Origin of the sequence: Candidatus Lernaella stagnicola (assembly GCA_030765525.1) — a bacterium.
Lineage (GTDB): Bacteria > Lernaellota > Lernaellaia > Lernaellales > Lernaellaceae > Lernaella > Lernaella stagnicola.
Window position 1 is genome coordinate 57,672 of sequence record JAVCCK010000020.1, and the last position, 230,686, is coordinate 288,357.

Annotated in this window: 186 protein-coding genes, 2 tRNA genes and 1 pseudogene (2 of these 189 only partly in view); 101 read left to right on the top strand and 88 right to left on the bottom strand. The window is 59.8% G+C overall.

The window, feature by feature from the left end; all coding sequences use genetic code 11:
• Window positions 1-101: the 5' portion of a hypothetical protein gene (locus tag P9L99_09005; GenBank protein ID MDP8223485.1), read on the bottom strand. 724 nt of this gene lie to the left of the window's left edge; the window shows 101 of its 825 coding nt (coding positions 1-101); its start codon is at window positions 99-101; its stop codon lies beyond the left edge, outside the window.
• Window positions 102-294: 193 nt separating this feature from the next.
• Here P9L99_09005 and P9L99_09010 point away from each other — a divergent pair, with 193 nt between their 5' ends.
• From P9L99_09010 to P9L99_09070, 13 genes are all read left to right on the top strand, one after another.
• Window positions 295-1,224, top strand: a complete 930-nt coding sequence (locus P9L99_09010) for an alpha/beta hydrolase (GenBank protein ID MDP8223486.1) — start codon at window positions 295-297, stop codon at window positions 1,222-1,224.
• Window positions 1,225-1,298: 74 nt separating this feature from the next.
• The gene (locus tag P9L99_09015; GenBank protein MDP8223487.1) at window positions 1,299-2,984 is read left to right on the top strand and encodes a DUF4388 domain-containing protein; all 1,686 of its coding nucleotides are present in this window, start codon (window positions 1,299-1,301) and stop codon (window positions 2,982-2,984) included.
• Between the two features lie 9 nt (window positions 2,985-2,993).
• On the top strand, window positions 2,994-3,353 hold the full coding sequence (locus P9L99_09020) for a hypothetical protein (protein ID MDP8223488.1): 360 nt from the start codon (window positions 2,994-2,996) through the stop codon (window positions 3,351-3,353).
• A 120-nt stretch (window positions 3,354-3,473) separates the two neighbouring features.
• Window positions 3,474-4,676 (top strand): ornithine--oxo-acid transaminase, encoded by a 1,203-nt coding sequence (gene rocD, locus P9L99_09025; GenBank protein ID MDP8223489.1) that lies wholly within the window; start codon window positions 3,474-3,476, stop codon window positions 4,674-4,676.
• Between the two features lie 109 nt (window positions 4,677-4,785).
• Complete coding sequence (gene eno, locus P9L99_09030) at window positions 4,786-6,069, top strand: phosphopyruvate hydratase (protein MDP8223490.1); 1,284 nt, start codon at window positions 4,786-4,788, stop codon at window positions 6,067-6,069.
• A gap of 153 nt (window positions 6,070-6,222) precedes the next feature.
• Window positions 6,223-6,987 carry a hypothetical protein gene (locus P9L99_09035; GenBank protein MDP8223491.1) on the top strand — a complete coding sequence of 255 codons (765 nt, stop codon included), beginning with the start codon at window positions 6,223-6,225 and terminating at the stop codon, window positions 6,985-6,987.
• Window positions 6,988-7,168: 181 nt separating this feature from the next.
• Entirely contained in the window at window positions 7,169-7,324 is a 156-nt protein-coding gene (locus P9L99_09040; protein MDP8223492.1) for a hypothetical protein, read from the top strand.
• Window positions 7,325-7,439: 115 nt separating this feature from the next.
• Window positions 7,440-8,549, top strand: coding sequence for a hypothetical protein (locus P9L99_09045; GenBank protein ID MDP8223493.1), 1,110 nt, complete (start codon window positions 7,440-7,442; stop codon window positions 8,547-8,549).
• Between the two features lie 20 nt (window positions 8,550-8,569).
• Entirely contained in the window at window positions 8,570-9,364 is a 795-nt protein-coding gene (locus tag P9L99_09050) for a hypothetical protein (GenBank protein ID MDP8223494.1), read from the top strand.
• 29 nt (window positions 9,365-9,393) lie between these two features.
• Window positions 9,394-10,137 (top strand): hypothetical protein, encoded by a 744-nt coding sequence (locus P9L99_09055; GenBank protein ID MDP8223495.1) that lies wholly within the window; start codon window positions 9,394-9,396, stop codon window positions 10,135-10,137.
• Window positions 10,138-10,221: 84 nt separating this feature from the next.
• Window positions 10,222-11,373: a TIM barrel protein gene (locus P9L99_09060; GenBank protein ID MDP8223496.1), complete on the top strand. Its 1,152-nt coding sequence runs from the start codon at window positions 10,222-10,224 to the stop codon at window positions 11,371-11,373.
• A gap of 9 nt (window positions 11,374-11,382) precedes the next feature.
• On the top strand, window positions 11,383-12,900 hold the full coding sequence (gene xylB, locus P9L99_09065) for a xylulokinase (protein ID MDP8223497.1): 1,518 nt from the start codon (window positions 11,383-11,385) through the stop codon (window positions 12,898-12,900).
• A 155-nt stretch (window positions 12,901-13,055) separates the two neighbouring features.
• Window positions 13,056-13,916 (top strand): flagellar brake protein, encoded by an 861-nt coding sequence (locus tag P9L99_09070; GenBank protein ID MDP8223498.1) that lies wholly within the window; start codon window positions 13,056-13,058, stop codon window positions 13,914-13,916.
• A gap of 275 nt (window positions 13,917-14,191) precedes the next feature.
• Here the strand turns inward: P9L99_09070 and P9L99_09075 are convergent, their stop codons facing one another.
• The 9 genes from P9L99_09075 to P9L99_09115 all read right to left on the bottom strand — a co-directional run bounded on the left by P9L99_09075 (window position 14,192) and on the right by P9L99_09115 (window position 23,810).
• The gene (locus P9L99_09075) at window positions 14,192-15,568 is read right to left on the bottom strand and encodes a C1 family peptidase (protein ID MDP8223499.1); all 1,377 of its coding nucleotides are present in this window, start codon (window positions 15,566-15,568) and stop codon (window positions 14,192-14,194) included.
• A 100-nt stretch (window positions 15,569-15,668) separates the two neighbouring features.
• A complete protein-coding gene (locus tag P9L99_09080; protein ID MDP8223500.1) occupies window positions 15,669-16,169 on the bottom strand; it encodes a nitroreductase family protein in 501 nt (166 codons plus the stop codon).
• A 218-nt stretch (window positions 16,170-16,387) separates the two neighbouring features.
• The gene (locus P9L99_09085; protein MDP8223501.1) at window positions 16,388-17,419 is read right to left on the bottom strand and encodes a hypothetical protein; all 1,032 of its coding nucleotides are present in this window, start codon (window positions 17,417-17,419) and stop codon (window positions 16,388-16,390) included.
• 271 nt (window positions 17,420-17,690) lie between these two features.
• Window positions 17,691-18,830: an FAD-binding oxidoreductase gene (locus P9L99_09090; protein ID MDP8223502.1), complete on the bottom strand. Its 1,140-nt coding sequence runs from the start codon at window positions 18,828-18,830 to the stop codon at window positions 17,691-17,693.
• Complete coding sequence (locus tag P9L99_09095; GenBank protein ID MDP8223503.1) at window positions 18,827-19,105, bottom strand: (2Fe-2S)-binding protein; 279 nt, start codon at window positions 19,103-19,105, stop codon at window positions 18,827-18,829. The genes P9L99_09090 and P9L99_09095 overlap by 4 nt, the downstream gene beginning before the upstream one ends.
• 4 nt (window positions 19,106-19,109) lie before the next feature.
• The gene (locus tag P9L99_09100) at window positions 19,110-20,561 is read right to left on the bottom strand and encodes a 2Fe-2S iron-sulfur cluster-binding protein (GenBank protein MDP8223504.1); all 1,452 of its coding nucleotides are present in this window, start codon (window positions 20,559-20,561) and stop codon (window positions 19,110-19,112) included.
• A gap of 3 nt (window positions 20,562-20,564) precedes the next feature.
• A complete protein-coding gene (gene pruA, locus P9L99_09105; GenBank protein ID MDP8223505.1) occupies window positions 20,565-22,121 on the bottom strand; it encodes an L-glutamate gamma-semialdehyde dehydrogenase in 1,557 nt (518 codons plus the stop codon).
• A gap of 247 nt (window positions 22,122-22,368) precedes the next feature.
• Complete coding sequence (locus P9L99_09110) at window positions 22,369-23,274, bottom strand: cation diffusion facilitator family transporter (protein ID MDP8223506.1); 906 nt, start codon at window positions 23,272-23,274, stop codon at window positions 22,369-22,371.
• A complete protein-coding gene (locus P9L99_09115; GenBank protein MDP8223507.1) occupies window positions 23,274-23,810 on the bottom strand; it encodes a nucleoside-triphosphatase in 537 nt (178 codons plus the stop codon). Before P9L99_09115 ends, P9L99_09110 begins: the two co-directional genes overlap by 1 nt.
• Before the next feature lie 96 nt (window positions 23,811-23,906).
• Between P9L99_09115 and P9L99_09120 the strand changes: the two genes are divergently transcribed.
• Window positions 23,907-24,884 carry a radical SAM protein gene (locus P9L99_09120; GenBank protein ID MDP8223508.1) on the top strand — a complete coding sequence of 326 codons (978 nt, stop codon included), beginning with the start codon at window positions 23,907-23,909 and terminating at the stop codon, window positions 24,882-24,884.
• A gap of 6 nt (window positions 24,885-24,890) precedes the next feature.
• Here the strand turns inward: P9L99_09120 and P9L99_09125 are convergent, their stop codons facing one another.
• A complete protein-coding gene (locus tag P9L99_09125) occupies window positions 24,891-26,417 on the bottom strand; it encodes a cobalamin-dependent protein (protein ID MDP8223509.1) in 1,527 nt (508 codons plus the stop codon).
• A gap of 57 nt (window positions 26,418-26,474) precedes the next feature.
• On the opposite strand from P9L99_09125, the gene hemW reads away from it, so the two are divergent.
• Entirely contained in the window at window positions 26,475-27,629 is a 1,155-nt protein-coding gene (gene hemW, locus P9L99_09130) for a radical SAM family heme chaperone HemW (GenBank protein ID MDP8223510.1), read from the top strand.
• On the opposite strand, the gene lepA is transcribed toward hemW, so the two are convergent.
• From lepA to pcnB, 9 genes are all read right to left on the bottom strand, one after another.
• Window positions 27,626-29,422 (bottom strand): translation elongation factor 4, encoded by a 1,797-nt coding sequence (lepA, locus tag P9L99_09135; GenBank protein ID MDP8223511.1) that lies wholly within the window; start codon window positions 29,420-29,422, stop codon window positions 27,626-27,628. The genes hemW and lepA overlap by 4 nt on opposite strands.
• A gap of 20 nt (window positions 29,423-29,442) precedes the next feature.
• Window positions 29,443-30,093, bottom strand: a complete 651-nt coding sequence (locus P9L99_09140) for an SRPBCC family protein (GenBank protein ID MDP8223512.1) — start codon at window positions 30,091-30,093, stop codon at window positions 29,443-29,445.
• Between the two features lie 192 nt (window positions 30,094-30,285).
• Window positions 30,286-32,880 carry a hypothetical protein gene (locus tag P9L99_09145; GenBank protein ID MDP8223513.1) on the bottom strand — a complete coding sequence of 865 codons (2,595 nt, stop codon included), beginning with the start codon at window positions 32,878-32,880 and terminating at the stop codon, window positions 30,286-30,288.
• A gap of 196 nt (window positions 32,881-33,076) precedes the next feature.
• Window positions 33,077-33,997 carry a 2-dehydropantoate 2-reductase gene (locus tag P9L99_09150; GenBank protein MDP8223514.1) on the bottom strand — a complete coding sequence of 307 codons (921 nt, stop codon included), beginning with the start codon at window positions 33,995-33,997 and terminating at the stop codon, window positions 33,077-33,079.
• Window positions 33,997-35,577: a GDSL-type esterase/lipase family protein gene (locus P9L99_09155; protein ID MDP8223515.1), complete on the bottom strand. Its 1,581-nt coding sequence runs from the start codon at window positions 35,575-35,577 to the stop codon at window positions 33,997-33,999. Before P9L99_09155 ends, P9L99_09150 begins: the two co-directional genes overlap by 1 nt.
• A gap of 14 nt (window positions 35,578-35,591) precedes the next feature.
• On the bottom strand, window positions 35,592-37,007 hold the full coding sequence (locus tag P9L99_09160) for an MBOAT family protein (protein MDP8223516.1): 1,416 nt from the start codon (window positions 37,005-37,007) through the stop codon (window positions 35,592-35,594).
• A 686-nt stretch (window positions 37,008-37,693) separates the two neighbouring features.
• Window positions 37,694-44,560: a radical SAM protein gene (locus P9L99_09165; GenBank protein MDP8223517.1), complete on the bottom strand. Its 6,867-nt coding sequence runs from the start codon at window positions 44,558-44,560 to the stop codon at window positions 37,694-37,696.
• Window positions 44,557-46,245: a carbamoyltransferase C-terminal domain-containing protein gene (locus P9L99_09170; GenBank protein ID MDP8223518.1), complete on the bottom strand. Its 1,689-nt coding sequence runs from the start codon at window positions 46,243-46,245 to the stop codon at window positions 44,557-44,559. Before P9L99_09170 ends, P9L99_09165 begins: the two co-directional genes overlap by 4 nt.
• 66 nt (window positions 46,246-46,311) lie before the next feature.
• Window positions 46,312-47,826: a polynucleotide adenylyltransferase PcnB gene (gene pcnB, locus P9L99_09175; GenBank protein ID MDP8223519.1), complete on the bottom strand. Its 1,515-nt coding sequence runs from the start codon at window positions 47,824-47,826 to the stop codon at window positions 46,312-46,314.
• Between the two features lie 229 nt (window positions 47,827-48,055).
• Between pcnB and P9L99_09180 the strand changes: the two genes are divergently transcribed.
• Window positions 48,056-49,483 (top strand): radical SAM protein, encoded by a 1,428-nt coding sequence (locus tag P9L99_09180; protein MDP8223520.1) that lies wholly within the window; start codon window positions 48,056-48,058, stop codon window positions 49,481-49,483.
• Window positions 49,484-49,584: 101 nt separating this feature from the next.
• On the opposite strand, the gene P9L99_09185 is transcribed toward P9L99_09180, so the two are convergent.
• From P9L99_09185 to P9L99_09215, 7 genes are all read right to left on the bottom strand, one after another.
• Window positions 49,585-49,968 carry a nuclear transport factor 2 family protein gene (locus P9L99_09185; protein ID MDP8223521.1) on the bottom strand — a complete coding sequence of 128 codons (384 nt, stop codon included), beginning with the start codon at window positions 49,966-49,968 and terminating at the stop codon, window positions 49,585-49,587.
• A 199-nt stretch (window positions 49,969-50,167) separates the two neighbouring features.
• A complete protein-coding gene (locus tag P9L99_09190) occupies window positions 50,168-50,521 on the bottom strand; it encodes a hypothetical protein (protein MDP8223522.1) in 354 nt (117 codons plus the stop codon).
• Between the two features lie 86 nt (window positions 50,522-50,607).
• Window positions 50,608-51,384 carry an alpha/beta hydrolase gene (locus tag P9L99_09195; GenBank protein MDP8223523.1) on the bottom strand — a complete coding sequence of 259 codons (777 nt, stop codon included), beginning with the start codon at window positions 51,382-51,384 and terminating at the stop codon, window positions 50,608-50,610.
• Between the two features lie 47 nt (window positions 51,385-51,431).
• Window positions 51,432-53,099 (bottom strand): VWA domain-containing protein, encoded by a 1,668-nt coding sequence (locus P9L99_09200; GenBank protein ID MDP8223524.1) that lies wholly within the window; start codon window positions 53,097-53,099, stop codon window positions 51,432-51,434.
• On the bottom strand, window positions 53,087-54,430 hold the full coding sequence (locus tag P9L99_09205) for an AAA family ATPase (GenBank protein MDP8223525.1): 1,344 nt from the start codon (window positions 54,428-54,430) through the stop codon (window positions 53,087-53,089). The genes P9L99_09200 and P9L99_09205 overlap by 13 nt, the downstream gene beginning before the upstream one ends.
• A gap of 223 nt (window positions 54,431-54,653) precedes the next feature.
• Complete coding sequence (gene ubiE, locus P9L99_09210) at window positions 54,654-55,379, bottom strand: bifunctional demethylmenaquinone methyltransferase/2-methoxy-6-polyprenyl-1,4-benzoquinol methylase UbiE (GenBank protein MDP8223526.1); 726 nt, start codon at window positions 55,377-55,379, stop codon at window positions 54,654-54,656.
• 31 nt (window positions 55,380-55,410) lie between these two features.
• Window positions 55,411-56,988 (bottom strand): hypothetical protein, encoded by a 1,578-nt coding sequence (locus P9L99_09215; protein MDP8223527.1) that lies wholly within the window; start codon window positions 56,986-56,988, stop codon window positions 55,411-55,413.
• Here P9L99_09215 and P9L99_09220 point away from each other — a divergent pair.
• From P9L99_09220 to P9L99_09230, 3 genes are all read left to right on the top strand, one after another.
• A complete protein-coding gene (locus tag P9L99_09220) occupies window positions 56,987-58,150 on the top strand; it encodes a glycosyltransferase family 87 protein (GenBank protein MDP8223528.1) in 1,164 nt (387 codons plus the stop codon). The genes P9L99_09215 and P9L99_09220 overlap by 2 nt on opposite strands.
• Before the next feature lie 115 nt (window positions 58,151-58,265).
• Window positions 58,266-58,457, top strand: coding sequence for a hypothetical protein (locus P9L99_09225; GenBank protein ID MDP8223529.1), 192 nt, complete (start codon window positions 58,266-58,268; stop codon window positions 58,455-58,457).
• Between the two features lie 12 nt (window positions 58,458-58,469).
• Window positions 58,470-58,775, top strand: a complete 306-nt coding sequence (locus P9L99_09230; protein ID MDP8223530.1) for a hypothetical protein — start codon at window positions 58,470-58,472, stop codon at window positions 58,773-58,775.
• A gap of 19 nt (window positions 58,776-58,794) precedes the next feature.
• Here the strand turns inward: P9L99_09230 and P9L99_09235 are convergent, their stop codons facing one another.
• Complete coding sequence (locus P9L99_09235; protein MDP8223531.1) at window positions 58,795-59,442, bottom strand: hypothetical protein; 648 nt, start codon at window positions 59,440-59,442, stop codon at window positions 58,795-58,797.
• A gap of 220 nt (window positions 59,443-59,662) precedes the next feature.
• On the opposite strand from P9L99_09235, the gene fdnG reads away from it, so the two are divergent.
• The 5 genes from fdnG (at window position 59,663) to P9L99_09260 (ending at window position 66,586) form a co-directional block, all read left to right on the top strand.
• Complete coding sequence (fdnG, locus tag P9L99_09240; GenBank protein ID MDP8223532.1) at window positions 59,663-62,680, top strand: formate dehydrogenase-N subunit alpha; 3,018 nt, start codon at window positions 59,663-59,665, stop codon at window positions 62,678-62,680.
• 12 nt (window positions 62,681-62,692) lie between these two features.
• Window positions 62,693-63,355 carry a hypothetical protein gene (locus P9L99_09245; GenBank protein MDP8223533.1) on the top strand — a complete coding sequence of 221 codons (663 nt, stop codon included), beginning with the start codon at window positions 62,693-62,695 and terminating at the stop codon, window positions 63,353-63,355.
• 126 nt (window positions 63,356-63,481) lie between these two features.
• Complete coding sequence (locus P9L99_09250) at window positions 63,482-64,417, top strand: formate dehydrogenase accessory protein FdhE (GenBank protein ID MDP8223534.1); 936 nt, start codon at window positions 63,482-63,484, stop codon at window positions 64,415-64,417.
• A gap of 102 nt (window positions 64,418-64,519) precedes the next feature.
• A complete protein-coding gene (locus tag P9L99_09255) occupies window positions 64,520-65,011 on the top strand; it encodes a TlpA disulfide reductase family protein (protein ID MDP8223535.1) in 492 nt (163 codons plus the stop codon).
• The gene (locus P9L99_09260; protein MDP8223536.1) at window positions 65,012-66,586 is read left to right on the top strand and encodes a DUF6029 family protein; all 1,575 of its coding nucleotides are present in this window, start codon (window positions 65,012-65,014) and stop codon (window positions 66,584-66,586) included.
• 591 nt (window positions 66,587-67,177) lie between these two features.
• Here the strand turns inward: P9L99_09260 and P9L99_09265 are convergent.
• The 4 genes from P9L99_09265 to P9L99_09280 all read right to left on the bottom strand — a co-directional run bounded on the left by P9L99_09265 (window position 67,178) and on the right by P9L99_09280 (window position 73,084).
• Complete coding sequence (locus tag P9L99_09265; GenBank protein ID MDP8223537.1) at window positions 67,178-69,556, bottom strand: DNA translocase FtsK 4TM domain-containing protein; 2,379 nt, start codon at window positions 69,554-69,556, stop codon at window positions 67,178-67,180.
• Between the two features lie 7 nt (window positions 69,557-69,563).
• On the bottom strand, window positions 69,564-71,240 hold the full coding sequence (locus P9L99_09270) for a ribonuclease J (protein ID MDP8223538.1): 1,677 nt from the start codon (window positions 71,238-71,240) through the stop codon (window positions 69,564-69,566).
• Window positions 71,224-71,946: a lysophospholipid acyltransferase family protein gene (locus tag P9L99_09275; protein MDP8223539.1), complete on the bottom strand. Its 723-nt coding sequence runs from the start codon at window positions 71,944-71,946 to the stop codon at window positions 71,224-71,226. Before P9L99_09275 ends, P9L99_09270 begins: the two co-directional genes overlap by 17 nt.
• Before the next feature lie 85 nt (window positions 71,947-72,031).
• On the bottom strand, window positions 72,032-73,084 hold the full coding sequence (locus P9L99_09280; GenBank protein ID MDP8223540.1) for an SGNH/GDSL hydrolase family protein: 1,053 nt from the start codon (window positions 73,082-73,084) through the stop codon (window positions 72,032-72,034).
• Between the two features lie 29 nt (window positions 73,085-73,113).
• On the opposite strand from P9L99_09280, the gene P9L99_09285 reads away from it, so the two are divergent.
• The 7 genes from P9L99_09285 (at window position 73,114) to P9L99_09315 (ending at window position 84,645) form a co-directional block, all read left to right on the top strand.
• Complete coding sequence (locus P9L99_09285) at window positions 73,114-74,883, top strand: tetratricopeptide repeat protein (protein MDP8223541.1); 1,770 nt, start codon at window positions 73,114-73,116, stop codon at window positions 74,881-74,883.
• Window positions 74,884-74,977: 94 nt separating this feature from the next.
• On the top strand, window positions 74,978-76,864 hold the full coding sequence (locus P9L99_09290; protein MDP8223542.1) for a hypothetical protein: 1,887 nt from the start codon (window positions 74,978-74,980) through the stop codon (window positions 76,862-76,864).
• A 108-nt stretch (window positions 76,865-76,972) separates the two neighbouring features.
• Window positions 76,973-77,944, top strand: coding sequence for a sigma-54 dependent transcriptional regulator (locus P9L99_09295; protein ID MDP8223543.1), 972 nt, complete (start codon window positions 76,973-76,975; stop codon window positions 77,942-77,944).
• Window positions 77,945-77,951: 7 nt separating this feature from the next.
• Complete coding sequence (locus P9L99_09300) at window positions 77,952-81,209, top strand: glycosyltransferase (protein ID MDP8223544.1); 3,258 nt, start codon at window positions 77,952-77,954, stop codon at window positions 81,207-81,209.
• Complete coding sequence (locus tag P9L99_09305) at window positions 81,206-82,354, top strand: glycosyltransferase (GenBank protein MDP8223545.1); 1,149 nt, start codon at window positions 81,206-81,208, stop codon at window positions 82,352-82,354. Before P9L99_09300 ends, P9L99_09305 begins: the two co-directional genes overlap by 4 nt.
• Complete coding sequence (locus P9L99_09310) at window positions 82,355-83,479, top strand: glycosyltransferase (protein ID MDP8223546.1); 1,125 nt, start codon at window positions 82,355-82,357, stop codon at window positions 83,477-83,479.
• Window positions 83,476-84,645 (top strand): glycosyltransferase family 2 protein, encoded by a 1,170-nt coding sequence (locus tag P9L99_09315; GenBank protein MDP8223547.1) that lies wholly within the window; start codon window positions 83,476-83,478, stop codon window positions 84,643-84,645. Before P9L99_09310 ends, P9L99_09315 begins: the two co-directional genes overlap by 4 nt.
• A 6-nt stretch (window positions 84,646-84,651) precedes the next feature.
• Here the strand turns inward: P9L99_09315 and P9L99_09320 are convergent, their stop codons facing one another.
• Genes P9L99_09320 through pdxA form a run of 5 tightly spaced genes read right to left on the bottom strand, consistent with a single transcriptional unit; the run spans window position 84,652 to window position 92,992 of the window.
• Entirely contained in the window at window positions 84,652-85,188 is a 537-nt protein-coding gene (locus tag P9L99_09320; protein MDP8223548.1) for a DUF2505 family protein, read from the bottom strand.
• A gap of 19 nt (window positions 85,189-85,207) precedes the next feature.
• Window positions 85,208-87,493, bottom strand: a complete 2,286-nt coding sequence (locus tag P9L99_09325) for a hypothetical protein (GenBank protein ID MDP8223549.1) — start codon at window positions 87,491-87,493, stop codon at window positions 85,208-85,210.
• 1 nt (window position 87,494) lies between these two features.
• On the bottom strand, window positions 87,495-89,138 hold the full coding sequence (locus P9L99_09330; GenBank protein ID MDP8223550.1) for a hypothetical protein: 1,644 nt from the start codon (window positions 89,136-89,138) through the stop codon (window positions 87,495-87,497).
• Window positions 89,139-89,140: 2 nt separating this feature from the next.
• Window positions 89,141-91,987, bottom strand: coding sequence for an excinuclease ABC subunit UvrA (gene uvrA / locus P9L99_09335; protein ID MDP8223551.1), 2,847 nt, complete (start codon window positions 91,985-91,987; stop codon window positions 89,141-89,143).
• Window positions 91,988-92,992 carry a 4-hydroxythreonine-4-phosphate dehydrogenase PdxA gene (pdxA, locus tag P9L99_09340; protein MDP8223552.1) on the bottom strand — a complete coding sequence of 335 codons (1,005 nt, stop codon included), beginning with the start codon at window positions 92,990-92,992 and terminating at the stop codon, window positions 91,988-91,990. It lies immediately after the preceding gene.
• A gap of 256 nt (window positions 92,993-93,248) precedes the next feature.
• Here pdxA and P9L99_09345 point away from each other — a divergent pair, with 256 nt between their 5' ends.
• The 4 genes from P9L99_09345 (at window position 93,249) to P9L99_09360 (ending at window position 97,472) form a co-directional block, all read left to right on the top strand.
• Window positions 93,249-95,282 carry a biosynthetic peptidoglycan transglycosylase gene (locus tag P9L99_09345; protein MDP8223553.1) on the top strand — a complete coding sequence of 678 codons (2,034 nt, stop codon included), beginning with the start codon at window positions 93,249-93,251 and terminating at the stop codon, window positions 95,280-95,282.
• A gap of 156 nt (window positions 95,283-95,438) precedes the next feature.
• On the top strand, window positions 95,439-95,840 hold the full coding sequence (locus P9L99_09350) for a hypothetical protein (GenBank protein MDP8223554.1): 402 nt from the start codon (window positions 95,439-95,441) through the stop codon (window positions 95,838-95,840).
• Window positions 95,841-95,849: 9 nt separating this feature from the next.
• The gene (locus P9L99_09355) at window positions 95,850-97,031 is read left to right on the top strand and encodes a class I SAM-dependent rRNA methyltransferase (GenBank protein MDP8223555.1); all 1,182 of its coding nucleotides are present in this window, start codon (window positions 95,850-95,852) and stop codon (window positions 97,029-97,031) included.
• A 24-nt stretch (window positions 97,032-97,055) separates the two neighbouring features.
• Entirely contained in the window at window positions 97,056-97,472 is a 417-nt protein-coding gene (locus P9L99_09360) for a hypothetical protein (protein ID MDP8223556.1), read from the top strand.
• Between the two features lie 228 nt (window positions 97,473-97,700).
• Here P9L99_09360 and P9L99_09365 read toward each other — a convergent pair whose 3' ends face one another.
• From P9L99_09365 to P9L99_09380, 4 genes are all read right to left on the bottom strand, one after another.
• Complete coding sequence (locus P9L99_09365) at window positions 97,701-98,213, bottom strand: hypothetical protein (GenBank protein ID MDP8223557.1); 513 nt, start codon at window positions 98,211-98,213, stop codon at window positions 97,701-97,703.
• A 279-nt stretch (window positions 98,214-98,492) separates the two neighbouring features.
• The gene (locus P9L99_09370) at window positions 98,493-99,236 is read right to left on the bottom strand and encodes an NAD(P)H-binding protein (GenBank protein MDP8223558.1); all 744 of its coding nucleotides are present in this window, start codon (window positions 99,234-99,236) and stop codon (window positions 98,493-98,495) included.
• Window positions 99,229-99,945, bottom strand: a complete 717-nt coding sequence (locus P9L99_09375) for an SOS response-associated peptidase (protein MDP8223559.1) — start codon at window positions 99,943-99,945, stop codon at window positions 99,229-99,231. Before P9L99_09375 ends, P9L99_09370 begins: the two co-directional genes overlap by 8 nt.
• Window positions 99,946-99,949: 4 nt before the next feature.
• On the bottom strand, window positions 99,950-101,359 hold the full coding sequence (locus P9L99_09380; protein MDP8223560.1) for an alpha/beta fold hydrolase: 1,410 nt from the start codon (window positions 101,357-101,359) through the stop codon (window positions 99,950-99,952).
• Between the two features lie 115 nt (window positions 101,360-101,474).
• Between P9L99_09380 and P9L99_09385 the strand changes: the two genes are divergently transcribed.
• The 14 genes from P9L99_09385 to P9L99_09450 all read left to right on the top strand — a co-directional run bounded on the left by P9L99_09385 (window position 101,475) and on the right by P9L99_09450 (window position 114,581).
• Window positions 101,475-102,305, top strand: a complete 831-nt coding sequence (locus P9L99_09385; GenBank protein MDP8223561.1) for a hypothetical protein — start codon at window positions 101,475-101,477, stop codon at window positions 102,303-102,305.
• A gap of 109 nt (window positions 102,306-102,414) precedes the next feature.
• Window positions 102,415-103,479 (top strand): NAD-dependent epimerase/dehydratase family protein, encoded by a 1,065-nt coding sequence (locus tag P9L99_09390; protein ID MDP8223562.1) that lies wholly within the window; start codon window positions 102,415-102,417, stop codon window positions 103,477-103,479.
• 10 nt (window positions 103,480-103,489) lie between these two features.
• Complete coding sequence (gene larA / locus P9L99_09395; protein MDP8223563.1) at window positions 103,490-104,806, top strand: nickel-dependent lactate racemase; 1,317 nt, start codon at window positions 103,490-103,492, stop codon at window positions 104,804-104,806.
• Window positions 104,807-105,190 (top strand): hypothetical protein, encoded by a 384-nt coding sequence (locus P9L99_09400; protein MDP8223564.1) that lies wholly within the window; start codon window positions 104,807-104,809, stop codon window positions 105,188-105,190.
• A gap of 60 nt (window positions 105,191-105,250) precedes the next feature.
• On the top strand, window positions 105,251-105,718 hold the full coding sequence (tadA, locus tag P9L99_09405; GenBank protein ID MDP8223565.1) for a tRNA adenosine(34) deaminase TadA: 468 nt from the start codon (window positions 105,251-105,253) through the stop codon (window positions 105,716-105,718).
• A gap of 5 nt (window positions 105,719-105,723) precedes the next feature.
• Window positions 105,724-105,811: transfer RNA gene (locus tag P9L99_09410), tRNA-Ser, on the top strand.
• A 216-nt stretch (window positions 105,812-106,027) separates the two neighbouring features.
• Window positions 106,028-106,114: transfer RNA gene (locus P9L99_09415), tRNA-Ser, on the top strand.
• 138 nt (window positions 106,115-106,252) lie between these two features.
• Complete coding sequence (locus P9L99_09420) at window positions 106,253-107,416, top strand: hypothetical protein (protein ID MDP8223566.1); 1,164 nt, start codon at window positions 106,253-106,255, stop codon at window positions 107,414-107,416.
• Complete coding sequence (locus P9L99_09425; protein MDP8223567.1) at window positions 107,413-108,552, top strand: hypothetical protein; 1,140 nt, start codon at window positions 107,413-107,415, stop codon at window positions 108,550-108,552. Before P9L99_09420 ends, P9L99_09425 begins: the two co-directional genes overlap by 4 nt.
• 91 nt (window positions 108,553-108,643) lie before the next feature.
• Window positions 108,644-109,792: a hypothetical protein gene (locus tag P9L99_09430; GenBank protein MDP8223568.1), complete on the top strand. Its 1,149-nt coding sequence runs from the start codon at window positions 108,644-108,646 to the stop codon at window positions 109,790-109,792.
• Window positions 109,793-109,795: 3 nt separating this feature from the next.
• Window positions 109,796-110,926 carry a hypothetical protein gene (locus P9L99_09435; protein ID MDP8223569.1) on the top strand — a complete coding sequence of 377 codons (1,131 nt, stop codon included), beginning with the start codon at window positions 109,796-109,798 and terminating at the stop codon, window positions 110,924-110,926.
• Window positions 110,927-111,065: 139 nt separating this feature from the next.
• Entirely contained in the window at window positions 111,066-111,347 is a 282-nt protein-coding gene (locus P9L99_09440) for a hypothetical protein (GenBank protein MDP8223570.1), read from the top strand.
• 182 nt (window positions 111,348-111,529) lie between these two features.
• On the top strand, window positions 111,530-112,870 hold the full coding sequence (locus P9L99_09445; GenBank protein MDP8223571.1) for a 6-phosphofructokinase: 1,341 nt from the start codon (window positions 111,530-111,532) through the stop codon (window positions 112,868-112,870).
• 133 nt (window positions 112,871-113,003) lie between these two features.
• Window positions 113,004-114,581 (top strand): VCBS repeat-containing protein, encoded by a 1,578-nt coding sequence (locus P9L99_09450; GenBank protein ID MDP8223572.1) that lies wholly within the window; start codon window positions 113,004-113,006, stop codon window positions 114,579-114,581.
• 16 nt (window positions 114,582-114,597) lie between these two features.
• Here the strand turns inward: P9L99_09450 and P9L99_09455 are convergent, their stop codons facing one another.
• Window positions 114,598-117,357 (bottom strand): transglutaminase domain-containing protein, encoded by a 2,760-nt coding sequence (locus P9L99_09455; protein ID MDP8223573.1) that lies wholly within the window; start codon window positions 117,355-117,357, stop codon window positions 114,598-114,600.
• 114 nt (window positions 117,358-117,471) lie between these two features.
• Here P9L99_09455 and P9L99_09460 point away from each other — a divergent pair, with 114 nt between their 5' ends.
• From P9L99_09460 to P9L99_09490, 7 genes are read left to right on the top strand one after another with little or no spacing between them, the layout of a single operon-like run.
• Window positions 117,472-118,467: a glycosyltransferase family A protein gene (locus P9L99_09460; protein MDP8223574.1), complete on the top strand. Its 996-nt coding sequence runs from the start codon at window positions 117,472-117,474 to the stop codon at window positions 118,465-118,467.
• A gap of 29 nt (window positions 118,468-118,496) precedes the next feature.
• On the top strand, window positions 118,497-119,600 hold the full coding sequence (locus P9L99_09465) for a glycosyltransferase (GenBank protein MDP8223575.1): 1,104 nt from the start codon (window positions 118,497-118,499) through the stop codon (window positions 119,598-119,600).
• Window positions 119,597-121,027 carry a flippase gene (locus P9L99_09470; protein ID MDP8223576.1) on the top strand — a complete coding sequence of 477 codons (1,431 nt, stop codon included), beginning with the start codon at window positions 119,597-119,599 and terminating at the stop codon, window positions 121,025-121,027. The genes P9L99_09465 and P9L99_09470 overlap by 4 nt, the downstream gene beginning before the upstream one ends.
• The gene (locus P9L99_09475; GenBank protein MDP8223577.1) at window positions 121,024-122,481 is read left to right on the top strand and encodes an O-antigen ligase family protein; all 1,458 of its coding nucleotides are present in this window, start codon (window positions 121,024-121,026) and stop codon (window positions 122,479-122,481) included. The genes P9L99_09470 and P9L99_09475 overlap by 4 nt, the downstream gene beginning before the upstream one ends.
• Window positions 122,468-123,502, top strand: coding sequence for a FemAB family PEP-CTERM system-associated protein (locus P9L99_09480; protein ID MDP8223578.1), 1,035 nt, complete (start codon window positions 122,468-122,470; stop codon window positions 123,500-123,502). Before P9L99_09475 ends, P9L99_09480 begins: the two co-directional genes overlap by 14 nt.
• A 6-nt stretch (window positions 123,503-123,508) precedes the next feature.
• Window positions 123,509-124,723, top strand: coding sequence for an aminotransferase class V-fold PLP-dependent enzyme (locus tag P9L99_09485; GenBank protein MDP8223579.1), 1,215 nt, complete (start codon window positions 123,509-123,511; stop codon window positions 124,721-124,723).
• Window positions 124,714-125,742, top strand: a complete 1,029-nt coding sequence (locus P9L99_09490) for a polysaccharide deacetylase family protein (protein ID MDP8223580.1) — start codon at window positions 124,714-124,716, stop codon at window positions 125,740-125,742. The genes P9L99_09485 and P9L99_09490 overlap by 10 nt, the downstream gene beginning before the upstream one ends.
• Window positions 125,743-125,745: 3 nt before the next feature.
• Here the strand turns inward: P9L99_09490 and P9L99_09495 are convergent, their stop codons facing one another.
• Both P9L99_09495 and P9L99_09500 read right to left on the bottom strand, forming a co-directional pair.
• Window positions 125,746-127,110: a dipeptidase gene (locus P9L99_09495; GenBank protein MDP8223581.1), complete on the bottom strand. Its 1,365-nt coding sequence runs from the start codon at window positions 127,108-127,110 to the stop codon at window positions 125,746-125,748.
• 13 nt (window positions 127,111-127,123) lie between these two features.
• Window positions 127,124-128,353 carry a hypothetical protein gene (locus tag P9L99_09500; GenBank protein MDP8223582.1) on the bottom strand — a complete coding sequence of 410 codons (1,230 nt, stop codon included), beginning with the start codon at window positions 128,351-128,353 and terminating at the stop codon, window positions 127,124-127,126.
• 132 nt (window positions 128,354-128,485) lie between these two features.
• Here P9L99_09500 and P9L99_09505 point away from each other — a divergent pair, with 132 nt between their 5' ends.
• Complete coding sequence (locus P9L99_09505) at window positions 128,486-129,826, top strand: B12-binding domain-containing radical SAM protein (protein ID MDP8223583.1); 1,341 nt, start codon at window positions 128,486-128,488, stop codon at window positions 129,824-129,826.
• Here P9L99_09505 and P9L99_09510 read toward each other — a convergent pair.
• On the bottom strand, window positions 129,819-130,187 hold the full coding sequence (locus tag P9L99_09510) for a response regulator (protein ID MDP8223584.1): 369 nt from the start codon (window positions 130,185-130,187) through the stop codon (window positions 129,819-129,821). The genes P9L99_09505 and P9L99_09510 overlap by 8 nt on opposite strands.
• Window positions 130,188-130,214: 27 nt before the next feature.
• Window positions 130,215-130,598: a response regulator gene (locus tag P9L99_09515; protein ID MDP8223585.1), complete on the bottom strand. Its 384-nt coding sequence runs from the start codon at window positions 130,596-130,598 to the stop codon at window positions 130,215-130,217.
• 199 nt (window positions 130,599-130,797) lie between these two features.
• On the opposite strand from P9L99_09515, the gene P9L99_09520 reads away from it, so the two are divergent.
• The 8 genes from P9L99_09520 (at window position 130,798) to P9L99_09555 (ending at window position 141,110) form a co-directional block, all read left to right on the top strand.
• Entirely contained in the window at window positions 130,798-131,541 is a 744-nt protein-coding gene (locus P9L99_09520) for a DtxR family transcriptional regulator (GenBank protein MDP8223586.1), read from the top strand.
• Window positions 131,542-131,583: 42 nt separating this feature from the next.
• Window positions 131,584-133,665 (top strand): ferrous iron transport protein B, encoded by a 2,082-nt coding sequence (feoB, locus tag P9L99_09525; protein MDP8223587.1) that lies wholly within the window; start codon window positions 131,584-131,586, stop codon window positions 133,663-133,665.
• Between the two features lies 1 nt (window position 133,666).
• Window positions 133,667-133,879 carry a FeoB-associated Cys-rich membrane protein gene (locus tag P9L99_09530; protein ID MDP8223588.1) on the top strand — a complete coding sequence of 71 codons (213 nt, stop codon included), beginning with the start codon at window positions 133,667-133,669 and terminating at the stop codon, window positions 133,877-133,879.
• Between the two features lie 13 nt (window positions 133,880-133,892).
• Window positions 133,893-134,561, top strand: coding sequence for a hypothetical protein (locus P9L99_09535; protein ID MDP8223589.1), 669 nt, complete (start codon window positions 133,893-133,895; stop codon window positions 134,559-134,561).
• A 3-nt stretch (window positions 134,562-134,564) separates the two neighbouring features.
• Complete coding sequence (gene dtd, locus P9L99_09540; GenBank protein ID MDP8223590.1) at window positions 134,565-135,008, top strand: D-aminoacyl-tRNA deacylase; 444 nt, start codon at window positions 134,565-134,567, stop codon at window positions 135,006-135,008.
• A gap of 87 nt (window positions 135,009-135,095) precedes the next feature.
• A complete protein-coding gene (metG, locus tag P9L99_09545; protein ID MDP8223591.1) occupies window positions 135,096-137,129 on the top strand; it encodes a methionine--tRNA ligase in 2,034 nt (677 codons plus the stop codon).
• Between the two features lie 244 nt (window positions 137,130-137,373).
• Complete coding sequence (locus tag P9L99_09550; GenBank protein ID MDP8223592.1) at window positions 137,374-140,682, top strand: CotH kinase family protein; 3,309 nt, start codon at window positions 137,374-137,376, stop codon at window positions 140,680-140,682.
• Window positions 140,683-140,831: 149 nt separating this feature from the next.
• Window positions 140,832-141,110 carry a hypothetical protein gene (locus P9L99_09555; protein MDP8223593.1) on the top strand — a complete coding sequence of 93 codons (279 nt, stop codon included), beginning with the start codon at window positions 140,832-140,834 and terminating at the stop codon, window positions 141,108-141,110.
• 2 nt (window positions 141,111-141,112) lie between these two features.
• Here P9L99_09555 and gltX read toward each other — a convergent pair whose 3' ends face one another.
• The 4 genes from gltX to P9L99_09575 all read right to left on the bottom strand — a co-directional run bounded on the left by gltX (window position 141,113) and on the right by P9L99_09575 (window position 145,618).
• A complete protein-coding gene (gltX, locus tag P9L99_09560) occupies window positions 141,113-142,504 on the bottom strand; it encodes a glutamate--tRNA ligase (GenBank protein MDP8223594.1) in 1,392 nt (463 codons plus the stop codon).
• Entirely contained in the window at window positions 142,501-143,313 is an 813-nt protein-coding gene (locus tag P9L99_09565) for a sulfite exporter TauE/SafE family protein (protein ID MDP8223595.1), read from the bottom strand. Before P9L99_09565 ends, gltX begins: the two co-directional genes overlap by 4 nt.
• A gap of 6 nt (window positions 143,314-143,319) precedes the next feature.
• Complete coding sequence (locus P9L99_09570; GenBank protein ID MDP8223596.1) at window positions 143,320-144,333, bottom strand: diacylglycerol kinase family protein; 1,014 nt, start codon at window positions 144,331-144,333, stop codon at window positions 143,320-143,322.
• A gap of 100 nt (window positions 144,334-144,433) precedes the next feature.
• A complete protein-coding gene (locus P9L99_09575; GenBank protein MDP8223597.1) occupies window positions 144,434-145,618 on the bottom strand; it encodes an SGNH/GDSL hydrolase family protein in 1,185 nt (394 codons plus the stop codon).
• Window positions 145,619-145,727: 109 nt separating this feature from the next.
• On the opposite strand from P9L99_09575, the gene P9L99_09580 reads away from it, so the two are divergent.
• Window positions 145,728-146,402, top strand: coding sequence for an acetate--CoA ligase family protein (locus tag P9L99_09580; GenBank protein ID MDP8223598.1), 675 nt, complete (start codon window positions 145,728-145,730; stop codon window positions 146,400-146,402).
• Window positions 146,403-146,487: 85 nt separating this feature from the next.
• Here the strand turns inward: P9L99_09580 and gcvPB are convergent, their stop codons facing one another.
• From gcvPB to P9L99_09600, 4 genes are all read right to left on the bottom strand, one after another.
• Window positions 146,488-147,984 (bottom strand): aminomethyl-transferring glycine dehydrogenase subunit GcvPB, encoded by a 1,497-nt coding sequence (gcvPB, locus tag P9L99_09585; GenBank protein ID MDP8223599.1) that lies wholly within the window; start codon window positions 147,982-147,984, stop codon window positions 146,488-146,490.
• The gene (gcvPA, locus tag P9L99_09590; GenBank protein ID MDP8223600.1) at window positions 147,959-149,290 is read right to left on the bottom strand and encodes an aminomethyl-transferring glycine dehydrogenase subunit GcvPA; all 1,332 of its coding nucleotides are present in this window, start codon (window positions 149,288-149,290) and stop codon (window positions 147,959-147,961) included. The genes gcvPB and gcvPA overlap by 26 nt, the downstream gene beginning before the upstream one ends.
• Window positions 149,291-149,320: 30 nt before the next feature.
• The gene (gene gcvH / locus P9L99_09595; GenBank protein ID MDP8223601.1) at window positions 149,321-149,713 is read right to left on the bottom strand and encodes a glycine cleavage system protein GcvH; all 393 of its coding nucleotides are present in this window, start codon (window positions 149,711-149,713) and stop codon (window positions 149,321-149,323) included.
• Window positions 149,714-149,930: 217 nt separating this feature from the next.
• A complete protein-coding gene (locus P9L99_09600) occupies window positions 149,931-150,260 on the bottom strand; it encodes a zinc ribbon domain-containing protein (GenBank protein ID MDP8223602.1) in 330 nt (109 codons plus the stop codon).
• A 149-nt stretch (window positions 150,261-150,409) separates the two neighbouring features.
• Between P9L99_09600 and P9L99_09605 the strand changes: the two genes are divergently transcribed.
• Complete coding sequence (locus P9L99_09605) at window positions 150,410-150,601, top strand: hypothetical protein (protein MDP8223603.1); 192 nt, start codon at window positions 150,410-150,412, stop codon at window positions 150,599-150,601.
• Complete coding sequence (locus P9L99_09610; GenBank protein ID MDP8223604.1) at window positions 150,598-151,320, top strand: hypothetical protein; 723 nt, start codon at window positions 150,598-150,600, stop codon at window positions 151,318-151,320. The genes P9L99_09605 and P9L99_09610 overlap by 4 nt, the downstream gene beginning before the upstream one ends.
• Window positions 151,321-151,346: 26 nt before the next feature.
• On the opposite strand, the gene P9L99_09615 is transcribed toward P9L99_09610, so the two are convergent.
• The 3 genes from P9L99_09615 to P9L99_09625 all read right to left on the bottom strand — a co-directional run bounded on the left by P9L99_09615 (window position 151,347) and on the right by P9L99_09625 (window position 153,514).
• On the bottom strand, window positions 151,347-151,679 hold the full coding sequence (locus P9L99_09615; GenBank protein MDP8223605.1) for a hypothetical protein: 333 nt from the start codon (window positions 151,677-151,679) through the stop codon (window positions 151,347-151,349).
• Window positions 151,680-151,749: 70 nt separating this feature from the next.
• Complete coding sequence (locus P9L99_09620) at window positions 151,750-152,352, bottom strand: hypothetical protein (protein MDP8223606.1); 603 nt, start codon at window positions 152,350-152,352, stop codon at window positions 151,750-151,752.
• Between the two features lie 19 nt (window positions 152,353-152,371).
• Window positions 152,372-153,514: an acyl-CoA dehydrogenase family protein gene (locus P9L99_09625; GenBank protein ID MDP8223607.1), complete on the bottom strand. Its 1,143-nt coding sequence runs from the start codon at window positions 153,512-153,514 to the stop codon at window positions 152,372-152,374.
• Window positions 153,515-153,680: 166 nt separating this feature from the next.
• Between P9L99_09625 and P9L99_09630 the strand changes: the two genes are divergently transcribed.
• Together P9L99_09630 and P9L99_09635 are read left to right on the top strand one after the other, a co-directional pair.
• Entirely contained in the window at window positions 153,681-154,136 is a 456-nt protein-coding gene (locus P9L99_09630; protein MDP8223608.1) for a hypothetical protein, read from the top strand.
• A 155-nt stretch (window positions 154,137-154,291) separates the two neighbouring features.
• Window positions 154,292-155,434 (top strand): acyl-CoA dehydrogenase family protein, encoded by a 1,143-nt coding sequence (locus tag P9L99_09635; protein ID MDP8223609.1) that lies wholly within the window; start codon window positions 154,292-154,294, stop codon window positions 155,432-155,434.
• Here P9L99_09635 and P9L99_09640 read toward each other — a convergent pair.
• The 3 genes from P9L99_09640 to P9L99_09650 form a co-directional block, all read right to left on the bottom strand.
• A complete protein-coding gene (locus P9L99_09640; GenBank protein MDP8223610.1) occupies window positions 155,431-155,757 on the bottom strand; it encodes a hypothetical protein in 327 nt (108 codons plus the stop codon). The two genes, P9L99_09635 and P9L99_09640, sit on opposite strands and share 4 nt — an antisense overlap.
• A gap of 119 nt (window positions 155,758-155,876) precedes the next feature.
• Window positions 155,877-156,197, bottom strand: a complete 321-nt coding sequence (locus tag P9L99_09645; protein ID MDP8223611.1) for a hypothetical protein — start codon at window positions 156,195-156,197, stop codon at window positions 155,877-155,879.
• 49 nt (window positions 156,198-156,246) lie between these two features.
• Window positions 156,247-157,032: an outer membrane lipoprotein-sorting protein gene (locus P9L99_09650; GenBank protein ID MDP8223612.1), complete on the bottom strand. Its 786-nt coding sequence runs from the start codon at window positions 157,030-157,032 to the stop codon at window positions 156,247-156,249.
• 34 nt (window positions 157,033-157,066) lie between these two features.
• Here P9L99_09650 and P9L99_09655 point away from each other — a divergent pair, with 34 nt between their 5' ends.
• Genes P9L99_09655 through P9L99_09665 form a run of 3 tightly spaced genes read left to right on the top strand, consistent with a single transcriptional unit; the run spans window position 157,067 to window position 161,314 of the window.
• Complete coding sequence (locus tag P9L99_09655) at window positions 157,067-158,575, top strand: sulfatase (protein ID MDP8223613.1); 1,509 nt, start codon at window positions 157,067-157,069, stop codon at window positions 158,573-158,575.
• Complete coding sequence (locus P9L99_09660) at window positions 158,572-160,005, top strand: sulfatase (GenBank protein MDP8223614.1); 1,434 nt, start codon at window positions 158,572-158,574, stop codon at window positions 160,003-160,005. Before P9L99_09655 ends, P9L99_09660 begins: the two co-directional genes overlap by 4 nt.
• 16 nt (window positions 160,006-160,021) lie before the next feature.
• Window positions 160,022-161,314 (top strand): hypothetical protein, encoded by a 1,293-nt coding sequence (locus tag P9L99_09665; protein MDP8223615.1) that lies wholly within the window; start codon window positions 160,022-160,024, stop codon window positions 161,312-161,314.
• Window positions 161,315-161,360: 46 nt separating this feature from the next.
• On the opposite strand, the gene gcvT is transcribed toward P9L99_09665, so the two are convergent.
• The 3 genes from gcvT to P9L99_09680 all read right to left on the bottom strand — a co-directional run bounded on the left by gcvT (window position 161,361) and on the right by P9L99_09680 (window position 166,348).
• On the bottom strand, window positions 161,361-164,576 hold the full coding sequence (gene gcvT, locus P9L99_09670; GenBank protein MDP8223616.1) for a glycine cleavage system aminomethyltransferase GcvT: 3,216 nt from the start codon (window positions 164,574-164,576) through the stop codon (window positions 161,361-161,363).
• A 340-nt stretch (window positions 164,577-164,916) separates the two neighbouring features.
• Window positions 164,917-166,026, bottom strand: a complete 1,110-nt coding sequence (locus P9L99_09675) for a HigA family addiction module antitoxin (GenBank protein ID MDP8223617.1) — start codon at window positions 166,024-166,026, stop codon at window positions 164,917-164,919.
• Complete coding sequence (locus P9L99_09680) at window positions 166,019-166,348, bottom strand: hypothetical protein (protein MDP8223618.1); 330 nt, start codon at window positions 166,346-166,348, stop codon at window positions 166,019-166,021. The genes P9L99_09675 and P9L99_09680 overlap by 8 nt, the downstream gene beginning before the upstream one ends.
• Window positions 166,349-166,874: 526 nt before the next feature.
• Between P9L99_09680 and P9L99_09685 the strand changes: the two genes are divergently transcribed.
• The 8 genes and pseudogenes from P9L99_09685 (at window position 166,875) to P9L99_09720 (ending at window position 176,890) form a co-directional block, all read left to right on the top strand.
• Window positions 166,875-167,192: a hypothetical protein gene (locus P9L99_09685; protein ID MDP8223619.1), complete on the top strand. Its 318-nt coding sequence runs from the start codon at window positions 166,875-166,877 to the stop codon at window positions 167,190-167,192.
• Window positions 167,193-167,433: 241 nt separating this feature from the next.
• Complete coding sequence (panB, locus tag P9L99_09690; protein MDP8223620.1) at window positions 167,434-168,276, top strand: 3-methyl-2-oxobutanoate hydroxymethyltransferase; 843 nt, start codon at window positions 167,434-167,436, stop codon at window positions 168,274-168,276.
• Between the two features lie 123 nt (window positions 168,277-168,399).
• A pseudogene (locus tag P9L99_09695) lies at window positions 168,400-170,250 on the top strand (hypothetical protein).
• A gap of 109 nt (window positions 170,251-170,359) precedes the next feature.
• Window positions 170,360-172,336, top strand: coding sequence for a LamG-like jellyroll fold domain-containing protein (locus P9L99_09700; protein ID MDP8223621.1), 1,977 nt, complete (start codon window positions 170,360-170,362; stop codon window positions 172,334-172,336).
• Between the two features lie 106 nt (window positions 172,337-172,442).
• The gene (locus P9L99_09705) at window positions 172,443-173,990 is read left to right on the top strand and encodes a right-handed parallel beta-helix repeat-containing protein (GenBank protein ID MDP8223622.1); all 1,548 of its coding nucleotides are present in this window, start codon (window positions 172,443-172,445) and stop codon (window positions 173,988-173,990) included.
• Window positions 173,991-174,144: 154 nt separating this feature from the next.
• Window positions 174,145-174,951, top strand: a complete 807-nt coding sequence (locus tag P9L99_09710; GenBank protein MDP8223623.1) for a histidinol-phosphatase HisJ family protein — start codon at window positions 174,145-174,147, stop codon at window positions 174,949-174,951.
• A gap of 81 nt (window positions 174,952-175,032) precedes the next feature.
• Window positions 175,033-175,716: a PilZ domain-containing protein gene (locus P9L99_09715; protein ID MDP8223624.1), complete on the top strand. Its 684-nt coding sequence runs from the start codon at window positions 175,033-175,035 to the stop codon at window positions 175,714-175,716.
• A gap of 142 nt (window positions 175,717-175,858) precedes the next feature.
• Window positions 175,859-176,890 (top strand): endonuclease/exonuclease/phosphatase family protein, encoded by a 1,032-nt coding sequence (locus P9L99_09720; GenBank protein MDP8223625.1) that lies wholly within the window; start codon window positions 175,859-175,861, stop codon window positions 176,888-176,890.
• Here the strand turns inward: P9L99_09720 and P9L99_09725 are convergent.
• A complete protein-coding gene (locus tag P9L99_09725) occupies window positions 176,887-177,759 on the bottom strand; it encodes a tetratricopeptide repeat protein (protein ID MDP8223626.1) in 873 nt (290 codons plus the stop codon). The genes P9L99_09720 and P9L99_09725 overlap by 4 nt on opposite strands.
• A 116-nt stretch (window positions 177,760-177,875) precedes the next feature.
• Here P9L99_09725 and P9L99_09730 point away from each other — a divergent pair, with 116 nt between their 5' ends.
• On the top strand, window positions 177,876-178,673 hold the full coding sequence (locus P9L99_09730; GenBank protein MDP8223627.1) for a CPBP family intramembrane metalloprotease: 798 nt from the start codon (window positions 177,876-177,878) through the stop codon (window positions 178,671-178,673).
• A 14-nt stretch (window positions 178,674-178,687) separates the two neighbouring features.
• The gene (locus P9L99_09735) at window positions 178,688-179,404 is read left to right on the top strand and encodes a CPBP family intramembrane metalloprotease (GenBank protein MDP8223628.1); all 717 of its coding nucleotides are present in this window, start codon (window positions 178,688-178,690) and stop codon (window positions 179,402-179,404) included.
• A 5-nt stretch (window positions 179,405-179,409) separates the two neighbouring features.
• On the opposite strand, the gene P9L99_09740 is transcribed toward P9L99_09735, so the two are convergent.
• The 4 genes from P9L99_09740 to P9L99_09755 all read right to left on the bottom strand — a co-directional run bounded on the left by P9L99_09740 (window position 179,410) and on the right by P9L99_09755 (window position 185,813).
• A complete protein-coding gene (locus P9L99_09740) occupies window positions 179,410-180,102 on the bottom strand; it encodes a hypothetical protein (protein MDP8223629.1) in 693 nt (230 codons plus the stop codon).
• Window positions 180,103-180,232: 130 nt separating this feature from the next.
• Window positions 180,233-181,129: a type II secretion system protein GspN gene (gene gspN / locus P9L99_09745; GenBank protein ID MDP8223630.1), complete on the bottom strand. Its 897-nt coding sequence runs from the start codon at window positions 181,127-181,129 to the stop codon at window positions 180,233-180,235.
• Between the two features lie 114 nt (window positions 181,130-181,243).
• Window positions 181,244-183,589: a hypothetical protein gene (locus tag P9L99_09750; GenBank protein ID MDP8223631.1), complete on the bottom strand. Its 2,346-nt coding sequence runs from the start codon at window positions 183,587-183,589 to the stop codon at window positions 181,244-181,246.
• 1 nt (window position 183,590) lies between these two features.
• Entirely contained in the window at window positions 183,591-185,813 is a 2,223-nt protein-coding gene (locus tag P9L99_09755; protein ID MDP8223632.1) for a hypothetical protein, read from the bottom strand.
• A 429-nt stretch (window positions 185,814-186,242) separates the two neighbouring features.
• Here P9L99_09755 and P9L99_09760 point away from each other — a divergent pair, with 429 nt between their 5' ends.
• Genes P9L99_09760 through P9L99_09770 form a run of 3 tightly spaced genes read left to right on the top strand, consistent with a single transcriptional unit; the run spans window position 186,243 to window position 189,043 of the window.
• A complete protein-coding gene (locus P9L99_09760) occupies window positions 186,243-186,782 on the top strand; it encodes an HRDC domain-containing protein (protein ID MDP8223633.1) in 540 nt (179 codons plus the stop codon).
• Window positions 186,783-186,798: 16 nt separating this feature from the next.
• Entirely contained in the window at window positions 186,799-188,319 is a 1,521-nt protein-coding gene (locus P9L99_09765) for a YifB family Mg chelatase-like AAA ATPase (protein ID MDP8223634.1), read from the top strand.
• A 58-nt stretch (window positions 188,320-188,377) separates the two neighbouring features.
• Window positions 188,378-189,043, top strand: a complete 666-nt coding sequence (locus P9L99_09770; GenBank protein MDP8223635.1) for a LexA family transcriptional regulator — start codon at window positions 188,378-188,380, stop codon at window positions 189,041-189,043.
• Window positions 189,044-189,072: 29 nt separating this feature from the next.
• On the opposite strand, the gene P9L99_09775 is transcribed toward P9L99_09770, so the two are convergent.
• The 3 genes from P9L99_09775 to P9L99_09785 form a co-directional block, all read right to left on the bottom strand.
• Entirely contained in the window at window positions 189,073-192,336 is a 3,264-nt protein-coding gene (locus P9L99_09775) for a hypothetical protein (GenBank protein ID MDP8223636.1), read from the bottom strand.
• 240 nt (window positions 192,337-192,576) lie between these two features.
• A complete protein-coding gene (locus P9L99_09780) occupies window positions 192,577-193,089 on the bottom strand; it encodes a hypothetical protein (protein MDP8223637.1) in 513 nt (170 codons plus the stop codon).
• Window positions 193,086-193,787, bottom strand: coding sequence for a VTT domain-containing protein (locus P9L99_09785; protein MDP8223638.1), 702 nt, complete (start codon window positions 193,785-193,787; stop codon window positions 193,086-193,088). The genes P9L99_09780 and P9L99_09785 overlap by 4 nt, the downstream gene beginning before the upstream one ends.
• A 72-nt stretch (window positions 193,788-193,859) precedes the next feature.
• Here P9L99_09785 and P9L99_09790 point away from each other — a divergent pair, with 72 nt between their 5' ends.
• Window positions 193,860-195,083: a glycosyltransferase gene (locus P9L99_09790; protein ID MDP8223639.1), complete on the top strand. Its 1,224-nt coding sequence runs from the start codon at window positions 193,860-193,862 to the stop codon at window positions 195,081-195,083.
• Window positions 195,080-196,684, top strand: coding sequence for a glycosyltransferase family 39 protein (locus tag P9L99_09795; protein ID MDP8223640.1), 1,605 nt, complete (start codon window positions 195,080-195,082; stop codon window positions 196,682-196,684). The genes P9L99_09790 and P9L99_09795 overlap by 4 nt, the downstream gene beginning before the upstream one ends.
• Here P9L99_09795 and icd read toward each other — a convergent pair whose 3' ends face one another.
• The 3 genes from icd to P9L99_09810 all read right to left on the bottom strand — a co-directional run bounded on the left by icd (window position 196,685) and on the right by P9L99_09810 (window position 201,255).
• Window positions 196,685-197,899, bottom strand: a complete 1,215-nt coding sequence (gene icd, locus P9L99_09800; GenBank protein MDP8223641.1) for an NADP-dependent isocitrate dehydrogenase — start codon at window positions 197,897-197,899, stop codon at window positions 196,685-196,687.
• Between the two features lie 105 nt (window positions 197,900-198,004).
• Window positions 198,005-199,393 carry a sigma-54 dependent transcriptional regulator gene (locus tag P9L99_09805; GenBank protein MDP8223642.1) on the bottom strand — a complete coding sequence of 463 codons (1,389 nt, stop codon included), beginning with the start codon at window positions 199,391-199,393 and terminating at the stop codon, window positions 198,005-198,007.
• Between the two features lie 2 nt (window positions 199,394-199,395).
• On the bottom strand, window positions 199,396-201,255 hold the full coding sequence (locus P9L99_09810) for an ATP-binding protein (protein MDP8223643.1): 1,860 nt from the start codon (window positions 201,253-201,255) through the stop codon (window positions 199,396-199,398).
• A gap of 81 nt (window positions 201,256-201,336) precedes the next feature.
• Between P9L99_09810 and bioD the strand changes: the two genes are divergently transcribed.
• The 3 genes from bioD (at window position 201,337) to P9L99_09825 (ending at window position 204,435) form a co-directional block, all read left to right on the top strand.
• Window positions 201,337-202,059, top strand: a complete 723-nt coding sequence (gene bioD, locus P9L99_09815) for a dethiobiotin synthase (protein MDP8223644.1) — start codon at window positions 201,337-201,339, stop codon at window positions 202,057-202,059.
• Complete coding sequence (locus P9L99_09820) at window positions 202,049-203,281, top strand: glycosyltransferase family 39 protein (protein MDP8223645.1); 1,233 nt, start codon at window positions 202,049-202,051, stop codon at window positions 203,279-203,281. Before bioD ends, P9L99_09820 begins: the two co-directional genes overlap by 11 nt.
• 224 nt (window positions 203,282-203,505) lie before the next feature.
• On the top strand, window positions 203,506-204,435 hold the full coding sequence (locus P9L99_09825) for an AgmX/PglI C-terminal domain-containing protein (GenBank protein MDP8223646.1): 930 nt from the start codon (window positions 203,506-203,508) through the stop codon (window positions 204,433-204,435).
• Window positions 204,436-204,437: 2 nt separating this feature from the next.
• Here P9L99_09825 and P9L99_09830 read toward each other — a convergent pair whose 3' ends face one another.
• Window positions 204,438-204,776 carry a hypothetical protein gene (locus P9L99_09830; protein ID MDP8223647.1) on the bottom strand — a complete coding sequence of 113 codons (339 nt, stop codon included), beginning with the start codon at window positions 204,774-204,776 and terminating at the stop codon, window positions 204,438-204,440.
• Window positions 204,777-204,897: 121 nt separating this feature from the next.
• On the bottom strand, window positions 204,898-205,821 hold the full coding sequence (locus P9L99_09835) for a PIG-L family deacetylase (GenBank protein ID MDP8223648.1): 924 nt from the start codon (window positions 205,819-205,821) through the stop codon (window positions 204,898-204,900).
• Between the two features lie 204 nt (window positions 205,822-206,025).
• On the opposite strand from P9L99_09835, the gene P9L99_09840 reads away from it, so the two are divergent.
• The 3 genes from P9L99_09840 (at window position 206,026) to P9L99_09850 (ending at window position 208,819) form a co-directional block, all read left to right on the top strand.
• Complete coding sequence (locus tag P9L99_09840; GenBank protein MDP8223649.1) at window positions 206,026-206,979, top strand: DUF561 domain-containing protein; 954 nt, start codon at window positions 206,026-206,028, stop codon at window positions 206,977-206,979.
• A gap of 84 nt (window positions 206,980-207,063) precedes the next feature.
• The gene (locus P9L99_09845; protein MDP8223650.1) at window positions 207,064-208,227 is read left to right on the top strand and encodes an acyl-CoA dehydrogenase family protein; all 1,164 of its coding nucleotides are present in this window, start codon (window positions 207,064-207,066) and stop codon (window positions 208,225-208,227) included.
• 121 nt (window positions 208,228-208,348) lie between these two features.
• Window positions 208,349-208,819, top strand: coding sequence for a hypothetical protein (locus tag P9L99_09850; GenBank protein ID MDP8223651.1), 471 nt, complete (start codon window positions 208,349-208,351; stop codon window positions 208,817-208,819).
• Window positions 208,820-208,869: 50 nt separating this feature from the next.
• On the opposite strand, the gene P9L99_09855 is transcribed toward P9L99_09850, so the two are convergent.
• From P9L99_09855 to P9L99_09870, 4 genes are read right to left on the bottom strand one after another with little or no spacing between them, the layout of a single operon-like run.
• A complete protein-coding gene (locus tag P9L99_09855; GenBank protein ID MDP8223652.1) occupies window positions 208,870-210,252 on the bottom strand; it encodes a hypothetical protein in 1,383 nt (460 codons plus the stop codon).
• 58 nt (window positions 210,253-210,310) lie between these two features.
• The gene (locus P9L99_09860) at window positions 210,311-211,090 is read right to left on the bottom strand and encodes an outer membrane lipoprotein-sorting protein (protein ID MDP8223653.1); all 780 of its coding nucleotides are present in this window, start codon (window positions 211,088-211,090) and stop codon (window positions 210,311-210,313) included.
• Window positions 211,091-211,110: 20 nt separating this feature from the next.
• Window positions 211,111-213,771, bottom strand: a complete 2,661-nt coding sequence (locus P9L99_09865; protein MDP8223654.1) for an MMPL family transporter — start codon at window positions 213,769-213,771, stop codon at window positions 211,111-211,113.
• On the bottom strand, window positions 213,771-214,232 hold the full coding sequence (locus P9L99_09870) for a MarR family winged helix-turn-helix transcriptional regulator (protein MDP8223655.1): 462 nt from the start codon (window positions 214,230-214,232) through the stop codon (window positions 213,771-213,773). Before P9L99_09870 ends, P9L99_09865 begins: the two co-directional genes overlap by 1 nt.
• Window positions 214,233-214,426: 194 nt before the next feature.
• Between P9L99_09870 and P9L99_09875 the strand changes: the two genes are divergently transcribed.
• Window positions 214,427-216,154 carry a hypothetical protein gene (locus tag P9L99_09875; protein MDP8223656.1) on the top strand — a complete coding sequence of 576 codons (1,728 nt, stop codon included), beginning with the start codon at window positions 214,427-214,429 and terminating at the stop codon, window positions 216,152-216,154.
• A 264-nt stretch (window positions 216,155-216,418) separates the two neighbouring features.
• Entirely contained in the window at window positions 216,419-218,077 is a 1,659-nt protein-coding gene (locus tag P9L99_09880; GenBank protein MDP8223657.1) for a Na/Pi cotransporter family protein, read from the top strand.
• A gap of 27 nt (window positions 218,078-218,104) precedes the next feature.
• Here P9L99_09880 and P9L99_09885 read toward each other — a convergent pair whose 3' ends face one another.
• Together P9L99_09885 and P9L99_09890 are read right to left on the bottom strand one after the other, a co-directional pair.
• The gene (locus P9L99_09885) at window positions 218,105-218,728 is read right to left on the bottom strand and encodes a hypothetical protein (GenBank protein ID MDP8223658.1); all 624 of its coding nucleotides are present in this window, start codon (window positions 218,726-218,728) and stop codon (window positions 218,105-218,107) included.
• The gene (locus P9L99_09890; GenBank protein ID MDP8223659.1) at window positions 218,725-219,477 is read right to left on the bottom strand and encodes a CDP-alcohol phosphatidyltransferase family protein; all 753 of its coding nucleotides are present in this window, start codon (window positions 219,475-219,477) and stop codon (window positions 218,725-218,727) included. Before P9L99_09890 ends, P9L99_09885 begins: the two co-directional genes overlap by 4 nt.
• A 117-nt stretch (window positions 219,478-219,594) precedes the next feature.
• Here P9L99_09890 and tsaD point away from each other — a divergent pair, with 117 nt between their 5' ends.
• The 4 genes from tsaD to P9L99_09910 are packed head-to-tail and all read left to right on the top strand — an operon-like array spanning window position 219,595 to window position 223,164.
• Window positions 219,595-220,602, top strand: coding sequence for a tRNA (adenosine(37)-N6)-threonylcarbamoyltransferase complex transferase subunit TsaD (tsaD, locus tag P9L99_09895; protein ID MDP8223660.1), 1,008 nt, complete (start codon window positions 219,595-219,597; stop codon window positions 220,600-220,602).
• Complete coding sequence (locus P9L99_09900; protein MDP8223661.1) at window positions 220,599-221,075, top strand: DUF2062 domain-containing protein; 477 nt, start codon at window positions 220,599-220,601, stop codon at window positions 221,073-221,075. Before tsaD ends, P9L99_09900 begins: the two co-directional genes overlap by 4 nt.
• Window positions 221,072-221,884, top strand: a complete 813-nt coding sequence (gene rsmA, locus P9L99_09905) for a 16S rRNA (adenine(1518)-N(6)/adenine(1519)-N(6))-dimethyltransferase RsmA (protein MDP8223662.1) — start codon at window positions 221,072-221,074, stop codon at window positions 221,882-221,884. Before P9L99_09900 ends, rsmA begins: the two co-directional genes overlap by 4 nt.
• Complete coding sequence (locus tag P9L99_09910; protein MDP8223663.1) at window positions 221,884-223,164, top strand: SGNH/GDSL hydrolase family protein; 1,281 nt, start codon at window positions 221,884-221,886, stop codon at window positions 223,162-223,164. Before rsmA ends, P9L99_09910 begins: the two co-directional genes overlap by 1 nt.
• 42 nt (window positions 223,165-223,206) lie before the next feature.
• Here the strand turns inward: P9L99_09910 and P9L99_09915 are convergent, their stop codons facing one another.
• The 3 genes from P9L99_09915 to P9L99_09925 are packed head-to-tail and all read right to left on the bottom strand — an operon-like array spanning window position 223,207 to window position 227,178.
• Window positions 223,207-224,466 (bottom strand): hypothetical protein, encoded by a 1,260-nt coding sequence (locus tag P9L99_09915; protein MDP8223664.1) that lies wholly within the window; start codon window positions 224,464-224,466, stop codon window positions 223,207-223,209.
• Window positions 224,467-224,468: 2 nt separating this feature from the next.
• Entirely contained in the window at window positions 224,469-225,272 is an 804-nt protein-coding gene (locus P9L99_09920; protein MDP8223665.1) for a polysaccharide biosynthesis/export family protein, read from the bottom strand.
• Between the two features lie 16 nt (window positions 225,273-225,288).
• Window positions 225,289-227,178 carry a polysaccharide biosynthesis tyrosine autokinase gene (locus P9L99_09925; GenBank protein MDP8223666.1) on the bottom strand — a complete coding sequence of 630 codons (1,890 nt, stop codon included), beginning with the start codon at window positions 227,176-227,178 and terminating at the stop codon, window positions 225,289-225,291.
• 308 nt (window positions 227,179-227,486) lie between these two features.
• Here P9L99_09925 and P9L99_09930 point away from each other — a divergent pair, with 308 nt between their 5' ends.
• Window positions 227,487-227,852, top strand: coding sequence for a VOC family protein (locus tag P9L99_09930; protein ID MDP8223667.1), 366 nt, complete (start codon window positions 227,487-227,489; stop codon window positions 227,850-227,852).
• 202 nt (window positions 227,853-228,054) lie between these two features.
• Here the strand turns inward: P9L99_09930 and P9L99_09935 are convergent, their stop codons facing one another.
• The 3 genes from P9L99_09935 to P9L99_09945 all read right to left on the bottom strand — a co-directional run.
• Window positions 228,055-228,975 carry a TIGR01777 family oxidoreductase gene (locus tag P9L99_09935; protein MDP8223668.1) on the bottom strand — a complete coding sequence of 307 codons (921 nt, stop codon included), beginning with the start codon at window positions 228,973-228,975 and terminating at the stop codon, window positions 228,055-228,057.
• A 113-nt stretch (window positions 228,976-229,088) separates the two neighbouring features.
• Complete coding sequence (locus P9L99_09940) at window positions 229,089-230,339, bottom strand: endonuclease/exonuclease/phosphatase family protein (protein ID MDP8223669.1); 1,251 nt, start codon at window positions 230,337-230,339, stop codon at window positions 229,089-229,091.
• A gap of 148 nt (window positions 230,340-230,487) precedes the next feature.
• Window positions 230,488-230,686: the end of a PKD domain-containing protein gene (locus P9L99_09945; GenBank protein ID MDP8223670.1), read on the bottom strand. Its footprint extends 1,352 nt past the window's final position; 199 of the gene's 1,551 nt are visible here — the last part of the coding sequence; its start codon lies beyond the right edge, outside the window — the gene reads right to left on this strand; its stop codon occupies window positions 230,488-230,490.

A 230,686-nucleotide genomic window follows, 5' to 3' on the forward strand; every position in this document is an offset into this window, starting at 1 on the left:
GCCTTCTTGTCGTTGTCGTCGCCGACGGTTTGGCAAGCGATGAACGCCAGCATCAGCGCCAACGAGAGCAAGACGACCAAAATTTTACGTTGCGTGTTCATGGCTGCTCCTGCGTAGTGTCAGGTCTTAATTTAACCCATTGAGATTGCTCAGCAACCCCTTGCGTGTGTTATGCCTTTCGAGTAGGTTTTTGTCTAATACAGTTTTCATGCAGCACAAGGCATATTAGGCAATCCATTGCGGCCGGATTTCTCGCGCCATAGGGGGCGAGCCAACTAATTGCGGAGCGGCGGCGTGCGCAAAACGAAACCCAAACGGGTACGAGCCATTCGGGAAAATCGCGTTTGCGGTGCCGACGGCGTGCCCATTTGGTATCGCGCCACCGGTGACGGACCGGCGCTGGTTTGCTGTAACGGCCTGGGTGTTTCCACTTTCTTCTGGCATTACATCGAAGAATATTTCGGCGCCACGCATCGCATCGTCGTCTGGGATTACCGAGGCCACGGCAAAAGCGGCATGCCCACGGATTTCAGCGATTGGTCCATGGACATCAACATTCACGACCTGCAGGCCGTGCTGGACGACGCCGAAATCGACCGCGCCGTGCTGTTGGGGCATTCGATGGGCTGCCAGGTCGTGTTGGAAGCCTGGCGCCATATGCCGGAACGCATTGCCGGTTTGGTGCCGATGCTGGGGGCGGCGGGCTCGCCGATAAAAACCTTCCTCAACGCCGAATTGTCCGAGCATGCCTACCGGGTCGGTTGGTTCTTGGCCATGCGCGCCGATCGTTTCGCCAATGCCGTGACGCACTTTATCGCGCGGCGCAAGTTCTCGTTTCACGTGGCCAGGCAGTTTGTGATCGATCGCCAATTGGCGGGCTGGGAAGATTTCGAAGCGTATTTTCAACACATGGGCGACTTGGACGTACGCGTGTTTTTCGCCATGGCCGAAGCCATGAACGCCCATTCGGCCGATGACCTGTTGCCGAGTATCGACGTACCGGTTTTGGCGGTCGGCGGTGAGCGTGACCTGTTTACACCCTTCTATTTGACCGAAAAAATGGTGGCGACGATTCCCGACGCCGAGTTGTTGCGCATCAAAAAGGGGTCGCACGCGGCCGTGGTGGAGCAACCGGAACTGATCAATTTGCGTCTGGAGAAACTTTTCCGGGAGCGAATTCCGAAATGGTTCGAACCGTTGACAGTTAAAGCCCAAGGTCGGTAGGATGGGATCATCGGGAGAAAGACACTTTCACGCTAGGGAAAGAATCGTGTATCCGAATTTCGCGGGAGGACAGTATGTCTGATGCGTCGGTCAAGGAGGGGTTCGTCAAGGGCTCTTTGACCCAAGTTCCATTCCCTAAGGTTTTGAATTTCGTCAACTTGGCCGGTAAGAGCGGCATCCTTGCCTTAAGTCAAGGAAAACGGAAGGTACACATACATTTCGATCGCGGTGAAATCGTGTATGTGACCAGCTCCTATTTCCCCGAAATGTTGCTCGGTGAATACCTCGTCAACGAGGGACTGATCGGCAAAGAAGTACACGAGGAATCCATCGAAGTCGTACGGGCCGAGAAGGTAAAACTCGGCGCGTACCTCGTCGAAAAAGGGCATTTGTCGCCGCACGACTTGTATGACGCCCTAAACATGCAGGTCTCGAAAAAACTTTTCAAAATGTTCGCCTGGACCGAAGGGGACTTCTTCTTCCGTGAGGGCGAGATCATCGGCGAAGAACATCGCATACTCAACATTTCTTTCCCCAACCTGCTTTATCGCGGTATCCGCTTCTATATGCCGTTGACCAAGCCGCCGCAGGGATTTCGCGGTCGCAAGGAAGACGTGTTGGTCAAGCGCTTGGCCGGCCGATACCGTATCGAAGACCTACAACTCGGCCCGGCCGATGTGCGCGTGTTCAATCTTCTTAACGGCGAACGAACGCTGAGGCAGATCATCGCCGCTTCGAACATGAGCAAACGCTCGGCATACAAAGTTCTTTACGCGCTGTTCCTGCTCGAACTTGTCGGCTTCCCGGAGGCCTACCGAAGCGACCGGATAACCACCGAAAAGAAGAAGAAAAAGCAGGCGCGCGAGAAGAAAAAAGGCGCCGGCTTTGAAATCCAGGTATCCAACGATCTCATCGCCGAAGCCATGGCAAGCGTCGATCGCATCCGGCAAGAATCGGAAACCGACGTGCAGTTCGGTGACTTTCAACCGTCGGATTCCATGCAATCCGCGCAGCAAATGGCCGGCCTGTCGCATAGTGGACGGGGCGCGGCCGACCCGGCAGCGGAGTTTCTTTCCAAAGTCGACGCCTCGCTGGCTGACGCGCCGGAAACAAGCTCGGAGGATTTCCTGACCGGGGAGCAGCGGAGAACCGCCCCCGCCCCCCCCGAGGAGAGCGCTGATGATTACGGCCTGGCTGCCGCTGCGCCGGATACCGACCCCTTTGCGACGCTCGGGGGCGGTAGCGATTTCGGCGATGTCGATTTGGGCGAAGCGGCGGATTTGGGAGACGGAGGAGTTTCGGTCGACGACTACGGGCTCGACAATGACGGGGATTTCGACACCGAGCAAGAAGCGAGCGGCGGTGGCTTGTTGATGGATGTGGACGACTTTTCCAATCCGGAGGACCTAGTCAAGCAAGCCGGCTATCTGCTGGACGACAGCAATTGGGAAGAAGCGCGCCGTTTCCTGCAGAAAGCGATCGAGATCGACGAGAATAATTGCGACGCCTATGCGCTACTGGGTTGGGCAATGTTCAATGCGAACCCGCACGATTCCGACAACGTGCGCGAGGCGGAAGGCGCGATTAAAAACGGCATGAAAATCAACCCGAATCGCTATCTTCACTTCCTGTATTTGGGAAAGATCTACGCGGCGACCGAACAGTTCGAGTTCGCCGAATTGCATTTCGTCAAAGCATTGGAACTGAATGTCGAATGCAGCGAAGCGAAAGAAGAGATCAAGCGTATTCACAACCGCTGATAAGTGCTTATGAATGATCTGCCCGGTGATTTTGAGCAAATGCGCGCCAAGCGCGTGCGCTATGGTCGGTATTTGTTGGCGTGTATCGCAACAATATTCGCCGGCCTTCTCTCGTTGCTCGCCGTGACCGCCTGGAAAATCGTACTGATTCTGTTGATCGCACCGACGTTATTCGGCGGCTACGCCTCGGGAGTGTACGCCCGCAACTGGGCCAAGGAATACCTGCTAAACACGGGCCGCCCGCCGGAAGACGCGGAATTGGGGTCCATTCTGTCGGGAGTTAGTACCGGGTTGGCGGGCACAATCGCCTTGGCCATCGTGCAGTATCTGGCCGTCGTCCTGTTTTTCCACATTGGCGCGCTCGTTTAGTCGACAGACAAAAAGAATCCGGATCCTTACCCTCTGTGTGTTGACAGCCGCCCGGCTCCCGGATAATTTCCATACGGCTTATTGCTTCGACTCTTCCACTGGCCGATGAGGTGTTCAGCCATGACGAAAACACAAACGATTATCGAACAAACCGAACGTTACAGCGCTCACAACTACAAGCCCCTGCCGGTGGTCATCACCGCCGCGGAGGGCGTCTGGATGACCGACATCGAAGGTCGACGCTATCTGGATTGCCTGTCGGCTTACTCGGCTGTGTCCCACGGGCATGGTCATCCGCGCTTGCTTCGCGTGATGCACGAGCAAATCGACCGCTTGGTCGTCACCAGCCGCGCGTTCCACAACGACCAACTCGGGCCCTGGGCGCAGGAACTATGCGAACTGTGTGAAATGGAAATGGCGCTGCCGATGAATACCGGCGCCGAAGCGGTCGAAACCGCCATCAAAATCGCCCGTAAATGGGGCTATCTAGTCAAGGGTGTGCCCAAGTACGACGCGAAAATCATCGCATGCCGCGAGAATTTCCACGGCCGCACGACAACCATCATCACGATCTCCACCGACGAACTCTACCGCGAAGATTTCGGCCCCTTCACGCCCGGTTTTGAAGTCATCGAGTACGGCGACGCCGACGCGCTCGAGGCCGCCATCGATGAAAACACTGTGGCCTTCCTTGTCGAGCCGATTCAGGGAGAGGCGGGCGTGCGCCTGCCGCCGGAAGGATACTTGCGGCAGGTTCGGGAGCTTTGCGACAAGCACAACGTATTGCTCATCTTTGACGAAATTCAAGTCGGCCTGGGCCGTACGGGAAAGATGTTCTGCTGGCAGCACGAAGACGCCAAGCCGGACTTGATCACCCTGGGCAAAGCGTTGGGCGGCGGCTGCGTGCCGATCAGCGCGTGTGTGGGCCGGCGCGACATACTAGGCTTGTTCCGCCCCGGCGAACACGGATCGACCTTCGGCGGTATGCCGCTGTCCTGCGCCGTGTCGCGCGAAGCCTTGCGGGTGCTGATCGAGGAAGACCTCACCGAAAAGGCGCGCCTCCAGGGCGAGAAACTGCGGCGCGGGTTGGAATCGATTCGCTGCCCGCAGATCAAGGAAGTTCGCGGCAAGGGCCTATTGCTCGCCCTCGAACTGGAGCCCGGCAAGTGGACCGCGCGGCAAGTTTGCGAAGCGTTGCAGGAAGAGGGCATCCTGTGCAAGGAAACTCACGAAACGACCATCCGCTTTGCTCCGCCTTTGATCATTGAAGACGCCGAAATCGACATGATCATCAAGGCGACGAAAAAAGTGCTGGAAACCTAGCACACACGGCTAGGTGAGAACCTGCTTGCGTCGATAAATAACCGTCTTAGAATAGCCTCGGGCCGGGGGAGCCCGTTTCCCCGTCATCCCCGCAAAAAGGAGTACGAACATGGCGAAGATCAGCCGTATCCACGCTCGGGAAATTCTCGACAGCCGTGGCAATCCAACGGTGGAAGTGGACCTGCAAACTGATACCGGAATCCTGGCGCGCGCGGCGGTGCCTTCGGGCGCCAGCACCGGTGTGCACGAAGCCATCGAACTGCGCGATGACGATAAGGGGCGGTATCTCGGCAAGGGCGTGCTCAAAGCCGTGAACAACGTCAACGAAATCATTGCCAAAGCCCTGATCGGCAAGCCCGTCGACGAACAAGCGGCTCTCGACAAGGCGATGATTGAACTCGACGGCACGCCGAACAAGGCGCGGCTGGGCGCCAACGCGATTTTGGGCGTTTCATTGGCGGCGGCGCGCGCGGCAGCTCAAGTGGCCGGCGTTCCGCTGTATCAGTTGATCGCGAGATCCGACAGCGCCACGCTGTTGCCGGTTCCCATGATGAACATTCTCAACGGCGGCTCGCACGCGACGAACAACGTGGACATCCAAGAGTTCATGATCGTCCCTGTCGGCGCGCCCTCTTTTCGGGAAGCGTTGCGCTATGGCGCGGAAGTCTTCCACAACCTGAAAAAAATTCTGGTGGCCAAAGGCTACGCAGCGGGCGTGGGTGACGAAGGCGGCTATGCCCCCAACTGCGCTTCCAACGAAGAAGCTTTGCAACTGGTGATTCAAGCCATTGAACGCGCCGGATACGAGCCGGGCAAGGATATTTTCATCGCTTTGGACGTGGCGGCCAGCGAGTTGTACCGAGACGGCGCGTATTACTTCCCGGCCGAAGGGCTGGATGGCGTACAACCGGAGGAATTGACCGCTCTGTACAAAGGCTGGCTGGCGAAATACCCGATTATTTCGATCGAAGACGGCCTGGATGAGGACGATTGGGACGGCTGGCAGAAACAGACCGCCGAGTTGGGCAACCGCGTACAGTTGGTCGGTGACGACATTTTCGTGACCAATCCCGAACGACTGCAGCGGGGCGTCGACGAGAAGATCGCCAATTCCATTCTTATCAAACTCAACCAAATCGGCACCTTGACCGAAACCTTGGATGTCATCCAAATGGCGAAGGACGCCGGCTACACGCAAGTGGTCAGCCACCGCAGCGGCGAAACATGCGACCCCTTCCTGGCCACCTTGGCCGTGGCCTGCAACACGGGTCAGGTCAAAACCGGCAGCGCCAGCCGCAGCGAACGCCTCGCCAAGTACAATGAACTCTTGCGCATCGAGACCGAATTGGGAGAACAGGCCCGCTGGATCGGCAAAAATGCCTTCCCGCGATAGATTCTAGGAACGGCTACCAAGCCGGCCGGCGAGTCGTCAGTCGGCTTGGTTTTTTTGCGTTTGGCCCTTTGACAAAAAGGCGTTTTTCATAGTACCTGAAAATGATTGATTTTTGGTCTCATGTAAATCACCCTGACCGAGTGGAGGGAAAAAATGAAGAAACTATGGTTCGTACTGATTGTGATTTTGGCTTTTGGTTTGTGTACTTTTGCAGCTTGCGATGAAGGCGGCGGCGGTGGCGGCGGCGACGACGATACCACGCTGCCCACGGACGATGATACGGCCGGCGACGACGACTCCGGCGACGATGACGCGGTCGACGATGACGACGATACCGGCGGCGACGATGACGACAACGACACCGGCGGCGACGACGATACCGGCGGCGACGACGATACCGGCGGCGACGATGACACCGGCGGCGACGACGACACCGGCGGCGACGACGACACCACGGCCTGGGATGGCACCTGCGTCGAAGTGGCCGATGCCATGATCAACATTTGCGAAACGACCTTGCTGGACGGCGACGGCGTGCAGCAGAATCAAAGTGGTCTCACCACGTGGTGTGGCCTCAGCGAAGGCTTGTACGGCAAGACCGATTCAGTTTTCTGGAATTGCATGGGCGAGTGCGCCATCAACCAGGGGTGTAACGCCGGTTGCTTCGACGCCTGCCTCGCTCCGGGAGATCCCGGCGGCACGGGTTGCGCCCATACCTCGCACGACATCTACAACTGCGAAATCATTTTCCTGTTCAACGGTACTCGCTATTGGATTCCGGAACTCGACATGCACAACGTATGCGACACCTTCAGAGATCCGTGGAGTTGCTACCAGACATGCGTGGACAGCGAGTGCGACGGCAGCGCGAGTCAGGGCGAAGATTGGATTACCTGCATCACGGCCAACTGCTCCTAGAATATCGACGAATTTTTACGGGGCCGGGCGTTACAGCCCGGCCTTTTTTGTATCCAACCGCCGGGATCGTTGCGTTGGTAAAAGCCTTTGACACAACGGGACGCTTTGTAATATGGATATAGACGAGGCTTTTTAGTGGCCGTGTGAAGTTTTTGTATTTATGGTTTTTGGAGGTGTGAAAATGAGCGCGCTTGTTTTACAGCCGAAGTTCGTTTTCACGCTCGTTCCCGCCTCGCCCCTTATCAAACAGCTTGCATACGACAACATGGTCCGCGATCTCGAGTACCACACCGCGTCTCGCGGGGCGATGATCGTGGCGGCGGTCGGCGACCACTAAACGTGCAGAGACAACGCGACCGGCGCGTCAACGCGGGCCGCTTGACGATTGGACGTGTTACCAACGCAGCGTGGCGATTTCACCATGGATTGCTTTCAAACGTTTGGAGGATGCCATGAATCGGCGAATTTTCTGGTGTTGGCTATTGGTGGTTTTTCTATCTCTCACTTTATCAGCGGTTACTTGTGGCGACGACGATGACGACGACGTAGTCGACGACATCGTCGCGGCCTACGGAGAGCCCGACGATTGCGACATTGTCGGCGCTGGGCTTACGGAGGTGACGGGGGCCGTCGTCAGCGAAAATTGCCAAGCGCTTGGCCTGACGCTAGGGCTTGACGAACTACTGGTGAACCCGACCTTCAAGATCTACGAGGCGCGCGGGCAGTACGCGATTACCAACGACAACGAGTACTTCATTCGCGGGCTCGGCCTCGGCGAAGACGACTGCTACGACAGCCTGCTACACAGCGGCGTATTTACGATTCGCGTTCAGCTCATGGAACCCGGCGACACGGTGCAATTCGACGTGGTCACTGTTACCGCCGGGCATGCGGGCGCGTTCTGCTCCGTCGTGATCGAAGCCGATATCGATGCGCTGGGCGACGACGACGACACGTGGACTGACGACGACACGTGGACCGATGATGATACGTGGACCGACGACGACACATGGACCGATGATGATACGTGGACCGACGACGACACGTGGACCGACGACGACACGTGGACCGACGACGATACTTGGGTCGACGACGACGACGACACGGTATTTTCGGATAGCTGCGAGTCCATCGCCGACGGCATGGTCAATATATGCGCCATCTCGATACTGGACGCCAATGGAGTCGTGGCTGACGAATCGGGGCTCGTCGAATGGTGCGAACTCAGCGAAGGTCTTTACGGCAAAAGCGAGTCGGTCTTTTGGAATTGCATGGGCGAATGCGTGTACGATGAGTTCTGTAACGACAACTGCTTCGACGATTGTCTCGCGCCAACCGATCCCGGCACCGGCTGCGGGCACACCGTGCACGGCATCTACGACTGCGATGTCGTGTTTCTCTTTGACTACACCAGCTACTGGATTCCGGAACTCGATATGCAAAATTCATGCGAGTTCTTTTCCGACCCGTGGGCATGTTACCAAAGCTGCGTCGACAGTGAATGCGATGGCAGCGGCCAGCAGGGCGTGGACTTGATTGACTGCTTGAACGCGAACTGCTGAGTCGGCGAAAGGAAGAAACGATGAAACGACACTTGATCATATGGGCCATCGTTTTGGCGACGGGCATCGCGGCGTGCCTACCCTTCGGGAGTTGGGACGATGACGACGACGATTCCACCCCGGTCGATGAAAATAGTTGCCGCATCGACGCCGGGCCGATGGCCGAGGTGGAAGCCGAAATCGTCGCGAACAACTGCGAAGCGCTGGGCTTGGCGATCGTGCTGGATCAACTGCGGGTCGATCCCACCTTCACCGTGTTCCAGGTTAGCGGCCAATACGCAATCAACAACAACAACTCGTTCTATCTTCGCGGAGCGGGCGTCAACAATGCGGAATGCCTCGCGCCCATCGCCCACGCGGGAGTCTTCGAGGTGTGGACACGTTCTCTGATTTGCCAGACCAGCGTGCGGCTGCAGGTCGTGGCAAGTGCCGCGCCCGACGCGAATCCGTTTTGCGAACTCGAAATTAATACGTCTTTGCAGTGCAATCGTGACGAAAACGACACCGATGACGACACAGCCGGCACCGATGACGACACCGGTGACGACGACTTGGTGACCGATGACGACACAAATAGTGACGACGACACTGACGAATGGCCGGCCTGCGACGACATTTACTCGTTTATGTATGACATCTGCGGGTTCGCTTTTTTCGACAATGACGACCAAGAAATTCAGTTGTCCGACGTAATCGCCATGTGCGAGTCCGACGATGAGGACTTCGGCATCGAAAGCGATATCGCTGCATGCATTATCGACAACTACGGCGATTGTGACGTGATGGCCGATTGTCTCGTGGCTTTATTCAAATGATTTTCAATATACGCCGAAAGGAAAGGACCATGAAAATCACGTGGTTGCCTTTTTTGCTTTTGATTGTGATCGCCACAGCGGGCGCTATGGCGCTCGGCTTCTCTTGTGACGATGACGACGATGACGACAACAACCCCGAACCGGTGGAAGCAACCTGCGACATCTCGGCCACGGACATGACGAAGGTCGAGGCGGCTTTCGACGCCGAGGATTGCCTGAACGTGGGCGTGCAGTTCGTGTTCGACCGCCTCATGGTTGATACGAGCGGCACGATCTTCCGCTTGCAGGGCCAGTACGCCATCACCAACGAAAATGTGCTTTATTTACGCGGGCGTGGGGTCGAGCGCTTGTGCTTCGACCGCATCGAAGGCGCCGGCGTGTTCAACGTGTGGGTCGAAACGATGGCCCCGGATGACGATTTCTTTGTCGAAGTCGTCTCGGCAATGGGTACCGACGCGCTGCCCTTCTGCCGCATCAATGTGCAAGCGCAGTTCGCGCCGATCGACGACGACACTTCTTTGGACGACGACACGGCTGGCGACGACGACACCTGGTCCACCGATCTGTGCGCCGACCTGTACAACTGGTTGTATCTGGTGTGCGGCCTCTCCTTCTACGACGAGGATGAAAATCTGATTGACCTCGACGACATCATCGACGAGTGTGAAGCCGAAGACGACGTGTGGGGACCGCAATCGGATATTTTCGCCTGTTTGGCGCAAAACGACGAATGCGAGGCGGCCGCCGAATGTATTTCGGATATTCTCACGTAGCGCGGGCCGGCGTCGTTTGCCCCTCCGCGCGGTAGATGTTAAGAATGCGGTAAGGTTTCAATCATCAAGAAGGGGTGGTACGCCATGGCACTGGTCGATTTACGTCGGCAGGCGACACGGCGGTCGCCGGACCAGCTTGTCGCGCAACTCAATAGTTTCGAGTTGGATCTGAAATTTTCGGCTGGTATTTGGTGCTTTTCACCACCGGGCAATCGCTTCCACGACAAATACAAACCCGAGATCGACATCGAGCAGCGCCTGGAGATCGCCGCCGGATTGGCCGACAGCGGTTTGGTCGGGTTGGAAGCCCATTACCCGAACGAAATCAACGAAAACAACCTCGATCTCTGGAAAAAGTTCTGTGCCGATACGGGCATTCGCCTCGTAACCGTCGTACCATTACTGTTCCACGAGGCGCAGTTCGAATTCGGCTCGCTTTCCTCGCCCCTGCCCAACGCGCGACGCGCCGCCATCCAGCGCGCGGTCGAAGCCTTTCAACTCAACCGGGAACTCGATACGGATTTCGCCGTCGTGTGGGCCGGTATCGACGGTTTTGAGAATCCCTTCGGCATCGATTTCCCCGCAGCGCGGGACCGTTTCGCCGAGGCGCTCGCCGTGGCGCTCGACGCCGTGCCGGGGTGCCGGGTGGCTTTTGAACCCAAGCCCTACGAGCCGCGCGGGCGACAGTTTTACGGCACGACGCCGGAAGGTCTGCTGCTCGGTTTCAAAATCGAGCGCATGCTCGCCCACCAGGCGAATCACAAGTTGATGCGCGAAGGCCACTCGCTGGTGTGTCTCAACCCGGAAATCGGCCACATGCTGATGGCCTACGAGGACCTGGCGTATTCTTTCAGCCAAGTGCTGGAATACGGCCGCTTGGCCCATATTCACGTCAACAGCCAGCCGCTGGGCAACTTCGATCAGGACCTGAACGTCGGTGTCGTCAGCCCCGAGCAATTGGAGGCGGCGCTGTACGTGTTGAAAATGCACGGCTACCAAGGCTACTTCGGCATCGATATCAATCCCGAGCGGCAACCGATCGAGCAGGCGATCCGCAACTCGATCGACGCGATCCGCGCGGCTAACGACCGTATTAATGAATACGACCACGAAGCGGTGATCTGGGCCACGATGAACCCCCACCGCGATCGAGGTTGGTTGGAGGCGTATTTGATTCGGCAGCGCGCTCCGTATCCGGACCGCCTGCCACCGTTGCCGAATCCCCGGCGTGAATAGGGGGCAACCATGGCCTTCCTGCTCGGTATCGACGTAGGCACGAGCGGCGCCAAAGCCTTGATCATGGACGAAAACGGCGCGGTGCAATCCGTTCATACCGAGCACTATCCGCTTTCCACGCCGGAGCCGTTGTGGTCGGAGCAGGATCCGGAGCATTGGTGGGAAGCAACATGCGCGTGTTGTCGCGCTGTGCTTGCCCAAAGTGAAGTCGCGCCCGCAGACATCAGGGCCGTGGGTCTGACCGGCCAGATGCACGGCTTGGTCTTGCTCGACAAGAACGACGAGGTCTTAAGACCCGCCATTCTATGGAACGACCAGCGCACCGAATCCCAGTGTCGCGACATGATTGCGCGGTTCGGGGTCGACGATCTGCTCGACTTGACCGCCAATCCCGTTTTGCCGGGGTTCACCGCGCCGAAAATCCTTTGGGTGCGCGAACAGGAACCCGAGATCTATGAGCGGATCAAACACTTTTTATTGCCTAAGGATTACCTTCGCTTCCGCTTGACCGGCGAATTCGCCACCGAGGTTTCGGACGCTTCAGGAACATCGTTGTTCGATGTGCAAGCGCGCGAATGGTCCGAAACTTTGTTCCACGCGTTGGATATCCCGCTTGCCTGGGCGCCGGTGTGCGCTGAATCCACGTTGCTGACCGGGCAAGTGAGTCGGGAGGCGGCCGCGGCGACCGGCCTGGCGCCGGGAACCGTTGTGGTGGGAGGGGCGGGAGACCAAGCGGCACAGGCCCTCGGTTCGGGTTTGTCTCAAGAAGGCTTGGTGTCGGCCACGCTTGGCACGTCCGGTGTGGTGTTCGCGCCCACGAGCGACCCGTTGATCGACAACGAAGGCCGCCTACACGCCTTCTGTCACGCCAACCCCGGCATGTGGCACGTGATGGGAGTCATGCTCTCGGCAGGAGGCAGCTTGCGCTGGTTCCGCGACGCGCTCGGCGATGAAGAGATGCGGGCGGAAGTAATCGGCGGCAAATCAGGGTACGACCGACTTGCGGAAGAAGCCGCCGGGATCGAAATAGGATCCGAGGGGCTGTATTTTTTGCCCTATTTGATCGGCGAACGCACGCCGCATCCCGACCCCCACGCTCGCGCGTGTTTTATCGGTTTGACCCTACGGCACGGCCGGGCGCACATGGCCCGCGCGGTGTTCGAAGGCGTTACTTTTGGAATGCGGGATTCCTTGGAATTGATTCGGGATTTGGGAATCGAACCGGCCCAGATTCGCGTCTCGGGCGGCGGTGCGAAATCGGCGTTTTGGCGGCAAATGTTGGCCGACGTCTTTTCGACCGAGATCGCCCAAGTCAATGTGACCGAAGGAGCCGCTTTTGGCGCCGCTCTTTTGGCCGGTGTCGGCGCGGGCATTTACAGCGACGTTGACTCCGCTTGCGACCTGATCGTGCGCGTAGTCGATACCCTATCGCCCGACTTAGAGCGTGCCGCCCGCTATGAGGACCACTACGAACGCTTTGGGAAACTTTATCCGGCGCTGCAATCACACTTCCGAAAACGCTACTAACGGGAAAATAACAGAAATAGAATCATTTGCGTCGTGAAAGAACAGGGAAAACATCGAGAGGTCAATTCCCAGTTCACACGGCAAGTTAGGGCTTCTCCGCTGTAGTTATTTTGATGATCAATCGGCGCGCGAAGAGATAAGTATTACGAAATGTATTGATTTTTTCCCTAATAAAAACTAAAAAAGGACCGAGTTCCTTATATGAGGCCGTGTGCAAACTATCGGCGGTGAGATCGGAATATACCGCGAACGATGACGCATCGGATGTTTATTCGCTCCGAATTTCTTCGATAACCACAGGTAGACACGGTTTGTTATCTATTGTAATCGCTCAAGGAGTGTCGCAATGGTTGCCAACACCGAAAAAACTCAATAAAAATGCAAAGAAAGATGCACTGACTCATATCAAACCCCAGTTCCAGGTTGATTTGCCGATTTTCGTTGAATTCGAGCGATCCGGCGAAAGGCAGAAAGCGAAGTCGCAAATCATCGGTTGGCGGGATAATACATTCCTGATCATCAATACACCTGAAGTGGACGGCCGTAAAGTGATGCACCAGACGAAAAACAATATGGTCATCCGCTATTTGCACGAAGGATCGGTGTACGGTTTCGTCTCGGAATTACTGGGGGTTCACCGCAGTCAGCCGGCGGATCTCTGGTTCCTGGAATTCCCGGAAATGGCCGAGGCGAAAAACCTCCGCCGCAGCCGGCGGGTTAGAACCTATCTCGACGCCGAGGTTTCCGATGGCGGCAAATGCAAAATTCTCAATCTATCCAGCCTCGGCGCGTTGGTGATGGCGGATCGCGGCGCCCCGGTCGGCAGCGAAATCGCCCTTACTTTCCGTTTGCCCAACAACACGGAAATACAACAGTTGCGAGCGATTGTCCGCCGTTTGGAAACGGTGAACGGCGGCATCGCCATGGGGCTGGAATTTCACGCGGAAGAAACAAAAAAACACGAAGTGATTGAAGAATACGTCAGTGCGTACTTATCGATCCATCAGGACATTTAGACCGCGCGACGCCCTTTTCAAACGGTGAGTTCAGTCTACTTTCGGGGTAGTTGGTTCCGCAGCCGCGGCGCAGTTGATCTGCCGATGGCAGCCTAAGCCACAGCGCCACATCTTCTCGCGGGCGTGGGAAAACGCCGCACTCAGCAAAAATCTCTGCCAAGTCGCTCGTACCGACGTTACCTACTGGTCGCTACAGTGGTAAGCAACACCCGGCTTCGCCGTCGTCACGGGGCTTCGCGATGTCGATCGCGTCGTCTGCTGTCGAGCCGGTCGGACTATTTTCCGCAGCCGCTGTCGTCATTATCGTCGTCATCATCATCGTCGGCCGGTGCGTCCGTGTCGTCGTCGTCGTCGCCAATATCCGTATCGTCATCCATCGTCGAGTCGTCGTCATCCGTCGGGGTACCAGCCACCTGGAAACCGATGGTGACCTCGTTGCTGACCAGACCGCACAAGTCGCTCACGTAGATCGCCAGGGTGTGCTCGCCTGAGGCGAACGGGCCGGGGAGCATGAGCGTGAAGGGTTCGTCACGGGCGGCCTCGCTGGTGCCGACCAACTCGCGCATCGGCTCAGCGAAGCGCAGAGCATCTTCGTCGTCGATCGCGTAGAACAGCTCGCCACCGCGCAGATTGGCTTCCCCGTCGGCGTAGGTGAAGCTGATTTCGAGGTCGGCGTCTTCAGGCAATTCGCCCACGGCGTTTAGGATCGCCAAGCCGTCGATGGCGGGGGCGGTATCGGCGCCGCAGAGGGTTTCGTAATCGACCTGGACGTCGACGGACTGGTAACTGAAGCGCAACATGCCGGTTTGCCAACGCAGGCGGGCGTAGCCCTCTTCGCCCCACTCTGTGCCCCAACTGTTTTTGATGATCCAATACTGTTCATCTTTGTCGTAACCGATCAGCGCCACGCCGTGCCCGCCGAGGATCTTGCCGGTGACGTGCTCGTAGATGCCGCCGGTGTAGTCCTGGAAGTCTTCATACACTTGCATGCCGGCGATAATGGGGCCGTCCTGCAGTGCGGCGATGATCTGCTCCTCGTTCGGCCACATGAAGAAACGATAGTCGGTGGTCTGAAAGCTGCGGGCGTCCCAATCGGCGCAGGTATCCTGGCAGGAGGGCCGTTCGCCGGCGAAATCGCAGTTATAGGGCATGCAGGTTTCATCGGGCGCGCCGGAGTTTTTCAAATAAATCATCGGGTGAAAGAGGGTGTAGGGGAGGGGCCCCTCGCATGAATAGACGTGCTGTTCGGAGAGGTCGGGTTCGACGAAGGCATTCCCCACGGCGATTTTGATCAGCGACTCGAAGGCGGCGATCGAGGAAAAAGTCGCGCAGGTGCCGCAGGGGTGCTGATCCTTGATCGGCGTCATGAAATTTTCGCCGTCTATATTGCGCCAGTCCAAATGCGCGGGCATGTCTTTAGGAATTTCGATTTCGTTGATGTAGGACATCGGAGCGGGCGGATCACCGAATTCCCAACTGCAATACTCGGCGAATTCATCGGCCGATAAGTGCGAAAGCGAAGTGTAACCGGCGGTCCATTCGGCGCCGGCTTCGGTGATGGCTTTCTGTACGTCTTGGACATCCGCGGCCGCGGATACCGACGCAAAACCGAGTAACAAAACGAACATGAGAGAGAGCGTGACTTGTTTCATGATAAATCTCCAGCGTGGGTCCTTAGGCCTGCGGACAGCGCATAATAGCGGAATGTGGTTTGTTTCTCAATCATCCGGCGCAAGCGGCACTACCTGTCGATCACCATTGGTCTTGGTGAATCCGATCCTCGCGGTAGTAGTCGGCGGGGCCTTTGCTTTCGGCGGGATGCCCCACCGGCACCAACGCGAAAGGAATCACGGTGTCGGGCAGGCGCAAGAGTTTTTTCAGCCCCGCGACCCGGTCCTCGCGAGGGTGTACGCCCAGCCAAACGGCGCCAAGACCGAGGTCGGTGACCGCCAGCAAGAGGTTTTGCGTCGCGGCGGCGCAGTCTTGTTCCCACATGCCTGCATGGCTCACGAGCGACATGTCGGCGCATACGGCGATAGCCACCGGTGCTTCCACGACCATTCTCGAGTAGGGGTGAACATCCGGCACGCCGTTCTTGATGTCCGGATCGCGCAGCACGACAAAATGCCACGGCTGCTGATTGCCGGCCGACGGCGCCGCCATCGCGGCTTTAAGAATGGCGGTGACTTGTTCGTCGCTCACGGGCTCGGAAGTATACCGGCGGATGCTGCGGCGCTTGAAGATCGTTTCCATATCGTCCGCTCCAATGGGAAGGTTGCGGCTTCAGTGTACAAACAGGCGGGTGAGAAAGTCCATCCTTGGCGGACTGGTGCACATGTCGTCGCAGGCTGGAAGGGAAAGAAGGGCGAGAAGTAGAAGAAAAACGGCGAAACACAAAATCATTCGTTCCATGCCGAACTTCGCGATACCCCCGAATCAACATAGCAGTTTTGCCGCGCGACTTCCAGGTTTCAATACGCGTCGGCGGCGACGAGGAAGCCGGTGGGGTATTCGCCTTCAGGAAATTCCATCAGTCGGGTGATTTCCATGCCGGTGATGAGGTAGAGCACCCAGTCGCCTTCCTCCCGGACGATCCCCAAACCGCTGCCGCCGGGCGCGAAAGTTAACCAGCGAAAACACGGCCAATCCGTTTCGATGAGTTTAGCGTAGCCTTCGAGGACGACAACGCCGTATCCGAAACCGCCCATTCGATAACCGCTGTAGGCCGTGTGTTCATCATCGATACGGACGAGAAACGTCGGGTACCGAGTGTCGATCGTTCCCTCGATTCTGTCGTCAATCCTACAAGTGCCGTTTTGGCAATGCGTCAACTGCCACCAATCCATATCCGCGGTTTGCAGCGTCAACGCATAAGCGACTTCCTCCGATTGCAGCACGAAGCTCGCGTGCCCGGGAAACAAGCTGACGTCGGTAAGCAGGGGCTGGTACGCCGACTCAGTTTGGATGCCGAGGTTTTTTCGGAAACCATTTAGCAGGCCTACACCACAGGCGCCGGATTCAAGGCAATTGTAAAGGGCGCAATCGGTACAAGTCGGTTTCCAATCTACGTTATCCCAAAAAAGCACCGTTCTGGTCGGTGAGCAACTTATCGCAGCGCCACTAAAACCGAACAATTCGACTTTGAGGAAGTTGAATCCGGTATCGTCGCCGGCGCACGGGGGTTCAGGCGCTACAATTCCCCATTTATTTCCAGAGTAGGAAAACAGGTAGTACATATCAGTCGCCCACGCATGATTCACCGTCGCGTCACCGAAGAAAAAGGGTGAGGAATCCGGCGCCGACACCGGCACGGCTTGGCCGTCGGCGATTTGCCACAAACTACCCCACTCATTTTCCGCCGATCGAGAAGTCGCAACCCAGCCCACAATCGGCTTCGGATCATCCGGCCAGGTGCCCGCCGGGGACGCGTCGTCGCTGTCGTCATCATCCGCCGGCGTGTCGTTGTCGTCGTTATCGTCGTCGCAGGCCAAACCCGCGATCATGAGAAGTGCAAGAACTAAAACGATGAGACTTCGAAACACAAAACGGTTTTTTTAATTGCAGACATCACAAGCCTCCGGTTGCGCGTAGGCAGACCACGTAAAAACCGCTCGAGGTAAAAACATGTCGAGCATCACGATTATCAAAGGCGAAAACTCGGAACGCAGACAAATATAGTGTAAAACGCCTACACGGATACCATTCGTAAAGAACTAATCCATATATACTCCGGTGTTTGGCTGGTCGCAAGGAGACAGGGGAACGGGCGATTCCTCAGCCGATGATCATCTGCTCGACTTCCAGGCCGCCGTGCGCGAAGCGGTCCAGATTGTAGGCGGTCAAATCCTCGCGCAATTCACTGCCGTCCAGGTGCGCGGCGATCATTTCCGACATCGCCGGGGCGAACATGAAGCCGTGTCCCATCAGGCCGTGGTACTGGTAGAAATTCTCGGGCTCGGTTACATAGCCGATGATCGGGCTGGTATCGGGCGTGATGTCGTAAAAACCGGCCCACTGGCGCAGCACTTTCACGCCGCTGAGGCGCGGCATGAGGTCAATCATCAGCCGGCTGACTTTGCGCATGAACGCGAACGAGGTGTCGTAATTTTCGGCGGGCGCTTTATCGAGGCCCAAGCAAGCATAGAGTTCGCCGCGCATGGTCTGCGTCACGTATATGCCACTGTTCATCGGCACCAGGTTCGGCCCCATGAACGAGTGCAGCGCTTCGGTGACAATCGCCTCGTGCTTCTCCGGATAATTGGGCATCTCCACGCCACACATGCGGCCGATTTGCGGTGCCCACGCGGCGGCGCAATTGACGACCAGGTCGGCGGGAAACTCGCCCCGGTTGGTCTCGACGACGGTAATTTTCCGGTTTGCGACACGCAGCCCGAGCGCTTCGTGGAAAGGCAGGACGCGGACGCCCAATTGCCGACAAACTTTCGTGTAACCCCAGACCATGGCGAAGGGGAAACAGACGCCGTCCTTTTTGTGGAAGCAGCCCAGGACGATCCCGTCGGTGTTGATGCCCGGCACGCGGCGTTTGACCTCGCTGGGCGACCACAGTTTGGTCATCACGCCGTTTTCGTGTTGCAGGCCCACGCTCTTTTCGAACTGCTCGGCCTGCTGGTCGCTGTAGGCGAGGAAAAGGTAACCGCGTTGCTGGAACCAGTTGTTGAAGCCCGTGTCCTGCGGAAAGCTGACGAACAAATCCAGGTTACGCTTCATGATGCGGATGTTGTCGGCCGTCGACCATTGCGCCCGCACGCCGCCGCCGCAGCGCGCCGAGGCCCCCGCGTTGAGGTGGTCGCGCTCGAGCACCGTGATGTTATCCCAACCGAGCTTGGCTAGATTCCAGGCGAGCGACAAGCCGACGATGCCGCCCCCGATAATGACCGTGCGCGGGCCGCTCACGAGGGGTCTCCTTCCATCTCACCCGCGAACGCGCCCAACGGCACCCAGGCTAGTGGCGTGCGGCTGACCATGGGTTTGATTTCCTCGCGCGGCACGTCCGCCTCGGCAAGAATGCGGGCGACGTGGGCCAGGCAGGTTTTCCCCTGACACGGGCCGGTGCCGATGGCCAGATAGCGTTTGAGTGATTCGATGTCGCGCAGACCGTGTTCGATGGCCTCTTGCACGTCGGCGAGCGTGACGTCTTCGCAACGGCAGATGATGGTTTTTCGCGGCATGGCATTAGCTCCCGAGTAGCGCGTCGAGTCGAGCTTGCAGGGCGTCGGTGCGCTGGAGGTCGAGGACCGCGGTGATCCCGGCGATACGGCCGCGGCGAATCACTTCATCGGGCGACGCGGCGCCGAGCATTTCGCCGGTGATCAATACGTGTTCTTGCGACGTGCGCCCGCAGGAATCGGCCCGCGCGACGAAACCGCCGCGTTCGGGGTCGTATTCCGCTTCGGCTCCGGCTTGGGCGGCGAGTTCCCAACTAGGGGCCGGGGTCGTGGCGACGCAAACGGCATCGCAGCGCGCCCGCACCGCTGCGCCGTCGCTGTTTTCGGTTTTCAGACCGCGCAAGCGTTTCAAGCCTATGGCGGCGGTCGGCTTCGTGTTTAGAAAAACCGGCACGCCGCGGCTTTGCACCAACTCGGCCCGGTCGCCGTCGCCACGGATCGCGTCGCCCGCTTCGATCAGGCCGACGACTTGAATGCCCGCCTCGGGTAACGTTTCAGCGAGCGCCAAGGCGGTGTCGTTGGTGCCGATGATGGCGACCGATTCGGCCGCGCGTACGCCCCAGCGGTGCACCAGCTTGAGCATGCCGCGCGCCGAGAAGATGCCCGGTAAATCGTTACCGGCGAACAGCGCGGGTTGGTCGTAGGCACCCGTGGCGACGATGGTTCGCTGCGCTTCGGCGAGTATCGACGCGCCCTGGCGGTGGATGCCCCAGAAGCCTTCATGAAAGAAGCCGATGCACTCGGCGTCGGTCGTGACTTCCACTCCGGCCTCGGCCAATCGCGTGCGATTTTCGGCGATCCACGCGGCGCCGGTTTCCCGGTCGTCGACGGCATTGGGCCAACCCACCAAGTGGCCGCCGAGTTCAGGCGCATCTTCCACGAGCCAGACCTTGGCGCCACCCGCGGCCGCTTCTAAAGCCGCGGCGATACCGGCCGGCCCGCCGCCGATAACCAGGACGTCCACTTCATGTCGGCTGATGGGCGGTGTTTCGGCTATGTCGGTGGGCAGGTCGCCGGTGCCGGCGAATTGCTGCACGGCGGTTTGGAGGGCTTGGTTGACCCAGCGCGGCTTCGTGAACATCTCGTGATAGTTCATGTGACTCGGAAAGGCGAAATCGAAGGTGCGCAGCAGGTCGGTCGAGGCTCCCGGCAGGCTGTTTTCCCGCACGACGGTCATGCCGTCTCGGCAACGCACGTGGCAGGTGCGCACATTGGGTACGCCGTCGACCCGCGCCAGGCAACTCATGCACCGACCGCTGAGGCAGAAGGCACCGCGCGGCCGATGGTACTTGAGCGAGCGCGAGGCGACGCGCACGTTGTTGGCGAGCAGCGCGACGGCGACCGATTCCTTGCTGAAAGCGCGTAAATCATGTCCTTCAAAGCGCAAGGTCACGGGCTGCCCGCGGTCGAACTCGCCCTCACGGAAATCGTATCGCCGCCGATCCCGGATTGTTTCCATTGACTAGAAACGCTCCGTGAAGCTCTTGGCTTGCAGGAACAGCAGCAAGTAATCCGAGCCGCCGGCTTTGGAATCGGTGCCGCTCATGTTGAAGCCGCCGAAGGGCTGCAAGTTGACCAGGGCGCCGGTGATTTTGCGATTCACGTACAAGTTACCGACGTGAAGTTCGCGCCGGACGCGTTCGATGCGCTCGCGCGAGGTGGAGCACAAGCCGCCGGTAAGCCCGTATTCGGTGGCATTGGCCACGCGCAGCGCCTCTTCGAAATCCTTGACTTTGATCATCGCCAGCAGCGGCGCGAAGATCTCTTCCTGATCGATGCGCGAGCCGGGTTTGACGTTATCAACCAGCGTCGGTTCGCAGAAATAGCCGCCGTCGATGTTGATTTTGTTGCCGCCGATGACAATCCGCGCCTGGCGCTTGGCGATCCGCACGTACTGCTGCCATTTCTTCAGCGATGCCGGGTTGATGACCGGACCCATGAAGTTGCGTTCGTCGGTGACGGGCCCGACGGTGATGCCGCCGATCAGCTTGACGACTTTTTTCTTGAATTTTTCGTAGACCTGCTGCACGACGATCACGCGGCTGCAGGCGGAGCATTTTTGGCCTTGGAAGCCAAAGGCGCTGGCCACCGCGCTGACCGCGGCGTGATCCAAGTCGGCGGTTTCGTCGACGATCAAGGTATTTTTGCCGCCCATTTCGGCGATTAGGCGCTTGATCCATTTCTGGCCGGGCGCCATTTTGGCTGCTTTTTCGCTGATCCCCAGGCCGACTGCCCGCGAGCCGGTGAAACAGATCATCCGCACTTTCGGGTTCGTAACCAGCTCCTCGCCGCAGGTCGGTCCGGGGCCGGGGACAAAATTGAGCACGCCGCGGGGAATGCCGGCGGCAAAGAGGAGTTGCGCGACCTTGTAGCCGATCAACGGCGCGTCGGAGGCGGGTTTCAGGCACACCGTGTTGCCGGCCACGAGGGCGGCGGTGGTCATGCCCGCCAGGATCGCGTTCGGGAAATTCCAGGGCGGAATGACGCTGATGACGCCCAGTGGGATGTAGAAGGTTTCGTTGCGTTCGTTGGGGTAATGTCCGACCGGTTGTCCCTTGTCGTAGCGAACAGCCTCGCGGGCGTAAAACTCGAAGAAGTCGATCGCCTCGGCGGTGTCGGCGTCGGCCTCGACCCAATTTTTCCCGACTTCCAGCACCATCGTGGCGTTGATCTCATACCGGTGTAGGCGCATCAGCTCGGCGGCGCGAATGAGGATTTCCGCTCGACGCTGCGCCGGTTCGGCGGCCCAATCGGCGAAGGCCTTCTCGGCGGCGTTGATCGCCTGCTGAGCTTCTTTTTTGCCCGCCTTGTAGAACGTACCCAACACTTGTTTGGGTTTGGCGGGATTGACCGTGGTGAACGTTTCCTTCGTTTTAACTTTTCGCCCGCCGATGATGAGCGGTATGATTTTTTGCTGCTCGGCCTCCGCAGCCACGCGAAGCAGTGCCGCTTCCATCTCGTTTTTGTTGGCGGAATCGGAGAAGTCGATCAGGGATTCGTTCTTGAACGGTCCAAACATGTTGTGATCTCCTTTCGGTTCTTAAATCAAAAACGGCAAGCTATTTGCTTGCCGTTAGTTGTTTCTCCTTGGCACCGCGGCGGGCGTGGGAGGGAGTCAAAATGGCACGGTCGAATAGGCATGGTGAACCTTCGAAAACGCCAATTAATCGGGTTAGGACCACGCGCATCCTAACGCTGAGTCGGGGCCGGCGCAACCCATTTCCCGGCGTCCGTTGCGGCGCGTATCGACGTCGAAAAGTCGCGTTTTACTCGCCTTCAACTTCCAGGTAGCAGTGGGCGACGATCGGTAAGCGAGCCCGCACGGCGGCCTCGGCGTCGTCGAGGAGTTGCTCAATTTGGTCCGTCTCGAGACCATCGGCAAGATGCAGTTGCGCTGCCACCAGCACGCGCCGCGGTCCAAGGTGCATCGTCTTCAGATCCATTACTTCGACGACGTTTTCCGTCTGGCGCAACGCGGCCAGAATTGCCTCGCGATCTTCAACCAGCACCGATTCGCCCACGAGCAGGCTTTTCGTTTCGATGGATAGCACCGCGGCCACACAGGCCAAGAGTAGGCCGATGGCAATACTGGCCGCGCCGTCGAGTTGGGGAATGCCGAGGAAATGCGAGCCGAGCAAGCCCAACAGGGCAAGAACCAAGCCCAGCAGCGCCGCAGAATCTTCCAGGAATACGGTGATGGTCACCGGTTCCTTCGAGGCCCGCACGTACTGCCAAAAGCTACGGCCCCGCAAGTCACGGCTAATGGCGTTGGCGGCAAGAAGGAACGACGCGCCTTCAAAAACGATGCCCGCGAGGCACACTCCCACGCCCCAGCCGATCGACTCCAACTCGTGAGGGTGAATAACTTTCTCGACACCTTGCCAGACGCTGACCACCGAGCCGACGACAAACATCGTGATCGCCACGACAAATGCCCAGAAGTAGTTTTCTTTGCCGTAACCGAAAGGGTGGGCGGCATCGGCGGGTTTCTGGGCACGTTTGAGCCCGACGAGCAGCAAGACCTGGTTGCCTGTATCGGCCAGGCTGTGCAGGGCCTCGGCGAACATGGCGGTCGAACGCGTCACCGCGGCGGCGAAAAATTTGCTGATCATGATCGCAAAATTGGCGGCCAACGCGGCGTATATTATTTTCTTATTACCGCCCGGCTTCACTATTTGTTCTCGTTTTGAAGCGCGTCGAGGAAGCGCGGCGCGAGTCGTTCAAGCAGTTCGTCGCGGTATTCGGGCACGACGGGAATGACTTCAAAATCGTGGCCGAGGCGCAATTGCACGAGAGCGGCGTCGATCAGTTCCTCGCGAATCACCAGCAGCGAATGCCGGGCGCGGCTGATCGTATGCAGAACAGGGAAGAAGCCCTGCCGGCGCATTTCCAACGGCCCGATTTCGTCCACGGCCAGCAGATCGTGTTTCATCGCGTTGCCGATGGCGCGGATCCCGGCGAAAATTCCCTCGTAGCTGAAAACGAAATTACCTTGCTTGGGTCCCGGCCCCTGGCGTGCGGTACTGGCTAGCAACGTGGACTCGCCGCCATCGAGATTGTGGACCATCAACGTGCGCTCCTCGGCGTGCATGATCGTTTCGGTCCAGACACCGCCGACCGAATGTCCTTCTTTCTTGACCGCCTCGGTGATGCGGCGGCACATCGTGCTTTTGCCGACCTGGCGTTTTCCGGTCAGAATGACGTGCATGCTTGGCTCCTGCGGTATCGCTGAACGATAACCGATTTGCCCCCCGCTTCAAAGACCGGCCTTTGCATCAACGCCGCTTTGTGGCACAAGAACGGGGTGGAAACTCACAAAAAATACGGTGTCGAAAAACGCGGGCAGGTCGTAGCGCCCGGTCGACTCTCGCGCCGCCTTCGTCCGCTCGTGGTCGCGCTGCGCCGCCGCATTCCGGACCGGTGGATGCGCGACTACGTATATGGCCCGCTTTCGTCGCAGGCCCGCCGCCGCTACGAACAGAATTGGCGCTTCCTGTTGCCGGCGACCGTGAGCATCGAAACCCGCACGATTTGCAACGGGCGATGCAGCTTCTGCGCCGCGAGCGTGGATAACCGCACCCGCGCCGACGCCGCGATGTCCGTCGAGGTGTTTGAAAAAATCATCGACGATCTCACGCGCGTCAACTATGCCGGGCGCGTGGCGTTTTTCGTCAACAACGAACCGCTACTCGATAAGGGGCTTGAACAGAAGGTCGCCCACGCCCGCCGCTTGCTGCCGCGCGCGTTTTTGCAGGTTTCCACCAACGGCCTGGTGCTGACTCCCGACCGCGCCCACGCGTTGTTTGAAGCCGGCCTGGATGACTTAACCGTCAACGATTACACCGAACAGCAATCGGTGCGGGACAACATTGAAGCCACGTTCGCGGCGCTGACGCCCGAGGAGCGTCGCAAGTTCATCGTGTACGTGCGCGAGCAGGAAGCGGAGCTTTTCAACCGCGCCGGCTCGGCGCCCAACAAGGAAGCCGCGCCCCAACCGATGCGGGCTTTTTGCCAGATGCCCTTCACGCAGATCAACATCGTGCACGACGGCACGGTGTCGTTGTGCTGCCAAGATCTGAATGTGCAGGAGCCGGTCGGTAATGCCTTTGAAGACGGCGTGTGGAGCGTTTGGTTCTCTGAGCGCTACCACGAGATTCGCCGGAAGCTGCTGGCCAAAGACCGGCACGCCACCGATCTTTGCACGGTGTGCGATTACCGCGGCTTCAAAACCCTCACCGGTCCGCTGCGTCCGCTCAATCGCCTTTTCAATGTATTGAAGTAGAGCCCGTCAAAGCGACGCGGGCGAGCGCACGTTCAGCCAACGCCGCACCATGTTCCAGGTCAGTTCCCGGCTCTTGATCATCAGCACGGCGCGCCAGCCGAGTTTGGCGAAACCCAACAGATCCGACAGCCAAATGAGCGGCCGCGGATTCCGGCGCAGCCGTTCGCTATTCGACCAGCGGCGGATCCACGCCTTGGGTACGATACGCTTGCTGGTTAGGTGGTACAGCGCAATCCAAAATTGCTCTTCGACGGGTCGGTCGGCGCCCAGATCGACGCGGAATTGCCGCAGCACTTTATTGTCGGCGCCTTCCACGTCGTTTTCGGTGATGATGCCCTCGGCGACCAGTTCCTCGGTTAGCCGCGCCCCGGGCCAGTAGGACATGGAGAACGTGTACAAATCGAAAGGGCGGGGAATCGCCAGCAGCAGATCGAGCAGCGCGCGGCGATCGTCGCGGACCGTCTTGGGCGTATCGAGGATAATCTGGTAGCCGCCGGTTACGCCGTGACGATGAAGAATCTGCGCCACCTCGCGCACCGTTTCGTCTTTTTGATGGCGGTTGAAAAGCTTGCGATTCAATCCTTCGGCGGCTTGAATTCCCAGCAGTACGTTATCCAAACCGGCGTCGACCAGGACGCGGATGTCGTCGTCCTTGATCACGCGCGGGTCGGAGAGGATGTCGAAAGGAAAGTCGAATTCAGCCTTGTAACGCCGGGCGAACTCGCGAATCCACTCTGGGTCGACGGGAAACAGTTCGTCGTCGAAACGAATACGGCGCATGTTGTGAAACACGCGCACGGCATAGCGCAACTCGGCGAGGATGTTGTCGACCGAGCGAACGCGAAAGAACTTCCCCTTGCCCCGGTATACGCGCCGCAACACGTTGACGTCGCAATACGAGCAATTGAAGATGCAACCACGCGTGCTGAGTGTCAGGTAGATCGACTCGCCCACCAGCGGGTCGCCGCGCGACACACGCCGACCTTCGATCCAATACTTGAAGTCGTGGCTGTGGTAGTCGCGGAAGGGGAAACGGTCGAGGTTTTGTTCCAGCGGGCGCACGTCGTTACGGATGATACGGTCGCCGCGCCGCGTCCAGATGTTGGCAATGTTCTCCGGCGAACGGCCGTCGGCCAACGCCTGCGCCAACTCCACGATCGCGTCTTCGGACTCGCCGATGGAAAGGTAGTCCGCAAAACCGACCACCTGCTCCGGAGCAAACGAAACGTGCGGCCCACCCCATATAACCGGTACGCCGAAGCGTTCCTTGACCAGGTTCGTCAGGTCTCTGGCTACAGCCAGGTAGGCCCCGGCGCGCACCGAGAAACCGACGAGGTCGACGTGCAGGGTGGTCAACAATTCGATGAAGTTATCGATCTCGCGGGGCGTCGGCTCGTCGAAGTGATGGTGCCGGTAATCTTTGAAATAGATTTCGTAGACCGTGAAACCAGCGTTACGCAACATCGCGGCAAGAAACCGCACGCCGTTGTTTTCGATCACGTATAAAGATACGAGGGCGATTCTAATTGACATCTACTCGGCCGCTGTTACGTTGCCCAACATGATGGCGAGCTTAGCACAGAAGTGAGCATGGAAAAAAACAACACCGGCATCTACTTGCACATTCCTTTTTGCACTACCAAATGCGGGTATTGCAGCTTCAACTCCGTTCCACTGCCCGGTGAGGCCACCCTCGGCCGATACCTGCGCGCCCTGGCGGCGGAGATCGACTCGCGCGCCCGTGAATTGGCCCACTTCGGACCCGAGACGATTTACTTCGGCGGCGGCACGCCGTCGCTGGTCGCGCCGGCCGATATCGAAGGCATGATTCGTCGCGTTACTTCGCTTTGCGCGGCGGGCAGGGTGCGTGAAGTAACGCTGGAAGCGAATCCCGTTTCACTCGACGAACACAACCTGGCGGCGTTTCGGGCGGCCGGGGTGGATCGCCTGAGCATCGGCGTGCAGACTTTCCGCCCGCGCGTGCTGGAATTTCTCGAATGCAGCGTTCGAGAGGGGCACGCCGTGCGCGCCTATCAGACGGCCCGTGAGCTTGGCTTTGAGAACATCGGGCTGGATTTGATCGTCGGCTTGCCCGAACCCTACGACACCGTTTATCGCGACGACCTCGAAACGCTTTTGCAGCTTCGTCCGGAGCATGTGTCGGCCTATTTGCTGTCGCTGGAAAGCGACGCCGCGATGTACCGCCGCCTCGCGGCAGGTGAGTTCGCGTTGCCCGACGGCGATCGCCAGGCGGAAGTGTTTTTGGACGTGAGCGAAGCGCTCGCCGCCGCCGGTTACGAACACTATGAGGTGTCGAACTTCGCACGGCCCGGTTTTGCAGCGCGGCACAACAGCCGATATTGGACCGGCGAGCCTTATCACGGTTTCGGAGCGGGCGCGCACTCGCTCGTCCAGCGCGACGGCCGCTGGATTCGCTACGCCAACCTGGGCCTTCCGGCCGACTACATGGAAGCCGTCGAAGATGGCAAGTCGCCGCTGGCGTTTCAAGAAACCTTGACCGCCGGGATGATGGTTCGAGAGCGGATGATGCTGCAATTGCGGACCGCGGCGGGTTTGGCCCCCGCCGACTTTCCGGACATCGCCTCGGACATCATGGCGAACCTGTCATCGTACGTGAGCGATGGTTTGTTTAGTTGGGATGGCGAGCGTTTTCGCCCCACGCCGGCGGGCATGCTGCTGGCTGACGGCATTGCGAAACAACTTTGGGATCTCGTGGCAGATTAGTCGTCGCCCGCCTTGAGCACGGACAAAAAGGCTCGTTGCGGAATGATGACGTTGCCGACTTGCATCATGCGCTTCTTGCCCTTCTTTTGCTTTTCGAGCAGCTTGCGCTTGCGGGAGACGTCGCCGCCGTAACACTTGGCGGTCACGTCCTTGCGCAGGGCGCCGATCGTTTCGCGCGAGATGATTTGCCCGCCGATACGTCCCTGGATGGGGATCTTGAATTGCTGGCGGGGAATTTCGTCGGTCAGGCGTTTGCAGATCTGCCGGGCCCGCTCGACGGCGCGTTCTTCGTGAATAAGCACCGAGAGCGCGTCGACCGATTCTTTATTGACGAGAATTTCCAGCTTCACCACGCGGGTTTCGCGGTGCTCGATGAATTCGTAGTCGAAGGAAGCGTACCCGCGCGAGACGGATTTCAGCTTGTCGTAGAAGTCGTAGACGATTTCCGCTAACGGTAGTTCGAAAGTCAGCTCGACGCGCTTCTTGTCGAGGTAATCCATTTTTTTCTGAATGCCGCGACGGCCGATGCACAGCGAGATGACAACGCCGAGGTATTCATCCGGCAAGATGAAATGAGCGCGAACGAAGGGCTCCTTAACGATTTCGACCTGCATCGGGTCGGGGAAGTACACCGGGTTGTCGACGATGATTTCCTCGCCGGTCCTTAACGTCACGAGGTATTGCACCGAGGGCGCGGTGAGAATGACCGACTGGTCGAACTCGCGCTCGAGGCGTTCCTGGACAATCTCCAGGTGTAGCAGGCCGAGGAAGCCGCAACGGAAACCTTGCCCGAGGATGATCGACGTATCTTTCTGATACGTCAGGGAGGCGTCGTTGAGCTTCAGGCGTTCCATGGCGTCGGCCAGGTCGCGGTAGTCATCGGTGCTGACCGGGTAGATGGACGAGAACACGACCGGCTGAACTTCCTTGAAGCCCGGCAGGGGTTCCGGGCACGGGTTTTTCTTCGTCGTGATCGTGTCGCCGATGGCGATTTCGCTGACGCTTTTCACGCCGCTGATGATGTAACCGACTTCCCCGGCGACGAGTTGCTTTTCGGGCTGCAACTTCAGTTGCATGAAGCCGACTTCTTCCACTTCATGCACCGCGCCGCCGTGGTGGAAGCGGATTTCGTCGCCCTTCGCCAAGCGGCCGTTGTACACCCGCACGAATACGAGCACGCCGCGATAAGGGTTGTACGCCGCGTCGAAAATCAAGGCTTGCAGGGGCGCGGTCTCGTCGCCCTGTGGGGGCGGAATGCGATGGGCGATCGCTTCGAGCACCTCGTCGACGCCCTGGCCGGTCTTGGCCGAACAAAGCAGCGCTTCGTCGGGATCGAGGCCGAGTTCGCGATCGATTTCTTCCTGCACCGCTTCGATGTCGGCCTGGGGGAGGTCGATTTTGTTGATGACCGGAATGATCTCCAGGTCATGTTCGAGGGCCAGGTACATGTTGGCCAGGGTTTGCGCCTCGACGCCTTGGCTGGCGTCGATGAGCAGCAGCGCGCCCTCGCAGGCGGCCAAGGCGCGGGATACTTCGTAGGAAAAATCGACGTGGCCGGGAGTGTCGATGAGGTTGAGGTGCATCTCCTGGCCGTCCTTGGTGACGTAGGGCAGGGTGACGGCCTGGCTCTTGATGGTGATGCCGCGTTCGCGCTCGATATCCATCGAGTCGAGCATTTGTTCGCGGCGTTCCCGCTCAGCGATCTGCAGGGTGCGTTCGAGCAAGCGATCGGCCAAGGTCGATTTGCCATGGTCGATGTGAGCGATGATGCAAAAATTGCGAATGTGTTGCACAGACCGTCCTTATCGGGCTATTACTTTTTCCCCGGCCGCACCCAGGTGCCGCCGGATTCCACCCGGTTTTTGGTGCACTCGATGACCTCGGGCAGGTCGTCTTTGGCCATGGAGTTGACGATTTTCGTCGCCACTCTCGAGAAGGGGCCGAGATCCAGCGCGACTTCAACTTGGTATTCCGCCAGCAGGACGCCGGGTTCGATTTCCTCGAGTTGCCAGTAACCGCCGTTTTTCTTGAAGAACTTGTGCGGGCGGTTCATGTCGAGTTTCCAGTCCATCCGCGTCTTGTCCGCGGTGACCGTGCCGATCGTTGTGTAGGTCAAGGTTTTGATCGTGGCGTCCATTTTGAACTCGATGGTCGCCAGCGAATATTTGTTGCGCTCGACAACTTTGATGCCTTCCAAGCGCGGATAAAAATCGGTGTAATTTTCGTGATCAAAAATCACTTTCCAAAAATCGTCAATCGTGCCGCGAATCACTCCGTAAGCGACGCCCACACCGCTCTCTGAATTTTCTTTAATGTCGTTTTTCACGATCACTTTTCCGGCTTTCACCGCCGCCAATTCCTCGGGCGTGAGCTTGGAAGTGACAGGCCCTGCCCAGGCAACGGTCGTCATGGCTACGAAAAAAACAACGGTGGCTAACATGATGAGACGAATCGAAAAGCGCATATTCATTTCCTCCTTGAATCGAAGCCAAACAAGTCTTGTTGGTATAGGGCGCGCCGCCGCTGCGGTCAACCCGGCGGCAGCCGGCGCGATTCGATTCACGCGTGTCCATATGGGGTTCTTAGGACCCCCAAGCAATGAATAAGCCCGGCCGGAGAGCACCCAGCCGGGCTTGTCGAAGGTTGTCGGAGTCGGCTATTTGCTCTCGCCCTGCCAAGCGAATATGAAGTCGAGATCTTCGTCGGCATCAACGGCGAAATGGTTGACATATTCGCCGTGTTGGAACTGGTCGAAGAACAACAAATGGGCTTCGCCCGGTAGCGCGTAGAGGCCGTACCAGCCGTCGGCCATCACCAACGCATCGATCGAGACATATAGCGAGGTCTGCGCTTTGCCGTCGCCGTACCCCACGTCCAGGATTTCGTTGGACACGGTCACATTGCCGCCGGCGCTGGGTGTGACGCGATCGGGTTGGTACACCCGCCCGGTGATTTCGTACATTTCGAGATCGTAATCGTGACCGACGCCCGGCGCGAGGTCGACGCCCAGTTCGGTCACCTCGAAGAATGTGAAGTTGAACACGCCGATGATCGCCTCTATCTCGACGTCTAGTTGGTAGGTTTCACCGGCCTTGACCGGCACGACGAAGCTCCCGTCGTCTTCTCCCCAGGCGAAATACTCGATACCTTCCGAATCGGTCAGGTAGATGTCCAGGAACACGAACGAAACGGGGAAATACGAGGCGGGCGCCTCTCCGTTGATCGTGATCGTGCCGGAGAAGACGACCGGCGTTTCGGTAAAGTGGAAGTTGAGCTCTTGCTCGTCGTCGGTCACGACAACGTCGTGCATCACTTCCGGCACGTGGTCATCGACGTTGACGGGGTTGAACGTGAAGTCGTAGGTACCTTCCGGCAACCACAGAGAATACTCACCCATTTCGTCGGTGTTTTGATAGGCGCGAATGGCCTCGCCCTTGGCGCCGAACGCGCCCATCTCAGCCTCAACCTTCACGTCCTCCATCGGCAGATCATCAAGGTCGGTGACGATGCCGGTCACCTCGACGAGAGGCAAATTGACGTGCCAGTCACCGGCGCCGGTGACTTGGATGCTGAAGCCGTCATTGAAGTAACGCGTGTACTGGCTGCCTGCGTAGGCCGGACCGGTGATATCCATCGTGGCGTTGTAAGTAAACGAACCGGTCGGCAGATCGATCGTGACTTCGTAGTCTTGATCGGCGTGCCCCGTATAAGTGTTGCCGGCATAGGACATCGCGGCGTCCATACGCATGTAGTAACCCCAGCGATGCTCGATGCCGGTTCCCACATCGGTCAGGCTCAAGTCGATGGTATCCACGACTTGCGTAAACTGGAAGTTTTTGGTGAGCGGAGCGCTGACGGCCACGCCTGTTTCACTCGTTTGGGGCAAGCCGCCGCCCGCAGCCGGTTTCCAAAGGAAGATGTAGTTGTCGTAGGTGGGCACGAATAGCGAGTAGGTGCTGGTCGCGCCGTCGGTGCGCCATTCGGCCGAGAATTCCAGATGCGTCGGATCCTCGCTTGCCGTCTCCGGCATGGAAACGATCACCTCGCAATCGCCGACGGGCCCGCTGCCGGGATCGGTGATCTCGCCGCTGACGGTGTGGAAGGTCAGTTCGATATCCTGCACGATGGGCGTATCCGCAACCACGATGTCTTCGGCCACGTACGAATCGCGGAAAGACCAGGAATAGTCGTTTTCGTTTTCGTCGGAATGCCAGACATCGACGCGCATTTCCACGTTGTAAGTACCGGCGGGCACGTAGGGAATACGATAGGCGCTATCGACGTCGAGCAGGCCGTAGTAGGTCCGATCGTCGGCTTGATTCCAGAAAATCACGTAGACATCGACTTGATCGAAATCGCCGAACAGATCGAAAAACGACGAACCGTTGGCGGTGCAGTTACCGCCGGCATGCACGCCGGGCGGTTCGTGGTAATCGATATCGCAGACGTTCGTCGTTTCGTTGCAGACTTCCCCCTCGCCGCACGGGTCGCCCGTGTGGTCGCATTCGTCGCCATCTTCATCGCACGATTCGTCGCCGTCACAGAACTCGCCATTGTCGGGACAAGGGTTGCCCACATGTTGGCTGCACGAGCCGGACGAGCAAGTGTCGTCGCCGTTACAAAACACGGAATCATCGCAGGTTGCCCCGTCGTTGAAGGACCATCCGAAGGGGTTTTCGTCGGGGTCGCAAATCAGGCAGACGTTATCCGGGTGTGTATTTCCGCCCGGGATGGTTTGTCCGCCGATGTCGCAATCGGTGGGCGGCGCGGTGTCGTCGTCATTGTCATCGTCATCGTCGTCGTCATCGTCGTCATCGTCGTCATTATCGTCGTCGTCGCCGCCGGTTTCGTCGCACGCGTCGGTTTCTTCGTTGCAGACTTGCTCGGTCGAGCACGGATCGCCGGCGTGTTGCTGGCAGGCCCCCGCCTGACACGTATCCGCGCCGTTACAAAAGGCGCCGTCGTCACAGGAGACGCCGTCATAAAAGGACCAAGAGCTTTGGCTGACGCTTGTGTCGCAAATAAGACACGGGTTGTTTGGATGCGCCTGTTGGTCGTTGTACAATTCTCCGTCGATCACGCACATATTCGGCGGCATCGTGTCGTCATCGTTGTCGTCGTCATCTCCGGCCGACGAATCATCATCGTCGGCGCGCGCGCTGTCGTCGTCATCGCCGCTGCAGGAGATCGACGTAACAGCCAGGACGATAACCAATACGAAGAAAAGGAACGACCAGGATAAACGAAACATCATTTGACTCCTTTTGGCGCTTGGAGGGCATGCGGTAAAAACTCTGCAGCGCCTTTTTTCCTTAAGGGCAACATACTTCCAATTGAAACGGCTTCGGTCGGTTGCAAAATCGAGTCGCGCAAAACGTCAAGACGACGAAGGCCGCCTCATGTCATGATGATAAAATCCGTTTCGTTGAGACCGGCCTGCCACCGCGTTAGTCTATTGTCAATGCTTCCCGAGCGCGAATCAAACGCGCCAGCATGTCGTTGACCGGGGTCGGAACGTCGTGACACTTTCCCAATTCAACTACAGCACCACAGATCGCGTCAATCTCGGTGCGACGCCCGCGCGACAGGTCGCTGGTCATGCTGCCGAAGTTCGCAGCCGTGTCGGCCACCACCTGCCAGGATTTTTCGATCACGCGGGCCAGTTCGAGGGACACGCCTTCGGCCCGAGCCACCGCCACGGTTTCGGCCACTGCGGCTTCCATGAGCGGCGCCAGGTCCGGCAAATCAGCCAGGCGGCCGTTGGGTACGTTCAGCAAGGCGGCGAGCGGATTGATCGCCACGTTGACGCACAGCTTGGCCCACAGCAACGGACCCACGTCAGCCGCGGCGCGCGTATCGATGCGGGCGGTGTGAAAGGCGTCAGCGACTTCCAACACGCCGGGCGAAGTTTTGTCGGCTACCGCCCCGATCGTTGTGTCACCCTCGCCGGCATGGCGGCAAAGCCCCGGCTCGACAAGCGTGGCGCCCATGGTCGTCGATCCGGCGAGCAGGCGGTCTTTTCCGAGCCGGGCCGCGATTGTTTCGATGTTACCGATGCCGTTTTGCAGCGACAGGATCCAGTGAGCCCGCGTGAACAGTTTGTGGTGCTCGTCCACCGCCGCCGCCGTGTCGTAAGCCTTAACGCAAAGCATCACCAGATCGGCCGCCGGCACGCGGGAACCTTTTTCCTGAATGGATACCTCGACCCGGTAGTCGCCGCGCACGCCCTCCAAACGCAGTCCGTTGTGGCGAATGGCTCGCACGGTTTCCGGTTGGCGCTCGATCAACGTGACGTCATGGCCGCCGTGAGCCAGCAACCCCGCAAACAGCGAGCCTACCGCGCCGGCGCCGACGATGGCTACGCGCATCACATCGGCCCGCGCGGAATGTCCGGCAGCGGCGGCCGGCGGTCGGGTTGGAAGCGAAGCAACGGGTCGTAATGCACCGAGAGCTCGCTCGCGGTGGCGGCATCGTGCTCGCGCATGGCCAAGCCGACATGCTGCACGAGACCGGTGACCAGCGAGCGGAAGAAGCCGTCGCCGAGTACATCGGCGCCGCGGCGGTTGGGATGGGTCATGTCGCCGGCGCACAGCCGCGGCCGTGTCCGATACCAACGCGCCATTGCTCCGTGACCACCCATCGCTTCGTACGTGTCGTAAAACGCGCAACCGGCCTTAAGAGCCGCGCTGCGTTGACGCGCCACCAGTTTCGGGATGATCGGCTTGGTGGTCAGACCGTTGGGCCCGCGGTCGGCCCGGTCGGGCGGCGCCATGACGAGGCATGAAGCCTGCGGCACGGCAGCGCGCACGGTTTGCAGCACGCGCAGGTAGTCGTTTTCCACGGTAGGCAACGGGCGCCCGACATCTTCGGATTCATTGGTCCCGAAGTTGAGGATCACGAGGTGAGGATTGCGCAGGCGCAATTGCTCGGCCCAAATCTGGGGATTGATGCGCTCCAGCGTACGCATCCGGCCACCGTTGATGCCCAAGGTGTCGTAGACCACGCCGGGCGTGTCGCGCTCAAGTACGACGCCGAACAGTCGGACCTTGCCGTCGCCGACGCATTGCACGCGGAATTTGTGCGGACCGTCGGAGGCCGTCACTTTGTGAACGCGGCTTTTCCGGGTGGTTCCGGCGGTCTTGACGGTACTGTGCGCAACGCCGTCGACCAACACTTGAAACGAACCGCCGTTCGGCTGCTGCAGATAATGAACTTCGAAATGCCCGGCGCGCCGGCCGAAGACACCCTTACGGCTCGTGCCAAAGTTGATGTATTGCTGTGGCCCGGTGCCGTCGAAAGCGTAAGCGCCCAGTCCGTAATACCCGCCGCGTGTTTTGGGCTTCATAATGCCGTCGACGAACCACGAACTACTCGTCCGGAACGAGACATCCCAGTGCTGGTACCAGGGCCAGGGCTTGCCCACGAGCATGTATCCGTGTCCGGCGTCGCCGAACTGGGCTTGCAGGCGGCGGCGGGCCTGACCGGTGACGAAATCGACCACGACCAGCGAGTCACCGTAGTGAAGTATTCGGGTTATCGCTCCTTTTTCCCCGCGTGCCGTGGCGGCCAAGGCTTCATAAAAGGACTGCATGGCCAAGCCGGAGGGGTCTTCGATGCGCCGCACGTCGCCCAGGAGGTCTTTCGCCTTCAAATCGATGCCGAGGGACGATGCGGCCGCGCCGATGTTGATGGGAGCGGCGCTGTTGGCGGAAATAACTTCGGCAATGGCGTCGGGTTCGGGGTTTTGGTCGATCACTGCGGCGCTGGTGGAGTACCACGATATGCCTTGGCTGGGTTGAAAGCGCAGCGACGCGAATAGATCGCGCGGGTCGCTATGGGAGAAAAACAGAGCAATTACGCAAAAGATGAGGAACCAGAGAATCGTCTCGGCCGTTTTGCCGGTCAAGCCTCCGGAGTTTTCCACTACTTTGCTTTTGTCTTTGCTCACGCCGCGCCCCAGTGTCAAAACTGGTAATAAATATAAGGTTTTCCATCCGTACTGGCGACGGAATATAACACGACCACCACGACAAACAAGACCAACGCCTGTACTGGCGCGGGGACGGCATCGAATCGGGCGCGCACGGCTTCTTCCCAATGTTGGGGCACCCAATGCAGCGCGTACCCCACCAGCATCAGGCCCAGCAGCGGTAGGGTCAGATTCGGAGCGTGGCCGACGCCGGCAAAAACGAGGCCGAGGATCTGCCACGCCGTGCCGATGGAATCCGCTCGGAAGAAGACCCAGGCGAAACACACGAAATGGAAGGTAAGGATGATGGTCAGGGCGCGTCCCCACCAGGTCACGGCGCGGTCGCGGCCGCTCCAGTGCTGCCAGATTCGGGTGGCCGTCACGCCGCAGCCGTGTAGGAATCCCCAAAAGATAAAACGCCACTCGGCGCCGTGCCACAGCCCGCACAGCATCATTGTCGCCCACAGATTGAAGTACGTACGCACCGCGCCGTGGCGGTTGCCGCCTAAGGGGATGTAGAGGTAATCGCGGAACCAGAACGACAGGCTGATATGCCAGCGACGCCAGAAGTCACGCAGGTTTCGCGCCGTGTAGGGCGCATCGAAATTGATGGGAATCTGGTAGCCCATCAGCAAGGCCGAGCCGATGGCGACGTCGGAATAGCCTGAGAAATCGCAGTATATCTGCAGGGCGTACGCGTAGATGGCGGCGAGTGCTTCCAGGCTGGTGTAGCGAACCGGATCGGAAAACACGAGGTCGATCAGGGCGATGTCGAGGTAATCGGCGATTACGACCTTTTTTAGCAGGCCGCCCATGATCAGCCACATCGCCATGGAGCCGCGGGTGGGGGTCAGTTTCGGTTTTTTGTCGAATTGGGGCAATAGGTCGACCGCGCGTACGATGGGTCCGGCCACGAGTTGGGGGAAGAAACTCACGTAAACGAGATACTCGTGATAGAGGTAGGTTGGGGTGAGTTTCCGGCGGTAGACGTCGATGATGTAGCTCATCGTTTGGAAGGTGTAGAAACTGATGCCGACGGGCAGAATGAGGTCCAGGCGCAGGCGAATGGGGTCCATTCCCATCCACACGACTGCGGCCGATGCCGATTCGAGAAAGAAGTCGGCGTACTTGAAAATCGCCAGAATCCCCAAGTTGGTGCAAATGCTGACCCCCAGCAGCAACTTTCGTAACCAAGGGCGGTCGGTCAGGCCCATCGTGCCGCCGACGAAGAAATCGAGCGACGAGGAGAACCAAATTAGCAGTAGAAAGGTTGGATTCCAGTTCGCGTAGAAGAAATAGGAGGCGGCGAGTAGGAGAATCATCCGCGCCAGGCGCACTCGCACGACCGCCCAGAACAGAAGAAACACGACGACGAGAAACACGCCGTATTTAACGCTGTTGAAAAGCAACGACCCCCCTAAACAAAACAAGGCCGGAGGATATCACCGGTGCCACGTCGTGGAAAGGGACGTGAAACCAATTCTGACCGAACATAAAAAACCCCTTTGCACCTAGGGCCAGGCACCAAGAGGTCAATTGTTATTTTCCAACTACTTAGATAAAAAAGCAACCCGAAAATTGGGGCCAGGCACCAAGCGTTGGGGGCTTGGTGTTACGAAATGTTACGGGGAAGAAAATGGCCTGCTCCGGAAGCAGACCACCAAGCGAAATCCGACGGGCTGGTCATTCTATCGGGTCTAGAATGAATTCGGCTTGGTGGCCTGATCCCGAAGCAGGCCGCCCCAGGAATATATCCAAAATCCCACATCGTCCCGCAGTGTACCCGTACACCGTGTGCCGCGACGATGAGTTGCGAAACTACGGTTTGCGTGTTGCGGCCGTCACGTCAGTCGACTTCGATGCAACTACGTACGTGGCGATCATTGAAACTAAGGCGAAACTTCCTAAAACAGCCACTTCTACCATCGTTTGGTCTCCTTTCCACATTGGACCTCCCTCCCATACTTCAAACTCGGTGCCAAGTGGTGCGAAAGAGAAAAACTCCTTTATTATCAATGTGTATCAATCATTAGAGGACGGCGGTATTCACGGCGGAAAGCGAGTAATCGAAAGGCTGGTTTACGAAATGTAAGGATTACCGTTGCAGCGCTTCGCGGTATAAATTGACCATGCCATGGGCGATGCCGGCCTCGTCGAGAATGCGGGTCAATTCGGCCAGCCGTTTCGTGCGGATTTCATACGTATTTTCGCCATCTTGCGAGTACCACTGGCACCAGTGCTCCGGCTGCGGCAGGACGATTCCGAATTCCTCCGGCTCTTTCTCGAGACGGCTCTGCGCCACCACAATGCATGTGGAAAGAGCGCTTACCTGATCGATCAAGTCCGCGTGATCACGAACAAAATCGCAGGTTTGACGGAAGGACTCCTCGGTCTCGCCCGGGAACCCAACGATCAAATTGGCCAATACGTGCAGGCCGGCGTCTTTGGCGCGTCGCAGCGTCTTTTGGGCGGATTCGGCGTCAAAACGCTTCCCCATTCGGCGCAATACTTCATCCGAGAAGCTTTCGACGCCGAACACGAGGCTGGCGCAACCGGCTTTCTTTAGGAGCGCGAAATCCTCGTCGGTCATATCGTCGCGGACGACGGCCTGCCCGGTCCAGGCCAAGCGGATATCTTGGTCGATCAGCAGCCGGCAGAGATGCCGCAACCGCGGCAGGTCGGCGTTGATAAGCAGGTCGTTGAACGAAAACGCAAAGGCCCCAAAGCGCCGTTTCAACGAAAGAATGTGGTCGACCAAGCGCTCGGGTGAAATCGCGCGGTAGCCGGGGATCATTTGGTGGTCGTTGCAAAAAGCGCAACGGTTGATGCAGCCGCGCCCGAATAGCAGCGGGAATTGATTGGTTCGGTATAGGTGCAGCGGCAGGTCGCCGAAGTCGGGCAGGGGTAGGCTGTCGAGGTCCTTCACCAATGGACGCGGCGGCCCGCAAACCCAGCGATCTTCGCGCCACACGGCCACGCCCGGCGTCTGATCCGACACCACGCCGCTTTTCAGGGCGCGAAGCACTTCGGGCAACGTCGCTTCACCCTCGCCGACGATGCACAAATCCGCCGCGGGACCGATTCGCTCGCGGTCGGCTTCCCAATGAATGCCGGGACCGCCGAAGATGGTCACGATCTCCGCTGCCGTTTCCTTGATACGAGCCGCTAAATGCACGGCGAGCGGTAGGTTCGATTCGTTGGTCGAGAACCCCACCGCCTTCGGGCGCAGGCGCCGGACCTCCGCGATGAAGGCCTCGATTTGGGGTTGGAAGTAGGCGATGATTTCCTCCAATCGCCCTTCCGGACTCCAGTACTTGAGATTGTCCAGCTTCCAGTAGTCCTGCATCCAACCGCCGCACGCGGCGTACCACTCGATGTTCAAATCACGAGTCGCCGCACGGAAGCCGTCGCTTCGCAAACCACCCGCCAGTTGCGCCAAGCCGAGCGGCGGGTACTCGACGCCCCAAGGCGGAGGCATGACCAGCAATACGTCGGGCCGCGGTGGCGGCACCAACGCCGCCGGCTCGGGGCGATTCGCTTCCTCCGGCTGGTGCGCGTCATCTTCCGGCGCGTCGAAATCGACTTCCGGCAGCGCGCCGCTCGCTTCGTCGTACAAGTTGACGGTGTGCACGCTGTGGTCGCGGCGGGCCAGCAGAGTAGTGAGCGCCAGCACGCGGCGGCGGCGTTCCTCGAACGTGTTGCCGTCGTCGGTGTACCACTTGATGGAACCGTCGCTTTGCGGGAAGCGAATGCCGTATTCCTCGTACCGGTCGAAAAGACGGCTACCAAGGTTAATCAGGCACGGACTGATCGAGGCGACCTGGTCGATGATCTCGAAATGATCGCGGAGGAAGTTGAAGGTTTCGCGGAACTCTTTGTCGCCCTCGCCCGGGAAACCGGCAATGATGTTGATGATGGTTTCGATACCCGCCCCGTGGCACGTGGTGAGCACTTCGTGCGCCAGTTCCGGCGTGTAGGGTTTGTTCATCAGTTGCAGCACTTTGTCGGAAAACGACTCCACACCGAACACGAAGCTTTGACAGCCGGCCCGTTTCATTTTCGCGAAAAGCTCGGGCGTCATTTCCTTGCGGATGACACCTTGGCCGCCCCACTGATATTCGCGTCCGTCGGCGATGAGTAGGTCGCACAAGCCGTCCAGGTCGCTGATGCTGCCGTTGATCAGCACATCGTGGAAGGTAAAGCGCAGGCGGCCGCGGTCGGCATGCCAGGCCATTTCCGCCGCGACGGATGCAGGATCGCGCCGGCGGAATTTTTGGTAAATGTGATGGTCGTTACAGAAAGTGCACCGACGAATACAGCCCCGGCTGCCGAGGATGGGAACGGCGTCGGTGCCGTACTCGGCGAAATTGAAATCCTCCAAGCGCGGGAAGTCGAGCGTCGCCAGGTCGGTACAAATCGGCCGCACGAGGTGGTCGAAATCGACCCCGTCGCCCACGCGCAGCACGCCGGGCACGTCGGGTTTCTGTCCGCGCAGCAGCGCGGCGAAAAGTTGCCGGCCGCTTACCTCGCCCTCACCGAGCACCATGTAATCGGCTTCATCTTCGGTGAGCGTGGCGATGTCGAAACTGTTGGTGATGCCCGGACCGCCGAGCACGACCAGCCGGTCCGGTCGCGCGGCTTTCAAGCGACGGGCAAAGGCGCGGCCGAACGCAAAATTGCCGGTGTTGAGCGAAAGTCCGACGATCTTCGCCGGGTGCGCGGTGATCTGCACGACGTAGTGGTCGATCAGATCGGCCAATTGCGCCATGGTTTCGGCAAAAAGTTCGGGATCGGTCCAATGTTTGTAGGCGTCCATGCGCCACAGCGACGGATTGGGCGCCCGGTTGTAGAGCTTGATGTTCAAATCGAGGCATTGGCTGCTGATGCCGTATTTCGCCAGATACGTATGGATGTAAGCGATACCCAGCGGCGGCACATCGATGCCCCAAACCGGCGGCATGACCAACAGCACGTCCACTTGCTGAGCGGACACGGATTCGTAACGCGGCTCGCCCTTTTGTATCGCAGTTTCATCGCGGGATTCAGCCGCGGCGACGGTGGGCATTTCCAGAGCGCGCAGGTCGGCGGCCTTTTCGTGCAAGTTGCTCACGCGCGCCGGGATGTCGAGTTCCTCGAGCAGCGCCACCAACCGGCGGGCGCGGGTCTGACGCAGCGCGGGCGTGTTTTCTCCCTGCACCCAGCCGGTATCGGGATCGGCGCCGGTCGGGATGACGATGCCCAGCTTTTCCTTGCTTTGCTCAAGGGGGCTGCCGAGCAGCAGAATGCAGGTGTTGATGCTGTTGACGCCGCAAATATGGGGCCGCAGCCGCCGCACGAGATCCAGCGTCAACTGAAAATCGGCCTCGGTCTCGCCCGGGAAACCGACGATGAAATTGAGCATCGTATTGATGCCCGCGGCGCGGAGGCGGGCCAAGGCGGTTTCGATGTCGGCGACCCGGTAACCCTTGGCCATTTTCTTGAGCACGGCGTCGCTGCCCGATTCAATGCCGAGATTGAGCGTGCGGCATCCGGCGCGTTTGGCTTTGGCGAGCAGTTCCGGTGACATGTCGCCACGCGGCGCGGCCAGGGCGATCCATTCCATATCGGCGTCGGCGGCAATCAGTGCGTCGCACATTTCATCCAGCGCGTCGAGATCGCCGTTGATGAGTTGATCGTTGAAACGGAAAGTGTGAGCACCGGTCACGCGGCGATGGTGCAGCATCTCGTCGGCCACGTCGCGGCCCGGCCGGCAGCGGAAACGACCCATGGCCGGGTGATCGTTGCAGAACGTGCAGTGCCCGATACAGCCGCGGCTCATCAATATCGGCAGGTCGCGCGTGCGGTAAGAAGACAAGGGGAACGGGGTATAATCGGGCGGCGCCAGCGTGCCGACGTCGGCAATCAATTCGCGGGGCGCGGCCCCGGCCAAGTGGTGCCCGTCGAAATAGTCGATACCCGCCAGACCGCGCGGATCGCCGCCGTCTTTCATGCACTGCAATAGCTCGATGAACGTGGCTTCGCCTTCGCCGACGACGAACATATCGACGCTGCCCGGCGGGAAAAGCAGGCGCTCGTTGGCGGTGTGTACGCCGCGACCACCGACCACGATGGTGCGCGCGACGTCGAGCTCCTTGAGACGCTTGCACACTTCGATCGTGAAGCGACGGTTGGGCGAATAACAAGAGAGGCCGATCACCGGGCGACCGGTATCCAACAGGCGGCGCGCAACCCAATCGATCTCGCTTTCCAGGTGCGGCAGCAAGCGGCGCCACTCGGCGTGATCGGTCCAATGCCGAAAACTGTCTTCCTCCCAGAACCGTTTTAACTCGGGCCGCACGCGGCGATAGACGTCAATATTGAAGTCAAAAACGACCGGCGCGAAATCGGCGCGTTGCGTGTTAGCGGCCAAACTGGCCAGCCCGTACGGAGGCATGTCCACGCCCCACACCGGGCAGATCGCCAGCGCCACCATACCGCCGGACGAAGGACGCGGACCGTGCTCGAGCAGGTTGTCGGCGGCCAGCGCGAGGTTGACGAGCCGTTGGTGTACGCGTCCCAGGCGTTCGTCGAGTGCCGTGAGACGCTCGGCGAAGCGCACCTTCTCGCTGACGATTTCGTCACGGTTGGAAAACTCGACCGGCACGCCCAGGGCGTCGAGGTGGTCGAGCAAGCGCCGGCAACGCTCGGCTCGGATTTCGGCGTTCAAGTCGTCGGTCGCCCAACGCCGTTCCCAGCCGGGCTGATCGCGCTGCGGCGGTTCCAGGCCGAATTTCTCGGCGTGTTCGCAAACATCGGCTCCAGGGATCAACAGCAGGCCATTAACGCTGCGTACCAGCTTCACATGCGGCGCAATGCTTGCCACCGCGTCCAGGGTGGCTTGGAAATCAGCGTCGCTTTCGCCCGGGAAGCCGACGATCAAATACAGCACGACATCAATACCCGCCGCGTCGGCGGCGCGGCACATGGCAAGCGCTTCGGCAACCGTGTAGCGCTTATTCATGGCGCGCAGCACGTCGTCGGAGCCCGATTCCAAACCGAATTCAAGACGGTAGCATCCGGCGCGGGCCAGCTTTTCAAACTGCTCGCCGCTAAGCTGGTGGTTCGGGCTCATACCCGCCGACCAACGTAATTTCCAGCCGCGCTCGAGGATGCCGTCGCAAATTTCCTCCAGCGTTTCAGGGCGGCCGTTGAGCACGGGATCGACGAGGCTGAGCCACTGTGCGTCGTGACGCTCGATGAGAGTTTCGATTTCGGCGAGTACTTGTGCGGCGGTTTTGGTGCGATACCGCCGCCAATACTGCCGGATGTTGCAGAATGCGCAGTTGCCGGTGCAACCTCGCGACCACTCCACGTGCAGAGCGGGCGCAGTGTAACGATCCAGGTCGAAGTCGCGAAAATCGGGCGTCGGCAGGTTCGTGATGTCCAGTGCGTCGGGCGGGTCGACGAAGGTGGCTTCGCCTTCGCGATAAAACGCAACGCCGGGCAGCCCCTCCGGGCTTTTGCCGCGGGCGTGCCGCTGGAGCAAGGCGCTGAGCACCGCTTCGCCTTCGCCCACCACGAATACGCGTATCGCACCGCGACAAAGGTCGAACAAGCGATCGCGGTCTTCGCGCACCGCAGTTGCGGGGCCACCGGCGATCAGCAGTTTGTCGGGTGCCAGACGGTGAATCTCACGGGCCAGGATCGCGGCCGCGATTTCCTTACGGCTGGCCAGGCTAAAGCCGATGACCGGCGCGGGATGCCGGGCGATGCGTCGCGCCAACTTGCGCAGTTCCGAGCCGAAGAGGCGCTCGACTTCCCCCGCGCGTTCCCACACGCGCCCTTCCTCCCACTCCCACAAACGCTGCTGCGCCGGAGGCACGGCGTCGTAAAGCTCGATGTTGACGTCGAAGGTTTCGACCGTGAAACCGTCGCGGGCCAGCCACGACTTCAACGAGGCCATCCCCAGGGGCGGACCGGAGGTCAACCAGGGCGGCGGGTGGACGAGCAGCAGGGCGGGCGGCTCGGAAGACGTTGGTTGCTCCGGCTCCACTTCCGCCGTGTCGCTTTTCGTTGTTGCGGCGATGTCGGCGGGGATCGCGTCTTCGCAGCGGATGCAAAGGTGATCGTCGGGCAGCGGCCGGCCGTCCATCTGTTCGAGGAAATCGCGCCGCTTGTCGCCCTGCCATACGGCGAGCAAGCCGGCCTCGCCGACATGGCCCCACACCGCGCGGCGCCGGTAATCCATGCAGCAGGGCACGACGGCGCCGTCGAAGAGCACGTGCGCCATTTCGTAAGCCCACACTGTCTTGCAGCCCAGAATGCCGGGGTGCCGCAGGGCTTCGTGTTCGAAAACTTCGACGTTACCCGCGCGGCTGACGTATCCGTCGACGAGGTCCAGCCTGGTCAGGCCGCGTTCGCGCCAGAAGGCGATGCCTTCCCGCCACTCTTCATCGCCGACGTGGGGCCGGATGCGGGTCATGTTGACCATCACGCTATCGGGCCCGTGACGGGTAATGGACTTTTCGACGAATCGCACGATGCGCTTGCGCACTGCATCGAAATCGTTGCGTCCGGTGATGGTGCGGTAGGTTTCGGGGCGCGCGGCGTGCAGGGAAAACCCCATCCATGTGAGTCCGGCGTCGAGTAGGCGGTCGGTCAGTTCGTCGGTCAGCGCGACGCCGTTACTGACGAGGTAGATTTCCGTGTCGGGCAGCGCGGCGCGGGTTTTTTCCACGCGTTCGACAATGCGCGGGTCGAGCAGCGGTTCGTTCATCAGGTAGAGCATGACGCGTTTGAGAAGCGGGAACTCGGCGATTTCCGCGATAAGCGCCGCGAAGGTTGCCTCGTCCATCTCGCCTTGCGGCATCTTCGTTCGGAGGCGCGGCTGCGGGCACATGATGCATGCGGAGTTACAGCGGCTCGTGGTTTGTATCATCACGGCCTGCGGGTGAGTTAGTGCCATGGCGTTGCGCGGGTTCATTGTCTTTTTCCACTCACAAGGTAGGGCCCGATCGCCAAATAGGTGAAACCGGCGGCGAAATATGCGCGCAAGGCGTCGTGGGGCGTCATGACGATGGGCTCTTCGTGCATGTTGAAACTCGTGTTGATCAGCACAGGTACACCGGTGCGCTTCTCGTAGGCTTGCAGAATGGCGTACATGTCGGGGTTGTCTTCGCGGCGGACGATCTGTGGGCGGGCGGTGCCGTCAATGTGCACGCACCCGGCGGCGACGCGGCGCATGAATTCAGTGCAGTCGAAGCACATGTTCATGTAGCGGGCCGAGAAACGCGCGCCGCCCATGCCGACAAAACAACGGTCGGCAGCGGTGTCGAGAACGGCCGGGGCGAAGGGCATGAATTCGCTGCGCCCAAGTCGGTCGTTGAGCCAGTCGTTAACCGAAGGGTCATCAGGACGGAAGTAGATCGTGCGGTTGCCCAGCGCGCGCGGCCCGTATTCCATGCCGCCGACAAAACGCGGCACGACTTTGCGCTGAACCAGCAGTTCGGCCACGGCGTCCGCGATGGATTTCGGCTTCGTGTAAATCGCACGCGCCTCGTCCAGCGCGGCTTTGATTTCCTCGTCGGTGTAGCTGGTGCCCAGGTAGACAGTGGGCAGGGGTTTGGGTTTGGCGCCCGCTTCGCCCAGCGCCGCGCCCGCCGCCAAGCCGCCATCACTCATGTTGGGGAAGATCGACACGCGGCTTACCGAGTCCAGCTCGCGCACCCGTTGGTTGAGCTTGACGTTCTCGAAGATGCCGCCGGCGAGGCAAACGTCGGCCAAGCCCGAGCGTCGGACCCAATAGTCGACGAATTCCGTGACGGCGTCTTCGAGTACGTCCTGGCAGGCCGCGGCGACGTCCTCTTTGGATTGGTCGTAAAGATGCCGGTACCATCCGAAGTGGCGGCTGTGGCGCAGCGGATTTCCAAGGTTGGAGAAGCGGCCGTTGCGGGATGTTAACGTGCGGCGGAAGTGGGCGCCGAGGCGATTCGGATCGCCGTACGCCGCCAGCCCCGTCACCTTTCCCTCGTGGCGATTGGGGATGAAGCCGAGGATTTCGGTCACCCGGCTGTAGTACGGATTGAGCGCTGCCAAGCCGGATTGCTCGAACAGGGCTTCCAGGTGGCCGTCGGGATGGCCGATGCTCACCGTGGCCGTCACGCCGTCCCCCATGGCGTCGGCGGTGATGACCAGCGCTTTTTGGAAGGGACCACATAGGAATGCCGCTTGCGCGTGGGCTGTGTGGTGATCCCGCATGCGAACCGCACATCGCAAACCCAAGGCGCGCAAGCGACGGGTCAATAGTTGCTGCGACAGCGCGCGATCGATGGCGTAGGGCAGGTGCCAGGCGCGGGCTAAAACCTGGAAATACGTATAGGCGGTGAACAGAAGGCCGAATTGTCCCGACTGGTTCTTCGCGCCTTGGTGCAGGGCCGGCAGGCTGCGCAGCAGAAAGCTGGGCGTGATCTCGCCCGCCACGCAAACGAGGTCGATCTCGCTCGGGCGCAAGCCACCTAGTCGCAGCACTTCGGCGATGGCGTTTGTTGGAAACGCCAAGGCATTCTTTCGCCGGATAATCCGCTCTTCGTTGAGGGCGAAGCGAAGTTCGCCGTCGACGACAAGGGCGGCGCCTGCGTTGTGGTTGTCGCTGATGCCAAGCACTCTCATGCGGCCGATTCTAGCCTGGAGGCCGCCGGGGCGTCTACCGTGCGAAGTTCGTGGAGATTATCGGTATTACTTGGATTTGTCGGGTCCGGCGTCGGTCGGCGCCGATGGATCGAAAACCAGCGAAGCGCCCGGGGTTCGGCTTTCAGGCGGTTTTTCTTTCTGAGCGCGGGCCGGCTTTTTCTCGGTGTTCTGCTCGCGAGCCGGGCGCTTTCGGGACCCGCGGCCACCGCGCTTGCCGCTGGTGAAAAGCAACAAGTCTTTTTCCTGCGCCAAATCATACACCGACTGAGGCAAGCGTTCTTTACGACCGCGCGCCTCGATTTGAAACAAAATCAGCGCCGGGGGGAAATAGACTTTGCGCAGCAGTGAGCGCGGTACGCGGCCGTCGCGCGCCAGGGAGGTTTCGAGGTTGAGCAGGCCCACGAGCACCATGGAAGCGGCGTCGGCGTATCCACGACTAATACCCAGGCTCTTGAGCACCGGTTTGAGGTAATCGCGAATGGCCCCCGGCAGGAAACCGCGGAGTCGGCGCGGGTCATCGACCTTCGCCGGGAAATTCTGCGCCTTCACGAGCGGCGCGGTGAATGCGGCGAAAATCATCGGTTGGGTAATCTCGACCCGTTGTCCCCGTATCGAGATCGCCTCGTCGAGAGCGTCAAGGTTGGCCAGCCAATGGACGCGGGTCGCCGCGGCGCGTTCGGTTTGCGCGAGCGCGTCTCGGGCTTCCGGCATGATGTGTTGCAGTAGGCCCAGTTCGATCATCAAATTGATGCTGCGTGCGGCGCGACCTTCGGTGAGTTCCCGCATGAACTCGTCGCGCAGCCGTGAAGGATTGGCTTTCGTGATCTCTGACGCGTGCTCCTGGATGGCCTGTCGGGTGGCCGGCTCGATGGTGAAACCGGTGCCGGCGCTGTGGCGTATCGCGCGCAGCATGCGGATGGGATCCTCACGAAAGCGCAGAGCCGGGTCGCCGATTACCCGGACGATCCGGTCGCGGATATCGGACATGCCGCCGACGAAGTCGATGATGTTGAAGGTTTTGAGGTCGTAATACAGACCGTTGATGGTCAAATCGCGCCGGCAGGCGTCTTCGGCGGGGGAGCCGAAGGTGTTTTCCTCTTTGATCGGCGAATCGCTATCGGGGTCGAAGGGAACGCCCTTCCGGAAGGTGGACACCTCAATGATCTCGCCGCCGTGGAAAAAGATATGCACCAGGCGAAAGCGTCGGCCGATCAAGCGGCTGTTGCGGAACAGCTTACGGACTTCGTCGGGACGCGCGTCGGTCACCAGGTCGAAATCCTTGGGCCGGCGACCGATGAGGATGTCGCGGATCGATCCGCCGACCAAATACGCCTCGTAACCGTGCCGGTTGAGTCGGCCCATGACTTTAAGCGCGTTGATGGCGATCTTCTTACGCGAAAGCGAGTGTTCCGGGCGCGGGACAATGAGGGGCTCGATGGTAACGTTCTTCGCCACTGCTGCGCCGCAGGGGTTGGGGTGTACGGCGGCGGAGACGGTCACAGGCTCGTCATTTTGATCCGCATTTTCTTTGCCCGTTATCCGCCGCAACCACTTTAACACCGAGTCTCCTTCGCCGCTTGGAACCGACTTATTATCCGTTACTTGCTATCACGCAGGTTTTTTCGGGGTCAAGGGCAATCCTTCTTGAGCACCCGTTTGCCCTGCTTGCGTTGCCCGCAAGTCGCGGAAAAGTGCTATATTCCGTATTTGAAGTAAATGCAACCGCGACCGGGCGGCGTGGCGCTTCGCAGACGCCGGCGGGCGACTTGAAATCGGGGAACCTTCACCCGTGAGCAAACAAAGGGCCGAACGAGTCGCGTTGGTTTACCTACCCGTCGAGGACGGCGGGTGGATGGTCGCCGAAAAACGCGAATATGGCATGAAGCGCGTGCCCGCGCTGGGTCTGCAGTATTTGGCCGCGGCGGTCAAAGGTGCGGGGCGGCATTGCCACATCTACGATCAATCACTGGACAACTTCGACTTGCCGCGACTAGCCCGGCTGCTGCGGGAAGACGAAATCGATGTCGTGGGGTTTTATACTTCCACTTTCCTCAAACAGAGCGTCATTGCCGGTATGGGGGAGTTACGCGAGCGGGGATTTTCCGGTCCACTGATTGTCGGCGGTCCCGGCGCCTTCAGCTACGAGGAGTACCTGGCGGCGGGGGCGGACATGGTTTGCCACGGGGAAGGCGAACGAAGCATCGTCGAGATGCTCGAGTATTTTGGCGGTGAGCGTGACGAAGCGGTACTGCGTGGCGTGAGCTACCTCCGAGACGGCCGCGTGATCATGGCGCCGCCGCAGGATTTGATCGATCCCCTCGACGAAGTGCCCTTTCCCGATCGCACTCAGCATTCGCCCGATGGCTTCTACGATTACCACTACTTCGGCATGCGGCAGCCCTACGCGCCGATGATGACCAGCCGCGGGTGCGCCAATCGCTGCACGTTCTGCACGTCGGCGGCAATTTTGGGGCGGCGCGTTCGGCAGCGCAGCGTCGAGAATGTGATGGCCGAGATCGAACAATGCGTGCGCGATTTCGGTTTGCGGTATATCGGTTTCAAGGATGACATCTTCGGCACGAAGACCGAATGGGCCGAGCAGTTCGCCGAGGCGATGATCGCCCGCGGGCACGACCTGCGCTACGGCGTGTTGCTTTCCCCCTTTTCCTATCTGGGGCGTCGCGAGCCGACATTGCGGCTGATGAAACGTTCGGGCCTCGACCAGGTGGTGGTAGGAATCCAAAGCGCGGACCCGGAAGTCATCCGTAATATCAAACGGCGGCCCGAACAGTTGGAAGCGGCGGTCGAACTGGTGTCCACGGCCAAGCGGCAGGGCATCACGACGATCATCGAATTCATTTTCGGGTTACCCGGCGACTCCGACGCCACGATGCGCAAGGCGCTCGACTATAGCCTGCGCCTGCGGCCGCATCACGCGCTGTTTTTCGTCTTGACGGTGCTGGAGGGCTCGGAAATATTCGAGCAATACGGCGCCGAGGGACCGGACACCGGCTTTACGCTCGAGCAGTTGCGCCGCCGCTGCTCAGGCTACCAACGGCATTTCTACACACGGCCGGGTGTCTTTTTCGGTAACCTTTGGCAAATCCTGCGCACGAATCCGCGTTGGTTCCTGCGTGTCTTGCGCTACCTCCCATACCTCATCAAAGCCATCGGAATGAAACGAAGTGCGAGCGCCAAGGCCATGCCGCCCGAGTGAGCGGGGCCGGCGCGGTGATGGGCATATCAGATAGTCGGCCCTGTGAGGCGGTGGTTTTCAATAATTGTTAGGCGTCGGTCGTGGTCTTAAGAGGCGCGCACTCACCGGCTCATGTCAAAGAGCGTGGCGCGATCGAAGTACACCTCGTTGCGGGTGATTTTCCCTTGATCGTTGCGTTCCACCAGGTCCACGCCGAAGCAGACGCGATCGTCCAACTCAACCCGCCATTTGACGACGAAACCGTCAGGGATCGGATGCAATTCCTGGGCAGTGTACCGCCAACGGCCGAATTTGCCGAGGAGTTTTGTGGCGTGGGCGCGAAACGAAGCCAAACCTTGCACGCCTTGCGGAACGGATGCGTCGCTGTAAAACACGTCGTCGGCGTAAAACGTAAGCAGGGCGTCGACCGCCGCTTCCAGGTCGCCCGCCACCTGGGTCCACGCCGCCAACCAAGCGTCACAGAAGTCACGATTTTCGGTTGCCATGACACGACCTCCCGCGGTCCATTTGAATCGAAACACGTTCGCCGGACATCACTATATCAGACTCTCGCTGCGCTGAGGATAACGTCGTGACACGGAGTCAGACAAAAGAAAGGCCGCAGACCGAAGCTTCGGCCCGCAGCCGGTTTTCACGATCGATTAACGGCTTGCCGCACCGGCCTAGCTCGTGCGGCCAATCACCTCAGCATTTCTTGGCGCAGGTTGTGTAAGCGCTGCAGCCTTTCGCCTTGTTGGCGCACTTGGCGCGGCATTTCAGGGACTTTTTAAAGCTGCCGCTTTTCGCGGCCTTCTTACCCAGGTCCTCGACACATTTTTGATAGTTTTTCTTGGTGCACTTTTTTTCGGTGAGGAAGTTGCACACGTCCGCCACTTCCTTGGCGTAAGGCACTTTGTCGTCCAGACCGGTCTTTTTCGCGATTTTGGATGCCGCGCCGGCGTAATCGCTGGTTTTGCAGCCGACAATGGGCATCAAAGCCAAGGCGGTAACGATGACGGTCGCGACAAACCACATCCACGTCCTATTGCGAGTTTGCATGTTTCACCTCTTTATATGCAGGAGAGCCAAGATTCATGATGCATCGATTGTAAACAAAAACGCGCCGGGGAACAAAGCCGCAAAACTCAAGCACGCAGGACGCTTTCGGCGAGCCACTTGGCGATCGTTTCGGCCACCTTCTCCCAGCCGGGGGCGTCCATCAAATTGTGCGGCATATCGAGAAAGACCTCGAAGTCCGAGCCGTAGGTGCGGGCGAATTCTTCCATGTAGGGCGGCGACAGGAAGTGATCGTGCCCGGCGGCAAGAACCAAACGCGGCGGATTACCCAGTGGCGCGGGCGGATCGCCGGCGAACTTGCCCTTGAGCGACAACCGGCGCAGCGCCGCGGCGCTTTCGGGCACCATGCGCGCGAAGTTCTTTTCGATCAACTCGGCCGGCGTGTTGGGCAAGTAAAAGTGATCACGCACTTCCGCGGCGGTTTCGAAACGCCTGCCGCGGCGCAGCATGGATATGGTTTTGAGAGGGCTTTGAGACAGAATCGTCAACAAGACACCGTTCCAGGGGATCCCGTAATACGGTACGCCCGCCACGAAGACCGCGCCCCGCGTTTCGTGTTGGCCCAGATAGTGCTGTATCGTCAGGCCTCCCATGCTGTGGCCGATCAACACGACGTTGGCGTCGCCGCCGGTGACTTCTTCGATACTATGCGTGTAGCGCTCGATTTCGTACGTATTGAAGTCGTCGGGTTGAGGGCCGCCGTCGTGACCGGCCAACGTAACGCGGTCGCATGTCCAACCAGCCGCCGTGAAGAACTCGACGAAGAGGTCCCAACTCCAAGGGCCGTGCCAAGCGCCGTGCACGAACACGAGTTTCGGTTTGGCGGAAGAGGACGTGTCGCTCATGGGAAACCCCCGCGGGCGTTTTTCGACAACGATGAAAGACGCGTCAGCTAATCGACGTTGTCTTCGGTTGATGGTTTTGGTTCAGGTGACTCGGGCGGCGGTTCCTCGGTCTCGTCCTTGTCGGAAAAGAGCCACCCGGTGACGGACTTTACGGTAGCCCGACCGACCAAGCGAAGCAACTGCCAAAGCGACATGCCGCCTTCACCAGGCTTGGCCTTACCGCCCCCGAGTTTTAGCTGCAGCAGCAAGTCTTGCTGCTCTTGGAGGCGGCCGAGATCTTCCAACGTCATTTTCGCTTTTTTTGCCTGCCGGCGAAGGCTCTTATCGTTGATGAAGCGCAAGTCCTTGCCCGCCAACAGGGAGGCGGTGATGCCGCTTTTGGCGGCAATCGCCACTTTGAATTCGTGCAGCCTATCCTGCGCTGCGCTGAGTTCGGCACTGCGGGAGCCAATCGTCTTGTCGTCTTCGGCGCGCGAGAGCAACAGGTCGATAAAACCTTCTACGAAGGAGGCTTTTCGAAAGGCGATTTCGGCGTCGGCCAGCGTCAGGCCCGCCACGGGTTGAGCCGTGATGCGCTCGACGGCTTCCAATGCAAAGGTCACTTCCGGCTCGCCAAGGCCCAAATCCCGGCCGTCGAGGTCGTCGGTTTCCAGAAGGGTTTCGGTGATCTTGTCCCACGCTTGCGTGATGCGTTGGCGAAACAGGTGGATCACCTCCTCGCGCGAAAGGCCGACCAATTGGTCCTTTTCGATGATCTCCTTGATTTCGGCGTCTTGCGGATCGGCCTCGTCGCGGCCGATTTTGAGCATATGAACCACGATTTTCTCGCCGATCCTCTGCCGGAGTTCATCCGGATCGACGCGGTCCATGCCGTCGGTGATGACCAGGATTTCCGCGCCGTCGAACATGCCGTCGAAGCGAATATCGTTGGCCGCCACCTCAAGCGCGTGGGCGATGTCGGTGCCTTTGCCGCCGGGCTCGATAAACAGCAGGCGGCGAATGAGAGCGTCGTATTCTTCAGGCGAAGTCAAGCTCTCGAGCTCGTAGACGTCGAAGTCGAAGGGGCGGAAAAACAGCTTGGCGTTACTTTTCTTTTTGCGGCGCAAATACTCGATGGCCAGAACTTTGGCGTAAAGCAGACGGTTGCGGTGGCGCATGGAGTACGAGCGGTCCAAGAGCACATAGAGCTTTTGCTCGGCCGCGTTGGCCATCGACCGTGTGCCGCGATCGGTGATCGGCGCGGTTTCCGGGGCGGCCTCGCCGGCGCCGGAACGCACGAGCACGCGCACGTTTAGCTGCCGTTCTTCGGCCCTCCGCAGCAGGTCGGTGAAGTCCTCTTCGGCCACATCGCCGGGCCGCGCCAAGCCGATTTCTTCCAGGCCCTTGATTTTCCGAGTCCCGAAATGCGGCTCGTGATCGGTGAGAATCGGCACCTCATCGGTAAGATGTTGTTTGTCCGGCCGGTCGGTGGGCGCGGTGCGTTCGGCGCTCTCGCAAATGTCGAAGAAGCCGCGAAGTTGGCCGTTGAGGGCGGCTTCGGGGGTCTTGATCACCCGCGCGATTTTGAACAGAAGGAAGAACGATTGCGGCACGAGCCCGTGCAGTTCTTCGAACAGTTCGAGAAAGTCGTCGAAATCATCGGATAGAGAAGGGAGCGCGGCCGGGGCGGCTTTTGCGGAAACCTGTGGTTTAGCCAGCCGGGTCAGTGCGTCCATAAGATTTGGCCCCCGCCACCGAGGTGCAGAGCCGCAAGTTCTTGAAGTTGCTTATGGCAGCCTTCCGCCAGTTCCTGAATGTACAGGTTGTTCGGTTTGATCTCCGAAAGGACCGAACGAAGCTGCTCGACGGTCAGATCCAGCGAACCTTTCTTCGCCAGCTTTTCCGCCATTTCTTCCCGCCAGCGTTTTTGCGGCGGCAAAACGCCCAGCGCTTGCAAGTCGATAGAGCCCGCGCGCTTGGGGTTGGCCTTGAGGATCTCGATAACGTTAAGAATCGTAGTGAGAATCACGAGCTGTTGGCGGAAATCGGCGTCGTTGTGCAGGTAGCGGATGGTCTCCTCGGCGGTCTTGGCGAAGATTTTTTCCTCTTCGTCCTCGGCGCCGACCATGCACAGCATCAGATTCATTTTCGGAAGGTCGGTCTCTTCTACCCTGGTGCGTCCGTTAAGCAGCGCCCAGGCGCGCAGGTGGTTGATGACGCCCGCTTGCCGCCGCGGACTGAGATAGTAGCTGCCCTTCGCCTTCTTCATGCGGTCGATGAAGTACCGCAGGATAATGTTTTTCAGGTAGAGGACTTCGTCGCTGATCTCAATGTTGATGTCGCCCATCTGGCCGCACACGACGCGCGAGAGGTAATCGATTTCGCCGCGCGAGATGGGCTTGGTCGGCCCGTGTCCGCCGCGCTGCTGGCCCATAAACGAGCGGTCGATGCGGTATTGGTCGAAGGTATTGGTTTCGGCCGTAATCACGCTTCGGTAAGCGAAACGGTCGACGACCGCCTCGGTCACTTCGTTGAGACGCAGGTAGTTGGTGGCCGCCATCAGGCTGTGCAGGCGGGCGTGGTAACGCTCGTTGCCCTCAAAGAGCATGCGGTCGGAAAGCAGCAGCATGATGTCGCGAAGGATCTGCTCGTTGGTGTCAAAGAGCTCGTCGACGAAGGCGAAATCGGCTTCCAGCACCGAGCCGCGGGTCCGCCGCACCTTGACGCCTTCGTCGCGGTAACGGGGAATGTCGATCGGGCCGAAATAGTTGTCCTTGGTGTCTTCGGCCGAGGCCTTGATCGAAAAGGTTTTCGCGCCCGAGGCCTTGAAAATCTCAAACAGTTCGTTGGCGAGCAGGGACTTGGCGATGCCCGTACGACCCAACAGCATCACGTGTTGGCGGGTCAGCAGGGCGCACGCGAATTGCAGGATGATCAACTCGCGCCCGATGACCTTCTCGGACACGCGGCTGAATTCCTCGTGCATTTTGGCGATGATTTGTTGGTGGTCGTAGGGCTCGAAGTAGTATTGCGTGGCCGGGGTGCGTATGCGCCTAACGTTTGCCATGAGTCCCTACCTCGGTCGGCGGTTCGAAGAGCTCGCCGCCCGATCCATTCCACCAAAGTATTGATCCTTTGAGGGAAAAAGTCAAACCGTTTTCTGAATGAGCGCCCATTCATTTTCCGGCGGAACCACATATCTTTTCAGGAAATTTTCAATAAGGGCCAATTTTGGACGGTTTGCCGACAGATAAATGCCGCGACGCGTTATCGAAGGAGGAATTTGGTCATCAACATAACGGCGATTCGGCCTCGAAAAGCTGGGCGATGCCCAAGGTCAACGGTGTGACGCGGACTTTCTCGAAACCCGCTTCGCGGAGCATGGCGACGAAGCGCTCGGCGGGTGGGAAGGAGCGCACCGATTCATGAAGGTAGCGATAGGCCTCATAAGAGCGCAAGAGGCGGGCGAGGATTGGCATGACGGCGCCGAAATACCAGCGATACAATGGCGCCAGGACCGGCAGCGTCGGCATTGAAAACTCCAACACCAGCAAGCGCCCGCCGGGTTTGAGAACCCGGAAAAAGTTGTGCAGACAGCGGCGGCGGTCGGCCACATTGCGCACGCCGAAGGCTACGGTCGCGGCGGCGAAGAAGCCGTCGTCGAAAGGTAGATCCAGCAAATCGCCTTCGACCAGTTCGACGCGCTGATCCAAGCCCAGGCGCGGCAGTTTCGCGCGGCCCACGGCCAGCATACCGGGCGAGAAGTCCAGGCCCACCACGCGGCGGTCCGGATAGCGCCGGGCCACGGCCGCGGCCAGTTGTGCGCTGCCGGTGGCACCGTCGAGCAGTGGTCCGGGAACCTGCGGGGCGAGGCGGCGCGCGGTGACCTGCCGCCACCAGACATCAATACCCATCGAAAAAAGGTGGTCGTTTAATTCGTAACGCGGCGCAAGGCGGTCGAAGAGCGCCTTGATCTGTTCCGGTTGTTTGATGGCTCGATTGTCCGTATCGGTCATCGTTTCGAATACCTCTGGCCCAGGGCTCGTTTCACGGCTGAATTTCGGGCGTTAGGGCGGGCGTCGCCGGGGGCTCGATACGGTACACGGCCATCAGCTTATCGGCGACGGCGGTCGTCTGATCGAATTGGACGCGAAACACCTCGCGGTACGGGACGTGAATATCGCCGGTAAGCGCGGGGAAGGTGACCAGATAATCCAGGCCCGCGACGACGCGGGGCGACAACGGCGCGATGTGCGGCGTGTTGAGCCCCATGATGTCGATCGTTTCGCGCTTGCTGAAGTAAGTGATAGCCCCCGCATCGTGAGTGCCGACCCGTGCGTCGGGGGCGGTGTTGGCGTCGAGCCAGCGACCGATTTTCACCTGCATGTGCTCAATTTCGCGGCACGCCGACGCATATTCACGGCGCTGCTCGGCCAAGTGGCGCGGCACGACACGAGGGTCGCCCATGAGCAGCAGCAACGCCACCAGCGTGAGGAAGACCGGCAGGTGCCGCTTGCGATAGGTGCGGTGCAGCACGCGTTTTTCGATCAGCAGGTCGGTGACAAAGGCGACACCGAGCAGTTGCACGTAGAGGAAAAACGGTAGCGCCGGGACGATGTAGCGGTGTCCCAAGAAACCGCCGCCGATGAACTGCACCGTCTGGCCCGCCATCAGCACGGCAAGCGCCCAGGGGAAAATCACGAGCACGCCGTAACGGATATCGCGGCGCCAGGCGATCCACAATAGGCCCAGCACGTAGAGCATCCATTGCAGCGGATGGCCGATGAACGAACCGACCGCGGCCAGGGTGCGAAAGATTTCCCCCAGGGGCGGCACGTTCGTGAAGAGCGACCAGCCGCCGGCCCGCACGTAGAAACTGGCCGGCAGTAAACGCCCCGTCGCCCGCCAATTAAGGTAAGCCCACAGCAGCCAAGCCAAAAGCGAGGGCAGCACGAGCCAGAACGCCGTTTCACCCCAACGGGGCATGCCTTTTTCCCGTTTACGCGCCATGATCGCCAAGTGCAGGAAGCCGAACGTTATCACGCAAAGGGCGGTCAGCACGCCGTCGGGACGCGCCGCGACCGTCAATGCGGCCAGCACGCCGGCGAGTCGATAGCGTCCTTCCAAGAGCGCCCACACGGCCCCGAACGCGGTTAACGAATAGAGCATCACTTCCATGCCGGAAAGCGAAGCGAACACGCCCACGGGGTCGGCGCAGACGAGCACCGCGCCAAGTATCGCGAGCGGGCGGTAGGTGTGTTTACGCAGCCCGACCAACACCAACGCCGCGAGGCCCAGTTGCGCCAGCAGGGCCAGCAGCTTGGCCGCGACGGGCGGGTAGACTCCCAGGCGTTGGGGAAGGGATAGGAGAATCACCCACAGCAGGCTCGAGGTGCCCGCGGCGGGCTCACCGGGGTTGTAATGCAACAGGCCTGTGCGCAGGGCGTTCTCGGCGTAAACGAAATGGATCCAGGCGTCGTCCAGCGGCACGGCGCGGAATGCTGGCGAAACGCCGTCGATCGCGGTACATTCGAACACGATCGTCAAGCCGATAAGCAGCAGGGCGCAGGGCAGCAGCCAGAGCAGGCTGCGGTCCGGGCGCTCAATGGACGGGTCAACGCGCATGAAATCTCGTTTCAATGGTCTGATCTGGGCGATGTTGCTGGCCGCCGTTGCGCTTAATGTGTTTTACGGCTGGCAAGTCGTCAATGGCGGATCGCTTAAACAATTCTTCCACGACAGCGACGTCAACGCAAAGACCGGCTGCGATTTCTATGGCTTATACAAGGCGGGGCACGCCCTGCGGCACGGAAAGGACATCTACGACGGCGATCCGCAACATAAGATAGTGCCCTGCTGTTACGCCTTTCGCTACCTACCGATCGGCGCGGCGGCCGCGTCACCGTTGACCTTCGCCAAGCCGCAGCAGGCATTCTGGTTCTGGCTGGCGTTGATCGAATTGGCGGCGCTGCTGGCGGCTTGGGCGACGTACCGTCACCTGCGCGGGACCGACGGCGCGGTGATGGCGGCGTTGTGGCTGGCGTCGTCGCCGGTCTACCTCGAACTGTACATGGGCCAGTTCAATATGCTGCAGGCTGCGTTTTTGCTCGGCGCGCTGCTTAGCCTTTCGGGCGGGAGTCGGCAGGCGGGCGAAGCCTGGCTCGGCGCGGGGATGTTGTGGAAACTCACCGCGTGGCTGGGCGCGCCGGTGCTGGCGGTCAAGCGGCGTTGGCGGACTTTGCTGCTCATCGCGGCGACGGCGGTGGGTACGACGCTGCTCTACATGCTGGCGACGGGGCAGAGCATCGACCCGTTTTGGGAGAACTTCCGCCCGGCGCGACCTGGGGGCGCCATCTACCGCGGCGACCTCGGCTTCATCATGCTGCTGCGGGTCGTGGTCGGAAAAAGCCTGCCTGCGTGGCTGTATTACGGTGTGCCTGTCATCGCACTCGGCGCGTGCCTGGCGCTGACGCTTCTGGCCCGGCGGGCGAAGGCGGCGAACCTCCTGGTACTGTGGTTCGCGGCGTACTTTTTCATCTACCCGACGATCTGGGAGCATCACTACCTGCTGCTGCTTCCGCCGCTGGTCTTTTTGTACGGGCAGGGGCGCTATCGAGTGTTGTGGCTCGCGGCGTTGTTGTTGGCGCTGCCGACGCCCTACCTCGTCGCCGGTCCGCAAGGCGCCAAGTGGGCCGGGATGTGGCCGGCACTTTATCACGCGGTGAAACCCGCCGCCGCGGCGATCGTCGTCGCCACCGCCGCCTGGCATTTGTGGAAGAAGAAGTAGGCTCTCGCGGTCGCAAATACCGTTCGCTTTGGCGGATTGATGGTCTTCTGCTAATCTCATTCATGATTGTTGATGAAGCTGTCATGTAGTTGCGAGGTTGCGGTGTGAGAAAGCCGTGGATCGCCGTATTCTTTGTTGTCGTGTTAATGCCGGGCGCGAGATCGCTCTGCCGACCTTCACGCGTGATACGGCGTTCAAGCTCAAGTGCTCGATTCCTGCCGGAGATGACGACGATGATGACGACAACAACGACACGGCCGCTCCCGCCGTCGCCGACGGTGATGACGAAGGCGGTTGTGGGTGTTAGACTAGGCGCACCATGACGAAGCACGGACCAGAACTATCGCACTTCGACGCGCTGGGCATCGGCGCGTTGGCGGTGTTGATTCGCATCAGCAACACGGTGCTGATTCTGCTGCTGCACCTGGCGGCGGTGGCGTTGGGTGTGCTGGTGATTCTCAACGCGGCGGCGATGCAGGTCATTCCGGCGATTCTGTATGCGATTACCGCGTGGGTGTTGTGGTGGACCGGCATGCGCATTCAAGCGGCCGTCGGCGAGCATCCCATCGACCTGGCGCGCAAACCGAAAGGCGTCCCCGAGCCGGACGCGCCGACCGAAACGTAATTTCCCGCGAGCGAATGAGTTACTTGGCGCGGTAAGCGCGTAGACCGTCGAGCACTTCGTGCAGCTTGTCGGGCATTTCCGAACCGAGCACGTTGCAGATTCCCGGCGACATGTGCAGGGCGTCGTTGATCACCAACAGTGGCGTCTTGGGCGGGCCGCCCAATTTCTGATACGCGGCTTCCAGGTTTTTCATTTCGACGTCGACTTTCTTTTGCCACGAAGGATCGGCCCAGGCCTCGCCAAGACCGAGGCTGGCGGCGATCGCGCCGAGAATTTCCTCGTCTTCCACCGACACTTTTTGTTCGAAGGCGGCGTTGAAGAGCGTTTCGAGCATCTTTTTTTCCAGCTCGGGTTTCACCAGGCGGGTAAGCAACAACAGGCGCACCGGCGGTTTGCCTTTGTCGGGGTGGAAGACAAATTCGTACTTCACTTCGACGTCGTCGCCCAGCGGTTTATTTTTCAACTCGCGGTGGAACAGAAAGCATTGCGAGCAAATGGGCGTCACCCATTCGGTGAGCGTGATTTTGTCGCCGCCGCGGAGTTTGGCGAGTTCGCCTTTGATTTGGTAGCAGCCGGAGAAGGGGGGCTCGAGCGATTCGGCCCACAGTAGCGTCGCAAAGGCCAGTGACACGAATACAGCTAGAACGACGATGTACCGGGTTTTCATGACGGCTCCTCTGGGGGTTATTTCAAGAGAAATAAATAGTATCATAGGCCGGTTCAATGAGGCATGGGAAAAAGAAGAAAAGTGAGCTTTTATGTCGAAAATGACACGTTGACGTCCGTTGGTCGAATTCCCTAATCTCTTGTGGACTGTGTTGATGAGACTAGAGAAGACATGAACCGATTAGGAACAATGTCCATTCAATAAGCGGAAGGAGTATTTCATGAACCTGTCCAGACGCAGTTTCCTGAAGGTCGGCGGCGGTGCGACGCTGGCGATCGCTGTGGGACTGCCGGGGCTGGACCTCGAATCCGCGTATGCTTACAGCGCGAAAGCCGGCAAATTAGCGTCGACGACCGAGAAGTCGACGATTTGTCCGTATTGCGGTGTGGGTTGCGGGGCGATTATGTACAGCCGAAAAGTCGACGGCAAGTTACGAATCGTCAATCTCGAGGGCGACCCGGATCATCCCATCAACCAAGGTTCGTTATGCAGCAAGGGCAACGCGATTTACCAGATTCACGACGATCCGGGCGGCAAGCGCCTGCAGTACGTGGAATATCGCGCGCCGGGCTCGAGCAAGTGGGAAAAGAAATCGTGGGATTGGGCGATTCGCGAAATCGCCAAGCGCGTGTATGAAACGCGCGAAAAAACCTTCATGGCCACAAACGACAAAGGCCAGAAGGTTAATCGCACGTTGGGCATCGCCAGCCTCGGCGGCGCGTCGCTCGACAACGAAGAGTGCTATTTGCTTTCGAAGTGGATGCGCGCATTGGGCGTCGTGTACCTCGAACACCAGGCCCGAATATGACACAGCTCCACTGTCGCCAGTTTGGCGGCTTCATTTGGTCGGGGCGCGATGACCAACCACTGGATCGATCTCCGCTACTCCGATGCGGTGATGATCATCGGTTCGAACGCGGCCGAGAACCATCCGATTTCTTTCAAGTGGATCACCGAAGCGATTGAGCAGAACGGCGCGAAACTGATCAGCGTTGACCCGCGCTTCACGCGGACCAGCGCCCGGGCGCACATCTACGCTCCGATTCGGACCGGTACGGACATCGCCTTCATGGGCGGTTTGATCAAGTACATCATCGAAAACAACAAGCAGCACACGAAGTACCTGGCCAACTACACGAATGCGGCGTTCTTGATCGACCCGGGCTTCGCCTTCAACGACGGCATCTTCTCGGGGTACAACGAATCGAGTCGTTCCTACGACAAGGGCACGTGGAAGTATCATCTCGACGAAAACGGCGAGCCGAAGAAAGACAAGACGCTGGAGGATCCGCATTGCGTGTTCCAGCTTCTTAAGACGCACTACACGCCCTACGATCTCGAAACGGTCAGCAGTATCACCGGGTGTCCGATCGATCGCTTGCTGGCAGTGTACGAAACCTACGCCGCCACCGGCCAGGACAACAAAGCCGGTACCATCATGTACGCGATGGGCACCACCCAACACACGTACGGCACGCAGAACATCCGGACCTACGTCATTACCCAGCTTCTGCTCGGTAACATCGGGCGCGCCGGCGGCGGCATCAACGCGCTGCGCGGCGAAAGCAACGTGCAGGGCAGCACTGACATGTGCTTGCTCTTCCACATTCTGCCCGGCTACCTCAAGAGCCCAACCGACGAGGATACCGACCTCGAAACGTATATGAAGCATTACTACGAGGGGAAACGTCTCGGCAGCACCAGCCTGGCCTGGTGGGAAAACGCGCGTAAGTACATGGTCAGTATGCTCCGGGAATGGTGGGGCGACGAGGCGACGGCGGATAACGGTTTCTGTTATTCGTGGCTGCCGAAGCGAGCCGGCAACTACAGCCACATCTCGCTGTTCGAAGACATGAGCAAGGGTATTATCAAAGGCACTTTCCTGTTTGGGCAGAATCCTGCCGTTGGTGGCCCGAACACCCTGTTCGAGCGCGACGCCCTTTCCAAATTGGATTGGATGGTTGCAGTCGACTTGTGGGAAACCGAGACCAGCGTTTTCTGGAAGCGCGACGGCGTCAACCCGGCCGACATCCAAACGGAAGTCTTCCGTCTACCGGCGCGCGCCAGCGTGGAGAAGGAAGGCTCGATCAGTAATTCCGGCCGTTGGGTGCAATGGCGTTATAAGGGCGGCGACGGCCCCGGTGAATCGATGGACGACCTGTGGATCATTCACGCGCTGCAACGGGAAGTGCGCCGGCTCTACAAGAAGGCGGGCGGGCAGCATGCCGAAGCCCTCACGAAGCTTCACTGGGATTACGACGACGGCCACGGTCATCCCGACGTACACCTCGTGGCAAAAGCGATTAACGGTTACGCGTGGGGTAACCGCAACAAACAGGTGCTGAACTTCACGAAGTTGTCGGCGACCGGTGAAACGGCCTGCGGCAACTGGCTGTATTCCGGCGCGTACAATGAGAACGGCAACAACATGGCGCGCCGCGACAAGAAAGATACCCACATGGGTATGTTCCACAATTGGTCGTGGTGTTGGCCGGTCAACCGGCGGATCATCTACAACCGCGCTTCGGTCAACACCGACGGTACGCCGTGGGATCCGACGAAGCCGGTTATCAGTTGGAACGGCGAAAAGTGGGTCGGCGACGTGCCCGACGGCGGTATGCCGCCCATGCACGAAGCTGAAGAGGCCGGCAAGTTCGCGCTGCCCTTCATCATGAAAAATGAAGGCGTGGCCAACGTATTTGCCGCGGGCCTGGCCGATGGTCCTTTCCCGGTTCACTACGAGCCGATGGAAAGCCCGGTCGGCAACCTGCTGCATCCGAAGCAGCCCACCAACCCCGCCGCGTACATTTATCCGGGCGCCTCCGGCGAGTTCGGCACCGCTGCCGAGTTCCCGATCGTTTGCTCGACCTATCGAGTCAGCGAACACTGGCAAGCCGGCGCGATGACCCGCAGCCTGCCCTGGCTCAACGAGTTGTTCCCCGAATTGTTCGTGGAATTGTCCGAAGAGCTGGCCGCGGATAAGGGCATCAAAAACGGCGACCTGGTCAAAATTTGGAACAAGCGCGGTACCGTCGTGGCCAAAGCCTGCGTTACCAAGCGTTTCAAACCGCTGAAGGTGAACGGGAAAATCGTTCATCAAGTCGGTCTGCCGTGGCATTGGGGCTACTGCGGATTGTGCAGCGGCGACTCGGCCAATATTCTCACGCCGCACGTGGGCGATGCGAACACCCGCATTCCGGAGTTCAAATCGTTCCTCGTCGACGTGGCGAAGGCTTAAGGAGGTGCGGTCATGGCTAAGATGATGATGCTTGTCGATCCAAGCCGCTGCACCGGTTGCCGCGGCTGCCAAGTAGCCTGCAAGCAGTGGAACGAAAACCCGGCGGTGGCGACGACTTTCGTCGGCTCCTACCAGAACCCGCCCGCCCTGGACGGTGATACTTACACCATCGTGCGTTTCGAAGAGCACGAGCTCAATGAATTCGACGTGTACTGGCTGATGACCAGCGACCGTTGCCGTCATTGCGCCGAACCCACGTGCATCGAGGCGTTGCCGAAAGGCTCGTACGAGATCACCGAACAGGGTGCCGTGGTGTTCAACGAAAAGGCACTGGGTAATCTGCAGGACGTCGTGGACTCCTGTCCCTTTGCGATTCCGACCAAAAATAAAAAGACCGGTCGGATCGTCAAATGCACGCTGTGTGCCGATCGTATCGCCGACGACATGGAACCGGCTTGCGCCAAAGCCTGTCCGACCGATGCGATCATGTGGGGCGGTTACGACGAAATGCTCGATTACGCCAAGAAGCGGATTGCCTGGCTGAAGAGCCCGGTCAACAAACACCGCTTCAAGGCTGACAAAGTGAAGTTGTATCCCGGCGAAGACTTCCCCAGCCACGTCAAGTGGATCCTGATCGACGATCTGGAAAAACACGGACTCGAAGGCGAAGTCTGAGCCACGTAGCTGATACGCGAGAAGCCCCGCCGGTAACGGCGGGGCTCCTTTCTACCGCCCATTGGCAATCGCCGGTGATTCGGCTTAGGCTGCCGTTATTGCCCGATGTTAAAAAAGGAGATGGCCGTGAAAATACGTGGACCGCTGCCCGAACCCAAACCGACGCCCCATCACCCGGATGAAATCAAGCCGGGGCCGTTGGTGCTCCCGCACGAGCGTGTCGATGCAGCGCTCGCCACCAGCCTCACCCGCGAATACGTTGCACCGGAACTGGTGCGCCTGACGAGTCAAACTCTGGCGCTGACCCGCCGTTTTGCCTCCGAGACCAAAGCATGGGCCGCCGCCTACGAGATCGACGCCGAGGCCGCTCCGGGGAAGATCGACCGCGGCGAATTTTTACTCGAAATGGAAAAACTCGCGCCGGATCCCGAGGTGCTGGGCCGACTGGTCGATGCCGCCATCGAGTTGGCGTCGTTTACCGAAGAAGCCGTGCAGCAGGCCATGAAACAGTGGGCGGCGAAAGTCAAAAATGACGACCAGACGCTGATCCGCCTCGTGACCCTCAATGTGCAGCGCACGGTGGAAGCTGTTGCCGAGGTGGCGGAAGCCACCGGGCTCACACCGGAAGCGTTTTACTTCATCTTGCAGCAGGTCGGCACCGCGGTTCTGCCCGCGTTTGCCGTCCAACTTGCGCCGCTGGTCGACGACGAAAAATGGCAGCACGGCACGTGCCCCATTTGCGGCAACGGACCGGTAGCGGCGGGGCTGGTCGGCGACGGCGGCCGACGGCATTTGGTCTGCGACACCTGCAACTTCGTGTGGACCTTCCGGCGCGTCATGTGCCCCTACTGCGGCAACGAAGATTCCGATCAACTCAAGGTCTTGGCCGTGGATGAGGATGGCCCGCACCGCCTGGATGCCTGCGACGTCTGCAAGCGTTACGTCAAAACGATCGATTTCCGCAAAGCCGACGTCAAACAAGCGGTGATTGTGCCCATCGAAGACGCCGCGACGGTGTTTCTGGACATCATGGCCGGCAACGAAGGATACACCCGGGATTAGCGCCGCCCGTAATTCGTGCAACATTGACCCTTTATTGGTACTCCGTTAAAAAGGATGTTCAGCATCCGGCGGCGAGCGTGCCGCACGGTAAAGGAGTCTCGAATGCGTCGTTTCATCGTGTTGGTCGTGGCACTGCTCATGGCGGCGAACCTGGCTTGGGCCGTCGGCGAAAAAGCTCACGATTTTGCCATCAAGGATACGCAGGGCAAAACCTATAGCCTGGCCGACCACCAAGGCAAGGTCATTGTCATGAGCTTTTGGATGACCTGGTGCGTGCCGTGCAAGCAGGAATTCCCGCACCTCAAGCGACTCTACGAAACGTATAAGGACCAAGGCTTGGAAGTCTGGTCGATCACGGCCGACTCGCCTTCCGACTTGCCCAAGGTGCGTTCGATCGCGCGGCGGTACAAGCTGACGCACCCGGTGCTGCTGGACTCTGACAGCCGGGTCAACGGCATGTTCAACAAGCGGGGCGACTACCCGCTGACCATCGTCATCGATCAAGAAGGCAAAATCGCCTGGATGCACATCGGGTACAAGCCGGGCGAGGAAAAGCAACTGGAAGACCAAATCAAAAAGCTCCTGGGATTATAAATGCTGCGACGAATCATAACCGTCCTCGCTTTGCTGGCCCTCCCGGCCGGCGCCTGGGCCGTCGAGTGGAATACGCCGCTGACCGACTCGGTTTCCATCGTCGAAACCCTGCGCGTCAACTACGACATCACCAACGAAGACCAGGAGTTCTGGGCGATAGTCAACCGGCTCAACGTGGAGATCTGCAAAGGATCCTTCATTGCCGGGCTGCGCTACGACACCGAGGCTTACCTGCTCGACGAGGAATACTTCGTTCGCTACGTCCCCGAAAAGTTCTACGTGCAATATTACGAACGCCCGCTGCTGTTTCGCGTCGGCGATTCCTACGTGCGCTTCGGCCAAGGGCTGACGCTCAGCCTGCTCAAGCGGGATGAATTCGGTGAAGATACCACCGTCCAGGGCGCGTTATTCAAACTGGAGCACGAGTACTTCGAGTTCGAAACCCTGGTCGGGCCGGTCAACGTCGGCGACGACCGGCGCTTCGGCCCCGAACGGGCGCGGACGGAAGAACCCGGATTCTTCGACGAACGCGACTTGATCTGGGGAGCGCGCATCATGGGCGGCGCGCCGGGCGTGTTTCGCGGCGGCTTCGCCTGGGTCGGCGGCAACCTGCGGGCCGAGCAAGAGGGCGACCTGGCCCAGTTCGACGAGGACGACGACATCAACCTCTACTCGCTGATGTTCGAGGCTCCGGTGATCGGCAGTTTCGGAGCGGCCGACGGCGAGTACGCCTGGTTGGAATACACCGACAATCGTGACCAGCGTCTCGGCGACATCGAATACGAGGGGCGCGGCGCGCATTTGGCCACCACGTGGTACCTCGGGCCGGTGACACTGCTGGCCGAGGGTACCGATTACTTCCGCTTCGACTATCCCTACAACGACCCGCCGAGCATGGAATATCCGGAGGAATCCTTCGGCCACCTGCCGAATTACGACGACGCGATCGGCGCGCGCGGTCGCGTGGACTATACGATACCCGGCGCGGAGCTGGGCGTATTCGTCAACTACACGAACATCCAGACTCATGAGGGAATACCACTGGAACTGGCCGACCACTACAGCTCGGAATCCCCTTGGCTGGAATGGATCGAACACACGTATGGCGGCTTCGACCGCACCTTCGGCAACGGCCTCTACCTCACCGGGAAGGGCGGGTACCGGGAAGCGCCGGAAGGGCGCTTCGTTCACGGCGACATCAAAGTCGACACGCCGATCATCAGCCCGCATTCGGTCAACGCCGAATGGCGCGTCAAACAGTTCCACAGCTTCGACGAAACTCAATTCGAGGATGCGCTAACCTGGTCGACGGCTCTGGGTTACGCGTGGGCGCCGTATGTGACGCTGACGGGTCTCTATGAATGGTCCGACGAGCCGGCGGTGCTCGAACTGGGCGCGCGGCCGGACGACGACGAAAATTTCTGGGCCGTCGAGTCAACAATTCAACCCGCCGACTGGACGCGCATCTCACTGGCCTACGGTCGTTACAAAGGCGGCTTGAAATGCGCCGGCGGCGTCTGCCGACAAATACCCCCCTTCGAAGGATTCAAAAGCGAATTCGCCTTCTTCTTCTAACCCCAGGCTGAGCCTGGACCCAAAACCGCATGCATCCGGCGACTATGTTGTCACCGCGACCGCTCCCGCTGGTCGCTCTGCGCGCTTCACACAAAACCGTAGAAGCCGGGGAGGCTGTGCGGCGAGCCCCAGGCTGAGCCTGGACCCAAAACCGCGTGCATCCGGCGACTATGTTGTCACCGCGACCGCTCCCGCCGGTCGTTGCAACAACATCGTCGATAGATGCTCTCCGTCCTAGCGCCGGGCCTTGCCCGGGCTTGCCGCCTCAAATTTTCTTACAGGCTATCGGATTTCTGAAGTATCGATGCGGCTATGGAAATTGGCACCGTGTGCCGAAATATGTGAAATCACTTTTTTTATCAATGGTTACGTGGAGCGGAGGGTTTTGGCACTGCCTTTGCTCTATTCACAGGCAGACGGTGTTGCTGTTTTTCATAGTGAAGCGAAAATTTTTTGCAGCAAGGCCAATCTCCTCTCCTGCGGCGTCGTGTCAATGCCCCCAACACGACGCCGCCATTCCTTTAAGCGCAATGCTTACCGAAAAACGACGGGCTACATTTCCTAAACCGGGCGGTTCTTGTTGGAGGGCGATTAGTCGTAATCGCGTTCGGGGAGGTAGATGTCCCGCGCCCGGCTGGTACCGTCGGAGCGGCTGATCATGCCTTCTTCTTCCATCCGCTCGACGATGCGCGCGGCACGGTTGTAGCCGATCTTCAGCTTCCGTTGGATGTAGCTGACCGAAGCCTTTCGGTCCCGCGCGACGATGGCCACGGCTTGATCGAAGAGTTGGTTTTCCAGGTCGTCGGCGCCGTCGTCGACGAGTTGCAGGTCTTCGACTGAGGCGTCGTTGAGGTCCGTGCCTGACGAGGTGCGAATTTCCACATAAGGTGGCGGCGCGTGGTTTTCCTTGAGGTAGCGAACGATGCCATGCACTTCCTCATCGGCGACGAATGGCGCGTGAAAGCGTTCGATGCACGCCGCGCCCGGCGGCAGGAAAAGGCCGTCGCCCATACCGAGCAGGTTATTGGCGCCGGATTCGTCGAGGATGGTGCGGCTGTCGATCCGGCTGCGAACCTGGAAGGCGATCCGGCTGGGAAAGTTGGCCTTGATGATGCCGGTAATGACGTCGACGCTGGGTCGCTGGGTGGCGAGAATCAGGTGAATGCCGGCGGCGCGGGCCATTTGCGCCAGGCGGGCGATGGATTCCTCGACTTCTTTGGCGGCGATCATCATCAGGTCGGCAAGCTCGTCGATGATCAGCACGATGTAGGGCAGCTTTTCGGGGAGCGGCTCCTCGTCGCCGGTCAATTTGCCCTTGCGCGGCTTTCTTTGCAGCTTGGCGACTTTCGCGTTGTAACCGTCGATCGTGCGCACGCGTTGTTCGGCCAGTTTGCGGTAGCGGTCTTCCATTTCCGTCACCGCCCAACGCAGCAACAGGGCGGCTTTCTTCGGCTCGATTATCACCGGGTGCAGCATGTGAGGCGTGTCGGTGTACATCGACAATTCGAGTTGCTTCGGGTCGACCATCAACAAGCGAACATCTTCAGGCGTGGATTTGTGGATCAAGGACATGATGATGCAATTGAGGAACACGCTTTTGCCGCTGCCGGTCGTTCCGGCCACGAGCAGGTGGGGCATCTTCGCGAGGTTCTGCACCATCGGTCGCCCGGTGCTGTCTTTGCCGAAGGCCACCGTTAGCGGGTGGACGGCCTCGTTGAATTCTTTGCTTTCGAGGATTTCGCGCAGGTAGACGATTTCGCGGCGCAGACTCGGAACTTCGATGCCGACCGCGCCCTTGCCGGGAATCGGCGCGATAATCCGGATTTTCTCGGCCTGTAGGGCCATCGCCAGGTCGTCTTCGAGGTTCGCGATTTTCGAGACCTTGATGCCCGGGTCGGGTTCGTACTCGAACATCGTGATCACCGGGCCGGGGTGAATTTCCACAACCTTGCCGGTGACGCCGAAGGTGGCGAGTTTGCTTTCCAGGGCGACGGATTGGGCGATGAGCGCCTCGCGGTCGAGGTCTTTATCCACTTCAGGTTCATTTTGCAGGAGGCGCAGCGGCGGCGGTTCATATTGGCCGGCCAGCTTCGTGAAGGAGATTTGCTGGGCCGAGACGGTTTCGCCCTTGCTGTGAATCGTGATCTGTTCCGCTTCCTTGCGTTTCGGCTTGGGCATGGGTTCCGGACGCTTCGGCGGCGGGGGCGGCACGGCGGTGTCTTCCCGATCCAGACGCGTGGAGCGCACGGGCGGATCAGTCTTGCGGAGCGAGGTCTTGGACTCCCTGGCCATCGGTTCCAGCGGTGCCTCACCGCCGCCACGGATGATCGGACCGGTTTTGGTGGTCGTGGCGCGTTCGACTTGGTCGTGTTTTTCCATGCGTTCGCGCGCCGTGCGGCGAACGGTCCACCACTCACGAAGCGAGCCGGCGATGCTTTTGGCGGTTTTGTTGATCCAACCGAACGTCGTCACAAATGAAAAGTTGACGCCGAGAATCAGGGCGACGACCAACAAGGCGAAGGCGACAATCGCCCCGCCGACCGTGCCCAGCATGAAGTGCAATTGCGTGGCCAGCGCCAAGCCGACCGCGCCGCCGCCGCGGGCTTCGAAAAAGAGCGCCAAAATCGTCGCCAGGGAAACAAGCAGCAGCAAGTAGCCGACGATTTGCCCGAAAGCCATCTTGAAAGAGTGTTTGCGGTACAGCAGCAAGCCGATGATCGCCAGAATCAAGGGCAACAGAACGCTGGCGAAGCCGCCGAATTGAATGAGCAGGTCGGAGGTGTAGGAGCCGAAGCGGCCGATGATGTTTTGCGGCTCGATCGAGGGGATCGGCTTGGAATTGAACGACGCATCGCGCATGACGTGGGAAAGCAAGGATAGGAATATCAGCGCCGCCAGGATAATCAGCAGCACACCGGCGATTTCCACGGTCTTGCCGGGCCGCGCGGGGGTCGTTTGTTTTTTCGCCACCGGGGTTTCAGACCTCCATCAACACGGGTATGACGATGGGTCGACGACCGATACGCTTGCTGAACAAGCGGCGCACAACGCGCACAACTTCCACGCGCATGGCTTGTTCGTCAAAACCATTTTCGGATTTCATTTCTCTGATTGTTTGTAACACAACTTCCTTGGCTTCGTCCCACAGATCCCGATATTCCGGTTCGTACACCAAGCCCTTGCTTTTGAAGTAGGGGCCGGAAACGACCACGCCGTCGCGGTGGGCCAGGGCGCACGTGATCGTTCCGTCTTCGCTGAGAATGCGGCGGTCCGTAAGGACGATATTGCCCACATCGCCGACGCCGTGCCCGTCGACGTATATCCGGCCGGACGGTACTAAGCCGTAATCCCACGCTTTGTTGTCGGCGAGCGCCAGGACTTTGCCGTCTTCCAATACGTGAACATTTTCGCGGGATACGCCCATGCTTTCGGCCAGCTTGGCGTGCTGCACGAGATGCCGGTATTCCCCGTGGATCGGTACGAAATGTTCCGGCCGCACCAGTCGCAGCAGCACTTTGAGTTCTTCGCGGTGCGCGTGCCCGCTCGTATGGATGTTGCTGATGGTTTCGTAGATGACCTCGGCGCCTTTGCGGTATAGCTCGTTGATGATGTTGGTTACCGCCCGTTCGTTGCCGGGAATGATCTTCGAGGAAAGAATGACCGTGTCGCCGTCGTAGATGCTGATGTGCTTGTGGTTGTCATCGGCGATGCGCGACAAAACACTCATGGGTTCGCCTTGGCTGCCGGTGCACAAAATGACGACCTTGTCGCGTTCGGCGTTTTCCAGCATGCCGATATCCAGCAGTTGGCTCTCATCGACGTGAAACGCGCCGAGTTCGCGGGCGATTCGTACCGACGAGATGATACTGCGGCCGTTCAATACGACTTTCCGCTGGAAGCGCTCGGCGATTTCGAAAATCTGGTGGATGCGTTGAAGGTTGCTGGCAAAGAGCGTGACGAGAATACGCCCTTGGCAATGGTGAAAAATGTTCTCCAGTTCCAGCGCGATGTCGCGCTCGCTGACGGTGTAGCCGTCCTGCTCGACGTTCGTCGAATCGGAAAGAAAACACAGCACGCCCTCTTTACCCAGTTCGGCGAAGCGGGTCAGGTCAGTCATCTCACCGTTGAAAGGCGTGAAATCGAGCTTGAAATCGCCGCTGTGCACGATCACGCCTTGGGGCGTGCGGATCGACAGCGCGAACCCGCCGATGATCGAATGGCTGACTTGGATGAATTCCACCTCGAAGGGGCCGAAACCTCGCACATCCCCGGCTTCGACGACCTCGATGCTCAGCTCGTTATCGCCGTTGAGCTTCTTCAACTGCCCGAGCTGGTTTCCCAAGAAGGCGAGGGTCATTCTGGAGCCGACGATCAGCGGGTTGTGCTCACGCAGCAAAAAGGACACGGCGCCGATGTGGTCCTCATGGCCGTGGGTGAGAATCAGGCCGATAATGTCGTCGGAACGGTCTTCTAGAAAGGTGAAGTCGGGGATCACGATATCCACGCCCAACATGAAGTCTTCCGGAAACATCAGGCCGCAGTCGATCAGCAGAAGCTGACCCTGGTATTCCAACGCGAGGCAGTTGAGACCGATTTCACCAAGGCCGCCCAGGGGAATGATCTTGACGGCGTTGGGGTCATTCATCGGTGTCATGGTTCAACAATTCCTCCACGGCCTGTCGTGCTGCCGCCAAAAAGCGGTTTCGATCTTCGTACGACGCCCCTTCGGTGGCGATCGGCTTGCCGATCCGAATCGTGATCGTTCCGGGGCGAACGCCAAAATCGCCGATGCCGTGTAGTCTCGACGAACCCGAGATCGCTACCGGCACCAAGGGCACGTGCAATTGGGTCGCAATGACGAAGGCGCCTTTTTTCCACTCGCCCAATCGCCCGTCCGGCGCGCGCCCGCCGCCGGGGAAAATCAGAATGCTTTTGCCGTCGTCTGTTTTGCGGGCGATGGCGTCCAAGCTCTGGCGATGTGTCGCCCTCTTCCGGTGATCAATGAACACGTGGTCCAAAGTGTAGAGAGAAATGCCGAAAATTGGAATCCAGACCAGCGTTTTCATGGCCAAAAAGCGCACGACCACCGGAAAATCCGTGATGATGGCCATCACGTCCAGGTAACTCGTGTGGTTGGCAACAAAAATATACGACCGGTTTGGCTCGATGTTCTCGCGGCCCTCTACCCTCACGTGGACGCCAAGCATGTATTTCCAAATCGAAAACCACGCGCCGCCGAAAACACGGTTAACCCAATCCCGGCGGCGGTCGAAGGGCGCGCAAACCAGCACACCCGAATACAGCACCACCGCTGAGACAAAAATGATCGGCAACGCCAGAATAAGGCGCAAATGGCGCATCCAGGGCCCTCCGCCCAAACCAAGTTGGATTTTTCTAACCTTAATGGGCAAGGCCGGTCAAATTAAAACCCTCACACGCGCGATATCACGGCGCACCAAGCAGCTTGCCGAGAGGCTCGGTAAGTTCCTCGGCAAGAACCGCGTGACCGTGCGACGAAAAATGTACGTCATCGAGAAACAGTTGTTTATCTTCACTTTTTCCCCGCACGAACGCCGGCATGGGGTCGAGGAACACTACTCCGCGCGTCGCTGCGGCGTCCCGCGTCAGACCGCGCAGACGCCGATTGAAGCGCTCGGAGGCTCCCAGGGGTAATGCGGGGTTGGCTCGGCGATCCAGGCGGGCCTGCACGCCGGGGCGGGTCAGGTGATAGACGAGCACCAGCTTTGCGCCGGCATGTTGAACCTGGTCGACAACCGCGTGTAGATCCGCGCGAAACGACGTTTCAACCCAGCCGCCGGGTACGCCGCTATCGGCGACAAGGTGCGCGAGGGGCGCGTCGCTATCGAGTGCGAAGCCGCCCTTGAGTAATCGGCGAAGCAAGCGGTAGACCGCCGAGTGACGCAGCGCTAGTTGCACCCGATTGGCGGCGCGGCCGCCTTCGATTTTCCGGCGGATGTCTTCCACTTCCGGACGGCCGTTGAACAGCACGTAAAGGACGATGACGTCCGGCTTCAGTGGTAATAACGTCTTTGCCAGCAAAACGCGGTGGGCGAATATGTTGGTGCCCGGCACGCCGGCGTTGAGGACTTCGACGCGGGGAGCCTTGGCATGCAGCGATTTCTCGAGACGGCGGGCGTAGGTTTCCGGCTCCGGCACCATGACGCCGAAGGTCGTCGAGTCGCCGACGCAGATGACGCGAAACACGCCTTCGGGCTTGGTGTCGGAGAATTCCGGCCCGCGGAAGCCGGCGTGGTTCGTCGGGTCCTCAGGTATCGGCGCGTTGCCGAAAGGGACTCGAACTCCCGGCAGCAGTTCGTAGGCGGCATCGTAGACATCGGTGAATACGCGCTCGGAAGGGCGCTTGTAGAGACCGGTCGCGGCCACGACGATTTCCAACGCCAGCCACGCCGCCGCGAGGGCGACGAGCGAATACACCAATCGGCGGGTGCGCGAAAAACGTCGTCGGTTAGCTGACATAGCGGCGGTTATGCTACCATCGAAAGAGCATGAGTACCAAACGAAAGATCCTCTTTGCCGGAGTCGCGCTACTGCTGTTGTTCGCAGGCGCGGAGTTGATCTCGCGTGTTGTCGAAGACCTGCGCCGCGAGCCGCTTCCTCCGCCCGACGCGACAAGTGTGCTTCCGTTTCAAACCGTGCCGGATCGGACACTCGTGCCGTTGGATGGAACCGGGAAACGAAAATGGACGTTGCGGCATCTGGATCAACCGGCCCAAAGCATCCCGCGGGACAAGCCGGCGGGGATCGCGCGGATCGTATTGCTCGGCGGTTCGCAGGCGGGCGCAATGGGGCTTTCGGATACGGCAAGCTACGCCCGGCGGTTGGAAAGCCTATGGAACCAAGCGGGTGGGACGCCGCGGATCGAGGTCATCAATCTGGCGAAAACCGGCTTCGGCGCGGCGCAAATCGCGGCCCTCGCCGAAAACGTGTTGCCCTTGCTGAAGCCCGATTTGGTGCTGGCTGTTTTCGGGCACAACGAGCGGCTGGACGTCAAAGCCATGGCTGCGACCGCCAACGCGCCACCCGAAGCGCTGGAGGTAAGCCGGCAACTACAACGCCACCTCGCCCTTGCCCGCTTGCTGCGGCCGGCGCGCAACGCGATCGAGCAACCCGGCTCGCCGCTGCCTTCATGGAACCGCGATCCCCGCTGGAATGCGTTTTGGATCGCCCGCCTGGAACGCAGTGTCGCGTCGCTGGCGCGGGCGGCGCAGCGCGTGGGAGCGGCGATCGTCTTTGCGCGGCCGCCGTCTAATTTGCAGTACGTGGACGTGCGCGAGTGGTGGTGGCTTGAGGCAGCGGAGGGGGACGAACGTCTCACGCAGGCGCGGCACTGGCTGCGCTACGGCAAGCCCGAGCGTGCCGTGGAATTGCTGGCGGCTTACCGCACCGATGCGCCGTCGGTTGCCGCCGATTTGGCGTACGGCCTGGCGCTCACCGAAATCGATTCCCCGCGGGCGTCAGCCATGTTGGACGGTGTGGTGCGGCGATTGGAAGGCGACTCGCAAATATCTCCGGAACGTTTTCTGACGATGATGACGTTGGCTCTGGTGGCTCTGGGTCAAACCGACAGGGCAGGGGAACTGGCGCAGGGTTACTTGGCCACCGGCCGCGGTCGCGATGCGGTTGGCGGTGTGGCCTTGCTGCGGGTTGGCGAGTTCGAAACCGCCGGACGCGTGTTGCGGTCGGCTCGGGATCACGACGAAATGGCGATTCGTGCCGACGCCGCCGTCGCCGCGACAATGAATGACGCCGCCGAAAGAGCCGGCGCGCGCTTCGTTGATTTGGACGACCAGTATCAGGCCGGTTGTCCGGGCGGCGTTTGTGGATTCGACGAATTCATCGACTATTGCCACTTGTCGCCGACCGGTCATGTGCGATTGGCCGGATTGCTGCTGCCGGTGGTTGCCCGCGAGTTAGGCGCGACCGGGATCGATAAAGAAGCCGCGCAAAATCTGGAGGCGCGATTGCGCGGGCGACTTCGCGGTCGCGAGCACGATTTTCCGGCGTTGGGCGGCTACCTCGGCGTCGGCTACGACCTGTGGCGGATCTCCGACGAGAAACTCGATGATCGGCCTACGCCGTCCGGCCAACCCACAGACGCGCTCGGCTGGTGTTTCCTGGGCGACCGTTATTTTTCAGAGGGCGACTTCGCCCGTGCGATGGAAGCGTACCGCTCGGCGTTGGAACTCGACCCGAAGTTCTCGGCCGCCGCGGCGAACTTGGACTTGGTACGAAGGAAATTCGGCTTTGCCGAGTGAATTGGCCTCTGACATAAACGGCCCGCGACTTGTTGATTTCGTGGAGACGTGATAACCGGATTCTCACTCAACTTGGGTGGTGCTTATCAACAAAATGACTGACGACCCACGACCGCCCCTTTCCACTTCGGCCGCCGCGCGCGGCGCACTTGTCTTGTCGCTTTTGATCTTGGTTTTTTGGCTGCCGATGATGACGCCGGGCCGGATTTTCGACAACCGGGACGACGTTTTCATCCATCTGTTTTTTCAGGCCTTCGTTGACCACGCGCTCACGGTGGACCACGCGCTGCCGCTATGGAGCCATCATTTGGGCGGCGGTTTCGCCCTTTTCGCCGACCCGGATTTTCCGTTTCCCGATCCCTTCGTCATCGCCGCCGCGTTTGTTTTCGACGATCTGCTTGGCTTCAAAATGGTGTTGTTGCTTTGGTTGATGTTGGGCGGGTTATCGGCGTATTGGTTCGTCCTGCGGGTGCTTGGCGTTTCGCGGACCGTCGCGGTGGGCACGGCGCTGGCGGCGGTATGTTCGCCGTGGGCCGTGCGCCGCTTGGCGGTGGGCGGCGACACAAACGATGTTTCCGCTTTCCTCTTTTTATTCTTTCTGGCCGGCTTCCATTTCATGACCCATCGCGTGATGACCGAGCCCGAGGCCGGCGGCTCATGGCGAGGAATTCACCGTCGATTGCGGTGGGGACGAGTGTTTTGGGCGACGTCGTTTTTGACGTTGATGGTCGGCGCGGCGTTAGCCTCAGGCAAGGCGCACCTTTTCGTCTTCGCCGTGATGGTCTGCTTTTATGCGGCGGGCGAAGCCTTACCTCTGGCATGGCGACGCGATCGGCGGGCGCTCGTGCCACTTGGGGTCGCTGCGGCGACTCTCGCGCTGCCGCTCCTGCTTTTTCACGGGCGTTTGTTTTCGACGTTCCGGCTTTCCAAGCGACTGTTTGGCTCGCTCGATTTCTCCTACAAACTCGACCGCGTAAGCGATCTGATTCCCCAAGCATTGGTTGATGAGGTGCTGCGTGAGCAGTTTCCTTCGCTTGGTTTCGCGTTGGTGTTGGCCGGTGCGGCGTTGGGTTTCGCTGTGTATCGGCGGCGGTTTTGGGTGTTGCCGGCGATGGCGGCTTTGGCGGCGCTGCTGATGCTTGGCGAAACGACGCATCTCGGCGAATGGTTTTACTCGCTGCCGATTGCTCGGACGACCGCGTCCTACAAATACTATTCGTTTTATTTGTCGGCGCCGCTGGTCTTGCTCGCCGGGGCCGCGGTGGATCGTTTGCGGCGCGGCAAATGGAAATGGGCCGTGTCGTCTATTGGGCTGGTACTCGTGCTGCTGTATTCCGGGTCGGCGTGGCTGCTGCTTATTCGACACACCCGACAAGTAGTTGAACCGACGCCGGCGGCGGGCGGGTTTTTCAACATCGAGAATCGTCACATGCCGGCCAATCCCTACTACTTATTTCGCAGCAATTTGGGAACGACCCAATGGGAGAATCCTTTCCGTTTGCCCAGCAGCGTAGAGCCGCGGTATTTCCTCGCCGAGGACCAGCAGACTTTCGTGCCGCAACCGGCGCGCTTTGAGCCGAACCCCGAGTATCGAGGCGAAGCCTATTTTCAAGGAGACGCCAACCGGGTCAGTGCCGTGCGCCGCGCGACCAACCGGATTAGCGTGGACGTGGACGTCGCGCAGCAGCCCGCGTTGCTGATTCTCAACATGAACTTCCACCGTAGCTGGCGCTCGAATGTGGGCGTGCCGCACGTGCGCGAACACCGCTTGGCCTTGGCAAAATTACCCGCCGGGAAGTACACGATCGAACTACGCTTCAAGCCGCGGAAATACGTGATTCGGGCGGCTATCGATTTGGCCGTCTTCGGAGTTTTGCTCATCTTCGTGATCGGCGGCGCGATCGTGGCCGGGTACCGGTGGCTTACGGAAGAGGCCGAGAACGTGCGCCGGCGCCGCGAAACTGGCGATAAAGAGTCATAAAGCGTCTAATCCGACTTAAACGTGCGGCATTTTTCTTGACACATCCCTGAAAATTCGTAATAACTGAGGGTGAATTCGGTAAATTCGTAACCAGATTAGGGGTGGCATATGAGCGAGGCCATGGCGAAGCCGCATATTATCGGCCGCAGCAAACCGATGCAGGACATCTTCGAACTCGTTGATCGGGTGGCGCCGTTCAAATCGACCGTGCTCGTTAGCGGGGAGAGCGGTACGGGAAAAGAACTGATCGCGCTCGCGATTCACGCCGGCAGTCCGCGCGCCAACAAACCCTTTGTGGCGGTTAACTGCGGTGCCATTGCGGAAAACCTAATCGAAGCAGAGCTGTTCGGCCACGTGAAGGGAGCCTTCACCGGCGCGGTGAATAGTGCCGCCGGGTATTTCGAGAAAGCGCAAGGCGGCAGTTTGTTTCTGGATGAAATCGGCGATCTGCCGCTTTCGTTGCAGGTGAAACTTTTACGCGCCCTCCAGGAGGAAGAGATTGTGCGCGTCGGCGATCGCCGACCGATCAAGCTCGACCTGCGAATCATCACCGCGACCAACCGAAATCTGGAGCAAGACGTAGCAGACGGCCGGTTTCGGGCCGATCTGTATTACCGCCTGAATGTCGTTCACATCGTCGTGCCGCCCCTGCGCGACCGCAAGGACGACATGCCGCTGCTGGTGAGCCATTTCATCAAGCGGATCGCCGAGCGCATCGGCCGCGAGAATGTCGGCGTCAGTCGCGAGGCCATGGGCATGATGCGCAACTACGATTGGCCGGGAAACATTCGCGAATTGGAAAACGTTCTCGAACAAACCATGCTCATGATGGAAGAGGGCGAGGAAATCGACCCGAGTCACTTGCCGCTGTTTATGGAACGACGCGGCGCGCAACGGCGGCGGCGCTTCCGGGAAGAGGCGCTGGATCGCATGTTGTCCCTTGAAGAGTACGCCCGCGAATTCGTGCAGCGCTATCAGGACCACCATACCGAAAAAGAACTGGCCGGATTCCTCGGCATTACGCCGAAAACACTATGGGAAAAACGCAAAAAATGGGGAGTGCCCCGTTCGAGGCGCTGAGGAGCTAGTGATCCGCAATGTCTTGATAACTTGCGCCGCGCAAAACGCGGCGCTCGCCTGTTGCCGCGCCCTGCATGCGGCCGGTTGGCGCGTGACGGCCGTCGACGACGATCCCCGCGCCAAGGCCCTGGGCAGCCGGTGCGTGACCGTATCGCACGTGGCGCCGACGGCGCCCGGCGACGACCCCGACGCGTACGCGGATTTTATCCTGGAACTTCTCCGGAAGCACCGCTTCGATGTGCTGATTCCCACCACCGACGCCGCCATCTTCGCTCTGCTGCCGCGCCGTGAAGAGATAGAAGCGCACTGTGCCGTTCCGTGGCCGTCGACCGATGCCCTGCACGCCGCGGCAAACAAGGACGACACTTTCGCCACGGCCCGCCGCCTGGGTTTAGCGACGCCGGCCATGGTGCGCATCGGTACGCCGGACGAAGTCATCGATCACGACGCGCTGCCGTATCCGGTGGTCGTCAAGCCGCATCGTAGCCTGGTCGACGGCCGCAAGATCGCCGTGACCTATGCCGGCGATGCGGAAGAATTGGCGGCGGTGCTCGCCGACCTGCCGGACGGGGCGTATCCGCTTCTGCTCCAGCAGCGCATCGTAGGGCCCGGCGAAGGATACTTCGGCGTGTGGCGGCACGGCGAGCCGGTGGTGGAAAGCGCGCATCGGCGTTTGCGTGAGATGCCGCCTTCGGGGGGCGTGAGTACTTTGCGGGAGTCGATTCCGATTGCCCGCGACATGCGAGACGCGGCGCGGCGCTTGCTGGCCGAATGGCGGTGGCACGGCCCGGCGATGGTGGAGTTCAAGCGCGGCGGCGACGGCCGGCCGTACCTCATGGAGGTGAACGGTCGCCTGTGGGGCAGCCTGCAACTAGCGGTCGACGCGGGAATCGACGTGCCGCTGGCCGCGGCCTTGGTGGCGGTGGGCGAGCCCGTGCCGGAGATGACCTACCACGCGGGTATCAAGACGCGTTGGTTGTTGGGTGATCTCGACGCGACACTGACGCGGCTGTTCAAGCGCGAAGGGGATTTGAAAATGCCGCCGGGCAGCGCGGGCCGACTTCGCTGGTTGCTTTCGTTTTGTGTGGATTTCTTCCGCCCGACCGTGCGTCTCGAAGTGTGTCGCCGGCATGACATCGGGCCCTTTAGCCGCGAGTTCCGCAAATGGCTGGCGAACAAATGGGCGCTGGTCAAAAAGCGTGTTCGGACCGGTTCGCAAAAGACGCCGGCGTTGCTGCACGTGCATTCCACGTTCAGTTATGACGGCGAGCTTTCGGTGGCCGAAATCGCCGCGTTGCTGCGCGAGCGTGGTATTCGCGTGGGGTTCCTCACCGAGCACACGCGACAGTTGAGCGCGGACGACGTGCGGCGTTTGCGGGAAGAGTGCGCCGCGCACAGCGATGACGAGTTGCTGTTGGTCCCCGGCTTGGAGTTCGACCAGAAAGGCGATCATCACGTCTTGGCGTTGGGCGTGACGGAACTGCTGCCCGAAGACGATTACGAGAAACTCGTCGATCTCATCCACGACGCCGGCGGGCTGGCCGTTCTGGCCCACCCGGAGCCGGGAGATATCACCGGGAACCTCGAATTCGCCGGGCGTTTCGATGCCGTCGAAGTGTGGAACACGATGCACGACGGGCAATACGTGCCCAACGCCGATGTCCTGTGGCAGTATCGAGCAGCGCGGCGGGCCGGGGCGGGATTCGTCGCCGTTGCCGGTGCGGATTTCCATTTTCGGGACAACCTAAAAGACATTGCGATGGTTTTCGACCCGCTGCGTGAGCTTTCTTGGCCGGCGGTGCGCGAAGCCTTGCTGGCCGGGCGTTTTCACATCGAGAGCCGGCGCGTTCTTCTCTCCTCCCACGGGGCCGGGCCGTTAAGCATCGCGCTGTTTCGTTTGGCGCACGTATGTCAACAGCGCGTAGCCGTAATCCGGGCGTGGTATCGATCCAGGAAGACGGTCCCTTATTGGGAATTTCTCGGCCACGGCATCGAAAAGGCCGGACCGGCGGCGCACGAGCCCTTCGGCCGGACGATTTGCTGGCGCGTGATGGGCACCTTCTCGGGCAATGATCGACGCGGTGAGTGCTGCCGTCCATTCCCCACCTGCCGCGACTGTGATTACTACCGCCACGTCAACAATACTTGGCCGCATGAGCGCCCCCTGCGCGTGCTGCATTTGATCGAAACATCCAATCCGGGCGGCGCCGAACTGATGATGCTGGACCTCGTGTCCCGCATGAACACCGAGCGTGTGCGCAGCCACGTGCTGCTGATCAAACACGGCTGGCTCGAAAAACAGTTTCAGGAACGCGGCGTGCCGGTGACCGTTCGCCCCATCAAAAGACGGCGCGATTGGCGATGGATGCGCGACGTGGCGCGTTTGATCAAGCGGCGTCGCTACGACCTGCTTCACAGCCACGAATTCACGATGAACGTGTACACTTTTTGGACAGCGCGATCGGCGGGCGTGCCGCATTTGCCCACGGTCCACGGCAACCTGGAGTATCTGCGCGCCCGGGTCAGGCGCCGGTGGATGTATCGCTTGCTCGCTCGCGGCTCCTGCCCGTTGGTGGCAGTGAGCGGCGAAATCAAGCGCGTTTTGGTGCAGGAATTAAAACTGCCGGCCTCGTGCGTGCAGGTTGTCCACAACGGCGTCACGCTCGAGGAGTCGGAAAAGGAAGTTGATTTCCGGCGGGAACGGGGCTTACCGCCCGGCGCGAAGCTGATCGGCGTCATCGGCCGGCTGCACCCGATCAAAGGCCCAGATGTCATGGTCGAGGCAATGTCTCACATTGTCGAAAGTGTGCCTGAAGCTCACGTGATCTTTTTTGGGCACGGGCACATGCGACCCATGTTGGAACGACGCGTCGAGCGCGATGGGTTGACGCACGCGGTGACTTTCGCCGGCTATACCGAAGGCATTGGGCGGCGGCTGGACGCCCTGGATTTAATCGCCGTGCCCAGTCGCTACGAGGGGCTGTCGCTGGCGTTGATCGAAGCCATGGCCGCGTCGCGACCGATTGTCGCCACCAACGTTGGGGGGAACGCCGAAGCTATCGTCGACGGCGAGTCCGGCTGCTTGGTGCCGTCGGAACAACCTGAGGCGCTGGCTGCGGCGTGCGTCAGATTGCTGAACGATCCCGCGTTGGCCGGGAAATTCGGCACGGCGGCGCGACGGCGGGTCGAACGAGATTTCAGTATCGACAAAATGCTCGAGACCTACTTGGCGCTATATGAATCCAAAGCCGGAGGCAAGAAGTGATTTGGCCGTGGGTATTATTTTTATCTCTTGGAATCTTCGGACTGACTTATCCCTACGTGATTTATCCGCTGGTGTTGCGCCTCGGAAAAAAACGTTTTGACGTCGGCGCCGCGCCTGAACCGGAGATTTGGCCTCCGGTGACGGTCATCATTGCCGCGCACAACGCCGCCGGTCGTATTGGCGCGAAGGTTCGGCGGATGCGTGCTCACGAATATCCGGGAAGCATGGAAATCATTGTGGCTGACGACGGCAGCAAAGACGACACCGCCGACGAAGCCCAAGATGCCGGAGCCGACCACGTGCTGCGTCTATCGCGGGTCGGAAAAAGCGAGGCGCAGAATCAAGCCGTCGAGGTCGCGACCGGCGAGGTGTTGGTCTTTTCGGATGTCACCGTGGCCGCGGAGCCGGGCTCGATCGGCAAGCTCGTGGCCGAGTTGCTGCAACCGGGCGTGGGGTGCGTCACGGGCGTGGACGTTTCGGTGCCCGGCGATGGCCAAGACGCGGCGGAAGGTGCGGGTTTCTACACTCGCTTCGAAATTTACGTGCGTCGGCGGGAAGCGCAGACCGGCACGTTGATCGGCGTCAACGGCTGCCTCTTTGTGGTGCGGAAAAAAGATCGCCCGCCGGTGCCGCCGGAGTGTGTCGACGATCTCTATGTACCGCTGGCCGTTTGCGACCGTGGCTTGCGCGTGACGCTGCATCCGGAAGCGCGGGCCGTAGTGCCGAGGTCGACTTCGTTCGCCGACGAATACCGCCGCAAAGTGCGCACGTTTGCCGGCGGCATTTTTACGATGATGCGGGTGTATCGACATCTGCCGCGGGCTAAGCGCCGTTGCCGGCGGCAACTGGTCGGTCACAAGTGGATGCGCTGGCTCGGCCCGTTCTTCTCGGTCTTGACGCTTTACGCTACGTTCGGCCTTGCGATGCGCTGGTGGCCCGCGTGGTCGTTGTTCGGCGGGGAACTCGTGGCGGCCTTACTGGCCGGATTCGGAATTGCGGCGGCTGTGGCCGGAAGGGATGTCGGCCGCGGGTTGCGGCTGCCCGGCTTTTTCGGGCTGGTGCAGATCGCGCTGCTGCACGCGTGGTATCGTGTGCTGACTTGGCGACCCTACATAACTTGGGATCCGACGCGACGGGAGTTTTAGATGATCAAGGTGCTGCACGTAGCCGAGGGAGCGCGCTTCGCCGGCATTGAAAGCCACTTGGTGACGATGTTCAGCCGGCTTCGCGGGCGTGAGGATTTGCACGCGGAGTTGGCCGTGTTTGCCGAGGGTCTCTTGAAGGAAAAAACGCAGGCGATCGGCGTATCCGTGCATACCATTTCCCGGCGTCGTAAGTACGACACCCGGGCGATCGCGTACGCGGCGCGCTTGATACGCGAGGGCGGCTTTCATCTTGTGCATACCCACGGTTACCTGGCCAATATCATCGGCGGCAAAGCGGCGATGAAGGCCGGCGTTCCTTTCGTGACGACGGTGCACGGCGCGGCGGAACCCTTTCATGGTTGGGCCGGTTGGAAGATGCGTTTCAATTTGGCTCTCGACCGACGCATGACGCGACGCCACTGCGCTCGCGTGATTACCGTCGCCGAGCCATTAAAGCGGCAACTCATGGCAGCCGGAATGCCGAAGGAGAAGATCGACGTCATACACAACGGGTTGGAGGAAGTCGTCGTGGACGAGGCGGTGCGGCAGGCCGCCCGCGCCACGTGGCATCTGACGCCGGAGGATCGCGTCGTGACTTTTGTCGGTCGGCTTGAGGTTGTGAAAGACCCGCTGTTGTTCGTGGAAACCGCCGCGCAGATCGCCGCCCGCGTGCCGCGCGCCGTGTTCCGGGTCGCGGGGGACGGCCCCCTGTTGGACGCCGCTCGCGCTCGGGCGAAGGTGCTCAATTTGGGCGAATCGATACGCTTCTTGGGTTTCGTGGATGACGTGCCCTCGTTGGTCGCCGCGTCCGATTTGTTGCTGCTGACCAGTCGCCACGAGGGCATTCCTAACGCGGCGTTGGAGGCTATGCGCGCCGGTGTGGCGCTGCTTGCCCCCGCGGTCGGCGGGCTGCCGGAATTGTTGAAGGGGCTGCCACAGTTGCTGTGTCACACGCGAGAGGCCCAAGACCTGGCCTTGCGGGCGGCGAATTGGCTGAGTCACGATGAGGAGCGAGTCTCCTTGGGTCAGGCGGGCAAACATCGTTTTGAAACCGCGTTCACGGCGGCAACCATGGTGGAAAAAACGGTGCAAGTGTATCGCCGCGTTGTGGAAAACGAGCCGTGATCGTCGTCGAAATCACTCTCATCGTCGCCGCGGTGTTGCTGCTGGCGGCGGCGCTGTACTACGGCGTTTTCGCCGCGTGGGCCTTGCTGCGGCCGCCCACGCCGCCACGTGAGCGCCAGCCGCAAACACGTTTCTGCGTGCTCATTCCCGCGCACGATGAAGAGGCGTCGATTCAACACACGATTGCGGCGGCCCAGGCGTTTGATTATCCGGCCGAGCTGTTTCGTGTCTTGGTGTTGGCCGACAACTGCGTCGACCGCACGACCCAGGTCGCACGCGAAGCCGGGGCGGATGTAATCGAACGCGTCGCGCCGGACGAACCCGGCAAGGGCCAGGCGATGGCCTGGGCGCTCGAACACCACATCAACGCCGACGAGGCCCTCCTCGTTTGCGACGCCGACAGTCGTCCGGATCCAAAATATCTACGTTGGATGGACCGTGCTTTTGGCGAGGGCGCGGGTGCGGCGCAGGGTTTTAACGGCTCGGCGAATGCGGCGGCGTCAAGCCTCGCTGCGCTGGCGGCGGTGACCAGCGGCATGAAAAACGGCCTTCATTATGCGGGCAAAGCCGCGGCCGGGTTACCCGTGCCGTTGATGAACGGATTGGTTTTGAGTGCTGCAACGATCGCCGCGCATCCCTGGCGGGCGTTTTCGATTACCGAGGATTTCGAGCATTATTTGCGACTCGTGGATGCGGGTGTGACCGTGCGCTTCGTGCCGGAGGCGAAGATTCTCAGTCCGCGGGCTACGGGCTTTGCGGCGGCGGGTCGGCAGAAACGTCGCTGGAGCGGGGGGCAGACGTCGTTGGCGCGCGAACTCGCGTGGCCGATGGCGTGCAGAGCCGTCGCGGGCGGGGCGTTATACAAGCTGGCCGCGGCGCTGGATCTGTTGATGCCGGGCTACTCGCCGCTGACGGCGCTGCTGGTGGTTGTGGCCGCGGCAGCCGGTTATTTGTTCGGCATCGCGCACGCGGGTTTTCTTCTCGCGGCCGCCGGACTGGCCGTGATGGCGCTGCAATTCGCGATCGGGTTGGCGCGGTTGGAATGGACGCCGCAATTGGCGATGGCCGTGGCACTCGCGCCGTTTTATATCGTTTGGAAAATAGCGCTCGCATTGAAATCGGCGCTGTTCAAACCGGATCGTTGGCAACGCGCGTCACGCGATTAAGCGAACTCACCCCTCCTTGCGACGCGAGGTCAAGTATCGCTCGATACTGCGATTTCCCTGCTTCATGTTCTTCTCGACATTCTGCACGATGAATTTGATGATCGTGGGCAGAACGCGCTTGACCAGCATGGTCGGCACGCCGGGGATCTTCGACGGGTCGATGTCGATGTCGCCGCGGATTTTCATCAGCGTTTGATTTTCGCCGTGTGCCTCAAAGGAATTGGCGCCGCGCGCCGAGACGGCCTTTCTCAGGACGGAAATATCAATGTTCCACTCGACGGTGTGTTTGTCACTGTGCCACGTGGCCGTGTCCGTATATTGCCGCGCCCCCTTCGGGATAAACTTCTCGATCGGCCCCGGGAACTTCAACTTCGAAGTCCAAATGCTGACGATATGCACGTGATCGCCGTCAACCTGGCGACTCTGCACTTCGATGCGCTCGATGGCTTCCAGGTAGTTCGCCAGTTCTTCCGTGTGATCGCGGAACGCCGGGTACACTTCGTCGAGCGGGAAATCGATGACATCGTCCACTTCGAGTTTCATGGTTCGCCTTTCTGTTGGATTAGGGAAGGATGATCCCGTGATATCGCGCCAGCCAATAAGCCAGATTCCAGAACGTGCCGGGAGATTCGCTGGTGCCCAAACCGCCGCCGTCGAGAGCAAATGGGTCGCCGCCCCAGTCGATCAACGGCCGCTCGCCGGCGGGCAAGGGCGGTCGCAGGGTGGAAGAGCGCGGCTCGCCCAACCGGTTGGGCAGCAGATCGAAATCGACATCCGCGCGCTCGCTGTTTTCCATGCGCCAATCCAGTAGGTCCAAGGGCATCTCGCGCAACGTCGTCACGGCCGCCGGGGCGTCGAAATCGATCCGGCGACGAGTCAGCGCCCCGTAGATGAAGTCGAAGAGGCTGTTTTGTTCAACGCGGTTGGCCGCGAAGCTGTTTTCCAGGCCGCTCAAATATTTCCCGCGCAGGTCGTGATCGGTTTCGTATTGCAGCAGCGGGTAGAACGCCAGGAAAATCAGTTGATCGGTCTGGTGGTTGGTGAACACCGGCAGGCGCACCGCGGCGTTGACGACCAGATCGTCCAGGGCGTGATCTTGAATCAAGGAACGATAGGCGTCCTCGTAGCGGTCCTCGCCGGTGATGTGGTAGGCGGTTTTCAGGAAACTCAGGATCTCCAGGCTGTTGGGCAGCACCTGGCCGTATTGCCGCAGCGCCAGAAAAGGATTGGACGCCTCGAACCAGCGCCACAGCGTATCCGGATTCCAATTGCCCCAGGTCGTGGGCTCGCCGTCCCAGTCGATCAGTTGGAAATCGTTTTCCAGTAAATGGTCGGCGAGGCGGGAGACCAATTCCGCCACCTGTTGCTGCTGGTCAGGGGTTGCAGCCAGATCGAAATAGACCGCGGCGGCGAAGAAAAAGCCAAGCTCGCTGGCCGCATCGGCATCCGAAAGCCAATCGACGCCCAACTCGCGGTTGGCTTGCCAATCGCAAAACGGCGCGCAATCGGGGTCGGCGCTGCGGGAAAAAAGATCGTCGATGCTGCGCGCGATCAACCCTTCGCGGGGCGTGACTTCTTCCAAAAAATTCAGCGCCGCGAAGTGCTCGTCGGCTGTTTCCCGGTAGACGCCGTCCTCGGTCGCCGCGAACGCGAACGACAGCGCCGCCAGGTGCAGACTCGTGGAGAAGGCATCGGTGCGCGAAGCGCGGCGCCGGAAAGTCGACAAGTCGCCCGGAATATCCAAGTCGCTGGCCGACACGAGGCCGAAACGCACGTGGCGTGACTCCGTCAATTCCAAGTAGACGTCGGCTTTTTCGGCCAAGGTCATTTCCTCGGCCCGAATTTGCGACATGCCGTTGGTCGTCGCGACCCACAATGACGCACCATCCCCGGCCAGCGCCGTGACGTGGTCGTGGGGCAGCCACCTGCGACCCGCGAAATAGCGCCACGAATCTTCGTGAAGCCAGGCGACGCCGCGTTCTGTGCCGACCCAAACACCGGCGAGCGGGCCTTGATCGAAGCGGGCCAGCGCCGTGATCTTCGGATAGGGCAAACCCTGAGCGCCCGTCCAGGAGTGCAGTTCGTCATCGGCGGTCAGGTGGTTCAATCCGCGATCGGTGCCGATCCACAGGCCGCCTTCACCGTCGGGAATAACGGCCCGGACCAGGACGGAAAGTAGCGATTCGGTCGGCGTGAGGCGGCGGGTGATGGTTTCGCCGTCGGTTTGCAGCAGGCCGTCAGCCGTGGCCGCCCACAACCGGCCGCCCGGCTCCAGGTACAGCGCGAACGCGAAGGAATCGGCCAGCGGCGCGAGCGGGACGAAGCGACCTTCACGAAGCTCGAAAACGCCGTCTTCGGAGGCGGCAAAGACTCTGCCGTCGCCGACCGCCAGCGCGCGGGTGCGCGCTGCGCCGGGTAGATCGTAGGTCACCGTAGCCGCGCCGTCGTAGCGCAGTACCGCGCCTACGGTTCCCAGGTAGTAGACGCCGTCGTCCACTTCAATGCTATGGATCGACCGATCGCCGATCACCGTTCGCCATGCGCCGTCAACCGTTGCGATTAGGCCGGAGTTCGTCGCGGCGAGAATTTCTCCGTCGTTGGGAGCGACATCGTTAACCGTGTTCGCGGGCGCCGGTGCGGGGCTGAAAAAGCCCTCCACATCGGCCCGCAAGAATTCGGCCCGCGTGAATTGGGCGAAGGCTTCGTCTCGGATACTCTTGGTGAATTCATCTGCGGCGGGCGCGTTGTCGCTCTCTTCTTCGTTATACTGGCAAGCCGCGAGCAACGCCGTCACCGCGACCATCACGCCGATGAGCCGGAGCAAAAAAGGTCGCCCGAAGAACGTCATGTCACCTGCTTTCCGAAGTCCGAATCTCGTAGCTGCCGCGAATGCCGGGCAGTTTCAGAATATCAACGACGACGACGCCGCGCCGCGCGGCAACCAGCGCCGTGCCGGATTTTCGATAATAATCGAGCCCCCGTATGCCGCTGCCGATCTTCAATTCGGCGACTCGCTTGCCGTCCGTCAAATCGGCGACGACCAACGTGCCCGTGGCCGTGGAGGCCGCGACGAACAAACTACGCTGCGGGTCCAGACGCAGGAAATTCAAGCCGGGCTCGACGCGCCAACCGCCGCGCGTCTCGAGGGATTCGGCATATCGAACGTCCACGGCGCCATAGCCGGCAACGGTTGTGTAAAGCGAGTAGTCCAATTCGTTGTGGGCCACTACGCCGACGCCGCGCGGCAAGGTGACCCGCCGGATGATTTCGCCGTTGGCCAAGCCGATCTGCTGCACGCGCCATCCGTCGGCAAACCATTTGGCGCCTTCGGCGGCGAAGATCACACGGCGTTTGGGAACCGCGACCATGTTTCCGATGCGTGCCAGCGGAACCGCGATTTCTGCGCAGGTATCGGCGATTTCGACCTCGCGGGTGTCGGCCGCTTTTCGCAAGTCGCACAGCAGCAGGTTCGTCGCCTCACCGTCCCCGCCGACCGCCAATCTCGAATCGCCGAGCACCGCGGCCCGCGGGGCGAACGGCAGCGTTCCGTGAAACACGGCCCGCGTAAACAGCAGGTCACCGTCGAGCCAATGCACCGGCGTCGTGTCGCTGTCGGTGACGACGAAAACGTCACCGGTTTCCGGATGGGTCGCGACGAGTCGAATTTCATCGCCCGCGAATTCGCGCTCGTCCACCGGCTTGCCGGTCGACAGGCTGACGCGACGCAATACCGTGGGCTCGGCTTCCGCGACGATGAGCGCCGCGCTTCCATCCGCGGTCAACACCGCGAGACGCGGCGACGTGCCCGCTTCGCTCAATTGGCGAATGGCCGTGGAGTTGAGCGGGCGCAAGTCACTGAGCGCGCCGGGCGGTTGCAACAGATTCGCCGCGAAGAACAACAACCCGGCCAAGCCCAGCAAGCGGAAGACGGCGTGGCCGCGTTTGGGCATCATGGCCGCACCGTGCAACAGAATCGCAAACGCGGCGATCCAGAAAAAATGCGGGCCTCGCTCCTGTCGGAGAAAGGCGTGCAGCAGCCACGTCAACGCGGCGATGTCGGCGACGCCGAGGCTGATCCAACGAATCACGCGCCGCCGCTGCGTCACGATCGGCAACGCCAAGGCGGGACCGGCCAGCAGCGCCCAAACCACGGCGATCGGCAACGCGTCCAGCTTGTTTTCGAAAAATGCGCGATCCACCAGTTGGGAGAGCAGCAGCCAGGGCAGCAGCGCCCAAAAAGCGTAACCGGCGGCGCGTCCCAGCATGTCGGTCGCGGCGAGGCGCTCGTCGGGATCGCGGCGATGCCGGATCCAAAGGCGTCGCCCCAGCGCCAAGAGGCAACACACGGACCACACGCCGACAACGAGGGTGAGGGTTTTCGGCCCGTCGGCCAAAGCGAGGTTGAAGCGCATGCCGAGCGGCGAGGCGAGGGCCGCGCTCGGTGCCAACAAGCCGGTTGTCATCGCGAACGCGAGTACCGGGCTTTTGCTCATGTTTACCCCGTCTTTTTGCGGCGACGATTGCGGTTGGCGGACAATAGCTTCTTCAGATATTGGCCGGTGAAACTTTTCGGTACGGCGGCAATTTGCTCCGGCGTGCCGACAGCGAGGACACGCCCGCCCATGTCGCCGCCTTCCGGTCCTAAGTCGATAATATAGTCGGCTGTTTTTATCACGTCCAGATTGTGTTCGATCACAATCACGGTGTTGCCGTTGTCCACCAGGCGCTGCAGAACGGCGAGCAACTTAGCGATGTCGTCGAAGTGAAGGCCCGTCGTGGGCTCGTCAAGGATGTACAGCGTGCGACCCGTGGAACGCTTCGAGAGTTCCTTGGACAACTTGATGCGTTGGGCTTCGCCGCCCGAAAGCTTCGTCGCCTGCAGGCCGAGGGGAAGATAACCGAGACCAACTTCCTGAAGCGTGCGCAGGCGATCCAAGACCGATGGGAAGCTGGCAAATACCGGCATCGCTTCATCGACGGTCATCTCCAGAATGTCGGCGATGGAGTACGTTTTGTATTTAATTTCCAGCGTGTCGCGATTGTACCGATTGCCCCCGCATTGATCGCACACCACGTAGACATCCGGCAAAAAGTGCATCTCGACTTTGATCACACCGTCGCCCTGGCAGGCCGCGCAGCGCCCGCCTTTGACGTTGAAGGAAAAGCGGCCGGGCTTGTAGCCGCGCACCCGCGACTCGGGCAGCTCGGCGAACAAGTCGCGAATCGGCGTGAACAAACCGGTATACGTCGCCGGGTTGGAGCGCGGTGTACGGCCGATGGGGCTTTGATCGATGTCGATCACCTTGTCGATATACGGTAGCCCGCGGATTTCGGTATGGGCGCCGGCGCGCGCCTTGCTGTGGTACAAACGCTGCTGCAGCGCGCGGAAAAGCGTGTCTACCACCAGCGTGCTCTTGCCCGAACCCGACACACCGGTAACGCATGTGAACAGACCGATCGGGAAACGAACATTGATCGCCTGCAGGTTGTTTTGCGAGGCGCCCTTGATTTCGATCCACTTGCGCTTGGACTCGCGACGCGCCTCGGGCACGCTGATCTCCAGCCTCCCGGAAAGGTATTTGCCCGTCAGGCTGTCGGCCGACTTGCAGATGTCCTCCGGCGTACCCTGCGCGACCAGCTTGCCGCCATGCACGCCCGCGCCGGGGCCCAGGTCGATCACGTGGTCGGCGGAGAGAATCGTCTCGGCGTCGTGCTCGACAACCAACACCGTGTTGCCCACGTCGCGCAGCCGCCGCAGCATACGCAGCAAGCGGTCGTTGTCGCGCTGGTGCAGGCCGATCGAGGGTTCGTCGAGAATATAGAGAACACCCATCAGGCTGGAGCCGACTTGTGTCGCCAGGCGGATGCGCTGGCTTTCGCCGCCCGAAAGCGTCGTGCCGCTGCGGCTCAACGTGAGGTATTCCAGACCCACGGCTTCGAGAAAGCCTAGCCGTTCGCTGATTTCCTTCAGCAACCGCCGGCCGATTTCAGCGCGCCTGTCGTCGAGTTCCAGATCGCGGAAAAACGCCGCCGATTCCCGAATGCTCATTTCGGTCAGTTGGGAAATGTTGAAGCCGCCGATGCGCACCGCAAGGCTCTCGGGACGCAGGCGCGCGCCGTGGCACGTCGAGCACGGAATGACGCTCATGAAGCGCCGCATCTCCTCGCGAATCATTTCGCTCTGCGTTTCGCCGTAACGGCGGCTGAGATTGCTGATGACGCCCTCGAAGGTCTTGGTGTATTCGTAGCGTCGGTCGCCTTGCTCGTAGAAAAAGCGGATTTCATCTTCGCAGCCGAACAGAATCGCTTTTTGCGTCGCGGCGGGAAGCTTGTTCCAGGGCGTATAGATCGAGAAGTTGAAGTGCTTCTCCAGGCTTTCGAGCGTCTGGGCGAAGTACACCGAGTTGCGGTTTTCCCACGGCAGAACGGCCCCTTCGCGAATGGATAGGTTCGGGTTGGGCACCACGAGTTCGGGGTCGAATTCCATTTTGTACCCGAGGCCGTCGCAGCTCGGACACGCGCCGTGCGGGTTGTTGAAGCTGAAGATACGCGGCGCCAGCTCCGGTAGCGAGAAGCCGCATTCGATGCACGCGAAACGTTCGGAGAAGGTGTGTATCTCGCCGGTGTCGACCTCTTCGACCTTCACAATGCCCTCGGCCAGACGCAGCGCCGTCTCGACGGCTTCGGTTAGGCGCGGCGTGCCGGCTTTGACCACGATGCGGTCGACAACCACGTCGATATCGTGCTTTTTGTTTTTTTCGAGCGTGATGCTTTCTTCGAGGCGATGCAGCTTGCCGTCGATTTTCACCCGCGCGAAACCGTCACGCCGAAACGCTTGGAGTTCCTTGCGATACTCCCCTTTGCGACCGCGCACCACCGGCGCGAGCACGTGAATGCGCGTGCCTTCGCCGAACGCCAGCACCTGGTCGACAATTTGCTGCACGGTCTGCGCCGCAATCGGCTTGTCGCACGTGGGGCAGTACACTTCGCCGACGCGGGCGAACAAGACGCGCAGGTAGTCGTACACCTCGGTGATCGTGCCCACGGTCGAGCGCGGATTGCGCGACGTTGTCTTCTGCTCGATGCTGATCGCCGGCGACAGGCCTTCGATGCTGTCCACGTCCGGCTTGCCGAGTTGCTCGAGAAACTGCCGGGCGTAAGACGAAAGGCTTTCAACGTAGCGGCGCTGGCCCTCGGCGTAGATCGTGTCAAACGCCAGCGAACTCTTGCCCGAACCGGAAATACCGGTGATGACCACCAGCGAGTCACGCGGAATTTCGATGTCGATATTGTCCAGGTTGTGCTCGCGAGCCCCTTTGATGATGATCTTGTCGCTTCCCATCTAGCTTCTTTCCGCCGCGGCCCGGCGTCGAATGAAATCGACCGCGGCGCGAATCGCGTGCCCGGCGCTGCATGGATCGGCGCGGCCCGTCCAGGCAATATCGCGGGCCGTGCCGTGATCCGGCGATGTGCGAACCAAGGACAAGCCGAGCGTTGTGTTCACGCCGCAATCGAAATGCAGCATCTTGAGGGGAATCAGCGCCTGGTCGTGCGTTGGGCAGATGACGACGTCGGCGCGATCGCGGAATACGAACGCCGTGTCGCTGGGCAAGGGGCCGTCGACGTTCAAGCCTTCCTGCCGGGCGATCTCCACCGCCGGACTCAACACGCGGATTTCCTCGGTGCCGAATAAACCGTTTTCGCCCGCGTGCGGATTCAAGCCGCACAGGAGCATGCGGGGATTCTCCAACCCGAACAGCACCTTCATTTCCCGGGACACGATGCGCAGGGTATCGAGCACCAAACCGGGCGTCAATTTCTGCGGAACCTCGACGTAGGGGATATGGGTGGTAAGCGGCACAACCCGCAACTCCGGGCCGAAGAGCATCATCACCGGTCGCGCTGCGCCGCATAACCGGGCGAGCATTTCGGTGTGGCCCGGCGTGTCTTGCCCGGCGGCCTTGTTGGCTCGCTTGTCGATGGGCATCGTGACGACCCCGGACGCTTCACCGGCGAGACAGGCCTGAGCGGCGGCGGTGATCGCGTTGACCTGTACCATGCCGCGGGCAGCCAAATATTCGTCATGCGGGTCGGCGGGGTCGGTCATATCTTCCAGCCGACAATCCGGCGCCGACCAGACGGGCCAGCCTTCCTCGTCGCGAATGTGTTTAATGTCCGACACGAGATAGATCGATTCGCCGACCATTTCCGCGGCGCGCTGCCAGCAGTTGAGGTTGCCGATCAGCAGCACTGGGTGATCGCCCGCCGCGCCTTGCCCGAGCGCTTTAAGGGCGACCTCAGGGCCGATTCCGGCCGGGTCGCCGCAGGTGATAAGCAGGGGTTTCATCTTTTTCCTTTATGACGCAGTGCGTAAAACCTCGATCGAATAGTATAGCAACGGACCGTCGGATTGTCGTTAAAAATCGGCACGGATAATTGCGTCGCGCAGTGAATGATGGCGCTCCCCCCAGTTTGGCCGCCATTCGATTAATTTTGCAAAAGTCCTCTGATTGCGGTAAGAAAGCCACGGGCGACCACGGGTCCGTCCAACAACCCGCGAGGCCTTGGTTGGGATACGATTGACGATGGACGATTGGACAAAAATGCGACGAAAGCGCGTCTCCCGCCGCTGGTTTTGGGCGGGCGTAATACTGGCGTTGCTGATCGCTGCGGGCTGGCTAAGCCACCGCATGGTCCAAGGCTACGTGCGGCAACAATTGGACCGCGAACTGGCCGACATCCTTCCTCAAATTGAGAAAAAAACCGGCTTGCTCGTCACGGTGGGCGGCATTGCGATGAGTCTGGACGGCACCGGCGAACTGCGGGACGTCTCGGTATCGGCGCGAGATAAGACGGGGCAGCCGTTTTTCACCGTGGAAAGCATCGACATCGAATACGAGTTGGATTGGGGCGAGCGACGCGCCCGGGTGACCGGCTTGCTGTTTGGCGGTCCGTCGCTGACGGTCGATTTCCTCCCGGAAGGCGGGACGAATCTGCCGGCATTTGTCGATCGACTGCTGGGAGCGGATTATCCGACCGCGAACGTTGCCGTCGAAGGCGACGGCGGATTGCGGACCCTGGCCGGCGGGAGAGTAACATTGCCCGAGCGGTTGCCGATACGTTATCGGAACGGGTCGTTGACCGTGCGGGACCGCGGGCGCTTCGGCAAAACCGAACAGACACTGTCCACCGTCCATAAAGCCGACGGCAACATCGTATTTCATCTCGACGACAAAACGGCGCGGCTGGAAGGTCGCTGCGGCCAGCCCCACGGCGGCAAGCTGCAATACAAGGTGTCGCTGCACCACGCGGGCCAGGACGTGGCTCTGAACGCCGTGCGGTGGAGCTTGGCCGACCTCTCGGCGGTGGCCCCCCCGTACATACAGTTGAGTGAGTCAACGCGGTTGAACGGCTCGCTGGAATTGCAGCGGCGTAACGACGACCCGGTGCTGCACGTGGCCGTCGACGGGCGAATGGACGGCCTCACGTTGGAGCATTTCCGCCTGGCCCGGCAGCCGGTGCGCAATATCCAGGGCGGCATCGCCGGCAAGCTTGTTATCGATACGCAAAAGAACACGGTGGGCAGCCACGATCTGGTGCTGAGCCTGGGACGGGCGGAGGTTCACCTGCAAGAGTTTCACGTGCGGGCGGGCGAGAATCTGCCGTTTGAATTACGCACGAAAATCCGCACGGCGCGCTTGGACCTCCAGGATTTGCTGGACGGCCTGCCGGAGGGTTTGGTCCCCTCTCTGCAAGGGGCGATCGTCGAAGGCGAACTGGATTTGAACGCGACGTTAGTCGTCGATATGGAGAACATTCGCGAAAGCGCTTTGGACATCAAAGGTGGGATCAGCGGCTTCCGGGCGATTTCGGTGCCGCCGCCGGTGGACGTGCGGCGTGTGAAGCGACCTGATTTTCGACACGTCATCGTGCGCAAGGGAGTGTTCAAGCGGGAAATCATCGTGGGTCCCTCAAACCCAGGTTTTGTGCCGTATGCGGCGACGGGGCACTATCTTCGCGGGGCGGTGCTCACATGCGAGGACGGCTCGTTTTTCCGTCATAACGGCTTCATGTTGCGGCACATTAACGATTCGCTGCGCCGCAACCTGCGGGATAAACGCTTTTCGCGCGGTGCCAGCACGGTCAGTATGCAATTGGTGAAGAATCTGTTCCTTTCCCACGACAAGACCGTCTCCCGCAAGTTGCAGGAAGCCATGCTGACGTGGTGGATCGAAAAGGAAGTGGACAAGCAGCGATTGCTGGAAGTCTATTTGAATATCATTGAGTGGGGGCCGGATATCTACGGCGTCGGCCCGGCGTCGCGTCATTATTTTCACCGGCATCCGAGCAAGCTGTTGCCCATTCAGGCGGCCTGGATGGCGAGCATCATTTCCAATCCGGTGCGGTTTTATTACATGAAAGCGCGCGGTTCGGTCGGCGCGGGTTGGAAAACGAACCTGGCGTTTATCATGCAAAAGATGCGCGAACGCGGTACGATCACCCAGGAAGATTACGACCTGGCCGCCGAGTATGATTTTTGGGTGCCTTTCGGAAGCGCGGATTATCCGTCCGACAAAGAGGAAGACGGCAACAGCGCGGCCGAGGGTGACACGACGAGCGACATACCGACGCCGTAGCGTTTTGTGATCGCCGGGCGGCGTGCCTACCGGCGGCTCAGGCGGTGCCGAAAAAGAGTTTTTAGTGAAAAAATAAGGTGTTCGATACGATTTACAGCTTGACATTGGCCGACGATGATTTTTTGATTGCTTACGACGAATTGTGAGGAGAGTGGAATGAAATATGTATCGATCCTATTGCTTTCGCTCGCTCTGTTGATGGCGGCGTGCAGTTCCGGCCCCTTGGTAACCCTGGGCGATCCGCAACCGGAGGGCGTTGTCGTCGAGCAAGTTACAGCCGGGAAAATCCATCTTGGATTCGTCCGGTATTTGGATACGTACGTATCGTTGGAAGTCGAATTCGCCCGCAAAATGAACTCCTCACCCAAGGAAGGCTTTCAGACGATTCTGGTCAAGCACAGCTACGGACAATGGTACGTTCTGGTCAAAGAAGGCTTGTACAAGACCGAGATCAGCAAGTTGAAGAAGGGTAAGACGATTCGCATTTGCGGCCGGGTGGCCGCGTCTCGCTTGCCGACCGACGATCAATCGAAAATCACTATCATCATCGATAAATAAGAGATCAACATGCCGAATTTGCCGCACATCGTGTTACGTCCGGGTCGAGAAAAATCAGTACGCAACCGCCATCCGTGGGTGTTTTCAGGCGCCGTGGAGCACGAGCCCGACGATTTGGAAAAAGGGCAAGTGGTATACGTGGACGACGCTGAGGGCAACGTACTGGGCAGCGGGACGTACAATGCCGACAGCCAGATTAGGGTGCGCTTGTTTACCTTCGCCGACGAAGAGATCGACGCCACGTGGTTCTCGCGGAAAGTGCAGAATGCCGAACAATGGCGAAAGCAGCTACTGCCGCCCAATACCAACGCGTTTCGTGTCCTATCGGGGGAGGCCGACGGCGTCCCGGGGTTAATCGTCGACCGCTACGGCGACGGGCTGGTCGTCACCTTGGCCACCGCCGGCGCCGACTTCCTGCGGCAGCCCATCATCGATGGACTCGTCACCGGCTGCCGACCCGAATGGATCTTGGAGCGCAGTTCCGGGGGGTACCGCAGGGAAGAAAACGTTCCGCCCCGGGTGGCCGAAATGTACGGCGAGGTGCCCGAGGATCCGGTCCAAATAGTCGAAAACGGTTTGAAATTCCTGGTCGATATTCGGGCGGGACAGAAAACCGGATTCTTTCTCGATCAACGAGCGGCCCGTTATGCCGCGATGAAGATGGCCGGTGGGCGAACGGTGCTCAACGCATTCGGGTACACCGGCGGCTTCGGCGTATACGCTAAAGCCGGAGACGCCGGCCGCACGGTAACCGTCGACCTCAATCGGGCGGCGCTGGATCTGGCGGCGAAGAACCACGAACTCAACCAACAGCGCTGCGGTGAAGACGATTTCGTGTGTATGGATGTGTTCGACTTTCTACGTGTAGACGAAACGCGCTTTGACATGATTATTCTGGATCCGCCCGCGTTTGCTAAAAGCAAAGCGGCATTGAACCGCGCCACGCGCGGCTACAAAGATATCAACTTGTTGGCCATGCGGCGGCTGCCGCCCGGCGGATTGTTGTTCACGTTTTCCTGCAGCGGTCACGTAAATCTGGAATTACACCGCAAAGTGCTCTTTGGAGCCGCGTTGGATGCCGGCCGAAACGTACAAATCTTGCGCATCATGGGACAGGAAATCGATCACCCGATCAATGTGTATCATCCGGAAGGCGAGTATCTTACGGGGTTCATTTGTCGGGTTGAATAGACGACTTTGAGAGGGGTGTGATTGATGAAAAAAGTGGAAATGGTGCGGTGTTGGGTATCGAGCCCGGACAACGACGATCAATCGTCAAGTGCGCCGCCGACCGTACGGTACGTGCCGAGCGACATTTATCGTTTGTGGCGCTATTTGATGGAAGACGTCAAAGGCTTCCAAATCGAGGGTGCCGAGACCTCTTTTTGGGTCGATGATGAGATGTACAGCCGCGAGAAGAGTATCTACGGCGAACACACGACCGACCATGTCACCGAAGTCGGCTTCATCTACTGCCGCGACAGTGAAGTCGGCCGACCCGTGATCCGCTTTTTCCCACAAGACCAACTCGAGGCGATTCTTGGATTTTTCATGAAGAATTTTCCCGAGGAATACATCAAAGGCGGTCTGCAAAAGACGAATGGCTTTTTCGTGTCCGTGAAAAAAGAATAGGAGTTTGGGCCAAACCTACTCGTAGGTCATCCCGATACAATGGACACTTGGCGACAAGTAACGGATTTCATACACCACACGACGGGTTTGGAGCGGCAGCGCTTCGAGGACATCCTTTGGACCGCTCTCGTCGTTCTGTTGTACTTCGTTTTTCGCAGCATCCTCCGCAAATTGATCGCCCACTATTGGCAGGACGCGTCACGCCGCTATGTGGCGATGAAATCCGTTTCAACCATTCTGGGAATCGTGGCGATCCTGTTCATTGTGCGCATCTGGCTGGGCGGGATGGCGGGCTTCATGACCTATCTCGGGTTGCTTTCGGCCGGTGTCGCCGTGGCGCTCAAGGACCCGCTGGCGAACATGGCCGGTTGGCTGTTCATTCTCGTGCGTGGCCCCTTTCACGTTGGCGACCGCATTCAACTCGGCCAGACCGCCGGCGATGTCGTGGATATTAGGCTCTTCCAGTTCTCTGTCATTGAAATCGGCAACTGGGTGGACGCCGATCAGAGCACGGGACGCATCATTCACGTGCCGAACGGCTTGCTTTTTCAACATCCGGTCGCCAATTACACTCAGGGTTTCGCCTTCATCTGGAACGAAATTCAAGTGACCGTCACCTTTGAAAGCGATTGGAAAAAGGCCAAGGGACTGTTGCGGGAAATCGCCGACCGAAACAGCGCCTACGATATGAAAAGGGCCGAGCAGGAAGTTCGCCAGGCCGCCGACAAATACTTGATTCATTACCGTTATCTGACGCCGATTGTGTGGACGGCGGTCGCCGATTCGGGCGTCAACTTGACGATTCGTTACCTATGCAATCCGCGAGCGCGGCGCAGCACCGAAACCAAGATGTGGGAGGATGTGCTCGAGCGCTTTGCCGCCTGCGACGATATCGATTTCGCCTACCCGACCGAGCGATTCTACTTCAATCGCAGCGAAGGAAAATCAGGCGCGGGGGGGGGGCCGGTGCGGTCGATGCACCCGGCCTTCAAGGAGACGGCAAGTCGGGGGACTAGCCCGCTATTCTTCGCTTTTTTTCCGCAACGCCGCCGTTTCGAAAACCTGATTCACAACATCTTCGTCCACGGCCAGCCGCACCAGCGCCCGCCCGAGTTGCGGACCGTTGAGGCTCAAATAGCGATCGCGCAACCGGCCGAATCCTACCGCACCCACCGCATGCAGCAGACCGTTGGCCACCGTCGCGCCGACACGCTCGCCGGTCCGCTTTTCCTCGCGGTCCTCGCCGGTGATGAACGAGGGACGCGCGATGATGTACGGCAAGCCGGACGCGGTGAGTTCCGCTTCCATCTTGACCCGCGCCCCGTAGTACTCGCCCTTGGCCCCGGGATCCGCGCCGACCGCCGACAGATACACAAAAAGCGGCGCGATGTGGGCGGCTTGGGCTGTTTGCAGCAATAGGGAACTCAGGCCGTAATCAACCGCCGCGTAGGTGGCCGTTTGGGGATCACCGCCGGCTTTGCTCACCGCTTTGCGGCGGGCGCGGGTGGTGCCGAGCAGGGCGAAAACGACCGTCGGCGCAACGCGTTGCATGGTTTGCGTCATCGGCGCCGACTCCCACGGCGTTGTGTCGACCTGCGCGCCCAGCGCTCCAAGGAAATCGCGCCAGTAGTCGAGGCGGGGCGAGTCGGGCCGTACGTGCGCCACGGTTTCAATCCCCGCCGCGCGCAATTCGCGGACGACGTTCATGCCTGTGTAGCCGGTGGCCCCGGCGACCAGAGCACGCATCGGTTGGGGGTCAGTCATGATCGGCCTCCCGGTCCAGCAGCGTCATTTGCCCTTGTATTTCCATCGGTTTAAGGACCTCCGGGCCATCGTTGCGCGGGCTGTTGACCCCAGCGCCGATCGGCTCGGCGATCATTTCGTCATCGGGGAATTGTCGCAGAAGATGCTGCACCAGTTCGGCCTTTTGCGCGAGCGGATCGAGCCACAAGCCGAAATCGGCGGGCCGCAGGACGACCGGCATGCGTGCGTGAATCTCGGCCATGAAGGGCGAGGCGGCGGCGGTGATGATGGCGCACGAGAGGATCTCACTACCGTCGCTGCTTTGCCAGTGTTCCCAAAGGCCCGCGAAGGCGAAGGGCTTGCCGTCGCGCCGCTTGATGTGCATCGGCTGCTTACGGTCGGCGTATTTCTTCCATTCGTAGAAACCCGAAGCCGGAATGAGGCAACGGCGGTATTTCGCCGCGTTGCGGAAGGCGGGCTTCTCGCCGATGGTCTCGCCGCGGGCGTTGATCATCCGTGCGCCCATTTGCGGGTCCTTGGCCCAAAAGGGAATCAGGCCCCAATGCATAATGTCCAATGTGGGGTCGGTAACGCCTGCCGGGATGCGGGCGACGGAGATCGGTTGAGTGGGCGCGATGTTGTAGCGGGGCGGCGGCGCGTCCGTGATGGAAAACGCAAAGAGTTCCGATAGTTCCGAAGGCCCGGCGATGAGGTTGAATCGTCCGCACATGGCGTTATTGGAAGACGGCGATGGCTAGACCGCCGGTTTTTGAGGGCCAGTTGCGCATCGTCAACGGGCGTCCGTTGGTTTCGAATTGGATGACGCCGGGTTCATCCGCCGGCACGATCATGTCGAAAAAGCGGATGAAGGGGAAGAAGGCGAACAAACCCCCGGCGACAGTTTCGTCGCTGACACCGTTGAAATTGGCGTCGAAGAAAAACAGCGCAATGGTGGAAATTTCGGGGTCCATGATCCCCGGTATCGAGAGGTCCACGCCGTTTACCGCCAACGTGTCGCGGCCGAAATACATCGCTTGGTTGAGGTTGAGGTAGGCGAATATCGCGTAGTCGTCGTTGTAGGGCAGCAGACGGAACACCAGACCGAGCAGGGTGTCGGGTTCCGGAAACACTCGAAAATACAGCTTGTTATTCGAGCGCGGAAAGGACTCGAAATAATAGTGGATGGGCGGGAACGCGTCGTTCGGATCGTGTATCTCGAATTCATAATAGGTGTCGGGCGACGCGGCGAAATCGCCCCAAAAGCCTTGCCGGTCGGAGGTGTATTCGGCCACCGGCGTTTCGCTGAAACGCTCGCCGGTCTGGGAGTCCACGCCGAAAACGCGAATCAGGAAATCCGCCGCCGGGTTGTTCGTGCCGAACACCAGGGAGCGGCCGGAGAGGACGATGTCGGATTCCGGCAGAATGTCAGTAGTTACCGGCACTTCGCCTTCGTTGAAGAAGGGATAAATGGCCGCGAAAGTGTCTTCCGAGGTCGCGACCTGCAGGTGGTCGAGGTCGTCCAACGCGACGTTTTGGCCGCCGGGAATTTCGCTGGAGCCGGCCATCGTGTCGGCGGCGGAGGAGACGCTCATCCCCGGTACGCCGTTGGGCACCGGCCCGTTGGGAAAGGATGCGAGGCTGACGTAATGCGCCACTTTGGAGGCCTGTTCAGGCTCGGCGAGGTATTGGTAGCACACTGCGCCGCCCAGCGAGTGCCCGAGCAAGTCGACCTGCTCGGCCTCGGTCCGGTCGAGCACGCGGTCGATGAAGTTATCGAGGCGGCCCGACGTGCCCAGGGGGCCGAAAAGCGTATCGTAGTCGAAGGCGAAAATACGATCCGGGCAGTAGTTGTTGGAGGCAAAACGCATGGTCTGCGTCGCGAAGGCGTCGCCTACTTCCAGGAAGCCGTGGACGAAGACAATCGGCCTTTTCGACGTGTCGCACGGCGTGTCGTCGTCACTATTTGTGTCGTCATCGTCATTATTGTCGTCATTGTTATCGTCGTCATCGTCGTCGTTGGCGTCGTCATCGTCACCGGTTAAGGGCGTTTGGTCATCGTTTTCATCGCTTTCGCCGCACGCAAAAACGATCACCAGCAGCGCGGCAATCAGCAGAAGCAGCCAACGTTGTTTCCCGTAATTCATGGTGCAACTCGCTCATCTTGTTTCAGGAGGCTAGTATGATAACCTGAATTTGTGATGCGTGTTAGAGTTTGCTACGTTTTCGCCATCCGAAAAAATCGGAACCGCGGGGGTAAGGATGTCGCAACGAAAGTGCGATAATTGCGGCGCTCCGTTGCCGCGCGACGGCTACGTGTGTGCCTACTGCAATACAGATTGGACGCCGGACTCGCCGGAATTCGGTAAGCGTCCGAAAACGCCGGCGAAACCCATCGTCCCCCCGCCTCAGGCCAAACCAGCGCCGCCGCCCCGCCCGAAGAAAAAGCCGCCGAAGGACGTAGTCATTTTTGTTGTGCTGCTTGTTTTTTGCTGCTGGCCGGGGGCGCTCGTGTATTTGTGGGCGGGCACCGCGTGGGAACGGCGCGTTAAGTGGATTTTGACCGCGGCGGTCATTGTGCCGATGGTGGTGTTGTTCACGTGGTTCCTCTTTGACATCAACGTGAACCGCATCGACGGCGTCGGGGAGAAAATTACTGCGGACGCCCCGGCGATGGATGATCGCGCTTACGTCGAGTTGGCGCCGGGTTCGGTGTATCAGCGGATGATCGACGTCCGCGAAAAGGAACGGGAATCGCAGCGGAAGTTGTGGCGGGAGCAATTCGAGGGCAAGTGGGTGCAGTGGATCGGCGTGGTCGAAACGAGATCGACGTACTCCGGCATCCCGAGTCACGTAACCATCAGGGTCCACAATAAGGCCTCGTTCAAAATCAAAGTGTATTTTGACCCCGCGCACAAAGCTGCTCTGGGGAAGTTGAGAAACGGCGATACGGTGCAGGTGAGCGGAAGGTTGTGGGGCTTCTCCTGCGCGCTGGACGAAATCGAATTGGCCGACGGCTTGTTTGTGGTTGTCGTGGACGAAAAGAAGGACGTCGATCCGGTGGCCACCAAGCCGGGACGTCAATTCACGTAAAACAAGCGCATATCGAGCGTTAGCGGCGATCGCGGCGCGGCGTCCCTTTGCCGCCGGCGGGTTAATTCAGTATCATGCCTCTCCGATTTGAGAACCGAAGGGAAACACAATGAAAATGCTCATCACCGGGGGCTGCGGATTCGTGGGCGCGAACCTCGCGCGGCACTTCCTGGAGCTGGGATACGAAGTGACCGTGCTGGACAACCTCGTGCGGCGCGGCAGTGAATTCAACGTGCCGGACCTGCTGTCGCTGGGCGCCCGTTTCGTGCATGGCGACGTGCGCAACGCCGAAGACCTCAACGCCCTGCCGAAGTTCGATGTGATTTGCGAAACCAGCGCGCAGCCCAGCGCGATCGACGGCTACGCGAACCCGGTTTTCGATTTGAACAACAACACGTTCGGCTTGGTCAACGTGCTGGAGAAGGCGCGGCGGGACGAGGCGATTCTCATTTTTTGGTCGACCAACAAGGTGTATTCCGGCGACCGCGTCAACGCGATTCCGGTGGCGGAAGAACCGACGCGTTGGGTGTGGGACAAAGCCGCCGGGTACGCGGCCCGCGGTTTTTCCTACGAGCACGGCATCAGCCAGGATTTCGACGTCGACGGCGGCCAGCATTCGATCTACGGCGTGTCGAAGATCTGCGGCGATTTGATCTGCCAGGAGTGGTTTGACGCTTTTGGCGTACGCACGGTAGTAAACCGGTTCTCCTGCCTGGCGGGGCCGGGGCAGTTCGGCAAATCGGCTCAGGGTTGGGTGGCGTGGTGGGTCATCGCCCACCATTTCGGGTTGCCGCTCGTGTACATCGGCTGGAACGGCAAGCAGGTGCGCGACTCGCTGTTTACGCCGGACATCAACCGCTTGGTCGAACTGGAGATTGAAAAAATCGACGCGTGCGCCGGGCAGGTGTTCAACGTCGGTGGCGGGTCGGAGATTACCTTGTCGCTGCGGGAAATGACCGCGTGGTGCGAAACGACGATGGGCAAAAGCGTGCCCGTGGAGATTCTGCCCAATCCGCGCAAGGCGGATCACGTCGTGTACATCAGCGACACCCGACGCGCTCTCGAAGTGCTCGGCTGGAAACCGACAACGGACTTGGAGACCGGGCTCGGCCAAATCGTGGAATGGGTCGAGGCGCAACACGACCGACTGGCGTCGCTGTACGCGCCGCGATAGGGGAGGGGCGGTGAGCGAGCGGCGAATCAGCGTGCCTTTCGGGAAGCAGCCGCTGACCTTCACGTTGCCGGATGGTTGGGACCTGGCCGGCACTTTCGCGCCCGCCGAATATCCGCCCGTCCACGATGCCGCGGCAGCTTGTGCGGCCGGGTTGGCCGAACCGCTGGGCATGCCGCCGCTGCGCGAACTGGCCCGCAACCGCCGCAAAATCGCCATCGTAGTTGAGGACGTCAGCCGGCCGACGCCGATCGCCGACTTCTTCGGCCCCATTATCGACGCCCTCGACGCGGCGCAAGTGCCCGATGAAGCGGTGACGATCGTCACGGCGTTGGGCGTGCATCGACCGATGACCGAAGCGGAAGTGAAAGCGAAGATCGGCGAACGGGCTTTCGGCCGCTATCGTTGGATCAACCACGATTTTGAGCCGGGTGATCACTTGGAGATGCTCGGCACGACCCGGCGCGGCACGCCGTGTTGGATCAACCGCGAGGTGTCGCAAGCCGACCTGGTGATCGGCGTGGGTTGCATCGAGCCGCACATTATCGCTTCGTTCGGCGGCGGGTCGAAGATTTTGGTGCCGGGTGTGGCGGGCAAGGAAACGGTGGCCAAAACCCACCGCCGCAATACGACGCCGCAGACCTTCAACAACGTCGGCTTGGATCCGTATCAAAACCCGATGCGCCAGGATCTGGAAGAGTGCGTGGCGATGATCAAAGCGCCGATTTTTATCGTCGATGCCGTGCTGCGCGGCGATCTTTCGGTGGCGCAGATTCTCGCGGGGGATCGCGATCAGGTTTATCGGGCGGGAATCGAAGCGGCGGCACGGATATTCGGCGTGAAGGTGCCGGGCTTGGCGGATATCGTCATCACGTCCAGTCACCCGATGAACGTCGATATGCGGCAGGGCGCGAAGTCGTTGGCCAACACGATTCGCGCGCTTCGGCGGGGCGGCACGATGTTGTGCCTGATGGCGGCCGAGCAAGGCGTGGGAGATTTTCCGGTGCCGGAGAAGCGGCCGCCGGTCGGCAAGCGCGGGTTGAAGGTGCTTTCGCACGTGTTGATTCCGTTGATGGGCGTGACGACGCTGGGCATGCAGGAGGAAGCGCATTTCTTTACGTATTTCAGCTTGCAGGCGATAAAAAACTACAACGTGATATTTTACGCCCCAACGATTTCGCCGGACGTGAAACGTCGCTTGCCGTTTTACGACATGCACGCGAATATCGACGAGGCTTTGGCGGCGGCGGCGCGCCTCACACCGCGGGGTAGGGTGTTCGTGTTTCCCAACGGGGGCGTGACCTACCCGATTGTGGAAGGAGACAACTAAGTGGCCTGGTCCAAGACAGTCAAACGCTATGCGGTTTTTTACGGCATCGTCGTGCTGATTCTCGGCGGTTTCTTGGCGGCGCATTTTCTGTATCTGTGGGGCGATTTAGGTCCGGGGGAAACGAAGATTTTCCAGGCGAGCGTGTTCGTCAACAAGTTGTCGAAGGAATACGAAGTGCAGGCGCCGGACTTTCTGGAAGTGAAGGTCGCCAACATTCACGATTACGGCTTCTATGTCGAATACCAGCGGCAGCCGCGCACGACCTTCGATTATCAAGTCGCCGCCAAGGCGAACGCCAAACCCGGCGTGTATGAAATATCGCTGACCTTCGCCAACGACTTCACGTACCGTGACTGGATTCGCGTGAAGCGAAAACTCTTTTAGGACGAGAACTTGACGCCCGATAACGTTGCCGATATAAAAAGCCCTCTCCGGCCCCATGGGTTGGCGGGTTCTTTCTCAGAGGACGAGGCTTTCATGGCTCTGGCGTTGCGGCAGGCCGAGGCCGCGGCGGCGACCGGTGAGGCGCCGATCGGTGCGGTGCTGGTCGAAGGCGACGCGGTGGTTGCCCAAGCGCATAACCGGCGCGAGACCGACAACGACCCGACGGCCCACGCGGAACTGATCGTGTTACGAGAGGCCGCGAAGGCGTTGGGACGCTGGCGGCTGGCCGGTTGCACATTGTATGTCACGCTCGAACCGTGTTTGATGTGCGCCGGGGCGATCGTGCTGGCGCGGGTGGATCGCGTCGTGTACGGAGCCAGCGACCCAAAGGCCGGCGCGGTGGAGTCGCTCTATCAAGCCTTGAGCGATGAGCGGTTGAATCATCGTCCCGTCGTGCAGGGCGGGGTGTTGGCCAAGGAGTGCGGCGCGGTGCTGACGGAGTTTTTCCGGAGGCGACGCGAGAAATAGTGGATGGAGAGATGGCAGAGTTGGTCGATTGCGCCTGACTCGAAATCAGGTGTACCCGTAAGGGTACCGGGGGTTCGAATCCCTCTCTCTCCGTGAAATCAAAGCGCCGGGGATTGCGGAAAGCAGCGATGTGGTTTGCTTCCCCTGGTTGGCTTTGAGCGAGGCTGTTTTCGGTAGGCGACAGCCGCGGTCCATGGAAGGGCCGCCGGTATTCGGAAAGGATTTTCGAATACCGCAGGGAGGTGAAAACGACGTTTTTCGCCGACCGCCTGCCGGGCAAGCCAGGGATGGCTTGGTTGGCCTTTACAAGGAGAGGTGACCGAGAGGCCGAAGGTGCACGACTGGAAATCGTGTGGGCGTTAACGCGTCCCGTGGGTTCGAATCCCACCCTCTCCGAATCGAATTGCCGCGGCACCGCGCCGCGGCTTTTTTGTGGGCGTATGGCGGGCGTCGGAACGTTTTGGTACATTCGTGTTCGTTATAAGTAGAATCCCTTTTATCTTTGCGCGACGGCGATTCCAAAGGAGCCGCACGATGACTACGCGTGGAAAACGGTTTTTGGCAGTCGGGATCATCGCCGCCGGTTTGTTGGTGCTTGGCGTGCCGTTTTTTGTTTTTGTGTGGCCGTATATTCAGCCGGCGCCCGTGCCGCGGGCCGAGCTCGAGAAAACGGTTGCGGAATGGAAGGTGTTTGCCGACGCCGTGCGCAGCCACCCACAGGCGGACCGGCAGGCGTTTGACGAGTTTTGCCGGAAGCACAAGGAGTTTCTCGAAAAGGGCAAAGCGGCAAGCGGTTCCGGGGGGGAAGAGAGCCTCTTTTTTTCCGAGGAAAGCGTGGCGGAGGTTGCCGCGAACCGTGAAACACTTCAGCAATTGATCGTCGAGTTCGACGCTTTCGCTGCCGACGGGCTTGTCTTGTATCAGGATTACGCCCTCGACGCGGAGACAATGGACTTTCTGCCGATCTGGGGCTTGGCGTACTGGTGGGGCACGATGGCCGCGCAAGGCGAAGAATTCATGCCCCCGTATCGTCGCGCGTCGCAACTGATCGCGTCCTTGATGGAAAATGACATTCTTTTCTCGTTGATGATAGGTATCACGATCGAGGCGATCGTCGATCCGGCCTTGATCCAAAGACTGCCGCAATTGAGCCCGGAGGATTTGGCGCAGGCGGCGGAGATCATCAAGCAACGTCCCGATCTTTTTGAACAGTTGCTGCGGTCGACGAAGATCTACGCCTACGCCGGTTTCTCGTCGCTGACAACCGAGGCGGAAGGAGGCGAAAGCATATTCATAGACGAAGAAAGCAAACGGTTTTTGTGGCCGCTGCATGTGCCGGGCCTCTTGGAGCGTGAGAGGTGGTGGTACGTCTACGCGATGGATGAAATGACCAAGCGGTTGCGGGTCTGGTACGACAACGGCGCGACCGGCGAGCCGGTGGGGGATCTGATGGCGCAGATCCTGGACCACTCCATATTGAGCGCGATTATGGCGCCGGACATGGCGCGTTTCGTCAGATCAGCGGTCCTAAAATGTGTGGCGCGTCGAAAGGCGCTGTTGGCGGCTATTGAGGCCGAGCCGCAGCGTCGCGCGACGGGCGGCACGACGCGGCTGCCCTACTTCGACGATGTTGAATTGGTGATCACCGACAAACACGGGGATTTCAAAAACACGCCGAAAACAACGGAGACGCCATGAATAGACGAAAGTGGATCATATTAATTCTCGTCGCCGTCGTAGGAATGGCGGCGGTTACGTTCGGGCCGGCATTGTACGCATGGTGGCCATATCTCAAAACGCCCCCGCTGGATAAAACCGCTCGGCATCGTATTGCCAAGCAGTGGGAAAAGGCGGCGTGGGAAATGCAGGAACGGTCGCCCCAAGACCGTGAAGCCTTGTTTGCCTATGCCAAGGACGTCGCCGATTTTCTGGAACGAGCGCCACAATGGAAGCCGGATTCCGAATTTGATTCCGCGGCCGATTTGGCGGCGGCGATGGCGGGCACGCGCGAGGAACGTCGGAAATGGAACGCGGAGTTCGACCGGCGGTTCCCGGGGCCATTGACGCTGCAACAAGACTTCAACCTCGCGGCGGATTTCCTGCCGTTCTCCAAAATGCGCCGGTGGCCGAATTGGCAGGCGGCGGAAATCATCGCCGGAGAAAATCCGCTCGAAGCCCTCGCTCGAATGCGGCGCTTCATCAATTCCTTGTACGCCAGTGGGTATTCGCTCAACGTGGTGATGGGCTGCGTCTACGAACGCGTTATTTACGAGAGTCTGGTCGCTTCCTGGCCCCGATTGTCAGCCGAGCAACGGAAGCAGGCTCTCGCGGCGGTCGAGGATTGGGAGGAAGCGAAATTGCGCCTGGTCACCGGTTTGGAACGCGACGCCTTCGCGGATTTCCAGGCGTTTCACCAAGGCGTGTCGTTTGATTCGGTAAATCCTAATGCCTCCGAGAGCAGCATGTTGAGCCGCCTGTACGTGTGGACCGGCCAGCAGAAACGCGAAATCGCTTGGTTCGTTTACTTGAGTCACGCGATCAATGAAGGAGTGCGGCAATGGATCGCGACCGGGGACCGGCCGGATCTTGACGCCGCGACGAAGTTGACCGCCAAGCATAGCTTTCTTGTCGCCGTGGGCGTCGATCCTGCGCAGCAGTTCCTGCTCTACGAGAAGCTTTTGGGAACGCTCCGGCTACGAGCCGAAGTGCCGGCGGCGTTGCGTGCCGGAGTGACTGACCCCTTGCAGTGGCAGTGGGACGAGGCGGGCAAGAAGATCGTCTATCGTTTGGAACGCCGGGGCTCCGACCTGCGTTTGACGCGGGTTGGCGAATAAGAAGGGGCCCGGCGGAAAGCGAGCTTGTCATCAGTTCCCCAAACGGTTGTATAGTCGAGAGGAATCAAGAGAAACAACCGTCGGGAGAATCGTGAGAGTAAACGCGCGGCGTGTTTTCATCACATTGCTGATTGCGGGATGCTTGGGCGGCGGAGTCGTCTTTTTCCACGTGTATCCTTACGTGAAGGCGCCGTCTCAGAGCGCCGCCGAGTTGGAAGGCTGGGTGGCGAAATGGGAAGGTCGTGTGCATGAGTTCCGCACGCGGCCGCCCGACGACCGCGAGGCGTTCAACGCGATGATGGAGCAGATGCGGCCGTTGTGGGAGGCGGTCGACAACTTCACCTACGACGGCTGCCCTCCGTTTGACGAGGATAAATTTGAAACGTACGCGCCGGTCTTTGACGAGGCCGCGCGCTACGACACCGAATGGGATCGGGTTTTAGCCGACGGCTTTCTCTGGCAGGACGACGGCGCGCCGCGACTCGAGCCACCGTGGGGGCAGTCTTACCGCCGCTGGGTCAACTTGCAGCTTTGGCTCGCAGTCGCCGGGGATGACCCGGTGCCGCGACTGATGCGCCTGCACGCGATCAACGCCGGCCTGCGGGATTGCTCGACCCTGTTCAATGTCGTCAACACCATCGGCATCGAGCGCATCACCGACACGGCCACGGTGTATCTGCTGCCTCGGTTGAAGGCGGAGGATATCCACACCCTGGGCCGCGAGATGACGGCGCGGTCGGACGTTGCGGCGGCGACCATTGACGCGATTGCCATCGGCGGCACGGCGCGAGCGACCACTCCCAACGACGTGCTGCACGAGTTGCGGGGGAAGATGCCCTTTCGCCAAGCGGGGTGGCTTCTGCGGGCGGCCGATTTCCTCGGTTGGACGAGTCGCGAGCGTTTTTGCTTCATCGGTCTACACAAGCGCCTGGATGAGGAACTGCGAACCTGGTATGCCGAAGGCGCCGGCGGGCCGACCCCCGGCGTCCGGGGCGACGCGAAGCGCACGACGGTATACGCGGCTGGCGTGATGCCCCCGGTTCGGACCTACTTGCGCGTGGGATTGCGGCAGATGCAGCGACGTAACGCGGTGGTTCGCGCATTGCGGGCAGAGTTGCAGCGGCGTGAGCGCGGCGAACGGGCGCCGTTCCGATTGAAATATGACGGCGGGCAGGACATTGTGGTGGACCAAAAGTTCGGGTGTATCATGCCCCGACAGGTTCCTCCGGCAAAGGAGTAAGGGATGCGTCGTTGGTGGCGAAAGTCGGCTCTCGCATTGGGTGTCATCGTCGTCGGCCTTTTGATCGCGGCCGCGATTGTGTTGCGGCCGTATTATCGGATGCCGCCGGACCGGGAAGAGTTGTCGAAACGGCTTGCGTCGTTTCACGAATTGGCGCAGTCGATCGAAGCGCGGCCGGATCGGGATCGGCGTCTCTTTTACGAGATGATAGAAGACGCCGCGCCGATGCTGCGCATGGAATTCGAGTGGACCGAGAGCGAGTGCCCGCCCAAAGCCGTGCGGCAGTGGAAGAAGCACGAGGCGAAATATCCGGCGGTACCGGGCTTCGATCGAAAAATACAAACCATCGTGAAAGACGGTTTCGTTCTCCAGCAACCGATTGCCGTGGACACCAAGTTTCCGAAGATGAAGGCGACGATCCGGTGGTTCGGCCTCGAGGCGTTGACCGCGGTACGCCACGCCGCAGAGGGAGACAATGCCGCGGCGACAAAACGTCTGGAGTACTTGGCGGCGATCGATCAGGGCTTCTACGATTCCCGGATCATATATTTCGTGATGCTCGCCTCGCACTTGGAGGCCATCTACCAAAAAGCCACGTTGGCTTTGCTGCCGCAGTTATCCGACCGGCAACTCGCAGACGTCGAAAAGCACTATTCGGAGTTCCCCAATCCGGCCATGTTGTTAGCGGACGCCATCCGATTGGAGGCCGTGGCAATCGAGGAGCTTTTTGAAACAAACCGCTTGGAGATGACGGGTTCATTTCGTATGTGGCTGTTACGCGCGGCGTTGCGTTTGGGGTACGCCGAACGTGAAAAATGGATGCTGGTAAGCTTCCTCGACAGGCAAATTCGGACCATCGAACAGTGGGCGGCGGCAGGCGCAACCACTGCGTTACCGGAGGCGTTTAGCCGAGAGGAACTGAAATACTCACCGCTTAGCGTAATGGCGATGCCGGACTTGAGTGGCGTCGCGCGTGGTGTGCAAAGGACCCTGCGGCAGCGCGCGGCGGTGCTGGAAGCCTTGCGGGCCGAAAAAGCGTTTCGGCAAGATAGCACGCCACGACCCCCGACAATTAAAGCAGAGGGTTTCGGGAAAATCGTCTTCGACAGCGGGAACTATTGCCTGCTGGACTGAGGTCGAGCGTAAAGGCCGGAAAAATAAGCGGTAATTCGTTAGCCACGCGGCGTTTGACGGCGCGGGCGCAATGCGTATAATGATGCGACTTGCCCACTTGAGTCTGGGTGATTTGCCTTACGCGATGAGGAGATTTTCAATGCGCGTGACTTACCTGTTGATGGTTTTGGCCGTATTGGCCGCGATGCTTATGTTGCCGGCGTTAGGTGCCGCGCAACAGGGGGATGACAACGCCGCGACGGATGATGACACCGACGGCCAGGTACTTCCGCAAGACGACGACACTGACGCCGTGGATGACGATACCGACGAAGAAGGTAACGACGAGGTCCCAGGCGAAGACGGTTCCGGCGACAAGTTGAAGCGTTCGTACGAGGACAGCACGGACGCGGGCGGCTGCGGCTGTTACGATTTCCGATAAGGGGTTAGTTTCCCAACAGTGATCAGCACACCGGCAGGGTTGCGCATGCGCGGCCCTGCCGTTTTCTTATCCGGCGTCGTGCTTGACGCCCGGTGATTTGCGCCCTATTTTCTGCCCGAATGCATGACAAGCCTTGTGATTTTGCATCATGGTTCTTCGACGGGACAATAAGGAGAGCGAACATGGCCAAGAAAACTCCGGCGACCAAGGCGAAAACGATCAAGAAGAAGGCGACAACCGCGAAGAAGGCGCAGACCAGCAAGACCGACTCGGCCGATTTGCAGAAGGTCCTCAAGAATGCTCGCAAATACCACGGCACGAAACAAAAGCGCGTGGGGATGCTTTTCTCCGGTGGTCCGGCGCCGGGCGGTAACGCCGTAATTTCGGCGGCGGCGCTGGCGTTTTTGAACGATGGCTGGGAGGTTATCGGTTTTTATAAGGGCTACGAATACCTGCAACAGTTCGACCGTGAAAAGCCGCGCCAATTTCGGGAAGGCTTTCATTTCAAGCGTCTGGGCTATGAAGATGTGACCAAGATTCGGCAATTGGGCGGCATTGTGATCAAGACGGCGCGGGCCAACCCGAGCAGTGTGGGCGGCCGCGAAATCCAGAGCGTGCAGGATTTGATCGACCCGACGATGTCCAAAAAAATATACAACGTGTTGGACGCGCTGGAATTCATGGGCATCCAAGCGTTGATTTCCATCGGCGGCGACGACACCCTTAAGACAGCGTTCTACCTGAACCTGCTGGGTCTTCCCGTGGTTCACGTACCCAAGACGATCGATAACGACTACTTCGGTATTCCGTGGACCTTCGGCTACTTTACGGCCATCGAACATGCGCGGCAGGCGATCAAGGTTTTCAATGTCGAGGCGCAAACGACCGACGCTTGGTGGGTATTGGAACTGATGGGTCGTAAAGCCGGCTGGTATACGCTGGGCGCCGGGATATCCGGCGAAGCGGTGCGGATGATCGGCCCGGAGGAAATGGGCGACTCGGTCGACTTGAATCGTCTGGCGACCGAGATCCTGAACCTCGTGATCGAGCGGGAGAAATACGGCAAACGTTACGGCGTGGTGCTGATTTCCGAGGGATTGGTCGACCATTTACCCAAAGACCAAATTCCGCAAGAAGTTGACGAACACGGCAACATCAGATTTGCCGACGCGTTATTGGGATACCGCATTGCTAAAATGGTAAGCGAAATGTATTTCGAGACGACCGGTCGCAAGCTACGAGTGAAGTCCGAGACGATCGGATACACCACCCGTTGCGCCGAGCCTTCGGCTTTCGACATTTTGCTTGGCAGCCAGCTTGGCGCGGGCGCTTTCCGCTTCATCAGCCAACGGCGCGGCGGAAACATGGTTAGCGTCGGGGATAATCTGGAAATCAAAGCCGTGCCCTTCAGCGATTTGATCGATGCGAAGACGTTTCGGACGAAAGTGCGCTACGTGCCGATCGACGGCGATTTTTTCAAGTTGGCCAAGTCGCTTGAATTTCGCCGCCAGCACGAAGACTAACAGCGCGACGCAAACCACTGGCGGATCATTCTCCGGCCCGAGCCGAAACCGGCTCGGTGCCTTACGCTTGACACATACTCAAAATCAATAAATCGTTGAGGTGTTCCTTTTCGCAAATATGTGGAGGTGCGTAATGCGCGTTTTTTCTCGGGTAGGTTTTGTCCTTTTTTTGTTGGTGATGTTGGCAATCGTTGCGATCCCGGCCTGCGATGATGACGACGATGACGATGATGACGACGACGATACCGGTCCCGGTGATGCCGACGACGACGCGACAGACGACGACGCGACGGACGACGATGCGACCGATGACGATGATGACGACGACGATGACGACACAGGCGGCGACGACGACACGGGCGGCGACGACGACACGGGCGGCGACGACGACGATAACGACGACGACAACGATGATGACGATACGCCCACCGTGGAACGGTTGATCTGGACGTTTGTTGCGCCGGAGGGGCCCTACCACATTGAATGCGTCGGCGGAATCGGCGACGTGGATGGCGACGGAACCGCGGACATCATTGCCCATGGGTACGATAGCATTTACACGCCAACGGGCGCGGACACGACCTGGGTGCTCAGCGGCGCATCGCCGACTCGCGCGGCAACGATCGTGTGGGGAGAGGCGCCCAACAGCGGGCCGCCGAACAACTCTTCGGCGGGCGGCGACGGCGACAAAGTGCTTCACGCCGTTGGTGACTTAAACGGCGACGATCTGCCTGACCTGCTGGTCGGTACGGCCTGGGGCAACCGAACGGCGTATGCGATGGACGGCGCGAACGGCGACGTGTTGTGGCAGTTCAACACCTACACCGACCCCCTGTCGCCGGACAGCGGCTGGATTCACAGCGTGGCGCCTTTTCCGGACGTTACTTCCGACGACGTTCCCGAAGTGCTGTTGGGCGTCGGCAGCGACAACAACATGGGCTGGCTGATGGACGGCGCGACCGGCGATGTCGTCTTCCGGTTGACGGCGAGCACTGACGTCATCTACGGCGTTGCCGCGATCGAGGATGTCAACGGCGACAAGATACCGGACGCCATTTTCGCGGCCGGCGATAACGACCCCAAGGTCTACTGCGCGGACGGGGCGAGTACCGGCGTGGCGACGGTTCTCTGGGAAACGAGCGTCGGCAACAACTTCACCATGGCCGTCATCGACGATCTCAACGGCGACGACATCCAAGATGTGCTGGCCGGTTCCTGGAACACCAACGCCGTCGTGGCGCTCAACGGGGAAACCGGCGCGGAGCTATGGACCAGCGTGGCGTCCGGAGATGCGATGCGGGTCGTCCCCATTGAGGATCTGGACAGCGACGGCGTGCCGGATCTGGTGTGGGTGGCCATGACTTCGCTCGCGACGCCGTGCGTGACCAGCGGCGCGGACGGGACGACGGTGTGGTGCGCGACAGGCCTGACGAGCGATCTGACGTGGGCGCTTGACCGCATCGACGACCTGAACGGTGACGATTTGGATGACGTGGTAATCGGCAACTTCGAATCGCTGATCATCGCGTTGGACGGCAAGGACGGCACGGAATTGTGGCGCTACGACACCGGCGACGCGAAGGTCATGACATTGCGCAGCGTCGCGGACGTCACGGGAAATGGCGTGGCCGACGTGGTCGCGGGAACGCAATGCCTCAACCCAAGCGACGACGGCGCCGGCACGGTGTTCCTGCTTGAAGGGCACCTATAAGACGTAAACGCCTTTTTTAGCAGCCACAACCGCCGCCGCTGTCATCGTCGTCGTCGTCGCCGCTACTACCGGGGGGCGGCGATGTATCGTCATCGTCGCCGGTGGTGTCGTCGTCGGTCGGTTCTTCCTCGGGCACGTACGGGTCGCCCTCGGTCGTGATTTCGATATCCAGCAGATGGTCGGAAATCGGCGAGCTGTGGTGCGTAACCATGAGCGTCCAGTTGCCTTCATCGGGCGGAAACACCCGCTCGTCGAGGTCGGCGATACCCAGCTTGGCATAGGCGGCTTCGAAGGGCTGGTTGCGTCGCGCCTTTTCCTGGTTGTCTTCGTCGACGAGGAACACGTCCAGTAGCGGCGGCTCCATTTCGTAGTAGGGCCGCGCGGAACTGAAGGCGCTGCCGGGCGAGGACAAACGGTCGGTGGCTTCCAGCGTGACGTGCAGCGCGAAGCTCTCGTTTTTCTGTTCGATATCTTGCGGCGTGTAGTGAACCGCCGTGCCCTCGAGTTGTTGTTCGATATCGAAAACGGAGCCGGGCTCGGCGTCATCGGCCCGCACGACAAGGGCCATACGGATTTTCTCGCCGCCTTTTTCTTCCGGTGGGTACTCGCCCGCGCCGGACGTGACGTGCACGAAGTAGTTACGCCAATCGCCAAGATTGACCGTGGCTTGGCCGTCCTGATCGGTGATCAGCCAAGCGCCTTGCCGTTTCGAGGAGGTCATCGACCCCTCGGTGTAGATATCGATGACGGCGTCGGGAACCGGGTCGCCGTTGACGTCGGTGATCGCGAAGTTAAGCGTGACGTAGTCGGTGTAGCGTTCGGGCACCTGCGCGATGCGGCCGTCGCCGTACCAGAAGACGACGAAGCTGATGTTCTTGCTGATTTCAGGATCGGGATTGTCGTAGCAGATGCCCGGATTGCCGATGTTGTTGGTGGAGTTGGTCCAATCGACCTGGAAGGGGCGCCACTCGCCGTTGAAATAGAACTCGCTCCACACGTGGTCTTCGTTCATCGTGGAGATCAAGCCGCCGGGGATCAGCGCGGCGCGCATGGCCGCCGAGCCCAGATCCTGCAACTCCCCGCAATTGCCGTAGTGATTGTACGCGATGCGCACCGGTTGGAGCGCCCGTTCGTATCCGGCGCCCGATTCGCCGCGTTCCTCGATGTTGTCGAGCATGTTTTTGCCTACCCAATTGCCGATGGCTTCCACCGCGTTCGCGTTGTCCCACAGCGGTCGGTCGCCCGAGAGGCCGACCTGCACGCCGTCCCACAACACGTCGATCCCGGCCAGCATATCGGCCAACAGCGGCCTGCCGTACACGTCGATATCGTTGGTTTCGTTCGTGGCCTGCGCCGTGGTCGTGAAGCCGCCCGGGAAGGTTTGGCCGGCGGGGTCGTCGAGGTCATCGTTGGCCAAAAACATCTGCAGCACCTTATACCCGTGCGCTTCGCTCACGTAGCCTTCGAGTGGCGTGCGAATGTCCTCGGTCGTGATGCACATGGACCAGAACACTCTCGTTTGGTAAGGCATGATGACCGTTTTGCCGTAGGTCGATTTGAAGGTTGCCCAGCCGTCCTCGTCCAGAGCCAGGAGGTCGGCCGCGGAAAACTGCGTCACGTCGTCCCAGCGCCCCAGCGCCTCCAACGCAGTCTGGAACTCGGGCACCAGTACGTCACCGACCAGCGCGATCGGCGTGTCTTCGGGCAGGAGCATATCCCCGCAGCCCTGGTTCATCAGGTTTTCGAGCAGCGGGCTGTCGTTGGCGGAATAGGCCTCGGCCACGCGCATCGTCGTAGCGAATATTTGCCCCGTCCCGAAAGCGAATTCCGCGAAAACGACGTTGTTCGTGCCGCCCTGATAAGCGATTTCCAGGTTGTGGATGCTCATGTCGGTCAGGTAACCGCGGGCGCTGGGCCCGAGGTCCTGCAAATCGTCGGTGTCGACGCCTTGCATGTACATCGGCGTTTGATAGCTGCCTTCGCCCTCCACGTCGAACATGAGGTAGTTGCGGAAATAGTGACCGCCTTCAGCGGGCAGTGCGCTGCGGCCGTCGAGCGGGTCGATGAAATCCGGACCTTCGACATCGAGTTTCGGGTGGACGATATTCCAGTAGTACACGTCCATCGGCAGTTCGTATTCGGTGGGCGTCTCGTCAACGATGATGTTGTAGCGCAGCGTCGTGCCGTATTCGCCCTTGCCGGACTCGCCGATTTCCACGATTTCCACGTAATCGAGAATCGCGTCCAATTCGTAGATCGACTGCACGTTTTCCACCAGCAGCGCGCGGGAGTCTTCCATGGCGAGCAGATCGCTGCGGCTGGAGAAGGCGACCAAGAACGCGATTTCGTCGCGGTAGAGGGCGTCAGGCGGCGTGACAATCAAGTCGGCCAGATCTTCGGCGGCGTCGGCAGGCAATTCGAAAAAGCGATGCGCCAACCGAAGCTGCATCCAATCCGGCGCCGCGTCCACGGCCGCTTTCATGCCTGCGCTCAACTCCCGCAGGGACGGTGCGGTGAGATCGCCGACAGTGGGATCGACGGACCACATGAATTCGTCAACGTACTGCATAAAATACGGCCCGAAATCCTCCACGCTCGCCGGATACTGATACGCGACGGACGGCGCGGGTCGTCCGCCCATCGTGGGTGCGACGGCGGCGTCAATGACTTCGGCATGGTCCACGGCGCGCGGTGCGTAGGTTGGGCCGGTTTCCGCGACGGCAAAGGGAACGAGAAACAGAACCAAGATGATCGACAGGAACGACAAACGAGACATGATAAATCCTCCTCCAACAGACATTGGATGTTAACGCGTTTTCCCGCCGAGGGACAAGGTGATTGAAAAGACGAAATGAGATAAGTTGCCGGGTAACCACAAAAAGGAAAATTCGTGCCTGAACTGGTGTTCCCGAAACGTGTCGATCCGACGACGAAAGCCTTGCCGGTGCGAGGTCCCATCGGCGTCGTGATTCCGGCCTACAACGCGGCGGATACCATCGGCGCTTGCGCGGCAAGTCTCCTGGCACAGCAGGGCGTCGAGGTGGATCTTGTCGTGGTGGACGACGCCTCCACCGACCAAACCGCGGCGTTGGCGGAGGCAGCCGGGGCGCGAGTCGTGCGGCGGGATCGCAATGGCGGCCCGGCAGCGGCGCGAAATGACGGAGCGCGGGCGGTAACCGGGGATATCCTCTTTTTTACCGAGGCCGACGGCCGTTACGCACCGGATCATCTCATGACCTGCTTGCGCGCGCTGGGTGACCCGGAAGTGGGCGCGGCGATCGCCTTGGGTGTGCGCGCCTGGAGCGAGCGCGACAGTGTCGTGAGGCGGTTGGGCGACGCGCTGTGGGCGGCGATGCACTCGCTGGTCATGGCGGGGCGGCGCGGGACGGGCGCGTGGTGTTATCGGCGCGAGGTCTTCACCGCGCTGGGCGGATTCGACGAGTCGCTGCGGCATGGGGAAGATGTGGAACTCGCCGGGCGCGTGGCGAGCCTGGGCTATCGAACCGGCGTGGCGGGTTGGTCGACAATGACGCATCGGAATCCCGATCGGTGGAGGTCTTGGTTCGTTGACGCCTGCCGCAATACCGCGGGTCGCCGGCCCAGTGGCGGGGCCAAACGCGCGCTGCATGGTCTGCGTGCGGCGGTGCTGTTGGGAACCCCGGCCGCGGCCTGCCTAATGCCTTGGCTGTGGTGGGTTGTCGCGGCGATTTTGGCGGTCGTCAGCTTCGGAGCGGCGGAACAACGTCTCGCCCTGAAACTGCTTTGGCGGCAACGCGACTGGCGAACTCTGATCGCGGCGCCCGTGCTGTTTTGGTTACGTCGACTGGGATTTTCGATTGGTCACCTGCCGGGTCGTTATCTTGCGCGGGTTGCCGCCGTCCGATAACGTGAGCGAACAACCCCACCGGAGGAAACGTGGAACAGGTCGTTGTGGCCCAGGTTGTGCACAGCTTGGAAGTGGGCGGCATGGAACGCGTGGCTTCCCACTTGGCGATGAACATGTCGGCGGCCTATCGACCGATCGTGGTTTGCCTGACGGTCAAGGGGGATTTCGCGCCGATGCTGGAGGAAGCGGGCATCGAGGTCGTCGCGCTGGACAAGCAGCCGGGGCGCGACCTGACTCTGCCGCGGCGCTTGGCGAGAGTCTTCGCCGATCGACATGTGGGCATTGTGCACGTGCACAACAGCGGGCCGATGTTCACCGGAACATGCGCCGGGAAGCTCGCGGGCGTAAAGGGGATCGTGGTGACCGACCACAGCCGCAAATTCCCGGAGCGACGCTCGGTGGTGATCACCGAGTACGTGCTGTCACGCCTCGTGAATGCGATCGTGAGTGTCAGTGATGACAATAAGCGGGATTTGATTGAGAAAATGTTGTGGCCGGCGCGCAAGATCACGGTCATCGCCAACGGTGTGGCGCCCGTGCCGGAAGTGACCGCGGCAAAGCGGGCCGAATTGCGCGAGGAATTTGGTTTGCGCGAAGACGAGCCCGTTGTGTTGACCGTCGCCCGCCTGGAACCGCAAAAGAATCTCGCCGTGCTCGTTGAGGCGGCCCGACGCGTGCGAGATCGCGGCGTCGCGGGGCGTTTCATTGTGGCGGGCGAAGGTTCGGAGCGGCCGAAGCTGGAGAAACTGATCGCCGAATACGATCTGGCCGACCGCGTGACGCTGGCCGGGTGGCGACTGGACAGCCTTTCCTTGTACGGCATCGCGTCGGTCATGGCGCTGTCGTCGGATTGGGAAGGGCTGCCGATGAGCATTCTCGAGGCGATGAGCGCCGGTTTGCCGGTGGTTTCGCCGGGCGTGGGCGACGTGCCCAAGGCCGTCGTCAACGGCGAGAACGGTTTCTTGATCCCCCCGCAGAATCCCGATGAATTGGCCGAAGCACTGGCGGGCCTGCTTACCGATGCGAATCAGCGGGCGGCGTTCGGCGAGGCGGGTCGATCGGTTTGGGCGGCGCGGTACAGCGTCGGTCACATGATGGGCGAGTACGAGGCAATTTACGAGAGGTTCCATTGAGCGGCGAACGCGTGGCCAAAAACAGCGTCGTGCTGATCGCCGCCGAAGTCGTCAAGAAGATCCTCGGCGTGGTGACGAGCATACTCATTGCCCGCGCCCTGGCGGTCGACGATTTCGGGCGGCTGCGCCTGGCGATGGCGCTCGTGGCGATTTTCGAAGTGCTCGCCAACTTCGGCCTCGGTCCCCTGTTGACCCGCGAAGTGGCCGGCACGCCGGAAAAGGGCGGCGAGACCTTCGGCTTGGTGCAGGGCATCAAGATGATTCTCGGGCTGTTGGCGGCTGCGGGGATGATCGGCTTTGCCGTGGTCAGCGGCTACGACGGCGCGACGCTGATCGCGGTGATCGTGGCGGCGGGCATCGTGTGGTTCAGCGCGTTGGAAGCCAGCGCGATCTCGCTGCTGGACGGCTATCAGAGCATGGGATGGTCCTCGGCAATCGGCGTGGTGCGCTCGACCTTGGTGTTGTTGGCGGTAGCCGTGGCGTTAGGCCGACACGGGGCATTGTACGGCGTGGTGGGCGCTTATTTGTTCGCGGCGGTGTTCAGCGCGGGGTTCGGCAATTTGCTGGTGGCGGGACGACTGCGCGGCGTTTCTATTCGCCCGCGGCTGGTTGGGGCGTGGCGGCAGATGCGTCAAGCGCTGCCGTTTTTGCTGATCGGCGTCGTATGGATGCTGCTTTTCCGCATCGACACGATCATGCTCGAGGCGTTGAAGAACGAGCAAAGCGTCGGCTTATACAGCAGTGGTTACGTGTTTTTCGAACTGTTGCTGGTCGTGCCGATTCTTTCGACGCGCGCGCTTTTTCCGGCCCTCACCGAGGCTCGTGCGACTTCGCCGGAGCGGTGGCGCGAGTTGATGGGCGCCGCGTTGCGGATCTATTGGATACTGGCACTGCCCATAGCAATCGGCAGTTTTTTCGTGGGCGCGCGCTTCGTGCCGTTGTTGTACGGCGCCAAATATGCGGCGGGCGGATACGTCGTGCCGTTGCTGGGCAGTTACATTTTCTTGTGGTTCGGTACGATGACCGTGGGCTGGGCGCTTTCGGCGGCGGATCGTTTGGGCCTGGTGCTGCGCGGCAACGTGTTGGCGATGCTCGTGAATATCGCGGCCAATTTTTTGTTGATCCCACGGTTTGATTTCTTCGGCGCGGCCGTGGCGACGATCATCAGTGAAGCTGTGTTGCTGACGTACTTCCTCATCGTGCTGCGCCGGGAGGAAGGCGGGCTGCCGCGAGGGATTTTCCCGTGGCGGGCGTTACCGGCGGCAGCGGTGTTGGTGGCGGCGACCGCGGCGCTGCGATCGTTTCATCTGGCGCTGGTCATCATCGTCGGCGCGGTGTTATACCTGGGAGGCATTTGGGCGCTGGGCGCCCTGCGCGACCAGGAACTGGAAATCATCCGCCGACTCGTGAGGCGCAAACCGAGGTGATACAACAAGACCCCCTCCGCCGCCTGCAAAAGCGCATGGGCTCATTCGCGCCCGTTCTGCTGCTGATTCTGTTTTGCGCGCTGCTGGGCATCGTATTGCTCAAGGTGCCTTGGTATTTCGTGATCGCGGGCTTCGTCGTGATCCTCGTGGCGTTGGCCGTGGTCGCCGAGCCTTACTACGGCGTGCTGCTCTACCTCATTTTGCTGTATGTGCGACCGGGCGATATGTTCCACGCCCTGACGCCGCTTCGCCTGACTTTGTTGGGCGTGTTGCTGCTGACCGGGGCGTTCGTGTTGCAGGTGCTGGTGTATCGACGGGTCAAGCCGATCATGAGCAAGCCGTTGGTTTTCATGGGTCTGTTTTTCTTGGTGATGCTCTGCTCGCTGCCGGGCAGTTTCTATCGCAGCGTGACACTTAGCAAAGTGATGGAAGTCGCGCGCATTGTCTACATGACCTATCTGATCGTTCACCTAGTACAGACAGTGTCGCAGGCACGGCGGTTTATGACGACCATGGTGCTGGTTATGGCGGGGTTGTCGACGACAATTTTCTTGCGCTTCGTGCTGTTTCCGGACACCCACATCGAAGGCAAGGGCGGTAGCGGCGGGATTGCCGGCGGATTCCTGGGCGACGGGAACGATTTCGCTTTGGCGCAAAACGTGATCCTGCCGTGGGCTATCGCGCTGGTCGGCACGACGCGCAGCAAGATCGGCAAGTTGTTTTTTATGTATTGCATCGTCATCGGGGCGCTCGCGGTGATCGTGACCTATTCCCGCGGCGGTTTCTTGGGCCTGATCTCGGTGTTCATTTTCTATTACCTGCTTTGGGTGATCCGCAACCGCGCCTACGCCCGTGGCATGATGCTGGGCTTGATCGCCGTCACGTTGACGGTTGTCGCCTTTATCGCCTTTGCCCCCGACGATCTCAAGGATCGCGTGTCGGGCATTCAGGATTACGAGGAGGACGAAAGCGCGTTGGGCCGGCTCGATGCGTGGGGCGCCAGCGTTCGTATGTTCGTGGATCATCCGCTTTTCGGCGTCGGGGCCGGCGCGTTTGCCACAGCGTACGGAACGAAATATTTCCCCCCGGACGCCGTGGCGAGCAACTGGCGAGAGGCGCACAGTGTGTTTTTCCAGGTGCTGGGCGAGTTGGGAATTTCGGGGATTATTATCCTGTATGCGTTGGTCGGCGCCATTTTCTTCTTGGTGTACGGGCTGCGTTTTACGCGACTGGCTGATCGAGGCGAAGACGAGTGGTTTCACGCGGCCCGCGCCGCGGTGTTGATCAGCATTTGCGGTTGGCTCGTGTCGAGTATGTTTCTATCCGTGGCCTATTATCCGCATTTGTTCCTGTTGACCATGCTGGCCACGACGCTCAAGCGCATCGCGGTCGAGACGCCGCCGCTGATTCCGGAGTTCGTGGACGAGATCGAGGAAATCGATGAGATTGTATGAACTAACCGATGCCAACCGCCACCGCTGGGACGCCTGGCTGGGGGGGCAACCCACGAGCACGGTGTTTCACTGTACGGCGTGGCGGGACATCATCGCCGAGACCTTGCGGCATCAGCCGGTGTACCTCGTGGCGCAGGCGGGGGAGGAGATACAGGGCGTCTTGCCGCTGTTTATTTTGCGGACGCGCTTGTTCGGCAACATGGCCGTGAGTATGCCTTTCCTGAACTACGGCGGTGTTGTCGCGGCGCAGGAAGAAGCGGCGGAGGCGCTGATGCGGCGGGCGCGTGAAGTGGCTGAGCGCTACGGCTGCAACTACGTGGAATACCGCCACCGGCATCTTCCGCCCGGCACCGAAGATTTGCCGACCAATACGTTCAAGGTGACCAGCATTCTCGACCTGAGCGGCGGTGTTGAGCGCGTGTGGAAAGAAGCGCTGCACCAAAACGTGCGGAACAAGGTGCGCAAAGCCGCGAAGAACGATGTGGTAGTACGGCGGGGCGTCGAACATCTGGATGCGTTCTACCGCGTGTTTGCGGTCGGGCAACGAAATCACGGCACGCCGGTCTTGCCGCGCCGGTTTTTCGCGAAGATTGTCGAGCAGTTCGGCGACGCGGCCCATGTGTACGCCGCGTACCACGGGGCAGAGGCGATCGGCGGCAAGCTGACGATCGATTTCGGCTCGACGCGGTATTTCATTTGGTCGGCCAGCCGGCGCGAGGCGAACCGAATGGCCCCCGTGCCGGCGATGAACTGGCGGGCGATTCAAGACGCCGTCGATATCGGCTTGCAGACGGTCGATTTCGGTCGTTCGACACAGGGCACGTCGAGTGAAAAATTCAAGAAACACTGGGGCGTCGAAACCCAGCAGCTTTATTGGCAGTACCAACTGATTCACACCGAGCAGATGCCGGGCCTGAATACGAGCAACCCGAAATTCGAGTTGGCGATTCGTGCTTGGAAGAAACTGCCGGTGTGGCTGACAACCCTTATCGGGCCGCCGCTGGCGCGGCTGTTGCCGTGAGTGAATATGCGTAAGTTGCCGCCGGTTGGAACGCGTTTGCATTGGCAGGAACTGTGGGCGGCGTTGCGTGAAACGCCGGACGCCGAGGCGATCTTCGCCGAAGCGCTGCGGGAGCGGATTCCGTGCGAGGAAGTTTTCTTTTTCGGAAGCGGCCGCGCGGCGTTGGCGGCGATTCTTTCGGCGCTGCGTTCCATTCGCGAAGGTGACCGCGTCATCGTGCCCGCGTATACCTGTTGGTCGGTGCCCGCGGCGATCGTGCGGGCGGGAATGCGCGTGCTGCCGGTCGACATCAAACCGGGTGAGATCGACTACGACTTCGAGCGCTTAGGGCAATTGGATTGGCGCGGCGTAACGGCGGTCGTATCGCCGAACCTGTTCGGGCTGCCCGGTGATCTGGATCGACTGGCCGCATTGTGCCAAGCCCATGGCGCGACGTTAATTGACGACGCGGCGCAGTCACTGGGCGCGTCGGTCGGGGGCCGCCCGGTGGGATCGTTCGGCGCGGCGGGGATCGTCAGCTTCGGGCGGGGCAAGAACATCACGGCCTTGGGTGGCGGCGCGGCGCTCGTGCGTGACGAGCAGTTACGTGCCGCGCTGGCCGAAAGTGCCGACGCATTCCGTGACGGCCCGGCGCCGAGCGCCTGGGAAGTGGTCGCGAAGGGCGGCGCCATGAGCGTGGCGCTATCTCCCAATCTGTTTGCGCTGGCCGAGCAATTGCCGGGCGTGGAAGTCGGGCGCACAGTATTTGACCCGGAATTCGCGACGCCGGCGCTCGGGGCCGCGCGGGCGGCTTTGGGCGCGGCGGTGCTCGAGCGGCTGCCGGAACTGAATAAACAGCGAGCGAATCTGGTGCGGTGGATCGACCAAATCTTACGAAGCAAGAAAGGCGTCATTCTGCCGATGCCGCGTACCGGCGCGGCGCCGGCGTGGTTGCGGCGGCCGATTCTAACCCAAGAGATCGGCAAGCGTGACGCGCTGCTCGCGGCGCTGATACAAGCCGGCATTGGCGCAACGGCAATGTATCCGGACCCTGTGGCGGCCATCAAGGAACTGGAACCCGATCTGGATTTGCGCGGCGCGCCTTTTCCCGGCGCGAAGCGGTTTGCCCGAAGCGTGATTGTTCTGCCACTGGTGGAGTCGTTGACGAAGGAAGACCTAAAAGCGTTGTCGCACGCCGTCACCGACGTAATGGGCAAGAAAGTAGGCGAACGATGGGCGTGAAAGGACAGTTGCGCCGCATAGCGGCAGGCGTGGTCGGCGGCCTGGGAATGGGCCGCAGGATCGCGGGCTGGCTGGACTGTCACGCGGCCATTTTGGCTTATCATCGGGTGTTGGATCCGGAGCGGCACGATGTGGAGGCCGTCGAGCCGGGAATGTTCGTGACGCGCGAGACCTTCGCGGCGCACGTCGAGTTATTGCAGCAGCGCTTTCGCGTGGTGTCGTTGTCGGATTTGGTGCGGAAGCATTTGACCGGCGAGCCGGTCGAGTCGGGTACCGTGGCTGTTACGTTTGACGACGCGTGGCTGGACACCTACGAAGTGGCCCACCCCTTGCTGCGAGCGGCGGGCTTGCCTGCTACCGTGTTTGTGCCCACGGCGTTGGTGGACGACGGGCACCGGTTTTGGTTTTCGCACGCGGCGGCGGCGACGAAGAACCTCTGGGAAATGCGCGATAGCTTAGCGGCCGCGTTTCCAGAGGAGAATGTGCCGGCGACGGCCGCCTTTCTTGTAGACCTCCTGGTGAGCAATCCACCGCGCACGGAGTACTTCCAGGCCATCTTGGGTGAGTTGAAGGAACTGTCGGACGCGCAACGTACCGAGGTGATCACCTTCATCGAGGCCGTTACGGAAAAGAAGATCGAATTGCCTCCGGAGTTGGCGAGTTGGGAGCAACTGCGGCAAATGCATGCGGAGGGCTGGGAAATCGGCAGCCACACGGTCGGGCACCACATCCTCACGCAACTGAGCGCGGCGGAAGTGAAACACGAATTGGACGGAAGCAAGCGCGTGATCGAGCGCGAAATCGGCGAATCGCCGACCAACTTTTGCTACCCAAACGGCAATTACGATGAGCACACGAAGCGGGCCGTGCAGCGGGCCGGTTACGCGTGCGCGGTGACGACCGAAGCCGGTTTCGCCGACCCGCCAGCGGATTTGTTCGCCTTGCCGCGCCTGGGCGTCCACCAAGGCGTCGCGGCGACGGCCAACGGTCTGGAATTGTTGCTGTCGGGACTGGGGTAGGGGCTAACCTACGAGCTTGTTCAGATACACCAAGCTCGTCTTGATTCCCTTCACGAAATTATCGAGATCGAAATGCTCGTTGGGCGCGTGGGCCTGTTCCGAGTTGAGCCCGAAGCCCATCAGCACCACCGGCTTGGTCATCATACGCGCCATGTCGGCGATGATCGGGATCGAACCGCCTTCGCGGGTGAAGACGCACTCGGCTCCGTACACTTCTTCCATTGCCTCGGCGGCCTTCCGCAGGGCCGGTTCAGTAAGCGGGCACAGGAATGGGAAGCCGCCGTGCATTTCGATGATCTTTACTTTCACCGATGGCGGCGTGTGTTTCTCGACGTGGCGGCGGAACAGTTCGCCGATCTTATGCGGATCCTGATTCGGTACCAGGCGCATACTGACCTTGAGGCCGGCTTTGGCGGGCAGGACCGTCTTGGCGCCTTCTCCTTGGAAGCCACCCCAGATGCCGTTGGCGTCCAAGGTCGGGCGTGCGCCGAGGCGTTCCGCGGTCGTGAAGCCTGCTTCGCCGACTAACGCCGGTGCGGACGTTTCTTCGAGTACCCGTTCGTCACCGTTTGGCAGTTTGGCGTAGTTCGCTTGTTCTTCTTCGGTCACGTCGATGACATCGTCGTAGAAGCCCTCGATTGTGATGTGATGATCATCGTCTTTCATCGACGTGAGCAGCTTGGCCAATTCGTTGAGGGGATTGGCCACCGCGCCGCCGTAGCTGCCGGAGTGCAGATCGCCGTCGGCGGCTTCCATTTCCAACTGGAAATAGGCGAGTCCGCGCAGCCCGTAACTGATGGACGGCTGGCCCTTGGCAATCATGCTCGAATCGGAAACGAGGATGACATCGCAATCAAGCAGGTCTTTGTTATCAGGCAACCACTCGGTGAGCGCAGGGCTGCCGACTTCTTCCTCGCCTTCGAAGAGTATTTTGATATTGACGGGCAATTCGCCGCGTAGTTTGAGTAGAGTTTCGAGTGCTTTGACGTGGGTGAATAGCTGGCCCTTGTCGTCGGTTGTGCCGCGCGCCCAGATGATACCGTCTTTGATGACCGGTTCGAACGGCGGGCTGTCCCAGAGTTCGAGAGGGTCGACCGGCTGCACGTCGTAATGCCCGTAGATGAGTACAGTCGGGGCGCCGGCGGGTCCTTCGTGGTGTGCGTACACGAGCGGCTTGCCGGTCGTGGGCAATACCTGCACGTTATTCAGGCCGATGCTTTTGAGGTGGTCGGCCAGCCACTGGGCGGTTTGCCGGCAGGCGTCTTCCTTGTCGGCGTCGGAGCTGATGCTTTCGAATCGCAAGAGTTCCTGGAGTTCTACTAGATAGGTCTCGAGGTTTTCGTCGACGTGTTTAAACAGGGTTTCCATGGCTCTCTCCAGATCAATTAAGGGTCCACATATATTTCTTGGCGATAGCGACGTACGGCTTGGTCGAAAGCAAGTACAGCACGTAACCTGAGCCGCCGCCCATGATAGAGCCGACGATTAAGCTGACGCCCATGGCGCTGAAGGTAATGCCGGGCACGGAGGTTGAGGCGAAATACGCCGTGAAGCCGAAGGCGATGCCAATCGCCGGCGCGAAGTAGGAATCGGCTCGCAACGGTCGGATCAAGTAGTCAATGAAACCGAAAATGAAGATGAATATCGCGCCGAGCAAGCTGATGATCAGGGGGAATTGGCGATCGTGGTACACCGCGTATTCGATATTCTCCGTCAAATCACCGCCGATTCGCGCCAACTGCATTTTGTATTCGCCGGGGCTGTCGACCCGCAGCGAGAAAAGCTTGGTCGTGTGGATCACATCAAGGTAACCGCGGCCGCGCTTACTCACGCGCCGCCGCTGGCGCTCTTGTTCGAATTTGCCCGGGAAGTTGTCGATTACGTCAAGTGTTTCCGGGGTCAGCAGGCGCATTTCGTACGTGCCGCTGAGTTTGTAGGTGCCGGCGCGTTGGACTTTCTTGGCTTCTTTTCCGGCCTTTTTCGCTTCCGCGACTTTTTCTTCCTCGTCGGCGAGCTTCTGCTGCTCGCGGTCCATTTCGGCGAAGTGCCCTTTCAAGTAAAGTGTGTACCGCGTACCGGGCAAATTGATCGTGCCGGTCCCCGCTGTGGCTTTGATCGTGCCTTCGGCGACAGGCTTTCCCCAATCGGCGGCAAAATGAACAGCCGCGCCGCAAATGAGCAACGAGACGGCGGCTCCGCCGAAGACGATGGCTTTAGCGAAGGGTTTGGTTAGCTGGCTTCGGTTCCGATAGACGGGCACGACGATGAAAAACAATATCGTTGCGCCGCCTGCGATGAGCATGAAGACCCCATCGAGTTGAAGGCCGTCGAAGAGGCTGGCATCGTATTTCGTAACGAAATGGGAAACCAAATACACGAGGAGCCAGGCTATGAACGGCACGATAACACTCGGCAGTTCGACGGCGGCCGCGATGCCTCGCTTAATTTTCGTGTCTTTGGCCTTTGGCGGCGTCGGGGTCGGCGGCGGAGGCTCGGGAGTCTGCGGCGGCGGATTCTCGGGAGTTTGCGGCGGCGGCGGTTGCTGAGCGCCGTTGGGTTGTTGTTTCTTCTTTTGAGAACGCTTGCCTTTTTTATCGCCCTTTTTTGCCATGTCGTGTCCCTATCGAGTAGAGCCGAACAAAACTCGGGTTCGTATGTGATTAGGGTCGGCATAGTAGCGAGACCGTGGTAATTAATCCAGACAGTTTGCCAGAGTTTTCTGTTTTCCCGAAGGGAGCGCTTGGTGGCGATACATGGCGACCGACAGCCCAGGGTCTTGCTGGTAAACCCCTGGATTCACGATTTCGCGGCCTTCGATTTTTGGGCGCGACCGCTCGGCTTGCTCGTGCTGGGCGCGGTGTTGGAAAAAGCCGGCGCGCCGGTCCGCCTGCTGGATCTAACCGACCCGGTGTCGCCGTTCTTGCCCGAGGCGGCAAAACCAAGGCGGTCTCGGCCGGGCGCCGGGAAATTCGCCGCGCAACGTATCCCGCAGCCTGCGCCCCTTCCGCATATCGAGCGGCATTATCGACGATATGGATTGCCGCCGGAAGCGGCGGACGCGGCAGCGGCGGAATTCGAGGTTCCCGACGCCGTATTCGTAACTTCGATGATGACCTATTGGTATCCGGGCGTGGCAGAAACGATTTCCTGGATCAAGCGAACGTGGCCCGGTGTGCCGGTGGTGTTGGGCGGCGTCTACGCTACGTTGCTACCGGAGCACGCGGCCCGATCGACCGGGGCCGATGTCGTGGCGACCGGCGGGATCGAGCAATGTTGGAACCAAGTAACTGATATTACGGGAATCTCTTACGATATTGGGAGCGAGACGCCGCCGGCGGCGCATCACCTCAATCCGACGGCGGATTCGGCGCCGTTGATTACCTCGCGCGGGTGCCCCTTCGATTGTCCGTATTGCGGCGTGAAGGTAATTTGCCGCGATTTCGTGGCCTACGATCCGCAGCGCGTCGAGGAGGAAGTGCGCCAAATCGTGTTGGATTTGGGAATCCACGACATCGGTATTGTCGACGACGCCTTCCTATTCAATACGTCGCGAGCGTTGGATATTCTGGATCGCATTGCCTCGTTGGAGACGCCGGTCCGATTGCACGCGGTGTCCGGGTTGTCGTGCCGTGGGCTCACGCCGGAAGTGGCGCGGGGCATGAAGAAAGCCGGTTTCGCGACGCTACGTGTCGGTTTGGAGACCAGCGACGCCGCGCGGCAGAGCGATTGGGGCGGGAAAGTAACGACCGATGAGTTCGAGGGCGCGATTGCCGCGCTACGTGAGGCCGGTTTCGCGGCGAATCAAATCGGTGTGTACGTGTTGGCGGGGGCTCCGGGGCAGACGCGGCAGGAAATCGAAACTTCCGTGGACACTGTGTTGGCCAGGGGAGTTCGCCCGCATTTGGCCGAGTATTCGCCGGTACCCGGTAGTCAGTGGTTTGAGGCCGCGCAGCGATCCTCACCCTACGATTTGGCGGAACCGTTGTTCCATAATCCGACCTTGATGCCTTGCGGGGGAGAGGAAATAACGCAGGCTGTGATGTGGGAAATCAAGAATCGAATCAACCAACAAGTCGCTAGGTGAACAACTTTTCCAGCAACGCTTTGACCGACGTGAAATTGAACGGCTTGGGCAAGAATCCATCGAGATCCTCAGGGACTACGTTCTCCATGGACCCAAGTGGATACCCGCTCGTAAGTACAAGTTTCGCGTTTGGAGCAAGCCGACGGCAACGTTCAATCATTTCGTGGCACAAGCTATCCGGCAGACGGTAATCCAGGATTATCAAGTCAATTTCCCGGCCTCGCGACTCCAACGCGTCAGTGGCATCGCTGCCGTTCGTTGCTACGGCGGCTGATCGGCCGAGCCGTTCGATCATGCGATGCAGGAGCGTGGCTAACATGGACTCGTCTTCGATTATCAAGACGCTTGGTTTGTCTCCCATGGCTGTCTCCATAGGCCCTTCTTTTTTTTATTTACCTATGAGTTTTTCGATAACGACCCGAAGGGCATGGGCCTTAAAGGGTTTTACCAGGAATTCGTTGGCGCCGGATTCCATGGCGTTGGCTCGATGGTCTTTTTCCTCTTCCGACGCGATCATTAAAAAAGGCAAAAGACGGTAGCGGTCGTCGGCGCGAACCGCACGAAGCAACTCGAGGCCGGAAACCTTCGGCATGCTCCAATCCGAGATGATCAACTCAATCGGTTCGTTTTTCAGAATTTCCAGCGCAGTGGCCCCGCCGTCCGCCTCAACGACTTGGTGGAGGCCGATTTGCCTCAGCAGACTCTTGATGATTCGCCGCATGGTGGAGAAGTCGTCGACGCATAGGATCTTGATATTTGGATCAACGGCCACAGGCTATCCCTTCCGGTGAGGCTGGTATTGCAGCAATGGAAATCTCAAAAAAAGACATAATATCAAGTATTTCATAGTTTTACTAACTATCGATTGTGTTTTCGCCTATCCATGAGTGTCGGATTTTTGAGGCTTTAACTTGACGGGAAAACAGATCGGAGTGATAATTAGTCTAGGCTAACAAAGGTAGGTGGGAGACATGGCCGTAGACAACACTGCCAATTTACAGATGTCGGAATCTTTGGAAGATTATCTGGAAACAATATACCATCTTGTGAAGCAAAAAAAAGTCGCGCGAGTGAAGGATATCGCGGCGGAGCGCAGCGTCAGCATGGCCTCTGTTTCAACGGCAATGCGTCGTTTGGCCGATTTGGATTTGATTCACTACCGACAACGCGAATACATCGAGTTGACCCCAAAGGGTGAATCCGTCGTGCGGCGCATCGTGACGCGGCATGAGATAATGCATCGATTTTTCACGGAAATTTTGCAGGTGGATGACAAGATTGCCGACGAAGACGCGTGTCAGATCGAGCACCATATTTCCGATCAAACGGTGGATCGCCTGGTGCGTCTGCTGGAATTTCTTGAGAACTGTGAAGATGGCCGCAACCTGTTGCAGCTTTTTCAGTCATGTCACACGATCAATCCCGAACTCGGCGGCTGCGTGGAGACGTGCGAGCGGCGGCGACGGCGGCGCGGTCGAGAGACGTTGTTGTGCACCTTGGCTGATTTGAAACCGGGATCGCGTGCCTTGGTGGCGCGTATTCAAGCGAAAGGCGCTGTGCGTCAACGTCTGATTGACATGGGCATGCTGCCGCACACGGAAATCGAAGTGGAGCGCGTTGCACCTTCGGGCGACCCGATTTGGATTCGCATTCGCGGGTTCAACCTTTCCCTGCGCAAGCACGAAGCCGCCGGTATTATGGTCAACCCGGTATAGGGCTTATCTCCGAAACAGAAGGACAGGGGAGCAACGGGCGGTATGAGCGAATCAAATGGGGATCGCCGAGTCTTGCGGGTGGTTTTGGCTGGGAACCCGAACTCCGGGAAGACCTCCATCTTCAACGCGTTGACCGGCTCCAATCAACGCGTGGGCAATTACCCCGGCATCACGATTGAGAAAAAGGAAGGCCACTTTCAGGATGGCGGCTGGGATTTTCGCGTGTTGGATTTACCCGGCACCTATAGCCTGACGGCGTACTCGCCCGAGGAACGCATCGCCCGGCGGGAAATTCTGCGCGACGACCTGGACGTGGTGGTCGTCGTGGCTGATTCCACGAACCTGGATCGGAATCTGTACCTGCTTTTGCAGGTGATGGAACTGGGCGGCAACGCCGTGTTGGTGCTCAACATGACTGATGAAGCCGAGGCCGGCGGTCAACGCCTGGATGTGCCGCAAATGCGGGCCTTGCTTGGCATACCGGTTGTGCAAACGGTCGGCAATCGCGGACGGGGCGTGGACGAACTCAAGCAGGCCGTTTTCAAGGCCGTGGAGCAACCGACTCGCGGCGAGCGCTTGGTCTACGGAGAGGATTTCGAGACGCCGCTGGCTCGGCTGGCCGACCGCATCATGCCGCACTTGCCGCGTGAGGCGCCGCCCTCGCGGTGGTTGGCGATCAAGGTCATCGAATGCGATCCGGAAATCGAGCGGCAACTTCGCGATTGGACTGTCGCTGACGAGGGCCTGCTAGAGGAAATCAAGGCGCAGGCGGCCGCGTTGGCGGCGGAGCATCAAACCGACGGCCCGTTGTTCGTGGCCGATCGCCGTTATTCCTTCATTGCCGGTTTGTTGCGAGAGGTTCGCGTGGCGGAAATGCGGCGCGATTCGCGGCGGGCGTCGGACTCGGTCGATGAAGTGTTGGTCCATCGGGTGTTGGGAATACCGATATTCTTCACGATGATGTACTTGCTGTTTTGGGCGACGTTTTCGGTTGGCGAAATTCCGATGCATTGGATCGAGGCCGGCTTTGAGATGTTGACGGCGGCGATTAACTCCATGTGGGCGCCGGGTCAAGAATCGGTGCTGCGGTCGCTGATCGTGGACGGAATCATTGGCGGCGTCGGGGGAGTGCTGGTCTTCCTGCCGAATATTCTGATTTTGTTCTTCGGCCTTTCCCTGTTGGAAGACACGGGATACATGTCCCGCGCGGCGTTTTTGATGGACCGCTTCATGCACCGGATGGGCCTGCACGGCAAGAGTTTCGTCCCCATGCTGACCGGCTTTGGGTGCAGCATCCCCGGCATCATGGCGTGTCGCACGCTGGACAACGAACGCGACCGCTTGACGACCATGTTGGTGCTGCCGCTGATGAGTTGCGGTGCCCGTTTGCCGATCTACCTGCTGATGGTGCCGGCGTTTTTTGCCGCGAAGTGGCAGGCGCCAATGCTGTGGCTGCTGTATTTCATCGGAATCGGGCTGGCGGTCGTGCTTGCCAAGCTGCTGCGAGTAACGATCTTAGCCGGCGACGACGCGCCTTTCGTGATGGAATTGCCTCCTTATCGCTTGCCGACGCTAAAGGCCATCACGCTGAAAATGTGGCAGCGAGGTTGGCTGTACGTGCGCAAAGCCGGCACGGTGATTTTGGCGATTTCCATTCTGTTGTGGCTGGCCACGGCGTATCCGAAAGTCGGACCACTGGAAAACGCCACTCCGCAACAGCAAGCTCAGGCTGCGTTGGAATACAGCGCGGCGGGCCATGTCGGTCGGTTGCTCGAACCGGTCACCTCGACAATGGGCGCGGACTTTCGCATTACGACCGCCATGATCGGAGCGTTCGCGGCGAAGGAGATATTCGTGGCGCAGATGGGCATTGTGTTCTCGCTGGGCGAAAGCGACGAAACAAACGAGTCGCTGCGTGAGGTGTTATCGCGAACCTATACGCCTCTGCAAGCGTTTTGCGTGATGCTGTTTCTGCTGATTGCCACGCCGTGCATGGCGACGGTGGCGGTGACGCGCCGGGAGTCGGGTTCGTGGAAATGGGCGGCGCTGCAATTCTGGGGTTTGACATTCGTAGGGTGGCTGTTGGCCACGGTGGTCTATCAAATCGGTCGCATGGTACTATGATATGGTGCATCTCGTAGAATACATTCTCGTTGTTTTATTGGTCGTTGGCGCGGCCGTGTATTTGATTTGGCATTACGCCGCGAACCGAAAGAAGCGGGCTGCGGGCGTATGCACGGGCGACTGCGCGACATGCCCCTATGCGGATCACGAATCGCAGTGCGTGCAACCGTCGTTGCGAAACGAGTACCTCGATGACCCCGGTTCCAAAGAATAGACTTCGTATTTCCTTGATTTTAGCGTGTGTGGTTTCGGCTTTGCTTGTTGTCGGCTGCCGCACTCACGTGCGTGGCGTGGCGCTCGAGCTGGAAACGACCTCGATCGAAGCGATGAGGCCACTGCTCAAGGCACGTCTGGACGGATGGCGGGAAGTCGAATCATCCGTGAAGATTGCGGGCTTGTGGGAACACCTGCCCCTGCCGGCCGAGGACGTGGCGGTGATCGGCTATCAAGCCGCGCCGGGGCCTTGGCGGTATTCCGCAGCGCACGTGGCGGGAAAGATCGAGGGGCGTGGCGGGCAAGCCTTGAGCAAGAGGATGCGGCGGCGGCTGGAAAAATATTTGGAAGACTCGCGTTTGTCGGCGGATGTTTACATGGCGTCCGAGGAGCTTCGCGAGCGCGTGTTGGCGTTGCACGTAACGCGCGGTTTGGCGACCAATGCGATCGGCAAGTTCGAAATCCCCGTGGTGTTCGCGCGACTGAATGCGCCGCGGCAGGAAGACAACGTTTATGCGGCGAACGCGGTGAACAATATCGTCTTTTTAGCCAGGCGTAAGGCCGTCGGATTTGTGTGGTTACGGGACGCCAACTCGACGGTCTTGTGGACGAACATACGCGAGCCGGGCGGGCCGTGGACGCAGGAGCGCATCGTGCAAGCCTTGGCATCGGGAAAGGAATAGAACGTGCGCGTCGTGATTCAACGCGTGAAACGGGCGTCGGTGACGGTGGACGGCGAGATCATCGGAGCCATCGGGCCGGGATTGTTGGTGTTGCTCGGCGTCAAGCAGGGCGACGGCGAGAGGGACCTGGAGTTTCTGGTCAACAAGACCATCGGCCTGCGTATCTTTCCCGACGAAGCCGGCAAGATGAACCGCAGCGTGCTGGATGTCGGCGGTGAGTTGCTTGTCGTGAGCCAATTCACGCTGTACGGCGATGCTCGTAAGGGTAAGCGTCCCAGCTTCACCGACGCCGCGCCGCCGGAGCAAGCCGAGCGTCTTTACGAGCTTTTTTGCGCCCGGGCGCGGGAACGCGGCGTGGCTGTGCAGACGGGTCGCTTCGCGGCCATGATGGACGTGGAACTGGTCAACGACGGGCCGGTGACCATCCTGGTTGACTCTCCGGAATAACCCGCGGGCCTTTGCTACAATTTCACTGCATGTTATAAGTCTCGCCTCCAAACGTTTGGACCCGTATCGATTGAGAAGGAGTAGGTCATGTCGCGTCGAATCCTTGTTACCTGCGCACTCCCATATGCCAACGGCAGTATTCACCTGGGCCATCTGGTGGAATACCTGTTTGCCGACATTTGGGTGCGCTACCTGCGAATGCAGGGGGAAGACGCGATCTATATCTGCGCCGATGACACGCACGGCACGGCGATTCAGGTGCGGGCGCTCAAGGAAGGAACGACGCCCGAGGATTTGATTGGGCGCATGTACGACGAGCACGTGAAGGATTTCGCCGATTTTCAGGTGGCTTTCGACAGCTACCACAGCACGAATTCACCGGAAAACCAAAAGTGGTCGGCCCGGATTTACGAAGCCGCCAAAGCCAAGGGCTTGATTGCCCGGCGCGAAGTCGAGCAGCTTTTCTGCCCCAACGACAACATGTTTTTGCCGGACCGCTTCGTCAGGGGAACGTGCCCGAAATGCGGGGCGGGCGACCAGTACGGCGATGTGTGCGAAGAGTGCGGCACGACCTACAACGCGCGCGAGGTCAAGCAGCCCAAGTGCTCGGTTTGCGGTACGACACCCGTGGTCAAAAGCAGCGAGCACCTGTTTTTCGAGTTGGGCAAACTGACCGATGAACTGCTTGAATGGACCGGCGAGGACGAGCACCTGCAATCGGAAGTGCGGAACTACGTCAATAACTGGATGACCGACGGCCTGCGCGACTGGGATATCAGCCGCGACGGTCCGTATTTCGGATTTCCCATTCCCGGTGAAGAGAATAAGTACTTCTACGTCTGGCTCGACGCGCCGGTCGGCTACATCGCGAGCACCGAGCATTACTGCGAGCGGGTCGGTAAAAACGTGAGCGATTACTGGGAGAATCCGGACACGGAGATCTACCACATCATCGGCAAAGACATCATTTACTTCCACGCCCTGTTTTGGCCGGCGATGCTGATGACGGCCGATTTGACGTTGCCCAAACAAATCGCCGTGCACGGCTTTTTGCGCGTGGAAGGCGAGAAAATGAGCAAGTCCCGCGGGACTTTCGTCAACGCCCGCACCTATTTGGACCACTTGGAGCCCGAATATTTGCGCTACTACTACGCGGCGAAGCTCTCGGGGCAGATCGAAGATATCGACCTCGTGTTTGAGGATTTCATCAACCGAGTGAACGCAGAGTTAGTGAACAAAATCGCCAACTTGGCCAGCCGGTCGATGAGCTTTGTGAGCAAACGCCTGGGCGGCACGCTCGGCGAGATCCCGGACGACGCCCAAGATATGATCGCCAAGGCGGAGGCGGCGGGAGAGGAAATTGCGCAAGCCTACGACCGGCGTGACCTGGCTGCGGCGGTCGAGTCGATCACGCGGCTGGCAGAGGCCGGAAATCTCTATTTGCAGGAAGCAGCCCCCTGGGACGCCATGAAAAAGGGCGACGAACAGCGCGCCCGGGATGTCTGTACCGCGGCGGTGAACCTGACGAAAATCATCACCGTGTACCTCAAACCCGTCTTGCCGGAATACGCGAAGAAGGTCGAGGACATGCTCAACCTCGGCGACCTACAATGGTCCGACGCGCGGGCCGACCTGACCGGCGGGCACGAGATCAAACCCTTCCAACATCTGGTGGAACGGCTGGAGCGCGAGAAGATCGACGCCATCATCGAGGCGAGCGTCATACCGGAAGAAAAAACGGCGCCGTCGAGCGATTTCGTCCCTGAGCCTTTGTCGGCCGAAATCGAATTCGATGATTTCCTTAAGGTCGACCTACGGGTGGCCCGCATCACGGCGGCTGAGGCGGTGGAAGGGGCGAAGAAATTGCTCCGGCTGACGCTCGATTTGGGGCCGCTGGGCACTCGCAGTGTGTTTGCCGGCATCGCGCAGCATGTCGAAAATCCGGAAAGCCTCGTCGGCAAGACCATCGCGTGCGTGGCCAACCTGAAACCGCGCCAGATGAAGTGGGGCGTTTCGGAGGCGATGATCACTGCCGCGACCAGTAAAAACACGGACGGCAAAGGCGAGCACATCGCCCTTGTCGAAGTGCCTGACGGTAAGCCCGGCGAGCGGATCAGCTAGCGAATTATTTTTGTGTAATCACGTTATTTTGTGAGTGACTGCAGGGCGGCGCCGTAGTACACTTACGCCGATTGGGGTCTGGAACTTCGGCTTCGAAACCCTGTGGGAGGGGATGCTTTCCGGCCGTGAAACACGGCGGGGAGGTTGCATGTGCAAGCTCCGTTTCGCCCTTGTCGTACTCTGTATTCTTTCCTTGTTTGCTATCCAGATTAATTGTGGCGGCTACGATAAAAATGCGGCTACATTGGATTCTCCCACGGGTGACGACGACACGCCTTTAGCCGACGATGACGACGACGATGATGACAACAACGACGATGACAACGACGACGATGATGACAACGACGATGACAACGACGATGACGACAACGACGACGACGATGACGATGACGACAAGGTTCTAATCAATGCCGGCGGTGAGGGCTACCATTACGACCAGAGAGATTATTTCCCCGACCGCCAATTCGATCCGCAGGCAGGCTACGGTCACATCATGGCGTCGGCCGTCTATTTCGAAGATGACGATATCGGCTTTGACAGTGGACCGATCCTGGACAACCAGTGTTACTACGCGGCAAATCCCTCCACGCTGTTCGATGGCGACGATCCTTTTGATTTTGGCGATACGGAATTCACGCGGACGGCCCTAACGCCGGTCGAGGTGACGGCGCCGTTGTTGTACCGCGTGCGCGTCGAAGAAAGCGGATCGTACCTGCTGCGCCTTTATTTGATGGAAGTGTTCGCCCACGAAGCGGGGCAGGTTGTTTTCGATATCCGGATCAACGAAACGACGGTTTTGGCCAACGTGGACCTCTATGCCCAGGCTCAACGCTTGCATGTGTTCGTGTTAACTTTCGCGACCGACGTGATCGGGTTGGATATCGATGTGAGGATCGAGCCGAAGCCGACCAATCTCTTCCCGGTTCACGTGGCCGCGATTGAGGTGACGCCGACGCCCGAGGGGCTTGGAGAGGGGCCGGAAGCGCCGGAGGAACTTGTGGCGCGCGCCGGTTACGACCAGGTGGGATTGCAGTGGCTGCGCGACGAATATCCCCTGCTGGCCGGGTACCGTATCTACCGCGACGGCTCGCCCCTCAACGCAATCGTTCAACCACAACCATACACGGTTGACCCGTGGTTTGTGGATGAGTCACCGGTGGCGGGCGTCGCCTATTCGTATCAAGTTGCGGCGGTGGATGTGTGGGGCATCGAGAGTGATCTTTCTACGGCTGTCGTAGTAACCCCGCTGGCCGAGACGGCCTCGACGCTGCCGGTACATCACGTGACGATCAGCCCGGAGAATCTGTCGACGCTGAATGCGCATCCCTTTGAAGAGATTTGGGTGGATGCGGCGTACGATCGCGCGGGCCTGAATTTCGAAGAGGCGGGAATTCGTTTTCGCGGGTCGAAGAACCGGTACTTCGCAAAAAATGCGTACCGCATTCGCCCCAAGAACGACGACCGCCGTTTCGTACTTAACACATCGCCGGTGGACTCCACGTACGTGCGCAACCGGATTTTGTACGACCTGTTCAACGAATATACGGATATTCCGGCGGCAGGGTACGACTTCGTGAATTTGTTTATGAACGATCGTTATATGGGAGTGTACGGCGACCTGGAGGTTTACGACCACTATTGGTTAACGGCCGCTGGCTGGAATCCGAACGGTTGCTTGTTCAAAGCGGTCGACCTGTGGAGCGAAGACCCTTTGGAAGCGTGGGAATTGAAAAACGGCCCCACGAGTTGTTGGTCCGAACTGGTTGATTTTACTACCTCTGTGGAGCAAGCACCGCCCGAGCAGGCGGCGGAAGTATTTGCACGTTGGGTGGATGTGGACGCGTTCATCGATTGGTATGCGATTATGGTGCTGAGCGGCAACGAAGATTTCTGGGCGGTCAATCACTACGTGTACCTGGATCCAGAGCATGGTCGTTGGCGTTACATCCCTTATGACCTGGACACAACGCTGCAGGGCTTCCGGCCGGATTATCAAATCGGCGCCCATTGGGACAAGGGCGAGCCGTACATCAACCCGACCATCGCGCTGTTTCACGAGGTGGATCATTTCCGTTACGCCTACGCACGGCGGATGATGGAACTGCGGGCCGAGTCGTTTTCGCCCGCGGGGCCGCTCGCCCAATGGGCAACCGAGTGGCGGGCGGATCTAGAGGACGAGACGTCCCGCGATTTCCAATGGGCGACAGCGGTGTGTCACGACTTGTTCGATGCCGGTTTTGACGCGATTGCCCAGCATCTGCAAATGCTCGCAGGGCCCGGGATTGCGGACGAAATCGCGCAGTTTATGCCGTCGCTGGATGTTGTGGAATTCCATGAAATGCAAACGAATAACGGGTCAACCTACGCGGACGAGTACGGCGAATTCGATGCCTGGGTGGAGATTCACAATGAAGGCCGGGCCACGATGCACCTCCTCGACCTGTCGTTGACCGATGATCCGGATATGCCGCGCAAATGGGTACTGCCGGAATTGCGCCTGGCGCCGGACGAAGTTTTTGTGATTTGGCTTGACGGCCAATCCGAACAGGGGGAAGGGCACGCGACCTTCTCGGTCGAAAACAGCGAGGGCACGTTGTATCTGTACGACTGCCCGTTTAACGGCGGCGGCTTAATCGACTCGCTCCGGCACGCAGCTATGCCGGCAGATTTTTCTTGGTCGTGGAACGTGGTCGCCGGTCAATGGGAGTTGACCGACGCGCCCACGCCCGGCGTCGCCAATGACGTGACAACGAACCATGACCCAAAGATCATCTGGGTGGATAAAACACCGCGCTTCCCGGGGGCCGGGGATACCATTTACATACTGGCCGAGGTTTTCGAGGAAGATGGCGATCCCCTCGCCGTTGCCGTGGAGTACGAGACTAATAAGGTGTCACGTACGACCGTCGACATGGCTGACGACGGCGAGCATATGGACGGCGCGCCCGGCGACGGCGTGTTCGGCGGTCAGTTGCCGACGACTCCGGCGCATCATGATATTGTTCGGTATTACGTTACTGCCGCCGACGGCCGAGGCGGGGTCGCAACCCGTCCGGCGGCGGCTCCCGCAGTGAGGCTGAAGTTTCTTGTCGGGCTGCCGGCCGTTTTCATCAACGAAGTGCTCGCCGAGAATGCAACGACGATTGCCGACGAGGCGGGCGAATTCGACGATTGGTTCGAGCTTTTTTACGCCGGCGAGGAAACCGTGTTGCTCGAAGGATTCAGCTTGACCGACGACGCCGGCGAACCCGATCAATGGCTTGCTTCCGGATCGATGTTCATGTATCCGGGCGAGACAACGCTTTTTTGGGCGGACAATGACGAAGACCAGGGCGAAACCCACACGAATTTCAAGCTTAGCAAGAACGGCGAATACCTGGGCCTTTACTTCGAATACGGCGACGAGTTTTTTGTCGTGGACGAAATCGAGTGGGGCCGGCAAGCGACCGACGTAAGCTTGGGCCGCAACGGCGACGGCGCCGACGAGTGGGTGTATTTCGAATCGCCCACGCCCGGCGCGCCGAATATTCCCATCGAGCGCCGGAACCATTGACGAAAGAGGGTGTCGCAAGATAAAGGGTTGCGATACCGACCCCGGCGGCGAGCGCAAGCGATCAAGCCGACCATATACGCAATACGAATCATCCATTCATCGAAGAAACCACCAGGGCACCCGTGTGCTCGCATCCAAGGGGGACTTCGATGGGTCGGTTGATCGACATGCAGGAGCAGCGGTTGCGGTTGCGCGACCAAGAGAAGCGCGGCGAAGGCTACATCTTGCGGCGGCGCAACACGAAGCGTACCCAAAGGCGAAAGTTGGCGCGGGAAGCAGCGCAAAGGATGGCGGATCGATTATCGCGGCATCCGGCGCTTTCGCAGCTCGGTCATCTCCCGGCCGCCGCGTCGAAGTGGGAACCGCCCCGGCTGATTCACCATGCGGTCCGCTTCGAGGTGATCGACGGCGGGCGCCGGTCTTGGTGATGTCAGGCTAGTTCGGCGAGCGCCTTTTCCAGGCGGGCGATGGCTTCGTCCTTGCCGATCAGGTACAGCGTGGCGTCCAGCGGCGGGCTGGCCGAGGAGCCGGTTAGGGCAATGCGCAAGGGTTGCGCCGCCTTACCGAGGCCCACTTCCAACTCGGCGGCGAGCGATTGGGCGAAAGGCATCACGTCTTCCTGCCGCAATTCGTCCAGGGAGCGGAGCCATTCGAGATAGCGCCGGACGATGTCCGGCGAGCCTTCCTTCCACCACTTCTTCAGCGCCTTGGGTGCGTACTCCGTGGGGGCGACAAAGAAGATGGCGGCTTGCTCGGCCATATCGAGGAGCGTTTTCGAGCGCTCCTGCAGTTGGGCGATGATCGCGGGCAGGCGCGGGTCTCCCTCGGCGGGGAAGTTGCGCGTTTTCAAGAAGGGCAGCAGGTCGTCCACGAGGTCTTCGGGCCGCCGCTCCTTGATTTTCATGGAGTTGATCCAGTCGAGCTTGTCATTATCGAAGATGCTGTTGCTTTTGCCGACGCCCGACAGATCGAAGGCGGCGATCAGTTCCTCGTCGGTGAACAGTTCCTGGTCGCCGTGCGCCCAGCCGAGGCGGGCCAGGAAGTTGCGCATGGCTTCGGGCAGGTAGCCCATCTCAAGATACTCGAGCAGGCTTACCGCGCCGTCGCGCTTGGACAGCTTGGAGCGATCCTTGCCGAGCGTCAGTGGCATGTGGCCGAAGTCGGGCGGCGTGAGGTCGAGCGCGCGGTAGAGCGGGATCTGCTTGTGGGTGTTGACGAGGTGATCCGCGCCGCGCACCACGAGGGTGACGCCCATATCCGAGTCATCGACAACGACACAGAAATTGTACGTGGGCGTGCCGTCGGTGCGGGCGATGATCCAGTCGTCGAGTTCGACATACCCCGATTCCACGTCGCCCATGATTTGGTCGTGGAACGCGGAAACTCCTTCCGTCGGCATTTTCAGGCGAACGACGTGGGGTTGCTCGGGGCCGTAGTTTTTCTCGCGGCCCGCGCCGTCGTAGAGGTACGTGCGCTTTTCGGCGACGGCGGCGGCCCGTTTGGCGTCGAGCTCTTCGGGCGTGCAGCGACACCGGTAGGCTTTGCCTTCATCGAGCATGCGGTCGATGGCGGCCTGATAGATTTCGGAACGTTCGCTCTGGAAAAAGGGGCCTTCGTCAAAGTCGAGGCCGAGATACTTCATGCCCTCAAGGATGACTTGAACGTTTTCCTTGGTGGAGCGTTCGCGGTCGGTGTCTTCGACGCGCAGGATGAATTTACCGTTGCTGTGTCGGGCCAGCAGCCAATTGTACAGGGCCGTGCGGGCGTTGCCGATGTGCAGCATGCCGGTGGGGCTGGGAGCAAAACGCGTCACGACGGTCATGCCGATCCTCCTTGGAAAGCGAACAAGACAAAACGGATACCCACAATGAACAACGCGACGGCAAACAGTGCCTTGAGCCATCGCGGGTCGATAGTATGGGCGATCCAGACGCCCAAACGGGCGGTGAGAATACTAAGGGGCGCAACGAATATCAAGGCGAGCCAATGCACGTAGCCCAGGGAGTGGGGCACGTCGGCGGTGACTTGATATCCGGTGGCGACATACGTGCCGGCTCCGAATGTGGCGATAATGACAATCATCAGGCTGGAGGTCGCCACGGCGTGGCGCGGATTCAGCCGGCCCAACCAGATGAACAGCGGCACGGCGATGATGCCGCCGCCGATACCGAAAAATCCCGAGGCAACGCCGGCACCGAAACCAATGGCCAGTGCGAGGCTCTTGCCCATGTGCTCGCCGTCGCCCTCGGGCGTTTTCTCGACGAAGAGTTTAATCGCCGCGACAAGCATGAGAACACCGAAGGCGGGACGAAGTATCTCCGCGCTCAATAGTGATGCCGCGCAGCCGCCCAACACGACACCAGCGATGCCGGCAACGCCCGCCCGCCAAGCAACCGGGAAGATAATCATCCGACGCTTGTGGTGTCCGAACACGGCGCTGGACGAGGTCACGACGACGATCGCCAAACTGGTACCCAAGGCCATGTGAAAGGTGACGCTTGGATCGATGCCTTGCCGAAGGAATATCCAATCGAGCGCCGGCACGTTGATAATGCCGCCGCCCACGCCAAGCAAACCGGCGGCAAAGCCGGCGAAGATGCCGACGAGTAGGAATAGCAGAACGGATAGCATCAACGATCAGGCGTGAAAGTCGAAAACTTCGACCGACAAATCCGACACGGCCAGGTCCCACTTATCCCGGTTGCCGAACAGGTCACCGCCCAACTGAATCGGTAGCGGGCGGTCGACTTCGATCGAAACACGCTTGAGCAAGTAGTCCTTGAAATTCGGCGAGTCGAAACGGCCTTGGAAGATGGACCGGGCGTGGGCCAGAACCTCCCACACACTGGAACTGACCACGCGGAAATTCATGAAGCCCTCTTTCATGCGCGCGAAAGGATAGGCGACCATGTTGTAACCGTAGTAGGGCGTCGTGCCCGCGCCGAATACGTTGGCCGGCCCCTCGTAAAGCGTATCGCCGATCTTGAGGTCGAGCCGCCGCGGCGGGCGAAAGTGGGCCATCTCGTACACTTCATCCGATTGGTTGATGACCCGGATTTGCGGCGCCGGCGTCACCAACTGCTGCGGGACCGTGCGCAAGGCAATCGCGGCGATGTAACCCGCGAAGCCGTGCAAGAAGCGCGCGAAAGGCGTGCCGTCAAATTTCTCTTTGAGGTAATAATAGTCGGCGAGAATATTCGCGTCCCAGCCCATGCCGGCAAAATGACTGCACCGGTTTTCGGTTTCCAGCAGATTGAAACGGCTGATGCGCCAGTTCTCCGGACGCGCCATACGCGGCAGGGTCCGCTTACCGGCATCCATGCCCAGAAAACGCGACCATGCGTTGCCGGTGCCGAGCTTCAGGAAACCGAGCATCGGCATTTGGCTGTCGGGCCGGCCCATGGCACGCAAGGCGTTGCGCAACTGGTTGATCATTTCGACGACCGTTCCGTCGCCGCCGCCGAGCACAACATGGGTGTAGTGTTTATTCAGGATGTCTTGAATGAACGCTTGCCCTTCATCAATCGTTTTGCTGATGTAAAGTTGCGACTCGGGAACGAATTTTTTAACGCGCGTCACGATGCGTTCGGTCACGCGCTTGGCATTGGCATTGAGCACGACGGCGATTTCGCTGTCCCATGGTGTTTTCATAGCCGGTATCCCTTTTCAAAAGGACCTAGAACATAAGAGTTTTTGGTTGCGCGGTCAAACCATGACCAATTTGGTTTTGGCGACCGAATTTGGGCGGCAGTCAGTTCTCGCGCAGAGTTTCGGCAACCCGTTGCGCCGCCCACTCGGCGCCGGCGGCCGTGAAATGCACGCTGTCGGCGAATAGTTCACCGACCGGCTCCCCGGCCAGAAAGCGCTCGCGCAGCGCGGCGTCCAGATCGACCAACGGTATGATTTCGGCGGCGTGGCGGATCGCCTCGTTAGTAAGCGTTGTGGCGCGCAACGGAGCCGAATCAGCATCGCGGGCGCGAACAAACAATTCGTACGCTGCGGCGCGTCGACCGTTCGTGAACGAACGCACAGCCTCACGATAATCGGCGAGTGGCGGAGAGAGCGCGGCGGCGTCAAGAACGGGCAGCAAATCGGCCAGATGCGCTTCACGGTGTACTGCGGGGTTCGAGTCACCGACCGGCGAACCGGCGGGGGGCGTAAACGGGTTGCTGATGACCGTGCAGAACACAACGCGGGCTCCCTCGCTTTCGAATGTGTGGCGGATGTTGCGTAGGTTGCGCTCAAACCGTTTGGCGACGGCGCGATTTTCAGTCTCGGTGGCGGGAGGGCCGCCGGGAGCGAAGGCGACACGATCCGGCCTGCCGCGAAGCCGCAAGATCCCTGAGCGCATCAACAAATACAAGCGGCTGTGGGAAAGCAGCGCACGGCCCTGCGTCAAGCGCGGATGGTCGGCGAAAGAGCCGTATAAACGCGCTCCGGTCCATTCGTTGTGGCCGGAATAGATGACGACAACGTCGGGCTTGGCGGCGCGAAGTTCGTCGGCGACCCACCGCAACTGCGTGGACGTGAACCCGTTCGCGCCGAAGTTTAAAACACGCCGGCGCGTGGATGAGGCGGCGGCCAAGAGTTTCTCCAATTGCCGCGGGAAGCTTTGCGAAGCCTCGGCGCCGACGCCGCGCACGGTGGACCCGCCCAGGCAGAGAACGCGGCGTTCATCGACGTCTTTTTCGATCGGGACGCTTTCGTCCGCGAAACGCTCCTGCATGAGCGGGTTGATGCGCCAACGGTCGGGGCGGCCGGCGTCGGGCGTAAGCAAGGGGATATCGCGGGCGTGGCTGTGCACGAGAATCAAATACTGTGACGGCGGCGTCAGGGGTACGAAGCGCGCGACCCCTTCGAGGGCGACAAGCAAAGCGAGCGTGACACCCAGGGCGAGGGCGGCGCGAAGCGGTGTCGATAGGGGCGAACGAAGCATGGTGGTCATCGTACTCAAATATCGCCGGGTGGGCTAGTCGAAACGCCCTTGACAGGGGCGGCATTGTGCCTGACTTTACACGCCCAAACCCTAACGCATGAGGCCGGGCATGGCGATTCTCGAGAAAGCGATTCAGGAAAAAGCGGAGTTTTTGTCGGAGTGGGAAGCCAAACAGTTGCTTTCCGAATACGGCATTCCGGTTACCGCCGATCGCCTCGTGAAGACGGCCGACGAAGCCGCAGCAGCGGCGGAAGAGATCGGTTTTCCCGTCGTGCTGAAGGGGTGCGGCCGGTCGCTGCTGCACAAAACCGAGCTGGATGCCGTCAAATTGAATCTGAAGAATGCCGACCAAGTGCGTGAAGCGGCCGAAGATGTGCTGTCCCGCCTGCCCGAGGATGCCGACGGCTTGCTCGTGGGGCCGATGGTGGACGCCCGGCGGGAGTTCCTCGCGGGCGTGACGCAGGACCAGCAGTTCGGGCCGGTGGTCGCTTTCGGCTTGGGCGGAATTTTCACCGAGACCATCAAAGACGTCGCCTTCCGCGTGGCCCCGTTTGAACCGGCGGAGGGATTGGCGTTGATAAGTGACGTGGCCGCGTCGCGGTTGATGAACGCCGTGCGCGGACTGCCGGCGATCGACCGAAACCTATTCGCTACCCTGCTTTCGAACCTCTCGAAACTCGCGGCGCAAAACAGCGCCATCGATGAAATCGACTGCAATCCGGTATTGGCCGACGGCGAAAAGCCGGTGGTTGTCGATGCGTTGGTGAAATTGAAATACGAGTAAGACGTTCGCGGCTCGCTTCTCAAGCGACCTGGCCACGGTAGTCGATCCGCTTACCCATTCCAGCCGAAATTTCGCCTTGCCGCGTTCAGGCTCGGCGTGCGTCTGGGTCCATATCGGCGGTAAGGCGCGGGTGGCGGGCGGCGGTGACTTCGTCCACCTTTTTGCACGTCGTGTTGTGCGGCGCGCTCTTAACGAGTTCCGGATGGCTTCCGGCTTCGGCGTGGATGTTCCGCATCGCCGTGATGAAACCGTCGAGCGATTCAGGCTCGAAGCTTTCGGTCGGCTCCACCATGATCGCGCCCTTGACCACCAGCGGGAAATAGACCGTCGGCGGATGAAAGCCGTAGTCGATCAAACGCTTGGCGACGTCCATCGTCGATACGTCGTTCGGCAGGCCCTTTTCGGCGAATACGACTTCGTGCATGCACGGCGCCTCGTAGGCCACCGTGTACAAATCCTGCAGCCGCGCCCGTATGTAGTTGGCATTGAGCACCGCCATTTCGCTGGACGCCTTGAGCCCCGGCGCGCCGAGTTCGCGGATATAGGCATAGGCCCGCACGAGCACACCAACATTGCCCCACCAGGAACGAACACGCCCGATTGTCTGCGGGCGATCGTGATCCAGAGCGAAACCGCCATCGCGCTTAACGATGACCGGCGCAGGCAAAAACGGCGCCATATGCTTTTTAACCCCCACCGGCCCGGCGCCCGGACCGCCGCCGCCGTGAGGTGTGCTGAAGGTTTTGTGCAAGTTGAAATGTAGCACGTCGATGCCGAAATCGCCCGGCCGCGTGATGCCCATGATGGCGTTCAGGTTTGCGCCGTCCATGTACACCAGGCCGCCTTGGTCGTGGACGATCTGGGCGATTTGCGCGATGTTCGATTCGAACAGTCCCAGCGTGTTGGGGTTGGTAATCATGATCGCCGCGACTTGGTCGTCCATGATTTCGGCGACCGCTTCGGGCGTCAGGATACCGGCCGCGCCCGATTTCAGTGGCACGACGTCGTAATTGCATATCGTGGCCGACGCCGGATTCGTCCCGTGCGCCGTGTCCGGAATGATGACCTTGGTTCGTTTTTGCCCCCGGGCTTCATGGTAGGCGCGGATGAGCATCATGCCCGTCAATTCACCATGCGCGCCCGCTGCCGGCTGGCACGTGACCGCGTCCATGCCGGAAATCTCCGCCAGATGCTGTTCGAGGTTGAAGATCAACTCCCAAAGGCCTTGGTGCTCGGCGGCCGGATGCGCGTCGGCGAAACCGGGCAGGCGGGCGAGGTCTTCGTTGATTTTCGGGTTGTACTTCATCGTGCACGAGCCCAGCGGGTAGAGACCGCTGTCCAGACCGTAGTTGTACTGCGAGAGGCGCACGAAGTGACGAAACACTTCCACTTCGCTGACCTCCGGCCACGCGGCGGGCGTCAGGCGTTGCAGGTTCTCGGGTAGGGTCGCCGCTTCGGGTACATCGAGCGACGGCAGACTAAAGCCCTGACGGCCGGGCGTCGAGCGTTCGAAGAGCGTCGGCTCACACAGGGCCAGGCCCGTGCTGCCGGGCGTATCACAAGGACCGTACGATTTCGACATAGCGGTCGATCTCCTCGCGGCTGTTGGCTTCGGTGACGCAGGTGAGGATGCCGTTTTCCAGCCCGGCGGCGAACCCGTCCAGGCCGATGCCGCCCAGAACGCCCGCTTCGCCCAGCGCGGCCAACACTTGACCCGCGGGTTGTTTGGGCACCCAGACGAACTCATTGAAGGTCGGCGCGCTCAAAGGCACGTCGCCGATTTGCGCCAATTGGGCTTTCAGATATTCGGCCTTCGCGTGGTTTTGGTTCGCCACTTCCAGCAAGCCGGCGCGGCCTGTCAACGACATGTACACGGTGGCCGCCAGGGCCATCAGGCCGTGATTTGTGCAGATGTTGCTGGTGGCTTTTTCGCGGCGGATGTGCTGCTCGCGAGTCGAGAGCGTCAGGCAGAAAGCGCGCTTGCCCTCGGCATCGACGGTCTGCCCGCAAACCCGGCCCGGCATAGCCCGCACGTCACTTTTGTTGACCGCGAACAAGCCCAGGCCCGGCCCGCCGTAGGACATGGGAATTCCCAGCGACTGCCCCTCGCCGCAGGCGATGTCAGCGCCGGTTTGCCCGGGCGGCGCGATCAGCCCGAAGGCCAAAGGCTCGGTGAACGCGTGCACGAACTTCGCCTTCTTGCGGCCGTCGAGCAGCTTTTTGAACGCGGCGGCGTCTTCGATCGCGCCCAGGTAATTCGGCGACTGCAGTACGAGGCAGGCCACATCGTCGTCGATCAATGCCCGGGCGGCTTCCAAGTCGGTCGTGCCCGACGCGGCCAGGGGTGCGGCCACCAATTCCAGCGACGTCCATTTCGTATAGGTGCGCAGCGTCTCTAAGTATTGCGGGTGCAGCCCCGCCGAGACGACGACCTTCGTCTTGCGGCTTTGGCGTCCGGCCATGAGCACGGCTTCGGCCACGCCGGTCGCGCCGTCGTACATGCTGGCGTTGGAGATTTCCATGCCCAGCAGGCGCGCGATCATCGTCTGAAACTCGAACACCGCCTGCAACGTGCCTTGGCTGATTTCCGGCTGGTACGGCGTGTAGGCCGTGTAGAATTCGCTGCGTAGCAGCAAGTGGTTTATCGCCGCGGGTATCAAATGCCGATACGCGCCGCCGCCCGCGAAGCAGGGGCCGTGCGGACCTTTGTTGTTCAAGCCGCCCAGGTGATTGATCAGGGCGTTTTCGGGCAGCGGATCGGGCAGGCATAGTTCCCGGTCTAGGCGCAATTCCGGCGGAATCGAGCGAAACAGATCGGCCACGCTTTCTACGCCGATCGCCTCCAACAAGCGCTCGATATCGCCCGCGGTATGAGGGATGTAACGCATGGGATGGTCGTCTCCTGGTGAGAGTCGGACTTACTTCTCTTCTTGTTCACCGCAGTATTTTTCGTAAGCGGCGGCATCCATCAGCGCATCTATTTCGCTCGGGTCGTCGAGCTTAATTTTGAGCAGCCAGCCCGCGCCGTAGGGCTCGGCATTAAGAATTTCCGGCATGTCGATTAAATCTTCATGGGACTCGACAACTTCCCCGCTCACCGGCGTGTAAATATCGCTCGCGGCCTTGACTGATTCCACGACGCCGATCGTATCACCGGCGACGAATGGCTGACCAACTTCGGGCAATTCCAGGAAAACGATGTCACCTAAGGCATGCTGGGCATAGTCGGTGACGCCCAGGGTCGCCACATCACCGGCCACTTTGACCCATTCGTGATCCGTGCTGTAACGCAGATCGCTGGGAATGTTCATTCGTTCACTCCTTTGGGAAAAGACATAAGCCGCTTGCCACCATTCTTGACTAGTTTTTCGCCGGGGAGACTCGCCGCCGAGCGTCGCAATGTGCCGCGCTACGACACCCTGGGAGTAGCCCATGAAACGAAGGCGAGTCTAGGCCCGAGCCGTGCTTTTGTAAAGACCCGAAGAGGCCGAAACTGGCTAAAAAAAGGGCATCGATGTGTCGGGATTCTTAATTCGTGGTGGTGTCTTTTGCCGGGGTTTTACTCTCGGAAGTCGTGGTCGTGCTCTTGGGCTTCTCGTCGGATTTCTCGGCCTTCGCAGTCGCGCCGTCGCCGTTCGTGCCGTTGCCGTTGGCCCCCGCGGCACCCGGCTTCTTGGCCTTGTAATCGGTTACGTACCAGCCCGAACCCTTCAGTAGAAAAGTGGATTGGCTGACCATTTTCCGCAGCGAACCGGCGGCGCCGCAATGCGGGCAGTCGGTCAAAGGCGGGTCGGTAATGCGCTGAATTTTCTCGACATGCGCATGGCAGACGGAACAGGTGTATTCGTAAATCGGCATCGCTTCCACACCTCGAAGAGGGCAAGCCCTCGAAAACCGCGGAAACTATAAGAATTCCACAACTTTTGTCAAGCGTGTCCTCACCGCTTGCAAAGCGCGGGCAAAAAAACGATCATCCAAATCGAGTTTGCATGCCAGGGGAGGGACGCATGATTTTCGGCATCAACTGGATCTGGATTGCCGTTGTGTTGGCGGTTGTGGTCGTGATTTTGGCGATCGTGACCAAGCGCTCGGACATCATCATTATGCTGGTTGTCGTCGGCCTGGGGCTGTGGGTGCTCTCCCACGTTCACGTGTGCGGCGTGCCGGCCGGAATCCCCTTCGCAGGCTTCCTACTGTGACAGGAAAGTGGGCGTTCATCGCGGTGCTCGCGGCCTTTTTGGTGGCGACGGCGCTATGGTTGAACCGACCCTCCGCGAACGCCGAGGAAAGCCTCGTCGATTGTGCGCGGCAGGAAAGCCTTCGTAATTTCAGCACCTTCAAAGACTACACTTGCCGCATCCAGAGCCATCGCAAGGTCTGGAAGACCGACGGCGTCCTGCATAAGCGCAACTATCTCCTGAAAAAGTTGCTGGTGCTGCAACCGGACAAGCGGCGCGAAGTTTTCGTGGAAGGCACCTTGAACGGCGAAAAGGCCGAGGAGAAGGATTTCATCTTCGAGCGCCTGGGTTTCGACAAAGGGCTCGACATTTCCGACATCGAGTGCTTTCGCCCCGACGCCGCGGGCAGGTTCGCCTTCGAAGAGCGGCCGGATCGAGTCATCGCGTTTCGGTCACTGGCGCCCGGCAAGACCAAGCTGCAAACCGGCAAAATTAACCTCGCGTCCGACTCCTGCCGCGTCGTGCGTATAAGCGGGCGCTTCGTCCACCGCAAAATCGTCAATAACGAGGTCGATTTCGTCACGACCTTCCGGCCGGTCGCCAAAAGCGTCTGGCTACCCAGCGACATGTCCGTTTCAGGAACGGTGAATCTGGGGATCATCAAGCGGCGCATCGAAGCGAAAAAAGAGTTTCTCGACTACCGCCTGAACGTGGGCCTGACCGCCGCCGATTTCGACTGATTTTCTAAACAAATTGCGTGATGACCCTACCGCGTCGCCGGAGAAACGGTGACCGTGTGCTGCGGTGAGTCCGGGTCGCAAGTGACGGTCAGAATTTGCATGACGCGCGGGAAACCGATGCCGTCCAGGATGATCTCGCGGCCCTGGTCATCGTGGATTGACGGGGCGAAATCGGTGTCATCGTCGTTATTATTGTCATTATCGGTGTCGTCAGCGTCATTATTCTCGTCATCGACCGCGTCGTCGTCGTCATCGATTGTGTCGTCGTCATCATCGAAGACACCGCTGTTGTCGACGAAATCCTCGTCATCCGAGGACTCCTTATCGCGAGCGAGGCCGGATACGAGGCATGCGATCAAAACGAAAAGCAGCAGGAAGCGGGATTATTGGACTTTCATGAGGCGCCTCCCGCGGCGCGTAAACGCGATACTACTTTACCGCCACGACGTTCATGTTCAACGCGACGGTTTCGTCTTTGTAGGCCGCATGAGCGACTTCGATTTTCTCGAAGCCGACCTCTTGCAGCAGGGCGAGAATCGAATCGCGGGTGAACAGGTCCTTGTGCAATTGCTGCGGCGAATTGTGCGGTTGGGGATCGCCATGGGAAAAACGGTAGACCTCGAAAAGATCGAACGTGGAGCCGACGATGCCCGGCTTTTTATCGCGGTAGGCTTCGATGAGTACGTCGAAGTCCGGCAGCCAATTGATGACGAGCCGCCCGCCGGGCTGCAAGGCGCGATGCACATGCGCCAAGAAGTCTTTTTGCTGCCAGCGGTATAAGTGCTCGAAAACGGCGTCGAGCCTGATTTCTTCGAAGTGGTCGGATTCAAGCCAGTACGGATCGCCGATATCGGCCACGAAATCCGTGGCGACGGTCGGCACGATGTCCACGTTGAAGTAGCCCTCGAAACGGGCACCGCCGCAGCCGAGATTCAATTTGCGCACGCCGTGAAAACGGCGCCGTATCCGCCGGTAGCGTAGGCCGGTCCAAGCTCTTTTCAGCGCCGCGAGCGCTCGCCGAACGATTCGCATTCCGAGCCGCCTCCGGTTGTTAGTCCGCGAGCAGGTCGCGGGCGATGACGATGCGCTGCACTTCGCTCGTGCCTTCGTAGATCGTCACCACGCGGGCGTCGCGCATCAGGCGTTCGACAAGGTACTCTTTCGTGTAGCCGTAGCCGCCGTGAATCTGGACCGCCTCGCGCACGATGTCCTGCAGATTTTCGGCGGCGAACAATTTGGCCATCGATGCCTCGCGCGAAAACTTCAAGCCGGATTGCTTGCGCCAGGCAGCCTGCAAGGTCAGCAAACGCGCCGCCTCGAGGTTCGTAGCCATGTCGGCCAGCTTCCACTGAATGGCCTGCATCTTGGCCAACGGTTTGCCGAATTGTTCGCGCACCTTGGCGTAACTAGCCGCTTCGGCGATCGCCGCCGCGCCGATGCCGATGCACTGGCTGGAAATGCCGATGCGCCCGCCGTCCAGCGCCATCATGGCGATCTTGAAGCCGCCGCCCAACTCGCCCAGCAGGTTGTCTTTGGGGATACGGCAATCTTCGAAAGCCAGCGCGACGGTGTTGCTGCCGCGCAGCCCGAGTTTGTGCTCTTCCTTGCCGACGATCAGTCCCGGCGTGTCCTTTTCCACGAGAAACGCGCTGATGCCCTTCGGGCCGGGGTCGTCGCTGGTGCGCGCCCAGACAACCATCACCGAGCAAAACGCGCCGTGGCTAATGAAAATCTTGCTGCCGTTAAGCACCCAGTGGTCGCCGTCCAGCACCGCCTTGGTGCGCAGCGCCGCGGCGTCGCTGCCCGCGCCGGGTTCCGAGAGCGAGAACGAGCCCATCGGGAACTCGCCGGAGACAACCTTCGGGATGAACGTCCGTTTTTGCTCCTCGGTGCCGAAGGCGTTGATCGCTTCGGCCACCATGTTGGTGACGCTCATCGTCACGGCGGTCGAGGCGCAGGCTTTGGCCACTTCGGTAATCGCCAGCGAGAGGGCTACCGCGCCCATGGGGCTGCCGCCGTATTCTTCTGGCACGTTGATGCCCATCAAGCCCAGTTCTGACATTTTGCGGATGGATTCGAGCGGAAAGCGCTCGGTTTGGTCTATTTCGGCGGCCTGAGCTTTGAGTTCGTTGTCGGCGAAGTCACGGACCATGTCCACGAGCATGCGTTGGTCGTCGTTAATCTCAAAATGCATGTATTTCCCCTGCGATTGCGAGCGAATGAAGCGTTCAGTCACGGCAAATGGTATCGGCTTTCCGGAAAATTGCAAACTGGCGGATTCATGGGGGCGGGAGTGTCGCACACCCGAATAAAATGATACAAAAAGCGTTCCGACGGTTTCCAGACAAAGGAGTCAGGTGATGAAGCAGCGGTGGATTATTCCGGCTTTTGTCTTGATTGCGGCGGTGGCTTGTCTACCATTTGCCTGCGGTGACGACGATGATGACGATGGCGGCGGACCGGCGGCCGGCTCCGACGTGTGCAGCGATTTGGGCGACTTGCCGGTTAGCTCAGGGACGATGACCGGCGGATTCACGTTCGACGGCGCCTCGGGTAGCTTCCCGTTGTCGATCACACTCGACGGCGATAACCGTCAATTGACCGGCACGTTGAGCTTCTCGGATTCCGGCAGTTCCTATTCCGGCAATTGCGCGGGGTATTGGGATTTGGACGGTTACCTGTTCGGCTCATGCGGCGCGACGAACGGGTCGGATTTTATCGATATCGATATTTTTGGAGACATCGGCGAGAACGGTTCGTGCGGCGCTTGGAATAACGACTTCGGCCAGTCCGGAGACTACTGGGTCGCACGTTAGCTGAAAGCGGAAATTTGATCGAAAAGGCTCACGTTATCGTGGGCCTTTTTTGTCCCGTCATTTGCGCTTTGCGACAAAGAGAGTACATTCTTCCAACGAAAAACAATGGCCGGCGCGCCGCCACAGACGGCGTCCGGGACCGCAGCGAGGCACACATGGATTGGCAGCTTAGCGACGACCACCGCATGGTTGTGGATATGGTAAAAGATTTCGCGGCGAACGAACTCGCGCCGCAAGCGGCCGAGCTGGATCAAACCGGCCGTTTCCCCATGGAATCCTTCGTACATATGGCCGAGCTGGGCCTGATGGGCATGAACGCGCCGGAAGAATACGGCGGCAGCCCCATGGGCACGGTGGCGCTGTCGCTGGCGATCACCGAGGTGGCCAAAGCCTGCGCCTCGACCGCCGTCACGATGGCCGTGACCAACATGGTCGCCGAGCAGATCGACCTCTGGGGCACCGAGGCCCAAAAGAAGGCGTTTATTCCGCAAGTCGTCGGCGGTGGTCAGCCGATCGGCGCGTTTTGTCTTACCGAACCCGACGCGGGCAGCGACGCGGGAGCCGTGGCCACGACCGCCGTGCTCGACGGCAACCAGTGGGTGCTCAACGGCACGAAGACATTCATCAGCCACGGCGAATATGCCTCAGTCTATATTGTCTGGGCGAGGACCGGCGACCTGCCGCGCGCGTCCGGCTTGACGGCGTTTCTAATCGAGGGCGGCACGCCGGGCATAAAGGTGACGCGGCAGATCAAGAAAATGGGGCAGCATGGCTCCAATACCGTCGAAATGGCGTTCGAGGACTGCCGCATTCCGAAAGACAACGTGTTGGGCGAAGTCAACGGCGGCTTTCGTATCGCGATGACCGGCCTGGACGGTGGGCGCATCAACGTGGCCAGCCAGGCGCTCGGCATCGGTTTGGCGGCGCTGGAGGCGAGCGTCGAATACGCGAAAGTGCGCGAACAGTTCGGCAAGCCGCTGGCCAAGATGCAGGCCATTCAATGGAAGATCGCTGACATGGCGACTTTGCTCGAGGCGGGGCGTCAATTGATTCTGCAAGCCGCGTGGCTCAAGGAGCAGGGCAAGCGCCACACCCGCCAGGCCGCGATGGCCAAGTACTTCGTCACCGATCGCCTGCAACAGATTGTGCGCGAGGCGGTGCAGATTCACGGCGGCTACGGCTACACCAAGGAATACGTGGTCGAACGCCTCATGCGTGACGCGCGAATCACCACGATCTACGAGGGTACGAACGAGATTCAGCGCATCGTCATCGCTCGCGAGTTGCTTGCGGATTAATTGGCCGGCGCGTTTTCCGATTCCAGTTCGTCCAGGAATGCCGCGTGCAGACCGCTCATGACGATATCCGTGAATGCCTCCAAAGACAGCATGGGGTGTGCGGCATAGAGGCCGACCTGAATTTCGGGGGCGATGTGCAGGAAGCAATCCTGGTCGCGACCCTCGGTGCAGGGGCAGTGATCGGCCATCAAGATGCGGTGCATGGTATCGCGCCAGGCACGATACGTGATGAGGTCGGCCACGTCGCCGGTGGTGTTGAAGGCGATGCCTTGGGCTGCCATTAAGGCGCCGTCCCGCAGAAGTTGAGTTTCTTCCTGTCGCATGATTCGCTCTCCTTTTCTTTTCCCCCTTCCATGGGGTTATTGCGACTACCCGTCCCTGAGCGGCGTCTTCTTGCACCATAAGGACCAAATTGCGAATGACCAGCGACAGCGTGAATTTATTAATGATCGGCGGGAACGAACATTTCGAAGAGGCCCTCCATCACCATGTCATGAAAGGCTTGGAGCGCGAACAGGTCGTGATCGGCCAGGGCTTTTTGCTGCTCGGCCTCGGGCCAGCGGAGGAAACAATGCTCGGCGTCGCCCCGGACGCATGCGCAACCGTTGAGCTGAAGCACGCGGTGAATCGCCTCGCGCCACACGTCCAGCACGATCAGATCGGCCCGCGCGCCGGTGGTGTTGTGCACGATACGCCGTGCCGCTTCCAGCAAGGCATCGCGGAGAATCACGCTTTCTTCTTCGGTGATCGTCAGTGGGTTCATCGCGCGCGATATCCCCTGGACAAGCGAAGGGATCTTGAAGGTCGTTCGTCTATTCGAGCGTTTCGTCGGTCAAGAAGCGTTCGGTAAAGTAGGCGTCGTCAATCTTCACATCCACTTCGTATTCTTCGAGCCTGAGTATGGTGGAGGCGCCCTTTAGCAGGTCGCTCATTTTCGTGTCTTTGGCGACCCAAGTGCCGTCGGAGCGCTTCTCCACGCCCGAGACTTCGAGCCGTTTCCAGAGCTTGCCCTTCTTATCGTAGAACTCGCCTTTGATGGGCAGGAAGTTGTCCTTGCGCACCCAGTAAACCAGTTTCGAGTAAATTTCGTCGTCGAGATTCTGCGGGACGGTCTCCACGACGTAGCAATCCTGGCCGTCGAGAACAGCATCGGCGAGGCGCTGATGGGCTCCTTGGTCCGGATCGTGGGTTTGCAGGTCGGCGTAGGCAAAGGTCGAGCCCATGAAATTGCCCGACTTATTCGATGACGTGATCCGCTTGACCTTCTTGAGCGCCGGCAGGAAGAGACGCTGATCGTCGTCGGCGTTTTTCTGCTCCACGATCAGGAACTTAGTGCCGCGCACATCCGGCGGGGCGAGGAAGGTCGTGACGGTGTGGCGCAAGCCGTTCTTTTCCTTGGTGCGCATTTTGATCTCGCGCACGCGCTCGCGGCCGTTTTTGTCGATGAGTATCATCTTGGCCGTCGTTTCGGCCGATTGGCTCTCGTTCTGTTTGGCCATCTTTTCCACGATCGCCTTGCCGTCGAGATCCGCCGCCGACACTACGGCCACCGCGATCACTAACGCCAATCCCACGCCGAGCAGTAAACGCAAACGCATCAAGCTTCCTCCCGGTTTCATTATCGGCTGCATCTTGGCACGTCGGCCGCGTCGGCATCAACCCGCGTGCGCGAACCGGGCGGTCTTGCCTACCGGCTTCGGGCTGCTATCCTACTGCCCGATGTGCAACCGTAGGTTTCTATTTATTCGCGTGGCGGCGGTGTTGCTTTTGGTGACGCTGGCGGTAGTGGTGTGTCTCGCGGCCTGCGACAAACGCGCCCGACTGCCGGACCGTAACGTCATTCTCGTCAGCATCGATTCCCTGCGTTTCGATCATGTGGGTTGTTACGGTTACCCCAAGCCGACCAGCCCGCGACTGGATGCGTGGGCGCGAAATGCGATGCGTTTTGAGTTCGCCTATGCCACGTCGCCCTGGACCCTGCCGAGCCACGCTTCGATGTTTACCGGCCTGTATACCGACGCCCACGGCGTGCGTTCCGCCAGGTCTAAGCTGAACGACGAATCCATGACGCTGGCGCGCGCTCTCTCGGACGCGGGCTATCGCACCGGCGGCGTGGTGTGTGCGCCGCTGCTCAAGAAAAAGTACGGTATGCACCAGGGCTTCGATTTCTACGACACCGAGTTGGTCGGCCGTAACGCCTTGGAGGCTCGCGTGGTGAAGGCGGGGCCTCGGGTGACCAACAAAGCGTTGGCGTGGCTGGACCGCAGCGGCGACAAGCCCTTCTTCCTCTTTTTGCACTATTGGGACGTTCACTACGATTACAATCCGCCCGCCAAGTACGCGGAGTTGTTCAACCCCGGGTACGAAGGCCCGGAGAACGGCGCGAGCATTCACGACCGCAAGGACATCACGCCGAAGATGGACAAGGCCGACTTTCGTCACCTCGTGGCGCTTTACGACGGCGAAATCCGCTTTACCGACGACGCGCTCGGCGCGCTTTTCGACGGCCTGCGGGAACGCGGCCTGGACCGCAACACGGCGATCCTCATCGTCTCGGATCACGGCGAGGAATTCCTCGACCACGGTTGGAAGGGCCATACGCGCACCTGCTACGAAGAAGTAGTGCGCATTCCTTTCCTGATCGAGGTCCCCTGGTTGGAAAAAGCGCGCGGCGTCAGTCAGGAGGCCGTGAGTCTCGTCGATATCTTTCCCACCGTGTTGGGATTGCTCGGCCGCCCGAAAGAAGGGCTGACGCTTCAGGGCGTCGATCTGAACCGGCTGCTCACCCACGGTACGCCGCCCGCGCCGCGCTCGTTGATGGCCGGTACGCAGCGGGGGCAGCCGGTACCCGAGGGCAAGGCGTACGAGTGGTCGACGCTGATTGCGCGGGACCGGCAAAAGCTGCACGCCTTGAGCGGTCGCCGTTTCGACGAACAGTGGGTGTTCGATCTGCGAAACGACCCCGGTGAGAAAACGGACATATCGGGTGGGAAGCCCGCCCTGACCGCAAAACTAGTGCAGGAGAATTCGCGGCGGCAAAGGTTGCACAAGCGATTACAGAAGGCGCTTAAAACCAGCGGCGAGTTTGAACTCGATGCCGAGTTGGCCGAAACGTTGAAGGGATTGGGGTATCTCAATTGACCCGTTTCGGCCGGCTGGTATTGGTCGCGCTCGTCTTGACCGTGGTGGCGTGTCAAAAATCGCCGCCGGTGAAGCAGACCGGCCAGAACATTCTGCTGATCAGCATCGATTCGCTGCGCGCCGACCACGTAGGTGCCTATGGCTACGGCCCGCCGACGACCCCGGCTCTTGACGCCTTTGCGCAAACCGGCGCTGTGTTTACGCGATCCTACGCCAACAGCCCGTGGACGCTGCCCAGCCATGTGTCGATGCTGACCGGCTTGTATCCGGACACCCACCTGGCGGTGAGAAACGACAGCTACCTAAGCGACCGCGTCACCACTGCGGCCGAAGCGTTGGCGTCGGCCGGCTATGACACGCACGCAGTGGTTTGCGCGCCGTTTTTACGCAGCACCTACAACCTGGCCCAGGGTTTCAAAACCTACGACGAGGAAATTGCGCATACCAAGCGGCCCAACATTCGGCGAATCAAAACCAGCGAAACCGTGACCGACAAAGCCGTCGCCTATTTGAAAAAACGAGCGGGCAGCCCGGAGCCGTTCTTTCTTTTCGTTCACTACTGGGACGTTCACTACGATTACAATCCGCCGAAGAAATACGTCGAGATATTCGATCCGGACTACCAAGGCGATCTCGACGGTTTGAACATCAGCAAGCGCGACGATCTGAAGCGCGGGATGAACGAGCGCGACCGCCGGCACCTGCTGGCGCTTTACGACGGCGAAATCCGCCTCACCGACGACCACCTGCGCCGCTTGCTCGCCTACCTGGACGAGACCGGGATGGCCGCCAACACGGCGATCCTCATCACCGCCGATCACGGCGAGGAATTCTTGGAGCACGGGACGGTCGGCCATACCTTCACGTGTTTCGAGGAACTGATTCGTGTGCCGTTGATCGCGCGGATACCGGGCGTGACGCGGCCCGGGCAGCGTATCGACACGCCGGTGGAGAACGTCGATCTTTTCCCCACAATGCTGGCGGTCGCCGGCGCGAGCGTGGAAAAGAAAACACAGGGCCACAACCTATTACCCGTGATTCGTGACGGCATCGAACTCGCCCGCGACCGAATCTTCTGCGAAACGCGCATGGGTCGGCGGTGGGGGTGGCGCAAGCCCAACGGCGTCTGGCGCAGCCTGTTGTTCGACGACGGCAAGAAGGTCCACAGCTTCAAAGAAAGCGGCAAGAAGACAGAATTCAACTTGTACGATATCGACGCGGATCCCGGCGAGACCGACGACCTAGCGGCAGCGGAAAACGGTGGCGAATTGCTTTTGCCGCGGCGTCGCGAGCTATCGCAGACGCATCGCGCACACACGGGGTTGGCCGAGCGGCGCAATATCAAGCCCGATAGCTGGCGCTATCGCCGGAAAACGAAAAACAACGAAGACCTCGATGAACAGCTTCGGGGTCTTGGATACGTGAATTGAACGTGGGGGACCGGCGATGAAAATCTCGCCTCGTTTTCGGGTTCTCCTGCGACGCTATGTACTCTTCCCCTTATTGCCGGTGGCGGCATTGGTGATCGTGCTCACGCTGGTGCTCGGCGGGCTGGAAAAAGCGGACGTAATCGACACCGAGCGGCCCGACGATCTCGTCGCTTACAAACCCATCAACTTCGCGCCGGTGAAGGAAGAAAACGGGCGGAAGCTCGTGCGCATCGACGAACCCACGATGGTGCCGGAAACCTTCAGCCTCAAGCCCGAACCGGGTGTCATGCGCATTGTGGTAACCGGCGGCTCGTTCGCCATGGGTTGGCCCTATGCGGTGCAGGGGAGGGAGCGGCGCGGCGGCGACTTGCCCAGTTGGCTGGAAGTGCTGTTGAAGGCCGGTTGGCCGCAGCGCAAATTCGAGGTGATCAACGCCGCGGCGGGCGCGCAGAATTCCTTCCGCGTCAAGCACGTCGTGCATGCGGCACTGCAATGGTCGCCGGACGTGCTGGTGGTCATGGTCGGAAACAACGAGGGCTACGTACCGCCAACCTCGTGGAACGAGATTCTGCACGAGTGGACGTTCTATCGGGCCATGAAAAAGGCGCTCTTGCCCGACGTCGCGCCGGAGAAACGACCCATGTATCCGGCCATCGGCGTCGGCATGAAAACCATCCGCGCGCAGTTTCAACGGAACATGCGCGACATCGTGACGATGAGTCGCGACGCCCAAGTACCTATCGTAGTCGCCACGGTGCCGATCAACCTTCGCTACTTTCCGACCGCCGAGGAATATTTGCCGCCCGACAAACCGTGGTACGCCGAAGGCCGCCGTCTGCAAGAAAGCGGTCGGTACGAGGAGGCGATCCGGAAATACATCGGCGGAGACCTCCGGGGCTACGGCCTGCGGTTATCCGGACAATGTTACGAGGCGCTCGAACAATGGAATCGCGCTCGCGCGGCCTATCGAGCGGGCGTGGAGTATCTGCCGTTTTCCCAAACCAGGCCGTCGTTCAACGAGTTCGTGCGTGAGTTGGCGGACGATCTCGACCTTCCGTTGGTCGATTTGGAGCGCGACTTCGAAAAGCAATCGCCTCATGGCATCACCGGCGACCGCTGGTTCATCGACGGTTGCCACTTGGATTGGCGAGGGTACTACTTCACCGCCCGCCGCGTGCTGGCGGCTCTCGAAGTCGCCGATTTGGTGACCGGTCGGCGCACCGGCGAACTGCCCGAGGCCGAAGACTACGCCGTCTCGCACGATTTGATCGACTACATGGAGACGACCCAGCCGGCGCGCCTGCCATAAAAAAACCGGGCGGCGCCCGGCTTTCGTATTAGTGAAATCTCGCTCGTTATTTCTTTTTACGCAGGAAGCGGCCGAGGATCGTGATTTCGACCGGCATCGTGAGCCGCTGGCCGATTTTGACTTCGTCGGCTGCGATCGGCGGCCGGCCCTTCGGCGCCGGAATCACCTGCAAGGTCTTGCTTTTGGCATAACGCGCCTGCACGAATGCCTGGCCGATCAACTTGCCTTCGCCGTCGGTGGCGCAACTGGTCACGTAGCCGATGCACGCGCCTTTGTCGTTGACGATCGGGTCGTCCGTTTTCAGCGGCCGGGTTCCCTTGGCGGAGACGCCGAAACGCACGACGGCGATTCCGCGCTTTTCCTTTTTCGCTAGGTAGGCCTTTTTGCCCACGAAAAACGGCTTGTGCAGTTTGACGAAACCGCCGAATCCGGCTTCGTTGGGCACGAGGTTGTGCGGGCCGGCCAGTTCGTGTCCGTACAGCGGCAAACCGGCTTCCATGCGCAGGCTGTCCCGCGCGCCGAGGCCGATCGGCATCACGCCGTGCTCCTTTCCGGCTTCCATGATCGCTTCCCAAAGCTGCGGCGCCTTGTCGGGATGCACGAAAATCTCGAAGCAAGTCGGCTCGCCGGTATAACCCGTGCCGGAGATGATCGCGTCGAGGCCGTCCAACGTGGCGTACATGGTGCAGTTGTGCCCCAAGGCTTTCAGCGCCGGTTTGTCCGCTTCGGCCGCGAGTGCCAGCAAGATGTCGCGCGAACGCGGGCCTTGCAGCGCCAGGTCGACACGACGCTCGTCGCCCCATTGCGGGTCTTTCAGATTGCGCAGCACGCAAGGCTCGGGGAAGCAGCGTTGCGGCACCTGCGGATCGAGCAGCACCCGCCCTTCGTTGACCGCAACCAGCCACGCCCAATCCTTGTCTTCGTTGGCGGCGTTGACGACCAGCAGAATGCGGTCGGCCTGAACGTGGTAGACGAGCAGATCATCGAGCAAATCGCCGTCGTGATCGAACAGGTGCGAGTACTGCGCCTCGCCGACCTCCAAACCGCCGGCGTGATTGGCGCAAACCAGATCGACGAACTCCATCGCCCGCGGGCCGCTGGCCTCGAACACGCCCATGTGGCTGACGTCGAACAGCCCCGCCGCTTGCCGCACGGCGTTGTGTTCCTCGATGGTCGAGGTGTAACGCACCGGCATTTCGTATCCGCCGAAGGGCACCATCACGCCGCCGAGTTTCTGGTGAATCTCAAACAGCGTGGTGCGCTTGTCTTCGCCTTCCGGCGCATTCCAGGAGAAGCGCGGCAAGTCCGGCTGGGGCAGGCGGTCGGCCAGCGCGCTTTGGCCCACAAAGAAAGGCCGCGCGACGTCCACATTCAACTCGGCGGCGTCTTTCCCGGCGAGGCTTTTATCGGTTTTCGGCAACAGGCTCAGCCAATCCTGAGCGAAGGTGCAATCCAACGGCATTTCGTCGATCACCACCGCGCCGGTGACTTTCGCCGAAGCATCCTGCGGATCGATCATCGTGAAGCCGTCGGCAAGACCGCGCAACCAGGCCAACAGGGGATCGGCGTTGTCCGGGTTTACTTTCACCACGAAACCGTTGCGGCGCGGATCATCGCTGAGCGGCAGCCGGGCCAGCGCGATTTCGTCCAGCACGTTGCCTTGATCGTCGAGCGCCAGGCTCGTCACCTTTTCGCCGTCGGCCAGGTGCGAAGGATCGGTGACCAGCGCCTCGCGCAGGAATTCGTCGGCTTCGGCGCCCGTCAACTTGACGATCACGGCCTCTTCGGAGTGGTCCAAATACGGATGGTGCGGATAGCCCGAAAGCGCCGGCGCATCCACACGCCAGGTGCGGGTTAACGCGTCAACTTCCTCGGACACTTCGCGCAGCACCTTCAAGTCGATCTTGCCGCGCGGCAGCACGCGGGTCATGCCGTCGTAATGCACGGGATGAATCGCGGTGATCACCCGGTGGATCAAGCGCGCGATGTGCTTGACGTCTTCCGCGTCGGCCCCGCGCTGCGTCACCCACGGCGTGCCGAGGCGCAGGCCCGTGGCCAGCGGCGTGGCGGTGTCGCCGGGGATGGTGTTTTTGTTGAGGATGATGCCCGCCAGTTCCAGAATGTGCGCGGCCGGCTCGCCGTAAAGCAGCGGCGTTCCCCGGGGGGTGAGCGGTTTGAGGTCGATCAGCAGCTTGTGCGTATCGGTGCCGCCGTAGGCGAGGCGAACGCCCAGCCGCTGGAATTCTTCGGCCATCACTTTCGCGTGGCCGGCGATGCGGTGCATGAGCTGCCGGAACGAGTCGGTCTGCGCCAGCTTGAACGCCACGGCCAGCGCGGCAATCGTGTTCATATGCGGGCCGCCTTGCTCGCCCGGGAAGACGCTGTTGTGGATCTTCGCCGCCAGCTTGCCGCTGCTGGTGAGGATCACCGCACCGCGCGGACCCATCAAGGTCTTGTGGGTCGTGAACGTCACTACATGGGCATGGTCGATCGGGTTCGGGTAATCCCCGGCCACGGTCAGACCCGCCGGGTGGGCGATGTCGGCCATCAGGTATGCGCCCACTTCGTCGGCAATGGCGCGGAACTTGGCGAAATCCGGCGCCCAGGGGTAGGACGTGTACCCGGCGATGATCATCTTCGGCCGATGTTCCTTGGCCAGCCTCATCACTTCGTCGTAATCGATCAGTTCGGTTTGCGGGTCCACGCCGTAGGGCACGATGTGGTAGTGCTTGCCGGTCATGTGGAAGGGGCTGCCGTGCGAGAGGTGCCCGCCCGCCATGAGGTCCAGGGCCATGACGGTGCCGCCGCGGGGCACCAGGGCTTCGTACACGGCGATGTTGGCCGGGGCGCCCGAGAGGGGCTGCACGTTGGCGTGGATTTTCGACGCCGGTGTCTTTTCGGTGGCGAAGCACTCGGCGGCGCGGGTGCGGCAGATCGATTCCACGAGGTTCACGTACGCGTTGCCCTTGTAAAAGCGGCGGTCGGCGTAGCGGCGGTAGCGCACGAGCCGGGTGGCGATGTCGGACAGGTTTTCCATCGGCATCAGCGTGTTTTCGCGCGCCGGGTAGCCTTCCGCGTAGAGGTTCGTGAAACACGTGTCGAGCATCCGGCGCACCGGCCAGGCGCAAATACTTTCCGAGGGAATCAGCACGATGTGCCGCGCCTGCCGCTCTTCCTCCCAGTGGAGCAGTTCGTTCATCAGGGAGTCGGCGTTCTGGATGTTTTCGTCGAAAAGGAAATCGATGATCGCTTCGTCGGACATGTCGTTACCTCAAGCGAGTTTCGAAACAGTTGAAGTCACCGTTTCTTAACACCGCGCTAAATGAAAGTAAACGCCGCCCGCGCGTCGCGACCGGCAAACGCTGGTGAAAAGCGAATTCGCACCCCGTAATCGCCGACCGCGTCCCCTTCTACGGCCGCCGCGGCATTCAGGTCCCGGCCCTAGTGCCGCAAAACAACTGAAAAGGCGGGACGGGCGCCGAGACCGGTTATTTGTAGGGGAAAAGAGTTAACACCGAGGACTAATGCTTTTAGCAGCCTAAGACCATCTTTCCACATCGCAAACCGGTTCCAGAAAGGTCGCTGCTACTATGCGCTACTCACTACGTGACAGATTTGGCGGAAGACCACTCATAATAAACTTTTAGATTATTCATAAAGCTCCAATCAAGCCAGCCTTCTTTCTGCATTCGACCGACAACGATCCCCGGCGCGATACCAATTCCCGTTGCGAAACTGCGCACATCGTCTTTCGATCGGAATTGTCTTGCGGCCAACCCGTGTAGACGGTTTGCATCGGCAGGTTTTATCAGGATATTACTTGCGTAAACGTCTGCTTGTCTTTCAGATTCGTTATCCAGGCCACCCAAGCCCTCGATAAATAATAGTTTTTTGCCGTGTAGCAGCAGGTGGGCGGCTTCGTGGAAAAAGGTGAACCAAACGTGATCGTTCGAGTTGTAGCGCAAACTGAGCAAGAGCATGGCTTTTGCAGGCGCCAACCATCGTGTTGCCCCGCTTGCCGGGCATCCCGGGGGCGTTTCCAAGAACACAACCGCCACGCCGCATGCTGCGCATACCTCGGTCATTCGAACAATGAAAACGTCGGGATCTGACTCGTTTGTCAGGGCGCGTAGTTCACGCAGGGCATCCCTAAACGCTTGTTTATTGAACGGTTCGCAGGGGATATTGTTTGCCCTGCGTTCACCTTCCCGAAGCCAAGCCGCCACTGCGCCCACGTTCTTTTGAAATTTATCAGACGCCCGAAATGCGGCAACGGGTGTTTGATATTGTTCACGCCAAGCGTCTACGGACGCGACACAAAAAAATCTCAGAGAATCCAGCACCTGTTCGCCTTTTTCGCGGATATTGCGGATCAGTCCCAACTTTCGCATCCACGGCAGCGGCAATTCCTTTAGCCACCCGGCGTCTTTTCTTGCAGCCTCAATCGCATCTTTTCGCGCCAGCCCAGCTTGGTATTGAGCGTCGCGAACCAACCAAAAATTGGGAGTTGATCCCAGAACCCTCGAAAGACGTTCGGCAATCTGGGTCGAAATCGGCACGCGGCCTTTCACTAGATCGTTCACAAAAGGGGCGGTAACGTCCATTCGCTTTGCAAGATCAGTTTGCCTCCACCCTAGCTCTTCGAGCAACTCATCAATCGTATCTCCGGGTGGAGAAATCCAATCGGGATTGAATTGTTCATGGTTAGTCATGGTAGTCACCTATAAAAATGATACAAACTGCCGTGACGCGATTCCAGTCGATGCCGCCGTCGTCTTTTTCTGGGATCGGTTCATGAGCCGGTTCGAATACGAGCCGATGCCCTCCGTGAAGATTCATCGAAAACTGGCCCACTCTATCGCCTTTTAAGGCGTGTGGCCGACCGGCGATCAATTCTGTAACATTATGGGCTGCTCTAATATCTGCCAAACGGGCGCGCAACTTCTTGAAACCGGGACCGCCGAGCTTCTTTTTGGCGCCTCTCTTATCAGCGCAGATTTTCTCCACGTCCCGTGTGCTGTAAAGAATATCCATCTAGCCCTCATTTGTCAAGAACTATTCATCTAAATGGCTAATCATTTTTATGTTTCGTCGTCCAGAGTTTCGACCGAAGCGTCCATCTCCAACCAGAACTCCCGGGCGGATTACTCCCACTCGGCCCAAAGCGCACATAAAAAACTTCGTCGAAAGAGACTTTAATTCTGGATTCCCGGCTGCGCGGAAACGACGATGATAGGCAAAACATACGTGGTGTCTCGTCGAACGATAAGGATTATGCTGTCCTTGCCTTATCGACGCAAGTCAGCGTCATGGCCGATTGAAAAAATACGTATACGCCTTTCATTTCGAGGGCGTGACGACCGCAACGACCGTAGCCGAAAATCTTCGCGTCGCTCGAGCATTTCATATAGAGTAAAAAAACGATCGAGCGCGCCACCACATTCCTCGAACGTGTCCGATATTGGTCGCAAGACAAAGGCCGAATGTGGTAGAACCGCTCAAGAAGGCGGCCCGCTTGGCCGAAAGCTTCATTGAATTCACTTTTTAGAAGAGGGAAGAGATGGGTATGTGGAAGTACACCTTGCTGCTTTGTGTTTCGCTCGTTTTGGCCCTGAGCATGTTCGCCGCGTGCGGCGATGACGATGACGACGACGACGGCGGCGGTGGCGGCTATACGTGCGCCGATGCGTGCAGCGTAATTTATGACGACTGCGGCGCGGTTCTGGCCGTTGACGGCTACACGTTGTCCGAAGCGGAATGTGTCGAGGGCTGCAACGACGAGGGCGGCATCGGCAGTTGTGAAACGGCTTGTCTGGACACCTATGCCGAAGACGAAGACTGCGACGCGTTCGCCGATTGCGCGTACAACTGCTTCTAGCGCGGCACGAGCCGATGGGATCGCTCGGCAGGCAAGACCGGCCGGGCGACGAAGACGATTATGCCGGGCGGTGGTCGCCTTGACTGCCGCCCTTCTTGCCATACAATACGGCGCACTCTGCGGCCGTGTTTTCTTCCAGCGGACCGGACGTACCCGCCAGTCGGGACGGCACGGTCAAATCGCCGGGGAAAACGCCGTGACAACATTCATCCGATAACCTTTTCGACGTGAAGGAGTCGAGATGTCACGCAAGAAATTCGATTTGTTTACACTGAAGAAATGCTATCAAGACGGCGAGAAAATCACCATGATCACCGCCTACGACTTCCCGACCGCGAAACTCGTGGACGAAGGGGGCGTCGAAACCGTGCTCGTGGGCGATAGCGCCGCCAACGTTGTACTGGGCTACGACAGCACGGTGCCGGTGACGATGGACGAACTGCTCGTCCTGGTCAAAGCCGTGCGGCGCGGCCTTAAGCACGCCATGCTCATCGGCGATATGCCTTTTGGCAGCTACAACGAATCCGACGAACAGGCCATTCGCAACGGCACGCGCTTTCTCAAAGAGGGCGGCTGCGACGCGGTCAAGCTCGAAGGCGGCGGCGTGATGGTCCCGCGCATCCGCAAAATGGTGCAGGCCGGGGTGCCCGTCGTCGGACACCTGGGTTTGACGCCGCAAACGGCGGGCATGATCGGCGGCTACCGCGTCCAGGGACGCACGGCGGAGCAGGCGGAAATCATCCTCAACGACGCCAAGGCCATCGCCGAAGCGGGCGCGTGGATGCTCGTGCTGGAACTCGTGCCCGACCGGCTCGCCAAGCTGATTACCGAGTCCATCGACATCCCGACCATCGGTATCGGCGCGGGCCCCGATTGCAGCGGGCAGGTGCTGGTGCTGCATGATATGCTTGGTATCAACGAGGGCTTCACGCCCAAATTCCTGAAGCACTACGCACAGCTTGCGCCGACGATTCGCGACGCGGTCTCGACCTACGTGCAAGAGGTCAAAAAAGGCGAGTTTCCCACGGCGGAGCACTCGTTTACGATCAAAAACGAAGAGTTGCAGAAACTATACGGCGGCTGAGCCGCGGGGGAGGCGACGGTGGCGGTCAATTTCGTAACGGACGTGGACGACCTGGTGGCAATCAAGCGCGTGCTGGTGAGCGTGTCGGACAAATCCGGCCTCGGTATGCTGGTGTCCCGGATGATGGAAACCTGTCCGGATATCCATTTCTACTCCACCGGCGGCACGTACGCGCGGCTGGCCGAGATTCTCGGCGACCTGGCCGCGACGCACTTGACTCAGGTGTCGGACTATACCGGTCAGCCCGAAACCCAGGGCGGTTTGGTCAAGACGCTGGATTTCAAAATCTACCTCGGCTTACTTACCGAAACCTACAACGAATACCACCGCGCTGACCGCGAGCGGACCAGCGCCGTGCCGATCGACATGGTGATCGTCAACCTCTACCCCTTCAGCCGGACCGTGGCTCGCGACGACGCGACGATCGAGATGGCGCGGGCCAACATCGATATCGGCGGCCCCTGCATGGTGCGCGCCTCCGCCAAGAATTTCCTGCGCGTCACTTCGGTCGTGAACCCCGGCGACTATGGAGTTTTGTTGGAGCAGTTGCGCACGCAGGAAGGCAAGCTCAATCTGCAACAACGTTATGACTACGCCCGCCGGGCCTTTGCCCACACCGCGGCCTACGATACGGCGATTTCCGAATACCTGGCGGCCCACGACCCGTCGGTTGTCCCGGCCGTCTACACGCTCCACGAGCAAGACTGAGAGGAACGCGACATGGCCGACTTGAAGAAGATGTATCGCACCATCGTCGGCGATCACTTCGCGCCGCGCATGGAAATTTCGTTTATCGATGCCGGCGGCGAGCGCACGACACTCAGTTATGAAAAGGTGACGTGGACCATCGATGAGGAAGAAAAGGGCCTGCGTTACGGCGAGAATCCGGGACAGGAAGCCGCGCTCTACAAGCTGGTGGGCGGTAATCTTGCCATCGGCGAGGTCGAATTGATTCGGCCCGGCGCGGGCTTGGTGACCGGGGCGGACATGGTCAAATTCGGTAAGCACCCCGGCAAGATCAACCTCACCGATGCCGACAATGCGCTGAATATCTTGCGCTTCCTCACCGAAAAGCCCGCCGCGGCGATCATGAAGCACAACAATCCGTCGGGCGTGGCTCAGGCGGAGTCCCTTGTCGAGGCGTACCTCAAAGCCGATCTGGCCGACCATGTTGCCGCCTTCGGCGGTTGCATCGCACTCAACCGCCCCGTCGACATCGACACTGCCACCGCGATTTCCGAGCGCTACGCCGAAGTCGTGATCGCGCCGGAATTCGAAGAAGGCGCCGTCGATATTCTGGCCGGGCGCAAGAACCTGCGCATCATGAAAATTGCCAACATCGAACGCCTGCAGAGTTACGCCGCCGAGCGCTTCCTCGACCTAAAATCCCTCGTCGACGGCGGCATCATCGCCCAGCTTTCCTACCTGCCGGTGCTTGGCCGGGACGCGCTGCAAATCGCCGAGACGACCTACAAGGGCGAGACGCATCGTGTCGAGCGTGAGCCGACCGAGGCCGAAATCAAAGACATGCTTTTCGGCTGGATCGTCGAGGCGGGCGTGACGTCCAACTCGGTGATTTACGTCAAGGACGGCGTCACCGTCGGCATCGGCACCGGCGAGCAAGACCGTGTCGGCGTGGCGCGTATCGCCCGCGACAAGGCTTACCGCAAGCTGAGCGAACGGTACGCTTTTGAACGCCACGAGCAGTCGCTTGATCTGCTGGCGGAAAAGGATCCCGACGCCGCGGCGGCCATCGAGGCGGAAGTCACGCAGCAGCGCGGCGGCCTGCCGGGCAGCGTCATGGTTTCCGACGCCTTCTTCCCCTTCCGCGACGGCATCGACGTCGGCCTGGGGGAGGGCGTGAAGGCGGTCATTCAGCCGGGCGGCTCGATCAAGGACTACCAATCGATTCAAGCCTGCAACGAAAACGGCGCAACGATGGTCTTTACCGGCCAGCGCTCGTTCAGGCACTAGCCGAAACCAAAACGCCACCAATTTGTAACGTTTGCGCGATGTGATATTGTGCAGGTCACGCCATTGATGTGTCTTCCGCAGAGAAAAACTCGACTTAAGGAGAAGAGATGTGAATGCACGTGGCTGGTTGTTCCTGATATTGGCGTCGCTGGTGTTTCTCGTCGCCTGCGGCTGCGAGGGTGATTCGTCCGGTGACGATGGAAATCGCCCGGTCGACGATGATGATGACAATAACGACAACGATGACAACAACGACAACGACGATTCCACACCGCCATGTCCCTGTCTAATCGAAGGGAATTGTTACGGGGAGGGTGAACCCAATCCATACGAATCTTGCTTGATTTGCGATTCGACAACGAGTCCCGACGCTTGGACCCCGGCCGACGGCGCGCCGTGCGACGACGGCAACTTTTGTAACGGCGCCGACCTCTGCGCGAGCGGAACGTGCGGTGATCATGCGGGCAACCCCTGTTCCGACGACGGCCTGTGGTGCAATGGCGCCGAGTTATGCGACGAGAGCAATCACGCATGCCTGCAAGTGAGCGTGCCAAGCTGCCCCGACGACGGCGTTTTCTGCAACGGGGCCGAGTTCTGCAACGACGACTTCGACGTTTGCGACCGCGGCGGCGACCCCTGCGCGGCCGCCGCCGAATGGTGCGATGAGGAAAACGAGGCGTGTCTGGCGGTTTTCTGCCGCGCCACCGCTTTTGAATCAATCGAGACCTGCGGTCGAACGCTGGTGGATCTCGAAGGCCGGCCGCAAAACGTCGAAGAATTGACCACCTGGTGCGAAATTTCCGAAGCGATATTCGCCGCTAAGAACGAGCACGCTTCACCTTTCTGGAGTTGCTGGAGCGATTGCATTTTCGAAATGAATTGCAGCGCCGATTGTTTCGAGGCGTGCCTACATCCGGTCGATCCGGGCGGCGGCTGCGGCCACATCGCCCACGAGTTGTATGCCTGCGACGTTCGCTTCGAGTACCAGTTTTTGCAGCCTCAATACGTGCCGGAATTGGACGTGATCGAGACCTGTGATTGGCTCCAGGATGATCGTTATGCGTGTTTCGATGATTGCCTTTGGTCGTATCCGTGTGCCGGCGGCGGCGGACAATACAACTGGGAGCCCTATGACCTAACTTCCTGTGTGGATTGGTGTGAGCCCAAGCCGGCGGTTGTCTTTGACGGGCAAACCGGCGCTGCGGAAATTCCCCAAGGTTCCGTGGTCCAAGTGGATGACTTCCTCGTTTCTCTTTATTTCCGGTTCGACGGCGGTCTGCCGGAAAACGGCGACTCAACGGGGATCGCCGGCTGTTTGAATCTCGGAACCGACGCCGCGGACTCGCCGGCCGGCTGGGAGTACCGCGTCGTGCGCGACGATCAGTGGTGGGGCGAAACCTACTACCTGGTGTTCGCCATGGCGGATGCGAATTCGGGCGAAATCGTGGAATTGACGTCGGAGTGGGAAATCGAAGTCGGCGAATGGCACGCGGCGATGGCCGGTGAATTATGGGGCGATGATACGACGATCATGCGCGTGGACGGCGTGTTGGAAGCAACCGAAGACCGAGACACCCGGTTGACGATGGATGACACGCCGCTCTGGCTCGGTCGGTCGTCGGACGGCCAGGGCATTCCTTTCCACGGCGCGGTCGACGAAGTGCACTTGGGCCACGGAATTGGTGTTATGTGGTCGGACCGCACCATTGCCTGGTGGCGGCTGGATGAAGGATTCGGCGGCCTAGTCCACGATCTGGGGGAGCACGATTTCACGGGCCAACTTGTCGGTGGCTACGAATGGATAGAACGTCCGGCGCGACATACCCTGATTAGTTCCGCCCAGGGAAATCCGAGCGCGGAGTCGGTCGGTCGAAACGCACGAATCGCGGAAGAACTGCATTACGAAAACACCGGCGGCGCCAACGGTGGGTACTACACGGACGACTTGGACGATTTGCTCGCATTTGACCGCAATCTCACCGACGACCCAAACGTGACTTTCTTGTTCGGCGAAGCGAATTGTTCGGGTTACACGTTCAATACGTCACACGTGAATGGAAACATTACCTTCCATATGACCGACTGACTCGCCGCAAACGGCCGCATCGACATGCGACTCGCTTTGAATTTGTTTTCCGGAGGCGACGTGCTATCGTCATCCTAGCTTTTTCCCATTTTGAAAGGAGTTGCTAATGCGCACTCGTTTTCTAGCGGCCGTGATTTTGGCCCTATTTCTGATTATTCCAGCGTGCGCCGACAGCGACAACAATGATGATGCCAGCCCGAATGCCGGTGACGACGACATGGACGACGACACATCCGATGACGACACCTTCCTTCCCGATGACGACACTACCAACGACGACGATGACGACGACAATGACGATAACGATAACAATGACAACAACGACACTTCACCCCCCTTGCCTGAGGGCATTTACGTAAGTACCGAGGGCGACGACGCCAATCCCGGCACGCCCGATCTACCAATGCGGACGATCGAGGCGGCCCTGTCGGTCGCCGAGGCAGCCGATGTGCCCGTGCGCGTCGCCGCAGGCGAGTACCAGGCAAGCCTCGAAACCACCGTATCGATGTACGGCGGCTACAACCCCCACAACTGGAGGCGAAATATTGCCGCCAACGAAACGACAATCGTCGGGTTGTTCGGCGTCAGTCTGTATGTGTGGGGAGGTATCGAGACGGAAACGGTCGTGGATGGCTTCTCGATTTCGGCGACCGGTCCCGCCTCCGGAGCCGCGCAGACCGTGTTCCTTGATGGCGGCAAAATCACCTTCTCGCACAACACCGTGACCGGCCACGACGCCGCGGTCGATGGTTACGCCAACGGCGTGTCCATAAATGGGGAAGGAGATTTCCACATTCTGCGCAACCGTATCAAGGGCGGCAATTCCAGCGGCGAGTTTGCCAAGTCGTTCGGTTTGTCCATCGCCAGCCACAACGGACAGGTCAACGTCGAAGGCAATTCGATTTACGGCGGGCGGGCCGTCGATACAAGCGAAAGCGGGCTTTCGTGCGGCATCGGCGTCGAGGCCGTGAACAGCGAAGTGTTGATTCAACGCAACGTTATCGGCGCCGGTTACGCCCAGGGCCTCTACGCGGCGTTTACCGACGGCGTGGACATCGTCGACGGTGAGGTGACGCTGGTCAATAACATCATCACATCCGGCGCCGCGGGCGGTAGCCCCGTGACGATCGCTGCCGGCATCCACACGTACGCCACAGCGCCGCCGCCGCTCATGCTGCACAACACGATTCATCCCGGCCTCGCCCTGTATGCTTTCGCGGTACAACTCGAAGGCGACGCGACGATGATCGGCAACGCCTTGCATATTGCGCCGGGGATTTTCGCCTCGGTGTTCGCCACCCAAGCGTCGAGCGCCGGGCGGATCGTCATCATCGGCAACAACCTGCAATGCCTCGGCTGGACATGCGTGCTCGGCTCGGTCGGCACCGATATCCCGTTGATTACCGTGCGCGGCGTCAATGCCTGCGATTGGCCGGGTTGCCTGGAAGCCCACGACAACATTTCGGAAGCGTCCGCGTTTGCCGGGATGCTCGACTTCCATTTGACGGCCACCAGCGCCCTCATCGATGCGGGCGTCGATCCGACCGCATGGTACGACGGCGACCCGTTGTACGTTGATATCGACGGCGAGGCGCGGCCCGTCGGCGAGGGTTGGGATATCGGCGCCGACGAAGCGCCCGTCGCGGTGTGGTGACGGGAGAAAAACCAGCGGCTGTTTACGGACGATCCGGCAAGTGGTACCCCTTTGGCAGCATGAGGGAAGGGGAGTCCATGCCGTTTCAGAACCAAATCGTCGAGCCAACGGAATCGCCCGCCGTGACCCGCGGAATCGTCGGGGGTTTACACTGATGCCCGGCGCCGACTACCACGTGCACTCCTCTTTATGCGGCCACGCCCGCGGGAAAATCGATGCCTACGTCGAGCACGCGATTCGCGTGGGTCTGGACGAAATCGGTTTTTCCGAGCACCTCCCCATGGACGTGTGGGGCGAGCGCGATCCCTCGTTGACCATGGGCCTGGGCGACATGGACACGTACCTGGCGGAAGTGGCCCGCGTGCGCGACAAATACGCGGACCGTATCATCGTGCGGCTTGGCATCGAGGCGGATTTCCCTCCCGATCGACAAGATGCCGTTGCCGGGTTTTTGAGCCGCCATAAATTCGATTACGTCATCGGTTCGGTGCATTTCCTCGGCGACTGGGGCATCGACGACCCACGCGAGTTGCACAAATGGGACGGCAGGGATGTCGACGAAGTGTATGAATCCTACTTCGAAGCCGTGCGGCGCGCCGTGCAGTCCGGCCTGTTCGACATACTGGGCCATGCCGATCTGGTCAAAAAGTTCGGCCACCGGCCGCGGGGCGATATTTCCCCGTGGTACGAGCGAATCGCCGAAGCGCTGGCGGCGCGGGAGATGGCCGTTGAATTGAACACCGCCGGTTTGCGGAAACCGGTCGGCGAGATGTATCCGCATCCGGATTTGCTCCGCGCGTGCCGCGTCCGGGACGTGCCGCTGGTCATCAGCAGCGACGCCCACGCGCCGGAGGAAGTCGGTCTGCAACGCGCCGATGCCGAGCACTTGGCAAGAGAAATCGGCTTTACGCATACCGTGGGTTATGCAGCCCGTCGCGTCGTCACGAGCTTCGCGCTGTAGCGGCAACCGAGAAGGCTTTATCCTTGGTCGCATCGCTGGCATAATCGACGCGACCCACACCGTCGAACAATGAGGTACGGCATGCCGCAGGCTGTCCAGCGAAGTGAGCCCCGCATCAACTTCCGTTTGTCCGTTTTTTTTGGGGAAAGCGAACCGGATTTGATCGGTCACGTCAAAAACATTTCGCTCTACGGCGCGGCGATTTCCTGCGCGAATCTCGTGACACCCAAAACGCGGTTGAACATGCGACTCGAGACCGATCGCGGCCCCATGAAGATGGTCGGCGAAGTTCGTTGGAGCCGGCGTTTCTCGCTGCAATTTTCCTTCGTCGATGACTGCGAGATGGGCGTGCACTTCGTCGAATCGGACCCACGCTATCCGAACTATTTTTCCGATCTGTCCGAGCAGCACGTCGAACTGCGCGCCGAGCCGCGTTTCGACAAGGTGTTCATCGTCACCATCGACAACGGAACCGAATTGCAGACGCTCAATATCAGCCGCAGCGGCATGTACGTGATGACCGCCAACTCACCGGCCTGCGGCTCGATTGTCCAAGTGCGGCTCGTGCTCCCCAACCTCAATATCACCGTCGGCATCGAAGGCGAAGTACAACACACCGTCGATGTCAGCGAGGCGTACGACCGGGGCTTGAAACCCGGTTTCGGACTCAAGTTCCTTCGCTTTCTCACCGAAACCGAAGCGCAGTTTCATGAATACGTCGATTGGTTGGCGGGGGCTCCGATTCGCGATGAAACGCCGTCGTAAACGCAACTAGCCGCGGGCGATGATTACTTTCAAACCGATGCGAAGCCGTTGTCGACCCCTCCGTGTGTTCTGGTGGCTCGCAGTGTGGGCCATTCCCATTCTATGCACTTGCGCCTGCTCTCCGGAAAGGGAGGAATCCATCGTGCGAGATCGCTTGACCGTCGTGACGTACAACATGTGGCACGGACTCAACCCGACCGGACTCATCATGTTCGAGGAGCAGGAAACGACTGCCGATCGCGATCGCCGCATGCGGGGTTTCTACCACCACGTACGCGCGTTGAATCCCGACATCATCTTTCTGCAGGAAGTGAACCCGGCGCCGGGCCTGAGCCGCCGACTTGCCGCCGATCTCGGGTATGACCACACCTTCATCGTCGATAACGCGGGCGTAAAAATCGGCGCGTTCGGGCCACCGTTCAATTTCCGCAGCGGCCAGGCCATCCTCGCCAAGCCCGATCTCCATTTGCAGGCGCTGGGCGGGACGAAGCTGTCGGGAAAATTCGGTTGGGCGGCGTGGCACAGCTCGCTGCAGTTCAGCGAGTTCCGCGACGCGGTCGCCGCGGCGGTAACCGTCAACCAGCGCCGCGTCTTGCTCATGGGGCTGCACGCGCACCACGGCCCCGAGGCAGACCGGGAGATCCAGGAAGGGCTCGACGAGTTGGAAGCCGCGGGCGTTATCGATAGTGCTCGCCGGCAGGAAATTCTCTCCAAGTTTGCGCAAGCCTCAGTGCGACGGCGCGGGGAGTTGGAGAAAGCGCTTGCCTTTGCCTCGCGCATCGGCATGGATCGCGGCCCTGTTTTGTTCGCCGGCGACTTCAACGCGTCGCCCGACAGCCCGGAGTTGATGTGGCTCAAAAACGAGCAGCAATTTGCCTCCGTCACCGCTGATGAAGATCCCGCTTCGCTGTTGATCACCTGGGATCACCGCCGCAATCTCAACACGCACTACTTCCATGATTTCGTCCCGGTTCACATCTTCGAGCCGGACGTCATGCGCGTGCTCAATCCACTGGTGGTGACGGGCAGTAAGCGAATCGATTACGTGTTCCATCGCGGTTTCGGCGAGTCATACCGGGTAGTCGAGGCCGGCCTATTCGGCGAAGAACTTTTCGAGGGACACTACGCATCCGACCACTTCGGCGTGTACGCGGTTTTCCATATCGAGGATTAACGGCAGGCGGGTTCGTATCCGCCGCGGCAGGCCCGTTCGTAGAGTTGACGCGCCTCGTTCGGCCGATCGAATGCGATCGTATCGGCCAACAATAAGCACCCGCGCATATCACCCTGTTCACACGAGCGATAGAAGAAATTGGCTGCGACCTGTGGGAGTGCGTCGCGCAGCCGCAACCCGAGACGATTGCAGCCGCGGGTGTAGCCGGCCTCACAAGCCCGCTGATACAGAACGTTGATCTTGCGATCGTCAGTGAGCGGACCGGCACCGGATTCATGAAGCATCGCCAGATTCGCGCAGGCGATCGGCTCGCCCCCTTCGCACGCCTCCAGGTACAGACAAGCAGCGCGGTCGGGGTTTTTCGGAACGCCGTTGCCCAGAGCCAGGATCACGCCCGCGTTGCTGCAGGCGATCAGCAGGCCCAGGTGGCAGGCGCGTTCGTATAGAGGCAGCGCAATCTCCGGTTCGTTTCGGTGGTGGCTGAATTCCCGCGCCTCGGCGAAGAGACACGCGGCCGAGGCATGACGTTTGTAGTAAGCGGACGCCTCTTCCCATTGACCTAAGATCTGCAGCGCATAAGCCTGGAGTCCGCAACAATCTTCGCAACCCTGTTCGCAATAACCTGCCAGCAACGGCGACCACCGCCGGGCCGCTTTTTCTTTTTTGTAAATCAGCTCGTGCACGGTTTCGTCGATCCATTGCGCGAGGCGTTTGGGGTCGGTCGGGTAGCCCACGTCGGCGGCGGCAAGAGTGGGTCCGGGAGGCGTTGGCTTGGCGCTCGCGCGGGGCGTGTGGTTGCCCGATACGTACCACCAGCCGAATGCGCCGGCGGCCACCACCACCAGCGCTAATAGAAGCAACCGTTTCATTGGTCGCATCGTAGCAGCACAACTCCCTTCCCACAATTCGCTGCGGCATGCCGATGTCTTTTGTGTTAGAAACGCAACAAATCCAGCGAACGAAACGCAGAAGGTTTCACAAAAGCATGACCACGGAAAACACCGCCCTCGACGCAGCAAAAACGTGCGGCAAAGGCCCCTTCGGCCCGTGGGCGTCGGTGGGCCTGACCCTCGGCGCGATTTTCATCATGTTCAGCGTACAATCGCTGTTAGCGATCCCGGCCATCATGGCGGGAGTCGGCGACACAGCTAGCGGCGAAAGCCTCTCGGCGGTCGATTTCACGACGGAGATGCTTAACTCGCCCCTCGGTTTGCTGACGACGGTCGTGGCGATGTTCTTTTCCATGGTGATACTCTTCGGCATTGTCGTGGCGCTGGTGCAATTGCGCGGTGGGCCGACGCTGCGGGATTACTTGGGCGCGGTGCGCGTGCGCGTTGGTGTGTACGCCCGGTGGCTCTTGATCCTGTTCGCTTACGGCTTGCTGATGCAGGTCGTTTGGACGGTCTTCGATTTGCCCTCGGAAGACTTCGTCATGGATATTGTGCGCCACACCTGGGTTCTTCCCCTAATTATTCCGGTTGTCGTCATTGCGTCGCCGATCGCCGAGGAGTCATTGTTTCGCGGTTTCCTGTACGCCGCCTTTGATCGCACGCCCGCGCAGCGTTTGGCGGTGATCGTGGTGAGCGCGGCGGTGTGGTCCGGCCTGCACGCATTCCAATACCAGTGGTACACGGTGTTGGGCATGTTCGGGATGGGTGTTGTCTTCGGTTTCGCCCGTTGGCTGAGCGGTTCGCTTTACGTGGCGATCGCGCTGCACGCCTTCTGGAACCTGGCTTCGACGATCATTGCATTGCTTATCGTGGCCGGTCTCTTGGATATGTGAAAGGGAAGGGTGCCATGTCGGACACCTCGCCGCCGGTCGAAAAGAGAGGAACCGGGCGACTTTTTCTGCGCGCCGCGTTGTGGTCCGGTTTCGCCTTCGGCGCTTGGTTCCTGGGACTCGTTGCCGTACCTGGGCTCGCGGATATTTCCGCAGCGACCGACTTCACCGACGTCATCACCTGGGAAGCCTCTCCTTTATTGGCCTTCGTTTTGGGCATGCTTGCCGTTTGCTGGGCGGCGCGGCGATGGCGGCGGGGCGGCGTCGTCGAAGTGTTGGGCGTCGTGGCCGTCAAGTGGAAGGTGGTTGTCGGCCTTTGCATCGTGACCGTGGTTGCCGTTCTATTGCACGACGTGCTGCGCTACGCCCTCGGTTTGCCGTTGCTGCCTCCGGAATACACGCGTCTTATTCAAGCCTCGAACCACCCCATCGTGTTGTCGCTGGGTTTCCTGATCGCGGCGCCGATCTTCGAGGAAGTGTACTTTCGCGGCTTTTTCATCACGGCCTTCGGCGGCACCTGCCTGCGTCCGTGGGGCGCGGCGGTTGTCGCGGCCGCAATCTGGGCGTTTGCCCACACCCAGTACGACTTGACCTACATGCCGATCATTTTCTTAGCCGGCCTTGCCTTCGCGGGAGTGCGTTTGCTCACCGGCAGCATCGTGCCGGCTGTCGTGGCCCATGCCCTCATCAACCTGATGTCATACGTACACGTGATGTTTTTTCTGGAGCGGTGAAGCGCCTAGAATCTCAACAGGCGATTCAGGTTCTTGTGCAGCCATGTTTGGCAACGCTCGAAGCCGGGATGCGCCGCCTCCGCGTCTTTGAACGCCTTGCTGTGGATGATGCGCCGATTCCCGCCGTCGCGGGGCCGAAACAGCCAGTGCAGCATTTCGTGATACACCAGATGTTCGATCACGTATTGGGGGACCCAAGGAGCATCCAGCGTTCGGTGAACGCGGATGATATTGGTTTGGGGATCATACGATCCAAGCTGAATACCGCGGCGATTGCGGCGGCGCGGCGCCTGTCGCCCCCACGTGATTTTCGCGTCACATTGGCGCTTGAAGTGCTTCTCGTTGACCCGCGTGAAAACCGCCAACAGGTCATGATGCTCGCCCTCGGTATCGAAATGCATGACTCGCGTGTGATAGGCCTCGGGCTCGTCCACGATCTCTTGATTGGCGCGGATAAACTTATCGAGCGTGGCGCGATTGCTTTTGGCCGGCCGTTTGCAAAACGAGGCGACCGTGCGCCAGATGCGCCGCCCGCCGTCGAGAAACATGACGTGCAGGCGCAAGGCCAGCCGGCCGTTGTCCCAGCGATAGCTGATCATCGTTCGACGATTCGTCGTGACGGTGATGTCGACCGGAACGCCCAGTTCCCGAACCAGGTGTTCGCGCAACGCTTCGATACTCGCGGTCCGTTTCGGCATGGGCGTTAGGCTGCCAGAAGCCAACGCGCCGGACAAGCGGCCGGGTGACGCGATTGCGCCCGGTCGGAACACGGGATTACGTTATGGAAAAGCCACGTTGAGAGGGTTTCGGTAAATCGCGCGATGAGTTTTATTCGGTACCCTTCAGAGCCAGGCGCTGATTAACCCGCTTCGTGTAGAAGCCTTCCTCGTTGGGTTCGCCCAGTGCCATCGCCACGACGCCCAGGGCATCCTCGAACTCTTCGGAAGGTTTGAACTTCACCGTTAGGTTGGCGCGGCTGGAGGTCGGCTGGCTCTGATTAATGCGAAGACTACCATCCAGCAAAAGTTCGATATGGTTGCCCTTGAGGTTGAATTCATTGACTTGAAGAGTCTGGTTTTTCAACGTCAGGCTCGCCCGGCTGGGTTCGAAGGTGAGGTCGGGGAACTTCTTGCCGACCAAATCAATATTCATGACGCGCAAGCGGTCGAAATTCAAACTTACCGTGCCGCTGTTATTGCGGCGTTGCTTCGGATGAAGACTCGCCGCCACGGCGCCGCCGATCACGCCGGCTAGGTCGAAACTGCCGAATTTGCGGGCTACTTCTTTCGTGCCGTACTTGCTCAAATTCAGGTCGACAAAATCCATCGCAACGTCGTGTATACCGCGATGGAAGCAATACGAACCGGCCACGCCGCCGTCATAGGCATATATGTCGAAATCGACCCACAGACGTCCAAGCAGCAATTGCGTTGGGCGCAACCGCACCCGGATTTCATCCATCGTGAGAAAAACCTTGCGGCGATCTTCAGCGTCGCGCACTTGCAGACCTTTGATCGACACGCCCGTGAGCCGGAAGGGGCTCATTTCCTCGATCTCAACCCGAAAATTCCCTTGGCTCTCGATTTTTTGTACTGCGTAGGAGGTAATCGCGTCGAAGGGAAAGGTTAGATACAGGAAGATCATGAACAGGGCGATAAATAGCCCCGCGAAGCCCCAGAAGGTCTTGGACTTTAGTGCTGCAAGCCAAGCGAAATGTTTGCGCATTGCCTCTCCCACGAGTTCGGCGCATTCTATCATGTTCAGCAAGAGGCCGCAAGTTGAACGAACGCAACCACCTTTGAAATCGGACACCCAATGAGGCTGATAAGTTAACTACGCTTAAGGGCCGGTGCCCAAGGTCTCGGGGAACGAACTGTAGGTTACCGCGTAATCGTTGGGAAAGATCACGTGCATCATCCCGCTTGCATCCCGCACGATGTCGACCGAGCCGCCGTCTTCAAAATAATACCAGTGCGTCACGTTGGCCGCGGTCCACGCTCCGGTAAGGTTGGTGGCAAAAACCGGGTCGTACATCGATTCCTCGAAACCGAGGCTACCGAACAAGAAAAGGCGGCCCGCGGCATTGGAGGTCATCGCCAGCCGCGTTCCGGGCGTAATCTCGTCTTCCCAGATCTTATTGCGGACCCACGAACCCGTGACGTTGGTCTCATACACAAAGCAATGGCAGTTTTCGGTGTAGACGACGTGACCCGCGCCGGCGGCGTCGACGGCAACGTAGACCCGGCCCGAAGCATATGACGCAGTTCCGAAAAGCTCCACTGCCCATGATGCTTCGCCTCGCTCGGCGCAGTGAAAGGCGGATTCAACATCGGCTTCTGCGATGAAAGCGATGTACACCTTCTCCGGTTGCCGCACATCGATAACTAGGTCGTAAATGTTCCAGTCGGTTTCGTAGGCCGTTTCGAAGGTCCATTCGCCGTCGATTCTAGTTCCATGAACAATTTGGTCGTTGTCGTCGGCGCAGACGAACGCAAGGTGGGGATCACCGTTGTCGTCCAACTTCATATGCGGGCGACCCCGCGTGGCCTCGCAAGGCTGCGGAACCGTTTCGCTTACCCACCCGGAGCCGGTGTCCACGGCGTAGCGTAATTCACCGCCCAAGGCATATTCTAGATAAAGCAGATGCAGGTTGCCGCTCGGGTCGTACTCGATGGCGTAAGGTCGGGCTTCCTCCCCCAGATACTCCCGGCTCCACGCGCCGCCGTCGCGATAGGCGATGTATCCGCCCACGTCGAACTGGGCGCTATTCATCGCCACGGCGATCTCGCCGGCGGGCGAAACGGCCAAATAGGACAACGCGATCCGCGGCCGGCGCTTTAGCATCAGTTGTTGCCATTGATCGCCGTCTTTTTCCATCACTTCCAAATACCGCGGTTCACCGCGCAGCGAACTGAAATCGAAAACCCCGGCCACTTGGATTTTCCCGTCCGCCGTCAACTCGATATCGCTGCCGTAACCGTCGTCGATGCCCTCATGCAAATGCACACGCTGCCACCCATTGGAACGGGTGGCATAGGCTAAGTTTCCGAAATAACTGTAGTAAAACACGATGTGCGGAACGCCGCCGGCGTCCACGACGATGCTTAGCCGGTTTGTCGTGTAGAGAGAGTCATGGATGAGTTCGTGCTCCCACGTGCCCGAGGCGTTGGTCGAGTAGTAGCCGTTGCCGAATTTTCCGTAGGAGTGGAAATGCGCCAGGTGGACCGATCCATCCGGTCCCAGCGCCAACGCGCAGTTGGCATCTTCATATTCGCCGGTATCCCAAACAACGTCGACCGACCACGTGCCCGACATCCGCGTCGCCAGACGGACCTCGCAATCGCGGTTTTGGGCGGCCACGTAGGACACGTGCACGGTATCGTCCGAGGCAATGGCGATACGGTGGCTGGCGATGTATTGCAGCGCGAAATCCAGTTGCTCGCTTACCCAAGACCCGGTCTCGTTGCTTAAGTGAAATAACCTGTCCGGATTGGTCAGCGAATATGCGATATGAGCGTGGCCCGCGCTGTCGACGGCCAACTGCGACAGGTCGTAGTGGTTCGTCATGGCCGACAGGGTTTCGAAACTCCAGTCACCGCCGTTCTTGGTGCCATACCGGTACACCTGATTTTGGTAGTCGAAGAGCAACAGGTGCAAAACGCCGGCGCCGTCCCGCGCCAGTTGAGGCCAGCGGGCCTGGCGATAGACGATCTCCTCGGTGACGGTATCGCCGGAAATCGTGTGGAGGAAAACATCTTCGCCGTAGGTCACGGCGACCAATGAATCGCCCGAGGGCAGGGGAATCAGCGTGAGCGCCTCGGCGTGGTCGAATTCGCCACCCCAAACACGCTCCTCCAGCGTCTCAACGGTGTCGTTGTCGTCGTTATTGTCGTCATTGTCGTCATTATCGTCATTGTTGTCGTCATTGTTATTGTCGTCATCGTCATTGTTATCGTCGTTGTCGTCATTGTTATCGTCGTCATTGTCATTGTTATCGTCATCATCATCGTCATCATCATCGTCATCGTCATCGTCGGTAGGCGCCGGGCTCCCGTCGTCGTCGGTGCTCGTATCGTCGTCGTCCGCGGGCGACACGTCGTTGTCGTCATCGTCGTCGTCGGGCGGGCAGGCCGTCACGGCGACAAGTACGAAGCATAGAAAAAGAACTAAAAACAACGAGCGCATTTTAGTTTCTCCCACAGTTGGGCGGATCGAGAATCGCGCGCCACAGCCCGTAGCCCGCGCGATACGCGATATGAATTGTCCCATCCGGCAAAAAGATAGGCGGTGCCGCTTCGGAAACCGATCCGTAGTCCAATTCGGTAAATTGCCAGGAGCCACAAGCGTCCGTGCCGTAGGCGAGTTGCGTCGGCCCGTTCCGCCACGTAAAGACGAGGTGGTGCGCATCGGCTTCGTCGATCAGCAACCAAGCCGCCGAGATCTCGCCGTCGAAAATCTTGCTCGTTTCCCACGCGCCGTTGTCGAACACCGCCAAATAGGCATCGATTTGCGAACTGGATTCGACGCGACTGTATACGAAGTGCGGATTTTCGTTGGAGTCCAGCGCCAAGCCCATCGTGCAATAAGCGCCTTGCGCTCCGTCCGCGTCGACGGAGTCGATCGTCCACTGCGAACCGACCCGCCGCGCGCAGCGAATCTCTTCCGTTTGGTCGATGGCATAACAGACAACAAGACCGTCCTGGCTGTCGATCACCAGCGGTGCCATGTAGTAGTCAATGTCGTCAGGCTCCGGTACCAGGCGATGGCGCCAAGGATTGCCCTGTCGCTCCGTCACCCAGAGCTTTCCCTCAATCACGGTTGAAAGGGCAGGCACTTCCGCGGACGAAACGTCAAAACCCATTGGCCAGAAAAGCCCGAAAGACTCCGTGTCCCAAGTGTCGACGTCTTCGCGTGCATATACGCCGCGGGCCAAAAACGAGTCCAACCCGACCATGTGCGTCACGCCGCTCGAATTCGTCTTGAAACTCGCGGAAATCAGATCCGGGAAGTAACCGAAACCGTGAAGCACCCATTGGTCGCCTTCGTGTATGAGAAACCTCCAACCGAGATTAGACATATCAAAGGCCAGCCGCACGTTACCGCTCGGATCGAAGCCTTGAGTCAAAGGCCCGTGAGCCGTTCGTTCGTCAAACACTTCCAGATCCGTCCACGTACTGTCTTGCTCGTAAGCGTAATAAACGACGTCCTCGATGGGTTGGACGAACGACAGATGCCACGAACCCTGGGAATCCAGCGCCGCCTCGCCGAATACGTACACGCCGTGGCGCAAGGGGGTCTCAAACCATTCGCCGGCTTCCTTCGTAATGATTCGAAGATCGCCTTCGAAAGAATAGTGGTACGTCAAAATGTACGGCGTGCCGTTCTGGTACCAAAGACCCTTGGTTTCGCCTTGGCCGAACGGAACCGCTTCCCACGTCCATGGCCCGCCGTCTCGTACTCCGTAGAATCGGCCGACCTCAGTCTCGACGTAGCTTGTGTGAAGCTTTCCTTCGGCGTCATATTTCAAGTGACCCCAGGAGCCGTCTTCGACGATCGTCGCTTTCGCCCACGAACCGCTTTCGTCCGTGGCCCACCAACATCGTTCGTGATATTCGTCGTCGTACCAGGGTTCGTTGAAAACCATGCTCACGGCGCCGTCGTTCGCCGTTGCGACGCGGCAATTAAGAGAACCGGGCGCGAAAGGCGTTTCGAATTCATGCACGACTTCGGAGGTCCAAGTTCCTCCGGCGTTGGTGAAGTACCTAAGTTCGACACCGGTTTCGGACGTGCAAAAGTGGAGGGCGCCGTCGCCGTCGATGACGAATTTGAGGCTTTCATCGGCGTCGGCCAGGGGCGTTGCCTCGGATTGCCATCCGGAATCGGTTTTCCATAGGTGGCGCAGTTCGTTGGCCGGATGGGATCGAAACAGTACGTGGGGCATGCCGTCGGGGCCGGTCTCAACGGAGATGATGTGGCCGTGATCGCCGATCTGTTCACGGCTGATCGTCTTCCCATCCACCGTGTACAGCCACGAAAGCAGCGCGGCGTCGACCGGGACGAATACCGTTCCATCCGGGCCGAGTGCGATATCACCCGAACTGCCCAAACCGCCGCCGAGATACTCCTGCAAGGTCACATGCGCAACGGTGTCGTCGTCATCATCGTCATCGTCGTCATCATTGTCATCGTCGTCGTCATTATCGTCATCGTTGTCGTCATCGTCGTCGTCATTGTTGTCGTCGTTATCGTCGTCATCATCATCGTCGTCAACGATACTGGTATCGTCATCGGCGGGAGAGACGTCGTCGTCATCATCGTCGGGCGGGCAGGCGGTCGTGAGCGCTAAAATCAGAACCGTGGTTACGAGAAATACGAAGAGCTTCTTCGGGAAACCGTGACCGTGTGGCATCAACTCAACTCCAGCATCGGGCGAGGTTCGGGACGTTGCCGCAACTCGGATGAAAAGCCCACGCGTGAATAACTATGATACAAATCCATTAATACTGCAAAAAGTATACCGCGTGCTTCGGTAGGGTTTTTCCGTAAAAAAACGTATTTTCGCGCTAAAATGCCGCATTTCGGCCCCGGTTGGCCGCAAACTGCCGCTGAAAAATCAGCACGACCGATAAAAAACAACGGCGCTTCCCACAGTTATGAATCGAGCGAACGCTGGTTTTCCGGAAATCGAACTCGGATTCCGGAAATCGAACGGCAAAACCCTCGCACCCTAATCGAGAATTACGATAATACGTAATAATATCAACAATATATCTTCACAACAGGCTCTTGGCACACCCCTTGCGATTTACCGGTGACGAATCCACCTAGAGGAGATGCCATGCAAGTCAAAGTGCTGGCCGTGCCTTTTGATCCACAAAACCAGCAATTCGACAATTCGGAGGTCGAAACACTGGGGCGGGAATGCGAAATCCTGAATCAAAACCACCACTTCTTCGCCGTCAACGGGCAGGCTTATGTCGCCCTGGTCATCAGCTATCAGTCGCGGGCTGAGTCGGCGGCCCGGCCGCACGGGAAAGCGAAACCGCCTCCGGCCGCGCACACTTCCGCCAAAGCCGAGCCACCGCCGCGGGCGGACAACGGCGGCGCGAAAAAAACGGCGTATCAACCGACCGAATTATCACCCGCGGAAATGGAAGTTTTCGAATCGCTGCGCCGGTGGCGGCTCGATCGCGCCCGGGAAATGGATGTTAAGCCGTATCACATTTGCTCCAATCGCGAGTTGGAAGAGATTATCCGCCACCGCCCGCAACACACCGACCAACTCGCCGTCATTCGGGGCATGAGCAGCGCCAAAATCGAGGCGCATGGCGCGGCGCTGCTCGCCGAACTGAAAAAACACGCAGCCCGGGGTCGTTGAGGGCGGGGGGTGGGGAATGTTGGGCAAAGTAATCTCTGGTGCGACTGTCGGCGTCGAGGCGTTCACCATCGAAGTGGAAGTGCACGCCGGTCGGGGGTTGCCGAATTTGCAGATCGTCGGCTTGCCCGACGGCGTGGTGCGCGAAAGCGTGCAACGCGTGCGCTCGGCGCTCACCAACAGCGGTTTTTCCTGTTTGCGCAACCGCACGACGGTCAACCTCGCGCCGGCTGAATTACGCAAAGAGGGCGCGGCGCTGGATCTGCCCATTGCCGTGAGCCTGATGCAAGCCTACGGCCTCATCCCCGCGCTTCGCACCCGCGCCCACGGCCTACTGGGCGAACTGGGCCTCGACGGTTCGATCAAACCCGTACGCGGCGCGTTGGTGATCGCGGCCCATTTGCACGACGAAGGTTGTGAGGGGTTGCTGTTGCCCGAGGCCAACGTCAAAGAGGCGGCGGCCGTCGAAGGGCTGGAAGTTCGCGGTTTCAAGCACATGACCGAGGTCGTCGCCTGGCTGCGCGGCGAGGTAAGCGTGGACCCTGCACCGCGCACCCCCGTGATGCAGATGATGCCCCAGGTCGAGGGTGTCGACCTGGCCGATGTGTGCGGCCAGAATCACGCGAAACGCGCGCTGGAAATCACCGCGGCCGGCGGTCACAACCTACTGCTCATCGGCCCGCCCGGTTCCGGCAAAACCATGCTTGCCCGCCGTCTGCCCACGTTGATGCCGCCGTTGTCGATGCCCGAACTGATGGAAACCAGCAAAATCTACAGCGTCATCGGCAAGTTGAACGGCGCCGGGTTGCTGGCCGCCAGACCCTTTTGCAACCCGCATCACGGGGCCAGCGACGCGGGCCTGATCGGCGGCGGGCCGATTCCGCGACCGGGGCAGGTGAGCCTGGCGCACAACGGAGTTTTGTTTCTCGATGAACTGCCCGAATTCAAGCGTTCGGTACTCGAAATGTTGCGCCAGCCCCTCGAGGACGGCCACGTCACCATCAGCCGGGCGACGGTCACCACGAAATATCCGGCGCGTTTCATCCTGGTGGCGGCGATGAATCCATGCCCCTGCGGCTATCTCGGTGACATCACCCGCCATTGCACCTGCACGCCCCACGCCATCAGCCGCTACCGGCAGAAGATCAGCGGCCCGCTGCTCGACCGCATCGACATGCACGTTGACGTGCCCGCGGTGCCGTATCGCGAGATGCGCGCGGGCGGCGGTGAAAACTCGGCGACGGTCCGCGAACGCGTCGCACAGGCGCGAAGTTTTGCCGGGCGTCGTTTCGCCGGCACGCCCGTTTTGTCAAACGCCGACATGACCAGCCGCATGACGTGGCGTTACGCCGAGCCCGAAGCGGAAGGGCACCGGCTGCTGGAAACCCTACACGATCGCCTCGGGCTCTCGGCCCGGGGGTTGGTTCGCGTGTTGAAAGTGGCGCGGACCATCGCGGACCTCGAACAAAGCGAAACGGTGCGAGTCGCCCACATCGCCGAGGCCGTGCAGTACCGCACGCTGGATCGCCCGGTGAGCTAGGACGCTCGCGCGCTGAGATCGGCAACGAGACAGGAATCGCAATATAGGAGGACGAACCATGGACCGCGAATTCATCGACCGTATGCAGGCTTTAGTAAACGATCATGCCGGTGGCGTCTACACGCGCTTTGCGCGGCAAATCAGTGTGTCGGCGACCACCATGCAACGATATCTCGAAGGTCGCGCCGTGCCCGGCTACAACATCCTGCGCGGCATATGCGACGCTTGCGGCGTGACGCCGAATTGGTTGCTTCTCGGCTGGGAACCGCGCTACCGAAACGGGGGCACTGTCGGTGCGGAAACGATTCACATTGTCTCCCCGGGCGATACCGAGGCCGTCTCCGCCGCGGATTTTCAGGTCGTGCCGATCGTCAACCACCATGCGTGGGACGAGGGGGCCGATACGGCGATCAATCCGCAAACCGTCACCGGTTGCGTTATCTTGCGTTTTGCCGTCGACCGTCGCTTGTTCGGCGTGCGGGCCGAAGATGATTCCATGAGGCCGGAAATCGAGCCCGAGGATTTGCTGGTGATCGATCCCGGCATGCGTGATCCCGCTGCGCTGGAAAACCGCCTAACTTTGGCGCACACCGAAAACGGCGTGACGGTTCGGCGCTTGGTCAACGGCATTCTGTACAGCAACAACCCGCGCTTTTTCCCGCCGGAAAGGGCGTCCAAAACCAAACTATTGGGCGCTGTATCGCAGGTCCGCCGCGATTCTTGATCGGCGACGGTGAGGGGGCGCTGCGGCTATTACTCGCCCTCTGAATACCCCAACCCAAGCGATCCCGGATCCACGCAGTAGTTGATGACCCGGAAATGCGCCTGGCCGTCCACTTCCTTAAAATAGCGCCCTGGGAAGTCGGGACCGCCTTCCACGCACATATCGGGGAAAGTATCCAGCTCCTCCTGGGTACACTCCTCGTAATCGCCGTAAATGTAAGTGAACAGACCCCACTCGTATTTCCACTTGGTTAAGGATTCTGGGGGGATGTCCCCGACCATCCCAGAAATAGCAAAAGAATTACCGGTGGTCGTGGTGGAAACATCGGTAAAGGATCGTCCGCCTTCGATGGTCGCGGAGGCTTCCAGGAACGGCCCACCGATTGCGAAGCTCTGCGATACAGATCCGGAGTTTGTCGTGCGTTTCCCTGCCGTTGTCGAATCGCTAAAAATGATATCGGCCTGCGTGACACCATATGTCTGTGCCACAGTTATCATTTCTGATTCGAATCCCGAATTGCTTACGTCAGCCATAACTATTTCCTTGTCCTCAATCGTCGGGTAAGTGGACGGATCGCCGGGCGTATGCATAAAAATATCCGCCGGTATTTCGAAATCCGAATCGGCAATAAATTGGTTGTAGTAATCGATGGTCCAGAAATAGTTCTTCTTGCCGGACCAGATATCTATGGACATTTCGGTGCCTATAACGTCATTATTCGGGTGCGAAAGAATATCGTAGTAATAGGATTGCCAGACGAACCCGTCGAAAAGGACGTAATTGTCGAGACATCCTTCGGGTCGACAACCGCCTTTCCGCGAGATGCCGTACGTAACGGATGTATTCGAGCCGTTGATTTCGGCCCATTCGTGGCTATATGAATACTCCTGTGTCGATTTGAACAACGTTTTACCGAAAACGTTGACGCCAGACGTTATCGAGATCGAACCGCCAACCGACCAAGCGGTTTCATTTTCCGAACCGCCGCCCGCTACAAATTCTGATCCGTAACCGGTAAAACTTACGTCGGATCGCTGACCGATTCCATTCTTCACGGGCGGTCCGGCCAATACGATGCGCACGATCGGCTCGGTGATGTGCTCCTCAACTCTACCGTTAAACCGGACTTTGATTGAATCGCCGTCAAAGTCGCCGGCGACGACAAAGGGCTGTTTGCACATATGAAGAATTCCGGAACCAAGGCTCACCCCATCAGTGGTTTCCCTGAGCACGCCTTCTTCGGTTACATTATACTGTTCCACAGTTTCATTTTGCCGATAAGGACAAAATAAACTAATAGGGGCATAGTGGCCTTTTATCAGATATACTTCATCACTGTTATCGCCATCGGAATCTACTGACGAAATCGCAGACACACCTCTCCAAAGTTGCCAAACGGCAGCAATATCCTCTGAACATTCAGCGGTGACTTTCTGATCCTTTATGTCATTGTCGTTTGATATACCATTGAGGTTTTCAAGATACATCAGAGCTCCGACGGCAGCACCAAATATATAGTTGTCATCAAAATACTCCCAGCGAATCATAAGCTCGTCGTACCCGTCAATAATCTGCCCTTGCTCTGTTTTTTTAAAGTGGCCGGCGACGGCTTGAACGGTCTTGAATCGTAGATTTGTGTCCCACGTATTGAACCCGGCTTCTGCGCAATTATGATGCCTTTCGCTGAAGGCCCAAACATCATCGTCCTCGCCATAGGGAGAAGTAGGCAAATTTAAGACTTCTGTTTCGACCAGCCTGAGAGCGTTAGCGCCGCCCATCTGATAGGCAGCCAAAAACAAGTCCTCTTCCGTGCCGTGATAGCTGGGGAAAGGACTTGAATCCCAAACGATTACAATTTCGTCGAGTTGATTTGCGTGCCTGATATCGCTTTCGGGGTCGTGAAAGCCCCGGTTTGTATTTGCGGCGAGGAGATCATACTCCCAAGCCCAGGAAAGGGGCGTGTCTACAGTGGTGTTACCGAATTCAGTGCGAACGCCATCAATGAAGGATACTTCCGTCCTATCAAAGTGGTACGTGTTTAGTGCTGTGATGCCCTCGTAGTACTCGCCGTCGGCAGATATAAGACTGCTGATAACAAGGGCCAACTCTTTTCGTTCCTTCCCGTCGGTGTCGAAAAAGTTGCCGACAGCAATTTGTAAATATGAAAATTGTTGGTACGCGTTATATCCTTCGTCGAGATGGCTATTTGACTGAACATAATGGTCAGCGGCTTCCGGGTCGTGCTCGATCAACACGAGCTGCCAAGCATTATCGCAACGGTCGTTGCAAACGCATTCAGAATCTTTATTCCAAATTATTGAAACGACGACTTCATCGATACCGTCACCGTCGACGTCGCCGGTGTCCATGTCCAGCATTCGAAGAGAGAGATAACCCGTTGGAGCGCTTATAGTAACGAGGCCTTCAAGGTCAAATCCGTAACCTGTCGCAAATGCGAGAACAACCTCGTCGACCGGAGAGGATTGTCCCGTAGCAGCCCAGATTAGCTCATCTTCCCCGTCGCCGTCCGTGTCTCCAGCCTTGGCGCCCCAGATGTCGTTAGAAAACAGTAGCCCAGGGAAGTACGTTAACTCTTCGTACGGAATATGTTCGGTTCCGGACCAATCCTCGGACGCTGGGAAACCTGTCGTCGCGTCGTCGATAACGTAATAGTCATATTCCGCTGCGAAACTAAAAAATGCGAGTTCCTCCATTCGAAGGAAGGTATCGGTGAACGAGGTCTCGTCCTCGCCGGGCGCGCGCTTGTATGCTGGAATCTGGGACAAGGGGTGAGAGGTAGCCAACTCATTCGTGTAGTCGGGCGAGTCTCCCGGATTGTAGTTGTCGTACACGCATTCATAAGAATCGCCGTCCGGCACGCAGGTAGTTTCGGGGCCGAATTCGGCCTTGCAAGGGTCAACGGTGGAATCACACAAGTAACCTTGCGAGAGGTCGGAGTCTTCCGTGCAAAATTCATCACCGTTACACAGGTCCGCGTCGTCCGAACAGCGCCGATTTTCCGCATCGAATTCGTGAACGCACACATTGAGATTATCATCACATAGTTCGAGACCGTTGCATGAAAGGCCGTCGTCGGGACAGTCGTCATTGGATTCACATTCCAACGCCGGGGTGTCGTCATCGTCATTGTCATCGCTCACGGCGTCATCGTCCACGGAATTATCGTCGTCCGCGGAGGAATCGGAGCCGCCGTCGGATCCGTTACAGGAAAGAATAAAGAAGGAGAACACGAATATAGCGATTAGCATTGCGATAACATGAGTAGATTTCATGATTGCTCCACCGCGTGGAAACGGAAAAAACTAATACAAAGATTTAGGATAAGTAAACAGCTACAATAGGTGTGACACAAAGCCAAACAAAAAGAGACAGTCCAAGCACATTAAATCCGGGATTATCAGAGACTTACGTATTAATGGACGAAGCGGATGCGTGCGATTCTGAACGTATATGCGCGTGACATAAAGACGATGGGAAACCACTTCGACCGGCGCAAGGTGGTGGCGGGATTGCTAGTCCTCGTCGGAAAGGCGGTCGAGCCAAACGGTTAGCCGTTGGAAAAACGGATCGGCTACCGCCATGCTCAAGACTTCGCGCGCTTGATCCGCCTGACCACTGGCCAGCAAGGCTAACACAAGTTCCTTGATGTCTTCGTTACTAAACTCGCCGGAGTCGACCACGATGCGGCGCGTGGCGATGCTCGTCGTCAAATCGCGGCGGCACAACGCGGCCAGGCGCTGGGAGACGCCGGCCTGAAATGCCAGTTGTTTGCTCTGCAGGTGCATTTTCATCGCGGCCAGGTAATGATCGGCGGCCTTGGCGAAGGCCGGGCAATCACCGTTTAGGCCCGCGCGGAACAGGACGTCACCCGCCGCCAAAACCTGAGCTTCCCGCGTTTTCTTTTTTTGTTGCATAAATATGCTGACCACGGCCAATAGCGCGATCACAACGAGAGCGATCATGCCGTAGCGAATCGCCTTGCGGCGGTCACGTTCGGGCGAGTAGCTCGCTTTGGGAGCGCTCATGCTTCACTCTCCGTGGCTTGTTTTCGGCGCCGGCGGTGGAGAACGATCCAGGAGAGGATCATCAGCGAGCCGAAGACGATCGATGCGAAAAAGACCTCGCGAATCGAGACTCCTTGCCGAATCAGGATGTCGCTGAATAGCACAAAGATGATCTGAAAAATCGCCGTGCGTACCAGTGTGCCCAGTACGGTGCCCGAAAGATACGGGCCGAAACGTACGTCCAACAATCCCGCGCCGAAATTGAAAAATCGATACGGAGTAATGGGGATGATTCGAAGAAACGTGATCGATTTCCACGTCGCGCCGCGCAAGGTATCGTTGAAATCCGTCACACGCGCGCCGCCCAAAAATTTGACCAATTCGAAACCGCCGAAGCGAGCCAATCCGAACCCCACCACGCCCGCCAGCACTTCGCCCCACCACACCGCCACGATGCTGAAGTAGCCGAAGGTCACCGCGGCGGCCAACTTGAAAACTTCGCGGCCCGGGATCGGCACGGTGCTGATCAGCATGTAAAGTACGATGAAAAGCAGCGTGGACAGGAACAGACCGAGCTTGTCGGTCTCGACGCGTATCATGTCGCGTAAATCGGCGAAGGGGAGGTTGTGTCGCCAGACAAGCACCGCCAAAATGGCCAGGAAGACCACAACCAGCAGGGCCTTGGCGACGATCCATGCGACGTGACGTGGAGTTTGCATCGGGGCATATGATAAGCACAGTCGCAGCGATTTGGTAGCCACGAAGCGGGAGGGACAGCAATTCGCATCCTAATCGCCAACAACCGGTATTTCGCCTCGGGCGGACCCGAGCGTTATCTCTTTTTCGTGGAACGCGCGTTGCGTGATGCGGGCCACGAGGTCTTACCCTTCGCGCTGGCGTACGAACGCAATCGAGAAACGCCCGCCGCTCGCTTCTTCCCACCGCCGCCGGTCGACGGCGATTTCGTCCTGCACGCCGATCGGTCGCTGAGCCTGCGCGAGAAAATCCGCCTCGCCATCCGTGTGGTGCGCGACCGCCGTGTTTACCGCGCCGCGCGCCGCGCCATCTTGGAGAATGACATCGAGGTCGTCTACGCGCTGCAAATCGCTCACTACCTTTATCCGGACGTGCTGCTGGCTGCGCGCGACTTGGGGGTGCCGGTCGTCATGCGGCTCTCGGACTACCAACTGGTCTGCCCCGCTTACAACTGCCTGCGCGACGGGCAGCCGTGCCTCGCGTGTCGGGAAGGGCGGGGCCCCGCGCTCGTGCATCGCTGCCTGAAGAATTCCTTTTCCGTTTCCGCCGCGCGCGTGTTGGCCATGACCTATGCCGACCTCGTCGGCGCTCACCGCGGCGTGCAACGCTACATCACGCCGAGCCGCTACTTGGCCGAAACCCTCGTAAGCTGCGGCTTCCCGGCCCACGAAATCGTTCACCTGCCTACACCGCTGCCGTTGCCGGAAGATCCCGGTCCGCCGCCCTTGGAAGGGCCGCTGCTTTTCGTCGGCGGGCTGTACGAAGCCAAAGGGGCGCACTTGGCCGTGGAGGCCGTCGCGGGCACTGGGCGCAAGCTGTTGATTGCCGGGGACGCCGACACGCCGTACGGGCGCGAATTGCAGGCGGACGTGGCGCGGCGGAAAATCTCGGAAGTCGAATTCGTCGGGTTCGCGCAAGGCGATGTTCTGAGCGATCTGTACCGCCGGGCGCTGGCGGTTCTCGTTCCATCGTTGTGGTGGGAGAACGTGCCGCACGTGGCGCTCGAGGCGCACGCGCATCGGCGACCGGTGATTGCGGCGGGGCACGGCAGTCTGCCCGAAGTTGTCGAGCCGGACGTGACGGGCTTGCTGTTTGCGCCGGGCGACGCCGATTCGCTGCGGCGGGAGATTGAAATTCTGGCGCGAAGTGGCATGGCCGATCGGATGGGTGTGGCCGGGCGGCGGCGGGTGGCCGAACGTCACGCCCCGGACGAGCACGTGTCGCGCCTGGAATTCATTCTGCGCGAGACTCTCGCATGAAGCTGCCGCGCGCCGCTTGGATCCTCGTCATTGTTCACCTTCTGTTGACGGGCTTTTTCGCCCTGGTTCAACCGCACCTGCACTTGCTGGACGACGCCTACTACACTTTGACCGTCGCCCGCCATATCGCCGACGGGCAGGGCATCACTTATGGCGGCGCGCCCACGAACGGATTTCAACCGCTCTATGGCTTCGTCATGGCGCCGGTGATGTGGCTGTTTGGCGGCCACCCGGAATGGTGCCTGCGGCTGGCGAAACTCTTTCTGGCCTTCTGCTCCGCTGCGCTTTTAGTCGTGTTGATGAAAGTCGCCCGGCGACTGCTGGACGACGGCGCGGCGTGGCTCGTCGGCCTGCTTTTCGTCGCCAACGCCAACCTGCTCGGCCACAGCTTGAGCGGCTTGGAAACCTCGCTGCACGCCTTACTTTTCTGGCTCTTCGTCTATCTCTATCTCCAATTTCGCGACGACGAGCGCACGAAGGTGTTGGTCGCCCTCGGCTTGCTGCTCGGTCTAACCGCCTACGCCCGCTTCGACACCGTGTTTTTGATGGCCGGGGTGGCGGTCGATATCGTTTGGCGAAAGCGGCGAGAACCACGCGCCGTGCTCGGACGTGGTTTTCTCATGTTCACACCGGCGGCGTTGTTGTTGGCGCCGTGGTTCGTCTGGAGCCGGTTTGCGTGCGGGTCGTTCTTCCAATCCAGCGGCGCGTTCCACCGATGGCGCGGCCTACTGCAGCAAGGCGTCCCGGAATCATGGCCGGGGATGATCAAATTCGCGGCGGTCAAGTGGATCAGTCTAGGCATCAAGCTGCCGTTGGAACCATTATTCGGCTACGAACGCGCAATGCGAGTGTTGGCGGCGCGCCTGTTATCCGGCGAGCGGCAGACCAGCGGTTTTCTCGTGCAATTGGGGCGCGACCGACCTTTGATTGCCGTGGCGCTGGTCGCACTTGCTCTCGCCATTGCGGCGTTGCTCTTTTGGTTCGGACGGCGACACGTCGGGCGCATCAAAAAGCTCGAGCCGTTGGCTTTCCTACTCGTACCGTTGGCGGGCGCGGCCGTTTTCTATCCGCTGTACATGCTCAATTATTCCATGCGGCATTTTTACGCCCTGAGTTTGGGCGTGGCGTTGATTTGGGCGGCCTTCTTCTCGGGTTTTCTGACCGCTGATCGCTTAGCGGGAAACGCGCGACGGGTGGCTGCGGGGGCGCTGTTGGTTTTCCTGCTTGCGCTGCCGGGACTGAAGGATTGGACGGCCGACCACACGCCCCGCGACGCGTGGCGGTTGATCGATACGATCGAGAAAAACGTGCCGACCGGGTCGCGTATCGGCTACACCGATTGCGGCGTGTTCGGCTTCTACCTTCTCGATTTCGAGGTCGTTAACTTGGACGGCATCCTCAACTTCGAAGCGCTGCACGCGATGCGCGACGGCGATATCGGCGCCTACTTGATCGAGCATGACGTACCCTACGTGCTTCATCTGCACAATTTTCAGGCTGACTACGCTACGCAGTGGCAAACTCAGGTCGCGCCGCGGGCCGTGCCCTTGCTGGATGTGGATTGGATTTACCGGTTGAAAATCGTGCCCGACGCGCCGTAATCAAATCATCCGCGTGATGGAATCTTCCACCATTTTGCCGAAACCGCTGCACGAAACCTCGGTCGGGTTTTTCAGTAGGCGAGCCAGGTCGTAGGTCACGATTTTGCGCAGGATCGTTTCCTCGACCGCGGCTTCAATCAGCCGCGCCGCCTCGTGCCATCCCATATAGCGCAGCATCAACGAGCCGGAAAGAATAACGCTGGTCGGGTTCACTTTGTCCTGGCCCGCATATTGCGGCGCGCTGCCGTGCGTGGCTTCGAAAACCGCCGCCTCGTCGCCGATGTTTGCCCCGGGCGCCATACCCAGGCCGCCTACTTGAGCCGCGGCCGCGTCGGAAAGGTAGTCGCCGTTGAGGTTGGTGGTCACGATGACGTCGTGCCACTGGGGGCGGCGGATCAGGTCTTGAAACATGGCATCGGCGATCTTGTCCTGCACGAGAATCTTGCCCGGCGGCGGTGAGCGGTCGGGGCCGACTTGGTCGCCGGTGACCATGCGGTTGCCGAGCATTTCGCGCGCCAGCTCGTAACCCCATTTTTGGAAGGCGCCCTCGGTGAATTTCATGATGTTGCCCTTATGCACGAGGGTGATTTTCTTCCGCTCGTTTTCCAGGGCGTATTCGATGGCGCGGCGAATCAGGCGCTTGCTGGCGAATTCACTGATCGGTTTGAGGCCGATGGCGCTGTCACGCCGGATGTCCGAGCCGAACTTTTTCGCTTGGGCGATGAAGGTTTCGGCTTCCGGCGATCCCGCCGCGTACTCGACGCCGGCGTAAACGTCCTCGGTGTTCTCTCGATAAATGACGACGTCGAGTTTCTCCGGACGCCGCAGGGCGCTGGGCACGCCGCTGTAATAACGAACCGGCCGCACGCAGGCATACAGGTCCAGCCGCTGGCGCAGCGCCACATTGGCCGAGCGAAAACCGTGGCCGACCGGAGTGGTCATGGGTCCTTTTAGAGCGACGATGTGGTCGCGTATCGCTTGCAGCGTCGTTTCGGGCAGTAGGTCGCCGTTGTCATGCAGCGATCTCTCTCCGGCGGGCTGCTCCTGCCACTTGATGCGCCGCTGTCCGGCGTAGCTTCGCAGTACGGCTTTGTCGACGACCTTCACCGCGGCGTCGACCACCTCGGGTCCGATGCCGTCGCCGCATAACAAGACGACGAACGGATTATCGGGGACCTGCAGTTCTCCATCTACGAACCTGATTTTATGGGGCATCGTTTCCTCCGCATGATCAAACGCCTGCCGCGTCGAGGCGTTTTCTCGGCATCACAATCCTGCGTCGTGCGGAATATAATCACCGGTCGCGCGAAAAGAAATTAGTTATTTTGCTGGTGCGTCGTCGGCGATGCCGTATTTTTCCATTTTGTAACGCAGTCGATTACGGTCGATGCCCAGCAGCGCCGCGGCGCGAGTTTTGACGTGGTCCGACTCGACCAACGCTCCGGCGATTAAGTCCCTTTCGAATTTCTCGACTTCGGAGTCGAAATCGACCGGTCCGTGAAGGCGCGGCGTGGCGCTTTCGGCCGAACCTGTAATGTCGTGGGGCAATTGATCCAGGGAGATGCGTTCGCGGCTGGTTAACACCACGGCGCGTTCGATGACGTTCTGCAATTCGCGGATGTTGCCCGGCCAGTGATAATGGGTCAGTAAAATCATGGCCTCGGGGTCGATCAGCTTCACCGGATTGCGGCCCGCCGCCTTGCGTAGAAAGTGCTCGACGAGCAGGGGGATGTCTTCGCGGCGCTCGCGCAGGGGTGGGATATAAATCGAAATGACGTTCAGCCTGTAGTACAAATCCTCACGGAAACGGCGCTCGGCGATCAGTCCCTTGAGGTCGTGGTTCGTGGCCGAAAGGATCCGCACGTCTACCGAAATCGTATGGTTGCCGCCGACGCGCTCGAATTCCTTTTCCTGCAAGAAGCGCAGCAGCTTCACTTGGATGTTGTGGTTGACGTCGCCGATTTCGTCGAGGAAGAGCGTGCCGCGATGCGCTTGTTCAAAACGGCCTATCTTGCGCCGCACCGCCCCGGTGAACGCGCCCTTCTCGTGCCCGAACAGTTCCGATTCCAACACGCCCTCAGCATAGGCCGCGCAGTGCGCGCGCACAAAAGGGTCGTCCTTACGCGGGCCGTTGAAGTGAATGGCGCGGGCCACGAGTTCCTTACCCGTGCCGCTGTCGCCCAGGATCAATACCGAGGCGTCCGAGGCCGCCACTTTACGGATCGTGTCGAACACTTTTTGCATCGCGCTGCTACGGCCGACGATCTCGTTGAAGTTGTAGCGGCGGGTTTCGTCTTCGAACAACGAATCCAAACTGGCTCGCATGCGCTGCATCTCGCGCTGCGCCTCGACGTGGGCCAGCGCTTTTTCGAGCTTCACCCTGATCTCGTCGATGGTGAAGGGTTTGGAGATGAAGTCGAATGCGCCTTTGCGCATGGCCTCGACAGCCTTCTCGATCGATCCGTAGGCAGTAATGACCATCACCGCGCCGTCGGGATTGGCGGACGTGGCGTGAGAGAGAATGTCCATGCCCGACGCGCCGGGGAGCCGCAGGTCGGTCACCACCACGTCGAAGGGTTTTTGGTCGACGGCCGACAGAGCTTCGGCGCCGTCGTACAATACCTGCACGTCCAAGCCGAGGCGCTGGCCGATTTGCGCGATGCTGTCGGCGGTTGTTTTGTGATCGTCGACAATCAGCATGTCTGACATCGTTACTCCTCTCCTGCGGGCAAGATCACCGTGAAGCAGGCGCCCCCGTCGGGGTGGTTGCGACAGGTGATGGATCCATGATGATTGATGATCGTCTTGTGTACGATCGATAGGCCCAGGCCGGTTCCTTCGTCTTTGGTCGTCACGAAGGGATTAAACAAGCGGTTCATCACGTCCTCCGCGATGCCCGGGCCGGTATCGCGAACACGGATGCGAAAACCATTCCCGGTCGTCGCCGGGCCGCTGATCTCAATAAACAGTTTGCCGCTTGTATCCATCGCTTCGCAAGCGTTCTTCACCAAGTTCACCAACACGCGACGCATGGCCGCCTGGTCGACGGTTGCCGCCGGTATGATCTCGTCGTACGTGCGCACGATTTCGATTTGCTTCGTTTCGATCTGCGGCGCGATCAACATCAGCGCGTCCTCGGCCAGGTCGGTCAGACTGCTGGGCGTGCGTTCGATGGCCTTGGGGCGCGCGAACAAGAGGAAGTCGTTCAGGATCGTATTAAGCCGCGAGACTTCGTCGTAGATGTTTTTGAAACGCTCGTCCGTGACGCCCTTTTCGCGCAGGTCCTCGTGCACCAGCCCGAGCATGAGTTGGATGCCGTTGAGCGGATTGCGAATTTCGTGCGCGATGCCCGCGGCCAACTCGCCTAGGGCGGCCAAGCGGTCGCGCATGGCCAACTCGCTCTGCAGTTCGGTGATTTCCGTACGGTCGACCAGCGTCAAACTGTGGCCGATCGGTTGGTTGCGGTGGTCGGTTAGCTGCGCGATGGTCGCTTCGACGACGCGTGTGTCGCCGGCGCGCACGATCGTTACTTCCACGTCACGCGCCAGCCGGCGTTGCCGCCAAAGTTTCAACAACTCGGGGTAGGGACCCAGACGTCGGGTCATGGTGATCGGGCCGTCGGGCGCGGGGCCGAGCAGTTCGGCGGCGGCAGGGTTTTCGCTGGTGAGCAGGTCGTCTTTGTCGGCGGTGAGTATCGCCGAGTACGCCGCGCGCAGGACATGTTCGTACAGTTGCCGGGCGTCGGCCAACGCCGCTTCATTCATGCGGCTAATCTGCTCGTCGCGGGCTTGAATGTCCTCCGCCATATCATTGAAGGTTTGACCCAGGAAATTGATCTCGTCGTTGCCCGTTACGTTGAAGCGCGCCGAGAAATCGCCAAGCCCCATATTCTCGGCCGCGTCCACGAGCTTGCGAACCGAGCGTACAATCGTACGCGCCAAAAGAAACGAAACGAGCACGACGATGAAAAACGCCCCGGCCGCGATTGCCCGAAGCTGCTGTTTCAAGCGCGTGAGGCTTTCGAGGTCCTGGGCGTCGTCGTCAATCGCCAGCAGGCCGACCATATTACCGTTGCGCAAAATCGGGACGTAGACGGCTTTCATCAGTCCGCCGGGCTCCAGTCGGAACGGGCGGCTGGTGATGGTGTGCCCCTCGCGCAAAGTTTGCAGCTCCGAAGCGTTGAGCAGCGGCGTCGGCACTTTCTTCAAGCGTTCGGTATCAATCGTTCCCGCCAGGTAGACAAAGCGATTCTCCTCCAGCCGAAACAGATAAGCGCGGCGCACATCGACCAACGACGTGAGTTCCGTAAAAAAGCCCGAGGCTTGGTCCAACACCTGCTGCGCGTTGCGGTCCTCGTCGCTGACGTCGAGGGTGTGCGAGATGATCGGGTCGTCGGCCGCGAGCGCCGCGACACGGAACAACTTGCCGTTGAGATTTGCTTGCAGCAGCTTGTCCATCGCGTTGAAAATCAGATAGCCGGATGCTCCGGCCTGAATCATCAGAACCAACGTGAAGGCCAACATGATGCGCCACAACAGGCGCTGACTGGGCTCGAATAAAATGCGACTCATAGCAACGGGATTCTACACTAAATGGCGGCCGGTTGGGAGCTTCGATACAGCGTGCTAGGCTGCGGGGTTAAGGAGTCAAAAATGGGCGCGCTTTTCATCACCGGAACCGATACCGGCGTCGGCAAGACGCACGTTGCCGCCGGCTTGGCTCGGCTGTGGCGTAGCGCCGGGCACACCGTGGGCGTGTACAAACCCGTCGAAAGCGGCTGCGATCAAGGTCGCGCCGTCGATGCCGAAGCGCTGCGGGAAGCCGCGGGCGGCGTGCAGTCGCTCGACGAGGTTTGCCCCTACCGGCTGGCCGCACCCTTGGCCCCGGCCGAAGCGGCGCGCCGGGAAGGGGTGACGATCGACTTCACGGATTTGGTCGGGCGGGTTCAGGAGATGCGCTCGCGCTTTTCCGTTGTCCTCGTCGAGGGGGCGGGCGGCATTTTCGTACCCCTGACCGACGAACACACGTATCTCGATTTCGCCCTCGCGGCCGACCTACCGGTGTTGGTCGTGGCCGGTAACAAGTTGGGGTGCATCAATCACACGCTGCTGACGGTCCACGCTCTTGTTTGCGGCGGCATCTCGCACGTGGGCGTCGTGCTCAACCGCCTTACCGACACCGAGTCCGCCGATACCCACAGCAACGCCCGGCTAATCGCCTCGCGCATCGCCGCACCCTTGCTCGGTGAGTGGCCTTTCGACCCGAGCGGTGCGAACCCGGCTTTGGATGGGAAACGCGCCGAAATCGCCGCGGCAGTCCGGCAATGGTCGCTCGCCTTGCCGGGGGAATCGAAAGACGGGGACGATGGCCGCTAAGCCGTGGATCAAGTGGACGACCATCTGCGCGGTGCTGGCCGCGCTGATCACAGTTGGCGCCGCCCTGCGCGTTACCATGGCGCGGGATTCGCGGATCGATCCCAACGCGGCCTACCTTCTGCTGGCTAACTCCATTCGCGACAACGGCCGGATGGTCTATGAAGGCGAGAAATTCGTGCCGGTCAGCCATTTGCGCAAACCGCCGGTGCTGCCCTATCTCATCGCCGCGTTTCCCGACTCCCGCTCCTTCCTTTTAGCGCAAGCGGTCTTTTCCGCGCTGCTGGCGTTGCCGATATTCTTCCTAGGCCGGCAGTGGCACGACGAACTTGCCGGGCTCGTGGCGGCGAGCGCTTGGACCTTCTGGACTCCCGCGATGGAATTGGCGGGCCATCTGCGGCCCGAGACAGTGATGTACGCGTTTTTTCTGGCCGGGCTACTCGCCTTGGGCATATCGCCGCAAGCCGCGAAAGCGCGACGTAGCGTGGCGGCGGGAATCGCGTTCGCCTTGGCCGAATTGACCCGCACCGTGTTTCTTCCTTTTGTGGTGATGACCATCCTCGCGCACCTCGTTTGGGCGCGCGTGCTGCCGCAGCGCCGTCAAGCGGTTGCCGGCGTCGTGTTGCTGGCGCTCGGTTTCGGGCTGCCGATCGCCGCCTATCAAGTGGCGAATTGGCGCCACGGTTTTGCATGGGTGTACGACCGCAAGGGCGAGGTGATGCTGCTGGGAGTGGAGCGCCGGCACGCCGAACCACCCTTCGACGCGGGGGAGCCGGTGACGCTGGAGGATGCGTTACCCGGGCCGCTTCCCGACGATTGGCCATCGCGTAACGAAGGGCAGCGCGAGCGATATTTCGTCGGTCTGGCGCTGCGCGAGGCCATGAGTCACCCCGGCAGCTTTCTCCTGCAATCGGAAGACCGGCTAGCATCGTTCTGGTTCGGCGCCTTCGGCTGCGAAGCGGATGCCTTGATACCTCTTTGTCCGTCCTGGTGGTTGACGGCGCTCGCGGTCGTGGGGCTCTTCGTGCTGCGAAAAAATCGCGGCCGGGCATTTTGGTGGTCGCTTTTTCTCGTGATCAATTTCTCGCTGATCGCCGTCTTCCTGAATCCCAAACCCATCTATCGCGAGATGGTCACGCCCTGGTTGTTGACTTTGGCGGCGGTCGGCGTGGTCGGCGCACTGCAGTGGATCTTGCGATATAAACTCCGCGATATTCCCGATTAACGACGCCACAAACGGAACCGGCGCGAATTCCCGTTGTCTACCTACGTATCCGTGGGCGGATGGCGGCCTTCCCTTTCCTGGGCGATGGCCGTTGCACTGGAAGTATGCCCTAACGGAGGTGGAATCACGACTCGTCGAAGCCGTAGCCTCCGTGCCACTAGCATGATCGGCCGCCATTCGCCCACCTCGTTTGAGGTACGCCCGCCGTACCGGGAGGAAGCCGCATGCCCACGCCCTCTCGCGAAGAACTCCGAGCTGAAATTCCTTTCATCAGCATATGGCCGAAATGGAACCGCATCGTCATCGCGGCGCTGTGTTGCTCGCTGTTGGCGCACGTCGCTTTTGTGAACCTGGTGCGACTGCTCCCGCCACCGCCGCCCGCGCCGCGCATCGCCACCGCGATGTTCGTGCCGCAGTTTCAGCTTCCGGAAGATTTTGAACTGCCCACGTCGTCCCCCAAGGCCGCGCTCACCGTAGCGCCCCGGGGCAGCCAACCCGGCCCCGGCAGCGCCGACGGCCATGGTCCGGCCGGGCCCGTGGCGTCCGTGGAATCCAAAGGGATGCTCAAAGCGATCGATCAGAATCAGCACTTGATTGCCCTAATCACGCGCGAAAGCGATACGCCGGGGTGGGCGAAAAGCGTCGACCGCCTTTCGGCGACCAAGCTGCGGCCGCGCGCCGGGGTACGCGTTGCGACGAACGGCGACCGGCTGCCGATCGGCGCGGGTCCCGCGCAGGCGGTGATCGTCAACTTGCCCGGTCTCGATGTGCCGAAAACCGGAACGGTGGATACGGGTAAACGCGACCGGCGTTTGGTGCACGCCACGGTGGGCTCCGAACGTCCGACGACCAGCGGCGGCGATGTCGACGAACGGCGTTTGGTGCGTCAAGCCTTGTACGCGCGACGCGGCGCGGTGAAGTACTGCTACGAAAAAGCGTTGAAAACCAAGCCGCACCTAGCCGGTAAGCTGAGCGTGCAAGTCGTGTTCGCTCCCGGCGGCGCGGTGCAGACGGTCGCGGTCGTGGCCGACACCCTCGGCGATGCCGGCGTGGCGGCTTGCGTATTGGCAAAGCTGCGCGGCGCCAAGGTCAACGGCACGGTCAGCGCGCGCGTGACGGCGACGGTGCCTTTCGTGTTTGCTGCGGTGGAATGATTTTAAATGGAAAAGACTTTGATGGTCGGGCCGTCCGGACCGCCCGCGTGAAACTCGATGCGTCCCACGGGCTTGGGTGGCACCTTCATCTGGCCCATTTCGTCGACCGTCTGCTCGAAAAGAAAACCGAGCGCGGTTTGTTCGGTGCCGACGGTAACCTGATAGTCATATACCAACATCGCCTTCACGGATTGCTCGAAGTCGAACTTCAGTAGAGCGAACTGCAACAACAGCTCCCGGGCGGCCTCCATGGTCAACGGCCTAGTGGGACGGGCGTGCAGCCGTGGATCGATTACGATGTCGCCGGTTTTGAAAAAGTCCGCGATCGCGTAGGTAGGCAAAAGATTTCTCCTTTCGGTTCGCGTATTTCCCGGTAGTCAATTCTGCGATGGTGGACGATTAAACGTTAATTGACTCGCCGTTTCACCGCCTGCTTCCATGGTGGTGACCCGTTACGCCACATCAACCCATCCCGTTTTCGACGACCTTTTCATGGGGATCGAAAACTTCCGTGAAGGGATCGGTGCGACGCAGGTAAAAAGTGATGAGGTAGCGCGACAGAACCCGCACGGCTCCCATGTCGTTTTCCTGCGTGCGGTGCGGCTTCGTGTATTCGGCCAGGATTTCTAGGCAGGTTTTGCCGTCGATGCATTCCTGCCGGCCGCGGAAAGTCTCGGTCGGCTCCATCGGATCACCCGCGCCGAACAGCCGGTAGGGCCAATAGCGGTTCAAACCGTAGTAGGAGTACTCCACACGATGTGCGGCGCCGGGAAGGCCTGAGTTGGGATCAGCCGCGACGCGGATCGCCGCCGTCGAAAAACGCGACGCCAACTGGTGTTCCGGATGCCCGGTGAAACCGTTGATCGGCGCGAAAGTAAGCAAAACGTCGGGTTTGAAATCCCGAATCGCCTTGGCGATGACGAAGGTCGGGTCGCCGTGTTCGCGCACCCAGCGCTCGGCGATCTCGTGCCGCTTGGGGAAGCTCTCGACCGGCAACGGCGCGTTCCAGTAGTACTCGTGCTGCAATTCCGCACCGTACAAACGAGCCACTTCCTTCATTTCGTTAGCGCGCACGGTACCCAAATCCGGCGAGCAACCGCCCGGCAGCAGGCACTCGCCGCCGTCCCCGCGCGTCAACACCAGGAAGTACAGCGGATTGCCCAAGCGCGGCCCTGCCTTGGCCAACATCGCTCCGACCATCGACTCGTCATCCGGGTGGGCGCCGACCCACATCACCCGCATGCCTTGCTCCAACAAGGTGTCGAGCGGAGTGACCGGCCCGGAAGTCTTCGCGTACGCAAGCGAAGGAAATCCGGCCGTGGCGCCTCCGGTCGCAAACAGGCCCAGCGCAGTGGCGGATGCTTTCATGAATTCTCTGCGTTTCATGGCGAACCTCCGAACGATATCGCGAGCTTTCAATGCTACTTCCCATCGGTCATTATTTGCTTCATTCGCTTGTCCGGTTTAACACGCAAGCGCCATATCGTAAAGGCGTTTTGAGGCACGGTTCAAGGCCCGCCGCCGCCGGACCGTTGACGGAAAGCGCCTTGTCTGCTTTGTTGAGGGCGTTTTTCAACCCGAGGAGCAAGCATGAATCGCGTATGTGAATTGTTCGGCATCAAGTATCCGATAATCGGCGCCGGGATGGTGTGGTGGTCCAACGCCGATTTGTGTGCCGCCGTGGCCGAGACGGGTTGCCTGGGCCTCTTGGCCGGGGGCAGCCACACACCTTCCGGGATGGAGGCTGCGATCCAGGAAGTGCGCCGCCGCACCGACGGCGTGTTCGGCATCAATATTCCGCTTCTATATCCGCACGCGGAAGAAATCGTGCGGCTCGGCCTGGACATGGGCGTGAAGATTTTCTTCACCAGCGCGGGTAGCCCGAAAAAGCTAACCGGCCTGATCAAGGAACGCGGCGGCGTCGTCGCGCACGTCGTCCCCTCGGCCCGGCTCGCCAAGAAATGCGAAGACGCGGGTGTTGACCTCATCGTGGCTGAGGGCGCCGAAGGCGGCGGTCACTTGTCGCCCGATCAGGTGGCGAGCCTCGTATTGTGGCCCGCCGTAACCAACGCGGTATCGATTCCCGTCATCGCCGCCGGGGGCATTGCCGATGCCCGGGCGATGGTCGCGGCTTTCGCGATGGGGTGCGAGGGCATTCAAGTCGGCACGCGTTTGATTGCCTCGGCCGAAGCGAGTGGTTCGGCGGATTATATCCAGCAGCTTTTGGATATCGACGAAACCGGCACGACCTTCACCTTGCGTTTCGGCGCCCCGGTGCGGGCGATCAAAAACGAACTCACTGCCGCCGTGCTCCAGATGGAAATCGAGGGCAAAAGCGTGCAGGAAATCGAATCTTTCATCGGCGTGGGACGCAGCCACAACGCCACGTTGAACGGCGATGTCGCGTGGGGGTCGATGCAGTGCGGCCAAGTCGCCGGGCTGATCCACGACCGCCCGCCGGTGGCCGAGATCGTGCGACGCTTCGTCGAGGGATATCGCGAAGTGGTCGCCGATTTGGAAAAGCGCGACGTGCGCGGCGATTAAACCCGCCTTGCCCCGCTGCCGCTTTGCCTTTTAGAATAGCGAGCCGAATTCGACGTGCAGCCGATACATCCAAAGGAGACAGTTATGCTGGATTTTGCGTTATCCGAAGAGCAGGGTATTTTGCGCGACCAGGTTCGAAATTTCGCCGAGAAGGAAATCGCACCCCTCGCCGGTGAGATGGATGAGAAGGAAGAGTTCTCTGTCGATCTCGCGCGGCGGATGGGCGAAATGGGCTTGTTCGGCATGTTCGTCTCCGAGGAATACGGCGGCTCCAACATGGGCTACGTGTCCTACATCATCGCCGTCGAGGAAATCGCGCGCGTGGACGGCAGCACCGCCGCGACCATCGCTGCGGGCAACTCGCTGGGTATCGGCCCGATTTACTACTTCGGCAACGACGAGCAGAAGAAAACCTGGCTACCGAAACTGTGCACCGGTGAGATCCTCGCCAGCTTCGGTCTCACCGAAGCCAACGCCGGTTCCGACGCGTCGGCCTCCAAAACCAACGCGGTGCTCGACGGGGACGAGTGGGTTATCAACGGCAGTAAGATTTTCATCACTAACTCCTCCTCGGAGATAAGCGGCGTGTGTGTCGTACAGGTGGTTACCGGCAGGCGCGACGACGGCCGCCCGGAACTGAGCTGCATCCTTGTGCCCAACGGTACGCCCGGCTTCGTCGCCAAAACCATGCACAACAAGCTCATGTGGCGTTCCTCCAATACCGGCGAACTCTACTTCGAAGATTGCCGTGTCCCGAAAGAGAACCTCCTGGGCAAACGCGGCGACGGCTTCAAGCAGATGATGATGACCCTCGACGGCGGCCGTCTCTCCATCGGGGCGATGGGCCTTGGCGGGGCGCAGGGCGCGTTTGAACTGGGTTTGCGTTACGGGCAGGAGCGCAAGCAGTTCGGCAAGCGCGTCGGCGATTTTCAAGTCAACAGCTTTAAGCTGGCCGAGGCCGCCACGCGCATCGAAGCGGCGCGGTTGCTGCTGTACAAAGCGTGCTGGCAGCGCGAAAACGGCCAGTCCTTCGGGCAACTCGCCGCGATGGCCAAGCTGTATTGTTCGGAAATCTTCCGCGACATCGCCTACGACATGGTGCAGATCCACGGCGGTTACGGTTTGATGAAGGAATATGCGATCGAGCGTTTCTTCCGCGACCAGCGCTTGCTGGAAATCGGCGAGGGCACCAGCGAAATCCAAAAGTTGGTGATCGCCCGTCGCCTTGGTCTGGAGCCGATTTTCTAGAGGCGGTCTCACCCAACGAAAACACGCCGCCTTTTTGCAAAGGGGTTTCGATCTTGCATTGGGTGTGGTGCCGGTCTACGGTGCCATCACAAGATATCCACATAGGTAAGAGGAGGATCGTATGAAAAAGTTTGTGCTGATTGTGTTGGTTGTAGCCGTGATTGCTCTGTTTACGACGGGTTGTTTCAAACACACCTTTGATGTCGGCAAGGGAGCAACTTCGGGACAAACGGTGTACAGCAAATGGCACTCGCACTGGTTATTCGGCATCATCGGCGACGACACAGTGGACGTAAAGAAGCTCTGCCCCTCAGGCAACGCAACGATTCACAACGAGATCTCGTTTGTTAACGGCTTGATCGGCGCGTTCGTCGGCATCGTCTACTATCCGACGACCGTTACCATCAAATGCCGCAGCGGGAAGAAGGCCGAAGTCGAACTGAACGCCGAAGAAGCGGCGGCGCTGATTACCGATCCGAATTTCATTTACATCGTGGACGAGGTGGCGCCGGGGATGCGTGATCAGGCGGAACTGGCGATTACCAACGCTGAGAATTTCATGACGGCGCAGTCGCTGTACGCGATGAAATAGCCGGAACGAAAAGATAACCAAATCGGGCGGCTTTCGGGCCGCCCGATTTTTTAGAAGCCGTATTCCAGGTTCAAATAAGCGAAGTCGTTGTAGTTGTAATCGCCGAAGCGCGTTTCGGGCTCGCCGCCGAACAGGCGGACACCCGCCTCGGTTTTTAGAGCAACCGTCCATCGATACCCAACGTAAGGCCGCATGTACCAGTCATTGTGGTAGACGTTGTAGGCCGAATCGAACCCGGCTTCGAGATCCTCATCCAACCAAAGAGTCTGCAACTTCGCCGTGACGTTGCCCTCGTACTCGTTGTAGATGTTGGCTTTCTCGTATTCGAGGATCTGGCTGTGGGCGTATTGCAGGTTCACGTAAAGCCACGTCCCGTCGCGCCAATCGACGCCGCCGACGACCGAATAGGCCGGCGATTCCACATACCAATCATAGTCCCGCAACTGCATGAGCGCCTGATAGGCGGCGATGACGTCGTCCACCAGCAAGAAAGACGGGTCGATCCCCGCGTTGTACTGCCGCGGCGTGTAATACGCGCCCTCGGTGCGGAAGCTGAAGCTCCCTGCGGTGAAGGCGAGACTGCCGCCGTACGCCTGGTAGCGTTGATACGACTCGCGCAAGGTGAGCGGCTTGGCGCCGGTCACCAAGCCTTCGGCGTCGATATCGATCTTGACCTTGTAGAAGGGCAGGTCGTCGAAGCCGTCGAACCAAACGAGCGAAAAATCGACCGGACCGACCATGCCGCGAAAACGAGCGGCGCGGTCGGCATTCTGGATCGACATGTCCGGCACATGCTGCGCCTGAAAATCGACGAAACCCGGGAACGCGTCGACGAGGCCGTAAAACAAGCCCAGTTCCCACGGCAGCCAATCGCTATCGGCGTCCGGCAGAATATTGGGCTCGAAAAGCGGCATGAGTACGCCCTGCAGCGAAAAATCGCCGTAGGACAACGTCAGATTGGAGGAGAAAACGCCGAGCTTACGTTCGCGCTTGCCCATACTCATGACCCAACGCAAGTCTTCCGGATTGAGCAGATCCGTCGGGTTGAATTCATCCGCCATGCCCCAGGCGTAAATGATCTTGCCGATTTCGAATGACGCATATTCGGAGTAGAAACCGCCGTATGCTTCGCGCAGCCGCCATTCCATGTCTTGGGTTTCGTCAAACACGCCGGTGGGGTCGTAGCGCAGGTCCAAGTCGACGAACAACCGACCGCGGCGCTCCTCATCCCGGGCGCGCAGCATGAAATTGGCGGTCGTCATCACAGTGGTGAAGTCCCAGTCCATCTCGTCGGGCATGTCGTTTTGTTTCAGGCGCAGGCGCGACTCGTTGGACAGCGATCCCGAAAGCGATATGTCGCCCGCCCACGCCGTGGCGGCGGCGAAGAGGCAAAGGCATGTTATCAGAAAGGATAGGGTTACCCAGCGCTGCATTGGCTCTCCTTCGCGGGCTGCGGCAGGCGCCGTCGGGCGCCCGCCCGCCGCGATGCGATCAATACGTTTCGAGGAATTTCTTGGTGAAAAAGCGGTCCTGAACTTCGCCGTTGTACTCGCGCTGTTCGATGTTGATTTCGGTTTTCGCGCGACCGCCGCCTTGGCTGGTCACGACGATGTACAACTGCGTCCAGATTCCGTCGATCTGCTCGATCTTCTTCGATTCGATCGTTTTGATCAGTTTGCCGCCCTTGCCGAAAAGCTCCAGCTTGTAAGGCGCGAAATTATCGACGTCGATCAGTGACCGCGTCTTCGTATAGGCCGAGTTAACGTCCGGTTTCGGGGAGCTTTCCACCAGATAGCACTGCTTGCCGTTGTATACGGTTTCGGAAATCAACGTGTGGTTGAAGTCTTCCGCCGACTGCGTGCCCATGTCCTCGAAGAAAAGATCCGAACCCATGAACTGGTCGCTCTTGTCGGCCTGCGCCAATTGGCGTGCCTTCTTCTGCGAGGGCAAATAGAGCCACTGCAGGTCGTCGGCGCCCTTTTTCTCCCAAGTCATCAGGCCGGTGCCGTTGTTGTCGGCCGGTTCGGTGAAACGGATCAGCTTCTTGGAACCATCGGCGTATTGCTTGTCCCACGTGGTGAACTTGTAGACGCGCTTGCGGCCCTTTTTCGTGGTCACCGTCATCTTGTATTGCGTCACCTTGGTCGGCGTCTTGTCGAGTTCGAGTGAACGCTTGGCAATTTCAAAAGGCGTCAGATCGGCCGCGAAAGCCCAGCCAACCATCCACGCCAGCGCGAAGGCCACAGCCGTTAGGTACCAACGAAATTTCATTGTAAGACTCCTTTCAGTCGTCATTTTTCAGTTTCGGTTTTCGCCACTTTACGAATAAAGCCCGGGCGCAGCCAAATCAACAGTACGGGCAGGATCGTCAGCGAAATCAAACTCGCCGAGATCATCGTTAAACCCGTCAGCAATCCCATGCGCATCATCGGATTGAAGTTGCTGAACGTCAGTACGAAAAAGCCAAGCGCGACCGCTACGGCGTTATACACAATCGCCTTGCCGCTCGTCAGGTGGGTCACCACGACCGAGTCGAGGCGGCCGTTGCCTTCCTCGCGCGCTTGACGATATCGATTGATGTAGTGAATCGCATAGTCGATGCCGATACCGACCGCCGCCGCGGCAATCAACGCCGTACCCACGTCCAGCGGAATGTTCGTCAGACCCATCATGCCGAAGTTGCCCAGCACCGCCAACGCCGCGGGTACCACGGCCAATAGTCCGCCGACGAAACTGCGAAAGATGATTGCCGCCAGGAAGAAGACCACCAACAGCGACAACGCCACCGATCGCATCTGGCCCACGACGATTAAGCCGTCGACGATTTCACGAATCGAAGCTTCACCCGAAAAGCTATACCTTGAATCCAGCACCCGCGGCGAAGGCTCGACCAGCCCGGCCGTTTCCAGTAGCCGCTGTCCCAACGACACGCGCGGCGCCGGGCGACCGGCCATCTCGGGCCAATTCTGATTGATCCACGACGCGATTTCGCGTTTGACCGCGCGCATTATGTGGGTGCGGCCGTCGGTGACGCGGAAAGAAAGCCGCACGCGGCGGTAGTCGAAATCGATCACCGATTCAAGAGCGTCGCTCTTTTGCGAGAACAGGAACAGGGTGTCGGAAACGCCTTGGCGTGTTTCGGGGATGCGGTAGGCATCGGGCGCGTCGTAGGAAAGCGTCTGCCACATCTTCTTGACGAAGTCGTTTACCGACATCGTCTTGCCGACATGGCCGGGAAACGCTTCGCGCACATGTTGTTCCAGTTCGTCGAGCTTCCGCAGTTGCTCCGGGTTTTTCCAAAAGTTCGGCTCGCCGCCATCAAGCATGGCATAGAAAGTATTTGTGCCCCCCAAAGCTTCTTGCAGGTATTTATCGGTTTGAACGATTTCGCTGTCGGCCTTGAAATACTCGATCATGTTGCTCGTGACTGACACGCGCATCGCCAGCCCCAGCACGATCACGCCGGTCACCAAAGAGATCACTGCGACCGTGCGCCGTCGCCGGCTGACGAAATAGCCCAAGCCGCCCAGCACCGCTCCCAGCGGTCCTTTGGACGGGTCGTGAGCCTTTCCGGCGGCGGACGCCGGGGCGGCATTCTTACCGAAGGCCGCCAGCCAGGCGGGCACGAAAGTAATGCTGATCAGCAAGCACGCCAAGGCGCCGAAACTGGCCAGAAAACCGAAGTCCTTGATGGGAATGACGGTGCTGGTTGTCAGCGAGAGAAAACCGCCGACCGTCGTCAGGCCGGCCATGACCACAGCCAGGCCCACTTTGGCCATCGTGTCCACGATCGCTTCGCGCTTGTCCACGCCGGCGCGGCGCCCCTCAAGGAAATGGTGGATAATGTGAATGGTATAGGCGCTGCCGACCGCCGTGATAAGCGTTGGTATGGCGCTGGTTACCAGCGACAGTGACATGCCGATCAACGGCGTAAGCCCCACCGTCCAGATCGTGCCGAAAATCACGGTCATAAAAGGCATGGCCACGCCGATGGGTTTGCGGAAACTGACCACGAGCACGAGCAGTATCACCGCCAAAACGAAAGGAATCAGGCGGCGTAGGTCGCTTTGGAGGTAGCGACCGAGCCAAACCGAAATCATCGGGATGCCGCCGGAGCGGAAGATGAGGCCGTCGCCGGGCTTGTCCATTTCGGCCAGCTTGTCGTCGATACGGCGCTGGAACTCGTTGGTGAAATCGATCGTTACGCCTTCGGGGATAAAGGCGTAGACGGCCGCCGTTTTCATCTTGCCGGTTTTGGGGTCCGGTCCCGATACGACGTTGTTTTCGTACAGCGACCAGGTTTTGACCCGACGCCGCACTTCGTCGGCTTCTTCCTGCGTTTGCGGCGGCGACTCCCACAGGTTCTCGACCATCAACCGGTGTTCAGGTTCACCGCCCGGCTCCAGCGGCGGCAGCGTCTCATCGTAGATGACGTCCATGGTCGCCAGGCTTTGCACATCGCCCAGGAATGCTTTTTTGGGCGCCTTGCAGACCCACATCTTGACCATGCCGTCCACGTCCTCGGGGGGCAGGGCCTCTTCCACGCGCTTGATCTGTTCGGGAGTGCAGGGATTGCCGTCACGCTCGGCAATGATCGTTTCCGCCTCTTCAGGCGTTACCCACAGGGTGTATTCGAAGTTGCCTTCGATCTCGATTTCCTGCAGCCAGTCGGTTAGCTGTTGCACTTTCTGCAGAATGTCGGGGGCAAACACATCGTCGTAGGGTCCGCCATCTTCGACCGTGATGCCGATGATCGCCACGAACTCCGCACCGAATATTTCCATGGAACGAAAATACTGTTGGCGGGCATCCTGGGTTTCAGGCAGAAACTCTTTTACTTCGTTGTCGATTTTCACATGAGGGAGTTGCAGCGCAAAAAATACGGTAATTCCGGCGATGACGGCAATCGTCAACCACGGCCACTTAATAACAATTCGTGTGAGGGTTCGCATTAGGTTCCGTCTTTCCTTTCCAATAAAGCCGTCAACGGCGCGGCAATTTTTTCCAGCAGAGGCACCAACGTATCGCGCTCTTTCGGAGCCAGGCGCTCCAGCAGCGTCTTACTAAAATCGAGTAAAAATCCTTTGTGCTTTTCGAGCTGCTCGAAACCGACCTTCGTCAGACCCACCATCACAATGCGCCGATCTCGCTCCGCCCGCTCGCGCAGCAGGTATCCCCGCTGAACCAGACGGTCGACAATACCGGTCATCGTGTTGGGCAGCATACCGGAAGTGACGGCCAGTTCGCTCATCGAAATCGGTCCTAGGCGGCCGACGACTTCCACTGTTGCCGCCTCCTGGATCGGCAGCACGACATTCTGCCGATCTCTTCCCCAATTGATAAAACCCTCGTCGACCAGCAATTGCAGGCAAGCACGAGTTCGTTCCGACAAAGATTCATTTGCGGGAGTCATTTATTTCACCCTTCGAATAATTCGAGTCTCGAATAAATGAAAACTAGCGAGGTGGACTTTAGTTGTCAACGGGCAAAGTCGTGGCTATTTTGAGATTGAGTGTCTGTTTGACTCAAATAGGAAGGCGCGTAAAATGGCGCCCCAATCCGATTGGATAGGTGGTGAGCCCGGCAGGGCTCCAGAAAGGAAGCGACATGTACTCCCGCCTTAGTGTTTTGATCGCCTTTGCGGCTCTGCTGCTTATCCCGGCGACTTCCGTCTGGGCGATCGATTTCGACGTCGCTGCGTCGGTTGACGCCATCGAAGCCGACTTCGAAACGCAACAGATCGACGCCGACCAAGCGGCGTTGCAGATCGCCTTTGCGCTGTTCGACAACAGTCGGCTGCAGTCGCGCTATCACCGCGCGGCAAACGCGCCGAAAATTCGCACTTCGGAACTTGTCGGGACGAGCCAGTGCGGTACCGCCGAAATCTTGAAACTGCGGCGAATCCTGCAGCAGGCCTCGGCCGCGGTGCGGGCTCAAGTGCAGAAGATCATGATGCCGGGTACGCCGCGCGGCGTGACGCTTAACGCCGGCAAAGCCTTGGGCCACAATCCGCTCGGCACCGAACTTCCCAACAACTACTACACCGAACACTTCGCCATCCGGTGGGGTGACAGTTACGCGGCCGACACCGACACCATCGAGTTTTGGGGCCAGATCCTGGAAGACGAGATATGGGACACGGAAGTCGTTGCCTGGGACTATCCCGACGTTTACGCGTCCGACACGTATTACGTTGACGTGTATATCGGCAACAGCGGCAGCGGTGCTCCGATCATCGACTTCGCCGGCGCCTACACCACGATATACGACGACGGCAGCCAGTGGGGCGAGGACGGTGAATACCAACCGCTGATCGTGTTCCACCCCGATCTGTTGGCGTACGAAAGCACGATTCAATCGGTCAGCGCGCACGAGTTTTTCCACACGTTGCAATTTACGTTAGCCGTCAACGGCGAGAACTATTACATCTTCGACCAAAACAGCCTTTGGTGGATCGAAGGAACCGCCACCTGGGCTTCCAGTGTGATGTATGAAGACCTGAATGACTACGTCTACTACGTGTACGGCTGGTCGCAGGAGGCCTTCGAATCTCTCACGAAACAGGGCAATGGCGACGAATACGGGCGTGTCATTTGGGCCCGGTTCTTGTACGAATTTCACGGCGGGTTGGATGCGATCCACGAAATTTGGGTCAACGGTTCGGGCACGAGCGCCTTGTTCGGCAACGCCGGTTACCTGAAACACCAGGACATGGAATGGGACAACGCCTGGGTGGACTTCGTTCAACAGTTACTCGCGGAGAGTTTCGAAGATAACGATGTGATCCCGAATTTCGGTGATTATCGCACCGTCGCCACGTTCCCCTACGCACAGTGGGAAATTGACGGCAACCAGCAGCCGCACATCAACAGCGTGCATAAAATCATGGTGCGAAACGGCGACGAAACGGATCCGCGATTGAATATCTGGTTCCAACCCGAGGACATCACGCTGGACGGCGCCGACTGGCTGCTCGTGGCATACAAGGAAACCGCTGCTGGCGACATCGAAGCACAAGTGCTCGACGTAAGCACCAAGGACGCGCCGTATGAATTCACTATCGACGGCCTGGGCTCCACGTACGACCGCATCCACCTGCTGATTACGCCGATCAGTTCCACTGAAGATAACTATATCGCCAGTTGGGACTACATGCTGCAACTCACCCGCGGCGACGATGCCTTCCAGGAACCGCCGGTGGGCGACGACGATACCGCCGGTGATGACGACACGATCGGTGACGACGACGACGACGACGACGATGATACTTCCGGCGCTCAGCCGGGCGGCGACGACGACGACGACGATGACGATGGGGGAGGCTGCGGCTGCTAGCGGGGTAAAAACTCTGAAATAACGCCAACTAACGCCGGGGCGCTGCTGATGCAGTCCCCGGCGTTTTGTTTATCTAGCCGCTCCGGCCGGTCCGACGACTCCGGCTTTAACGGAATCCTCATTAATTCTTAGCCATTTCCTAATATATTATTGACCTCGCGTGGGGGCTTCGCTAAAATCACGCCCGGCCGCGATGCCTCTTATTTTTGCGACACATCGTCTGAAACGATATTGCGCGCGGTGCACTACAACGCAGGGACTCCCATGATCCTGGAATTCACGTTCAAAGTCGCTGGCGGCCTCGGGATGTTTCTGTTGGGTATGCGACAAATGTCCGGCGGGCTCCAATCGATCGCCGGCGATTCCCTCCGCCGCATTATTGACCTCCTTACCAGCAATCGTATTGCCGCCGTATGCGTCGGCTTCGTCATCACCGGGGTCATTCAATCCAGCTCCATCACATCCGTGATGGTCGTGGGCTTCGTCAACGCGGGCCTGATGAACCTTACGCAGGCGATCGGCGTGATTATGGGCGCCAATATCGGCACCACTATCACGGGTTGGATTATCGCGATCAAGGTGACGAAATACGCGTTGCCGATGATTGCCCTGGGCGCGTTCGTGTTCCTGTTTTCCAAACGGGAGAAGCCGCAGCTTTACGGTCAGGTGCTATACGGGCTGGGCATGGTTTTTTTCGGTCTGCACTTGATGAAAGACGGCTTTTCGCCGTTGCGCGAGTCCGAGCAGATTATGGTCTGGCTGAATCACTTCGGCGCCGGCGGCCTGAGTTCGCTTATGCTGACGCTCGCAGTGGGGGCAGGCGTATGCATGCTCATCCAGTCCAGTTCGGCCTTCATCGGCATCGTCATGGCCATGAGTTCGACCGGACTATTGGATTTCGAGACGTCCGTCGCGCTGGTGTTGGCGGCGAATATCGGCACGACGATCACCGCCCAACTTGCGGCCTTAGGCACTAATGTCCACGCCCGCCGCGCGGCGCGCGCCCATATGATCTTCAACGTCGTCGGCGTGCTGTTGACGCTGCTCGTATTCCACCGATTTATCGATATCGTCGACGCTCTCGTGCCCAATGATCCGAATCTACTCGCACCGGACGGCACGCGACCGTACGTGATGACCCATCTCGCGATGGCCACGACGATTTTCAACGTGGCTTTCGTTCTGCTGTTCCTCCCCTTTGTCCAATACCTGGCGGCTTTTGTGGCGTGGGCGCTACCCGATCACGGTACCCAGGAACAACACCTGATTGTGGTGGACGAACGTTTCCTTGAAACGCCCGCTCTCGCGTTGGAACAAGCTCGTCGCGAGGTCATCAAAATGAGCGGCTTGGTCAAGGAAATGCTTGACAAGGGCCGGGCCTTGTTTTTGATGGAATCGGGCCGCACAACCGCAGCTCGCGAGATTTTCACGATGGAAGTCTCCGTTGACGAGATGCAAAAGGAATACTCGATCTTTTTGGCCAGGCTGCTGCAGGCTTCGCTGACCCGGGAGGAAAGCGAAGAAGCCCGTGAATTGATTCGCATCTCCGACGAACTGGAAAGCATCGGTGATTTTGCCGAAAACCTGGCCAAATGCTATATGCGCGCCAAGAAGAACAAAACGGTTTTCACAACGGCGGCCAAAGCGGATATTGAGCGTATCGGCCGACACATCGGCGAATATTTCGATCTCATTCTCGAGGCTTTCGAGGGACAGGATACGACCCTGATGCCCGAAGCGAAAAGCCGCGGCGAAACCATCAACGCGTTGGCCGATGAAATCCGTAACAACCATCTCGGTCGCCTAGATGGCGGCCAGTGCGACGCGTTGTCCGGATTGATCTTTTCCGACGTTGTGGTCTCACTGCGACGCATCAAGAACCACACCTTCAACATCGCCGAGGCGGTCGCCCTGCAAAAATAACCGTGGGAGATCAAGCGACTGCGCCGCTTAGGTAAGCTCCACTTTCCACATCCGCGCGCCGCGGGCCACGCAAATGCACCGATCCACGTATTCCACACCGTCGACATTGCGAGTCGGGGCGATTAACGTGCGCTCGATGCCCATCCCAAAAGCGTTTCCCGCCATGGCCCGCAGGGGATCGATCCAATAGATGCGGTCGCGTCCGTAACAACGGTGCACTTCGATGACATGAGCGCCGGCGGCTGCCACACAAGTGCCCGTGCCGTGTTTCCACCAACCCAAAATCCCGGCGTCGAAATCACCCTTGGCGGCGGCGCGGGCGGTGTCCACTACATATGCTTTGCGTCCGCGGCCGCGATCGAGCACGATCAGCAGCGGCCGGTCGCCCAATCGCACCAGGGCCGCGCCTTCCGGCGACACGCGAAGTCCCTCGGCGCGAAATTCGTGTTCCTCGCCGCTCTCGTACCGAACGCACATGGTCTCGCCCGCCATCGTGACTTCGCCCGTGTTCGCGCGGCGGTCCTTCTCCACTTCGGCCCATGGCAGGATCAATACCGCCCGTTCCAGCGGCAGAAAACTCTGATGCAGGAAGAATATGATCACCATGGCCAGCGCGCCGGCGATCATGATGCCGTAGTACAAGAGGATCATAACCGCCCCCGCAGACGTTGGATATGTTCCCTGATGCGTATCCGGCGTTCGGTCCGGCGCGAGAGCTGCTTTTCACGCCGCGCCAACACGTCCGTACCCGGCCATGCCGTGCGGGTACCGGCGCCCAGTACACCGGGCAGAGTCCGCCGCAGGTGCACCATGCCTTGGATCGTTACGCCAATCTGGTACACGCTGAACACCAGCAGGAACCAGTTCAAAATGTCGATATGGAAATGCACTTTGATCAGTAGGAAAATAAACAAGTAGTACTTTGATTTGAATACGAAACGAAAGGGCTGCTCCATTACGTTGCGCGCAATGATCAGCACGATCATGTACAGATACGTGACGATATACAGACCGCCCAACAACGGCACCGCGTGGCCGAAGTGGATCGCCGTCAGCCCTACGATCACCATCGCCGTAATATCGTTCATGATGTCCAGCAACGCGCCCTTGTCCGATGCGTAGCGCCCCAGCCGCGCCACCGGACCGTCGAAGCCGTCCAGAAGAATCGAGATGATGAGAATCACCCAGGCCGCCAAGTAGTTTTCCAGGCCGAAAAGCGGGAAGAAGAAAAACGCCAACAAAAGAAAGCTGGCCAGCGTCAGCGTGTCCGAGCGCACGTTGCGGTGAACGAAGAACATGGCCAGCGGCCGCACAAATTGCGTACGCCGGTCGGCGACCTTGTGGAAATACTCTTCTTCGGACGCGCCGAAGTAGTGCAATTTGCTGTGTTTTGCCGGCATTGCCTCCCCTTTATCCTCAGTTCAAAAATGCCTGTCCATGAGCGCAGCGTCAAGAGCGATTTCCCGGCGGCAATCGTGACTTGGCGACGGACGCGGTTTCCTGTAAACAAGTGAGCGATGAAAATTCTTGGTGTCGAAACCAGTTGTGACGATACATCGGCCGCCGTGGTCACCGACGGGCGCACCGTTCACTCCTGCATCGTAAGCAGTCAAAACGAGTTTCACCGGCGATTCGGCGGTGTCGTACCCGAAGTGGCCAGCCGCGCCCACATGGAGGTTATCGACGCCGTGTGTGCCGACGCCCTCGAACGCGCCGGCGTGTCGGTCGACGGAATCGACGCCGTGGCGGTCACCAACGGCCCGGGCCTGGTCGGCTCCATCCTCGTCGGCCTGGGCTTCGCCAAGGGCTTTGCCTATGCGCGCGACTTGCCGTTCTTAGGCGTCAATCACTTGGAAGGGCACATTGCTGCCGCGTTTCTCGATGCCGAAGAACCGCATTTCCCCTTCACGGCGTTGGTCGTATCCGGCGGTCACACCCACCTGTACGAAGTGCAGGATTTTTTCACCATGAAGTTGTTGGGACAAACCGTTGACGACGCCGCGGGCGAGGCTTTCGACAAAGTCGCCAAACTGTTGGGCCTGGATTTCCCCGGCGGTATCGCTATCGATCGCCTGGCCCGTGAGGGCGACGAACGCGCCTTCGATTTGCCGCGGCCGATGCTGCACAGTGGCGATTTAATGATGAGCTTCTCCGGCTTGAAGACCGCGGTGCGCCGCCTCGTCGAGCAAGCAGGCGGCCCCGACAAACTGCCGTTGGCCGATGTGGCCGCCTCCTTTCAAGCGGCGGTCGTCGATACCTTGGTGGCGAAAAGCGCTGCCGCGATGGAACGAGCCGAACACCGGCGACTCGTGATATGCGGCGGCGTGTCCGCCAACAGCCGACTACGTGCCGCTGCCGCCGAGGCGTGCGAGGCGCGCGGGCTTTCGCTGGTGATGCCCAGTCTCGCCTATTGCACCGACAACGCCGCCATGATCGCCGGTGCGGGCTATCACCGCCTCGTGGCCGGTCAGCGTTCCGGGCTTGATCTCAACAGCTACGCCACGCTCTCCGGGGCTCCGGCATGAATTGGCTGAAAAGGAAGTGGATCCAGTTCTACACGACCTTCGTGAGCCTGAAGGGCTCGCCGGAGAAAATCGCACAAGCCTTCGCGGTTGGTTTTTGGATTGCGTGGATGCCCGTGGGCACGCACACGGTGCTCGCGATTGTGCTGGCGGCGGCCTTGCGAGCCAACATGCCCGCGATGTTTCTCGGCACGTGGATCTGCAATCCGTTCACCTGTGTTCCGATCGTGGTGATTGATTACAAACTCGGATCGCTGTATGTCGGCGGCATCGATATCGCCCAATTCGATCTGGCGAGCACGAGCTTTCAGCAGTTGCTCGGCGCCGGATGGGACGTCGCCGCGCCCGTGATGCTCGGCGGCCTGCTCTTGGGCACCCTCAACGCGCTGGTCGGGTACTACCCCGTCAAATGGGCGGTGATCCGAACGCGCCGGCGGGCGCGTAATGCCGCGGCCGCGGCCGAGGCCGAAACGTGAGCGATTCGCCGTCGATTCCGCCGAAAAAAAGCCTTGGACAGAATTTCCTCATCGATAAAAACCTCGCCGCGAAAATCGTCCGCGCGCTGCCGGTCGTGCCCGGCGATACCGTGCTGGAAATCGGGCCCGGCACCGGCGCGCTCACCGAACATCTTGCGGATTTGGTTCCTTCCCTCGTCGCGGTCGAAATTGACGCCCGTCTGCTGCCCGGCTTGCAGGAGCGTTTCGGCGACCGGGTTCAGTTCGTTCACGACGATATCCTGCACGTCGATCTGACCAAGCTGGCGAAAACGCGTGGCGGCCGCCTGCAGGTCATCGGCAACCTGCCGTATTACTCGTCGAGCCCCATCCTCTTTCACCTGCTGGCGCATCGCGAACACGTGCATCACGCCGTCTTGACGCTGCAGGAAGAGGTTGTCGCCCGCTGCTGTGCCGGCCCCGGGACGAAAAGCTACGGCACGCTTTCGGTGCAACTCGCGCTGTTCGCCAAACCGCGCAAACTTTTCGCCTTGCCGCCGCACGTGTTCCGACCGGCGCCGAAGGTGCGTTCGGCCGTCTTGGCGCTCGATTTCCAGTCGCCCGAGACGTCATTGCCGCGTCGTTATGACGATTTCGAGACCGTGCTGCGCGCCGCGTTCGCCCAGCGTCGCAAGACCGTGCGCAATTCCCTGAGTTCGCGGCTTGGCGCCGAAACGGCCGTAGCGATTCTGGCCGCTGCGGATATCGACGGTGGGGCGCGTGCCGAAAGTTTGATGCCGACGCGATTCACGGCGTTGGCCGACGCGCTGACCGCGTTAAGGAAGACTTAATGGCCGGCGCCCGCCGTATCGGGATCCTACTACGACGCCGCTTCCTTTACATGTTGGTACCCCTGGTAGTGCTCGTTCTGGCTGCCAATCTGATAGTGAGATGGCTTGAGTCACGCGGGGCGATCGATACCGAGCGGCCGGACGACCGCGTGCTGCATGCTCCGGCCACACTGATCGAACAGCGCGACGGCAACTTTCACATCAGCGGCAACGGCATGATCGCAAGCCGCGTACCCGTGCAAAAAAGCGCTAACACAACACGGATTGTTTGTACCGGCGCCAGTTTCATGATGGGTACCCCTTACGTGTACCAACAAGGGCCGCAACTGGGTTATGGCGGCATCCCCAGTTGGTTGAGCGTCATGCTCTCCGAGATGTACCCGAGCCGCCACGTCGAGGTTATCAACGCCGCCGCGGGCGGCCAGACCTCCCACGCCGTCAAGCAGATTGTGAGCCGTGTGCGTCGCCTAAACCCCGATATCATCGTCGTGGCGTCGGGCAACAACGAGGGCGCGGTTACGTCGACGGCGTTGAACGAGGTGATGCACCGATGGATACTCTATCGCTTACTTAAAAAATCATTACTAGGGCAACCGCCCTTGGAAGACCGCCCCTATCTTGCACCACAGGAGGCGAACGCGGCCGACATCCAGAAAGGTTTTCGCGAAAGCCTTCAGGTGATGTCCCGGGCGGCGGCCAAGGGCGACATTCCGCTGGTGCTTTGCACGCTGCCTGTAAATTTGCGCTACGACGGCGTGTCCTTTGTGCCGCGCGAGGTGCTGGAGGAACCGGCCGTTCGGGAAGGACGCATGTTGTGCCGCGACGGGCGAACGCAAGACGGTATCAAACGCTTGACCGAAAGTGAAAACCAGCAATGGGCGACCAAGTATATCGGTGACTGCCTCTTTGACGCGGGACGCTTCGCCGAGGCGAAAACCACGTATCGTATCAGTGTGCAGCTCAATCCACTCAATCGGGCTAAGCCGAGCTATAACGAAATCGTGCGCGAAATCGCCGAACGGCCCGGCGTCTGGTTGGCCGACTTGGCCGCGCATTTTGAGGCAGAAGCCGAGCACGGCATGATCGATCCGGGTCAGTTTTTCGATTACTGCCACATGACATGGCCGGGATACGCCCAGAGCGCCCGCGTAATCGCCCAGGCGATAGCCGATGCACGGTTGACGCCCACCGGGCCGGACGAACCGCAACCCCTTTCGGACAACGAAACCCTCATCGAACGGAATAATTGGCAGGCGATCTACTCGTACTCACCGCCCTGAGTCGGGCGGGACGGATCAAGCGGCCGGCAAATTCATACCAGTTTAGAAGGATAACCAATCGGGGCGGGGCGAGGTCAATCCGAGCCGCAGCGTTACGCGGTGCGCCACGGTTCGCGCATCGGTAGCGCCGTCGGGCGCGTAGCTGAACTGTTCCAGGTAATTGTACGCCGCGCCGACGCCGAACCAGTTCCAAGGGTAATAGTTGATCGCCGCCGTGGCGCGCCAGGCGTCGAGGTCGGTGGCATCCTGCAGGTAATTGGTGAAGCTGCCTTCCTGGTAGGTTTCCAGTTGTCGCAGCCATTGCTCATCCACCCGCGCCGAGACCGCGTTGGTCACCACGCCGCCTTCGAGGCCGTGGGCCGGGGCGAAGGTCCGGTTGTATACCAAGCCCGCGCGCATGCGCCAGAAAAGCTGCGTCACTTCCATTCGCTGGTACCATTCCAGTTCATCGAGTTGGTACACGCCGTTTGGCTCCGAGGCCGGCACGATCAAACCCGAGCGCACCTGGAACGACAGGCTCGCGGTCGCCAGATACTCGAGGCCGACGCCGGGAATGTGCGTGTCGAAATCCGCCGGATCGTCCAATGCCGTCGGGAAACCGGGGTCCATCGCCACTTCGTCATCCCAATAGTGGCGCAGGAAGTCGAAATCCGGCGAATACAACGCTCGATTGTACGCGTAGAACACAAACAACCGGTGATTCGCCGCGAACTGATGGGCCCATTCGACGCTCACTTGGTGCTCGACCGTGTCCGACACATCGTCTTCCCGAAATTCGGTCGTCGCGAAAGCGTAGCCGCCTTCCAGGTTGTCGATCCGCGACATTTGCCACAAGCTGCTGGCGAAAATGCGGTTGGCGATGGATTCGGTCCGCAGGGTTTCCAGATCGCGGCCCTCGGAGAAAGGCTGGTCGCGCGGATCGGTTACGAACATCAACTCGTCACCCACGGTCGTGCGCCACCGCGGATTGATCCAGTAACTCCAACCGAGCCCGCCGTTGTAATATTCCGGCCAGCCGCTTTGATCCTCGTGCTCGAACACGTGCCGGAAGGTCGCGGCGAAATACACAAACGACTCACTGCGGTAGGTGTCGTGTCGCAAGCGCAGCCCCGGCTGGAAGTTCACCGAAAAGGCGTCGATCTTCTCGTTGTCGGGGTCGTTTTCCGGCGTCAGGAGAAAGTTGTCGGTCCACTCACCGAAAAGCACGAAGGTAGGCAAAAGCGAGATTTTACCGGCCGCCGCCGCCACGCCGGGCAGCGCCAACATCAGCACCAAAAGCAGTATCGGCAGCCGCCGCTTCACGCCTACGGAACGATAATCATGTCGCCCGGCCGTAAAATCACGTCCAGAGACCGTCCGTCAATAATGCGATCGTAACTTGCCACGATGCGACGCGTTCCGTCAGCCGTTTGCCGCAACAACGTAATACGTCCCTTATTCGCAAACTGGCCGAACCCGCCGGACAGCGCGATCAGTTGCACCAGCGTCGTCGTTCCTGAAATCGGATACGTACCCGGACTTTGTACCTGTCCCTCAATGAAAACCTGGTAGGAATGCACCTCGGCAATAATGACCGTTACTTCCGGCGGTGTCTTCATGAAATCGCGTACGCGCTTGGTCAAGATCGCTTTGAGATCCGGCACGGTCAACCCGGCGGCGCGCACATCACCCATCAGCGGCAAGGTGATGTTTCCGTCCGGCCGCACCGGCACGACGCGCGACAATTCCGCGTTTTTCCAAACGTTCACGTCGATTACATCGCCCGGGCCGATCACGAAGGCGTTGGGATCGACCGTTGCTGACGGCTTCTCACTTCCGCCGCCGCCGCCATACGGAATCAACGTACCGTTACGATCCACCCACACGCTGACCGCCGACGGCGTTTTCTTGATCCCACTGTAGCCCCAGTTCGTTTTGCCGTCCGGAGTGATCCGTAGACTGCGGGACTCTTCGCCCTCTTCGGTCAAAAAGCGCAGCACGATCACGTCGGGCTCCATGACCTCACCGGCCACGGCTTTGGGCGGCTCCGGCGGTGTCGATTTCGAAATGGTGGCGCAGCCGGAAAAGAGCAACGCCAAGACGACCAATACGCCAAACGCCTGCTTCATCACCCACGATCTCCTTCTAAGATTTGCCGCCGCCACTGACGACTGAACGTGGCACCGTCGGCTTACCATATCCATAACCGTATTTCCCGTAACCATATCCATAACCGTACGCGTTGCCCTTGGCCATGGATAAACGCCCTTCAATATCGTTGAGCACGATGCCCATCAGCGGCTTCTGGTACAGGTCGTCCAGCGCCCGCGCCACGACTTCCCGCGGCGTGACACGCGCCTTAACCGCGACCAACACCCCGTCGACCATGTCGGCTAATTGCACGGTGTCGGGAATCGGAATGATCGGCGGCGAATCGACGATCACGTAGTGAAACATCCCTTTGGCTTGATCGAGCACTGACGACATCTTCGGGCTGATCAAATACGTCAGGGGGTCCTGAGGTACGTCGCCCGCGGGCATGACGAACAAGTGCGGTAGCTCGTAGTTGTAAAAACTTTCCGTGAAGGGGATGTCGCCTTGCAGGATTTCCGACAAACCCGGCTTGCTTTCCTCGATGCCGAGCACCTGGTGCACTTTCGGCGCGTGCAAATCGCCATCGATCAACAACACCCGCACGCCGGGCTCCTGCGCGATCGTCGCCGCCAGGTTGATGCTGGTGATCGTTTTGCCTTCCTGCGGCACCGAGCTGGTGACCAGTATTACGCGGCGGGATGCCTGCTCCGGATCGTTGCTCAACTTGTTCCACAGCACGTGGTACTGCCGTACCGCCCCGGGGTCCTGCCCCATGACGGCGGGCATCAATTCCTTGTCGGCTTTGTGGGTAACACGTACGATACCCACGCGATCGGGCAGGTCGACCACCGCCGGCAGGTCCGGGCGCTTGCCGCTACGCGGCCGCCGGCGAATGCGGCGAATCTTACGCACTTTCTGCTCGACTTGCCGCCCATCCGGCAATTGGATGATCCGCCGGACGATCCGCACTTCCTCGCGGTGATCGTCCATGTCGGAAACCTCTTCGGTTTCCACCGGTCGGGCCTCGACCGCGGCCGGGGGGTAACTGGGATCGTTGCTTTCGACAACTGCCGGTTGCGCCGGCGCTTCCTTGTCGATCGGCGCCGCCGGTTCTTCCACTTCTTCGGTTTCCGAGAGCTGCATGAGGTCTTCGTAGGTTTCCCGCACGAATTCCGGATTGATGGTTTTCTTCTTGCGGGCCATCCCGATCAACAGCGCGTTGTCACAAATGGTGTTAATCAAACGGGGGATACCCTTGCTGTAGCGGAAAATCAGATCCACCGCGTCATCGGAGAACACTGCCGTGGGGTCCTCGGCGCCGGCCTGAGACAAACGGTGGTGCATGTACGCCCGCGTGTCCTTGTAGGAGAGGGGCAGGATCTCCGTGCGCAAGTTGATCCGCTGCTTGAGTTGCCGGAATTTGTGGCTGTTGAGCACCAGCTTAAGCTCCGGCTGGCCGACCAACACAATTTGCAGCAATTTGCCGTGACGGGTTTCCAAATTGGTGAGAAACACGAGTTCGTTGAAGATGTCTTCGGACATGTTGTGGCCTTCGTCGATAATCAAAATCGACCGCTGGCCCTCCGCGGCGCGTGCTTCGAGATACTTGCGCAGGATCAACACATTTTCGGCCCGTTCGCCGCCTTTTTCCTCGATCTCAAAATCGGCAAAGACGTAGCGATACAAACTCGTCGGGTCCACGTGGGTATCAAAGAGAATGGCCACTTTCGCTTCGGTCTCGATATGCGAAAGCAGCGTGTAGATCATCGTCGTTTTGCCGACGCCGACTTCGCCGGTAACCACCATCAAACTCTTGCGCTCTTGAATGCCGTAAAGCATTTGCGCCAGCGCCTCGTGGTGCGACGAGGACATAAAGACGAATTCAGGGTCCGGCGTGATAGAGAACGGCAGCTTCGTCAGGCCGTAATATTCCGCATACACGTAGTTTACTCCAGACGTTGGGTAATCGAAGAACGCTTAGCATGCCGCCTGAGTCAAGTCAAGTAAACAGGACCCGAGCGCTAAGCGCTTGCTGAGTTATTTTGCGATCCAAGCCCCTCAGCGGCTCCACTACAATTTGCGTCACGTATCCGGCGAAGACACCAAATATGGAAAAAACCGCCCCTTAGGGGCACTTTTCCCACTTGCAAACTTCTGATTGATGGGCTACGTATTATTCAGATTTCACTAACTGCTGGAAATCGCCGCGTGGCTTACAGCCGCGCCGCCACGTAAGCAAGGATACGCCGATGTCCAACGCCGGAACCGGGTTGCTGATTTGGCTTTCGGTGAGTGATCTTTCCACCGCCAACAATTTTTACACTGAGTTGTTGGGTCTGAAGCCGGTGCACGTCAATCAAGACGTGGGCTGGGCCGAATTGCTGCACCCGGGTTGCGGCGCTCACGTGGGGCTGAGATTGGCGGAAAAAGATGAAATTATCCCCGCCGGGGGGGCAACTCTCACCTTCGATGTCAACGATCTGGAAAACGCCGTCGCCGGGCTGGAACGAAAAGGCGTTACGTTCATCACTGGCGTGATGAACTTGAACGGATATAGTTTCGCTACTTTTGTCGATCCGGACGGTAACATTCTGCAATTGCGCCAGGTTTCGTGATCTGCGCGCGTAGCAACTTTCGACGAAGGCCGCGAACGGAACGCACGAGGTATTAGGGCTAGATTTCCCCAGTTGGGGGATTGGGGCACGTTCGCAACTCGGTAAGACCTTTTTTCTCTAGTGTGGCGGCCGCAGGGCCGCCATTTTTTATCGGGGCTTACCGTGTCCCGGTGACACGAGTACGGCGGGCCTGGGCGTGGAGTTACTTCTTACCCATCAAGTCGATCAACGCGGCTTCAAGATCTGTGTATTTAAATTCGAAGCCGGCTTCCTCCAAGCGCTTTGGCAAAACCCGCACACTGACCAGCAGCAATTCGTCGGCTAACTCGCCCATCAGCGCCCGAGCCGCAAACGCGGGAAAAGGCAGCCACGACGGCCGTTTCATCACCTTACCCAGAGTTCGACACAGATCCTTCATACGTTCGGGCTGGGAAGCGGTCAGGTTGAATGCGCCGTCCAAATCCTCCCGCGCGAGCAGGAAGCGGATGGCCGCGATTTCGTCATCCAAGTGTATCCACGGCGCCCAGGCGCGGCCGTCGCCGATCGGGCCGCCGACGAAAAACTTGAACGGCACCGTCAATTGCGAAAGCAGCCCGCCGCCGCGACCCAGTACCAAACCCGTTCGCAACCACGTCACGCGCAAACCCAAGTCCCGGAAAACCTTTGCCGATTTTTCCCATTCGACGTTGAATTCCGGCAAAAAGCCACTTCCCGGAGGAGAATTTTCCGTGAGCTCTTCCTCGCCGCGCGAGCCGTAATACCCGACCGCCGAGGCCTGAATCACAAGCTGCGGTTTGTTCTGCGCTTGCCGCACCGCCTCGGCCAATCCGTTGATTGCGTGGAGGCGACTTTGCTTGATGCGGTCCTTTTTCCCCTTCGTCCAACGCACCGCCGCGATGTTCTCCCCGGCTAAATTGATGATGGCATCGGCCCCGTCCATCAAGTGCCCCCAGCCCGCGGCCGTGGCACCGTCCCATTCGGCGACGGTGACCGATTCGCCGAGCGTTTCCCGTCCCTTGCGTTCGCTGCGCGTCAATGCGATGACTTCGTGGCCGTCGGCTGCGAGCGATTCAACCAGCGGCTTGCCGATAAAGCCGGTCGCTCCGGTAACGATGATCTTCACGATCCGTCTCCTTTGCGGTGTGAGGGTGCTTTCATGAGAAAAGATAAGAACGAATCGCCGTAAAAAAAGCGCGACGCTCAACGCGAGCGCCGCGCCCGTCGATAATGATGCGCTTATTGCGGGTCGGCGGTGACGACCACTCCGTAATGGTCCGAAAGCCGCGATTCCACCATGTCGCCTTCCACATTCAGGGTGATCGCTTCGTCGAATACGCGCGCCGCCGTGAAGGCGTAGTCGTCGAAGCCTTGGAAGAACGCGTGGTCGATAATCACTCCCGCCGGGCCGGGCGTGCCGTCCACCAGCGGATTCTCGTCGCAGAACGTGCAGCGATTCGGAAACTGCGTTGTGTAGGGATCGGCCAAACCCGCGCCGGTGAGCATCGTGTAATTGGCCGGGAACTCGTTCGGCTTGCCGCCGGTGCCCGGGCCGTTATTGAAGTCGCCCAGCAGTACGTACGGGTCCTCGCCCGCCGTTTCGCCGATCCATTCCAACAATGCTTCGATTTGCATGGCCTGTTCGGCTTCGTACGAGGCCGCATCGCCGTTGTAGGGCAGGATGCTGATGGACGCCGTCAGGTGCGTGCAGTACACGTGCACCGGTCCGCCGGCGGTTTCGACTTTACCGTGTAACGCCACGCGGTTGGTCAGGAAGAAGGGGAACTGCACCCACTCGGTTTCGGTCATCTCCCGATTCGCGAGAAGCAGCAGACCGTTGGACCCGTTGTAGGAAATCGGCGGCGGATTCGGATTCGTGCATGTGTCATACATCTCGTCGTAGACCTCATCGATGTTCCCCGCGAGGCACTCGATGCAATCCAGGCCGGTCAGCAGCAATTGGATGGGGCAGTTTTCAATGGCGCAATCCAGCAGCCCTTCGTTCTGCGTGATGTCGCAGTTGTCGCGCACGCAGGTATCCAGCGGGCCGATGGCCGCCCCGCATCTCGGTTCGGCTTCAGGCGGCACGCCGGCGAAGTCCGGCACGCTGTCGTGGCGGTACAGGAAGGGAAAATTCGGCGCCATACCGGCCGCCAACGCGACGATGTCCTCTTCGTTCCACACCTCTTCCATGCAGACGACGTCGACATCGAGTTCCGGCACCGCGTCGAATAGCTCGTCGCGCCGGTAATAGCCCAGGGGTACGTACCCGTAGGCGAGACCGGCGTTGTACGTGGCGAAAGACAACGATTCGGGCGGCGCTGTGTCGTCGTCGTTGTCGTCGTTGTTGTCATCATCGTCGTCGTCATCATCAGCGGCCGTGTTGTCGTCGTTGTTGTCATCGTCGTCGTCGTCGTCGCACGCCGCGACGAAACAAAATGTGATGGTCAAAAGCAGCAGTAGAATGAACGGAAATGCGATATTTTTCATGACACACTCCTGCAGAAGGTTGCCAGCGGCACGGCAGGCGCCGCGCCCTCCAAATGAAACGCTAACAATCCTGTTTCGACGGCGTCAAGTTGAATCTCGAAGTATCTCGTCGTGTCCGGTGAGGTAGGCGATAAGCCGCCGCCGGTTTTTACGGCTCGACGCGCACCCAAAGCCGCGCGATGGCCGGCTCGCCGTGCACGTTGCTGCGTTCCACGCGCACCAGGTAGTCGCCCGGCGCATCATAGGCGTGGCGAAGCGAGGCGTAGTCGCCCAGTGGGTTGGGGAAGGGGACCGATTGCGTGAATTCGAGCGGGCTGCCGTCGCCGAAGTCCCATTGCTCGACGCCG

What these genes read in the sequence shown, in the direction of transcription:
- P9L99_09015 (MDP8223487.1), top strand. Translation starts at nt 1,299, where the DNA reads ATGTCTGATGCGTCGGTCAAGGAGGGGTTCGTCAAGGGCTCTTTGACC.
- P9L99_09020 (MDP8223488.1), top strand. Translation starts at nt 2,994, where the DNA reads ATGAATGATCTGCCCGGTGATTTTGAGCAAATGCGCGCCAAGCGCGTG.
- rocD (MDP8223489.1), top strand. Translation starts at nt 3,474, where the DNA reads ATGACGAAAACACAAACGATTATCGAACAAACCGAACGTTACAGCGCT.
- eno (MDP8223490.1), top strand. Translation starts at nt 4,786, where the DNA reads ATGGCGAAGATCAGCCGTATCCACGCTCGGGAAATTCTCGACAGCCGT.
- P9L99_09035 (MDP8223491.1), top strand. Translation starts at nt 6,223, where the DNA reads ATGAAGAAACTATGGTTCGTACTGATTGTGATTTTGGCTTTTGGTTTG.
- P9L99_09040 (MDP8223492.1), top strand. Translation starts at nt 7,169, where the DNA reads ATGAGCGCGCTTGTTTTACAGCCGAAGTTCGTTTTCACGCTCGTTCCC.
- P9L99_09045 (MDP8223493.1), top strand. Translation starts at nt 7,440, where the DNA reads ATGAATCGGCGAATTTTCTGGTGTTGGCTATTGGTGGTTTTTCTATCT.
- P9L99_09050 (MDP8223494.1), top strand. Translation starts at nt 8,570, where the DNA reads ATGAAACGACACTTGATCATATGGGCCATCGTTTTGGCGACGGGCATC.
- P9L99_09055 (MDP8223495.1), top strand. Translation starts at nt 9,394, where the DNA reads ATGAAAATCACGTGGTTGCCTTTTTTGCTTTTGATTGTGATCGCCACA.
- P9L99_09060 (MDP8223496.1), top strand. Translation starts at nt 10,222, where the DNA reads ATGGCACTGGTCGATTTACGTCGGCAGGCGACACGGCGGTCGCCGGAC.
- xylB (MDP8223497.1), top strand. Translation starts at nt 11,383, where the DNA reads ATGGCCTTCCTGCTCGGTATCGACGTAGGCACGAGCGGCGCCAAAGCC.
- P9L99_09075 (MDP8223499.1), bottom strand. Translation starts at nt 15,568, where the DNA reads ATGAAACAAGTCACGCTCTCTCTCATGTTCGTTTTGTTACTCGGTTTT.
- P9L99_09080 (MDP8223500.1), bottom strand. Translation starts at nt 16,169, where the DNA reads ATGGAAACGATCTTCAAGCGCCGCAGCATCCGCCGGTATACTTCCGAG.
- P9L99_09085 (MDP8223501.1), bottom strand. Translation starts at nt 17,419, where the DNA reads ATGATCGCGGGTTTGGCCTGCGACGACGATAACGACGACAACGACACG.
- P9L99_09095 (MDP8223503.1), bottom strand. Translation starts at nt 19,105, where the DNA reads ATGCCGCGAAAAACCATCATCTGCCGTTGCGAAGACGTCACGCTCGCC.
- P9L99_09100 (MDP8223504.1), bottom strand. Translation starts at nt 20,561, where the DNA reads ATGGAAACAATCCGGGATCGGCGGCGATACGATTTCCGTGAGGGCGAG.
- pruA (MDP8223505.1), bottom strand. Translation starts at nt 22,121, where the DNA reads ATGTTTGGACCGTTCAAGAACGAATCCCTGATCGACTTCTCCGATTCC.
- P9L99_09115 (MDP8223507.1), bottom strand. Translation starts at nt 23,810, where the DNA reads ATGCACGTCATTCTGACCGGAAAACGCCAGGTCGGCAAAAGCACGATG.
- P9L99_09125 (MDP8223509.1), bottom strand. Translation starts at nt 26,417, where the DNA reads ATGTCAATTAGAATCGCCCTCGTATCTTTATACGTGATCGAAAACAAC.
- hemW (MDP8223510.1), top strand. Translation starts at nt 26,475, where the DNA reads ATGGAAAAAAACAACACCGGCATCTACTTGCACATTCCTTTTTGCACT.
- P9L99_09140 (MDP8223512.1), bottom strand. Translation starts at nt 30,093, where the DNA reads ATGCGCTTTTCGATTCGTCTCATCATGTTAGCCACCGTTGTTTTTTTC.
- P9L99_09145 (MDP8223513.1), bottom strand. Translation starts at nt 32,880, where the DNA reads ATGTTTCGTTTATCCTGGTCGTTCCTTTTCTTCGTATTGGTTATCGTC.
- P9L99_09150 (MDP8223514.1), bottom strand. Translation starts at nt 33,997, where the DNA reads ATGCGCGTAGCCATCGTCGGCGCCGGCGCGGTAGGCTCGCTGTTTGCG.
- P9L99_09165 (MDP8223517.1), bottom strand. Translation starts at nt 44,560, where the DNA reads ATGAACCCGCGCAACGCCATGGCACTAACTCACCCGCAGGCCGTGATG.
- P9L99_09170 (MDP8223518.1), bottom strand. Translation starts at nt 46,245, where the DNA reads ATGAGAGTGCTTGGCATCAGCGACAACCACAACGCAGGCGCCGCCCTT.
- P9L99_09185 (MDP8223521.1), bottom strand. Translation starts at nt 49,968, where the DNA reads ATGGCAACCGAAAATCGTGACTTCTGTGACGCTTGGTTGGCGGCGTGG.
- P9L99_09190 (MDP8223522.1), bottom strand. Translation starts at nt 50,521, where the DNA reads ATGCAAACTCGCAATAGGACGTGGATGTGGTTTGTCGCGACCGTCATC.
- P9L99_09195 (MDP8223523.1), bottom strand. Translation starts at nt 51,384, where the DNA reads ATGAGCGACACGTCCTCTTCCGCCAAACCGAAACTCGTGTTCGTGCAC.
- P9L99_09200 (MDP8223524.1), bottom strand. Translation starts at nt 53,099, where the DNA reads ATGGACGCACTGACCCGGCTGGCTAAACCACAGGTTTCCGCAAAAGCC.
- P9L99_09205 (MDP8223525.1), bottom strand. Translation starts at nt 54,430, where the DNA reads ATGGCAAACGTTAGGCGCATACGCACCCCGGCCACGCAATACTACTTC.
- ubiE (MDP8223526.1), bottom strand. Translation starts at nt 55,379, where the DNA reads ATGACCGATACGGACAATCGAGCCATCAAACAACCGGAACAGATCAAG.
- P9L99_09220 (MDP8223528.1), top strand. Translation starts at nt 56,987, where the DNA reads ATGAAATCTCGTTTCAATGGTCTGATCTGGGCGATGTTGCTGGCCGCC.
- P9L99_09215 (MDP8223527.1), bottom strand. Translation starts at nt 56,988, where the DNA reads ATGCGCGTTGACCCGTCCATTGAGCGCCCGGACCGCAGCCTGCTCTGG.
- P9L99_09230 (MDP8223530.1), top strand. Translation starts at nt 58,470, where the DNA reads ATGACGAAGCACGGACCAGAACTATCGCACTTCGACGCGCTGGGCATC.
- P9L99_09235 (MDP8223531.1), bottom strand. Translation starts at nt 59,442, where the DNA reads ATGAAAACCCGGTACATCGTCGTTCTAGCTGTATTCGTGTCACTGGCC.
- P9L99_09245 (MDP8223533.1), top strand. Translation starts at nt 62,693, where the DNA reads ATGGCTAAGATGATGATGCTTGTCGATCCAAGCCGCTGCACCGGTTGC.
- P9L99_09255 (MDP8223535.1), top strand. Translation starts at nt 64,520, where the DNA reads ATGCGTCGTTTCATCGTGTTGGTCGTGGCACTGCTCATGGCGGCGAAC.
- P9L99_09260 (MDP8223536.1), top strand. Translation starts at nt 65,012, where the DNA reads ATGCTGCGACGAATCATAACCGTCCTCGCTTTGCTGGCCCTCCCGGCC.
- P9L99_09270 (MDP8223538.1), bottom strand. Translation starts at nt 71,240, where the DNA reads ATGACACCGATGAATGACCCCAACGCCGTCAAGATCATTCCCCTGGGC.
- P9L99_09275 (MDP8223539.1), bottom strand. Translation starts at nt 71,946, where the DNA reads ATGCGCCATTTGCGCCTTATTCTGGCGTTGCCGATCATTTTTGTCTCA.
- P9L99_09280 (MDP8223540.1), bottom strand. Translation starts at nt 73,084, where the DNA reads ATGTCAGCTAACCGACGACGTTTTTCGCGCACCCGCCGATTGGTGTAT.
- P9L99_09285 (MDP8223541.1), top strand. Translation starts at nt 73,114, where the DNA reads ATGAGTACCAAACGAAAGATCCTCTTTGCCGGAGTCGCGCTACTGCTG.
- P9L99_09290 (MDP8223542.1), top strand. Translation starts at nt 74,978, where the DNA reads ATGACTGACGACCCACGACCGCCCCTTTCCACTTCGGCCGCCGCGCGC.
- P9L99_09295 (MDP8223543.1), top strand. Translation starts at nt 76,973, where the DNA reads ATGAGCGAGGCCATGGCGAAGCCGCATATTATCGGCCGCAGCAAACCG.
- P9L99_09310 (MDP8223546.1), top strand. Translation starts at nt 82,355, where the DNA reads ATGATCAAGGTGCTGCACGTAGCCGAGGGAGCGCGCTTCGCCGGCATT.
- P9L99_09320 (MDP8223548.1), bottom strand. Translation starts at nt 85,188, where the DNA reads ATGAAACTCGAAGTGGACGATGTCATCGATTTCCCGCTCGACGAAGTG.
- P9L99_09325 (MDP8223549.1), bottom strand. Translation starts at nt 87,493, where the DNA reads ATGACGTTCTTCGGGCGACCTTTTTTGCTCCGGCTCATCGGCGTGATG.
- P9L99_09330 (MDP8223550.1), bottom strand. Translation starts at nt 89,138, where the DNA reads ATGAGCAAAAGCCCGGTACTCGCGTTCGCGATGACAACCGGCTTGTTG.
- uvrA (MDP8223551.1), bottom strand. Translation starts at nt 91,987, where the DNA reads ATGGGAAGCGACAAGATCATCATCAAAGGGGCTCGCGAGCACAACCTG.
- pdxA (MDP8223552.1), bottom strand. Translation starts at nt 92,992, where the DNA reads ATGAAACCCCTGCTTATCACCTGCGGCGACCCGGCCGGAATCGGCCCT.
- P9L99_09345 (MDP8223553.1), top strand. Translation starts at nt 93,249, where the DNA reads ATGCGACGAAAGCGCGTCTCCCGCCGCTGGTTTTGGGCGGGCGTAATA.
- P9L99_09350 (MDP8223554.1), top strand. Translation starts at nt 95,439, where the DNA reads ATGAAATATGTATCGATCCTATTGCTTTCGCTCGCTCTGTTGATGGCG.
- P9L99_09355 (MDP8223555.1), top strand. Translation starts at nt 95,850, where the DNA reads ATGCCGAATTTGCCGCACATCGTGTTACGTCCGGGTCGAGAAAAATCA.
- P9L99_09360 (MDP8223556.1), top strand. Translation starts at nt 97,056, where the DNA reads ATGAAAAAAGTGGAAATGGTGCGGTGTTGGGTATCGAGCCCGGACAAC.
- P9L99_09365 (MDP8223557.1), bottom strand. Translation starts at nt 98,213, where the DNA reads ATGAATCAAGTATTTGTCGGCGGCCTGGCGAACTTCCTGCTCGGCCCT.
- P9L99_09370 (MDP8223558.1), bottom strand. Translation starts at nt 99,236, where the DNA reads ATGACTGACCCCCAACCGATGCGTGCTCTGGTCGCCGGGGCCACCGGC.
- P9L99_09375 (MDP8223559.1), bottom strand. Translation starts at nt 99,945, where the DNA reads ATGTGCGGACGATTCAACCTCATCGCCGGGCCTTCGGAACTATCGGAA.
- P9L99_09380 (MDP8223560.1), bottom strand. Translation starts at nt 101,359, where the DNA reads ATGAATTACGGGAAACAACGTTGGCTGCTTCTGCTGATTGCCGCGCTG.
- P9L99_09385 (MDP8223561.1), top strand. Translation starts at nt 101,475, where the DNA reads ATGTCGCAACGAAAGTGCGATAATTGCGGCGCTCCGTTGCCGCGCGAC.
- P9L99_09390 (MDP8223562.1), top strand. Translation starts at nt 102,415, where the DNA reads ATGAAAATGCTCATCACCGGGGGCTGCGGATTCGTGGGCGCGAACCTC.
- P9L99_09420 (MDP8223566.1), top strand. Translation starts at nt 106,253, where the DNA reads ATGACTACGCGTGGAAAACGGTTTTTGGCAGTCGGGATCATCGCCGCC.
- P9L99_09425 (MDP8223567.1), top strand. Translation starts at nt 107,413, where the DNA reads ATGAATAGACGAAAGTGGATCATATTAATTCTCGTCGCCGTCGTAGGA.
- P9L99_09435 (MDP8223569.1), top strand. Translation starts at nt 109,796, where the DNA reads ATGCGTCGTTGGTGGCGAAAGTCGGCTCTCGCATTGGGTGTCATCGTC.
- P9L99_09440 (MDP8223570.1), top strand. Translation starts at nt 111,066, where the DNA reads ATGCGCGTGACTTACCTGTTGATGGTTTTGGCCGTATTGGCCGCGATG.
- P9L99_09445 (MDP8223571.1), top strand. Translation starts at nt 111,530, where the DNA reads ATGGCCAAGAAAACTCCGGCGACCAAGGCGAAAACGATCAAGAAGAAG.
- P9L99_09450 (MDP8223572.1), top strand. Translation starts at nt 113,004, where the DNA reads ATGCGCGTTTTTTCTCGGGTAGGTTTTGTCCTTTTTTTGTTGGTGATG.
- P9L99_09455 (MDP8223573.1), bottom strand. Translation starts at nt 117,357, where the DNA reads ATGTCTCGTTTGTCGTTCCTGTCGATCATCTTGGTTCTGTTTCTCGTT.
- P9L99_09480 (MDP8223578.1), top strand. Translation starts at nt 122,468, where the DNA reads ATGAGATTGTATGAACTAACCGATGCCAACCGCCACCGCTGGGACGCC.
- P9L99_09485 (MDP8223579.1), top strand. Translation starts at nt 123,509, where the DNA reads ATGCGTAAGTTGCCGCCGGTTGGAACGCGTTTGCATTGGCAGGAACTG.
- P9L99_09490 (MDP8223580.1), top strand. Translation starts at nt 124,714, where the DNA reads ATGGGCGTGAAAGGACAGTTGCGCCGCATAGCGGCAGGCGTGGTCGGC.
- P9L99_09495 (MDP8223581.1), bottom strand. Translation starts at nt 127,110, where the DNA reads ATGGAAACCCTGTTTAAACACGTCGACGAAAACCTCGAGACCTATCTA.
- P9L99_09500 (MDP8223582.1), bottom strand. Translation starts at nt 128,353, where the DNA reads ATGGCAAAAAAGGGCGATAAAAAAGGCAAGCGTTCTCAAAAGAAGAAA.
- P9L99_09510 (MDP8223584.1), bottom strand. Translation starts at nt 130,187, where the DNA reads ATGGGAGACAAACCAAGCGTCTTGATAATCGAAGACGAGTCCATGTTA.
- P9L99_09520 (MDP8223586.1), top strand. Translation starts at nt 130,798, where the DNA reads ATGGCCGTAGACAACACTGCCAATTTACAGATGTCGGAATCTTTGGAA.
- feoB (MDP8223587.1), top strand. Translation starts at nt 131,584, where the DNA reads ATGAGCGAATCAAATGGGGATCGCCGAGTCTTGCGGGTGGTTTTGGCT.
- P9L99_09530 (MDP8223588.1), top strand. Translation starts at nt 133,667, where the DNA reads ATGGTGCATCTCGTAGAATACATTCTCGTTGTTTTATTGGTCGTTGGC.
- metG (MDP8223591.1), top strand. Translation starts at nt 135,096, where the DNA reads ATGTCGCGTCGAATCCTTGTTACCTGCGCACTCCCATATGCCAACGGC.
- P9L99_09555 (MDP8223593.1), top strand. Translation starts at nt 140,832, where the DNA reads ATGGGTCGGTTGATCGACATGCAGGAGCAGCGGTTGCGGTTGCGCGAC.
- gltX (MDP8223594.1), bottom strand. Translation starts at nt 142,504, where the DNA reads ATGACCGTCGTGACGCGTTTTGCTCCCAGCCCCACCGGCATGCTGCAC.
- P9L99_09565 (MDP8223595.1), bottom strand. Translation starts at nt 143,313, where the DNA reads ATGCTATCCGTTCTGCTATTCCTACTCGTCGGCATCTTCGCCGGCTTT.
- P9L99_09570 (MDP8223596.1), bottom strand. Translation starts at nt 144,333, where the DNA reads ATGAAAACACCATGGGACAGCGAAATCGCCGTCGTGCTCAATGCCAAT.
- P9L99_09575 (MDP8223597.1), bottom strand. Translation starts at nt 145,618, where the DNA reads ATGCTTCGTTCGCCCCTATCGACACCGCTTCGCGCCGCCCTCGCCCTG.
- P9L99_09580 (MDP8223598.1), top strand. Translation starts at nt 145,728, where the DNA reads ATGGCGATTCTCGAGAAAGCGATTCAGGAAAAAGCGGAGTTTTTGTCG.
- gcvPB (MDP8223599.1), bottom strand. Translation starts at nt 147,984, where the DNA reads ATGTCGAAATCGTACGGTCCTTGTGATACGCCCGGCAGCACGGGCCTG.
- gcvPA (MDP8223600.1), bottom strand. Translation starts at nt 149,290, where the DNA reads ATGCGTTACATCCCTCATACCGCGGGCGATATCGAGCGCTTGTTGGAG.
- gcvH (MDP8223601.1), bottom strand. Translation starts at nt 149,713, where the DNA reads ATGAACATTCCCAGCGATCTGCGTTACAGCACGGATCACGAATGGGTC.
- P9L99_09600 (MDP8223602.1), bottom strand. Translation starts at nt 150,260, where the DNA reads ATGCCGATTTACGAATACACCTGTTCCGTCTGCCATGCGCATGTCGAG.
- P9L99_09605 (MDP8223603.1), top strand. Translation starts at nt 150,410, where the DNA reads ATGATTTTCGGCATCAACTGGATCTGGATTGCCGTTGTGTTGGCGGTT.
- P9L99_09620 (MDP8223606.1), bottom strand. Translation starts at nt 152,352, where the DNA reads ATGCGAATCGTTCGGCGAGCGCTCGCGGCGCTGAAAAGAGCTTGGACC.
- P9L99_09625 (MDP8223607.1), bottom strand. Translation starts at nt 153,514, where the DNA reads ATGCATTTTGAGATTAACGACGACCAACGCATGCTCGTGGACATGGTC.
- P9L99_09630 (MDP8223608.1), top strand. Translation starts at nt 153,681, where the DNA reads ATGAAGCAGCGGTGGATTATTCCGGCTTTTGTCTTGATTGCGGCGGTG.
- P9L99_09635 (MDP8223609.1), top strand. Translation starts at nt 154,292, where the DNA reads ATGGATTGGCAGCTTAGCGACGACCACCGCATGGTTGTGGATATGGTA.
- P9L99_09640 (MDP8223610.1), bottom strand. Translation starts at nt 155,757, where the DNA reads ATGCGACAGGAAGAAACTCAACTTCTGCGGGACGGCGCCTTAATGGCA.
- P9L99_09645 (MDP8223611.1), bottom strand. Translation starts at nt 156,197, where the DNA reads ATGAACCCACTGACGATCACCGAAGAAGAAAGCGTGATTCTCCGCGAT.
- P9L99_09650 (MDP8223612.1), bottom strand. Translation starts at nt 157,032, where the DNA reads ATGCGTTTGCGTTTACTGCTCGGCGTGGGATTGGCGTTAGTGATCGCG.
- P9L99_09665 (MDP8223615.1), top strand. Translation starts at nt 160,022, where the DNA reads ATGAAAATCTCGCCTCGTTTTCGGGTTCTCCTGCGACGCTATGTACTC.
- gcvT (MDP8223616.1), bottom strand. Translation starts at nt 164,576, where the DNA reads ATGTCCGACGAAGCGATCATCGATTTCCTTTTCGACGAAAACATCCAG.
- P9L99_09675 (MDP8223617.1), bottom strand. Translation starts at nt 166,026, where the DNA reads ATGACTAACCATGAACAATTCAATCCCGATTGGATTTCTCCACCCGGA.
- P9L99_09680 (MDP8223618.1), bottom strand. Translation starts at nt 166,348, where the DNA reads ATGGATATTCTTTACAGCACACGGGACGTGGAGAAAATCTGCGCTGAT.
- P9L99_09685 (MDP8223619.1), top strand. Translation starts at nt 166,875, where the DNA reads ATGGGTATGTGGAAGTACACCTTGCTGCTTTGTGTTTCGCTCGTTTTG.
- panB (MDP8223620.1), top strand. Translation starts at nt 167,434, where the DNA reads ATGTCACGCAAGAAATTCGATTTGTTTACACTGAAGAAATGCTATCAA.
- P9L99_09705 (MDP8223622.1), top strand. Translation starts at nt 172,443, where the DNA reads ATGCGCACTCGTTTTCTAGCGGCCGTGATTTTGGCCCTATTTCTGATT.
- P9L99_09710 (MDP8223623.1), top strand. Translation starts at nt 174,145, where the DNA reads ATGCCCGGCGCCGACTACCACGTGCACTCCTCTTTATGCGGCCACGCC.
- P9L99_09715 (MDP8223624.1), top strand. Translation starts at nt 175,033, where the DNA reads ATGCCGCAGGCTGTCCAGCGAAGTGAGCCCCGCATCAACTTCCGTTTG.
- P9L99_09725 (MDP8223626.1), bottom strand. Translation starts at nt 177,759, where the DNA reads ATGAAACGGTTGCTTCTATTAGCGCTGGTGGTGGTGGCCGCCGGCGCA.
- P9L99_09730 (MDP8223627.1), top strand. Translation starts at nt 177,876, where the DNA reads ATGACCACGGAAAACACCGCCCTCGACGCAGCAAAAACGTGCGGCAAA.
- P9L99_09735 (MDP8223628.1), top strand. Translation starts at nt 178,688, where the DNA reads ATGTCGGACACCTCGCCGCCGGTCGAAAAGAGAGGAACCGGGCGACTT.
- P9L99_09740 (MDP8223629.1), bottom strand. Translation starts at nt 180,102, where the DNA reads ATGCCGAAACGGACCGCGAGTATCGAAGCGTTGCGCGAACACCTGGTT.
- gspN (MDP8223630.1), bottom strand. Translation starts at nt 181,129, where the DNA reads ATGCGCAAACATTTCGCTTGGCTTGCAGCACTAAAGTCCAAGACCTTC.
- P9L99_09750 (MDP8223631.1), bottom strand. Translation starts at nt 183,589, where the DNA reads ATGCGCTCGTTGTTTTTAGTTCTTTTTCTATGCTTCGTACTTGTCGCC.
- P9L99_09755 (MDP8223632.1), bottom strand. Translation starts at nt 185,813, where the DNA reads ATGCCACACGGTCACGGTTTCCCGAAGAAGCTCTTCGTATTTCTCGTA.
- P9L99_09760 (MDP8223633.1), top strand. Translation starts at nt 186,243, where the DNA reads ATGCAAGTCAAAGTGCTGGCCGTGCCTTTTGATCCACAAAACCAGCAA.
- P9L99_09765 (MDP8223634.1), top strand. Translation starts at nt 186,799, where the DNA reads ATGTTGGGCAAAGTAATCTCTGGTGCGACTGTCGGCGTCGAGGCGTTC.
- P9L99_09770 (MDP8223635.1), top strand. Translation starts at nt 188,378, where the DNA reads ATGGACCGCGAATTCATCGACCGTATGCAGGCTTTAGTAAACGATCAT.
- P9L99_09775 (MDP8223636.1), bottom strand. Translation starts at nt 192,336, where the DNA reads ATGAAATCTACTCATGTTATCGCAATGCTAATCGCTATATTCGTGTTC.
- P9L99_09780 (MDP8223637.1), bottom strand. Translation starts at nt 193,089, where the DNA reads ATGAGCGCTCCCAAAGCGAGCTACTCGCCCGAACGTGACCGCCGCAAG.
- P9L99_09785 (MDP8223638.1), bottom strand. Translation starts at nt 193,787, where the DNA reads ATGCAAACTCCACGTCACGTCGCATGGATCGTCGCCAAGGCCCTGCTG.
- P9L99_09795 (MDP8223640.1), top strand. Translation starts at nt 195,080, where the DNA reads ATGAAGCTGCCGCGCGCCGCTTGGATCCTCGTCATTGTTCACCTTCTG.
- icd (MDP8223641.1), bottom strand. Translation starts at nt 197,899, where the DNA reads ATGCCCCATAAAATCAGGTTCGTAGATGGAGAACTGCAGGTCCCCGAT.
- P9L99_09805 (MDP8223642.1), bottom strand. Translation starts at nt 199,393, where the DNA reads ATGTCAGACATGCTGATTGTCGACGATCACAAAACAACCGCCGACAGC.
- P9L99_09810 (MDP8223643.1), bottom strand. Translation starts at nt 201,255, where the DNA reads ATGAGTCGCATTTTATTCGAGCCCAGTCAGCGCCTGTTGTGGCGCATC.
- bioD (MDP8223644.1), top strand. Translation starts at nt 201,337, where the DNA reads ATGGGCGCGCTTTTCATCACCGGAACCGATACCGGCGTCGGCAAGACG.
- P9L99_09820 (MDP8223645.1), top strand. Translation starts at nt 202,049, where the DNA reads ATGGCCGCTAAGCCGTGGATCAAGTGGACGACCATCTGCGCGGTGCTG.
- P9L99_09825 (MDP8223646.1), top strand. Translation starts at nt 203,506, where the DNA reads ATGCCCACGCCCTCTCGCGAAGAACTCCGAGCTGAAATTCCTTTCATC.
- P9L99_09835 (MDP8223648.1), bottom strand. Translation starts at nt 205,821, where the DNA reads ATGAAACGCAGAGAATTCATGAAAGCATCCGCCACTGCGCTGGGCCTG.
- P9L99_09840 (MDP8223649.1), top strand. Translation starts at nt 206,026, where the DNA reads ATGAATCGCGTATGTGAATTGTTCGGCATCAAGTATCCGATAATCGGC.
- P9L99_09845 (MDP8223650.1), top strand. Translation starts at nt 207,064, where the DNA reads ATGCTGGATTTTGCGTTATCCGAAGAGCAGGGTATTTTGCGCGACCAG.
- P9L99_09850 (MDP8223651.1), top strand. Translation starts at nt 208,349, where the DNA reads ATGAAAAAGTTTGTGCTGATTGTGTTGGTTGTAGCCGTGATTGCTCTG.
- P9L99_09855 (MDP8223652.1), bottom strand. Translation starts at nt 210,252, where the DNA reads ATGCAGCGCTGGGTAACCCTATCCTTTCTGATAACATGCCTTTGCCTC.
- P9L99_09860 (MDP8223653.1), bottom strand. Translation starts at nt 211,090, where the DNA reads ATGAAATTTCGTTGGTACCTAACGGCTGTGGCCTTCGCGCTGGCGTGG.
- P9L99_09865 (MDP8223654.1), bottom strand. Translation starts at nt 213,771, where the DNA reads ATGCGAACCCTCACACGAATTGTTATTAAGTGGCCGTGGTTGACGATT.
- P9L99_09870 (MDP8223655.1), bottom strand. Translation starts at nt 214,232, where the DNA reads ATGACTCCCGCAAATGAATCTTTGTCGGAACGAACTCGTGCTTGCCTG.
- P9L99_09875 (MDP8223656.1), top strand. Translation starts at nt 214,427, where the DNA reads ATGTACTCCCGCCTTAGTGTTTTGATCGCCTTTGCGGCTCTGCTGCTT.
- P9L99_09880 (MDP8223657.1), top strand. Translation starts at nt 216,419, where the DNA reads ATGATCCTGGAATTCACGTTCAAAGTCGCTGGCGGCCTCGGGATGTTT.
- P9L99_09885 (MDP8223658.1), bottom strand. Translation starts at nt 218,728, where the DNA reads ATGATCCTCTTGTACTACGGCATCATGATCGCCGGCGCGCTGGCCATG.
- P9L99_09890 (MDP8223659.1), bottom strand. Translation starts at nt 219,477, where the DNA reads ATGCCGGCAAAACACAGCAAATTGCACTACTTCGGCGCGTCCGAAGAA.
- tsaD (MDP8223660.1), top strand. Translation starts at nt 219,595, where the DNA reads ATGAAAATTCTTGGTGTCGAAACCAGTTGTGACGATACATCGGCCGCC.
- P9L99_09900 (MDP8223661.1), top strand. Translation starts at nt 220,599, where the DNA reads ATGAATTGGCTGAAAAGGAAGTGGATCCAGTTCTACACGACCTTCGTG.
- P9L99_09910 (MDP8223663.1), top strand. Translation starts at nt 221,884, where the DNA reads ATGGCCGGCGCCCGCCGTATCGGGATCCTACTACGACGCCGCTTCCTT.
- P9L99_09920 (MDP8223665.1), bottom strand. Translation starts at nt 225,272, where the DNA reads ATGAAGCAGGCGTTTGGCGTATTGGTCGTCTTGGCGTTGCTCTTTTCC.
- P9L99_09930 (MDP8223667.1), top strand. Translation starts at nt 227,487, where the DNA reads ATGTCCAACGCCGGAACCGGGTTGCTGATTTGGCTTTCGGTGAGTGAT.
- P9L99_09940 (MDP8223669.1), bottom strand. Translation starts at nt 230,339, where the DNA reads ATGAAAAATATCGCATTTCCGTTCATTCTACTGCTGCTTTTGACCATC.